Source organism: Natronococcus amylolyticus DSM 10524, assembly GCF_000337675.1.
Classification (GTDB): Archaea; Halobacteriota; Halobacteria; order Halobacteriales; family Natrialbaceae; genus Natronococcus; species Natronococcus amylolyticus.
Genome location: NZ_AOIB01000036.1, coordinates 57,672 through 234,956 on the forward strand (window position 1 = coordinate 57,672; position 177,285 = coordinate 234,956).

Consider the following 177,285-nt stretch of genomic DNA (forward strand, 5'->3'; position numbering starts at 1 on the left):
TGACGTAGGAGACCGCCTGCGCGACGAGGTAGATCGTCAGGAGCTGCAGGACGATCGCACCCCCGGCGTACTCGGGGCCGAAGACGAGCGCGAGCGTCGGCTCGGCGACGATCGCCAGCCCGGCCGCCGCGGGAACGTAGAACACGAGGGTGGCCGTCAGCGCCTCGCCGTAGAGCCGCGAGGCGGTCTCGAGGTTTCCCCGTTGGAGCTGTTCGCTGTAGCGCGGCGAGATCGCGAAGCCGAGCGAGTTCGCGGGCGACTTGACGAACGTCAGGAGCTGCTTGGCGACGACGTAGTAACTGACCGCGAGCGGCGTCAGGAACGCCCCGATGAGGACGACGTCGACGCGCTTGATGATCGTGCTTCCGTTCTCGGTCAGCGTGATCGGGAGCGCGTACTCGGCGATCCGGCGGCGGAGTCCCGTCTCGAGTTCGCCCCGCTCCGCGCGCGAATAGAGCCGGTAGATAACCGCCGCGAACAGCGCGGCGCCGAGCAGCGAGCTGACGACGTAGCCGACGAGCGCACCGACCGCGCCGAGACCGGCGAGTACGAGCCCGATCGCGACGATAGGACGGACGACCGCCTCGACGAGCGTGATGTATGCGGCCCACTCGATCTCCTTGAACCCCTGACAGAGGTTTCGCCCGGAGTTGACGAGCCCGTGGCCCGCGACGTACAGCGCGCCGACCAGCAACAGCTCCTCGAGCCCGGGTTCGCCTAAAAGCGCCGCGAGCGGTTCGCGGGCGACGATCAGGGCGACGGTTACGGTCCCGAGGGTGACCGCGAGCGCGAGCGCGACGGTCTCGACGATGTGGGGAATCTGGCCGGCATCGCGCTCCTCGTACTCGGTGAGGTAGCGGGCGGCGGACTTGCCGAGTCCGAGCCGACCGATCACCGTCACGATTGCGAAGACGGAGATCGCGAGGTACAACAGCCCGTACTCGTTGGGCTCCAGCAGCCGGGCGAGGACGACGACCAGGAGGCCGCTCGAGAGGTTCCGGACGACCTGCGAGGCGAAGTCGGCCTTGAGCCCGGACACGATCTTCGCTGCGAGCGCCATCTCGGCGTTCGTTCCGAGCAGGGCGGAATAAGGCTACTGATCGACGCCGCCGGAGTCGGGGGTCTTGCCGAACGTCCGGGAGAGCGGTATCGTCGTCTTCCCAGACGGGTCGACCAGCGCGAACCCGACGAACGTCGCGAGCATCAGCGACGGCGTGGACAGCCCGCCGAGCGTGAACGACTCGGTCAGCATCTGCAACGCGAGCAGCGTCAACGCGGCGAGGACGAACCCGTTCCACGACGGATCGTTCCGCGCCCGCACCTTCTGCAGGACCGAAGCGACCGCCCCGGCGAGTGCGAGGACGTACACGCCGCCCACGAGGTATCCCGCGTTCAACACGATCGCGACGAACGAGTTGTGGGTCGGGACTCCGGCGTCGAATCCGGCGCCGATGAGGGGGCTCTCGGCGGCCTGCGAGAGGGCGATCCCCCAGAACACGAGGCGCTCGCTCCCGCCGCGTTCGATCACGAGCGCGAGGTAGGATGCGCCGAGATCGGTCAGGAGAAACGCCGACGCCGAGATCGCGCCGACGGCGGCGAACGCGAGCCCGGCTATCGGAGCGCGAACGAACAGCAGGACGGCCGTTCCCGCCCCGAACGACAACAGCGCCATCGTCGCGTCGCTCAGGACGAGCCCCGTCAGCGTCACGAGCAACGCGGCGCCCCAGGGTCGGCGCCGCGACTCGAGGAGCGCCCACAGCGCGCCGAGGCTCGCGACCGCGGCCGCGAACCCGAAGGCGTTGGAGTTGCCGTACACCGACGCGACGCGAAGGCCCGGTCGGCCGAGGACGCTGTTGCCCGTCCACGGAAAGTTCGCCGCGGTGACCGTCTCGAGGCCGAGGAGGCCGATGCCGAGCAGGGTGAGCGCGGTGACGGCGCCGACGAGCCCGCCCACGAACTGCCTCGGGCGTGCGAGGAGCAGCGGGGGGCAGACGTACCACAGCGTAATGCAGACCACGGGTGTGAGCAGGATGTAGGGCACGAACGACGTCGATCCCGTGAGGCCAAACTGGACGACCAGCCCGACCCAGTAGAGGCCGAAGAGCGCGACGACCGGCCACTCGAGCGAGGCGCCGGTCAGCCGGCCGTCCTCGAGTCCGTACAGGGCGCCGAGCGCGAAAATCGACAGCAGGATACTCCCGGAGATGACGTAGCCGACGGCGGAATCGACGAGCCACGTGGTCGGGGCGAGCCCCGCGACGCTGAGTGCAGCGCCGACGGACGCTGCGGCCGTCTTCGCCATGGCTCAGTAAGGGGAGGCCCGTTTCCTTTACCTTTTCTTCGGAAGCTTACAGCCGCTCGAGTAGAGCTGTAGGGTATACGGCACGGATCGCTCGGGCCGGTCGGATTACGAGTCCAACACCAGCGGCTCGTACCAGTGCCGGTTCCGACGGTACCAGTCGATGAACCGCGAGACGCCCTCCCGGATCGACGTCGACGGCTCGTACCCCAGCAGCTCGCGGGCTTTCGAGACGTCGGCATGAGTGTGTTCGGCATCGCCCGTCCGTCGCTCGGCGTACTCGAGGCCGAGCGAGGGGTCGATCTCGTCGCGAACCAGCGCCGCCAGCGTCCGGACGTCGATAGTATCGGTGCTCCCGACGTTTACGATCTCGCCATCGGCCGAGTCGTCGGCCAGCAGCTGCCGGTTGACGCCGACGACGTCGTCGATATACGTGAAATCCCGCGTCTGGGTGCCGTCGCCGTAGACGACCGGGGGCTTCCCGTTCAGACAGCGCGAGACGAAGTTCGAGATCGCCATGTTGGGACGCATCCGCGGGCCGTAGACGGTGAAGTACCGCAGCGAAACTGTAGGGAGGCCGTACACCTCGTGGTAGACCCGGGCATACTGTTCGGCGGCCAGCTTCGAGACGCCGTAGGGGCTGACCGGCGTCGTCGGGTGATCCTCGTCGTAAGGGAGGTACTCCGGTTTGCCGTACACCGAGGAGGAACTCGCGAGGACGACACGCTCGAGGTCGGTCTCGCGGGCCGCATCGAGGACGTCCAGCGTGCCGTCGACGTTGATCGAGTTCGGCTTGCGCGGATTGTCGACGCTCGTTCGAACGCCCGCCTGGGCCGCCTGGTGGTAGACGACGTCCGCGTCGCCGACCAGTTCGTCGACGAGGGTCGCATCTCGAACGTCGCCCTCGAGAAGGGCGTAGGCGCCGTCGCTTTCCGCCGCAGCCGCTCGGCCGAGTTCGACCGTTCGTTCCTTGATCCCGGTGTCGTAGTAGGGATCCAGGTTGTCGAGCACCGTCACGTCGTGTCCCGCTTTCGCGAACGACTCGGCGAGGTGCCCTCCGATGAATCCGGCGCCGCCGGTGACGAGAACGCGCATCGTTCGCCAACAGACCGCCGACTCCCAAAAACACATCGGACTTTTTATGTGTGAGTGCGGATCTGCCGACCGGTTAGCCGGGTACGCCGATTCGTCGATCCTCGAGCGGAAGCGACGAGCGAACGGCGCGGTTCGCGGTCCGATGTTTGGCAGCCCCGTGCGGGGAACGAACCGCCGGGATATAGTTACTGGCTCAGTTATTTATTCGTCGCCGATAATTACTCGAGACGTGAGTGCTGTCGAACGGGAGCCGGGGACGTTGTTCGCCCAGAGATGGGACCCCCAGCGCCTCGTGAACCTGTTCATTTACGGTCTGTTCGGCCTGCATCTGATTCTGGTGATTCTCGCGTACTCGACGGACGCCGTCGCGGCGTGGCAGCTGGCGGCCTTTGCCGTCCTGCTCGGAACAGTCTGTGGCTGTCGGCTCGTCGCGAACGCCTACCAGGAGTTCGATCAGCTCCAGGCGGGGCTGCTCTCGGTGCTCGGCATCTCCTTCGTCGTCCTCGGCGTGATCTACCAAAGTTCCTCGCCCGGGTTCGGTCTGGGTCCGAGCCGTCCGCTCGCGATCGCGATCGTGTTCGTTCTCGCCGTCTCCTTCTTTCTCGTCGTCACCGACGCCAGACGGTACACGGCGGGCCAGTGGGCCGCCGTCGGCTGTTTTGCGGTTCTGACCGGGATCTACCTCGCCCACACGCTCGCGTACGATCCCTCGAGTTCGCAGTCGCGGTGGCCGCTGTGGGCCGCGGTCGTGATGGGAACGAGCCTCTTCGTCGTCCCGCGGCTCGTTCCAAAACGGATCTTCCTCTGGTTTCTCCCCCGGCTGGCGGCGGTCGCCGTGATACTCGGTCTCGGAACGTACGTCGTCGGCGAGTACAGCCTGTGGGCGTTCGAGGTTCGTCAGTGGTCGGGGACTCCGTCGGTGCCCCTGATCGAAACCGAACGCTCGACGATCCAGTCGTTCTTCCCGAACCCCAACTCCCTCGGGCTGGTCTCGTTCGCCGGTCTCGTCGCTGCGGTCGTCGAACTCCACCGCTCGGTCGTCGCCCGTCGACCGCTGGGAGCCGCACTCGCGGTTGCGCTCGCCGGCCTCTGTGGGGCCGGCGTCTTCCTCTCGAACGCCCGGGCGGCGATGCTCGCCTCGGCGATCGTTCTCGTGATCTACGCCGCCTACGTCGCTGGCGGCCGCATCGCCGTCCCCGTCGCCGCCGTGGCGAGCACCGTCGGTGTCTTCGGACTGCTCGCTGCAATGTACGCGGACGTGGTCGACATCTCCACGTCGGGTCGGTTCGAACTCTGGACCGCGAGTCTGCGGGCGATCCGGGACGGCCCCCTCCTGTTCGGCCACGGCAGCGGTCCCGCGAACCTCGTCATCGAACCCTATCTCGAGGGCGAGACGGCGCCGTTGCCACACAACTCCTACCTCGAGGTGATGATCCAGACCGGCTTCGTCGGTGCCCTCGCCTACGGCGGGCTGATCGCCGGCAGCGTCGCTCGCGGGCTGGCCGCCTACCGCGACGTCGACGTCGCGATGCTCGCGTTCGTCGTCGGCTGGGCGATCCACCTATTCTTCGAGTCCTACACCCTGTTCGAGTGGTCGATCGGCGGCGTGCTGGCGTCGATGGCGATCGGCTACCTGCTCTTTGGCGACTGAAGAGACCGGAGCCGAGCGCGCGGACGATTCCTCGAGCGCATCAGTGACCGAACGGTTCCGGAAGCTCTCAGGTCGAACCCGGGACGAGACGGTCGTATACGCCGTACACCCGTCGTCGGATTGCCGGGTGTTCGACGAGCCACCAGCCGACCAGTCCGACGGCGGTCCCGGCGAGCGCGAGGAACGCCCGATCGTTGACCCCGGTGGCGACCGCCGCCGCGAGCGCGATTCCGAGCGCCGCGAGGAACGCCCGCAGCGGTCGGTCAAGCGTGAGCCGGCCGACCGTGGCAAGGTAGACGGCGCCGAACACCACAGATGCGACGACATCGACGAGGTAGTGCACACCTAGTGCGAGCCGGGAGACGGCGACGAGGGCGACGATCGCTCCGGCGATACCGATTCGAACCGACCGCCGGCCGCGCGGGAGCCACAGCGCCAGCGCGCCCCAGAAGACCGTGGCGGCCATCGTGTGCCCGCTCGGAAAGCCGAACTCGCTGGGCTCGATCACGTGGTACTCCGCGGGTGGACGCGGAAGCGCGAACACCGACTCGAGCAGGACGACGAGCGAGAGGCCGCCGAAGATGGTCGCGATGAGAGAGACCGTTCGGTCGGAACACAGCGGCTCCTCCCGTCGGCCGCGCCGAATCGACGAGCCGACGTCGACGAGGTAAAACAGCACCAGTGCGGGGGCGACGAACAGGAGGTCCCCGAACAGCGTCGCCGCGACGAACGCCTCGAGGGACCACTCCGGAAGGATCGTTCGGAGTGCCTCCATCACGCCGAGGCTACGGCTCACGGCGACCCGCGGACGCCGCGATCGGTCGTCCGCTCACCCCTCGAGTCCGGGACGCGGAGACCGCCCCGCGTCGATACACAGCCCATCATCGGTTCTCGGCGCGTGCGTTACAGCATACCTGCTAGCTCTAATTCAAAAGGCTATCGAGTCGTCGGACGCGGGGATCGGAGTCGCATCGAACGCCTCCCACCCCCGAGCGCCGGCCCTCGAACTCGAGTCGGTGTCAGTATCGGTCGCGAGCGAGCGATCAACCGCTCCCGTCGCTTCGCAGTGCCCGATCGACGGTTGCGACGGCGTCCTCGAGACGCCCTTCGTTCGGGACCCTGACGACGGTGATCGAGTCGTCGGCCTCGGCTGCCTCGACGACTTCCGAACAGGCTCGCTCGTGTCGCTCCTGTGCGTCGTCCATCCTTGCGACGCCGTGTCGCTCCGAGAGAGACTTCTCCCGGCTGCGCTGGCGCCGGAGGCAGACCGCCGTCGGCGCGGTGACGTAGACGAGCGTCTCCGGCGTCGGCACGCGATCGAAGTACGCCTCGAGAGAGAACCGGTCTCCACCCCGCCAGAGAGTCGAGACGGCCCCCATCGCAAACCCCTCGTCCATACAGAACCGTTCGTCCGACCGGACCGTCTCGACCCCAAGCTGGTAGCGCTCTGCGATGTTCCTGAGCAGCGACGCAGCCTGGTCGGGTTCTTGAGAGACCGCTTGTCGGGCGCCGACCATCGCGTCCGGAAACGACGGCTGCTCGAGCAGGAACGACGAGAACAGCCGTTTCCGAATCGGGTGCTGCAGAACGAGCGTCTCGACGTACGAGCGCGGACGCGACGGCAGCAGTCGGTACGCCAGCCGAGTAGGGCCGTCGTAGCGATCCTGGATCAGTCGCTCGAGACCGTTCTCGTAGAGTCCACCGTAGTACCGCGGATCGGACGTGAGTCGTCCGTGTACCGCCGACTTGCCCGCTCCCGGTGGGCCGAGAAACTCGACGTGTGAGCGGTCGGTCGGCGTCATTCGAATCACTTGCGCGACTGGATCGCGTACAGGTCGGCGTACTGCCCGCCCCGGTCGATCAGATCGCCGTGTTGGCCGGCCTCGACAACCTCGCCGTCCGAAACCGTGTAGATGCGATCCGCGTTCTCGACGGTCGAGAGCCGATGGGCGATCGCGAGCATCGCGTAGTCCCGATCCATCCCCTCGATCGCCGCCTGAACCTCCTGTTCGAGACTCGAGTCCAGGTCGCTCGTCGCCTCGTCCAGAATGAGGAGTTCGGTGTCCTCGAGCAGCGCTCGGGCGAGCGAGACGCGCTGTTTCTGGCCGCCCGACAGCCGCGTGCCGTCGTCACCGAGGACGGTGTCGTACCCGTTCGGGAGATCGTCGAGGAACTCGTCGATCTTCGCGATCGAACACGCCCGCTCGATCTCCGCCTGGGTCACGTCCCGGTTACCGATCGTGAGGTTGTACCGCAGCGTGTCGTTGAAGATGAACGGGTCCTGGCGGACGATCGAGATCCGCTCGCGCCACTCGTCGACGTCCATCTCGCCGATGGGAACGCCGTTGGCGCGGATCTCGCCGCGGTCGACCTCGTACAGCCGAGCCAGCAGCGAGACGATCGTCGACTTGCCGGCGCCCGACTGGCCGACGAACGCGACGAACTCGCCCTTCTCGACCTCGAAGTCGATCCCCTTGAGCACCCGTTCGTCGCCGTCGTAGGAGAACTCGACGTCGTCGAACTCGACGTGGTTGACTGTGTCGGGCACCTCGCGAGTCGGCTCGTTGACCTCCTCGCGGTTCTCGAGGCCCTCGATGAACTTCTGGGTCCGGACGAGGTGGGGAAGGTCGTTCTCGACCTTGTAGTAGTACTCGTTGAGCGCGCTGACCTTGGGGCCGAGTTGCATCATCGCGAAGAGGAACACGCCGAGGGCGCCGATCGACAGGTCGGCGAACGTGAGCGCGAGGTAGATGAGAACGAACACGGAGACCGCGACGCCGAGGTTGTAGAAGTTGTCGATCGCGGCCTCGTTGCGTCGGAGTTTGATTCGCGCGGTCGTGTACTGGTCGACGGCGTCGAGGAAGTTCCCGCGCAGCTCCCCGGCGAGCCCGAAGATCCGCACGTCGCGGATCCCCTGCGTGCCGGCCTGGGCGGCCTCCTGTCGGCGCTCGTTGGCGTCGGCGACCTCGTCACCGAGGTCGTATCCGCCCTCGAGCACGCCTCGAAGCAGGACCGTCAGTCCGCCGAGGATGGCGATCGCGATCAGCGTCAGCGTCGGCGCCATCACCAGCGCGATCGTCAGGTACGCAAGCGAGAGAAAGAGCTGCTCGAGGACCTTGATTACGCGCCGGATCACCCGTCCCGCGTAGTAGGTCTGGGTGACGATCGCGTTGAGGATGTCGTCGGAGCCCTCCTCGTCGAAGTATTTGACCTCGGCGTCGAGGGCGTTGTCGAACGCCCGCACCTGCAGATCACGAATGTAGTAGGTCCGCAGCGCCTCGCGGAACCAGCCGACGAGGAAACTCGCCGTGTACCGCACCGTCATTACGACGGCGACGCCGGCCACCACGAATCCGAGGGTAAACGGGACGCCGAGGGCGTCGTAGGCGACGACGAACGCTTCCATCAGCCCGTCGGCCTCGGCGACGGGATCGTCGGCTTGGACGATCTCGATGATCGGGAGGATGAAGCTCAGTCCGATTCCCTCGAGAACCGCAGCGAGCAGCCCGAGGCCGACGATCAGCGTCGTGAACTTCGGGCTGAACCGGGCGACGTCTAGCAGTGCGTCGATCTTGTCGCGCCGAGAGATATGCTCGGCATCGTCAGTAGACATCTCGGAGGTAGTAACGCATCGCCGTCGGAATCGTATAGTCCCGTCGGAACCTGCCGCGGTCAGTCCCGGGCGGTCAGTCGGAGCTGGCTTCGGCCGGTACTTTCTCCTCGAGGCGCCGTTCGGCCTCGTCGCGGTCCTCGGGGTAGCCGACGTCGATGCGCCAGCCGTCCAGTCCGATCGCGTCGATAGTGCGTCCCGACTGGATGAGCAGGTCGACAGCGTCGCTGATCTCGTACTCGTCGCGGTCGGAGGGCTGGACCAGGTGACAGGCGTGGAAGATCGCCGGCGTGAACGTGTAGAACCCGGTCATCACGAGATTGGATGGTGGGTCGTCGGGCTTCTCGACGACGTCGGTGATCTCGCCGTAGGCGTTCGTATCGCAGACGCCGTAACGCGAGGCTTCGTCCCACGGGACTTCCTCGACGAGGAACGCGGCGTCGGCGCGTTCCTCCTGCTGGCGGCGAACGACGTCCTCGAGGTTCGCCTCGAAGACGTTGTCGCCCAGGATCAGCATGAAGTCGTCGTCGATGTGTTCCTCGACGCACAGCAGCGCGTGGGCGAGGCCGTTCTGTTCGCGCTGGTGGGCGTACGTGATCGGCACGCCGCGATACTCGTCGCCGTAGTGGTCGATGATCTTCTCCTTGAGGTAGCCGACGACGATGACGAACTCGCTCGCGCCCAGCTCGACGAGGCGGTCGAGACAGTGGGTGATGATCGGCTTCTCGTCGACCTCGACGAGTCCCTTCGGCTTGTCTTCGGTCAGCGGCCGGAGTCGCGTTCCCTCTCCGGCGGCGAGTACGACGGCTTGCATTGACACTAACTGGTGAGTCTCTCCTTACAATAACGTTCTGGTACGGACCGGTATTTATTTTGTATAGTTCGGCCGCAAGACGAGCACTGCGTGGGCTCAGAACGGCTTCGATCCACTGTCGGGTCAGATCCGATCTGGCCTCGAAGTCGCGAGGTCGTCCGTGCGAATAGGAGCAAATATTTGTTCCCGACTTCGAATCTGTAGGACAGTGAGTACCGCTGAGCGAGACTCGGCGACGTCTCCCGCCCGGAGCCCGGAAGCCGATCGACTCCTCGAGGGCGCGGTCTACGGGCTGTTCGCGCTCTACCTGTTTCTGGTTCTCGTCGCACAAGTGACCGACGCGGTCCCGGCGTGGCAGCTCTCGGTGGCTGCGATCGTCCTCGGCGCGGTTCTGGGAACTCGGCTCGCCGTCGTTAGCTACGATCGTCGGACACACCGGTGGGCGGCGATCCTCTCCGTGTTCGGAATCACGGGCGCCCTCGCCGGCCTGCTCTACCAGACCAGTTCGCCAGGGTTCGGAGTGGGCTCGAGCCGAGTGCTCGCGATCGGTCTTGCGGTCGTCGTTCTCCTCTCGTTCGTTCTCGTCGTCACCGACGCCAGACGGTACACGGCGGGCCAGTGGGCCGTCGTCGGCTGCTTTGCGGTGATCGTCGGCGTCTACCTCGCACACACGCTCGCGTTCGTTCCCTCGAGTACGCAGTCGCGGTGGCCGGTGTGGGCGGCGGTCGTGATGGGGGTGAGCCTCTTCGTGGTTCCTCAGCTCGTTCCCGGGCGGGTGTTCCTTCGCGTCCTCTCGGTGTTCGCCGCGACCGTCGTCGCGCTCGGACTGGCAACGTACGTCGTCGGCGACTACACGCTGTGGCTCTTCGAGGTCGGCCGGTACACCGCGTCTTCGCCCAGCGTTCCCGGGTTCGATCCGGATATCCTGACGCTGCAGTCGGTCTTCCCGAACCCGAACGGGCTGGGCCTGCTGTCGTTCGCCGGCTTCGTCGCCGCGAGCGTCGAACTCCACCGTTCGCTCGACGAACGGCGACCGATCGGCACGCCCGTCGCCGCGGTGCTCGCGGTCACCTGTGGGATCGGCCTCTTCCTCTCGAACGCTCGAGCGGCGATGCTCGCCGCGGCGGTTGCGACGGCGATCTACGCCGCCTACGCCGTCGGCGAGCGTAAGCTCGTTCCGGTCGCGGTCGCGGCGACTACCCTCGGCGTGTTCGGAGTCATCGCCGCGATGGCGCTCGAAGTCGTCGGCATCTCCGCGACGGGTCGGTTCGAACTCTGGGCCGCGAGCCTGAGCGCGATCAACGACGGTCCCCTCCTGTTCGGTCACGGTAGCGGGCCGGCCAGCACCGTCATCGAGCCCTATCTCCCGGGCGAGGGGGCACCGACGCCACACAACTCGTATCTCTCGGTACTCATCCAGACCGGGCTCGTCGGCGGGCTCGCCTACGTCGGGCTCGTCGCCGGCAGCATCGTCGCGCGCACGGTCGCCTACCGCGAGGTCGACGTCGCGATGCTCGCGCTCGCCGTCGGCTGGGCGATCCACCAGTTCTTCGAGTCCTACACGATGTTCGACTGGTCCGTCGGCGCGGTGCTCGCGACCGCCGCGATCGGCTACCTCGTCTTCGGACACCGAGCGGAGCCGCGCCAGTAGCGGCGGGTCGATTCGCGAGGACCGGTGAGAAAAGCGTCCCGTCCTCGAGTTCGCTACCGCGCTTTCGAGGGGGCCGATACCGATCGAAGGGAGCTGATTCGTCGACTCCCGACGGCGTAGGCCATCACGCCGACGATCGCAAACAGGAACCGGTTGTCGTTCAGGTCACCGGTCACCATGGCGTTCACGAGCATGTAAGCGAAGAGGACTCCGAGAACGACGTGGGTCGTCTCCTCGTACTCGAGCCAGTCCCGGGCGGCGTTCAACAGCGCGTAGCCGAACAGCGCACCGAGGAGGACGAGCCCGACGATGCCGAGTTCGAACAGCACCTCCAGGACGATGTTGTGCGGGTAGTAGCGGGTGTCGTAGCCCGGATCGATCAGCACCGGCCAGGCACCCAATCCTTCGCCGAAGAGGAGCATGGCCGGGTTCAGGGCGTCGAACGTGTTCGTCCAGTAGCCAAAGCGAAGACCGAGCGAGCGCCCCGGGCCGTCGGCCAGCGTGAGCAGTCGCTGGATGCCCCGCAGTTGCCGAGCGACGGTGGCGAACCCGATCAGCGAGACGAGTCCCACAGCGCCGTACCCCGCCAGCGCGATCCGGCCGTTCGGCAGCGTTCCGAGAACGATTCCCGCGAGAACGAGCAGTCCGATCGAACCGGCGACGGCGACCGTCGGCCCGCGAGCCCCGCTCACGAGCAGGGCGTAACTCATCGTGACGGCGCCGAAAAGCGCCGCGATCGTGAGCGTTCGATCCTCCCTCGAGAGGACGAGGTAGCCGACCGCGAGCAACAGTCCCAACCCGATCGCCCGACCGGTTATGAGGTAGTTCGTCCCGAACGGAGAGAGCTCGCCGCCGCCAGCCCGCTGGTATCGGTACAACATCTCGAGGGCGGTGACGAACCCGACCCCCGCCGTGGCGAACCCGGCGTACCGGAGCCGGCGAGACGACGTCGCGACGACGACCGCGCCGGCACCGAGCGCCAGCCCGGTGACGCCGACCAGCCGCAACGACTTGAAGAAGTAGTACTCGGTGCTCGGAGTCCAGAGTCCGGAGAGAACGGCGTAGCCGGCGAAGAGACCGAACAGCGTGGGGATGACGACCGACGGGAGCGTGAGTTCGAGTCGCCCGGTGGCGACCAACAGCGCGGAGAGCCCGACGGTTATCCCGCCGAGCAACACCGTCAGATCGATCGGCGACCACTCGAGGTACCAGGCGCTTTTGTACACGCCGGAGAAGACGAACGCCACGTAGCAGACGGCGACGGCGGCATCGAGATCCTCGTCGTGGAGACGCATCTATGGGTAGTATTTGAGTGTCGGTGATGTGTCTTGCCAATTCGAAACCGGTAGGTAGCCCGTCATCGGCCGATGAGACGCTTCACCAGCCGTTTCGCGTCCATCCCGGCGGCGAACGTTCGCGGCGTCACGCAGGTCGCCAGATGGACGTACGGGAACGGGTTCGTCGGGTGGAGCCTGATCGCTCTGGCGAGCTCCCGTCGCGCTGTCGCCATCTCGCCGCGTTTCGCGTGGGTCAACCCCAGCAGATAGTGATGGTGGGCGTGTCGGCGGTCGGTCAACACGTCGCCGTGGCGCTCGACGAGCTGGGTCTTCCCCTCGCGTCTCGCCGCGACGTCGAGCGAGATCGAGTCCGCCCGACGGTAGTGTCTCGCCAGGATCGTGCCCAGTCCGTAGAGGTCGTACTCCCGAGCCAGCCGCAGGTAGAACTCGTAGTCCTGTGAGGAGGCCATCGCCTCGTCGAGGTCGCCGACGGTGTCGAAGACGGACGCGCGAACCGTCGTCGTGATGAAGCTGCCGGGGACGTTCGCCTCGCCGAGAGCCGACCGCGTCACGCGGCCCTCGTGGGTGGCCTCCGGACCAAGGTACTCCTCGCCCCGGTAGATGTCGTAGCCGTGGAAGACGCCACCGTAGGTCTCGGGCAACGACTCGAGGGCGGCGACGCAGGTCTCGAGCTTGCGCGGGTAGTACTCGTCGTCGGAGTCGAGGAATGCGACGTACTTCCCGGAAGCCGCACGGATCCCCTCGTTTCGGGCGACGTTCGCCCCGTTGTTGCCCTCGAGCCGGAGATACTCGATTCGGTCGTCGTCGTACCCCTCGACGACGGCCGCGGTGTCGTCGGTCGAGCCGTCGTCGACGATCACGTGTTCGAACCCCCCGTAGCTCTGTGCGAGGACGCTCTCGATCGCTCGCGGAAGCGTCTCCGCCCGGTTGTACGTCGGCGTGATAACTGAAACGGTGGTCATTCGTACTCGTCGTCGGTTCGTGCAGTTTCGTCGGTCGGTCCTGCGATGCCGTCGGTGCCCGGGGACCCGGTCAGCTGTGCGTACGCAGCGAGCAGTCGGTCCCGCTCGGCCTCCCAGCTGTACTCGGAGACGACCGCCTCGCGCCCGGCGTCGCTCATCGCCTGCCGGGCATCCGAATCCTCGAGCAGGCGTTCAATCTCCGTCGTCGCCCGCTCGAGGTCGCGTTCGGGAACGGAGACACAGTAGTCCGAATCCGCGTAGGGCTCGAGCGACGGCACCTCGGTCAGCACGACGGGGAGGCCACAGTAGAGGTACTCGAAGAACTTCGTCGGGACGTTGCGCTCGAAGCGCGCCTCGTCGACCAGCAGCAGGCCGATGTCGGCCGCCGAGAGATAGGAGAAGATCTCGTCGTAGTCGACGTAGCCAAACAGCCGAACGTGCTCGGCGATCCCCTCACGTTCCATGTACCGGCGAGCCTCGCGCTCGATCTCCTTGTCCTGAAACGGCCCGAGTAGCCAGAGCCCGACATCGAGCCCCCGCTCACGAAGGCGGGCGGTAACCTGCAGCATGTTCAACAGCCCCCGTTCCCGGTCGAGTCCGCCGACGTAGGCCAGCACGTGCTCGTGGGAGCGCTCGAGGTCGATCCGGTCGGTCTCGATCCCCGCGACCTTCGGCAAGTTCCGAATCGTCTCGACGGGCGTACTCGTTCGCGAGGCGAGGCTCTCCCGGGTGGCGTCGTCGGCCGTGACGACGAGGTCCAGCGGTCGGGTCAGCGCTCCCTGGATCGCCGGAAACACCCGCTGCAGAACGGGTTTGACGGGATCGGGGATCCACTCGCGGACGCGGATCGCATCCGCGTAGTCCTCGTGAACGTCGTAGACGACCCTCGCGTCCGTAGTCAGCGACAGCAGGACGCCGATCGGCAACAGTTCCGGATCGTGGACGTGGTAGACGTCGGCGTCCTCGGCTCGAGCCTCGCGGAACAGCGTCGGCAGGTTGCGCCAGCGCTCGAGTCGGGTGTTGACGTTGCCGACCGAGCGCACGTCGACGCCGTCTCGGACGATCGACTCGTCGTGGTGGACGAGTAGCGTCGTCCGGTAGCCCGCGGCCGACAGCGTCTGTAGTTGTTTGTGGAAGATGCGCGGATCGAACGGGTAGTGGACGGACGAGAGGTGGACGACGTGGGTCATGGTTCGGTCTCTTCGTTCTGGCTCGAGTCTCGAGCGGTCGTATTCCAGGTGACGATGTTCTCTCGCCGGAGGAAGTTCCACAGGCCGACGAGCATGCCGTAGTTCGCGACGAGGAAGAAGTGGGGAACGTGGACGAGCGTCGGCGGCGAGAGCGAGGTTCGGTCGAGGGCGGCGCCGGCGAGGGCGAGGGCGTAGAACGTCAGCTGCGCCCCGAGCAGCGCCAGATAGATTGGGCTCGTCGAAACGAGGACGAGCGCGAGGTTCGAGAGGAGGGCGACGGCAAGCAGAATCGGCGAGAGCCACCGGAGCACCTTGTGAGAGAGGAGCTGGAAGGAAAACACCGGGTAGCGAACCGGGTTGAGCAGCCCGGCGTTGTTCGCGACGGTGTGCCACGATCGGGTGACGATTCGACTCCGACGGTCGAGTTCGTCGTCGACCGTCTCCTCCGTGCTCTCCCAGGCGACCGCGTCGGCGGTGTACGCGACCCGCTCGCCGTTCGCGACGATCGCCAGCGGCTCGGCGAAGTCGCTGATCGCGCCCCGCCGCAGGGGGACGTACGACGAGTTGCGGACTGCGTAGATGGCGCCGTTTCCGGTCACCGACGAGCCGACCGCCGACTCGAGACGTTTGATCAGCGACTCGTAGCGCCAGTAGATCGACTCGCCGTCGACGTCGCTCGAGTCGCGGTACTTGAGCTCGCCGACGACACAGCCCACGTCGGGGCCGAACGACGCCACCAGCTCGCGGATCGCGGCGGGTTCGTACATGCTGTTCGCGTCCGAGAAGACGACTATCTCCTCGTCGACGGCGTCGGCGACCCGGTTCTGACACTCGGTCTTGCCGACCCGCCCCTCGATGCGGACGAGGTCGACCCCCTCGTCGGCGTAGGAGCGAACGATCTCGTCGGTCCGGTCGGAAGAGGCGTCCGAGAAGACGACGATCGAGAGCCGGTCGTCGGGGTACTCGAGCTCGAGGCTGTTCTCGATCTTTTCGGCGATAATATCTTCCTCGTTGTACGCTGCGATAACGAGTGCGACCGAGGGAAGCGAGTCGGGGACCGACGAGTCGGGAGTCGGGGTCAGTCTCGCCAGCAGCGCCAGCAGCGGAATGTAGAGGAAGTACGAGTGGACCAACAGGAGAACGGCGACGAGGAGAAGGGCCAGGAGCGTGAGTTCGAGCATGGTGGCGAAACGGACTGTTCAGTGGCGGATCGAAACGAGTATCCTGCCTCCGATTTGCGCCAGCGCCGAGTTCAACCTTCCGACATGGATCGAGCGTCACAGCGCTTCACGGGCCCTTACATTGCAAGCTCGGTGTGGCGAACTCGTCCGCACGAGACCGGATCGTGAACACAGACTCCGTTACGCTGGCGGGATCAGCATCACGTTCCCGGTTGCTCGAGCGACGAGATCCTCGGAGACGCTGCCCAGCAACAGTCGACGGAGGCGGCTGTGCCCCCGGGAGCCGACCAGTACTGTCGTTGGGTTCACCGCAGCTTCCGTGGCGAGAATCTCGTCGGCGGGGTCGCCCTGCCTGACGACGATCTCGGCGTCGATCCCCCAGTCCTCGAGCCGTGCCGCCAGCTCTCCCAGTCGCTGCTCGGGGTCGACGCCCTCGGGAAGAGCGGGATCCTTCGGCGTGGCCACGTGGACCAGCGTTGCCTCCTGCGTGGCGTGTCGGAGATAGGAGAACGCCTCGAACGCCCGCTCGGCGTTCTCGGAGAAGTCGGTCGCGTACAGCATCCGCTGGAAGAGGTGCTGTTTGAGGACGACGGGATCGTCGACGCCGCGCTCGATCCGGTTGACCAGCAGCGGCGTCTCGGTCGTGCGCGCGAGGTTGCGCGCCGTCGACCCGATGACGCGGTTCTCGAGCGGGCTCTTTCCGCGGGAGCCGACGACCGTGAGACTCGCGCCGATCGTACTTGCGATGCCGATGATCCGCCGGTGGGGGGTCCCGCGGACGACGTGGACCTCCACGTCGAACCCAGCGGCTTCGATGACCCGTCGGTACCGTCGAATCGAACGCTCTCGGCGCTTTTCGAAGTCGATTCCGGGCATTCCCGAGTGAACGTTCGACGGGACGACCGTGACCAGGTGGATCTCGTCGATCCCGATCCGGCCCAGGCAGTCGAGGCAGGTCTCGTTCTGTATCGTCGCCTCGCTGGCCGCCGAGAGATCCGTCGCGAGCACCGCTTTCATACCCCTAGTACGGACCCGGTGCTATAATATTGTTTGGTGGAACCAATACCGATTACATGAAAGCCGACCGAACGATCGACGAACCGACGACCGATGGGCAAGCGCGACGGACCGGTGCGACCGGAACCCGTCCCGATTGAGACCGCGCGAGCGCCGCACTCGAGCACCATCGAGCTGCCGGGCCAGCGATCCTATATCCTCATAACGTATCCAAATATTCTCGTTGGATATCCGTGTGATTCTCTGCAGTAATATTGTTCTTAGTTCCCAAAAGCGTTATACACTCATCCCGGGTAGTGAGTAGTGAGTGGAAATCCATGACACGCACACAACTCATATCGAACGGAGGTCGAGACGAATGATCGAATCCGCCGGTCTCCCACCCGTCGTACAGGCGACGGCCCTCGTTGGCGTCGTCTTCGTGCAGGCCGTCGTCCTCTACGCCGGCTACGGCGTCCTCGAGCGACTCGTCTCGCCGTTGATCGATCGAGTTGCAAACACGAGCGCGTAATCGATGGAACTCCTCGGCCTCTCCCCAGCACTGCTGGCGCTGTTCGTAAGCTTCGGCTTCATGGTCGGCGTGCTGTTCGGGTTTTTCGGGATGGGCGGGTCGTTCCTGATCACCCCGACGCTACTGATACTGGGCTATCCGGCGCCCGTCGCGATCGGCAGTGGACTTGCGTTTTACTTCGGCACGTCCGTCATCGCCGTACTGAAACACTACGACGTCGGACAGGTCGACTACAAACTCGGCGCTGTCCTCTTCGTCGTCCTCTCGATCGGAATCGAACTCGGGAGCCGGCTCGTCTTCGGCCTCGAGGCCCTGGGAGTCGCCGAACTCGTCACGGGCGTCGCGTACGTCGTTCTGCTAGCGGGGATCGGACTCCTGTTTCTGCGGCGGGCCTACAGGCTCGAGGAGGTCACTGACGATGACGACGATGGAGTCAGTGACGAGGAGATTCCCCCGATTGCCCGAAAGATCCAGTCCTACGAGGTGGCGCCGATGCTCTCGCTGAGCTCCGGCGGACGAGCCTCGCTGTGGACGATCCTCGGTTCCGGCGGCGGCGTCGGCCTCGTCTCGGGGCTGATCGGCGTCGGTGGCGGGTTCATTCGGATGCCCGCGATCTACTACCTGATCGGGACGCCGCTGACCGCCGCCGTCGGAACGAGCCTGTTCGCCGGACTGTTCTCGGGTGCGTTCGGCACCTTCACCTACGGAATGTCCGGCGGCGTCGACCTCACGGTCGTCTCCCTGCTGTTGGTGGGCAGCGCGCTCGGCGCGCGGATCGGATCGGCCGCGACCGCGATCGTCGAGGAGGACGACGTGATCATCTACTTCGGGATCATGATGCTGCTCGCCAGTGCCGGGATCGGACTCAGCGAACTCGGGAACTGGCTGGGTGTGGGTTCGCTCGACGCCCTCAGCGTCGTCCTGCTCGTCGGTTCGTCGTTCGCCGTTGCCTCGATCATCCTCTATCAGGTTCTCGCATCGAGCGGAAGAGCCGAGACGACGGCCCGGCCGACGTCGGACGGCGACGACCGACGGTAGCCTCGAGAGCAGCACCGGCATGGGGTTCGCTGCTCTCGGAGCTCCGGATTGTCGACGGAGCCGAGATTCGACGGGACGACGGGTACTGCGGCCGTCGTCGGAGCAGGTTCGCTCGACCAGCCAGGCGCGAACCGCCCCGGATCGTTCGCTCGTAGCCTACGGCCCGAGTGCGGAATCTGACTTTTGTGGATATTGCACAATTATAACGAGCTATCGGCCGAGAGCTCGAGCTCGAATCCGATTCCATACGTCGTATAATAGCCTCGTCCGTGTCTATATCTCGGGAAAGATTCGTTCTATACGACTTTGCGTTCCTCTATATTGCACACTACTCACAAAACCTTTAAGCACCTCTGGTCCGTACGTGAACGTGATGACAACCGACGCAACTAGCTCCCCGACGGACCGACCGACGAACGAACCGCTCTACGTCGACGGCGAGGACCACCTCGAGGCGATCGTGAGCGAACACGACGTCGTGCTCGTGGACTTCTACGCCGACTGGTGTGGTCCCTGCCAGATGCTCGAGCCCGTCCTCGACGGGCTGGCTGCCGAAACGGCCGCGACGATCACGAAAGTCGACGTCGACAGCAACCAGCAACTCGCCGCGACGTACGGCGTCCGCGGCGTCCCCACGCTGCTCGTGTTCGCCGACGGCGAGCAGGTCGAACAGCACACCGGCGCCCTGCCGGCCGACCGACTCCGCAGCCTGATCGAGCGATACACCGAATGAGCGAGGGAACGAACACGGTCGTTCGTGACGTCACGATCGTCGGCTCCGGCGTCGCCGGCCTCTCGGCCGCCGTCTACGCCGCGCGGGCCGACCTCGAGCCACTCGTCCTCGAGGGGCCCGAGCCGGGCGGCCAGCTCACCCTGACGACCGACGTCGAGAACTACCTCGGGTTCCCCGAGGGCGTCGGCGGGATGGAGCTGATCCAGCGCGGGAAGGAACAGGCCGAGCGCTTCGGCGCCGACTTTCGCCACGGAACCGTCGAGGACGCGGCGCTCGAGGATCGCCCGTTCGAACTCGAGCTTGCGGACGGCGACGTCGTTCGGACGCGGGCGCTGATCGTCGCGACTGGCGCCAGCGCCCGCTGGGTCGGCGCCGACGGCGAGGACGAGCTGATGGGCTACGGCGTCTCGACGTGTGCGACCTGCGACGGCGCCTTCCACCGCGGCGACGACGTCCTCGTGATCGGCGGGGGCGACTCGGCGATGGAGGAGGCGCTGTTCCTCGCGAAGTTCGCCGACTCGGTGACGGTCGTCCATCGGCGCGACGAGCTGCGCGCCTCGGACATTATGGCCGAGCGAGCCCGTGACCACGAGCGCATCTCGTTTCGCTGGAACGCGGAGCTGCTCGAGATCCACGGCTCCCGGGAGGAGGGGGTCACCGGCGCGACGCTCGTCTCCCATCCCGACGGCCACCCGACCGAGAAGCTCGATGCGAGCGCGGCGCCACGGGCCGCGAACGGGATCGTCGAGGAGACCGTCGACGTCGGCGGGATCTTCTACGGCGTCGGCCACGTTCCGAACACCGAGTTCCTCGAGGGCACCGGCGTCGAGCTCGCCGATTCGGGCCACCTGGAGACTCTCGAGGGGATGACGACCGAGACCGCGATCGAGGGCGTCTTCGGCGCGGGCGACGTAATGGATCCCGACTACCGCCAGGCGGTGACCTCGGCGGGTACCGGAAGTATGGCCGCCCTCGACGCGGAGGCGTGGCTCGAGTCACAGTCCGTTCGTTCGGGGTCTCGAGCCCTCGTGGGACCGACCGCACAGTCGTGAAAACGGTGGGGGAGTTGCAGCCGACCGAGCTGCATGGGGTGCGGTGTCGATGACTCCACCGGCTGCAATTCAAAATAAAAACTATTGTAATAAATACTTTCTCTTTTTCTTACTAATTTGACGAACGAAAGCCTACGGCTTTAACTGAGCGAGTGCGATACCGGTTCGCATGAAGGGAGTCGTCCCCGCGGCCGGGAAAGGAACGAGGCTGCGTCCGCTGACCGACGAGAAACCGAAGGGGCTCGTCGAGGTCGACGGACAACCGATCCTGACCCACGTCTTCGAGACGCTGCTCGAGGCCGGCGTCGACGAGCTCCTCGTCGTCGTCGGCTACCGCAAGGAGGCGATCGTCGACCGCTACGGCGACGGCTACGCGGGCGTGCCGATCAGCTACCTCCACCAGCGCGAACAGCGAGGGCTCGGTCACGCGGTCTCGCTGGCGGAACCGCACGTCGACGGCCCGTTCGTCGTCCTCAACGGCGATAACGTCTTCCGGGGCGGGATCGGGCCCGCCCTCGAGCGCGTCGAGTCCACGGACGCGGAGGGCGCGCTGCTCCTCGAGGGGGTCGACCCGGAAGCGGCCCGGGAAACCGGCGTGGTCGACGTCGAGGACGGCCAGGTCAGGGAGATCGTCGAGAAGCCCGACGACCCGCCCTCCCGGCTGGTGACGACCGGCTGTTACGTCCTGCCACCGGAAATCTTCCACGCGCTCGCGCTCGCCCAGCCGTCAGACCGCGGCGAGTACGAACTCAGCGAGGCCGTCGGCCTGTTGACCCGGGCGGGTCGACGTATCGACGCCGTTCGGCTGCCGGGCGACCGGATCAATATCAACGCGCCCGGGGACGTCGAGCGGGCCGAACGGCTGCTCGACTAGGAGAGCACCGAGCGATCAGAGCATCGAGCGATCGAGGTAGAGTCGCTCGAGGCCGACGTCGCGAGCGTGGTCGACCACCGCGGCGTACTCCTCGGCGGTGATCGGACGGTCGATCTCCGCGTAAAACTCCTCCTCGGCCGCCTTGTAGTGGGGTTGGTACTGCGCCATCACGTCGACGAACGTCCCCGTCGAGATCTCGGCGGCGAGAAACTCGAGCACCCGCTTCGCGCTCTCGACGTGATTGGGCATGACGAGGTGGCGCACGAGGAGCCCGCCCGGCGCGAGCCCGGTGTCGTCGAGCCGGAGGTCCCCGACCTGTCGATGCATCTCCCGCAGCGAGTCGGTGACGTTCGACCAGTAGTTCGGCGCCTTCGAGTACCGCGCCGCGGCGGCGTCCTCGCCCCACTTCACGTCGGGCATGTATACGTCGACGATCCCCTCGAGTCGCTCGAGGATCTCGGGTCGTTCGTACCCGCCACAGTTCCAGACGATCGGCAGGTCCAGTCCGGCCTCGGTGGCGATCCGGACGGCCTCGACCAGATGCGGGGAGTGGTGGGTCGGCGAGACGAAGTTGACGTTGTAAGTTACCCACGACTGAAGTCGTGGGCTTTCCCCCGCGAGGGGTTTCGGCCCACGCTTCGTCCGCCGTCACGGGCGGGTTGTACGGCAGAAGGTCAGTCACACGGAGGGGTTTCCTGCGTGGTTTTCCGACCCGTGGTCTGCGTCCGAATCTGCCTCACACCGCTTTAATTATCGGTGGACTCTCACCGCTTCATAGTCGGGTAATCCGACCAGAGGGGCGCTGTATCATCCGTCCCCGACTTCAGAGCCTACCTACAGAGGCCCCTCCACGGCCGACACATTTGGTCGACCGGGAGTGGAATCTAATTGTGGTTCCACTGACACTTAATGGTAGCGGTGGCGAAACCAGCCGTGCTATCGGCGGCGGGATCAGAGGGACTGTCGGATTCCTCCCACGACTACAGTCGTGGGCTTCCTCCTCGAATCGTGTGACAGCCCTTCGCCTCGAGCTCGAGGGCTATCTCGGCGATCTCCGCGGGCGTCGCCGGCTCACCGCGGGCCTCGTGGCTGGTCTCGAAGTTCTGGCAGAAGACACACTTCATGTTGCAGTTCGCGAGGAAGATCGTCCCGCTCCCGTTGTGACCGCGCAGACAGTCCTCCTCGCCGAAGTGCGGGAAGTACGTCGAGACGTACGCCGTGTCGTCGACCTGGCAGGTACCGACGCGGCCCGCGGTTCGGTCGACCCCGCAGTCGTACGCACAGAGGTCGCAGTCGGCGTAGCGCTCCCAGAGGTCGTCGACCCGCGCCTCGAGGGTCTCGGGCGGAAGCGAGCGCGCGTTCGGCGTCGTCGCCGGTGAACCGGATCCCATGTGAGAACGTATCGCTATCGGGTGGCAAGTCCTTGTTGCAAGGTGTCACGGGCCGCGAGATTCGGTGCTATCTATCGATCGATAGGTCGGAGTCCTCCCGAAACGATCCTCGAGAGTCCAGATCGGACTCGCCGCGAGGTTCGCTATCGCGGAATCCATCATGATCGTTCCCGCATACGCAGGCAGAACCCCCAACTCCGAAAGCGGACTATCCGTACACGTACACGAAATAACATTTAGGGCGACGAACGACCGCCCCGACGGGTCGTCGCGATCGTCGATTCCGTCGGAGGGGCGTTCGATTCGGTAGCTATCGGACGAAAATCGACCCGAGAGAGTCCCCGATCGGGTCGGTGCGACGGCGTCAGGGGACGGACACACCAGACAATGGCACTCACAGATCTCGGTAGACGGGAGTTTCTCGCGGCCGGCGTCACGGGACTCTCGGTAACGGCAGCGTACGGCGCCGAAGCGTTCGGCGTCACCGAACGGTTCGACGAGGCGAGAGTTACAGCGGTCGTTCCCTGGGCCCAGGGCGGGGGAACCGACCGGGCGATGCGGATCACGACGCCGGCATGGTCCGATCGGCTCGGCATCGAGTTCGTCGTCGAGAACTACCCCGGCGGTTCGACCCAGGTCGGCGGCGAGGAGCTGTACAACGCCGACCCGGACGGGACCACGGTCGCGATGTGGAACATGCCACAGATGCAGGCGACGTGGCTGTTCCAGAACGCCCCCTACGGGATGGAGTCGTTCGACTATCTCGGCACGCACCACTGGGACCCGACGATGTGGTTCGCCCCGCCGGACCGACCGTACGACGACCTCGAGGAGTTCGTCGAGTACGCCCGCGAAGACGGCGCGACTGTCGGAATCACCTCGGCCATCGGAAACACGGCGCTGTCTGCGCTGCTGGTCGAGGACACCTACGACCTCGAGCTGACGGTCGTCAACATGGAGGGCGGAGCGGAGGTCCGCCAGGCCGTCCTCGCCGGCGACGTCGATGCGGGCGTCAACCAGCCGTGGGCGTTTAACCCTGACCACGTCGACGACGTGCTCGCGCTGGGATCACACACCGCCGAGCCACAGGAGCTGTGGCCCGATACGCCGTCGTTCGCCGATCTCGGTCTCGAGGAGGTTCCCCTCGTCGAGGAAGGACTCGGCCAGTGGAAGCTCATGGTGGTTCCCGGCGGGCTCCGGGAGAACCACCCCGAACAGTTCGAGCGCCTCGCCGAGACCTACGCCGCGGCTCTCGAGGACGAGGCGTTCCTCGCCGAGGCCGAAAACCAGGGCGGACTCGACGAGATCCTCGAGTACCACGGCCCCGACGACACCGAGGCCGAAGTCGAGGAGACCTCACAGTTCATGGAAGCGTACGCCGACGTGGTCGAGAACTTCATCTACGATCGATAACGACGATGACGAGAATCACGCCGCCGACGATGACGATGAGTACCGGTTCGCGAACGCTCGAGGTCGATACGGGCGAGCTACTGTTTCCGGGGCTCGTCCTGGCGTTCTGCCTGTTCTACTACTGGAATACGCGCGCGCTGCCCGAGCTCTCGATGCTGTACGCGGGGCCACTGCTGTACATAACCATCGCGCTTGCGGTCGTGACCGTGGCGGTCCAGGCCGTCTCCGTCGGCAACGGTACCGACGACGATGGCAGCGACGACGGCGACACCGGCGTCGAGAGCGCGGCGGCCGCGTTCGACCCCGACACCNCTCGAACCGATCGGCTTTCTCGCCACGACGGTCGCCTTTCTCGCGGCCACGCTGTACCTGTTCGGCGAGCGCAACCCGCTCGCACTCGCGGGGTACTCGCTGGGCTTCGCGATCGGCGTCTGGCTCGTGTTCGTCCAGTGGCTGATGATTCCCCTGTGACCATGCTCGGAGTGCTCTTTCCCGCGGCGATCGACGGCGCGTTCGGCATCCTCTCGAGCCCGTACGTATTGTTCGCAATCCTGTTGGGAACGGCAGTCGGGATCGTCTTCGGCGCGATTCCCGGGTTCTCCGCGACGATGACGATCATCCTCTTTACCCCGGTGACGATCCCGTTCGAGCCGACCGTCGCGTTGATCTTTCTGGTCTCGGCCTACGGCGGGGCCATCTACGGCGGCTCGATTCCGGCGATCCTCATCAACACCCCCGGTGCGCCGGGTTCGATCGTCACCTGCTGGGACGGGTACGAACTCACGAAACAGGGCCGGGCGATCTACGCGCTCGCCGTCTCGGCGATCGTCTCGGGACTCGCGGGACTGATCGCGGCGACGTTCCTGCTCGTGTTTGCCCCGCCGATCTCCGACTTCGCGCTCAACTTCGGCAACCCGGAGATGTTCCTGCTCGCGGTGTTCGCCCTGACGATCATCCCCGCGGCGAAGGGCTCGTCGCTCTCGAAGGCCCTGCTCGCCGGGGCGTTCGGGCTGCTGATCGGAACGATCGGAAACGACCCGCAGCTCGCCCAACCCCGCGCCACGTTCGGCCAGACAGCGCTGCTCGAGGGCGTCGACTTCGTCGTCGTCCTCATCGGACTGTTCGTGCTGGCGGAGGTATTCTGGCTGGCCTACCGCGGAACCGTCGTCACCGGCGAAAACACCATCCAGCGTGGAGCTTCCGAGGTGTACGACGCGGCTCGAGCGGTCATCTCGCGACCGGTCGGGTTCGTCCGCGGCGCGCTCATCGGGACGTTCATCGGCTCGCTACCCGGCGCCGGCGCCGACGTGGCGAACTTCGTCTCGTACAACGAGGCCAAGCGCTGGGCGAACGACGAACTCGCCGATCGGTTCGGCACCGGGATCATCGAGGGCGTCATCGCGGCGGACTCGAGCAACAACGCCACCCAGGGCAGCGCCCTGATCCCGACGCTCACCCTCGGCATCCCCGGCAGCGGCGCGACGGCGGCGCTGCTGGGTGCGATCGCGTTGCACGGACTCAACCCCGGTCCCGGCCTGTTCGACGCCTCGGGCGACATCGTGTACGCGATGATTCTCTCGCTGTTCGTCGGCAACGTCCTGATCCTCGTCTACGGACTCGCCGGCTCACAGTACTTCGGGAAGCTGGCATACATTCCTATTCGCTATATCATTCCGTCGGTCGCGGTGCTCGCGGTCGTCGGCGGCTTCGCCGTCCGGAACGCGCCCGTCGACCTCTACATCGTACTCCTGTTCGGGCTGCTGGGCGTGTTGTTCGTCGTCTACGACTACCCACTGGTCAGCCTCGTGCTGGGGGTGATCCTCGGAGACATCGCCGAGTCCGGGTTCGTCACCGGCTGGCTGCTGACCGGGGAGAGCGCCACCGCGTTCCTCTTTAACAGCTCCATCGCGGTCGGCCTGCTCGCGCTCATCGCACTCTCGCTGGTCGTGACCGCGATCAAGAACTGACGGGCACACACCCGTCGCTACTCGGTTCGAAGCGGATCGAAAGAACGTCGGCGATCAATCACGACGCGGTACGACCGACTACGTCGCGTCGGCGACCGCGACGACCTCGTCGGAGCGCTCGAGGTCGCCGAACTCGTTCTCGGCGTGCTGGTCGTGGAACTCGAGGCGGGAGCGCGTCCAGGAGTCGGGCTCGAGCTCCTCGGCGGCGATGACGCCCTCTCGAGCCGGCAGGTCGAGTTCGTCGACTGCCTCGTCATCCGCCAGCACCGAGTACCGGATGCTGCCGCCCTCGACACCTCCCTGGACGGAGCTAGGGAGGTGCAGCGGACGCCTGATCGAGACGGGTAGTTCGGTTTCCTCGTCCAGGTAGAGGACGAGTTCGTCGTCGTCGGTCCTCCTGAGCAGGTGATCGACGATCTCGTCCGGGGACTGCTTGTCGACCGTCATCGTCAGTCGCCGGCCTCCTCCGGTTCCGTCCCGTCGCCGACCCGACGGATGCTGTCGTAGGCAAAGAGCGGGTCGCCGTCGAGGGTACACTGCTTGCAGCCGAGGCACTCGAACCCCTCGTCGTAGAGGTCGTTGTAGGGGATCTCTCGGCGCTCGTGGTACTCCCAGACGTCCTCGGTCGTCCAGTGGACGATCGGGTTTATCCGCGTTACCGCCTCTTTTTCCTCGAAGAAGTCGAGGTGCTTTCGCCACTCGTAGCTGCCCTCGCCCTCGCCGTCGTCGAGCCCCTCGTCCATCCGGTAGCCGGTGATCCAGCCGTCGTGGCCGTCGACCATCCGCTCCATCGGCGCCGACTTGAGCGTCTGACAGCAGAGTTCGGGCTTGCGCTGGTTCACGCGCGGACCGTGTTCGGCGACGAGTTCCTCGTAGCTCGAGTCGGGTTCGTACGTCTCGAACTCGACCCCGTAGTGGTCCTCGAGGGTGGCTTTCATCTCCCAGGTCGACTCGAAGTGGTTCCCGTGGTCGAGAAAGGAGAGGGTGACGTCGTTCTCGAGGTCGGCATCCGACCTCACGAGGAGATCGAGAACGGCGTTCGAGTCCTTTCCGAAGCTGCAGGTGAAGGTCGGATCGTCGAACCTGTCCCACGCCTCGTCGAGCACCTCGAGGGACTTCTCGAGCTTTTCGTCGAAGCTGGCGGATTCGATATCGATCTCAATCGACATTGGCTGGGAGGGTGAAACGACTGTACTGAACGCGTCGGTGCGACGGGTTGTGGATCATAGTACGTGTTAGTTCCGAGGCGTCTTAGGACATCATCGGGCTACGCAAGTGCATTGTGCCTGCAGATCCGGGCGACTCGAGTAGCGGGTCAGCGGCGCCGAAAACGGCAGGGTCGACGGATTCGGGACGGCGATGAAATCGTTGTGCGAGTGAAACCGAAGACGCCAGATATCCGCGGGAGAGCGGTCGGGAAAGCTGGCGAGGCTCCGTCTCGAGGGAGTGTCTCCCATGAACACGGTTCCTCGTGTGAACACGGCTGGTGAGGCCGGTAGTCGAACCGCAAGTGGTGGGCTTTCCGCCGACCGGCCGATCGGAGCCGACGACGGAATCGGGTTCGCCCGTTCGCGCGATCTCCCGCCCGGTCGGGTTTGGCGGGGATCGGTCGCGGACCGACGCTGAAAGAGTCGGTCGCAGCCGTTACTCGACGACGAGGTCGCCGATCTGGTTCGTCTCGTGGTACTCGCAGACGTAGGTTACCATCTCGGGCTCGGCCGTAAACTCGAGCGAGTCGCTTTCGCCCTCGTCGTCGATGCTGTCGGTCGCCAGATCGTCGACGAGTTCGTCGTCCTCGTCCCAGATCTGGAGGTCGTGGGTGACGCCGTCGGCGTTGATCCATTCCATCGTGTACTCCTCGCCTTCCTCGAGGACGAGCGTCGGGTTCTCCTCCCCCTCAATTTCGCTCGGCTCGAGGCCCTCCCAGTGCGAGGAGTAGCCGTCGAGGACGATCTCGGTGCCGGCCTCGATCTCGAACTCGCCGTCGGCGCCGTTGCCGTTCTCCTCGTCGTCATTGTCGTCACCGTTGTCGTCGTCGCCGGCACAGCCGGCGAGCGCGATGGCAATTGTCGATGCTCCTGCGGCCTTCAGTACTGTTCGGCGGGTGTGGTCGGTCATTGTCTTCGCTTCGGTGTAGACGCCGACGTATGTTCAAGAGTGGAGTCCGTTCCCGACGGTTGGGAAATTCGACGAGTGGAGCCGAACGCCTCTCTGGGTAGGGATGTTATCGATCGTGAGCGTCGTTGATCGCCTCCGCGTCATCCGATCGGATCGACTCGAGGTCGTAGTGGTCCACTGGGCCCGCATTGTCCTCGCCTCGGGCCGGCTCGGCCGACAGCTCGAGGACGTGTGCGCCGCTGACGCTGTCGCTGGCGAGGACGAACTCGCGTTCGTCGTTGTAGACGGCGCTCCAGGCGAACGGCGGCGTCGACGGGGCGACCGTCTCCTCGAGCGCCTCGACCTCGTCGACGCCGCCGAGAGTCCCGAATCGCTCGGTCGGCACCGGGTTCGTCGGATCCGTCACGTTCGCGACCCACGCGCCCTGGCGGTAGCCGCCGTCGACGAGCAGCGCCTCGTCGTCGGTGTGGACGAGGTCGTGAAAGTGGGTCGTCCACCAGAACGCCTCCGAGGAATCCATCTCGCGTGCGTCGGGCGCGTGCGTGAACCCGATCGGCTCCGGATCGTCGAGCGAGCCCTCGTCCCACCCGATGTCGAGGACGTGCTTTCCGCCAGGAACGCCGGTTTCGACCTCGTCGCCGACGATCACGAGGTCGCGCTCGGGATCGGGGTGGGCCTGGTGGCAGAGTTCGAACCCCGGCTCGCCGACCGCCTCGTAGTCGGGCCGATCGGCGTACTCGAAGTGGCTCCGCACCGTCGGCCGCAGCGGGTCGTCGACGTCGTAGACGACGTACCCCTCACCGGGACCCATAATGTACGCCGCATGCAGGACCTCCCGGACCGGATCGTACTCGAGGTCGTGACACCCGCCCGCGGGGCCGACTGCGTCGACGAGCTCGGGCGCCGCGGGATCGCCGACGTCGACCGTGATGACGCCGACGTCGACGTTCGGGTCGAGGTCGACGAGATAGAGCACGGGCTCTTCGGGGTGGGTGGTCAGCTTGTGGACGCCCGTGTTCGGCGTCTCGAGGCGGGCGATCCGCTCGGGCTCCGTCGGGGTTCCCTCGGCCCAGCCGAAGTCGATCACCTCGAGTCCCTCCTGCCCGTTCGCGCCGTCAGCCTCCTGTGACCGGTAGTAGAGCCCCTCTCGAAGCGCGTCGAACTTGACGTCGTTCGACCGCGTCTCCGGGTTCGCGCTCTCGAGTTCGTGGGTTACCGTCGGCTCGTCGAGTTCCGAGAGGTCGACGAGCGTGCTCGCGACGTCGCTTTCTGCCGTCGGGAAGCTCCCGAGGACGCCCCACCGACCGTCGTCGCTCGCGTGGCCGAACGTGTACATCGGCGACTCGTTCCCGAGCGTGTGACCTCGAGGGTCGATACGGCCGGGCTCACCGTCCTCGTCGGCGGCCGAACAGCCCGCGATCGGGAGCGACAGCGAGAGCGCGGCGCCGGCGGTTGCCAGGAATCGACGGCGGTTCATACCTCTACTCCGGACACCGCGGGAAAAAGCGTTGTTCCCGCCGGTGGCTCGCCCTCGGGCGTCTCGTGACGCGATTCTCGAGCGTCCCACGAGTGCAACTCGAGCGTCCCACGAGTACGGTTTCCGGGGGTCACTGGCGCGTGACTCCGGGTGCCGATCCCGGGAGCGTGATGTCGTTGATTCAACCGTTGTTGGAGACAAACGCAACGTTCACACCGGGTGATCGGCAGGTGATAGTATGAACGTTCGCGACTACTACTTCACGGCGAAGGGAATCCAGGACCTCGTCGACACCGAACGGGACTCCCCGTCGTGCTCGCAGTCGCTCCCGCGCCGGCTCGCACTCTGGCGGCGCGGCTTTCTGAGCAGAGCCGGAGTTATCTACGACTTCGAGCGCTACGACCCGGAGGCGTTCGTCAGCGACTATCAGCGGTTCGTCCGGACGAAGAACCTCAACGGGACGTGGTCGGTCGCGCTCTCGAACAAGCTGTTTTTCGACTGGCTGATGCGGGCCTACGGCGACCACCGCACGGTCGTCTACGGACTCGTCCGTGGCGGCCTCTTCCACGAGTTCGACGACTCCCGCGAGCCGGCACCCGCGGCAGTCGCCGGCGACGGAACGGCGGCGCTCGAGCCGGCGGTCGATTCGAGGACCGCTGTTCGCCACGAGGCCGGTGCGTGGGTCGCCGACCGGCTCGACGAGGAGGGGAAGCTGGTTCTCAAGTGGATCCGTGGCGGTGGCGGCGAGAACGTCTTGCTCTGCTCGCGGACCGAGAGCGGCTACGAGATCAACGGCGAGCACTACGATCGTGGTGCCCTCGTCGCCAGGGTCGACGACCTCGAGAACTACCTCGTCTGCGAGCACGTCGAGCAGGGGCCGTACGCGGCCGCTCTCTACCCCGAGACGCCCAACACGATCCGCGTGCTCACGATGTACGACGATGAGGCCGAGGAGGCGTTTATCGCGGCCGCGATCCAGCGGATGGGCTCCGATCTATCCGGTTCGATGGACAACTTCTCACAGGGCGGGCTCAGTGCCGAAATCGACGTCGAAACCGGCGAACTCGGTCTGGGTGCACAGCTTCCTTACGAGAGCGACCGCCTCGAGTGGCACACCCACCATCCCGAAACCGGAACGCGGATCCAGGGTACGGAGGTTCCAGCCTGGGAGACGATCCGAGAGCGAGTTCTCGAGCTGGCCTCGAGCCATCCAATGCTCCCGTACGTCGGCTGGGACCTCGTGCTCACCGACGACGAGGGCTCGTTCAAGGTCATCGAAGCGAACGATCACCCCGGACTCAAGGCGATGCAGATCAACGGCCCGCTGCTAGCTGACGAGCGCGTTCGCCGGTTCTACGAACGCCACGGGGTCTGCTAACCGCTCTTATCGCTACGATTTCTCTCGAGTGTAACTCGGTCGTCGCAAGAAAAGCGGCCAGCGGCGTTTCGGCGGCTACTCGACGCGTAGCTCGTCGTCGGCTTCGACGTGGTCGGCGTCCCACCGGATCGTAAACGTCGTGCTCCGTTCGGCACCGGTGTCGAGCAGGTCGGAGTCGGTGTCGACCGTGACGTCGAACGAACACGTCTGCGGCGGGTTGATCGTCGCACTCTCGTTTCCGGTGATTACGGTAACCTTGTCCCCGACGCTTCCGGCGCGGTCGCCGGTCTCGGTACCGTCGGTTCGTCGGTCCGCTCCTTCGGATCCAGTACCGGTTCCGGTCCCGGCCGTCCCCGTCGACCCGGTTCCAACCGTCTCGGCGGTGTTCCCGCCGCGATCGGTGGCATCCGATCGCGTATCCGGATCGAGTTCGTCGGCGAACTGTCGGAGGTACGCGGCGATTTCGGAACGGGTCTGCTCCTGTGTCGACTCGAGTGTTGCCATACCGAACCGTCAACGGACTGGTCAATGAGTCTGAGGCTTGCACAGCAACGGCGTTTTGGCCGTCGCGAACGGTGTCAGTATCACCGTTCGGCGCGTTCGCGAGCGAGTCGATTCGTCGAAACGTCGGTCGGTGAACGGTACGATCCTCGAGCGGGGTCTCGTCTCCGTCTCACGAGCTCGGCACACTCGAGTAGCAGGAATCAGCACGGTAGCCACCTATTGTATCTTAGGTGCCTAAGCTGAGGCACCTATTGTAGAAAGTCCGGCTACTACGAGAGCGATCCGGAGCGAGCAGTAGCCGCCTCGGGAATCGGATCCACATAACGGTTCCTCGAGCGGGCGAGATCCGGCGAGCGGGAAAACGTGCCGGCGTAGTTAGGAGGAGTCGATCAGCGCGGTCACGTCGTACCCGCCCTCGAGCAAAATTTTGGCGTACCGACCGAACAGCCAGGCCAGTCCGTTGAGCGCGTGGAGGGTGAGCAGGCCAAGCAGGAGGCCGCTACCGGCGACGACGATCGCCTGCGGAAGCGTCGTAATCTCCCAGTAGCCGACCGTGAGGACCGCCTCGAACCCGACCAGCAGTTGGTTCCACGCCAGGTAAACGGTCTGGTGGAACTCGGGCGCCCGATCGGTTACGACCCCTACGTACAGCCCCGGCTGGTCGTAGTACAGCGGCACGAGGAGCATCGCTAGCGCCGTCGACAGCCCGGTCGTGAGCACGACGAACGAGACGAGACCCAGGACGAACACCGACGGGAGGTAAACGAACGGCGTCCAGGTCCGGAGGTCGGTCAGCAGGTCGAGCGCTTGATCCCGCCGCCGGTCGCCCTCGAGTCGACGGCTGCTGTCGATCTCGACCGGCAGCAAGAGCGTGACGAGCCAGCGTTCGAACTGGGCCGCGAGCAGCGTCACTCCCAGCACGATCGCCAGCATCGGAAGCCCGACGACCAGTATCGTGAGGCTGATGCCGACCGAGAGGCCGACGACGAGGAAGACAAAGTACGCAAGCCCGAGCGGAAAGGCAAGCAACAGGTAGCCCAGACGACGGTACGTCTCCCGTCGGACGGGGACCGAGACGAACCACCGAAGTCCGCCACGGAGTCGGTCGGCGCCGAGGTCGAGTCGCTCGGCCGTCGGAGACGCCATCTCGAGGATGACTCCCCGGCGCGGAAAAATAAACGTTCGGCCCGGTCAGCAACCACCTTCGGATCGGATCCGCTTCGAATCGGCCAGGCTCACAGTACTCGAATACGCTCGAGAGAGGTGTCGGACGGGAGACAAGCTTTTGTTCTTGCTCGAGTACCACACGCCGATGGCCGACGACGGCGAGGTGGACGTCGTCGAGATCCTCGGCGACGACTACGCCAAGACGATCCTCGTCCGCACCCGCGCCGAACCCCAGTCGGTCCGGGCCCTGAGCGACGCCTGCGACGCCGATCCCTCGACGATCTATCGGCGCGTCGAGCGGCTCACGGAGGCCGACCTGCTCGAGGCCCACCAGCAGCTCGATCCGGACGGCCACCACCACAAGGTGTACGCGGCCCGGCTTCGGGAAGTTCGGATCCGCCTCGCCGAGGAGGGGTACGACGTCGAGATCAAACGGGAAGAATCGGCTGCCGACCGCTTCACCAGGCTCTACGAGGGGTTCAAATGAGTCCGCGAGCGCGTCCGACGGTCCTCGAGTTCGTGTCGACCTCGGAGCCGTGGCTGCCGGCTTGGCTCCGGTTCGGATCGATACTCGAGAATACTCCCCTGTCGACGGTCGGAGGGTCCCCGACCGTGATCGCACTGGTGTTTCTCTCGCTCGTGCTCGCGACGCTGCTGTCGGTGTACCTGGCGCTGCGGCTCTACCGCGGCTACCGCGCCGGCGGCGGGCGGGCGATGCTCCTGCTGGGCGTCGGGCTCGTGTTGTTGACGACCGTCCCGTTGCTGTTGCGCCTCGCGCTGTCGAACGTCGGGGGCGTGGCGATCGTTTGGCAGGAGACGATCGTTACCGCCTGTCAGCTGCTCGGGCTCGTCGTGATTCTGGGGGTGATCCATGGTCGCCGTTGAGCCCGCGACGGTGCTGTTCGCGACGGCGCTGGCGACCGCGATCGTCGGGCTCGTCGTCGCCGGCTACGCCTACCGTGGGTACCGTCGCAACGACAGCCTCGCGATGTTCTACCTCTCGGTCGGGATCGCGCTGATCGCCGTCGGCCCGGTCGCGGTCAGCTACGGGCTCGCCCCGCTGCTCTCGCTGTCGGACGCGGCCAGCCTGCTCGGCGTGCTCTGGGTGACCATCGCCGGACTGGTGGCGATCCTCTACTCGCTCGAGGGAACCTAGTACAAAGCTGTTTCGCACGCTGGTCGAGCCGACAGCCCGCGACCCCGTTTTACCGCCTCGGGAGCCGTCGATCCGTTCGTATGCTATCCAACCGATCCGATGCCGCCGGCTCCGGCGGAGTCGTCCCGACCGAGTCGTCGAACGGGAGCGGAAGCCGTCCGTTTCGCGTCGCACCGATCGACCCCTGGACGTACCGATCGCTCGCCTACGTCCTGCTCGCGTTCCCGCTCGGGATCGCCTACCTGGTCGCGATCACCGTCGGCTTCTCGATGACCGTCGGACTGAGCCTCACGCTGCTCGGCCCGATCGCGCTGGTCGCCACGCTGCTGTCGGTCGTCGCGCTCGCCTGGCTCGACGGCGCCCTCACTCGAGGACTGCTCGCCATCGACGTTACGCCGTCCCTTCCGCCGACCGACGACGGGCTCGTTCCGTTCCTGAAACGGCTCGTGCTCGGACGAGAAACGTGGCTGGGCGCGGCGTACCTCGGCTGGAAGATCCTGCTCGGGATCGTCGGCTTCGTCGCGCTCGTCGTCGGTGTCTCGCTCGCGACGAGTCTGCTGGTCACACCCCTCGTCTACGGGACCGACCTCGTGGTGTCCGTCGGCGTCGGCGATCCGATCACGATCGGGACGCTTCCGCGAGCGCTGGGTGCCGCGACGGGCGGCCTCCTCGTCGGCCTCGGGACGCTGTACCTCGCGAACCTCCTCGGTCGCGTCTCGGCCGTCGTCGCCGCGTCGCTGCTCGAGGGCCGTGACGAGACGTGAGAGGCCGAGAAGAGTGTCGAATAAATGATATTCTCGAGCACGGGTTCGGACCCGACGAACTCCTCGAGACAAGAAGCGAAATCGGCGCTAGTGACTGCTCGCCGTCGACGCTAGTGACTGCTCGGTGCCTCTTCTCGCTCCGCAAGTCGGCTCACGAACTCCAGTAGTTCCGCGTTGAACTTCTCGGGTTCCTCCCAGAAGGGGTTGTGTCCGCTCTCCTCGAACGTCACGAGCTCCGAACCCGGGATCTGTTCGTGCATCCACTCGCCGAGCGGTCCCGGGAATATCTTGCTCTGTTCGCCGTAGAGCAGCAGCGTCGGAACGTCGATCGGCGGTAGCTGGTCCCGGAAGTCTCGAGGAACCATGTCCTCGAGCATGGCGGTCGCGACCGAGGTCGGCGTCAGGGTCGTCCGGGCGTACATCTCGTCGAGTTGCGTTTCCGAGCGGGGGTCGGCGAAAAACGCCTGGATGATCGGCTTTGCCGCCTCGGCGCGACTCGACTCGAGACCGCCTGTGATTTCGGCGAGTCCATCCGCGGAGAACTCTCCCATGAGAGCGAACTCCCACCCGTCGTCGGAGTAGAACTTCGGGGTCTGATCGATCACGGCGATCGCTCGGACCCGCTCGTCGCCGATCTCCTCGAGGTATGTCAGTGTGATCGCGGCGCCCATCGACCAACCCACGAGGACGGCGGACGATACGTCGAGCGACTCCATGAGGAACTCGAGATCTGCAGCGTAGTCCGAAAGCGTGTGTCGCTCGTCGGTTTTCCCCGAGAGCCCGTGTCCTCGGAGGTCGTACGTCAGGACGTGGTACTCCTCGGCGAGCGCGTCGACGTTTTTTCGCCACCAGTACTCGGAGTCACACGTCCAGCCGTGTACGAGGACGATCGTCTCCCCCTCGCCGCGTTCCCTGTAGTACAGCGGGACACCATCTGTGGTTTCGATGTAGGCCATCGTATAGTTACGATAAATAATTATAAATACATTTCTTCCCGTTTTCCGGGGTGTAGGGCGCTGAGACAGGAACTATCTTCCAGGTGTTGTATTCGGCTACGGTTTCCGAAATCGAACGGCCGCCACCACGATCACCGGGAGGAGAGGAAGGGCTGCCGTCCGAGATATGATCGTGTCGTCCATTGGGCCCGGGCCTCCTTCCGCCGTCCGCCCCGAACGAGCGGGGTGCGGTGCGTTTCGGTCCGAGGCGAGCCGTACCGCTACGTACCGGAATCCCACATCGCCGTGACGGCGGCCCCCTCGCAACGCCGCCCTACTCCTCGAGCGTCGAGATCTCGACGCTTCCCGTGCTCGTCTCGATCCGGAGCCGCGGACCGCCCTCGCCGACGACGGCGCTGACGCGGTCGTTCTCGCGGCGATACTCCCCGAGTTCCAGCCCGTCGTCGTCGATCTCGAGACTCCCCGTGCTGGTTCGGGCCTCGAGGTCGGCGTCGATGGTCGGCGAGAGTGCGACTTCGACGCTACCAGTGCTCGCCGTGATTGCGGTGTCGCCGTCGATCGCCGGCACCGCAGCCTCGATGCTCCCCGTGCTCGCGGTCAGGTTTCCGATGGCGTCGACGTTCGCGACGTCGATGCTTCCCGTGCTCGTTTCAGCGACGACCGTCCCGTCGACGTTCCTGATTTCGACGCTGCCGGTGCTCGAGCGAGCCTCCAGATCCCCGCCGACGTCGGCGACGGTGACCCGACCGGTTCCCGTGAGCAGGCGATCGACCGACAGTCCGTCGGGGAGGGCGACGTCGATATCCATCGCCGGCTCGCTCTCGAACCAGCCCGTTTCGCCGTCGTACTCGGCCCGGAACTCGAGAAGTTCCTCCTCCCGGGCGGACTCGAGGTGAAGCGCCTCGAGGTCGGTCCGGACGGAGCTGGCCTGCTTCTCGAGATCCAGCCGAATCGTCTCGCGGTCGGCACCGGTAACCGTCAGGTCGCCGACAGAGCCAGTAATCGCGATCGATTCGGCGTCGTCGGGAGCGATCGTCTCCTCGTCCGCGAGGCGTCGACCGACGAACGGCGTCGAACCGGTACAGCCGGCCAGGGCCGCCGCCCCCGCAGCGGACAGTCCACCGAGCAGTTGTCGGCGAGTGTGATTCGCTGCCATACTCGAGTCGACGGGTGCCATCCACCTGTAAACCAAGGCAGGGCTGACGAGTCACCATACGGTCCCCAACAGTTATATATTGGAAACTGGCCGGGTCGACTCGATCGGCTCGTCGCGGCGGCGAGAGGTACAGATTCCGGAACAGAGGCGAGTTGTGGGTCCGTTCGCGACGACGGATTTCCGCCGACGCGAACCGAGAGGTACTTTTGTATTCGAGTGTAATATTTCGTGACCAGCAGCGCATCCCAGGTGTCTCCCGCGTTGGACGACATTCCGTTGCTGGTTCGCAATCGTGGTTCAGTGGTGCCCCCCGACATCGGTCGGGGGCCTTCCTTCCTTTCGATAATCCGAAAGCGGTCAGTTCGTCGATCTCCGAAGCGTGGCCGCTCTCGGAAACTGTGATCGATCCCACGGTGTTTAGTAGGAGTCCGCGAAACGACGAGTATGGCAACCCGTTTGGCACGACAGCTTCAGGGGAAGACGATCGTCAGTATCGACGGCACCGATTTCGGGACGCTCGAGAACATCACCATGGGTGCGGAGCCCGGAACGATCGAGGAACTGGTCGTCGAACCACAGGACCACGTTCCCGGACGGATCGAACTCGACGCCGACGGCCGGTTCCGACTGCCCCTCGAGTGCATCGAGAACATCGACGACAGGATCGTCATCAGTTCGGACTGATCGAGTCGACCGCTCGTTGTGTGATTTCTTCGACCCGTTGGCCGGGAGCCGTTAGTGCGTCGGAAGGGAGTGGACGTGGGGACTGAAAGTGCGTAAGGAATAGGCGGCCCCTCCCCCCGTGTGCGAAATGAAATCGGGTGCGAAACCGGGGGCGGGGGAGAGAGGACGGCGTAATCGACTCCCATTGGGAGCAACGTGGATAGTATCGCCGTGCGAGAACGGACGAGTTCGACGGTTCCGCGGCCTCTTCCGATCGGTCTCGAAGCGTCGTTTTCTTCTCGAGCCGATCGGGATCCAGTACGGTTTCTGTTGCTGTAGAAAGAACATAAAACCACCGGTACTAGAGTCCTTCGTGGGCCGACACATGACATCCGAGAAGCGATCGCGCCGATCGAGAAACCGACGGCGATCACTGTGATTTCGACGCTTGGCGCCGTAAGTCCGCCCGATTCGCCGTTTTCTCGTTCTCCTCTACCACCCGGTCACCGCCCCCCACCCCGCCCCGTTCGTGACCCCAATTCATTTCGCACACGGGGGGAGGGGGTTGACGGAACGCTTCCTCTCGGCTCGTCCGTTCCCGCCGTCACCGTCATCTGATCGTCCACGATATCCGACGGTCCACCTGTCTCCTTCGTCTCGGAGGCCCTCCCGTTTCCGCCATATGTCGTACGAGCAGTCACGTACTGCCGTCCAGTGACCACACTGTCGTCCGGTGACGACCGTCGTTCGCGAACTCTCCGTGCCCGGAATACGCACTCGAACTGGAGGGGATGCGAGCGGAACGAAAATTCATTCGGCACGTGGGGGGCTCCTCGAGTCCACACGCTCGTTTCCGGGAAGAATTCATCTCGCACACGGGGTGTCCCACCGACAACGGGTGCAGTGTCGCCGACCGTCTCCTCCTGTTCCGCTTGGCTACAGGGATCCCCCGCCAGGTGTTGCTTTCAGTCGCGTGCTTCCCTGTTCGCCCTCCGTATTTAATCTCGCCCACGGTTTTCGGCCCCGAAGCGTGTTCGTGTCGTACGGACGCCCTCGACGGCGGCTGTGGCACCGTTGCTCTCGCACGCGGTACTCGTCACGTATTTATGAAGTCGGTACGAGTGACACGGTATGACCGACGGCGACGATCGTCACTCCCTCTCGGAATCCATCAAGGGGCGACTGCAGGATGGCGTCCAGCAGTCGGTGTTCAGGGAGCGGGGACTGCTCGACCCCGACGCCGTCATCGACGAGGATCGGATCGTCGGTCGGGACCAGCAGCTCGAGGACATCATCACCTACCTCCGGCCCGCGCTCCAGGGGAACCGCCCGCCCAACATGTTGCTGTACGGTCCCTCGGGAACCGGGAAGTCGCTGATCATCAACGCCGTCTGCGAGCAGGTCGTCGAGCTCGCGGAGGCCCAGGGCGATCGCTTCGGCGTCATCCAGATCAACTGCCAGACGATCAAGTCCCACGACCGGGCGGTGTACCGCCTCGTCGAAAACACCGCGACGACGGCCGGCGTCGAGGTCGGCGTCCCCGAGAGCGGCGTCTCGACGGACCGAAAGCTGAACCGGCTGTACGGGCTGTTGAGCGAGGAGTTCGACTCCGTCATCATCATCCTCGACGAGGTCGACCTCCTGGTCGGTCGCCAGCGCGACCCGAACGACGAACCTGCCTACTCGAAGCTGCTGTACCAGCTCTCGCGGGCCTCACAGCTCGGTCGAATCGACGGCCACGTCTCGGTCGCCGCGCTCACGAACGACCCTCGGTTCATGGAGGATCTCGACGGGCGCGCCGAGAGTTCGTTCAACCCACAGGACGTGGTCTTCTCGGATTACGACGCGAACCAGCTTCAGGCGATCCTCGACCGCCGACGCGACGCCTACCAGGACGGCGTCCTCGAGGCCGGGATCATTCCCCTGAGCGCGGCCTTCGCGGCCCAGGATCACGGCGACGCGCGGAAGGCGATCGACCTCTTTCGGAAGGCCGGCGAGATCGCGAACCGCCAGGGCGAGGAGACGGTCCGCGAAGACCACGTGCGCGACGCCCAGCGGGAGGCCGAGCGCGATCGCACCCTGACCCAGATGCAGGGACTCTCGACCCAGAAGAAGCTCTCCCTGTACGCCACGGCGATCGTTCCCGTCCACGCCGAGCGAAGCCTGAACGCGATTCCGAGCACCGTCGCCTACCGGGTCTACCAGTACCTGACCGAGCGGCTCGACGCCGACAAGAAGTCCCGCGACTCCTATCTTCGGTACATGACCGAGGCCGAGACGTACAACTTCATCACCTCGGAGAAACGCGGTCGCGGCTACGGTAGCGGCGTCCACAAGGAGTACACGTTCGTCGACGATCCGGCCGTCGTCGCCGAGACCTTGCAGGCCGACTTCCGCCTCGAGGAGATCGAGGGCGAGGACGAGCTGATCCAGTCCGTCGTCAACGCACAGATCGACGAGTTCTTCGACGAAACCTGAGTCCGACCCGCTCTCGCTCGAGCTCGAGCCGCCAGCTCAACGATATCAGAGTGGATTTCGACACCGGAGCGGATTCCAACACCGAAGCATATTTCATCTCGCACACGGGGAGGGTGGATCGAAACGCCGATACCGGCGAGAGCTGACCCGTCGTCCCCGCTAATTCATTTCGCACACGGGGTGTCGGGGGATTCGAGCGTCACTCGAGTCGGTTTCGGCCGATCGAGCCGGCGCTCGACCCGGAAAATTCATCTCGCACACGGGGTGTGGTCGGCGTCGGCCGTGGCACCGTTTCACTTCGCACACGGGGAGTGCCGGCTCGAGCGAACCAGTCGATCAGTCTTCGCCACTCCGACCACGGGAAGCGAAACCCGGAATCAGCAACCGCCGCCTCGAACTAAAACGGTTTCAACGGGACCGGCCTTGCCACGCACACGCCGAATGAGTCGCCTGGATTCGATCCGTCGCGAGCTGGTCGGGCTGTGGGCCGGCGGCACCGGAAAGACGCTGCTGGCTATCGCGCTCGGCTGGGGGCTGTTGAACGGGACGCGGATGATCTACCCCGTCTTGCTACCTTACTTCAGCGCCGAGTTCGATCTGACGCTCTCGACGGCCGGCCTGCTCGTCACGCTGATCTGGCTCGGCTACGCGGTCGGGCAGGTTCCAGGCGGGATGCTCGCCGATCGACACGGCGAGCGCTCCGTGCTGACCGCGAGCGTCTCGATGGTCGTCGTCGGAGTGATCGTCGTCCTGCTCTCGCCGACCGCCGCAACCCTGTTCGGCGCGACGGCCCTGGTCGGGCTGGGGCTCTCGCAGTACCCAATTGCCCGGATCACCGCGCTGTCGGATCTCTACCCCGATCGGATCGGGCGGGCGCTCGGCGTCACGATGGCGGCCGGCGACATCGGCCAGACCGTGCTACCCCCGATCGCGAGCGTGCTGGCGGTCGCAGTTGCCTGGCGACTTGGCCTGGGCTTCGTCCTGCCGCTGCTCTGTATCACCGCGGTCGTCATCTGGCTGACGCTCCCGGCGCCCGACCCCGTCCCCGACGATGGCGACGACGACTCGAGCGAGAGCCTGCGGTACGTGATCGGCGAACTCCGCAGTCCCGTCCTCGCGATCATGGGCGTAATCCTCTTTCTCTTCATCTTCGTCTGGCAGACGTTCTCGGCCTTTTATCCGACCTATCTCGTCGAACAGAAGGGGCTGTCCTCGACGATGGCCGGAGGGCTGTTCGGTCTCTTCTTCGCAGTTGGCGTCGTCGTCAAACCGGTCGCCGGAATGGCCTACGATCGGATCGGGCTTCGGGGCTCGCTCCCGCTCGTTCTGCTGGGATCGATCGTCGGTCTCGCGCTGTTGCCGTTCGTCGACGGACTCGTCGGGCTCGTCTTCGTCACCGTCCTCTCGAGTACGATGCTCGGCTCCGGCGCGATCACGCAGTCGTACCTCGCCGAGATCATCCCGCCGGAGATCCAGGGGACGGGACTGGGCGTGATTCGCTCGAGCGCCTCCGTGCTCGGCGCCTCGGGACCGCTCGTGTTCGGCGTCGTCGCCGAGCGGGGCTACTTCGACGCCGGCTACCTCCTGCTGGCGCTGATCATCGCGCTCGGAACGCTACTGACGCTGCGGATGCCACGGGAGTAGTTCCCAGCTGCGTTCGCCCTGTAGAAAACCACAGTTCGGCGTTCCCGTCGCTTTCGTCCACGCTGAGTTCGACCGACGGCAGCCGCGTCGTGACCGACCGAATCCACCGATAGGACTTTGCAACACGTTTCCGTCGATACCGGTCAGTGATTCGTCGCGCCCTCGAGACGCCGCTGTTCGACCCCTCGGTCAACGAGACGATCCGAACGGCCGTCCCCGACCCGCTTCGTCCGATCGTCGAGGCCGTGACTCACCTCGGCGATCCGGCGACGGTGCTCGTCGTCGCGCTCGGGTTCGCCTGGATCGGCTCGAGCCGCGAGCGCGGCGCCCGCGTGCTCGCGGTCGCGCTCGTCGCGTTCGCGGTGACGAACGGGCTAAAGGGGGTGTTCGTCCTCGAGCGGCCGGTCGAACAGCTCGCCTTCGCCGCGGACGACTACGGCGGCTACGCGTTTCCGAGCGGGCACGCGCTCGGGGCGGCGGCGGTCTACGGCGCGGTCGCGATCGCCGCGGAGTGGAGCAGACCGCGTCGGCGCTACGCGGTCGCCGGTCTCCTGATCGTCCTGGTCGCGCTCTCCCGGGTCGTCCTCGGCGTCCACTACGTCGGCGACGTCGTTGCCGGCGCGGCGATCGGGATCGGTATCGCCGTCGGCGTGCTGTGGCTCCCGACGATCGATCCCGGACGACTGTTCGCACTGGCGGGCGCGTTCGCCGCGATCTCGTACGCGACGCCGGCCCGCGCGTTCATGCCGGCGACCGTCGGCGCGGCGCTGGGTGCCGTCGGCGCGTGGTACGCACTCGAGCGCCGCCCGACTCGGCTCGAGGGCAGCCACTCGGCGTTCGGTCTCGCGGCGCTCGCGATGGTCGCCGTTCGGCTGCTGTCGACAACGCAGGGTATCCACTGGAGCCTCGAGCTCGGCGGGTACGCGATCGCGGTCGCCGTCGCCGTGGCATCAGCTCTCGGTCCCCACCGAACTCCGGAATGAGCGAACGCTCGAGCGGGACGAGTACGAACGAACAGGGAGGCGACATCCGATCCCCGGAGGCCGAGGCGCTCAGTAGACGTAGTCGTCGGCCATCTGGCCGGGCGTGATCACGTCGACCTCACCCGAGTACTCGTCGAGCGCGGCGAGCGTCGATTCGAGTCCCTCGATCGCCTCGCTCTCCTCGAGCTGGTAGAAGCCGATCGAGGTGATGCCGCCCATCTCCGCGGTCCACTCGACGAGGCTCTCGCCCTCGTCGCCGCTCGGGTTCGAGACCACCGAACAGAGGTGGGGGTTGCCGGCGTACCCCTGTGACTGGGTCTGGCCCGCAAAGGCCAAATCGTAGTTCTCCTGGACGAGTTCGTACGTCTCCTCGGTGTACTGCGAGCCGGGGAACGCGAAGAACCGGCCGTCGTCGTCGTACCCCTCCTCCTCGAGCCACTCCGCGGGTTCGATGATGGCGTCCTCGGCCCCGATCTCGTCGATATCACCTGCCTGGGATCCGTTGGCGGTCTGACAGCCGATCGTCCATCCGTTCGACTCGAGCTCCTCGACCTGTCCGTAGGTGAGTCGGTCACCCTCGACGGCGGCGTCGTCTCGGAGTCGGTCCGGCGGGACGAACGTCGTCGCCGGGAAGTCGTACTGAGCGACCCGTGGCAGGGCCTCCTCGTAGTGGGTCTCGTAGCCGCCGTGGAACTGGAGCATCACCGTCGGCGTCTCGGGAGTGGGGACGAAGTGGAAGTCGTCGACCCACATCTCCTCGCCGTCGGCGTCCTCGTCTTCGTCCTCGTCGTCCGCGGGCTCGCCGAACCAGCGGATGATCTGCAGGACGATGATCTCCTCCAGGTCGGGATCACCGCGAACGCGGGTGAGACCGAAGTTGTGCCGGGCCAGCGGCATATCACCCATCACCTGCTGGCTGTACTCGACGTAGTCGCCGTCCTCGTCCTGGAGCTGGATCAACACCATTCCGCTGTCGGAGGCGGTCATGGCGAGGCCCGGGGTCACACCCCGGATGTCGATCGGCTCGTCGGTCTCGCGGCGCGCCCTGATCTGGCCGTCCTCGGAATCGGGCAGGAGCCGCGCCGACTGCGAGCCCTCGTAGTACTGTTCCGTGTCGGCCTCGACCGCACCGATGTCCTGGAACGCGCTCCAGGGGTCGAGATCCTCGAAGTCGTCGTAGGTGCCGACGAGGTCGCCGTAGTCGTCGTCCTCGTCCGTCTCTTCTTCCTCCTCCTCGGTTTCCTCGTCGTCGGTCTCCGGCTCGTCGTGGTCGTCGTCGCCGTTGGCCGCGCCGTCGTCGTAGTCCTCGTCGTCGGTCTCGCCGGGCCCGCCCATTTCGGAACAGCCGGCCAGCGCCACGACTGCTCCCGTCGCGGTCACGAGATAGGTTCGTCGGTCCATTGGTCCACCCGAGACCAGCCCCGAACCACGGTTTGTTATGGACCGACCTCCCAGCTATCCGACTGGTGTTACTGTGACGATAGTAACGGTAACCGGACCGTTCGACAGATTCGCTTCGACCGTTCGGCCGAGAATCCGGGCTCGAGGCGGACGATCCGGGGACGGCGGACGTCCGGAACACCCTTCCGAAGGAGGGCATCGGCGTCGACCCGCGGTAGCCGCCGTCTGTCCGGTTTTGCCGACTCGGTTTCCGGATCGAAACGTCGACAGGTGCCACCTACCCTCGGTAGCCGAGGGCTGCGAACGGTCTCGATCGCTGACTCTACCAACTACTCGAACAAACTATATCCCGAACCGCGTTGGGTGGTGTCTACGCGCATGAGTCTCGATACCATCGTCGAACGGTCGGCCTCCGCTCTCGGCTACCCGCCGGTAACCCACGGGCTTCTCAATCGGTACTTCGACGCCACCGAACTCGAGATCGCTCCCTCGGCCCGAATCTCGATCGGCTGCCTGCTCCGCAACCGGGTCGATATTGGGCCGTATGCCCGGCTCAGTCGGGGCTGTATCCTCGACGGTGACGTCAGCATCGGGCGACGGACGAACCTCGAGCCCGACTGCGATCTCGTCGGCGAGGTCGAGATCGGCAACTTCTGTGCGATCGCCCGTGAGAGCACCTTCCAGCAGACTAACCACCGGATCGACCAGCCGTCGATGCAGATCCGCCTCTACGAGGAGGTCCTCGACAGCGAGCTCCCGCCGACCGCCGATGGACCGATCTCGGTCGGCAGCGACGTCTGGATCGGGACGGGAGCGACGATCCTCTCGGGGGTGACGATCGGGGACGGCGCCGTCGTCGGCGCAGGAGCGGTCGTCACCAGAGACGTCGAACCGTACTCGATCGTCGGGGGCGTGCCGGCCGACCGGATCGGCTGGCGGTTTCCACCGGAGATCAGATCCTGGCTGCTCGAACTCGAGTGGTGGGAGTGGAGCGATCGACGCATCCGCAAGAACCGGGCGTTCTTCGAACGCAGACTCGACGATACCGGTGACGTCCCGTTCGCGCGGGCGGCACCGATCGACTAACGGCGTTGCGTCGCGGTCGCGGTCGTCGCTCCGATCTTCAGCACTCGATCGACTCGAGCGGGCCGCAGAGCTGAGCGGCCGTGAACTCGGCGATCGCGGGCGCGCCGGCCAGAAAGAGCAACAGGAGGGCGAGCGTGAGGAGGGCGATGAGCTTTCCGACCATCGCCATGATTGTCAACGGTTGACACGATAAGTGTATCGGGCGACCCGGGGTCGTCGGCCCGAACGAACCGGAAGTTGGGGAACCGGGACCGTGTCCGGAAGCGAGCCCACCGCCGTTCCGCAAGTCGAACGGAACGTCGGTTCGAGCAGCCGAAAAGTAACGAGAGACAAACAATAGGACTCGTCAGACTGTCTCGGCGTGACCGGGAGCCGATGGTCGCTCGGATCGCTCGACGCGATGACGGCTCCCTCGACCGCCACCGATGTCAGGACGGGATCTCGGCTCCGGGGAGGGCTCGCGGCGCTCGAGCCGATGGTGGGGGCTGCTCGCGGTCGCGGTAACGCTCGTTCGAACGCAGCTGACGACGGCACGTGGTCGCACGCTCGCGACGATCCTCGTCGTCGCGCTGACGGTCGCGAACCTCGTGCTCGTCACCGGCGTCGCGCTCGCGTTGGCCGACGAGGGGGAGGCCGACCACGACGCCGACGCCCGGATCATGGCCGACGACGCCGATATTCACGGCTCGGTCACCGGCGTCGAACCGCCGCGGCTGGGCGAGAGCCCGGACCGGGCCGAACGGATCGCCGACCGCGACGGTGTCGACCACGCCTCGCCCGTCCTCCGGGAGCCGATCCGAGTCGATACCCCCGATGCCGACGGCTCGGCGTACCTCCTGCTGGTCGGCGTCGTTCCCGGCGACGAGCCGTCGACGGTGGCGAAGCTCCCGACGAGGGGCCTCGAGGACGAACGGGCCCCCGCTGACGACGCCGCACTTGTCCTCTCGAGGACCGCCGCCGCCGAACTCGGCGTCGAACCGGGTGACGAACTCGCGCTGGAGGGCGCCGAGCACCGCGAGTCGGCGACGGTCGGCGCCGTCGAGGACGGGCCGGACGACGAACCGCCCGTCGCGCTCGTCCACCTCGAGGTCCTCCAGTCGCTGTCGGGTACCGAAGGGAGCGGACTGGCTGACGAGGTGTTGATCTGGGGCGAGGACGCCGCGATCCAGGAGGGGGCGGCCGAGGCGTACCCCGACGCCGCGCTCGAGAACGATGGGGCAGCCGACGCTCGGGCGCTGTTCGGCGACGGCCTCGCGCTCGCGACGAGTATCCTCTCGCTGGTCGTCGCGCTCGGCGTCTGTTCGCTGCTGGTGGCGACCACCGCGGGGATGCGAGTCGAGGCCGATCGCCGGACGCTCGCGACGCTGGGCGCGGTCGGGTTCCCGACTGAAAGCCGGCTGTTGGTCGTCGCGACGACGACGATCGCGACCGCGACTGCCGGTGCCATTCTAGGTGTGGCTCTCGGCGTTGTCGGTATCCGGGTGACGAACGCGCTCGCGACCGCGACGGTCGCTCCCGAGGCGGTCGCGGCTCTGCACCCGCTGTTGGTTCCGTACGCGCTTGCGGTCGCCGTCGTCTCGACGCTGCTCGCCCTGCCGTACCCGCTCGCACTCGCGGCCCGAACCGACGCTCTCGCGGAGGTGGGGCGGTGAGTCGCGCCTCGCTCGCCCGGCTTCGCGCCGTCGTCGGCCTCGGACTCGCCCAGCTTCGTCACTCTCCGGGTCGGACCGCGCTCGCGGTCGGCGGAGTCGTGCTCGCGGTGCTCTCCGTGACGCTGCTCGCCAGCCTCGGGGTCGGCGTCGTCGAAACCGGCCAGGAGCAGTTCGACGACGCCGGCCGGGACATCTGGATCACCGGCGGCCCCGCGGCCGGCGGCGAAAACGAGGTCGTCGACGCTTCGACCGTCGCGGCCGACCTCCGCGAGCGCGAGGGCGTCGGCGACGTCTCGACTGTTGCGATGCACGACGTCTACCTCGGCACCGATCCCGACGCGGTCGAGCCGATCGCCGCCGTCGGCGTCGAGGGCACCCACGGCCACTTCGAGTTCGAGGACGGCGACGGGTTCGACGGCGCGATGACCGCCGACGGAGACGGAGACGAGGAGAATCGCTCGAGCGTCGTCGTGCTCGATCCCGCTACCGCCGATCGGTTCGACGTCGGGGTCGGCGACACCGTCTACGTCGGCGCCGGACGCCAGGCCGTCGACGCCTACACGGTCGTCGGCGTCGGCTCGTACTACTCGCAGTTCCTGGGAACCGAGGCCGCGACGATCCCGCTGCCCGAACTGCAATCGATGACCGGTACCGCCGGCTCGAGCCGGGCCTCGTTCGTCACGGTCAACCTCGAGGACGGCGCCGACCGCGAGGCGTTCGCCGACGACGTTCGGGCCGAGTACCCGACGTACGACGTCCGAACTGCCGACGACCAGTTCGCTGCGATGGTGGGTGACCGACACCTCGTCGTCGCGAGCGGGGTCGCCCTCGTCGGGCTGGCGACCGTCGGCGGCGTCGCGCTGACGGCGAACCTGTTCGTACTGGTTGCCTACCAGCAACGCGAGACGCTGGCGGCGCTGCGGGCGATCGGCCTCTCGCGGCGACTGCTGGCCGGAACGGTCGGTGTTCAGGGTGCGCTCATCGGCCTCCTCGGTGGAGCGATCGGCGTCGCCGCGACGCCCGCACTCGCTGCAGGGTTGAACCGGCTCTCGACGGGCGTCATCGGGTTCGAGCGCCTCCTCCGGACGCCCCTCGAGGTGTTCGTCCTCGGGTTCACCGTTGCGCTCGTCGTCGGGATACTCGTCGCGCTCGTCACGGGTTGGTACGCGAGCCGATCGGCGACGGTGGCAGCCCTCGAGTCCTGAGCCGAACCAGGTCCGTTATAGGCGTCGCTCCCATCGCTCGAACCGTATGTGGCCGCTCGGACACGCAGCTATCGGCTATCTCTGTTACACGCTCGCGACGCGAACCCGGTTCGACCGGTCCCCGGGTGGAATCGCCGTCCTCGCACTCCTGGTCGGCACCCAGTTTCCCGATCTGATCGACAAACCCCTGGCGTGGTACCTGGGTGTGATTCCGACCGGCCGAACCCTCGCACACTCCCTGCTGTTTCTGGTTCCGGTTTCGGTCGGCGTCTACCTCCTCGCACGGCGGTACGGCCGTCCCGAGTACGGGTTCGCGTTCGGACTCGGTGCGATCTCGCACACGCTGGTCGACGCCCTGCCGGCGCTGTGGGGTGGGACCGATCCGAGCTTCCTGCTGTGGCCCGCCCTTCCCGTCGAGGGCTACGAGTCGGGCGCGCCAACAGTAACCGCCCTCTTCCTCGAGTCGCTGAGCGACCCCTACTTCCTCTCGGAGTTCGCCTTCGCGGCCGTCGCACTCATCGTCTGGCGACGCGACGGCTATCCCGGACTCGCGGCCGTCCGAACGCTGCTCGAGCGCGTCCTTCCCGATCGTTCGGCGCGCGACTCGAGCTGACCGCCCACCGAGCCGACCGTCGGTTCCTCGCACGTTCTCAAGATACTCAATCGGTCGACAGAACTATTTCCGCGTGAGTGGTCGACGTGACTGCGGGGAATACGATTGCCGGAAACCGACCGTTAGGGCACGGGCCGGCGAGAACCGGCTATCCGTGTGATCGATGTCCGACGCCGACGGACCGTGTCGACGCTCGCGTCGAGTCCCGCTCGACGGCGTCGACCGTTTTCGAGCCGATAGTACTTCGTCGTCTCGTCCGGCAGATCCGATCACAGCTCGCTTCGCTGACGTGTACGTCTGAACCACCCTAAATCGAGCGCTTTGGCGGTCTCGAACTCCCTGGGTGCCGTCGCAGACTCCGAGCGTTCATCCCGCCCCCTCGTAATCACTCTCTGTTAGCAACGCCCACTTTGTGGGCGAGAGACCGGTCCTGCTACTCTACCGTGACGCTTTTCGCCAGGTTTCGAGGCTTGTCGATCGACCGACCCAGCTCGTGGGCCGTCCAGTAGGCGACCCGCTGAAGCTGGACGTTCGCGACCATCGAGCTCGTGATCTCGCCGGCCGACGGCACCTCGAGGACGTGGTCGGCGTAGCGCCCGACCTCCGATCGGCCGTCGGTGATAGCGACGACCGGTGTCCCCCGAGCCTCGACCTCCTTGACGTTCCCGATGGTCTTCTCCGCGCGGCGACCGTCGCCGGTGACGATCGCAAACACCGGCGTCTGTTCGGTGACGAGTGCGAGCGGTCCGTGTTTGAGTTCGCCGGCCGCGAACCCCTCGGCGTGTTTGTACGTGATCTCCTTCATCTTCAGCGCGCCCTCGAGGGCGACTGGGTAGTGATACCCTCGTCCGATGAAGAAGTAGGCGCTCGCGTCGGCGTACGTCGAGGCGACCTCGCGGGCGGCGTCCTCGTCGAGGACGGACTGGATTCGGTCTGGCACCGATCGCAGTTCGCGGACCAGATCACGGGAGCGGTGGTTGCTCAACGCGGCTGCGAGCATCGTCAACGCGGCCTGCTGGGAGGCGAAGGTCTTCGTCGCGGCGACGCTGATCTCCGGTCCGGCCCGGATGTACAGCACGCGGTCGGTCTCGCGGGCGGCCGAACTGCCGACGACGTTCGTCACGGCGACCGTCGTCGCGCCGGCGGCGTTCGCCTCCCGGAGCGCGCGCAGGGTATCCGCGGTCTCGCCGCTCTGGGTGACGCCAACGACGACGGAGTCGGTGTCGATCGGCATCGTCTCCGCCTCGAACTCGCTGGCCAGGTAGGCGTGGGCCGGCACGCCCCACTCCCGAAACAGCTGTGCGCCGAACAGCGCCGCGTGGTAGGAGGTGCCACAGGCGACGAACGTTACGGGCGGGTTCAGCTCGAACCCCTCGAACTCCTCGAGAGTAACCCGGCCGCTGAGCTCGTCGAGGCGTCCCCGGAAACACTCCCGGAGCGCCGACGGCTGCTCGTTGATCTCCTTTCGCATGTAGTGGTCGTAGCCGCTCTTGCCGGCGTCCTCGGGATCCCACTCGATCGTCTCGATCGAGGTTTCGACGACCCGGCCCTCGCTGTCGGTGACCGAGATCTCGTCGCCCTCGAGCCGGGCGAACTCGCCGTCCTCGAGATAGATCACGCGGTCGGTGAACTCGATGAACGCGGGCACGTCGCTGGCGAGGTAGGTGCCGTCGTCGGCGAGGCCGAGTACCAGCGGCGACTCGTGTCGCGCGGCGTACACCGTCTCGGAGCCCGCGAAAACCGCGGCGACGGCGTAGCTTCCCTCGAGTCGGTCGATCGCCGCGCGGAACGCGGCCTCGTGGTCGAGCCCGTCCTCGAGGAAGCCGGCGATCAGATGAGGGATGACCTCGGTGTCGGTCTCGCTGCGAAAGTCGATGCCCTCGGCCGAGAGCTCGTCGCGCAGCCCCTGGTAGTTTTCGATGATCCCGTTGTGGACGACCGCGACCCGGTTTTCGGCGTCCGTGTGAGGGTGGGCGTTGCGGTCCGACGGCGGCCCGTGGGTGCTCCAGCGGGTGTGGCCGATCCCCGTAGTCTGGTTGCCGATGTCGGCACCCGCCAGCGCGTTCTCGAGCGCCGAGAGCTCGCCCTGGCGCTTGTGGACATCGAGTTTGCCGTCGGCCAGCGCGATTCCTGCCGAGTCGTACCCCCGGTACTCGAGCTGGGAGAGGCCGTGAAGCAAGACGTCGGCCGCGTTCGAGCGATCGGCGCCGACGTAGCCAATGATCCCGCACATCAGCTCCACACCTCCGCGTCGGCGACGATGGTTCCGCTGACGGTCGACCCCCCGTGACAGACCGCGCCGTGGCCGACGACAGTCCCTGGCTCGTAGGTCACCCCACCGATGTCGCGAACGTGATCGGCCAGCACCGCGCCGAGGATCGTCTCCCGGTGAACGCGGTCGCCGATCTCGACGTCACTCGGGCCGCCGGCGACGGTCGAGTTCGGACCGATCCCGACACCTCGTCCGGTGACGCAGTCTCGTATCGTCGCGCCGTTGTCGACGCGGGTGTCGGCGTCGAGCACCGACCGCTCGACCGTCGCGTTCGAGCCGATGGTGACGTTCTCGCCCAGAGAGACGTTCGGTCCGACGACCGCGCCGGGACCGACGACGCAGTCGTCGTCGATCACGACCGGTTCGAGCACCGTTGCGTCCTCGTGGACGGACGCGCTGTCGGCGATCCGCCGTTCCTCGCCGTCCTCGAGTAAGTCGTCGGCGATCCGCAGCAGGTCCCACGGGTAGGTGGCGTCGATCCAGGTTCCCTCGGAGACGACCCCTCGAACCTCCTCGCCGACTTCGAGCAGCGTCGCGATCCCGTCGACCAGCGACTGCTCGCCGTCGCGGGGCTCGCTCCGGCGAATCGCCTCGAAGATCGACGGCTCGAAGGCGTAGACGCCGGCGTTGAGCTGGTAGCCCCGATCGTCTCGCGGGTTCTCGACGATTTCCGTCACCGCACCGTCCTCGAGGAGTACGCCGCCGTACCTGGTAACGTTGGCTCGGCGGACCAGCCCGAGCGTTGCCGTCGCCGGCTCGCGGTCGTGGGCCGCGATGACGTCCTCGATGATCCGGCTGTCGATCAGCTGGTCGCCGTTGACGACGAGGGTCGACCCCTCGGTCGCCGGCTCGGCCGCGAGTAGCGCGTGGCCGCTGCCGAGCTGTTTGTCCTGCGTGACGTAGGTCAGCGGCACGTCCCGGTAGCTCGGGCCGAACTCGGACTGGACCCGTGTCCGGCGGTAGCCGACGACGACCGTGATGTCGGTGACGCCGGCGTCGATCAGCGCGTCGAAGACGTGCTCGAGAATCGGTTTCGTCGCCGCCGGAAGCATCGGCTTCGGCCGGTGGGTGGTCAGCGGCCGAAGTCGTCTCCCCTCCCCTGCCGCGAGCACCACTGCGGAGTATCCCATGTCTGTTGACAGCTAGCAGCAGCTATTATTCCTTTCGACTGGGGATTCCGGTCGTATCGACTCCAGTTTCCGACGGCGTCGCCATCGGTGGCGCTCGAGGCCACTCGAGGGGTTATGCGGTGTCGCGAGTACGGTCGCTCCGTCGGTGCAACATCTGTTGATCGGATCGGTGCCGGACTCGATGGGTGTATATAATTATCCGTGACCTGTCCAGCTTCTTCGCCGGTTTCGATGCTGCAACACCCGTTAGATGGCCAGTTATTCCTGGAAGCCGGTCAATTACAGAGTGTGATATGCTCATCGGTCCAACTGCGCTATGGCAGAAAAGAACACGAACCGCGGCACGATGAAGCGGAGAGGGTATCTCAAAGGACTCGCAGCGGGCGGACTCGGCGTCGGGACGCTTTCTGTCGCGAGCACCCGTGCGCATGCGGATACGGGTAAGGACGACGAGAAGAAGAACGACGAGAAGGAGGAGGAAGCGAAGACGCACGATCTCAAGGGCGACGATCTGTACCTGATCTTCGGCGCCGACTCGTCCGAGAAGGATCTCGGCGGCTGGGTCGACAAGCACCGCGACGAGATCAACGGCGACTCACAGGAGTCCCTCCCGAACGTCATCCAGTACCAGGAGGTCTCCCAGCTCAACGTGCTCCAGCAGGGCAACGCCGTCAGCATCGCCATCGACGGCGCCGACGCGACGGCCGTCCAGGAGACCGAGCAGGACAACGTCAACGTCCAGGACGCGAGCGCGGAGTCGATAGACAGCTCATACGAGACGCGAGACGAGACGTTCTACGACCCCAGTCGAGTGCACATCGTCTTCGCCGAGGAGACCGGCTGCCGGACGTTCTCCGGCTGGGTCTCCAGAGAGGACACCTACGAGAACGGAGCGTCCGCCACCGCGACGATCGAGCAGGAACAGACCGTCGATCAGTTCAACTACAACAGCCAGAGCACGTCGATGGCGGTCGCCGAGAAAGGGAGCTGCGCCCGGTCCTACCAGCGTAGCTGGCAGGCAAACGAGAACTACCAGCACGCCGAGGCCGTCGCGGCGAACATCGGCGAGGGTGACCGACAGGGAGCCGAGGCGTCGGTCGAGCAGGCCCAGGACGTCTCTCAGCTCAACGTCAGCGAACAGGGCGTCGCCATCGCGATCGCCGTCGGTAAGTGCAGCACCGCGGAGGCCTACCAGCTGAGCTCCCAGCTCAACGTCAACGAGCAGACCGCCGACGCGACGGCGATCAGCTTCGGCTTCCGGTCGCCCGACGATATCCTCAAGTGCGCCGAGATGGAGGGCGAGCTTCCGGAAGACGCCGTGGAGCGAACGGACGACGGCAAGGCTCAGTCGAACGGCCAGGCATCGGCGGAGATCACGCAGGTCCAGTGCGTCGGCCAGGAGAACATCAACCTGCAAAACGCCGCCATCGCTCTCGCCAAGAAAGACAGCGACGCGACCGCCCGACAGGTGAGCTACCAGGGCAACTTCAACGCGCAGGTGGCCACCGCGGAGGGGCTGAACGTCAGCGACGGACGCTGCAGCGCGTCTACGGTGCTCAACGGCGCCGCCACCAACGACGACGGCTCCTGGGCGCTGGCCTACGAGAACGGCGACAGCGACGTCGACCTCGAGGAGGCCGCTGCCGGGATCGACCAGTACCAGTTCGTCGAGCAAGTGAACGTCAACGAGCAGTTCAGCGCGATCGCCTACGCCACCCGCTGCGGCGAGGCGACGGCCGAACAGCTGAACTACCAGGCGAACCAGAACGTCCAGGTGACCGAGGCGCGCGCGGTCGGCGATGGCGACGGCGAGGAAAAAGACGAGAAGGACGAGAAGAAGGGTAAGAAGGACGACAAAGGGAAGAAGGACGAGAAGAAGAACGGCAAGGACAAGGAGAAGAAAGACAAGAAGGACGAGAAGAAAAAGACGAAGCACTAAGACGTAGACGATCGCTCACCGTTCGAACTTTCTATACGCCGATCAGACCGTAGCCGTCGGCTCGTTTCCGCTCGCGAACCCGTCTCGAGCGGAAGTTACTCCTCCAACGTTTATCGTCGCCCGCCGGAGTCAACCGGGACAAACTCGGGTAGCTACGTTCGGTACGCCGCTGCGTTGAAAACCAGCCGATTCAGTCCCGATCGGTCTCGCTCCAGTCGCAGTCCTGACACTTCTGCCCCGTCACGAACTCCGTCACCGACGGCATGTAACCGACCTCGAGGACGTCCCCGCCGCAGTCGGGACACTCCCTGTCGGCCTCTTCGATCGCCTCGGCGTCCATGACGGAGTCGTCCTCGATGAGCTCCGCGAGTTTCTTCGCCGTGACCATTCGTCCCTGAACGACGCGATTTTCGCTCACGCTCGAGTGTGTGGCCCCAATACCCCTAAGCGTTTCTCGGTCGACCCGCGATCCCGGATGCGGTCAGGGCCAACTCCTATCGGGCTGTCGGACGGAACAATACCTATGGAACACGACGAGTGGACCGACCGGCTCGAGTCGACGACGGTGACCGTCGACGGCCACGACCTCGAGATGGCGTACGCCGACGAGGGCGAGGGCCAGCCTCTGGTCTTCCTCCACGGGATACCGACCTCGTCGTACCTCTGGCGGCAGGTTGCGCTCGAGTTCACCGACGACTATCGTGTGATCGTCCCCGACATGATCGGCTACGGCGAGTCGACGATGGACGACCGGTTCGACCGTTCGATTCGGGCCCAGGAGCAGGCGGTCGCCGACCTGTTCGACCAGCTCGGCCTCGACTCGGTTTCCTTCGTCGGCCACGACCTCGGCGGCGGGGTCGGCCTGCGCTACGCCGTCCACGAACCAGAGTCGGTCGACGAGCTCGTGCTCTCGAACGCCGTCTGCTACGACTCTTGGCCGATCGAGACGATCGTCGATCTCGGGCTCCCGTCGACGATCGACGAGATGAGCGTCGACGAGCTGACCGACACGCTCGAGTCGGTGTTTCGCGGGACGCTGTACGGTGACGACGCCGACGACGCCTTCGTCGAGGGGATGGTCGACCAGTGGGCCTCCGAAGAGGGGATGGTCTCGCTGTCCCGGAACGCGATCGGCACGAACACGAGCCACACGACCGAGATCGACCCCGCCGAGGTGACCGCCCGCACGCTCCTATTGTGGGGCGCCGAGGACGAGTTCCAGCCGATCGAGTACGCCGAGCGCCTCGAGCGCGATATCGACGGCGCCGACCTCGTCGGGCTCGAGGAAGCGAACCACTGGGTGCCTGAAGACCGACCCGAGGCCTACCGCGAGGAGCTGCGGTCGTTCCTCGAGGATTAGTCGGTAGCTGAGGCGACGGGTTCTGTATCCTGCCTGAGTCGCGACCGAATATGCCGAATCGTTACGTGGCGCGTGCGAGTGGAACGCCCCGGCCTCGAGTCTACACCCCTGACTAACCACCGCCGAGTGGGACTGAAAGGGGTTTTCCCGGTAGTGGCGACGGTATCAGTCCTGTTCACACGAACACAGGGGTTCGCCACCCCCTCCCCAGCCGATTCACTCGCTTTGCTCACGGCTTCCGCCGTTCGCATTGCCGCGGCGCACAGCGCCGCGCTCCGCTCGCTCATCCCTCGCGTAGGTTCGGACGACGGCTCGCGCCCTGCTGCGCTCGCCGTCGCCAAGCACGCGCCACCGCAGGAGAGTTCGTTGAACCAAAGTGACTCATAGTTGGCCTGTGCTGAATATACAGTGACTTTCGCTCACGACACTTACAGACCCAATATAAACGGATTATTCGATTAAGGGAGAGACCAATGCGGGTACGACCGGTACATGTTGGTATGGCACACAAGCACCGTGCCGATGACCGAGGCAGCGACACTGAACCAAAATTCTACCTCCCTGCCGGGAACACCCCACCGTTCTATGCCAGTTCCCTCGAGCGCCTCTGGGCGTCGCTATTCGACCAATACGTTGAATCATCATAATGAGTGTCTCTGGGATGTTACCACAATTTGGCGAACTCCTCGATGGAGAGGAAATGACTGGCAAACAGGCAGCGCTAATAGTGGCTGTTTGGATGGGAGCGACCGCCGTCTTCGGACTGATTTCCTATATTCTCGTGTTCGTCATTATGGGTGCGTGAGTACTGCTTGCGCTGTCTCTCAGTCGTATGCGAGTTTCACACCAGAAGAGTCGTACTAGGTCTACCGCTATCGATCGACGTCCCTGCCGCTCTCCCAGCCCCGTGGCGAGTTGTTCAGTCGCTCGCAGCCCCCGTCGGTGACGGCGACGAGGTCCTCGATCCGCACCCCGAATTCGCCCTCGAGGTAGATCCCCGGCTCGACGGAAAAGACCATTCCGGGCTCGAGCTCGCGGTCGTTGCCCGCGGTGATGTACGGCGGCTCGTGGACCTCGAGGCCGACGCCGTGGCCCGTGCGGTGGACGAAGGCGTCGCCGTAGCCCGCCTCGTCGATCACCGAGCGAGCGACGCGGTCGATCTCGCCGGCCTCGACGCCGGGTTCGACAGCCTCGACGGCTGCCCGCTGGGCCTCGCGAACGGCCTCGTGAACCCGTTCGTACTCCGCGGGCGGTTCGCCGACGACGATCGTTCGGGTCTGGTCACCCGGATACCGCGCGGTTCCCGCCTCGAGGTCGCTCCCGACGAACGCGCCGAAGTCCAGCACGATCGGCTCGCCTCGTTCGATCTCGCGATCGCCGGGGTGGTGGTGGGGGCGGGCGCCGTTCGGCCCGGCGGCTACAATCGTCTCGAAGGCAGGCTCCCCGCCACCCTCCGCTGCCAGCAGCGAGTCGATCTCGCTCGCGAGTTCGGCCTCGGTCGTCCCGACCAGCTCCTCGCCGCGGGATCTGATCTCGAGGGAGACGCGGTCGGCGATTTCGCCCGCCCGGCGAAGCGCCGCGAGCTCGGTCTCGTCTTTGCGGATGCGAAGCTCCTCGAGGGCCGCGCTCGCGAGGCCGAACTCGGCGCCGGGGAGCAGCGAGCGCAGGTCGTGGTTGAACGTCGTCCACATGCGGTCGTCGAGCAACACGGTTGGCTCGTCGGCACTGTCTGCGCTCTCGAGCGCCATTCCCTCGAGAACGTCCTCGACGACGGCCAGCGGGTCCGTCTCATCGTCCCAGAGTCTGACGTTCGCAACGCCGAGGGACTCGAGCTGTGCCCCGTACATCGCGGGCGCGACGATCGCGGGCGCCCCGTCTCGTGGAACGAACAGCAGGAAGTGGCGCTCGGAGGGCGACTCGACGAACCCCGTTAGATAAGTGAGGTTCGGGCTCGGAAAGCAGATGAGTAGCTCCGCGCCGACGGTCTCGAGTCGGCGCCGACAGGCCTCGATGCGGGCGTCGAACGGGGGGTGCATACCTCGAGGGTTTCGGCCGTCTCGAAAAGAGCGTTCGGGTCACGGTGTCGAACGGACGGCGTAGTGACGGGTCTCCCGGCCGAAACGACACCAGGGGGTATTAGAGGCCCATGCGGGTGCAAGCCGCGAACCGACCCGCTAGGGACCTGTTTCCCTTCAGCGAATGCGAAATACGGAGCACCGGCTGCCCGACGGACGGACCGACGGGCGACGTGCGGACGGGGGGAGCCGCCCCGACGAGACGGACGACGATGACAACGGTCCGGGCTGTCCGGGGTCGCTAATCGTCGTCTCGAACCGTCAGCCGTACCGCCACGAGTACGAGTCCGAATCGGAGGGCGACGACGGATCCATCGTCGTCGACGAGCCCGCTGGCGGGCTGACCGCCGGACTGGACCCGGTCGTTCAGGAGGCAAACGGGACCTGGATCGCCTGGGGCGACGGCGAGGCCGACTTCGCGGTCACCGACGCGAACGACTGTGTCTCCGTCCCCCCCGGGGAAGACGCCTACACCCTCCACCGAATCGACCTTTCGGAGGAAGCGGTCAGCTCCTACTACTACGGGTTCAGTAACCAGGTTCTCTGGCCGCTCTGTCACGAGTTCCCCGACCTGATCGAGGAGCGAGGCGACTGGGCGAACGACTTCGAGTGGTACCGAACCGTCAACGAGCGGTTCGCCGACGCCGTCGCCGAGCACGCGACGGCCGAGTCGATCGTCTGGATCCAGGACTACCACTTCGGGCTCGCGCCGCGGCTGATCCGCGAGCGGATCCCGAAGGCCGCGACGATCGCACACTTCTGGCACATTCCGTGGCCGACGCCGGAGACGTTCGCGGAGTGTCCCGTCAGCGAGGAGCTCCTCGAGGGACTGCTCGGCAACGACCTGCTGGGATTTCACGTCGATCGGTACGCGCGGCTGTTCCTCGAGTGCGTCGAGCAGTACCTCGACGGCGCGGTCGTCGACCACGAGGAGTGGCTCGTCGACTACGACGAGGGGACGACCCGGCTGGCGACTGCGGCGATGGGGATCGACGCCGAAACATACGACGAGCACGCCCGAGCAGTCGAAGATCCGGACGCGCTGCTCGAGGAGTTCGGCGTCTCTCCCGAGGTCACGCTCGGACTCGGCGTCGACCGCCTCGATTACTCGAAGGGGATCCCCGAACGTCTCGCCGCCCTCGAGCGCTTCTTCGAGCGCAATCCCGATCGACGCGGGGAGTTTACGTTCCTCCAGAAGGCGACGCCCTCCCGAACCGGCATTCCGGCCTACGAACGGCTCGGCGACCTCGTTCGAAGCGAGGTTACCCGAATCAACAGCCGATTCGGCACGGACGACTGGCAGCCGATCGTCTACACCGAGGAGTACGTCCCCCAGGAGAAGCTCTGTGGCCTCTACCGGCGGGCCGACGTCATGGTCATCAGTCCGCTGCTGGACGGGATGAACCTCGTCGCCCAGGAGTTCGTCGCCTCCTGTGTCGGCGAGGGTTCCGCCAGCGGAGCGGCGCCGGGCGAGCCCCACGGTGACGGCGTCCTGTTGTTGAGCGAGCGAACCGGCGCCCACGAACGGCTCGGCGCCGACGCGGTGACGATCGATCCGACCGACACCGACGCGTTCGCCGCCGAACTCGAGACCGCGCTGGCGATGCCGGCCAGCGAGCGCCGACGTCGGATGCGGTCGATGCGGACCGACGTGTTCGAGGCCGACCTCGAGGCGTGGATGGACAGCCAGTTCGACTCGATCCGACGCCTGCACGACCCGAGCGAGTCGAACGACGACGATCCCGGCGCGCGGACCCCACAGATATAACATGCAACAGCAGCGAACGAAGCCGAACCCGATCGACGAACTCCGACCCCGAATCCGGACGCGACTCGAGGAGGCGACGGAACTCCTGTTGTGTCTCGACTTCGACGGTACGCTGGCGCCGATCGTCGACGATCCCGACGAGGCGGCCCCGACGCGGGCCGTCAGTAACGTTCTCGAGAAGATCACCGACGAGCCGGACGTGACGACGGCGATCGTCAGCGGGCGCGGGCTCGCCGACGTTCGAGAGCGGGTCGACGGCCCGCGGATCTACGCAGGGAACCACGGCCTCGAACTCGAGCGCGGTGATTCGGTCGCGGTCCACCCGATCGCCCGAAAGCGCGCCGCGCGCGTCGACGCCGTCTGCGAGGCCCTCGAGATCGCCCTCGATCCGGTTCCGAACGCCCGCGTCGAGAACAAGCGCCTGACCGCCACGGTCCACTATCGGTCGGTGCCCGAACCCGCGAGACCGCAGGTCGAGCGACTCACCCGCGAGACCGTCTCCCGGTTCGGCGGCGAGGGCCTCGAGCTCTCGACCGGGAAGGCAATCCTCGAGATCGGCCCCTCGATCGACTGGGGGAAGGGAAACGCCGTCGGGATGCTCGTCGCCGACCGCTCGGACGGAACGGTGCCGATCTACATCGGCGACGACGTCACCGACGAGTCCGCGTTTCGAACCGTCGAACCCCGGGGCGTCGGCGTCCGCGTCGGCGACGACGCGCCGACAGCCGCGTCGGGGCGCGTCCGCTCGCCCGAGCAGGTCGCCTCGTTACTCGAGTGGTTCGCGACGACGGGCGTCGAACGGGTTCGGAACGGACCAGTGCCGTGACGAGTCAGACTTCTGATGGTCAGTAGCTGATCGGCCGAAAACTCGCTTTTGTGGGGCCAGAAACGCTGGGGAGTTCGATATGTCACTCCGAACGGGTCGACCGGTCGGAGTCGAAAGAATTAGTCACCACTGGAAATATAGTGCAGATGCGAGCGTGACAGAGAGTGAAACTACGACAACCAACTGACTTCCTGATCCTCGAGGAGCTCGAGGACAAGGGACGCAACGTCGCGACCAACCTGGCGGCCCACACCGGCAAGAGCCGCAAGAACATCAACACCCGTCTGCCGGTGCTCGAAGACTACGGGCTCGTCGAAAAGATCGGTCCGGCCGAGCGCTCCGGGCTCTACGAGATCACGTCGCTCGGGCGGGCGGCGCTGGTCTACCGCGACCAGTACGACGAGACCGACGACTTCGAGTCGCTCATCGAGGGGCCGTCCCCGGATATCGACGAGTCGGCCGGCGAGTAGGGAAGTTTCGCCCGCGGCGAGAACGAAGCGGACGAGGAGTAGGTTCCCCGTCGCTTCCGGGCCAGCTACAGCGTCAAGCCGCCGCTGTAGGACTCGAGCTCCCGTCTCGAGCACGTCGAGAACGTCAGGCTCAGCGCCCGATCACGTCCCGCCGTCGACGGATAGACGGTACCACAGCGCGACCGATCCTGTTTGTAGTCCGGATCCCAGGCGTAGCTGCTGAGCATCGGCGTCGCGACGACGGTCTCCTCGCTTCGGAAGGCGACCCCGTGATCGTGCTCGAGCCCGAGCGCGTGTCCGATCTCGTGCAACAGGATCTGGATCGTCCGGGTCGGGCGCTCGTTGGGAACGGTCCGGTGGACCACCTCGCCGTCCCGAACCGTTCCAAGCTCCGCGATCGGCGGCAGCGTCGCGAGGTAACGGGCGCCGCCGACGGACGCGACGTGGGGCAGCGCGAACCCGGTCGGTGCGGTCGTCATCTGGCCGTCCGTGACGAGCAGGTTGACGTCCGAAACCGGGTCGACGTCGCCGACCCCGACCGCCCCCGACGCCAGCGTCGTGGGCCACTCGCCGCCGCTGGTCACGCGGGCGCCGTCCTCCGTCGAGACCGCGACCGTTCCGCCGACTGACAGCTCGAGCTCCCAGTGCTCGTCGGAAAGCAACGCCTTGAGGTAATCGCGGACGCGGTCGGCGATCCCGTCGTACCCCGCGGCTCGATCGGAAAACCAGAGTCGAACCTCGAGGCGGTCGGTCGGCTCCCGCCTCGCGTAGCCGAGCGTTCCGACGGTGGCGACCGAGGCGGTCGACCCGGCCAGCCCGACCAGCAGCTGGCGCCGCGTCAGGGCCGGTCTCTCGTCGCTCGCTCCCTCGTCGTTCATGTTCGCTGAAATCGATCTCGGCGTGTGTTTGGCGACCCCTACGAACTACGATGGCTCGCCCTAAAACGGTTGCATTCGGACTATTGACCGTCAGGGAACCCGTACTGTCGGTCTCGGAGCCGACGACACCGCTGTCGCGTCCGGACGACGCGGGCGGCCTCGCCCTCGAGCCGAACCTCGGCTCGAGCCGGCAGCGCCCCGGGGTCGACCGGGGCGAGCAACAGGAGTTCGCCCGACTCCGTTTCGACCAGTTGTCGGTCGGGGTCGTCCTGTCGGAGACAGCACTTCCAGTCACCCGCTCGGATTCTGCGAGTGACCTCCCAGCCGGTGTAGTAGCTCCCGTCGGACCCCTCGAGAACCGTTTCGGTCCGCAGCTCCTCGCTCACGCGTTCTCCCCCGGCAGCGCTCGAGCCGCTTCTCGCCGTCCTCGTTCTCGGTCGCTCATCACTCGAGTCGAGTCGGGCCGGTCCTATCGTCGGTCGGGTTAACAGTTGCGACAGTTATACGTGGCTGAGTGTCCCCAATCCGGAACTGATCCGATCGGCTGACGGTCGTTTTGTCGATACCCTCGAGCAGCAAACATCACTCCCGACGTCTCTACCTCCTGTCCGGGGTGACACGGGATCGGAACTGGCCGTAGAGCCAAATAGCGATTCCGGACCGAGCAATTGTCGGTAGCGATAGTTGACAACGCGATTCTTCACCCAGGGTTTGGTGTGAAGTTCGCGTTCAGTACAGGTGAACAACGCATCAGCTCAGTCCGACCATCCCACCTGCAGTGGCGCGCGCTGTCGACGGGCCGAACGTCAGTGAGGACGGTCGACGATGCTGTGCGAGGTCTTCGCGAGTAACACGAGCGAATGGCTTGGCAGAGCTTGCTCTGCCAGTGGATGAGCGAGCGCAGCGAGTGAGCGTAGCGCGGAACCTACGGTTCCGCGGACCATGCGAACGGGCGCTGCGCGCCCGTGAGCAGAAATCGGTTGGGGAGGACGTGGCAATCCCGCGTGTTCGTGCGAGTAGAACCTGCTACTCGTCAGTATCACCCGAAAGCCCCTGGCCCGCTGGAGGGGCTGCGGCTCGCTGCGCGCTTCCCTCGCTCCGCTCAGTCCAGTGCTTACTTCGCCTCGCACCTCCAGCGGGCCAGCCCCTTTCAGTCCCACCCAACGGTGATTAGCCGGGGCTGCAGACTCGAGGACGAACATTCCATTCGCATACGCAATTACCGCGTTCGAGTCGGTTCAGCCGTCGTTCCGAATCCCGAGCTCGTACTCCGATCGATCAGTAGAGAAAGGTGTGCAGCGCCGAGAGCAGCTTTCGCTCGATCCGACGGAGGTGGTCGTCTACTGCTCGTCGGCTGATTCCCAGTTCGGCCCCGAGTTGCTCGCTCGTCGTCTCCCGGGGAATCTCGTAGTAGCCGCCCTCGATTGCCAGCGAGAGGACCTCGCGCTGGCGGGCCGTCAGCTCCGGCAGCGTCTCCTCGAGCGAAACCAGCGGGGACGACCGGGCGGGAACGCCGACCTCGCGTTTGCGCAGGACCTCGACGTCGAACCCGTCCTCGAGGAGAGCGGCGTAGAGATCGGTGAGGTTCTCGGGGTCGAGCGCGAGGATTCGACAGTGTTTCCGCCCGTCCTCGTACCGCAGCGGCGGGAGCAACAGGCAGTCGTGGGACTCGAGGTATCGTTCGATATGTGAGGTCTCGTGTCGCTTCAGACAGGAACCCGTAATGACGACCGTCTCGCCGTCCCCGCGGACGCAGTCCTCGATTCCGATATCTTCCCGGACCCGAGAGAGCACCGGCTCGGCCGACGAGCCGACGACGTAGAGGAGGTCCGCGTGGTCGTTACACCAGAGTTCGATCCGGCAGTCGGTCCCGTCGGTCGGCGCGGTGTAGGCGCTCGAGTCGGCGATAGCGACGGTCGCCTCGTACATGCATACCGATACGCAGCCGACCTATTATAAATCCACTTCCGTACGGAACACCGATGGTGTTGGTTCCCCGAACCGTGCTATCGGTATGGACAGCGACCGACGATCGACGCTCGGGGACGCCCCACCGAGCGACCAGTGGCAGGAGTACCGCGGCTCGCCGACGGGAACGGACCTCGAGTGTGCGGGCTGGCGTCAGGAGGCCGCCTTCCGGATGCTGAACAACAACCTCGATCCCGACGTCGCCGAGCGACCCGAGGACCTGGTCGTCTACGGCGGCACGGGGCGAGCAGCCCGGTCGTGGGACGCCTACGACGCGATCTGTGCCGAACTTCGGGAACTGGGCGACGAGGAGACCTTACTGGTTCAGTCGGGCAAACCCGTCGGCCGCTTCGAGACCCACGAGCGCGCCCCCCGAGTACTGATCGCGAACTCGAACCTCGTCGGCAACTGGGACGACTGGGAGCACTTCCACGAACTCGAGGCCGAGGGCAAGATCATGTACGGCCAGATGACTGCGGGCTCGTGGGCCTACATCGGCACCCAGGGGATCATCCAGGGCACCTACGAGACCCTCGCGGAGCTGTCGAGCCAGCACTACCCCGACACGGAGGGACTCGAGGGTACGATCGTCGTCACGGGCGGCCTCGGCGGGATGGGCGGCGCCCAGCCCCTCGCAGTGACGATGAACGGCGGCGTCTGCATCGCCGCCGAGGTCGACGAGTCGCGGATCGATCGGCGCCTCGAGACGGGCTACTGTCAGGAGAAGACCGACGACCTGGACGTAGCGATCGAGAACGCGAAAGCTGCTGCCGAGGCCGGCGAGCCCTACAGCATCGCCGTCCACACCAACGCCGCCGACATGCTCGAGGCGATGCTCGAGCGCGAGTTCCTCCCCGACGTCGTCACCGACCAGACCAGTGCCCACGACGAACTCGAGGGCTACTACCCCTCGGGCTACACGGTCGAAGCAGCCGACCAGCTCCGAGAGGACGACCCCGAGACGTACGTCGCCGAGAGTCTCGACACCATGGAACGCCACGTCGACGCCATTCTCGCGATCCAAGACGAGGGCGCGATCGCCGTCGAGTACGGCAACAACATTCGCGGACAGGTGCAGGAACACCGCGGCCACGAGTCGGCGTTCGACTTCCCCGGGTTCGTCCCCGCCTACATTCGGCCGCTGTTCTGTCGCGGGAAGGGACCGTTCCGCTGGGTTGCCCTCTCGGGCGACCCCGCCGACATCCACCGGACCGACGACGCCGTCCGCGAGCTGTTTCCCGCAAAGGACCACCTGCACCGCTGGATCGACCTCGCACAGGAGCAAGTCGAGTTTCAGGGCCTGCCCTCGAGGGTCTGCTGGCTCGGGTACAGCACCGACGGCGAGGGCGACGAGGGGCTCACCGAGCGCGCTCGCTTCGCCCTGCGGATCAACGACCTGGTCGCCGACGGCGAGATCTCGGCGCCGATCGTCGTCACGCGGGACCACCTCGATGCCGGCTCCGTCGCGAGCCCGAACCGCGAGACTGAGGCGATGCGCGACGGCACCGACGCCGTCGCCGACTGGCCGATCCTCAACGCCCTGCTCAACTGCGCGGCCGGCGCCGACATCGTCAGCGTCCACGACGGCGGCGGCGTCGGCATCGGCAACTCGCTGCACACGAACAACCACGTCGTGCTCGACGGTTCGGAACTCGCGGCCGAGAAGGCGAAACGGGTGTTCACCACCGATCCGGGGATGGGCGTGATCCGTCATGCAGACGCCGGCTACGAGGACGCGCTCGAGGAGGCCCGCGAGTCGAACGTCCACGTCCCGATGGCGGAGGGCGATCGCTCGTGAGCGGAACCGATCGGTTCGCGACCAACCCCGACTGGGCGTCGACCGGCGGCTGGGATGTCCTCGCGGGCGGCGACGCGAACGACGAACTGTTCGGCGACGTCGTCGAACGAGTCGCCCTCGAGACGGGCGACTACGAGGCCGTCCTCGTCGGCGAACCCTACGATGGCGCGGTCATCGGCCGACAGGGCGCCCGCGAGGGGCCGCCCGCGATCCGACGTTCGCTCGCCCGAACCAAGACCCACCACTTCGACGGTGGTCCCCTCGAGGGAGTCGCGGATCTCGGCGACGTCGCCTCACTGGTCGAGACGCTCGAGGACGAGGCAGGCGAGCCGGTGTCGGCGGTCCAGACCGAACTCCGCGAGACGACTCGGCTCGTCCACGAGCGCGACGCGCTCCCGGTCTTCCTCGGCGGCGACAACTCCCTGACCTACCCGAACGTCGCGCCGCTGCTCGAGTCGGGTACCGTCGGCGTCATCAACTTCGACGCCCACCTCGACGTCCGCGCGGTCGACGGCGAGCCCACGAGCGGGACGCCGTACCGACAGCTCCTCGAGGACGGCCTCGACGGCTACGCCTGCGTCGGCGCTCGACACTTCGAGACCTCCACCGCGTACCACGATTTCCTCCACGAGCGCGGGGGAGAGGTCGTTACCGCCGAAGAGGTGGGCGACGACGTCGTCGCGGCTGCGGATCGAGCTCTCGAGATCGTCGGCGACGTCGACGCCCTCTACGTCAGCGTCGACTGTGACGTCCTCGACGCGAGCGCTGCACCCGGCGTGAGCGCACCGACGCCGGGCGGACTGCGTACTCGGGAGCTGTTCCGACTGCTACGGCTGCTCGCGAGCGACGACCGGGTTGCCGGCTTCGAAATCGTCGAGTGCGCTCCGCCGCTGGATCGAGAGGGGCTGACGGCCGACGCGGCGGCTCGTGCGATCGCGCACTTCCTCGCGGGGTACATGGAGGGACGACGATGAGCGGGCCAGCCGAGGACGCCGACTCCAGGACGGACAGCGCGAACGGCGATACCTGCGTCGTCTACGGCATCGACGAACTCGTCGTCGGACCCTCGAGGAACGAGTCCGACGACACACCCCTCGAGATCCGCGAGGACGCCGCCCTCGTCGCGGTCGACGGCGAGGTCATCGCCGTCGGCTCGAGCGAGGACGTGACCCGCGAGTATCCGCCCGAGAACGCCGAGACGGCGATCGACGCCGACGGGCGGGCGGTCGTCCCCGGCTTCGTCGATCCCCACACGCACGCCGTCTTCGCCGGGGATCGGTCCGACGAGTTCGAGGCGAAGTTACGAGGGAAGGAGTACCAGGAGATCCTCGCCGAGGGCGGCGGCATCCTCCGGACCGTCCGAGCGGTCCGGGAGGCGAGCGACGACCAGTTAGTCGCGAACCTCACTGGGCACCTCGAGACGATGCTCGCCCACGGGACGACGACCGTCGAGGTCAAGTCGGGGTACGGACTCGACACCGAGACCGAACTTCGACAGCTCGAGGCGATCGACCGCGCCGACGCCGCCCAGCCGGTCGACCTCGTGGCGACGTTCATGGGCGCCCATGCGGTCCCCAATGACCGGGAGGCAGAGGGCTACGTCGACGAGGTCGTCGAGGAGCAGCTTCCCGCGATCGCCAACCAGGGGATCGCGACCTTTTGCGACGTCTTCTGCGAGGAGGGTGTCTTCGACGTCGCCCAGTCGCGACGGGTGCTCGAGGCGGGACTCGAACACGGCCTCACCCCGAAGGTCCACGCCGAGGAGTTCGTTCGCCTCGGCGGGGCGGAGCTTGCGGCCGAACTCGGTGCTGCGAGTGCCGACCACCTGCTGCACGCCAACGAGGACGACGTCGAGGCGCTAGTCGAGAACGGAGTCGTGCCCGTCCTGTTACCCGGAACCGCGTTCGGTCTCGGCGAGGCCTACGCCGACGCGCGGGCGTTCCTCGAGGCCGGCGCGCCCGTCGCGCTGGCGACCGATTTCAACCCGAACTGTCATTCGCGGAGTATGGAGTTCACGCAGACCCTCGGCGCGGTCGAGATGGGGATGACGCCCGCGGAGGCGCTGCTCGCGTCGACACACAGCGCCGCGCTGGCGCTCGACCTCGAGGACGGAACGGGGACGCTGCGGGAGGGTGCGCCGGCCGACGCCGTCGTGCTCGAGGCGCCGTCGTTCGCCCACCTCGCCTACCGGTTTGACACGACGGCCGTCGATGTGGTGGTCAAGGCCGGGGAGGTGGTCGTCGAATGACGGTCGCGAGTATCACAATGGCTCCGACCGCAACCACGCCGGGACCGATCGAACCGAAACCGCAGGAAAGCGCCTCAGTAAGTGATGACTTCGTAGCCGTCGCTGACGAGCGAGTGGATGCTCGGATGCCCCTCGTACTCGTCGGCCGGCTCGGCCTCGCTCGCCTCAACCTCGTCCTCGACGTCGTAGGCGCCCGCGCAGTAGTCACAGACCTGCGCGTGCTCGGCGACCTGCGCGTACAGCGCGTGGTAGTCGTGGTCCTCGTCCTCGAGTTCGCCGACCCACTGGGTGCCGGCGCCGTCGAAGAGGATCTCGACGTCGTCGCCGGCGTCGTCGAACTCCTTCGCTGTCTGGAGGGCGTTGACGACGCGGCCGAGGTCGGACGCCGATTCGGTTCCTGCGAGCACGACGATTGCTGCGTCTGGCATACGACCAGCACTCGGGAGTCCGCACGTATTTCCGTTGGGCGCTCGTGTGCGGGCCGCCCACTGGCGATGGCCGCGGGAGGTGGTCGCCGATGACCGTCGTGCTCGACGGCGAGTCGCTGTCCCCGGAGGACGTCGCCGCGGTGGCGCGCGACGATGCCCGGCTCGAGATCGACGAAGCGGCCCGAGAGCGACTCAGGGAGTCCCGCGCCCGCGTCGAGGACGTCATCGAGAGCGGCGAGGCCGTCTACGGGCTCAACACCGGATTCGGCGAGCTGGTCGACGAACGCATCCCGCCCGAGGAGATCGAACAGCTCCAGACGAACCTGCTGCGCAGCCACGCCGCCGGAGCGGGTCGCGAACTCGAGCGCGAGGAGGTCCGTGCGATGCTAGTCGCCCGGATCAACGCCCTCGTGACGGGCTACTCGGGGATTCGCGAAACCGTCGTCGACCACCTCGTCGCGATCTGTAACGAAGGGGTCCATCCGGTCGTCAGGTCCCGTGGCAGTCTCGGCGCCAGCGGCGACCTCGCGCCGCTCGCACACATGTCGCTGGTGCTGATCGGCGAGGGCGAAGCGGTCGTCGAGGGATCGAACGAGGAGGGCGGTAAGCGGTGCTCCGGCGCCGACGCCCTTGCCGAGATCGGCCTCGAGCCCCTCTCCCTGCAGCCCAAGGAGGGGCTCGCGCTCATCAACGGCACCCAGCTGACCGCCGGCCTGGCTGCGCTCGCGGTCGTCGACGGAGAACGGCTCGTGCGCGGTGCGGACGCGGCGGGCGCGCTGACGATCGAAACTTCCCTCGGAACGACGGCGACGGCCGCTCGAGCGATTCACGAGGCCCGGCCGCACACGGGCCAGCTCGAGAGTGCGCGCGAAGTTCGACGACTCACCGCCGGCAGCGAGATCGTCGAGGCCCACCGCAACTGCGACCGGGTGCAGGACGCCTACTCGCTGCGGTGTCTCCCGCAGGTTCACGGCGCCGTTCGGGACGCCCTGAGCCACCTTCGGGACGCCGTCTCCATCGAACTCAACAGCGCAACGGACAACCCACTGGTGTTCGCGGGCGACCGCGTCGACGACCGTGCGTCGGGCACCGAACGCGCGGCGATCCTCTCGGGCGGCAACTTCCACGGCGCGCCGCTGGCGCTGCGCCTCGAGTACGCCCGTCTCGCGCTGACCGACCTGGCGGCGATCAGCGAGCGACGGATCGACCGCCTGCTAAATCCCAACCTGCAGGAACCCCATCTCCCGCCGTTTCTCGCCGCCGACAGCGGCGTCGAGTCGGGGTATATGATCGCCCAGTACACCGCGGCGGCACTGCTCAACGAGCTGCGCTCGATTGGCGCCGCCTCCGCCGACAACACGCCAGTCAGCGGCGGCCAGGAGGATCACGTCAGCATGAGCGGCCAGTCCGCGCTCAACGCTCGGCGGGCCGTCGAGAACGCTACGCAGGTCGTCGCAGCCGAATTCGTCTGTGGCGCCCAGGCCGCCGACTACGTCGACGACGCCTTCGAGACCGACGAGCCGCTGTCGCTCGGCGTCGGGACGAGCGCCGTCTACGACTTGGTTCGGGAGGTCGTCCCGTCGCTCGAGGCGGATCGGCCGGTTCACACCGACGTCGATCGGGTCGCGACACTGCTCGAGCGAGGGCTGCTCGACGAGACGATCGAGCGCGCCACCGGCGACTCGCCGTCGATCGACGACGACTAATCGTCATAGACCGACGGCGCAACCCTCGTCCCGTCGGTCGATTTGCGCACTGTTATCCCGCTCGAGCACCTACCCGAACCCGCCTTCGTTGGTCGAAGGCACCGGCACGACGGGGACCGTTCGAAACACCACCACCTACCGTTTCCCTCGCCGCCGGTTTCTATACAGTGCCGCCGCTCTCCTCGAAGAGTTCGCCCAGAACCGTCTTCAGCCCCTTCCGGAGGTGCTGGTGCATCGTCGGCGGCGAGACGTCCATCGCCTCCGCGATCTCCTCGCCCGTACTCTCCCGTGGCCAGTCGAAGAAGCCGCTGTAGTAGGCCAGCCGAAGCGTCGTGAGCTGTCGGTCCGTCAGCTTACCGAACACGTCGTCGCGGCGCTCGGCGGCGGTTCTGACCGGGTGGTCGACTTCCCGACGCGCCTCGAGTTTGGTGTCCTCGTAGACGAACTTCAGCGCCTCGGCGACCTCGCGGACGTCGGCGTCTCGAGGGACTTCGATCAGAAGGGACGCGGAGCCGTTCTCGACGACGATGTCCCGGATCGTCGCACCGTGGTGGGCGAGCGTGCGGACGCCCGACTCCCCCATTCGGATCTCGAGCGTGCAGCTGTCGGTGCCGTCGTAGATGAGCCGACACTCCTCGATGGAGTCGTGATCCTCGGCCTCCTCGAGGACGGTTTCGCCGTCGAGCCCGTCGACGGTCACGTACTGGAAGATCCGACCGTCGGCGGTCGAGCCCGCCCACTCGAGCGCGATCGTACAGTCGTACTCCGTCGTCAGGTCGAACGCGAGCGTCTCGCCGCCGTCGATCCGGAACTCGAGTTCGAGGACGGTGTCGGAAAACAGCAGCTGGCGGTTCTTGACGGCACTGATGGTGAAGCCGGTCGTCTCGCCGAGTAGCTGGAACCCGCTTCGCTCGCTCTCGCTGAAGGTGTCGTTTCGGTTCGCGACGACGGCGAGGACGCCGTAGGTCGTCCCGCCGTGGCTGATCGGGACGACGACCGCCGCGTCGATCCCGTCCGCGCGGGCCGCCTCGCGAAGCTCCTCGGGAACCGAGTCGTCGCCGAGCACGTCGTCTATCACCTGAATCTCGCCGCTTCTGACGGCGTGCTGGGCCGGTCGCTGGTCCTCGGGGTCGCAGCTCTCGACGGCCTCGAGGTAGGTCTCGGCCGTCCCGGCGCCGGTCCGATACGAGAGTTCACCCTCGCCCGTCCGTTCGGCGATCCAGGCGCCGCAGTACAGCTCCGACTCGACGAGCTGTTCGCAGACCTTCCGTTCGATGGCCGCCTGGGTCGGCGCCTCGACGAGGGTCTCGATCACTTGCCGGACAACCTGATTGATCCGGTTGACCGTCTCGAGGCGGTCCTGACGGGATTGCAGCCGTCGTTCGCGTTGGGCCCGCTCGGTGATATCCCTGGCCAGCCAGACGACCGCGCGCTGGCCGTCGATCCGTCGCTCGATGGGGACGACCCGCGCCTCGTACCGGCGCCAGCCCTCGGTCGTATCGGCGCCGTACTCGATGGACTGAATCGCGCCGGTTTCGATCGCCCGCTCGAGACACGACTGCAGTCGTTCGGCGACGTCCGCGGGAAACACCGACTCGAGGGACTTGCCGACGAGTTCGCCGGCCGCAGTCGTGTACAGCGTCGCCGTATCCGGGCGAACCTTCGACTCGAGGTAGGTGCCGTCCTCCCCGATGACGAACGCCTCGTCGGGGAGCTCGTTCGCCAGGATGCGGTGGTACTCTGCGGTCTCGTCGGCCGGGAGCTCGGTGATCGCATCGATAATCCGGTTGACCTTCGCCTCGGGCTCGTCGGCCGTGACGTACTCGGTCGCACCCGCTCGCAGCGCCGCCGCTGCGGTGTGTTCGTCTCCCTTGGCGGGCGCAACGACGACCGGTGTCGCCTGGGTTGCCGACTGCACTCGAGCGAGAACGGACCGAATCGTCGCCGGATCGTCGGCCTCGAGGACGATTCCGGAGGGGACCTCGCCCTCACTGGCTGTCTCCCGGAGCGACTCGAGCGCTCGATCGGGGGGGATCGTTCGGACATCGAACGAAGCGACTGTCTCGATCGCCGCCGACAGTTCGCTATCGGGCGATTCGGTGATCAGGGCGACCGTGGCGTCGTTGGTTACGTCTTGCATGGCGTCTCGGTTCTCCACGCGGTTGCGTACTCGAAGAGAGTCATCGGGCAGCGATGTAAGTGCTTGCCATTCGCACCACTCATAGCCGGGAGAAGTCGTCTCGACCGACCACGATCGACGGCTCGGTCAGGAGAAGTCGAGCTGCGGGGATTTCGTCGGTTTAGAGTTCGCCCTGTTCCTTGAGATCCTCGATGATGTCGTCGACGAACGCCTCGGGGTTCTCGTAGGGGAAATCCCCGCCCGAGGTTTTGGTGTTGAGCTCCATCGCGGTCATCGAGAAGTCGCCCGATTCGAACTTCGTTCCGGGGCCGTTCGGGAGGGCCGGAACGAGGTCCATCGGGCTCGAGATGGGGTAGTCTGCGCCTTCGAACGCGTCGATCATCTGGTTACGGAGTTCGGATTCGTCTGCCATCGCGTCCCCCTATTGCGGATGATAAATAATAAACCTGTTGTGAACTCCAAGCAGCCGACTGCGCGTTCGTTTCTCGACGCCCGAAACAGTAATGAGTCGCCGGTATGAAGAGTTTCGGTATGGCGAAAGATACCGTCAGATATCCGGACGCGGTCGTCGATCAGATCGACGCCCTCGTCGACGACGGTATGTTCGAGAGCAAGTCCGAGTTCTACCGCTTCTCCGCGGAGTACGTGCTCACCCTCGTCGATCCGGACCACGACGTCGAGACGTTCAACTTCGACGAGATCAAGGCCGAACTCGACATCCCGGAGGAGACCGAGTCCGCCGCCGACGGCGGCACCCGCTTCCTCGAGGCGGTCATCACCGTCCGCAAACACGGACTCCGTGGCGACTACGAGGCGGCCGAGCAGTTCATCGATGACCACTACGAGCCGACCGAACAGGAGTGTCTCGTGCTCGAGGAGCTACTCGGCACCTATCGCACGTAGTCTCGTTACGTCTCGAACGGCGCACCCAGTTTCTCGAGTGCGACGTTCTCGGCGACCAGCGACGCGGCCCGATCCGCGGGGCGTCGTCCGCCCGTTCCGTCCTCGGCCGATCCGCCGTCGGGGCGGTTGATCCCCGCCGAGTCCGCGACGGCCTCGAGAAACGCCTCCCGAACGGGCGCCGAATCGAACAGTCCGTGGAGGTAGGTTCCCAGCACTGAGCCGCGAGCCGCGCCGGTCTCGCCGAGCGGTCGCTCGACCGCCTCGAGCGCCCGCGTGCGGCCGGCGTGGATCTCGTACCCCCGGGCCGTCGCGCCGTCGGCACCCGCGAGCAGCGGCGAGCCCGAGCCGTCGACGGTCACGGCGGTGCGCTCGAGGCGTTTTTCGGGTTCGAAACGAGTCTCGACCGAAAGCAGACCCAGCCCTTCGAGGACGTCCTCGTCGCCGACGCCCTCGAGCGCGGCGTTCGTGATCCGCTCGCCCAGTAGCTGGTAGCCGCCACAGAGGCCGACGACCGGGCCCGAGAACCGCTCGAGGGCCGGACCGACGGGCGACGCCCGGAGCGCCCGCAGGTCGTCGACGGTGTTTTTCGTTCCGGGGAGGACGACCGCGTCCGCGTCGGCCAGGGGATTCGGATCCACGTCCTCCCCGCTCTCCTCGAGGGGAACGAACTCGACCGAGACGCCGGGCTCGGCCGAAAGCGCCTCGAGGTCGGTCGCGTTCGAGAGCCGCGGAAGTCGAGGCACCGCGATCGTCAGTCGCCGCTCTGCGGGGACGCCGTCGTCGTCGCCGAGAACGCCCCGCTCGCCCGGTCCTGGCAGTCCGACGCTGTCCTCCTCGGGCAGCCCTGGATCGTCGTAGGGGAGCACGCCAAGGATCGGAACCCCGGTTCGGGACTCGATCTCCTCAATGCCGGGCTCGAGCAGCGCGGGATCGCCCCGGAACTTCGTGATAACGGCGCCGACGACCCGTTCGCGGATATCGTCGGGCAGCAGTTCGATCGTGCCATAGAGGCTCGCGAAGGCCCCGCCGCGCTCGATGTCGACCAGTAGGAGAACGTCGGCGTTGGCGAAGCGGGCTGTCTCGAGGTTCGCCAGATCCCGATCGTGGAGGTTGATCTCGGCGATGCTGCCCGCACCCTCGGCGACGATCACGTCGTGGTCGGCGGCCAGTCGGCGGTGAGCCGCGACGGCCGCCTCGCGGGCCTCGTGCCAGTATTCCTCGTAGTAACTGCCTGCGGGAACGTGCTCGCGGGCCCGACCCTCGACGACGAGCTGGCTCTCGCCGTCCCCGCGGGGCTTGAGCAGAACGGGGTTGCAGTCGGTCGTCGGCGCGATTCGTGCCGCTCGAGCCTGAACGAACTGGGAGACGCCGATCTCGCCCCATCGGTCGTTCCCGTCGCTCGTCCCGTCTCCGTCCGAGTCGTCGTTCGTCTCCGGACGGACCACGACCCGGGCGTTGTTACTCATGTTCTGTGCCTTGTATGGCGCGACCGAGACGCCCCGGTCGGTAAGGTGTCGACAGAGGCCCGCGACCACGGTCGACTTGCCGACGTGGCTCGCGGTGCCGGCGACGAGAAGCGTCCGCGTCATTGCTCCGAACTCGAGCGGGGCAGGGTATCGTCCTGTTGGTTCGAGCGATTACTCCTCGCTGTCCTCGTCGGCTTCCTCCCCGCGGTGTCCGCTGCCGTCGAAGGTGACCTCTTCCTCCGGATGTGGCTCGATGTGGCTCAGGATCTCGTGGGGAACGTAGCCGATGTTGTACCCCTCCTCGTTGTGGAGGACGACACCCTGTTCGTACTCCCGGAAGTCGAAGCAGTTGATCTCCTCGTAGGCGTTGCCCGGTTTGTAGACGACCTTCATACGTCTCACATTGCACGGGTTTCGGGTTTTCCCTCCCCTTGCAGTCGAAAGGCGCTTTCGACGCTTCTGACAGGTTCTCGAATTGACGGGATCGAATCCGATCAGTGACTGCCGTTCTGACCCGTACGGATTATTGGAAGTCGTCTCCCGCACAACCGCGGGCCATCTCGCGGTTACGCCGGTAGATCGTTTCGGCAGACCGTCTCACCCCTCGAGGAACGACTCGACCTCTCGAAGCAGCTGGTCGCGGTCGTCGATGAGCGGCGAGTGGCCACAGCCCGCCAGCTCGACGAACGTCGCGGTCTCACCAAGGTCCGCGAGCGTCTCCTCGATCATCGCCTCGGTGATGACCAGGTCGTCCTCGCCGCGCAGGACGAGGGTGTCGGCCTCGACGTCGGAGGCCCGTCCGGAGCCCTCCACGATGCCGTTGTGCTCGTCGCTCATGTTGAACCGCGTGAGGGCGTAGTCGACGTCGACGAGGTTTCGCTGGGTGAACATGTCCGCGACGTACTCGTCGTAGCGCTCGGGGTCGGGTTCGTCGTTGACGTAGATGAGCTGGTTCCAGATCGCTTTCATCGTCGCCACGTCCTCGCGCTCGTAGGCCTCGAGGACGGGCGCGACCTGGACGGGGTCGGCTGCGATCTCCTCGCGAGTCGTCAGCACCTCGTCGGTCGGATTCCCGTTCTCGTCCTTTCGGTAGATCGGGTAGCCGCGCGTGCTGGCGGGCGCGAGCAGAACGAGTTTTCGTACTCGGTCGGGATGGGTCGCGGCGTACTCCATCGCGACCCCGCCGCCGGTCGACCACCCCCAGAGGTGGAACCGCTCGAGGCCGAGTTCGTCGACGAACAGCGCGAGGTCCCCCGCGAAGTCCGCGAGCGAGTCGATCGGCTCCTCGTAGCTCGACTCGCCGAACCCGCGCATGTCCATCGCGTACAGCGCGTAGCGGTCGTCCATCGCCTCGAGGACGACGTCCCAGTGTTTCGAGGAGGTCATGTTGCCGTGTAACAGGACGACCGGAATCGACCCGCCGTCGCGTTCGCGGTAGCCGATCGTCTCGCCGTTCGGGAGGTCGACGGTCTCGAGGGTGACTGTCATATGCTGCTACTGTGCGATCGACAACATAAGTACACTGGCGGCGCTCGAGGAGGCGGCGTCGTTATTACGATTCATAGTCCCGTGCGATCGGCAGACGGCGAGGGCTCAGTACTCCGTTCCCTGCCGCGCGCGCTGGCCGTCCTCGATCGGATGGCGAACCTTCCGGACGTTCGTGATCAGGTCCGCGCGGTCCTCGAGGTACGTCGGTTCCTCGTGGCTGCCCGACAACACCAGCTCGAGGTCGTCGGGTTTGGCGTCGATCAGCTCGCGGACGTCGTCCTCGCCGATCAGCCCGCGGTCGGCTGCGTACAGCACCTCGTCGAGGATCAGCATATGGACCCCCGACTCGGGATCGGCTGCGAGGTCAAGCGGTGCCGAGAGGTCGGCGTCGTCTGCCGCCGCGAGTAGCTCGCGGGCGCGTTCGAGGCCCGCTTCGGCCTCCGCCTGGTGGTCGGCGTCCTCGCTGCCGTCGGCCATCCCGTGCCAGCCGTAGTGACCGAGGTTCTCGTAGCTCATCCCCGGCAGCGCCTCGATCGCGTTGTACTCGCCGCGAACGGCGTCGACGCTCGAGGCGCCGCCCTTCATGAACTGAAGCAGGTGGACGCGGTAGCCGTGGCCGGCCGCACGCATTCCCATCCCGAGCGCGGCGGTCGTCTTCCCCTTCCCGTCGCCCCACCAGACCTGGACGAGCCCGAACTCCTCGGGCGCCGCGGGTTCGATGCGTTCGGCTTCGGGAGTTCGACCCCCTCCCGGCGTGCTCTCGAGAACGTTCTCAGAGTCGTCGCTCATACGCTGGCTCTGGAGCGCCGGCTACATGTAGCTACCACATCCAGGATAGCCGACCAAACGTGTCTTTAGGCTTCGCTTCCAAGTCGGGTGTACCCGTATGCCACTCGAGTTCTCCTCGTCGGACGACGCCCCTTCGCGCGAGCACGTCTTCGGCGTGCTAACCGACGACGACTGTCGGGCGATCATCGCGACGCTCGAGGAGCCACGGACGGTCGCGGAGACCGCCGAGGAGATCGACCGTCCCCTCTCGACGACCTACCGGAAGCTCGATCGACTGACCGAGGCAGGACTGGTCAGGGAGACGGTCGGGGTCGGCCGGAGCCGAAGCCGAAAATCCCGGTACGTCGCGGACTTCGATCGGGTCGCGATCGGGCTCGACGACGACCGATCGCTCCGCGTCGACGTCGAGAACTCGAGCAACCCGCTGGTTGGCCTCTGGACGCAGGATTCGTAAACCGATCGAGTACCGTTTCGAACGACTTCGGAGAGAGTCATCGCTCGCCCGAGACCACTCGCCCGTCGCGGAGCGTGACCACTCGGTCGGCCACGGCGAGGGTCTCGGCGTCGTGAGAGGCGACCAGCGTCGCCCGGCCCCGGCCGATATCGGTCAGCGCCTCGAGCACCGTCTCGCCGGTTGCAGTATCTAGCTCGCCGGTCGGCTCGTCGGCGACGATCACGTCGGGATCGGTCGCCAGCGCCCGCGCGATCGCGACCCGCTGTCGCTCGCCCCCGCTCAGTTCGCCCGGGAGGTGCGTTACCCGGTTCTCGAGGCCGACCCGCTCGAGCAGTCGCCTCGCTCGCTCGCGACGTCGCCCCTTCGGAACGCCGGCCTGCACCAGCGGAAGCGCGACGTTCGCCCGCGCGGACAGCGCGGGGAGGAGGTGAAACCGCTGGAAGACGATCCCGACGCGTTCGCGCCGGAGACGGGTCCGCCGCCGGTCCGACAGCGCCGCCACATCGGTTCCGTGTAGCGCGACCGTCCCCGCCGTCGGCACCAACAGCCCGGCGACGGCGTGGAGGATCGTCGACTTCCCGCTCCCGCTCGGTCCCTCGAGGCCGACGATCTCGCCGGCCTCGACCGACAGTGAGACGTCCTCGAGTGCCGTCACCGTTCGATCCGACCGGGAGCGGAATCCGCCCCCGCTCCCGGTCCCGTACTCGTGGCTCACGCCCTCGAGCCGAACGGCCGCCGTCGGTTCGCTCTCATCGGCGCGGTTCGGTGTCGGTGACGCGGTCTCTCGAAGCGCTCGGTTGCTGATCGTCACGGAGTTTCGTCGGAGTCGACGGCGCCGCGGCGCATTGTTTCGGTGCGGTTTCTGTATCGCAAGGAGTGGTTTACGACTCGGCGTCCGACTCGATCTCCGTACCGGCCACCGGACGGACGGTGGCACCGCTCTCCGGTGTTTGAGCGGACAGCCGCCGGTATCGAGCCGAAGGCTCCCCCTACTCGTTGAGACGAGTGGCTTCGAGAACGGAACGGGCGGACGCGACGCTACGGGCTGTAGCCCGGCGACTGGACCTCGATCGTCTCGGAGACGTTCTCGAGCTGCTCGCCGATGGTCGCCACGAAGTCATCGACTGGCCGTGCGGTTACGACGTCTTCCGGACCGAGTTTGTCGACTGGCATATGGGTCGACTCACGCCGCCAGTCCTTGTGACGCCACGGCATTCGAGTAGGCGCAAGACCGACGCGGTACGGTGCGGCTGGCGGCCCTCTGTTTCCGGCGGCTGACCGGCGAGATACGTCGGATCGGACGGCCGGATGCTGCGGGGGTAGTGCTTACGGTTGGTGGGTGCCTAGCCGAACCATGCGAGTCCCAAAACAGCTCCGAGACGGTCACACCGAGGATGCGGTCGTCCGCGAAATCGAGGACGAGAACGGCAACGTGATCACCGTCGACTTCGGCTCCGACGCCGCCGACATGTCCGTCGACGTCGTCGACGAGACGGTGATCGTCGTCATGGACAATCGGCAGTTCCAGTTCGATCTGCCCGCCGGCGCGACCGAGGTGTCCGCGAACAACGGGATCCTAACGATCTCCGAGTGACGGGCTGCGGACGGTCGGCGTCTCCCCGAGCGACCGCGTCGCTCGAGTTTCATACGGTTTACTGGAGCCATTTCCGGCGTAACCGCGACCGGGCGGCGGTTACGCCGGCAAATCGGTACAGCAATCCGTATCAGTTCTCGGGCGTCGCCTTCGCGGCGAACTTTTCACGGACCTTCTCGACCTTCGGCGCCGCGTGCATCGAGCAGTAGGCGTCGTTGGGATTCTTCTCGAAGTAGTTCTGATGGTACTCCTCGGCCTCGTAAAAGGTGTCGAGCGGCTCGATCTCGGTGACGATCCCCTCGTAGAGCCCCTCCTTTTCGAGCTCCTCGGCGAAGGCTCGAGCGGTCTCGAGCTGGTTGTCGTCGTGGGCGTAGATCGCCGAGCGGTACTGGCTGCCGATGTCGGGACCCTCGCGGTCCTTCGTGGTCGGGTCGTGGATCGTAAAGAAGACCTCAAGCAGGTCCTCGTAGGCGACCGTCTCGGGATCGTACTCGAGCTGGACGACCTCCGCGTGGCCCGTCGACCCCGAACAGACCGCCCTGTAGGTCGGGTTCTCGGTGTGACCGCCGGCGTACCCCGAGGTCACGGATTCGACGCCCTCGAGCTGCTCGAAGGCCGCTTCGACACACCAGAAACAGCCGCCGCCGAACGTGGCTCGTTCCATGGACGGTCGTAGGGAACGAGCGCGCAAAGACCTGACGGGACCCCGTTAGCGCTCGGCCGTCCGCCAGGTCAGCAGCGCTCCCTCGCCGACGCGCTCGAGGCCCTCGAGCTCGAGGGTGGGAAACTCCGCGACGAACCCCTCGCCGTCGGCCAGCGTCGGGGCGTCCCGTCCGCCGATGACCTTCGGGCCGACGAACACCCGCAGTTCGTCGACGAGCCCGACCTCGAACAGCGAGAAGATGAGTTCGCCCCCGCCCTCGACCATGATCCGATCGAGGCCCTGGCCCTGCAGCGTCGCGAACGTCCGGAGGAGGTCGACGCGGTCGTCGCCGGCCGTGATCAACTCGGCGCGATTCGAGAGGTCCATTCGGTCGTCGATCGTCGCCCGCTCGCTCGTACAGACGTAGGTTGTCGCGGCATCGTCGAGGACGGCCGCGTCCAGCGGGGTCCGCCCTGTCGAGTCGACGACCACGCGGGCGGGGTGCGCGGGCTCGCCGCGGTCGCGTCGGTCGGCGATCAGCGACTCCTCTTTGACGGTGAGGTGGGGGTCGTCGGCAAGGACGGTGCCGACGCCGACGACGACGGCGTCGCTGTCGGCCCGGAGGCGGTCCATCCGCGCGAAGTCCTCGTCGCCGCTGATGGCGATCTGTTCGCGGCGTCTCGAGGAGAGCTTCCCGTCCGCGCTCATGGCGGCGTTGACGACGACGTGCATACCTCCTGTGGGAGGCGGCTCCTAAAGAAGGCGCGGGTGAGCGTGGCGGAGCGCTCGAGGGGGTAGATAGTGAGGGTGCGTGAGGTACAATAGGTGCCTGAGCCAGCTACTTCATCTAGCTTAGGTGGGCCAGGTACAATAGGCGAGCCGAGCGTTGGGTTAGCTGGGATCGGTTCGAGGGGTACCACGAGACCGAAGAGCAGGCGGATGAATTCGAGGTGAAGATCGAGGAGACCGACGATCTGACCGACAAAGAGATCGAAACCGTCGAGGAGACGGTCGGCGAGCGACGCCGAAACGCTTACTCTCGTTCCCACCGTCCGTGGGAGTATGCCGACGGTAGACTCGAAGGGGCGGATCGTCCTCCCGAAGGAGGTCCGAGAGCGGTTCGACATCGAGCCTGGAACCGAGGTGGAGGTTAGCACCGAGGACGGGAAGGTAGTCGTCGAACCCGAGACCGATCCAGAGGTGGTCCTCGAGCGACTGGATGCGCTCGTCGAGGAGGCCACAGCCGACCGGACCCGACGCGACTACGAGGATCTCGACGCCCTCGCCAGGGACCACGCGGAGACGATTCGCCGACAGGCCCAACGAGTAGACGACGATGGAGAGTGACGGACCGTACCTCTTCGACGTCGGCGTCGTCGCCCTCGCCCACGCCGGAACGCCGGTCAGCGAATCCGCCCTCTCGCCGCTCCGGGACGCGATAACGGGCGAAATCGACGGCGTCGTTCCGTACGCCGCGGTCGTCGGCGCACACCACGTGCTCTCGTCGTACTACGGTTTTTCGAACGAACGGGCGTCGGAACTTATGCGGAACCTGATGGATGCGAGACGCGTCCACTGGTACGACGAGATGCCGGAAGACGTCGTCCGCTCGGGATTCTCGCTCGCCGGTGCGCTGAATATCGAGGGGTGGGACGGCTACTACGCGGAGGTCGCTCGCTCCGAGGGAATCAGCACGATTCTGACGCTCGACGACGACTTCGATGCGGTCGAGACCGTGACGGCAGAGGTCGTCCTCACCCCCGAGGAGTTTGCCACGCTCAACGAGTGCCTTGGATACTGAACCGAGCGCAGTAGGCGAGGCACAGCGCGCTCACACGCCCCGCCGCGGATCGTCGCTCGAGCCAAGCAAAATCCGATACACGACGTACCCCACGAGCAGCGCGAATCCGAACGTGGCGACGGTTTCGGCGAACCAGATGACGGCGTACAGCGCCCGCGTGAGGATCCGGACGGTGACGAGGCCGCCGAAGATCAGGGCGACGAAGGCGAGTCCGCCCAGCGCCGCGCCGATGCGTTCCATACCCGCCGTTCACGAACCGACGGGATGAACGTACCGTTTGCTCGCCGTCTCGAGGGTCACCCACCCGGATTTCACTTCCGGCGCGTTCCGGGAACGCTTTTTAAGCCCCCGACCGAAGTGCCGGTGATGGAACTCGACGATCATGCCGAGGAGCTCGCCTCCGACCTCGGTGTCGACAAAGAGGAGGTCAAATCGGACCTGCAGAACCTGGTGGAGTACAGCGTCCCGGTCGACGAGGCCAAACAGAGCCTGCGCCGGAAGTACGGCGACGGCTCGAGCGGCGGGGGCGGAACCCCCTCGGCGAAGAACGTCGCCGACATCACTCCCGAGGACGGGTCGGTTACCGTCACAGGAACCGTCCTCACGGCGGGCAAGCGCTCGATCCGCTACCAGGGAAGCGACCACGTTATCGTGGAGGGCCAACTGGCCGACGAGACCGGACGGATCGACTACACCGCTTGGGAGGACTTCGGCTTCGAGGCGGGCGACACGATCACCGCGGGCAACGCGGGCGTCCGCGAGTGGGACGGCGAGCCCGAACTCAACGTGGGCGAGAGCACCGCGCTCTCCTTCGAGAGCGACTCCCTCGAAATCTCTGACGAGATTTCCTACGAGATCGGCGGCGAGGCCGAACTCACCGACCTCGAGGCGGGCGACCGGGCCCGAACCCTCGAGGTCGCGGTTCTCGAGTGTGAACGCCGGACGATCGACGGCCGCGACGGCGAGACGGAGATCCTGAGCGGCGTCCTCGGCGACGAGAGCGGCCGACTGCCCTTTACGAACTGGGATCCGGTCCCCGAGATCGAGGAAGGCGCGTCGGTCCGCATCGAGAACGCCTACGTCCAGGAGTTCCGCGGCGTCCCCGAGGTCAACGTCTCGGAGTTCTCGGGAGTCTCCGCGCTCGAGCGAGAGATCGACGTCGGCAGCGACGCGACGACGATGGACGTCGGCGAGGCCGTCCGCACGGGCGGGATCTACGACGTCGAACTCGTTGGCAACGCGCTCGCGATCCGGGACGGCTCGGGACTCATCCAGCGCTGTCCGGAGTGCTATCGCGTGATCCAGAAGGGCCAGTGTCGAACCCACGGCGACGTCGACGGGATCGACGACCTGCGGGTGAAGGCGATCCTCGACGACGGGACGGGGACCGTCACGGCCATCCTCGACGACGAGCTGACACAGCAGGTCTACGGCGGGGACCTCGAGGACGCCCTCGAGGCCGCCCGCGAGGCGATGGATCAGGAGGTCGTCGCCGACGAAATCCGCGAGAACGTCGTCGGCCGCGAGTACCGCGTGCGGGGTCACCTCTCGGTCGACGAGTACGGCGCCAACCTCGATGCCGAGACCTTCGAGGAGAGCGACGACGATCCCGCCGCGCGTGCGTCGGCCTTCCTCGAGGAGGTGGACGCATGAGCGCGAACGACGACGAGAGCAGCGAGGAGATTCCGGGACGGGAGATCGCCTACCGCCTGTTCGCCGCCGAGTACGACGACGCCTCGCTCTCGTACGCCGAAAGCGACGAGGAGCGAGCGCCCAACTACGTGATCACGCCGACGGGTGCGCGGCTCAACCGCGTGTTCGTCGCCGGCACGCTCACCGAGGTCACGTCGGTCAACGACGAGATGGTGCGGGCCCGCGTCGTCGATCCGACGGGCGCGTTCGTCGTCTACGCCGGCCAGTACCAGCCCGACGAGCTGGCGACCCTCGAGTCGATCGAGCCGCCCGCGTTCGTCGCCGTCACCGGGAAGGCCCGAACCTTCCAGCCCGACGACGCCGACCGGGTTTACACCTCGATCCGACCCGAGTCGATCGCGACGGTCGACGCCGACACCCGCGACCGCTGGGTCGTCAGCGCCGCCGAACAGACCCTCGAGCGGATCGGCGCCTACGCGGCCGCGACGAGCCTCGATGCGGACGGCGACGTCCTCGCAGATGCGCTTGCCGAGGAGGGCGTCGAATCCGGCCTCGCCGACGGCATCCCGCTCGCGATGGACCACTATGGGACGACGCCGGACTACCTCGCCGCGCTCCGCGACTGTGCGCTCGAGGCCTGCGAGGTCGTCGCGGGCGAGCGTGACCAAGTGGGCGGCCTCGCGCTCGACCCCGACGGCTCGAGTCCGGAGTACGGTGCGACGTTCGACTCGCTGGCGGCCCTGGGGTCGATCGAGCCCGACGAATCCGCCGTCGCGACCGCTGCCGAGGACGACGCTCCCGACCCCGCCGAGGTAACTGCGGGCGAGGACGAGCCGGAACCGGTGGCGACGGCCACGGCCGACGAGTTCACCGCGAGCGAGGACGTTCCGACCGACGCCGCCGGCGAGGACCCGGCGTTCGACGCCGACGAGTCCGACGCGGTGTCCACCGAGACCGACGCTCCCGACCCGAGCGAGGTAACCGCCGGCGAGGACGAACCGGAGCAGGTGACGACAGCGACGGCCGACGAGTTCGCCGCCGCTGAGGAGGTGCCTGCCGACGCAGAGACGAACGTCGAAGGCGAGACCGACATCGGTAGCGACGACCCGTCCGCAGAACCCGAAGCCGCGACCGAGACCGACGATCTCGAGTTCGACGACGTCGAGGCCGACGAGTTCGGAGCCGACGACGAGCTCGAATCGCCGTCCGCGACCGACGAGAGTGACGACGACGAGCTCGGCGACTTCGACGGCGGCGGGATGTACGAGATGGACGACGACGAGCGCGAACAGCTCGAGGAGGAGTTCGGCGCGGAGTTCGCGACGGGAACGGAGGTCGACGACCCCGGCGAGAACGATATCGATGTCCCCGAGCCGGACACTGACACCGACGCCGGGACTGACGAGGAACTCGGTGAGGCCTCGGACCTCGAGTCGGAGACCGAACCGGATCCCGAGCCCGAACCCGAACCGGAGACGGATGCCGTCTCGAGTGCCGACGAGCCGGACGCCGACAACGAGACCGACACGGACGACGACGAGGAGCCGGCGTCGGTCGACCTCGAGGCGGCAGTCGTCGAGACGATGTCCGAACTGGACGACGGCGACGGCGCGGACCGATCCACGGTCGTCGAAACCGTCGCATCCGAGACCGGCGTCGACGAGGACACCGTCGAGGACGCCATCGAGGAGGCCCTGATGGGCGGGCAGTGTTACGAACCCGCCGACGGAACGCTGAAGGCGATCTGATCGGACGATGGGGGACGACGCGAGCCGCCCGGAGCCGGCCGTCGAACCCGTTCCCGGCGAGCCGGCCGCCGTCGCGACGGTCGGCGACGAGCGCGCGCTGTTGCTCGCGGACTACCACGCCGGCTACGAGGCCGGCCTGCGCGTCGAGCGCGGCGTCGACGTCCCCAGCCAGGCGCCGGACCGCCGCGAACGACTGCTTGCCCTGCTCGAGCGAACCGGCGTCGACCGGCTGGTCGTCCTCGGCGACCTGATGCACTCGATCGGCGACCCCGGCGGCGCCGAGCGCGGCGAGCTCGAGGTGCTGTTCGAGTCGCTCCCGTCGACGGTCGAGGCGACGGTGGTAAAGGGGAACCACGACGGCGGGATCGAGGACTGGGTCGGGGACGCAACGGTGGTTCCGGGCGCCGGAACGGCGATCGGATCGGTCGGCGTCTGTCACGGCCATACCTGGCCCGCGCCGTCAGCCCTCGAGACGGACGTACTTTGTCTGGGCCACGAACACCCCTGCGTGCGCCTCGAGGACGAGGTCGGCGGCAGCCAAGTCGAACCGGTGTGGCTCCGCGGTCGGCTCGATCCCGAACCGTTTCGGGACCGAGCGGAGTACGCGGCCCTCTCCTGGTTCGACGGAGGAACGCCCCCGCGAGTGATCGTGCTGCCGGCGTTCAACGACCTCGTCGGCGGCACGTGGGTGAACGTTCCGGGCCAGTCCTTTCTCTCACCGTTTCTCCCCGACGGGCTCGCGGCGGGCGAGGCGTACCTGCTCGACGGCACCCGACTCGGCCCCTACCGCGACCTCTAGCAACGTCGATCCCAGCGACTGGGAACGCCCGGAACGGGTAGTACCGATCCGCCGCAAACGACCGCTATGAGCGACGCTGCTACCCGAGCGCTCGAGCGCCCGATCCGTCTCGTCGGGACCCGAACGACGACCCTCGACGGGACCGACCTCGCCGCGCTCGAACACCGGAGCCGCGAGATCGAGATCGTCTGTGCCACGGGCGACCGGTTCACCGAACGCTGGCGGGGCGTGCCGATTCCGACCCTGCTCGAGTCGGCTGCGCCCTCGCCGGAGACGACCCACCTGCTCGTCGACTCCCGGGACGGGCTCCGAGCCTGCGTTGCCGTCGAGGACGCCCTCGAGGGGCTGCTCGCGGTTGCGAAGGGCGGCCGACCGCTCTCGACGGTTGGGGACCACGTGACGCGGTTCGTCGCGCCCGGCGTCGACGGCGTCCGGACGGTCAAGGGCGTCGCGCGCGCCGAGGCGGCGACGCTCGCTCCCGGTGAGGATCCCGAGTCATACGAACGATGGGGGGAGTCGGCGGACAAGCACCCCGGCGGCCAGCGCATGTAGGCCGAATCGCCATCCCTCGGCCGCGGAAAGGATGGCGTATGTCGCTCGAAACGTACCGACTCGAGGTCCGAAAGTCAGATGCAGGGCTCGACGCCGACGTCTACGACAGCGAGGAACTGATCGCGGAGTCGACCCACATCTCCTACGACGACTTCGACGTCGAGAGTCCGGATCGCGACAGAGACGTCTCCCGGAGCGAGGAGGTAACGGCCGACGTCACGGAACTCGACGTTCAGGTCCAGCGAGACGACGCCGGCTTCGCGTTCGAACTGCTCGGCGACCGGGAGACGCTGGCGACGGTCCGAGTCGACGACAAGGAGTAGCCGCTCACGCGCGTTCCGTTTTCGATCTGATCTCGTCGCCCTCCCGCCACTGGTAGTAGCGATACTCCTCGCCGTCGACCGCCATCGTGGACACCGTCGCCCGCTCGGGGACGCCGCTCGGGTACGTGTCGTCGTCTCTGTCAGACGGGCGAGATTCCGCCCAGGTCGCCAGCGCGTCAGCGTGATCGGCGACGGACCGGATCGTCTCGGGGTCGGAGTCGGCGAGCGCTTCGAGGACCGTGCGTAGCTCCGGCTCGAGGTCGTCCGGCGGTGTCGGTTTGTCGGACGGCTCCATCGTCGGACCCGTTCGGTCGCGAACGTAAAAAACGCGAAGAATCGATCGTCGGCGGTTCGTCGTCGTCGCTCAGTACTTCTCGAGGTAGCGCTCGAGTTCCCAGTCGGAGACGTCGATGAGGTACTCCTCGAACTCCTGGCGCTTGGCCTCGACGAACTTCTCGGCGATGTGCTCGCCCAGGGCGTCGTAGACGACCTCGTCCTCTTCCAGGGCGTCGACGGCAGCGCTGAGGTTCGACGGCAGCGTCTCGATGCCGTACTCCTCGCGCTTCTGCTCGTCGAAGTCGTAAATGTTTTCGCGAACCGGATCGGGGCAGTCGAGATCGTTCTCGATCCCGTCGAGACCCGCGTGGATCATGGTCGCAATCGCGAGGTAGGGGTTACACGAGGGGTCGGGCGAACGAAGTTCGACGCGCGAGGCGGCGGGAACGCGGGCGGCCGGCTTGCGGATCAGCGACGAGCGGTTACGGTCCGACCAGGCGACGTACACCGGGGCCTCGTAGCCGGGAACGAGACGCTTGTAGCTGTTGACCGTGGGGTTCGCGACGGCCGTGATCGCCGGCGCGTGCTCGAGCAGACCGGCCGTGAACGCGTGGGCCTCGTCGCTCAGGTTGAACTCGTCGTCCTCGTCGTGGAAGGCGTTCTCGCCGTCCTCGGTGAACAGCGAGATGTGGGTGTGCATGCCCGAGCCGTTGACCTTCGGGATCGGTTTCGGCATGAACGTCGCGTGGTAGCCGTGCTGGGCGGCGATCGCCCGGACGACGGTCCGGAACGTTCCGACGTTGTCGGCCGTCGTCAGCGCGTCGTCGTACTCGAAGTTGATCTCGTGTTGACCCTGCGCGACCTCGTGGTGACTCGCCTCGACCTCGAAGCCCATGTCCTCGAGGCCGTAGATGATATCACGGCGAACGTCCTGGGCGAGGTCCTTCGGTGCAAGGTCGAAGTAGCCGCCGTGGTCGTTGGTCTCGGTCGTCGCGTGACCGTCCTCGTCCTCCTCGAACAGGAAGAACTCCGGCTCGGGGGCGGCGTTGACGGTGTACCCCATTTCGTTGGCGCGGTCGAGCGCCTGCTTGAGGACGTACCGCGGATCGCCCTCGAACGGCTCGCCCGTCGAGGTGTCGATCACGTCACAGATCATCCGTGCGGCGGCGCTGTCCTCCTTGTCTCTCCAGGGGAGGACGGCGAACGTCTCGGGGTCGGGCTTGAGGCGCATGTCCGACTCCTGAATGCGGACGAAGCCCTCGATCGAGGAGCCGTCGAAGTAGATCCCTTCGGTGAACGCCTTCTCGGCCTGGCGGGCCGGAACGGAGACGTTCTTCACCGTGCCGAGAATGTCCGTAAACTGCAGGCGAAGGAAGTCGACGCCCTTCGATTCGATCTGCTCCAGTACGTCCTGCTCTGCTGTGGTCAGGTTCCCATCTGACATTTTCTACTCGACTTCTCCAACGGATCCCACTATTAAAGCTCTACTGTTGTGGGCGAATATACTCGAGTCGAAACAGAGTTGGACAATCGTAAATTCAGCCCATCGTCAGACGGGGATCGGGTCGAAAGACGGCGGGGAATCGGAGGGAAAAGCTTCGAACGTCGAACCGATACCGACGATCACCGGTCCTTGCGGTGTTCCGAAGGCCCCATCGAGGCCCGCGCTCCGACGCCGACGCTCGCCCGCCAGACCGAGACCGAGGTCCTGACGACCCGGCTCCACGCCTCGACGGGGCTGGGATCGTCGTTCCCGCGTGGTCGCTCGTCGAGAACAGTTTCGCAGTCCGGACAGACGAGCGCGATCTCCTCGCCTCGCGGGTCGCGAACCCAGTCACCACCGATGGGGCTTGCGTGGTCGCACCTCCAGCAGTATAACATCGTCTTCCGCCCGTCGGGCGGCTTGCGGTCGTGGCTGATACTCATTGCGAGTCAGTAGGGAATCGACGCGTAAAGCCCCTTTTCTCAATGATCGTTCCTTCCACTGATTCGGGCGAATTTGTCACACGAACTCGTCCGTCAGCCGGTTTCTGGGTGACGGACGTTCACACGAATTCGATTCTTCCGCCCGAACGGTCAGCAGGCCTGTCGTTCACGTCGTGTCGACTTCGAGCGTCGACTACCGACGCTACCGGTTTCAGTCCCGAGCGTCTACCCGTGGTATGGACGAGTCAGCGAAACCGGCGCGCCTCGAGGACGGGACCGACCTCGAGGCGTTCGTCGACAAGCACGATGTCGCTCTCGTGGAGTTCTACACGAAGGGCTGCGAGCGGTGCAACGCGATGGTCCCGGTGCTCGGGAACGTCGCTCGCGTCACCGACGTTTCCATCGCTCTCCTCAACCCGGGCAACGACATCACGCTCGTCGATCGGTTCGACATCCGCTCGGTGCCGACGCTCGTGTTGTTCGAAGACGGCGAGGAGATCGGGCGACTCGCCGAGGGATTCGTACAGACTGACGCCGTCGTCTCCTTCCTCGAGGAGCGCGTTCCCGAGACCGTCGCAGAGTGAGGCCGGGAAGCTACGAGTCGTCCTCGGGCTCGAGTTCGTTCGGATCGACCTCGCCCGCGAGATACCGCTCGCCCAGGTCGCTGATGTCGTACATCCCCATCGCGTGTTTCGTTACGAGCCCGTACTTTGCGAGTTCGCGACACCGGTAGGCAACCTGGGGGGCGCGGGGCTCGACTTCCTCGGCGAGCTGGTCGGGCATGAAGAGCTCCTCGTCCTGGAGCAGTCGGAGGAGCTCCTCGTCGACCGGATGCATCCATTCTGGGCTGTCGTCGGTCATCGCTATCTCGAGATCGGTCGCCGAAGGCGGTAAATGGTACGGAGTTCCCCGTCGCCGATCGAGCGAACTCGAGGGCGGCTGCGTGTGGCGTGGGTTTCGGACCGGGACTACGGACGTCGAGAGACCGCAACGGCGATCGCAGCCAGCGCGACCACGGCGGCGCTGACGCCGAAGCCGGGCAGTCCGTCGGCGTCGTCGCCAGTGCCGTTGTCGCTCGAGTCGTCGTCGTCAGTTCCGTTGTCGCCCGCCGCGTCGTCTCCGTTGACACCGTCGTCGTCGCCGGCATCGTCCTCGGACGACTCGTTCGACTCGGAGCTGTTCTCCGTGGTCGACTCGGTCCGCTCCTCGGGTTCGTCGCTCGAGTCGTCGACCTCGCCCGCCAGCTGGAGCACGACGACGGCCTGTCCGTGTGAGCCGTCGGTCTTGTACGTCCAGCCGCCGCCCGCTTCCTCGTAGGACTCGGCGTCCTCGAGCGGATCGACGTCGCTGTCCCAGGCCTCGTGTGCCTGCTGGATGTAGCCGGCGACCTCGATGTCGTCGGCGTGGTCGCCGTCGATCTCGACCTCGCCGTACTCGATGGTTCCGTCCTCGGGCTGGCCGTGCATCTCGATGCAGTGGGAGTCCATGTAGCCGTCGCCCTGCGGGAGTTCCGCGTTCGTCCCGAACTGGTCGGCGTCGAGCGGTCGGTCGTAGTTATCGGTCAGTGAGTACTCGACGACCATCGGGTCCGCACCCGAGTGCCACTCGAGTTCGTCGCCGGTCGGTACGGTCGCGGTCGTGTTCGGGACGCTCTCGCCGACGATCGGCTCGCCCGCCTCGTTGAGCAGGGTCACGCAGATCTTCCCCGAGCCGTCCCCGAGGTACGGACTTCGGTACTCGTCCCGGGGATTGATGTAGCTGATCCAGCTTCCGTCGGGTGCGGCCGCCTCGTAGTACTCATCGCCGGGTTCCGGAACCGGCATCTCGGCGGCGGGCTCGGAGACGGTCGTCGTCGACGATTGCACCGCGTTCGTTTCGAGGGCGTCTCCGCTCGAGGCGTCGTCGGAGCCGACGGCGGCGGTCCCGCCGACGAAAAGCGCCGCGGTGAGGACGCCCGCGAGTACTACGAGGACGCCGAGGACGACGACGGTTCGGCCGTTGTGGCTCATCGGCTACCCCCTTCTCGCCGTCCGCTCGATCCCACTTCGGAGTCGATCATCGAACGAGGAAGCATATTCATACGAGATATTCTCGATTTGCTGAATTTCATCTAAACAGATGATATCGGAGATGCCTGTATACTATTCGGTCCCTAAACTGGCCTTAACTGCCTGATACAGCGGGTTAACCGGCTGCTAGCGGGCTTGCTCTCGCGGGCCGAACCGACTTGCCGATACCCCCGATAGAACACTCAATGAGTCTTCGACAGCTTCGCAGAGCGGAGTCGAACGATCAACCGGAGCCATCCGCGGCCGACCGATCGCTCGGCGCTCGAGCCGTCGGGCTGGCGATCGTCGGCGTCGGGGCCGTCCTGGCCGCCGATGCGATCGCCCGGCGTCTCGAGTCGAGCGGGCCGTCCGCCGTCGCCGACCGTGTACGGCACCGTCGGGGGCGGTCGACGCCTCGAGGGGAATCCTCGTCGGAGCGGGCCGACGACGAAGCCGAACCGGTCGACGAGGATCGGCTGAACGCGGACGTCGCCGACGAGCGACGCCCGGGCGAGGCGATCGACAAGTGGGCGACCGAGAACGTTCAGGAGGAGCCGGCGACGCCGGGTGAAATAACGGTCGACGAAGACGTCGCCGAGGAGCTCCGCGAGGAGTGACCGTCGAAATTTCGGACCGCGAGTCGCACGGAGAACGTGGCGCTTATCCGCCCTACGTCCGTAGACGCGCCGATGACTGAGGGAGACGTCGCCGCCTTCACGCACCTCGGCTCGACGGTCCGCGGGGCGCTTTCCGAGCGCGGGTTCTCGACGCCGACGGCACCCCAGCGGCTGGCGATTCCGCCGCTGTCGGCCGGCGAGAACACGCTCGTGATCGCGCCGACCGGGAGCGGCAAGACCGAGACGGCGATGTTGCCCGTCTTCGACCATCTCGTTGCGGACCGTCCCGAGGGGTTCGGGGCGCTCTACGTCACGCCGCTGCGGGCGCTCAACCGCGACATGCGCGAGCGCCTCGAGTGGTGGGGCGAGTACCTCGATCTCGAGGTCGCGGTCCGCCACGGCGACACCACCCAGTACCAGCGGAGCAAGCAGGCCGAGGACCCGCCCGACGTTCTGGTGACGACGCCCGAGACCCTCCAGGCGATGCTCACCGGCGAGCGGCTGCGGGAGGCGCTCGAGGACGTCTCCCACGTCGTGATCGACGAAGTCCACGAGCTCGCGGCCTCGAAACGCGGCGCACAGTTGGCGATCGGACTCGAGCGACTGCACGATCTCGCCGGCAACATGCAGCGGATCGGCCTCTCGGCGACCGTCGGCGATCCCGAATCGGTCGGACAGTTCCTGACGGGCGGTCGGGCCTGCGAGATCCGGGAGATCGATGTCGGGAACAACGTCGACGTAACGGTCCGCAACCCCGAAATCACCGAGGAGGACGAGAACCTGTCCGGCAAGCTCGTTACCGACGCCTCGACGGCGAGTCACGTCCGACTGATCCGGGACCTCGTGGACGAACACGAGTCGACGCTGATCTTCGTCAACACGCGACAGACCGCCGAGGCGCTGGGTTCGCGGTTTACCGAACTCGACTTGCCGATCGGGATCCACCACGGCTCGCTCTCGAAGGAGGCCCGAATCGACGTCGAGGACCGGTTCAAGGCCGGCGAACTCGACGGGCTGCTCTGTACCTCCTCGATGGAGCTGGGGATCGACGTCGGTCGGGTCGACCACGTCATCCAGTATCAGAGTCCCCGGCAGGTCGCCCGCCTGCTCCAGCGGATCGGTCGCGCGGGCCACCGCCAGGACGAGGTCTCGAGCGGGACCATCGTGACGACCCGCCCCGACGACACGTTCGAGGCGCTGTCGATCGCCCGCCGGGCCCGCGACGGCGAGGTCGAACCCGCCGCGATCCACGAGGGCAGCCTCGACGTCGTCGCCAACCAGCTACCGGCGTTCGTCCAGAGCCGCGGCGACACCCGCCTCGAGGAGGCCGTCGAGACGATCACCCGAGCGTACCCGTTCCGGGACGTCACCGAGGAGACGATCCGCGAGATCCTCGGCGAACTGCACCGCAACCGGATCGTCTGGTTCGACGAGAGCGAGGATCGCCTCGAGACCACCGGCGGCACCTGGCAGTACGTCTACGCGAACCTCTCGATGATCCCCGACGAGGAGACCTACGAGGTCCACGACATCGCCTCCGGGGGCCAGATCGGCACCCTGGACGAGCAGTTCGTCGTCAACTTCGCCCAGCCCGGCGAGGTGTTCATCCAGCGCGGCGAGATGTGGCGTATCGCCGAGATCGACGACGACGAGGGCCGGGTGAAGGTGAGCCCGATCGAGGACCCCGCCGGCGAGGTCCCCTCCTGGATCGGCCAGGAGATTCCGGTTCCCGCCGCGGTCGCCGGCGAGGTCGGCGAGATTCGCGCCGTGGCCGAACCGCAGCTCCGGCAGGGTGCCGACGCCGTCGCGGTCGGCCGCGAGCTCGCAGGTCGGTATCCCGCCGACGAGTACACGCTCACCGAGGCCTGCTCGCAGCTCGCAGATCACGTCGAGAGCGAGGCGCCGATGCCGACGGTCGACCGGCTCGTCCTCGAGCGCCAGGGTCGGACGCTCGTCCTCAACGCCCCCTTCGGTCACAAGACGAACGAAACGCTCGGCCGGGTGCTCTCGTCGCTGCTGGGCCAGCAGGCCGGCTCCTCCGTCGGGCTCGAGACCGATCCGTACCGAATCGAACTCGAGGTGCCGACCTCGATCGCGACCAGCGACGTGCTGGCGGTGCTCGAGGACACCGACCCCGACCACGTCGGCACGATCGTCGAACTCGGACTCAAGGGGTCGGACGCGCTGGCCTTCCGGCTCGCCCAGGTCTCGGCGAAGTTCGGCGCGCTCAAGCGCTGGCAGGGCTCCGGTCGGATGTCGAACGGGCGCCTGCTGAAGGCTCTCGAGGACACGCCGATGTACGACGAGTCGATCCGTGAGCTGTTCCACGAGGATCTGGACGTCGCGCACGCGGGACGCGTGCTCGAGGCGATCCAGTCGGACGAACTCGAGCTGGCCACTCATCGCGGCCACACCGCCGTCGGGATGGGGGGTCGCTCGTCCGGAAAGGAGCTGCTCGCACCGGAGAACGCCGACGCGAGCGTGATCGAGACCGTCAGGGAGCGCATCCGTGACGATCGCGTCATCCTGCTGTGTACGCACTGCCACGAGTGGAAGGTGAAGACGAAGGTCCGCCGCGTCGCCGACCAGCCCGAGTGTCCCGACTGTGGTTCGACCCGGATCGCGTCGCTGAACCCGTGGGCCGACGAGGTCGTCCAGGCGGTTCGGGCCGAGGAGAAAGACGAGGAGCAAGAGGAGATGACCAAACGAGCGTTCCACAGCGCCAGTCTGGTCCAGAGCCACGGCAAGCAGGCCGTGATCGCGATGGCCGCCCGCGGGGTCGGTCCGCACAACGCGGCCCGGATCATCAGCAAGCTCCGGGAGAACGAGGCCGACTTCTACCGCGACATCCTCTCGAAGGAACGCGAGTACGCCCGCACGCAGTCGTTCTGGGACTGATCGACCGAGACCCGAACACGACGAACCGGTCGTCCGTTTCCGGCAACGGCCTTATCCGCAAACCGGCATGATTCTCCACCTATGGACTCGGGGCCTCCCGACGAGCCAGTCGACAACGTGACACAGCCGACGCGGCCGACCGGGAGCCGTCTCTCGCTGCTCGAGGCCGCAGACGTACCGAGCGTCCAGCTGGCGAAGTCGGGAACGATCGACGACGTCACCGAGGCATTCGCCTCCCTGTCGGGCTACGACCGCTCGGAACTGATCGGACGGCAGTTCTCGGCGCTTCTCGATGAGGGGAGCGCGTCGCTCGAGAGGACAGTAGCGGAGGGAAACCGGGTATCGCCGTCGACGACGGGTTCACTGCAGACTCGCGCGGAGACCGTCGTCGACGTCGAGATCCGCCTCGAGCGGGTGCCGACGAGCGAGTCCGACTCGGAACCGGGTGCGATCGCGATCGTCGATCCGCGGCCGACGCGGGAAACGACGGCCGAGCCGACCTACGGACGGACGTTCGAGGCGCTCGCCGATGCGCTGCCCGACGGGATCATCGTCCTCGATGCGGACAGCCAGATCCGGTACGCGAACCCCGCAGTCGAGCGGATCCTCGGCTACGACCCCGAAGCGCTCGTCGGCGCGAGCAAGGTCGATATCATCCCGCCCCGGCTCCGCGAGCGCCACCTCGAGGCCCTCAAGCGCTACCTCGAGACCGGGGAACGGAACCTCGACTGGACCTACGTCGAACTCCCGGGTCAGCACCGCGACGGCCACGAGGTCCCCCTCGGGGTCTCGCTCAACGACTTCTTCCACGACGGCGACCGATACTTCGTCGGCCTCTTCCGGGACGTCTCGCCCCGAAAGGAGGTCGAGGAGACGCTGACTGCGAAGGTCGCCCAGCTGGAGTCGGTCGCCTACCTCAGCCGATACGCCCTCGAGAACGGGGACGTCGACGAGCTGCTTGCGAAGGCGACCGACCTCGTCATCGCGGCGCTCGACGTCGAGTGCTGTGCCGTCCTCGAGACCGACGCGACCGGCTCGCGGAGTCACGACGCGAGCTTCCGCGTCCGGGCCACCACCGGCTGCGGCGACGCGCTCACCGAGGGCGAAACTGCGTCGCCGTCGCCGGCCGACTCGCTGGCCGCCGCCGCACGTGACGGGGACGGCCCGATTGCGGTCGAATCGTTCGAGACCGACGATCGCTTCGACGGGACGCCACTGCTGTCGAACCGCGATGTCCGCAGCGGTATCGGTGTCGCTATCGGACCGGCCGCCGACTCGTGGGGTATCCTCGCGGCCTACGACGACCGGCCCCGGGAGTTCGCCGATCACGACGTTGACTTCCTCGACAGCGTCTCGACGATCCTGGCCACCGCCCTCGAGCGTCGGCGCTACGAGCGTCGGCTCAACGAGATGGTTCGGGAGCTCGAGGCCTCGAACGAGCGCCTGGAGCAGTTCGCCTACGCGGCCTCCCACGACCTTCAGGAGCCGTTACGGATGGTCTCGAGCTACCTCGGTCTGATCGAGAGCCGCTACGCGGACGACCTCGACATCGACGGCAAGGAGTTCATCGAGTACGCCGTCGACGGCGCCGACCGAATGCGCGAGATGATCGACGGCCTGCTCGCCTACTCCCGGATCGACTCGCAGGGCGACCCGTTCGAGCCCGTCGACCTCGAGGCCGTCCTCGAGGACGTGCTGACGGACCTGCAGGTGATGATCGAGCGACACGACGCAGAGATCACGGCTGAGTCGCTGCCGACCGTGCAGGGCGACACCAGCCAGCTTCGGCAGTTGCTCCAGAACCTCGTCTCGAACGCGATCGAGTACAGCGGCGACGAGCCGCCCCGCGTCCACGTCGGCGCCGATCGCGCCGGGGACCGGTGGGAGATCGCGGTTCGCGACGAGGGGGTCGGGATCGACCCCGACGAGCAGGAGCGCGTCTTCGAGGTGTTCCAGCGACTACACGGTCACGATGAGTGCGAGGGGACGGGGATCGGGCTCGCGATCTGCCGTCGGATCGTCGAGCGCCACGGCGGGCGAATCCGCGTCGACTCCGGGCCCGGGGAGGGCGCGACGTTTACCTTCACGCTTCCCGCGACGGAATCGTGACCGCGTCGATCGTCCGAACTGTCCGTAACGACCATACGACTCGCTCGCATGGCTCGAGGTATGAACTTCGCTCCCGGGGCCTGGAAGTACGCGCTTCCGCCCCTTCTCGCCGCACCGTTCGCGTTGCTGTTCAGCGTCGCGGCCAGCGTCGCAGCCCTCCTCGCGGGGGTCGCGACGCTCGCCTTCTTCCGCGACCCCGACCGAAACCCGCCGCCGACGGGGGTCGTTGCACCCGCAGACGGGACCGTCTCGGTGTTGCGCGAGGAGGACGATCGCGTTCGCCTGGGGATCTTCATGAACGTCTGGCACGTCCACGTCGTCCGGGCGCCGTTTGAGGGCCGAGTGACCGACGTCGAGCACGTCTCCGGCGCGCATCGCCCGGCGTTCTCGAAGGAGTCAGAACGAAACGAGCGGGTCCACGTCGAGTTCGACGCCGACTCGCCCCACCTCCCCGATCTCGAGGTCGCCGACGACACCGACTCGAGTGCCGGCCGGAACGGGGCGGCGTCGACGGTTACGTTCGTCGCTGGCGCGTTCGCCCGCCGGATCTTCCCCTACGTCGAACCCGACGACGACCTCGAGCGCGGGCAGCGTCTGGGCCACATCGCCTTCGGCAGTCGCGTCGACCTCGTTTTCCCTCCGGGCGTCGATCGTGAGGATATCACCGTCGAGCCGGGCGACTCGACGACTGCCGGCGAAACCGTCGTCGTCGAACCGGCCGAGGACGCACTGCTCGAGACGGGACTCGAGAGCTCGGAGTACGAATCCGACGATGGAGACGCCGCGGCCGCACCCCCGTAGCGAAACGCCTACTTCGAAGGATCGGTCGACCGCGGGTCGTCCAGAACCTCCGTCGCGTCGTTCATGGCGCGAAGGTCGGGTTCCGCGCAGGAACAGCACTTCCCCTTCTCGTTTCCGATCGGCCGTATCTCGCCGTCGGCGCCGATCCGGACGGCGATAGCGTCACCGCAGCGCTCGCAGATCGCCGCTGCCCGTTCGACCCCGTTCTCCGAGTCAGTCATCACAATCACCCTCTTGATTGATCATCACGATTGTACCGATTCGGTAGGGAGCCGGAAAACGATCCTTTCGGCTATTCCAGGCGATATAAAACGGGGAGCGTTTTCCGGTCACGCCGCGACGGTGACGAGCGTCTCGGCGGGGCGCCGGCGGATCGAAAACGGCCTCAGCCGGATGCGGTCGTCTCCTCCCGCGCTGCCTCGAGGTGGCGCCGCTCGATCAGCACCTCGTCGGCCCGCTCGTTGGCCTCCTCGGGGTCGTAGGCGGTCGCGACCTCGCGGATCGCCTTCATCGACGCCGTCCGAACCAGCGCCTCGAGGTCGGCGCCGGTGTACCCCTCGAGTTCGGCCGCCAGCTCCGCGAGGTCGACGTCCTCGGCCAGGGGCTTGTCGCCGGCGTGGACCGCGAGGATCTTCTCGCGGGCCTCGAGATCTGGCTCACCCACGAGGACGTGCGTGTCGAGCCGGCCCGGTCGAAGCAGGGCGGGATCGATCTGGTCCTTGCGGTTCGTGGCGGCCAGCACGACGAGATTCGGGTTCTCGCGCATCCCGTCGAGTTCCGTGAGTAGCTGGGAGACCACCCGCTCGGTGACCTCGTTCTGACCCGCACCCCGTGCCGCGGTGATGGCGTCGATCTCGTCGAAGAAGACGATCGACGGCGCGGCCTGGCGAGCCCGCTCGAACACCTTCCGGATCGCCTTCTCGGACTCGCCGACGTAGCGGTCGACGATCTCGGGGCCGTCGACCCGGACGAAGTTGACGTCGGTCTCGCCGGCGAGTGCGCGGGCGAGCAGCGTCTTCCCCGTTCCGGGCGGGCCGTACAGCAGGACGCCCGAAGGGGGTTCGGTGTTCGTCTCCTCGAACAGTCGATCGTAGGTCAGGGGCCACTCGACGGACTCCCGGAGCGTCTCCTTTGCGGCCTCGAGCCCGCCGACGTCCTCGAAGTCGGTGTCGGGCGACTCGGCGACGTACTCGCGCATCGCGGAGGGCTCGACGGACGCGAGGGCGGTGTCGAAGTGGGCCCTCGTCACCTTCGGATCGCGGTTCCACTCCTCGCGGTCGTCGGCGTCGGCGGGTCGCTCGCGGATCGCGGCCATCGCGGCCTCGCTGGCGACCGCGTCGAGGTCCGCGCCGACGAACCCGTGCGTTCGGCGGGCGATAGTGTCGACGCTGACGTCGTCGGCGAGGGGCATCCCGCGGGTGTGTACCTCGAGGATCTCCCTGCGGCCCGTCTCGTCGGGAACGCCGATCTGGATCTCGCGGTCGAAGCGACCGCCCCGACGCAGGGCGGGATCGATCGCGTCGACGCGGTTCGTCGCCCCGATGACGATTACCTCGCCGCGGGCGTCGAGCCCGTCCATTAGCGTCAACAGCTGGCCGACGATGCGGTTCTCGGCGCCCTCGTCATCGCCGCGAGCGCCCGCGATGGAGTCGATCTCGTCGAAGAAGATGATGGTCGGCGCGTTCTCGCGGGCGCGCTCGAACACCTCCCGGAGCTGTTCCTCGCTCTCGCCCTTGTACTTCGACATGATCTCGGGTCCCGAGATCGTCTCGAACGAGGCATCCACCTCGTTCGCGACTGCGCGGGCGATTAACGTCTTTCCCGTTCCTGGAGGCCCGTACAGCAGGACGCCGGAGGGCGGTTCGACGCCGAGCCGCCGGAACAGCTCGGGTTCCGACAGCGGGAGTTCGATCATCTCCCGGACCTGCTCGAGCTCCTCGTCCAACCCGCCGATGTCCTCGTAGGTCGGCCCCGTCGTCCCCTCCGCCGAGACCGAGTCGCCCTCCGCGCTCTCGCTCGAGGCGCCCGAACTCGCCTCTCGAGAGCCGTCGCCGGCCGCGCTCGCCCGCGCGTCGGGGCCGACGATCCGAACCGTGGTCGTACTCGAGATCCGGACGTCGCCGCCGGGAGTCGTGTCGACGACGGTAAACGGGTTCTGGCTGACGCCCTCGATCCGGATCTGCTCGCCGGCTCGAACGGGCCGGTTCCGGAGCTTCTTGGCGGCGTCGCGCTCGGCGACCTGCCGCTCCCCGTCGGTGATCGACGGCGGGGGTGACAGCGTGACTCGCCTCGCCTCCTGAATCGTGGACGTGTCCTTCGGCCGAACCGCAACCGTGTCGCCGACATGGACGCCGGCGTTCGCACGCGTGTCGCCGTCGATCTGGATCGCGGTTTCGGGGACCGACGGATCGGCGGGCCACATCTTCGCGACCGTGGTCTTCTCGCCCTCGATCACGACCGTATCGCCGCTCAAAACCCCCAGCTCCCGGCGCGCTCGTTCGGGGATCCGCGCGACGCCGCGGCCGGCGTCGCGTTTCTCGGCCGCCCGAACCGATAGCCCCACTGCGTCAGCGTCGGACCCGCTCATGAAGGGTGATTTCGCGTCCGTGCTCTTGAGAATTGTCCTCGAGCCGACGGAACCGTCGGTCGATGCCGGAGAAACGCCTTTGGGGGTCCGTATCACAGGTTCGGGCATGGTGGTCCAGACCGAACGGGACGACGCCACCTGGTTCGAGTGTGAAACCTGCGGACTGCTGTTCGACGAGCAGTCCGACGCGACGGAACACGAGAAACACTGCGACGGCAGCGATCCGTCGTACATCCAGTAAACTGGACTGGCGTCCGTCCGAGCCGCTGACGGCGAGGGTCGGCTACTCGAGACGGTCGCGGTGGTCGGCCGCGAGCTCTCGAGCCTGCTCCAGCGTATGCGTCTCCGCCCAGCGGACGCGGTCGCCGTCTCCGTAGGCGAGCGCCGTCTTGAGTTCGTCCCGCAACACGCCGTGATCGACCGCGAGGACGGTTCCGGAGCCGTCGCCGAGTTCGTAGACGCCGGGGCGGTCGGGCGCCCGGGCGACGGCGTCCCGATCCAGCTCCCGCCAAGACTTCTGTAGGGGCATCAGTCGACCGCCTCGACGAGTTCGTAGGCGTGTTCGCTCATCTCGTCCTCGGCGAAGACGAAGACGCGGCCGTCGACGACCGACGGCTCCGCCTCGACCTGGATCGCGTAGGCCGTCGTCGACACCGTCACGCCCGGGAACAGCACCTCCTCGTCGTCTCCCTCGAGCATCACCCGGCCGACGCCGGTCGACTCGAGGATCTCCGCCTGGGTGTTGCGGTCGTTGATGTAGGTCATGACGCCCTCGACGCCGTCGGGATCCGTGACCAGGACGTGGACCTCCTTTCCGGGCGGTGTCTTCACCGTCCGCTCGACGGGTTTCGGCGGGCCGTGGTAGAAGACGTCCCGTCCGTCGAGGTACTCGACGACGACGCCGCCCTCGACGAAGTCGACGCCGATCGTGCTGGGTGCGACGTTGCTTCGCTGGCTCATACGTCAGGTTCGGTCGGGCGGGAGAAAAACCGTACGTTCGCGGGTCCGGTCGCCTCCCGGAGACCGAACCGGAGCCACTACTCGCCGTGATCGCCAGCCTAAATACGGCCCGGGCGAGAGGGGTCGGTATGGATGGCCGGGCTGTTGCGCCGGCGGCCGGAACCGTGCTGAACGCGCTCGCGACCGGTCGCGGATCGGCGTTCGCGATCGATCTCGAGACGACCGCGGCGGTCGAGTTGACGACCGACGGTGAGGTCGTCGGTACCGTCGCCGACCGGCCCGAGGCGGACACCGGGCTCATCGAACGCTGTGTCGAGCTCGCGCTCGAGGAGTACGCCGACGCCGCGGGGCTCACTGGTGCGGTTGGCGCTCGGGTCCGAACGGACAGCGAGGTCCCGATGGCCGCCGGGCTCAAGAGCTCGAGCGCCGCCGCCAACGCCACGGTGCTTGCGACCCTTGACGCCCTCGAGATCACCGACGCCGTCGATCGGATCGACGCCTGCCGGCTCGGCGTGCGAGCGGCCCGCGACGCCGGCGTCACGGCGACGGGCGCGTTCGACGACGCCAGCGCCAGCATGCTCGGCGGCGTGACGGTCACCGACAACACGACCGACGAGCTGCTGACCCGCGAAACCGTCGACTGGGAGGCACTGGTCTACACGCCGCCCGAGCAGGCCTACAGCGCCGACGCCGACGTCTCGGCCTGCCAGCGGATCGCGCCGATGGCCGAACTCGTCGAGGAACTGGCCCTCGAGGGGCGCTATGGCGAGGCGATGACCGTCAACGGGTTTGCGTTCTGTGGCGCCCTCGAGTTCCCGACGGGGCCGATGCTCGAGGCGCTGCCCGACGCCGACGGCGTCTCGCTGTCGGGAACCGGGCCGAGCTACGTGGCCGTCGGCGACCGGGAGACGCTCGAGGAGATCCGGGAGCGGTGGGACGAACGGGACGGAACGACACGATTACTGGCGACGCGAACCGACGGGACACGAACCACATGACACCCAACGATACCGACACGGACGAGGCCGAGACGACAGATCGAGCGCCCGAAGAGATGGATCTCGACGAACTCCGCGAGGAGATCCAGACGATCGACCGCGAGATCGTCGAACTGATTGCCCAGCGAACCTACGTTGCAGACACGATCGCGGCTGTCAAAGACGAGAAGGGGCTGCCGACGACCGACGAGAAACAGGAAGAGCAGGTGATGGAGCGGGCGGGCCACAACGCCGAGCAGTTCGACGTCGACGCGAACCTCGTGAAAGCGATCTTCCGGCTGCTGATCGAACTGAACAAAGTAGAGCAGCGTGAGAATCGGTAACAAACGGCACTGATTTCACGGATCTACTACTGTTTCTCTTAGCCAATAGCTCCAGCGTTCGGACGCCGAAACACCTACAGTAACACGCGAGTAATACAAGTGTATGTCCGAAGCGGCCACAAACAACGGCGACGACGAGATCGTCACGGTGAATTTCAAGGTCACACGGTCGTTTCTCAACGAGATCGAAGACACGTGGCAAGGACGAGGATTCAACAGCCGTAGCGAATTTATTCGGTATACCCTACGCGATGCCGTCGAACACCCCACGTTCGACCGCGATGAACTCGTTGCACTCCTCCAAGCCGACGAAGATGTCCGTGAACAACGGACGATGAGTGCCGAAGAAGCACGCGAACGATTCGGCACTGACGGGACGAATGAGTGACGGCGAGTGGACGTGGGAACTCGCATCGAAAGCGCAGGACGATCTCACCGCCCTCAATTCGAACGAACAGCAGCGCATCATCGACAAACTCAACGAAATCATCGATTCTCCGTGGCGTGACCCACCAGACTATGGTGAACCGCTCCAGAATAGCTCACGTCGCAAGGTGCGTATCGGCGAGTTCCGTCTTGCGGTCACTTTTCACCGGGACGAGTACCGAATGGTCGTTGCTCGAATCAAGCGTCGTGGAGGCGCGTATACCGCTGACGACGACTGAGTAGATATACCAGAACCGGCAAAGGAGACGGGATCTGTAACATCAGCCCGAGACCTGAACAAGGTGGAGCAACGCGAGAATCGGTAGCACGCGGCGGAAGTATTGCTACGTCATTCATCGGCAGGCTCTAGCGGAATTCGTTCCACCTCGAGGTCCTGTAGTCTCGCTCCGGTGCGAGCGCGGCCACACCACGTGCTTCCGCAACCGCCGCGTGGAACGCATCGACAGCCGATCCCGTCGCGGTTTCCTCGGCGGACTCAGCGAGTCCCGCCGGACCGCCGTTCCCCGATCTCCGCCTCGAGCGGGGCCGACTCGTCTCGCTTCTCGAGGACGGGCGGCTCGCCGCCCTCGAGTACCGCGTCGGTCTCCTCGTAGGTCGGCGCGCTCTCGAGGGTCGCGCAGTTGCTGTATCTCGTCGCCGTCACGTCGGCGAACGCGCCGGCCTCGAAGGCGGCCCTGAGCTCGAGGCAGTGATCGCGGATCGTTCGCGTGGGCTCGAAGTCGAGCCTCGAGCGGAGCTTCTCGAACTCCACCCGGTAGCTGCGCTCGTCGGTTCGGTCGTCGTGGTACTCGATGTCGGCGTCGGGGAACGCGTCGGCGACGACGGTCGCGAGTTCGTCGATCCGGTAGTTCTGCTCGTTCGAGCCGACGTTGAACGTCTCCCCGGCGACGTCCTCGAAGGGCGCGGTCAGGCACGCCTGGTAGGCCCGTGCGACGTCCTCGACGTGGACGTTCGGACGGTACTGGTCGCCGCCGAAGACGGGGACGACGCCCTCCTCGTGGGCCTTCGCGGGCAACACGTTCCCGACGAGGTCGAAGCGCATCCGTGGCGAGTAGCCGTACACCGTCGCCATCCGGAGGATCGTCGGTGCGAACCGGTCGTCGGCGAGCTCCCGGAGGACCCGCTCGGACTGGATCTTCGCCCGCGCGTACAGCGAGACCGGGTTGAGGGCGTCGTCCTCGGTACACCGCCCGGCCCCGTCGGTCCGTCCGTAGACGCTACAGGTCGAGGCGAACAGGAACCGGTTGAGGCCGTGATACTTGCAGATCGACGCCAGCAGCTGCGTCGAGTGGAGGTTGTACTCGAGGGTCTTTCGGGGCTCGAGTGCGGTGGCGGGATCGCCGACGATCCCACCGAGGTGGACGATGGCGTCGACCCCCTCGATCGCCTCGAGGACGTCGCCGACCGAGCGGGCGTCGCCGTGGTGCAGCGCGAACCGGTCGCGTCCTTCGAGCGCGGCGATACCGCCGTTCCCGTACATGAGCGGGTCGAGGACGCGGACGGCGAAGCCGTCCTCGAGTAGCCGCCGGCACAGCACCGAGCCGACGTAGCCGGCGCCGCCGACCACGAGCACGGTTTCGACGGCCTCCGCGTTCGATCCGGTGGTTCGTTCGTTTCCGTTCGTAACCTCTTTCAGTATTCCGTCGACGGTCCGACCGTCCTCGAGTACGGGAGCCGACGCCGCTTCGGCGGTCGATCCTGTCGGCTCGTCGAGAATCGACGAAACCGGTGCGTTCGGCGTCGCCCCGTCGAACAGCGCCGCCCTGAGTCGTTCGTGTGTCGCGGAGCCGACGAGTCGATCCCGGTCGTCGAGGACGACGACGCCGCGTCCGTCGATGCGATCGATGCGGGCGATCGCCTCCCGGATCGACGTCCCGTCGCCCGTGATTGGTACCCATCTCATAGTTGCGAGTTCGGTGCGCCCCCGTTACGATCGGCGTAGACGGGTCGGCGCCTACTATCGTCGAATCGGAATAACGGCCTTTGTTATGCGTCGGCTGGGACGACAGTCGGCACTCCGTTACCGTCCGGATTCGAGACCGTCGTCGGCGGTTCGGGACCCGCGTCTATCGGCGACGCCCGCGACTCGCGGCGACTCGAGAGCCGCCTTGAGGCCGTCGACGACCCGGTCGACGGCGTCGTTGTCGAAAACGGGAGACATCGGGAGGGAGAGAACGCACCCGCTAACGGCCTCGGTTACGGGCAACGAACCGCGCTCGTGTCGATCCCGGTACGCGTCGGTCAGGTGAACCGGTGGATCCCAGTAGATCTTCGAGGCGATCCCGCGCTCGGACAGCGTCTCGATGACGGCCTCGCGATCGGCGCCCGGAGCCAGCGTCACGGTGTAGAGCTGGCGGACGTGGCGCCCATCGGCTGGTTCGGGCTGTGGTTCGATGCCGTCGATTCCGGCCAGCCCGGTGGCGTACCGTTCGGCGACCCGGCGGCGCTCCGCGATCAGCTCGTCGACCTTCTCGAGCTGTGCGCAGCCGACGGCGGCGACGAGATCCGACATTCGGATGTTCGTGCCGAGCCCGACGTAGTCGCCGCTGGCGGCCGAGTCGAAGTACTCCGCCGAGGCCCGCCCGTGGGAGCGAAACCGCTCGAGGCGGCGGGCGAGGTCGTCGTCGTCGGTGACGACGGCACCGCCCTCGCCGGTCGGCAGGATCTTGTTCTGACAGAAACTCAGCGCCGCGGTCTCGCCGAACGTGCCGACCGCCCGCCCTCGAGAGCTGCTTCCGAACGCCTCGGCCGCGTCCTCGATCACCGGGACGTCCGCCTCGGCCGCGACCGCGGCGATCTCGGCGATCCGACAGGGCGCGCCGTAGGGGTGGACGGGAACGATCGCGGCCGTCCGCTCGGTGATGGCGTCGGCGACTGCCCCCGGATCGAGCCCGTAGGTGTCGGGTTCGATATCGGCGAACGTCGGTTCGGCGCCGACGAGACGAACGGCGTTGGCCGTCGCGATGAAGGTAAACGCCGGGACGACGACCTCGTCGCCCTCGCCGACCCCGTGGGCCTCGAGGGCCGCGACCAGCGCCGTCGTCCCCGAGTTGACCGTCACGGCGTGCTCGACGCCGAGGTAGCGCTCGAGACCGTCCTCGAACGCCTCGACGTAGGGGCCGTTGGCCCAGTACGAGCCCCGCGTAATGGAGTCGACCGCGTTCTGCACGTCGCGTTCGTCCCAGGCGATCTCGAACAGCGGAATGTCGTCGCTCATCGCGAACCGGTTCGGGAACCCGAAAGGTAAGTAGCCGTTCACTACCCGATCGAACGGGGTCGTTTCGGTCGACGACGGTCGGCTCCCGCTCGAGTTCGACGCCCGAGCCGACCGACCGTTTTTGGTCGTCCTGACCGAACCGTCGCCCATGTACGATTCGATACTGGTTCCGACGGACGGCCGGGAGAACACCGATCGGGCGATCGACGAGGCGATCGAGCTCGCCCGGGTCCACGGCTCGACCGTTCACGCGCTGTACGTCGTCAACTCGGCCGCGATCGCGCCGGGAATGGACTTCGAGGATCTGGAGGTCGCCGGCGAGGAGGCCGTCGACTACGTCGCCGAGCGGGCCGCCGACGCGGGTCTCGAGGACGTCCGAACGACGGTGACACACGGCCTTCGACACAGGGCGATCCTCCAGTACGCCGACGACCACGACATCGATCTCATCGTCATGGGTCGCAACCGCGGGCTGGATCGCTTCCTCCGAAAGAGCGTCTCCGATCGGGTCGCGACCGATTCGACGAGACCGGTGCTCGTCGTCGAGTGAGCGTCAGTCCCTCGCATTCGAAAGCGGTTCCCCCTGCCGCGTCGAGAAAGCACTTTTACCGCAGTCGGCTACGGACGGTAGATTCTCGTGGTCCGGTCTCCGAATCCGATCCGACTGGTAATCCTCTGGGTCGGGCTGGCGCTCGCCCGGTTCGGGCTCATCAGCTCCGAGCGAGCGCGCCGAACAACGAACCTCGCCTGGCCCCGCGTCCTCACCGGGCTGGCGCGGATGTCGAAAAACGCCGTCGACGTCGCGATGGTCGGCGTCGCCGTCGGCTCGACGGCGATCGCCGGCGTCGGCTTCGCCGCTCCGTTCTGGGGGCTGGCCTTCGCCATCGGCGGCGGGATCGCCGGCGGGACGATCGCACTCGTTTCCCAGCGCTACGGCGCCGAGGCCTTCGACTCGCTGGGCCAGGCCGTTCGCTCGAGTGCCGTGCTGGTCGTGCTCCTCACCCTCCCGGTGACGGCGCTGTTCTGGACGTACCCGACCGAGCTGATCTCGATCATCGGTAACGATCCCGAGACGATCTCCAAGGGCGCGACCTACCTCCAGATCGTCGGCCTCGGCGTGCCCTTCGCGGGGCTGAACCTCATCGGGAGTCGGACGTTCGTCGGAATGGACGACGCCTGGACGCCGATGGTCGTGCGAGCCGGCGGCGCCGCCGCGAACATCGTGCTCAACGCCGTCCTCATCTTCGGGCTCGGGCTCGGCGTCGCGGGCGCCGCCCTCGGGACCGTTTTGGCGAACGTCGTCGTCACCGCAACGTTCGCGGTCGGGCTCACTGCAGGGTGGCTCCCCGGGATCGGAACCTTCCCGTTCAGCGTCGATCCGTTCGGCGGCTACTTCGACGGCGAGACCATCCGGGACCTGACCTCGATCGGCCTCCCCGTCATGGGAACCAAATCCGTCTGGACGGTCGCCGAGTTCCCCATGCTCGCGATCGTCGCGCTGTTCGGCCCGCAGGTCGTCGCCGCCTACGTCATCGCCCGGCGCATCTGGGGACTGATGAACACTCCCGGCTGGGGCTTCGGCCTCGCGGCCTCGAGCCTCGTCGGCCAAGAGCTGGGCAACGGTCGCGAGGGGACCGCCGAGCGTTACGGCCGTGAGATCGTGCTCTTCGCGGTCGCCATCTACGTCGTCGCGGCGGCGATCGTCTTCGCGTTCGCCGAACCGATCGTCCTCCTGTTCACCGACGATCCGGCCGAACTCTCGGTTCCGACTGCCGTCGCGCTGATCTACGCGGCCTGTCTGGCGATCGTCCTCAAGGGCGTCTCGACGGGCGCCGAGGGCGCGCTCAAAGCAAGTGGTGACACGCGCTGGCCGTTCTACAGCCAGCTCGTCGGGATGTTCGGGCTCGCGATCCCGCTTGCGTATCTGGGCGCCGCGGGGCTGACGATCCCCGCCGTGACGATTCCGGGACTGAGTGTCGCGACCCCCGGCGTCTCGATCCCCGCGCTCGGACTGACCGGACTATACCTCGCGTTCGTCGCCGAAACCGCCGCGCCCGCCGCGATCAACTACTACCGGTTCTCGACCGGGCGCTGGAAGGCGATCAGTCGCGGCTACCGTCCCGGCGCGGCGCCGAGCGACGACTGAGTTACTCGAGGGCGGCCACCGGAACGACGACGACCGGACGGGAGGCTCGCTCGAGCAGCGCTCGCGTCGTTGAGCCGACGGTCGCCTCCGAATCGGCACTGCTGGCGCCGACCACGATCTCGTCCGCGTCGACGGCCGCGGCGGCCTCGAGCAGCTCCGTGACGATTTCTCCCGTCCGAAACTCGGTCTCGACGCTCCCGGCTCCAGCCAGTCGAACGGGTGCGACGTTCAGCGCTTCCCTCCCGTCACGTTCGGCCGTCCCGTCGCCCGGCCCAGCCGTCGCGACGATTCGAACCTCGTCGGTCTCCGTCAGTCTGGGCTCGAGGTAGTCACAGATCGCCGCGGTCGCGTGAACGGAGTCGGTACCGACGAGTAGTCGCATACCTCCTCTGTGCAGGGGTTTCCAAAGAAGGTGTGGGACGCAGTTACCCAGTAATGGTTCGGCCGCCGGAGCCCGAAACGATCGCTCACTGCAACGCCGGGGACGTGTGGGTTCACATTTCGGGTCGTGGAGTACAGATCGCACGCGAGCGCCCCCGATGACGAACGCCAACCGACGCCAACCGACGCTAACGACGGCGAGTCGTCGCTTCGGTCGAGCGAGCACGCATCCGGCTGTCGATCCCACAGCTCCGTGGCGAGACCGTCCGTTTCACGTGTAACGTTTGGGCTCCGAGGAACGATTGTCCGATCGCTCTCTGTAGGGTGTCGAGTGAAACGTTTCTTTACCCGCCGTCTGGTCGTTAGCCCAGTCATCTCGCCCTTTCCAAACGGGTCGCGACAGTGTTGTGCAGGCCGGGCCGTTTCCCGTAACCATAACTATCTATTAGGAGAGATGGCCTTTGATACCGTTAGCCACTGGTGGAAACGATACCGGTCGGTGGCGATCGTTTACCGAATCGGTGCGGCGTTCGTCCTCGGTTCGATCGCTGGCCTGACTATCGGTGAACCGGTGATGGTCCTCGAGCCACTCGGCGATCTGTTCGTTCGCCTGCTCAGCATGATCGTCGTTCCGATCATCATTTTCACACTGCTCATGGGAATCAAAGAGCTGTCGCCGACCTCACTCGGCAAGATCGGCGGCCAGGTGGTCGCGATCTACGCGGTCTCCTCGATGATCGCGGTGACGATCGGACTGGCTGTCGCGAACCTCATCGAACCCGGAACAGGGATGACGTTGACGGATGCCGACTTCGAGGCCGACGAAGCCCCCAGCTTCATGGACGTCTTTCTTGGGATCGTCCCGGAGAACCCGATCGAAGCGATGGCGACGGGCGATATCCTGGCGACGATCTTCTTCGTCATCGTCTTCGGACTCGCACTCGTGCTTCTCCGGGAAAGCACCGACGACGAAAGCGTTCGAGACGGCGTCGAAACCGTGTTCAACGTGGCCGAAGCAGGATCGAAGGCGCTGTTCAAGGTCGTCTGGGGGATCATGGAGTACGGTGTGATCGGTATCTTTGCGCTCATGGCCGTCGCGTTCGCGGAGGCCGGAATCGAAGTGTTCAGCACCTTCGCGATGCTCGCACTGACGCTGATCCTCGCCGTCACGATCCATATCGCAGTCGTCTATCTCGGCGTCATGATCCTGCTCCTGACCCAGCAGTCGCCGATCGCGTTCCTCGCCGGAATCAAGGACGCGTTGTTGACGGCAGTGAGTATCAGCTCCTCGAGCGCGACGCTGCCGGTCTCGATGTCAAACGCCGATGACAATCTCCACCTCAACGAGGGCATTTACAGCTTCTCGCTCCCGCTCGGCGCGACGATCAACATGGACGGGACTGGGATGTATCTGGGGATCGTTGCGATCTTCGCAGCGAACATCGTCGGCGCCTCGTTGACGCTCGTCGAGCAGGTTACCGTCGTTGCCATCGCAGTGCTTGCAGGGATCGGCACGGCGGGTGTGCCGAGCGCCGGATTGATCCTGATGACGCTCGTCCTCACGCAGGTCGGCCTCCCGGTCGCCGTGGTCGGGTTTATCGCCGGAATCGATCCCCTGCTCGATCGAATACGGACGATGACCAACGTCACTGGTGATCTCGCTGTGGCGACGCTCGTCGGGTACTGGAACGGGGGTGTCGACTTCACGAGCGGGTCTTGGAGCGGAGAAACGGATCTGCTTCCGGGCGCTGATTGAGCGGCGACACGGGCCAGCGGAGCTACAGCGAAACGGGAACTCTCGACCCGAGCGAAAGTACGGTCTACTCTTCGCTCACGACGGTGATGGAGAACGCACTCGAGCGGACGGATGCACTCGCGGCCGTCCGGCGGTTCTCCGGTGACTCTACTCGCTCCGCTCGATCGCGACGGACGCTATAGAAACATGAACCGCACCCGCCGCACGCCGTCGAAATCCTTCAACCGGTAGACGAGTCGCCTGACTCGCTCGGCCTCGCCCTCGACGAACACCGTCTCGAGACACCAGTCGCCCTGGTGGGCGTGGCTGGTCGAGACGATTGCGTCCTGGTAGTCGTGCTGGACGTCGTGGAGCCGCTCGATAACGCTTTCGTGTTCGTAGTCGAAGACGACGACCCCGGTTACAGACCCCGTCGTCGTCTCGAGGGTCCGGTGGCGCTCGACGTACTCGGCCATCGCCTCGCGAACGGCCCGCGAGCGCGAGTCGATCCCCTCGGCCCGCCAGGTCGCGTCGAACTCCTCGAGGATCCCGTCGGGAACGGCGAGACTGGTGCGCATGGTCGCTCCACGGTCGCCGGCTCCATTACCGCTTCTCTTCGAGGCGACCGCCTCGACCGTCTCGTGCTCGGCCGATCCGCCACCGCCTCCCCCTACAGTTATTTCCGTCACCGACCTAGTTCGGGTATGGGCAGCGACGGCGGCTACAGTCTCACCGAGATCTTCGCCATCAAGTTCGTGCTGGCCGATATCGTTATCATCGCCGCCTTGCTGTTCGCCGGGCCGATCTACGCCGTCGCGATCACCGTTCTGCTGGTCATCAGTGTCTTTCTCGTCTGGTATCTCACCGAACGGGTTGGAAGCGACGACGCCGAGTCCGACCCCGTCCGTGAACCGGTCGATCCCGTCACCGAGCTGCAGAACCGCTACGCAGCCGGCGAGCTCTCGGAGGCGGAGTTCGAGGCGAAACTCGAGCATCTGCTCGACTCGAACGAGCGAGCCGAGCGCGCGGGCGTCGACACCCGCGAACTCGCCCTCGAGCGCGAGCGGTAGGGAGCCAGATTTAGGGTGGTCCGACGGTACTGTTCCAGACGAGATGGACGCCGCCGAGGACACGAATCGAATCGAGCGACGGTGCCCTCGAGTCCGACGGTCGCACCCTCGCTCACCGGAGCACACCGCGGAGGTGGGGATCGCGTGACCGACATCTCGATCGCCGACGCCGTCGACGTCTACCTCGAGCGGAAGGCGCTCGGCGATCCCGACGGCTCCGGAGCGGGAACCTACGCCGCGAACGCCGAGTCCGTCCTCCGGCGGTGGGTCGACTGGCTCGTCACCGAGCACGACCTTCGGTCGATCTCGGCGCTTGGAACTGACCAGATGCGGGCCTACGCCGAGGCGCTCCGGGCCCGAACCGACGAGGGCACCTACGCGGCCTCGACGGCCCGAACCTACTACGCGGTCGTCCGGGCCTTCCTCTCGTGGTGCGTTCGGAGCGGGCTCCGCGACTCGAACCCCGCCGCGGCCGAGAACGTTACGGCCGCGCTGCCCCCGACCGTCGACGGCGACGCCGGCTCCAAACCGGGCTGGACCGCCGACCGACGCCACGTCCTCGAGCGCCACGTCCGCGAGCGCGCGATCGCCGCGACGAGCGAGGACCGCGACCGCGAAACTCGTCGCGACCGCCTGCGGGAGTACGCCCTGATCGCGCTCTTTCTCTACTCGGACGTGCGGGGGAGCGAGCTGTTCCGGGTCCCCCGGGACGACCGACGAACGGGTGCGATCTGGGACGACGTCGACTTCTACACCGGGACGATCCGCGTCCTCGGTCGCTCCCAGCGCCTCGAGGAGGTGGTACTGCCGGCCGCGGTTCGGACCCCGCTGCGGCGGTACCGGGTCACACTCGATCCGCCGTCGAACGACTGGCCGCTGTTCCCGACCCGCCACGCCCCCTCGATCGCCCGTCGAGTCCGGGAGGCGCTCCGGGAACGGGGCCACGACGAGGCGGCGATCGACACCTTGCTCGCGGACTCGACGGCGACGGAACTGGCCCGAGAGCGATCGATCGCCCCGCCGGCGATCACCACCGAGGGGGCCCGATCGGTGCTCAAACGACTGTGTCGGGAAGCGGGACTCGAGGTCGACGGCGACTCCCTGACGCCGCGGGGTGCCAGGGACGACAGCCGAGGCGACGGCCGATACCGCCGCGAGGCGACGTCCTCGAGTCCGGCCCTGCGGGCTTCGGTCATGGAACGATCGATCGTGGTGTCGGCGTCTCGGGAGGGGCCCGGATCGATTATCGATCTCCCGGCTCGGGTCGTCCGCAGCGAGGAACGTAATGCGGACGGCGAACCCGGCCCCGACTCCGAAGGCGATCCGGAGCACTAACGCGTCGCTGTTCTCGGGTCGCCGTCCGTCGCCGCCCACGCTCCTGCTACTCGAGCGACCGAACCTGCTACCCGAACGGCGTCGCCGGTGACGACGCGGACCGTTAGGTCCAGTCTGTCCGGTAACACCGCCTCGATCAGTTCGTGCCGACTTCGGACGACGAGCGAGCGGAGCGCTCGAGCCCGCGATCTCCGCACTCGAGCGGTCGCCGGTTAGCGCTGCGGTCACCAGTCGCGACCGAAGCCGTGGGCTTCCGCCTCGAATATGTGTGAGCGCGATCGGCACAGCGTCGAGAGGTCACCGAAGGCGACGGGTCGGACGGGAGAGTTCACTGAACGAAAGACGATCGAGAACGAAATCGGCAGTCCGGCGTCGTTAGGCGACCAGTCGCTCGACGGACGTGCTGATCGCGTCCTGGATCTCCGCGGAGGCGAACCCGAGGGTCAGACCGAGCGCGGCTCCGATGATGATGGCGATCAGCATCCCCTTCGTGATCGCGGCCGGATCCACGTCCTTCCCGTCGAAGGGATGGAAGTAGATCCGGTTGATGAAGGGCAGGATGTACCCCGCCGAGAGCAGCGTGCTGCCGAGGACGAGCAGGGAGACGATCCACATTCCCTCCTCGAAGGCTCCCAGCGCGATGTACCACTTGCCGACGAACCCGACCGTCGGGGGCAGCCCGATCATCGCGACCCCGAGCACGGCGAAGGCACCGGCCATGACCGGCGCGCGCTTTGCGACGCCGGCGTACTCCTCGAGCGTGCGGATGCCGCCGAAGCGGAGCGCGAACATCCCGGCCAGTACGAACAGCGAGGCCTTGACGATGCCGTGGCCGAAGATCTGCAGGATCGAACCGAAGACCGCGGTCTCGTTTGCGACCGCGATGCCGACGAAGATGAGCCCGAACTGCGAGACCGTCGAGTAGGCCAGTACGAGCTTGATGTGATCCTGCAGGAGCGCGAAGAAGCTCCCGGCGAAGAGGCTAAAGAGCGCGGCGACCAGCAGCATGTTGCTGATCGCAGGGTTGGCCGCCAGGAAGTCGAGCGTGTAGACGGTAAAGAGCACGCGGACGAAGGCGTACATCGCGACGGCGGGCACGAGCGCCGAGATGACGGCGCTGATCCCGTCCGGCGCGGAGGCGTGGGCGTCCGCCAGCCAGGTGTGGACCGGGAACAGCGCGATCTTGATCGCGAGTCCGACCGCGATCAGGATGAACGCGGCGACCACCACGGGGTCGGTGTAGCCGACGTCGGCCAGCAGCTCCGGCAGCAGTCGCATCGTCAGCGTCCCGGTCGAGGCAAGTATCAGCGCGACGCCGAGCAGGTAGAAGCCGGCGCCGACGGTGCCGACCAGCAGGTACTTGAACGCCGCGTAGGTCGACCACCGGTACTTCGAGGACGAAACCAGGGCGTACGAGGAGATCGCCATGATCTCGAGGAAGACGTACATGTTGAACAGGTCCCCGGTGAGCAGGATGCCGAGCATCCCGCCGACCAGCAGGAGGAAGCCGGCGTAGAAGGCGTTCCCCCGCGGGCCGTCAACGCGCGTGTAGATCAACACGCCGAGACAGACCAGCAATACGAGCAGCATGACGATGACCGAGAACTCGTCGGCAAACAGCTCGATCCCGACCGGGACCTCGACGCCGCCGAGCTCGTGGCTCAGCTGCCGGTCGTCAGTTTGCGTGATCATCCACGCGAGCGCGGCCGCCATCGCGAGCGTCGCGGTGACGATCGCGCTTGCGAACGCCCAGCCGACGTTCTTCCATCGGACGGTCGCGGCGATCGGCAATGAGGCCGAGATCAGCGGCAGGAGGACGATGATGGCCAGCAGCCAGCTGTACTCCTCCATACTAGCTCACCTCCATCGAGTCGCCATCGTGTCTACAGCCGTGTTCGCGTCCGCTATCCGGTCCAGTCGTCTCCGTCGTCTCCGTTAGGTTCCCGGTCATTGTTAGATGAAGAGTGCGACAGCGAGTGCGAGTGTGAGCACGCCTGCGGCCACGTAAACCGTCAGGCCGACCCCGAGTTTGGCGCCGGTCTTCCCGGGCGTGTCCTCGTACCGGCGGTCGTAGGCGTCTCGCCAGCGGTCGGGAATCGTTCCTCGAATGGCCGTGTTCGGGTCGTGGATGGCGCCGACGAGCCGCCAGCCGGTGCCGACGACCAGGTCGTCGACCCGGTTGTAGACCGCGCCGATGCCGCCCGACAGTCCGCGCGTCCCGTAGAACGTCGCCGGATCGTAGAGCTGGTCGACGTCGAACCCGCCGTGAAGCCGATCCATGATCGGCTTGCCGAGGACGAAGATCGCGATCCCCCCGGCGGCGAGGTAGCTGGCCTTGAACAGATGAGCGGACGAGTAGGGGTTGAGATCGAGCTCGCCGGACATCGGCAGGTACGGAACCAGCGCCTGGTAGTAGACGCCGAAGACGATACAGGCGGCGGCGACGGCGCCGGAGACGATCGCGTGCCCGAGGTTCGCGTCGGTCGTCTCGATCGGGTCGCCGTATAGGAAGGCGTAGTAGCCGAACTTGATGAACGACGCGAACGTCCCCATGCTCCCGATCACGATCATCCAGAACAGGACGTCGATCGAGAAGTCACCGAAGATGACGAGGTCGGACGCGAAGTCGTAGTCGGCGGCGTCCATCACCATCCCCTTGCTGATGAAGCCGTTGAAGCCGGGGACGCCGCTAATCGACATGGCGCCGATGAGGAAGACGACCAGCGCGATCGGGGCGGAGGTACCGACTGCCCCGAAGTTGTCGAGCCGGTTCTCCTTCAGCTGGAGGATCAGGATGCCGGCGGCCATGAACAGCAGTCCCTTGTAGAGGATGTGGTTGAACAGGTGGGCGAACGCGCCGGCGATCCCGAGCGCGGAGCCGACGCCGATGCCGGCGAGCATGATTCCGACCTGGGACTGGATGTGGTAGGACAGCAGCCGTCGCATGTCCTTCTGTGCCAGCGCGAAGCTCGCCCCGTAGATCGCCATCCCGGCGCCGACGAACGCGAGCACGACGCTCCCGTCGGGGAACGCACGGTAGGCGGCGTAGACGGCGGTCTTCGTGGTGTAACAAGCGAGGAAGACCGACGTGGCGACGTGGGGCTGTGGGTAGGTGTCGGGCAGCCAGCTGTGGAGCCCGATCATCGCCGTGTTGACACCGATCCCGACGCCGGCGAGGACGGCGGCCAGCGAAACCGTGCTCCCGGCGACCTCGATCGGAACGCCGCCGATCCCCGTCCCGTCGAAGTGGAGGGCGGTCGGGCTCGGATCGACTGCGAACAGGTAGAGCACGACCCCGGCCAGCAAGAGGCTTCCGCCGATACCGTGTGCGAGCGCGTAGCGATAGCCCGCCCGCACCGCGGTCCCGCCGGAGAGCCAGACGAAGACGGTGCTCGTGATGGCCATCACTTCCCAGCCGACGACCAGCCCGAGCCAGTCGCCGACCGTGACCGTCCAGATCGACGGTGCGACGTAGGCCAGCCCCCACAGGAGGTGGCGGTTGTCGGTGTCGGCGAAGTACGCCCACGCGACCGCGGCAGCGCCGAACCCGCCGAAGATAATTGCCATCAGCCTCGAGAAGTCGTCGACTGCCACGACGATGATCTCGAGACCCATGAAGGTGTACGTCGGACCCACACCTTCGGGGACGAGCAGCGCCCAGGCGACGACGGCCAGCAACGAGGCGACGCTGACGCCGTGGGCGATTCGCCGAGAGGCGAACGGTACGATCAGGGCTGCAACGGCGACGATCAGCGCCGGTGGAATCGAGAGTAGTTCGTTCATTATTCAGACACCTCCATCGCTCCGTCGACGATTCCCTCGATGAGATCGAAGAAGACGACGTAGTCCGGAGCCACGCCGAACAGGAGCATCAGCGTCGCGGTAGTCATCAGCGGGACGAGCAACAACGGCGTCGTCTCCCCGCCGCGCCAGTCGGAGCGGTCCCATCCGTCCGCCGGTGGGAGCTCGGGACGACCGTGGTTGTCGTGGTCCTCGTGCTGTTCGTCGTCGTCCGGGGACGTGCCCCCGTCCGGACGGTACGCCCGCTCGCCGGGCGAGCCGCCGAAGGGATTCTCGAGCACCGGCTTCTGACCGGCGGCGTCTTCGGACTCGAAAAACGCCGTGTAAATAACTGGCCAGAAGTAGCCGACGTTCAGCGCCCCCGAAATGACGAGCAGCGGGACGACCAGCAGGTAGCCCGCTTCGGCCCCGCCCCAGATGAGGTGCCACTTGCTGACGAAACCGGCCATTAGCGGGATGCCGGCCATGCTGAAGCTGGCGAGGCCGAACGCACCCATCGTGATCGGCATCCGCTTGCCGACCCCGGCCATTTCGCTGATGTACTTGACGTCGAGCTGGACGTACAGCGCACCGGCACACAGGAACAGCGTCAGCTTCGAGAACGCGTGTGCCGGGATGTGGAGCAACCCTCCCATCAGCCCCATCTGAGACAGCAGGGAGAGCCCGAGGACGATGTACGACAGTTGTGCGATCGTCGAGTACGCCAGTCGTGCTTTGAGATTGTCCTGGCGGAGCGCGAACAGACTCGCGATGAGGATCGTCGCGCCGGCAGCGATCGTCAGCGGCAGCCCCATGCCGATGTCGCCGACCGCCCCGGGTCCGAAGACGTCGATTACGGTTCGCGCGACGCCGAACGCACCGGCCTTGACGACCGCGACCGCGTGCAACAGCCCCGAAACCGGCGTCGGCGCGACCATCGCACTGGGCAGCCAGGAGTGAAACGGCATCACGCCGGCCTTCACCGCGAAGCCACCGGCAAGCAGCGCGAAGGCCCCACGTGCGGCCCACGGATCGGCTGCTGCAACTTCCGCGATTCCCTCGATGCCGCCTCGAGTGAACGTGATGCTGCCGGTCAGCCAGTAGATCGCGAGCATCCCGCCGAAGATCGCCAGTCCGCCCGAGAGCGCGTACGCGAGGTACTTGTACCCCGAAACCCGGGCCTCCTCGGATTCGTCGTGGGCGACCAGCGGGTAGGTCGCGAGCGTCAGCACCTCGTAGAAGACCAGCAGCATGAACAGGTTCGAGGCGAACGCGACGCCGAGCGCCGCGCCGACGCTGGCACACAGCATCGCGAAGAAGCGCGTCTGGAACGGCTCGTGGTGGCCGCGCATGTAGCCGATGCTGTAGATCGCGGTCACCACGTAGAGGCCGCTGGCGACGAGGGCAAAGAGCATCCCGAGCTCGTCGGCCCGGAGCATGAGCTCGATACCCTCGACGAAGAATCCGAGGTCGGTTTCGTGGACTCGCCCCTCGAGGACGTCCGGGACCATGCTGGCCACGATCCCGAACATCGCCACGGCGGCGAGGATCGACCACGCCTCACGGACGTTGGGTCGGTTCTTCGAGAGGAAGATCAGCCCGACGGTGAGTAGCGGGACGAGCAGTACGGCGAGCGGTCGCAGCGAGTCGACGGTCTCGGTCCCGGCGCTCGCGACGATCGCCTCAGTCATCGCCTCCACCTCCCGTATTCGTGTCGTCGCCCTCGCTGGCAGCGATCATCGCCTCGATCTCGCGAGTGTCCAGGGTTCCGAACTCCGAGTAGAGCCGGATCACGAGCGCGAGCGCGAGGGCCGTCAGCGAAACGCCGACGACAATTGCCGTCAGGACGAGCACGTGAACCATCGGGTTGGAGTACGGCTCGCCGAGTCCGATGATCGGCGGGTTCGCGTCCTCGACGTAACCGATCGTCACGAGCATCAGATAGACTGAAATCTGGGCGAAGTTGAGCCCGATTACCTTCTTGATCAGGTTCGGGTTGTCGATCATCATGTACGTCCCGATCAGAAACAGCGTGAACGCCGCCAGATAGTAGTGATAGGTTCCCTCGATCATGCGTTGTCTCCTCCGTTTCCGTTGTCGCTCTCGCTCGTGGCGTTCCCGTCCTTCTCGGCCTTCTCGTAGCCGGCCGCGAGCCAGATCACGAGTCCGGTGATCACGCCACTGACGAGGGCGGCGATCGCGACCTCGGCGAGCTTGACCATGTCTTCGACCGACAGCGGGAAGACGAACAGTTCGAGGATCGCGCCCCCGAGCGGGACTGCGGCGACGGCGATCCCACCGAACAGGAACGCGCCGAGTACGAACAGTCCGGCCAGCCCCAGTGGATCGATCCACTTGCGGGTCGGGTCGAAGCCGAACGCCAGCCCGATCAGAACGATCGCCGACGCCATCACGACGCCACCCTGGAACGCGCCGCCAGGAAGGCTAGTTCCGAACAGGGTCAGATAGACACCGAACGCCACGACGAACGGCGTCAGGATCCGCGCTACCGTCTTGACGACGGGGGTCTGGATGACCGGCGACGTGGTCTTTTCGACGCGCTCGTCGACGACCCCTCCGGAGCGGGCGTCTTCGGCTGTATCCTGTGTCTCCGTCCGCGGCTGCTCTTCGGTAACCGCCTCTTTCGGATCGGGGTCGTCCTCGGGAACGTAGCCGTGGACGTCCTCGTCGGCGGCGTCGGTATCGGTGCCGCCGTCGGGGCGCGATTCCGAGGTGGAGTCCATCCCGTCGTCGCTCTTGTCGACATCGCGGGGTGTGTCGTCACCAGTCATAGGATGTCCTCCCGTTCGAGTACGACGAGAATGCTTACTGCTGCGGCGAACGCGACGATGAGTTCGCCGAGCGTGTCCAGTCCGCGGTAGACGACGAGCACCGAGACGACCGCGTTGGGGAACCCGGCCTCCTCGAGCGTGTTCTCGATGTAGTGGCCGTACGGCGTGAGTTCGCCGTCGGCGTAAGTCTCGACGACCGCGGGCGCGTTCTCGGCGCCGACGGGCTCGAGCGAGAGGATGACGTAGCCCAGCGGGATCGCGAGGGCACCGACCATCATCAGCGCCGGTACGTTGATCGACCGGAACGCCCCGTCGGCGGTGCTCCCGCCGTCGGTTTCGGCGGTTCGAGCGCCGGTCTCTTCGCTCTCGCCGGACATGCCCGTCGTTTTCATCACGGTGATCAGGAACAGCACCGACGTGACGCCGGCGCCGACTGCCGCTTCGATCAGCGCGACGTCCGGCGCGGCCAGTAAGACCCAGATCACCGCGATTCCGAGGGTAAACGCGGCGAACGTAACGATCGCGCCGACGATGTCGCGCGAGAACGCGACCAGCACTGCGGCCGCGACGACGAACAGGATGAGTGCAAGCTCGAGTCCAAGCCACATCATGGCGAGTCACCTCCGTGTTCCGCGGTAGTGTCGTTCTCGTCGGTCGTCCATACCTCGATGTCCTGACTGTACGCGGCGCGGGTGATCGAGTGGGCTGCCGTCGGATTCGTGATGTAGATGAACACGAGCAGCAGGATCGTTCGAAGAATCTCGCCCGTGGTGCCGAAGTAGATCCCGACGGCGACGATCGTGAACCCGGCACCGAGGGTATCGGCCTTGGTCGCTGCGTGTGAGCGCGTGTAGACGTCCGGAAGGCGGAGCACGCCGACGGCGGCGACCAGCGTGAAGAACACGCCAAGCGCCACGAAGAGCACGATGACAGCCGTTAGCAGCGTCATCGCCACTTCACCTCCTCGGCCCGGTAGGAGAACCGACCGACCGCCAGACTCAGGACGAAGTTGAGGATGGCGTAGACGATAGCGATGTCAAGATACTCCGGCCGATCGAGTCCGGCCGCGATCAGTGCCAGGATGATGACGGTGCTGGTACCGATCACGTTGATCGCAACCACCCGGTCGTGCGTCGTCGGGCCGGCTACGACACGGTACAACACCGCGATCGCAAGGACGACGACGATCGCCGCGCCGAGTATCATGGCCGCGTTGGCGAGGTCAGTCATCGGCCTCACCTCCGGATTCCGCTTCCGCGCTCGCTCCGGCTCCGGCGACGGCGTCGGCCGACTGCACGACCGGCTCCATGTCGCCTCGAGCGAGTGGTCCGGGAAGATCGGCGCCCTCGCGGCCGTAAAAGAGGATCCGGACCGCCCGCTCGTGAAGCCCCTCGGCGAGGTCCTTGCGGGCCGAGGGGGCCAGGGAGTGAACGAGCAGTTCGCTCCCGACGGTGTCGACCGTCAGCGTTCCCGGTGTCAGCGTGATGCTGTTGGCGAAGGCAGTTACGGAGAGGCCGTCGCCGACCGCGGCATCGACCCGGTCGAGACAGGGATCGATCGGCAGCGACGGGTGCAAAACGACGTAGGCGAACTGGACGTTCGCCTTGGCGATCTCCCACAGTAGATAGGGGACGAACACCACGCCGCGACCGAGCGTCGCCAGCGCGGAGCCGACGTGGGGCGTCCGCTCGAACGCGACGTTCCGCAGAAGCACGGCGGTTATCAGTGCGGTCACGGCTCCGGTCCAGAGTGCAAACGGATAGGTCGGCCCACCCAGGGCGACGTAGAATCCGAACGCCATGGCCGCGATGACGCCGCCGCGAATTAGCTCCGGACCGGTCGGTCGCCAGCTTCTCGAGACTGGCGCGACCTCGTACCGAATGTTCGACTCGGCCAGCACCGTCTCCATGCTCTGCAGCACGTGTGCGGTTGCGTCGACGGAGTAGTCGGGATCGATAATCACCCGGTCGAGGTCGTGCTCCGCGACGTAGTCGACCAGTAGCTCGAAGTGGTTCACCGGGTCGGCGAAGTACTCGTCGGTGCCCAGCAGGCTCGTCCGGATCGAGACGCCGTTGCCGGCTGCCCCGGTCGCGTACTTCTCGGCCGTCGAAAGAAGCGTCTCGTCGCGGTCGAGACCCTCATTGCCGACGTGGTGGCCCGGGGCCGTGAGGACGAGGTGGACGGCGCCACTGCCGTCCCCTTTCTCGACCGTGTCGACGGCGTACTCGACTGTCTCCTCGAGCGTCGGCGATGGGCTCACCGGAACGAGCACGCCGTTCGTGTCGCTCACGTCGCCCACCTCCGTCGGTACTTCCGACCCGCATCGACCGGGCGACATGGGGAGACGATCGACGCGGGCGTTCGGCCGTTGGTCCCACGGGAGACCGCCTGTCGAACGGCCACCGTGTCCGACAGCGGTACGTGCAGTCGCTCAGCTGCCACCGCAGATTCCTCCTGGTGACCGTCGTTTGCTACTCATAGCTCTCTTCTCGTTAGTCGGACCAAGCGCCAGACGTAGGAAAACTATTTCGTTATCCGCCGACGCGAAGGGAATCGATAAATAGTCGGAAGCTGCGCTTCGTTGTTCCTGCTCGATGCCTAATATCGGCAATCGATCTCCATATGTTAGATTCTTCGCGATCAGGTCGCGTGGACCGGACGCACACCCCCGATTCGGGTGTGGACGCCGCGATGTCCCCATTGTGTGCCCGCCAACTCGAGTAGACCAGAGAGCAAGCGTCCACGACGAATCGACCGATCGCCCGGTGGCGGTTGTATAGACGCGATAACCGCGGAGGTCGCCGTCGTCGACCGGTTCAGTATCGAACCACAATCTTTACAATCACACTTTCAGTAGGTAAAGCTGATTTGCATGGCTGGAGAAACCGTTGCCGACCGAATCGACGCCGCACGGGCGGTGCTAACACCGATCCAGGCCGCAACCGGCCTGACGTTCGCCGCGGGGATCGCGTTCGTACTCGTGTTCCTGCAGGACCCGCTCGCACACGACGCGATGCACAACTTCCGGCACGCAGCGGGGATCACCTGCCACTGAACCGATGCTCTATGACTACCTCCGCCGGGGCGTGCAGGCGGGCGTGATCGCCGGCCTCGCGTACGGGCTATTCATGGCGTTCGTCGCGAATCCGCTCAGCGAGTACCTTCACCACGCACAACACGACCACGGCCACGATCACGGCCACGGTCACGATCACGCCCACGCCGTCTCCGAGACGACGACGGCGATCGTCAGCGTCGGGAGTGGCGTCCTCTGGGCGATCTTCCTCGGCGGCGTCTTCGCGATCGCGCTGTACTTCCTCGAGCCAGCGCTTCCCGGCCGCGGTGCGGGCAGCGCGTTCGTCCTCGCCGGCGCCGGATTCCTGACCGTGTCGGCGACGCCGTGGCTCGTCCTCCCGCCCGCGGCCCCCGGCGCGGAGCAGCTGTACACGGTCGAGCTTCGACTGGCGGTCTACGTCGGGCTCGTCGCACTCGGCGCGCTCGTCTCGGTCGCCGCGATCGGTTCGTACGGGCGGGTCGCCTCCCGACACCGGGCGCTCGGACTCGTCGCCGCCACGGTGCCGATCGTCGCGACCACGGTCGTCCTCTCGACGGTCGCACCGACGATCGTGAGCCACCCCGAGCTGGCCGGCGAACTCGTCTCGGCGTACCAGGCGATGGCCGCGCTGAGCCAGGCCGCGATCTGGGCGATCCTCGCCGCGTCGGTGAGCTGGCTCGAGCGCCGTGAGGCGACGTCGACGGCCGGTGTCGTCGGCCCGAACGACCGTCGCTCGACGAGTTCCTGATCATGCAACGACAAACAACCCGACAGCGGGAGCGCCTCGGCTCGTGTGTGCTCGTCTGTACGAACGACCGCGACTCGGAGTACGCCTGCTGTGGCGACGTCGGCGCCGAGGAGACGCTCGCGGCGGTCAAATCCTGGCTCCGCGAGCGCGGTGCGTTCTGGTCGCCGGTCGGCGTCACGACGACCGGCTGTCTCGGCCTCTGTAGCGAGGACGGGGCGGCGATCGCGATTCAGCCTCGTGACGAGTGGTATGCCGACGTCACTCCCGAGGACGTACCCGAACTGCTCGAGCGCGAGTTCGGTCCGAACGCCGACTCGATCGACCAGCGGGCGGTCGATGCGGACGGTAGCGACTCGCTCGGTGCGACTCACCCCGACGATTGATCCTGCTGGGCATCGTTACCGGTCGTATGACAGGTGAGATCGTCGTCGTTGACGGCGCACGGACGCCACACGGCACGCTGCTCGGGTCGCTCGCCGACGTCGAAGCCGTCGAACTGGGTCGGACGGCGCTGGACGGGCTGCTCGAGCGAACCGTCGTTTCCGGAGCGGAGATCGACTGGGTAGCCCTGGGGAACGCGATCCAGGCCGGGATCGGACAGGTGCCGGGTCGCCAGGCCGTCGTCGAGTCCGATCTGCCCAACGAGACGCCGACGACGACGGTCAACGAGGCCTCGGGCTCGGGGCTGCGAGCGATCGCGCTGGCGGCCGATCGGATTGCGGCTGGCCGGGCCGAGTTCGCCGTCGCCGGCGGGTTCGAGTCGATGACCAACGCCCCCTGGATCCTGCCGGACTACCGCACGGGACGGCGTCACGGCGACGCGACGCTGAAGGACTCGATGATCATGGACTCGCTGTGGGACGTCAACCTCGACGTCCACATGGGCGAGATCACCGAACGACTCGTCGACCGCGAGGGCGTCTCTCGAGACGCACAGGACGAGTACGCCCTCGAGAGCCATCGCCTGGCCGCGGAGGCGATCGAGTCGGGCGCGTTCGACGACGAGATCGTCCCCGTGGAGACGGGAGGCGGGACGATCGACATCGACGAAGGCCCCCGTCCCGACTCGACGCTGGCGGATCTCGCCGAGCTTCCCACCTCCTTTCGCGAGGACGGAACGATCACGCCGGGCAACGCCTCGAAGCTCAGCGACGGTGCGGGCGCGGTGTTACTCGCGGACGCGGACGTCGCGGCAGACCACGGACTCGAGCCGATGGCCCGGCTCGCCGACTACGAACTGGTCTACCGGGAGCCCGACGAGTTCAACGAGGCCGTCGGCGACGTCGTCGCGAGCCTGCTCGAGCGAAACGGGCTCGAGGCGGACGACGTCGACGCGTTCTGGATCAACGAGGCCTTTGCGGCCCAGTCGGTGTACGTCATGGACCGACTCGGCGTTCCACGCGAGCGGATGAACCCCCGCGGCGGCGCGGTCGCGTTCGGCCACCCGATCGGCGCCTCCGGCGGGATGCTGGCAACCAGTCTGGCGTACCAGCTCCGGGACGAGGACGTAGAGCGCGGGCTCGTCGGGATGAGCGTCGGCGGCGGCGGGGCGATCATGGCCCTGCTCGAGCGACTGTAGCAGTTGTCCGCGGGAGCTGGGACTTTCCGAGGGGTTTACCTTTCCGGTATTCCCAGTAGTAACCAATGACGCTGTACTCGCGAGTCCGTCCACTCGCGTTCAGACTTCCCGCCGAGACGGCTCACGTCCTCGGCAAACGGGCGCTGCAAGCGGTGCAGTCGACGTGGCCGACGCGAGCGGCGCTCGCCTCGAACTACCGGTACGCCCACCCGGCGCTCGAGACCGACCTCTTCGGATGTCGGTTCTCCAATCCGGTCGGCGTGGCAGCCGGGTTCGACAAGAACGCCGAGGTGACCCACGCGCTCGAGGCGCTGGGGTTCGGGTTCGTCGAGATCGGCACCGTCACGCCGTACCCCCAGTCCGGCAACGACCGGCCGCGGCTGTTCCGACTGCAGGAGGACGAGGCGATGATCAACCGGATGGGGTTCAACGGCGACGGGATGGAGCAGGTCCGGGACCGTCTCGAGCGAGAGGGCCCGCCACAGATCCCGCTCGGGGTCAACGCTGTCTCTTATACACATCTCTNCCAGCCCGCTCAGAGATGTGGATAAGAGACAGCCTGCGGACCGTCTTCGAGACCCTCGAGGCCGAAAACGACGACGACGTCCCGATCCTGGTCAAGATCGGCCCCGACTCGCCCGAGGAGTCGATGCTCGACCTCGTCGACATCGTCGAGGAGTGTGATCTCGACGGGATCGTCGCGACGAACACGACCACCAGCCGGGAGGGCCTCGAGTCGCCGCGAGGGGAGGAGTGGGGCGGTCTCAGCGGCAACCCCCTTCGGGAACGCTCGACTTCGGCGATCCGAACGCTGGCGAGACACACCGACGACGACCTGCCGATCGTCGGCGTCGGCGGCGTCGATTCGGCGAGAAGCGCCTACGAGAAGATCCGCGCGGGCGCCTCGCTCGTCCAGCTCTACACCGGATTCGTCTACGGTGGCCCCAGGACGGCAAAACGAATCAACCAGGGACTAGTCGAGCTCCTCGAGCGCGACGAGTTCTCGTCGGTCGAGGATGCGGTCGGCGCGGATCTCGAGTAGGACAGCCCCAGCCTCTGCCTCAGTCGACGTCGACTCTCGTTCCGTACCCCGACTCGCCCACCACGCCGCCGTCCTCGTAGACGACCTCGCCGCGGACGACCGTCGCGGTCGCCTTGCCGACGAACGACTCCCCGACGAACGGCGTCACGCAGTTCTTCGAGTGTAACTCGTCGGCGCTCTCGAGGGTCCACTCCGTCTCGGGATCGACGATCGTGAAGTCGGCGTCGGTGCCGACCTGCAGCGACCCTTTCTGTGGGTACATCCCCCACACCTGGGCGGGCCGGGTCGAGTGGCGACGCACCCACTCCTCGAGGGTGAACCGCCCGTCGTCGACGAAGGAGAGCATGACGGGCACCTCGGTCTCGAGGCCGACGAACCCCGAACTCGCCTCCCAGGTGTTCCCGAACGGGTCGTCGACCTTCTTCTCCTCGGGGGTGTGTGGGGCGTGGTCGGTCGCGATACAGTCGATCGCGCCACGGTCCATGCCGACCTCCCAGAGCGTCTCGCGCTCGACGGCGTCGCGGATCGGTGGCTGGATCCGGGCAACGTTGCCCTGCTCGCGCATCACGTCCTCGGTGAACCAGAGGTAGTGCGGCGTCGTCTCCGCGGTGACGTCGACCCCCCGACCTTTCCCGCGGGCGACGGCTTTCGCCGCGGAGCCCGAGGAGACGTGGAACATGTGGACGCTCGCGTCGGTCTCCTCGGCGAAGGTGATCATCCGCTCGACGGCCTCCCGTTCGGCGATCACGGGCCTCGAGTGGGAATGGTCGATCGGCTCGTTTCGTCCCTCGCGCTTGAACCGTTCGGTGTAGTGGTCGATGATCTCGCCGTTCTCCTCGTGAAAGCCTAGGCGCTTGCCCGTCTCGCCGATTCGCTCCATCGCCTCTATGATCTCGCCGTCGGTCGGCGGCGGGACGTCACCGACCGTCGAGCCCAGGAAGATCTTGTACCCCAATACACCGGCGTCGTCGAGGTCGGGGATCGCCTCGAGGTTCTCGCTCGTGACGACGGCGTAGCTCTGGAAGTCGACGTGGGCGCCGGCCTCGCCTCGCTCGTACTTCAACTCGAGATGTTCGGGGCTGTCGATGACGGGATCGGTGTTCGGCATCCCGACGACGGTCGTCACGCCGCCCGCCGCGGCCGCCCGCGTTGCGGACTCCCAGTCCTCCTTGTACTCGAGGCCGGGTTCGCGGTTGTGGATGTGACAGTCGACGACGCCGGGTGCGAGAACGTTTCCGTCGGCGTCGAGGACCCGCTCTGCGTCGGGGAGCCGATCGGTGCGGCCGACGGCGACGATCGTCCCGTCCTCGACCGCGACGCCGGCGTCGGGGGTCCGTCCGGACGGTGTAACGACGGTGCAGTTTCGCACGACGAGATCCACGGTCATTGGCCCCACCTATCCACGAGATCCGGATATAGCTTCTGTTGCCCGAACGCGGTTGGCGACGGGATGAACCGAGTCACGCTCGAGAACCCGGTAGCACATCGACTGTCCGCGACGCCGCCCGTGTCTGGCGATCCGGACGATACTCGAGAGCGCTCGAGACGGAGGCCGAACGCGTTCGTCTCGATAATCGTCGTTTTGCTCCCGGTATCAACGGATTGGTCGCTTGTGCGCCGAACCGTCCGAAACCGGGTGAGGAGACCGGTTCAACGTCGGATCAGGTTCGCGTAGGTGAGAGATAACTAACGGCTCCGCGACGGTAGGTCTGGGCATGATTGACAGCCTCGTGGTCTTCGTCGTTAGCCTCCTGATCGGTGCGTTCGGCATCTTCGTCGGCGCGAGGGTCGTCGTCGACACCGAGGACTACACCTACGCCCTGATCACCGCGCTCATCGGCGCGATCGTCTGGGCGATCGTCGGCTTCTTCTTCGGCTGGATCCCGCTTCTGGGCCCCCTCCTCGTGTTCGTCGCCTACCTCGCGGTGATCAACGCTCGCTATCCGGGCGGGTGGATCGAGGCGATCGTCATCACTGTCATCGCCTGGCTGTCGGTGCTCGTCGTTCTCTACATCCTCGCTGTCATCGGCGTCACCGGGTTCGAGGCTGCCGGCGTCCCTGGCACATAATAGAACCGAACACATCACATTTCCTTACCGAGGCAGAGTAATCCACACTGGCGTTAGGTCGTCTGAGAATAGCGTCTGCGTGACATACCGCTACCGGAGTAACAATATATGATTTATAAAAAATACTTTGTGGAGTGCTGTCGACGGTTCAGCGTAAGACGGTCGTTCCGCGGATCGCAGTAACACGGACCGATCTCTCCAGCCACCATGATCCATGCGCTCTCCGAACCCGTCATTACCGCGCTCGTTCCGTCGATCAGTGAGAGGGTCACCCTCGGCGTCGTGTCGACTCCCGGACTCGTCTGGGACCCACATCTCGCGGCCGTCGCCGGACTCGTCGCGCTGATGATGCTCGGTGGCGCGCTCGTCGTCCGAAATCAGCTCGCGGCGACGTCGGGGCTCGGCACGGAGCCGGATCCGCAGCGAAACGACGAGTTCGTAACTGACCGGGAGCGGGTCTGTGAACTCATCGAGGAGAACGGCGGCCGGATGAAACAGTCGAGGATCGTCGACTCGGTCGACTGGTCGAAGGCGAAGGTGAGCCGGCTGCTGGCCGAACTCGAGGAGGAAGAGGAGGTAACGAAGCTTCGACTCGGACGGGAGAACCTGGTCTGTCTCCCGGGCCACGAGCCGACGGCCTCGAAGTCGCCGGAACGCGCCAGAAACGAATAAAACCGATTCTCAGACAGGTCGTGACCGAACCGTTAGCCAAGCAGCTGGTAGAGGCTGCTCGCGGCGACGACCAGCAGGACGAGCACGCTCGAGAGGACGGGATCCAGACTCGAGCCGATGGTCCCGTCGAGGCCAGCCATCGCGATCAGGAGCAGGCCGACCAGACAGAGCGCCAGGTGGAGACGGAGGGTCGACGAGCGATCGGTCGGTTCGTCGTCGACGTACGTGAGGACGTCGTCGAAGTTCGGTCCCGAGCGGATAGTCTTCGCGTCGGAGTCGTACTCGATGACCAGGTCCTCCTGGAGCTGGGGGAGGTGTGTCTGCTGGAGGGAGACGTAGACGCTCTTGTAGAGGTTGTTCGGGACCGATGCGGCCTCCGATTCGGTCGACGCGATCTCGGTCGCGACCTCGGAGACGTCGACCTGTCCGGCTTCCTCGGCGAGTAGCTGGACGATCGCTCGCCGCCGGTCGTTGCCCAGGATGTGAAAAACCTCGCTTTCCTCGAGTGAGTCGGTTCGGTTCGTCTGGACGGACATTGATCAAAGAGCGTTCGAAGACGTACGGTTACCGACCGGTCCACCACCCACTGACATACGCGTGGATTTCACCGACCACCAACTTCAACCTGCGGTATTAATTCCCAATCGGTCCGTTCGGAAGGATTGTCTTCCATCGATCCGAACAGGAAACCAACACGGCGAGAACGGGTCAGGCTGTTACCTGGGTAGGTGTCCGCCCGATTGCATCTCCCGATACGTCGTGCAGGCCGGACAGCCGTGGACGACGTCACCGTTATCTCCGAAGACTCGAGCGAACTGCTGGGTGACGTGTGTCCCACAGTTTCGACAGCGGGCGCCTGCCGACGACGATTCCATCGGTTTCCAGCCGTGTTGTGTTCGTTTCATAGGTTGTGGGTGTACGCGGATGGGCGACGGGCGAGTTCGGTCGTCGAGCCATCCGGTCTCATCGGATCCAGGGGAGCAAACGTGAATAAAGGACACAGACCGTTCACCCCCGAGCCGGTCCGATACCTCCGGAAACCCGTCGTTTATGGCTAATTTCGGACGATAAAGCCCGTCTGAAGGCTGTTTTCCAATATTGGTTCGTTCCGATCTCAAGATGAATTCAGTCGCGTTCTCGTTCGTTCGTCGGAGGCTATCCTGATCTCTCACGTTGAGACCGGCCGAAAGTATTCGTTTCCCGACCGAAATCAACAGTTTCTCCCGCAGGCGATTTTGAAACTGAGTGTAAGGTCCACCGTTCTCAAATACCACTGTCGCTTACCGATTTACGTGTTGGAACGCGGCGACGCGACCGCGGATCGCGACGCGCCGCGGCTCTACCGGCCGGGGACGGACGGCTCGGCGACGAACACCGGCCCCAGCGAAGATGGGTGATCACGACTATGTCAACGCAAGCGACCAATACACGAGTGGAATCGGACTCGAATCCGTCGGTGCAGCTCAACGTGCTCGGCGACGACTGTGCACGGACGATCCTCGTCGCGACCAGCGACGGCCCGAAGACGGCAAAGGAGCTCACGGGGCGGACCGACAGCTCCTCGGCGACCGTCTATCGGCGCATCAACAACCTCCTCGAGAGCGACCTGCTGGAGGAGTGTGTGCGATTCGAGGAGAACGGCTCGCACACGACGGCGTACAAGGCGACGATAGAGGGCCTGTCGGTCCGAATCGACTCGAGCGGGATCGATGTCTCCCTGTCGAAATCCGAGTGATACCGGCGCCGGACTCCGAGCGGGACTGTTCGAGAGCGCAAGTAACGTCCCAGAACGAACGATCGTCGTCTACAGACTAATTTTAATTGAGGTCGTCAGACGGGAACGAACTGCTAGCACGGCTGTATGATACGGATAACAAATATCTACTCAGTGGAACGGTCACTGTGATTGAGCAATGCACGATCTAACCGGGTTTCAGCGCGACCTGCTGTACGTGATCGCAGGTGCCGATCGTCCGTCCGGGCAGACGGTCAAAGACGAGGTCGAACAGTACTACAGCTCCGAAATCAATCACGGCCGACTGTACCCGAACCTCGATACGCTCGTCACCAAGGAACTCGTCGAGAAGGGAGAGCTCGACAGGCGAACCAACTACTACGCGATCACCGACGAGGGCCACGAGCAGATCAGCGAACGACGCGAGTGGGAACGACAGTACGTCGACCTGTAGTTCGACTCTACGAGCGCTGACGACGAGTTCGAGAGGCGCGTTTCGGACCCGTATGACCGCGACTGGCCGCAATATCCGGTAGTACGGACATAACAAAGCCCGCGAGCGAGGACTGGCTCAACGATCTATGGTACGAGCCTCCGCCCTCGAGGCGCAGACCGACCGACCAGCCGTGGTGACCGACGCGTGAGTCATCCGACGAGCACGGAGACGCGGCTCGGATTCCTTCGGTGGTACCCCCTCGATCTCGCGCTGGTCTCGCTGGCGGCGGCGCTCTCGTATCTCGCCGTCACGAGCTTCGGTCCGGAGACCGCACCGCGGCTGCTGGTGACGTTTCCGCTCGCGCTGTTCCTGCCCGGATACGCGCTCGTCTCGGTGCTGTTTCCGGCGGGAGAACGAGCCGCCCAACAGACGGCGACGGCGCCGACCGACCGTCGGCCGCGCGGGATCGACACCGTCGAGCGGCTCGGGCTCGCCGTCGCGCTCTCGCTGGCACTCGGGCCGATCACCGTGATCGCGCTCCCGTTTGCCGGCTGGGAGCTCGAGGCGGCGTCGGTCGCCGGCGGGCTCGCCGCCGTCACGATCGGGCTGGCGCAGCTCGGCGTCGTCCGTCGGCTTCGGACGCCCGCAGCCGTCCGCTTTACCGTCTCGATCCGAACGATCCGCGAGCGACTGATCGGCGCCGACGGTCGCGGCGTAACGGTGTCGTCGGTCGTTCTCGGGATCGCGATCGTCCTCGCCGTCGGGCTGCTCGTCGCCGCGTTCCTCTTTCCGGCCTCGGCCGGCGGCTACGACCAGCTGGCGCTGTACTCGGAGACCGAGGAGGGCGACCTCGTCGCCGGGGAGTTCCCCGACGAGGTCGCGCCGGGCGAGTCGGTGCCGGTGACCATCGAGGTCGAGAACGGCGGCGACGAACCCCGAGAGTACACGGTCGTCGTCCAGGAGCAGATGATCGAGGGCGGCGAGGTCGTCGATAGCACGGACCACGAGCAGATCGAGACCGTCGTCCCGGGCGGCGAGACCGACGACGGTACGTACCCGGTCGCGCCGACGGCCGAGCCCGGGGAGACGGTTCGGATCAGCGTCCTGCTGTTCGAGGGCGACCCGCCGATCGGCGCGACGAACGAGGACGCCCTCGAGGAGACCTACTTCTGGGTAACCGTCGCCGAGGAGCCGGCCGACTGACCGCTTCGACGGACTCCGTCCGCGGCTGTGCTGGGCATCCGTTCGCTGTCCTCCATTGCCTCAAGCGTCGAGTCGCGTCGTTCGAACTCATCCCCCGGAGCCGTACCGGATCGGGCCGGCTTCGAGCGAATCGGATCGAACCCGGAGCGTGAGTACAGCCGGCGCTGGTCGTTCAACGATATGACCGAGCGTAATGCGGGTGCGGTGTTCGAGAGCTGTCGGACCGTGGAACCTCGAGCGACTGCCGAAACGAGCGGAGACGACCGACCGGCCGAGAAACGGTGTGCAGTCTCGTGACGGAAGTCCCAATGGAGCTATCGGCCCACCACACCGAACGGTAGCGTCAGCTCCGGATTCCTCGAGGCGCGGTGGACGATCGACACGAACAACACGGCGAGACAGAGCGCGAGCGCGACCGCGGGAGCGAGCGTCGCCGTCGCGGGCCCGACGGACAGCCAGGTAAGCGCCAGCGCGACGACGCCGAGCGCCGTTACCCCCGCGTAGATCCGGTGCCAGGGTCGTTGCTGTCCGAGCCGCCGATCGAGGTAGGGTTCGAACACCTCGCTGCTGGGGAGGAGATCGATCGTATGCGTATCTGGGTCCCAGTCGACGATTCCGTGATCTTCGAGCATCGGCAGGGGGGTCTGGTACAGCGAGATGTAGACGCGGCGGCGCTGCGTTCGCGTCACGTCGTCGGTACCGATCTCGTTCTCCCAGGCGGCGACCTGTTCGACCAGCGGCGCGAGATCGCAGCTCCCGCCCTGTCGTTTCAGATACCTGACCGCCTGGCGTCTGCGGGCGTTGCTGAACACGTCGAACAGTTCGGCCTGGCTGAACTCTCGATCGGTCATAGGTTCCCTCGCGATCCCGTCTCCCGTGCCCGGAGATCGGGTCTGGTCGGATAGCTCACACCACCGACTGGGACGGAGCAACCCTTTACTATCTCGCGGCTACCCGGGCGAAACCGCCATATACCGGTTAGAAGCCGTGACTGACGTCGGTAGCGACGATTCCGGCCGATCGGCCCCGTGGTCACCGGTAGCGATCGATCGAATCCGCGAGGGTGTCGGTTCGTTTCGTCCCTCGAGCGCCGACGTAGTACGGGACTACGCGACCGTCAAGCCGGGGATAACAAAGCCTCGCTACCGGCTGTGTCCGGACGATCACCCATCCGGGTATCGAGCATCTATGAGCACATCCAGATACGACCGACGAGTGCAGGGACGAACCGTCGCGTTCCCGCGCGGAGGCTGGTCGCCGTGACACGGTTCGTCTCCGGCGAGGGCTGTACGATCGCCGACGGCGCGACGATCGATCACGGCGAGTTCGACGAGCCGACCAGGGTCGGCGCCGACGCGACGATCAGGGCCGGTTCGATCGTCTACGGCGACGTGACGATCGGCGACGGGTTCACGACCGGTCACGACGTGCTGATCCGCGAGGGAACCACGATCGGCGACGACGTGCTCGTCGGCACGAAGACCGTCGTCGACGGCGAGACGACGATCGGCTCGCACGTCAGCCTCCAGACGAACGTCTACGTGCCGACCGAGACGACGATCGGTGACAACGTCTTCGTCGGCCCCGGTGCCGTCATGACCAACGACGAGTACCCCGTCCGGACCGAGGTCGACCTCGAGGGACCGACCCTCGAGGACGGCGCCTCGGTGGGCGCGAACGCGACGATCCTGCCGGGCGTGACCGTCGGCAAGAACGCGTTCGTCGCGGCCGGCGCCGTCGTCGTCGAGGACGTCCCCGCCGACAGCCTCGCCGTGGGCGCACCGGCGCGAACGAAACCGCTTCCCGCCCCCCTCGAGGGACCGAACCAGCTCGAATGACCGACACAGAAACCAATCCCGAGATCGACGCCGAAACGAGTATCGAGCGCGTAACCGACGAGCCGAGCGACGACGGGATCCCGATCGCCGATCCCGAACTCGGTCCGGACGCGATCGACCGCGTTCGGGAGGTCCTCGAGAGCGGCGCGCTCGCAGACGGTCCCGAGGTTCGGGCCTTCGAGCGCGAGTTCGCCGCCTTCTGCGGGGCCGACCGGGCCGTCGCGACCTCGAACGGGACGACGGCGCTGGTGACCGCCCTCGAGGCCCTGGGGCTCGAGGACGGCGATGCCGTCGTCACCTCCCCGTTTTCCTTCGTTGCGAGCGCGAACGCGATCCGGCTCGCGGGCGGGACGCCGGTGTTCGCCGACATCGACCCCGAGACGTACGCGCTGGATCCGGAGGCCGTCGAACGAGTCCTGCGAGACAGGGAGGACGTCGTCGGCCTGCTGCCGGTTCATCTCTACGGACTGCCGGCGCCGATGCCCGCCCTTGTAGACCTCGCCGAGGATCACGACCTGTTCGTCCTCGAGGACGCCTGCCAGGCTCACGGCGCGAAATGTGGGGGGGACCGGGTCGGCACGCTGGGCGACGCCGCCTGCTTCTCGTTTTACCCGACCAAGAACATGACGACGGCCGAGGGCGGGATGGTCACGACCGACCGCGAGGCCGTCGCCGAGCGAGCGGCGCGGTACGTCAACCACGGCCGGGGCGAGACCGGTACCGGCGGCTACGATCACCTCGAGCTCGGCCACAACTTCCGGCTGACGGGCGTCGCGGCCGCGATCGGTCGCGTCCAGCTCGAGCGACTGCCGTCGTTCAATCGGGCTCGCCGGGAGCACGCCGCCGCCTACGACGAGGCGTTCATCGAGCTCCCGCTCGAGACGCCGACCGAGCCGCCGCGGTATCGGCACGTCTACCACCAGTACACGGTCCGGACGACCGACCGGGACGCGCTCGCCGAATCGCTCGCGGACCGGAGCATCGACACCGGAATCTACTACGACCGACCGATCCACCGCCAGCCCGCCTACGGGTCGGTCAGCACGGCCGCGGCGACGTTCCCCGAGGCCGAACGGGCCGCCGACGAGGTGCTCTCCCTGCCTGTTCACCCGTCGCTTTCGGCCGACGACCGCCGAACTGTCGTCGAGGCAGTGTGGGACCACTACGATACCCAATGACCGACCAATCTACCGTCAGAGCCGGCGTCGTCGGCGCCGGCTCGATGGGGCAGAATCACGCGCGGGTGTACAGCGAGCTCCGAACCGTCGACCTCGTCGGCGTCGCCGACCGCGACCGCGAGGTCGCCCGGCGGGTCGCCGCCGAGCACGGAACCGACGTCGTCGCCCTCGAGGCGCTGCTCGAACGGGTCGACGTCGTCACCGTCGCCGTGCCGACGCACGCACACGCCGAGGTCGTCTCGCGGTGTCTCGAGGCCGGCGTCGACGTGCTGGTCGAGAAACCGATCGCGGGTTCGGTCGCGGAGGGCCGCGCCCTCGCCGAACAGGCACGGAACGCCGGGCGAGTCCTGCAGGTCGGCCACATCGAACGGTTCAACCCCGCGGTGGGGATGCTCGAGGACCTGATCGAGGACCTCGACGTCATCGGGATCGAGGCCGAACGGCTCGGCCCGCCGATCAACCGCGACGCGCCCGGCGACGTCGTCTTCGATCTGATGATCCACGACGTCGACGTCGTGGGCGCCCTCCTCGGCCGGACGCCCACGTCGATCTCGGCGATCGGGGCGGCCGACGGACGGTACGCGACGGCGACGATGGAGTACGGCGATATCGTCGCGACGCTGACCGCGAGCCGGGTAACCCAGAAGAAGGTTCGGAAACTCACCGTCACCGCCCGCGAGTGTCTCGTCGAGGTCGACTACCTCGAGCAGTCGGTGCTGATCCACCGGGATTCCTACCCCGAGTACCTGACCGACGACGGCCAGAACCGCTACCGCCACGAGAGTGTGGTCGAACGCCCGCGGATCGCGACGAGCGAACCGCTGCGGTGCGAGCTCGAGTCGTTCGTCGAGGCCGTCCGTACCGGATCCGAGCCCGAAGTGACCGCCGAGGACGGGATCGCGGCCCTCGAGACGGTCCAGGCGATCGATTCGCGGCTCGGAAACAGGAGACGCGAACCGGAGGTGAACGCCCGATGAGCGCACTCGGTCCCTCGATTTACGGCTCGGAGCTCCCGGAGCGCGAGCTTCGCGAGCGGCTGATCGGCGGCGAGATCCCCGTCGCCGTCTACGGACTCGGCAAGATGGGGCTCCCCCTCGCGGGCGTCTACGCCGAGACGACGGGCAACGTCACCGGGGTCGACGTCGACCCGACCGTCGTCGAGACGCTCGCCGACGGCGAGAGCCACGTCGTCGGCGAACCGGGACTCGACGACCTCGTCGCCGAGCAGGTCGAGCGGGGCCGGCTCACGGCGACGACCGACGGCGCCGCGGCAGCTGCGGACGCCGGGATCCACGTGATCATCGTCCCGACACTGCTCGCCGAGGACGACTCGCCCGACCTGGCGACCGTCGAGTCGGTGCTCGAGGATATCGCGGCCGGGCTCGAGCCAGGTGACCTGGTCGTCGCCGAGTCGACGCTGCCGCCCGGCTCCTGCCGGGACGTCCTGCTTCCGCATCTGATCCAGGAGAGCGGCCTCGAGCGCGGCGAGCTCGGGCTCGCGTTCTGCCCCGAGCGGACGGCCTCGGGATCGGCCCTGCGGGACATCCGGGGACGGTACCCGAAGGTCGTCGGCGGCGTCGACGCGGCGAGCACCCGCGCGGCCGAGCTGATCTACGGCGAACTCACGAGCAACGAGGTCCACGCGGTGTCCGACGCGACGACCGCGGAGGCCGTGAAGGTGTTCGAGGGCGTCTACCGCGACGTCAACATCGCGCTCGCGAACGAGCTGGGTCGGCTCGCGGACGAGCTCGGCATTTCAGTGCGGGAGGCGATCGACACCGCGAACGGGCTGTCGGTCTGTCAGCTCCACGAGCCCGGGCCCGGCGTCGGGGGCCACTGCATTCCGTACTATCCGCACTTCCTGCTCTCGCGGTTCGAGGAGCCGATGCCGGTGATGCGAACCGCCCGCGAGCTCAACGACGCGATGCCGTCGGTGATGGTCGATCGCCTCGCCGACCGGCTCGCGGCGACCGGCGCCGACACCGATCTCGCGGATGCCTCGGTGCTCGTCCTCGGGATCACCTACCGGGCTGGCGTCGAGGAGACCCGCGCCTCGCCCGCGCTGGGCGTCGTCGACGCGCTCCGCGAGATGGGGGCCGACGTCGCCGGTATCGATCCGCTGGTCGACCCCGCCGAGTACGGCGCCCGTCCGGTCGCCCTCGAGGACCTGCCCGACGAACCGTTCGACGGCGCGATCCTCGTCACGGCCCACGAAGAGTTCGAGGCAATTCCCTGGTCCGACCTCGAGCCGATGGTCGTCGTCGACGGCCGGGACGCCCTCGACCTCTCGGGAACGGCCCACAGCCACTACACGTTCGCGGGCTCCCACGACGGGTCGGCCCCGTTCGGAGGCGGCGACGGCTCGGACGACGGTCGATCGGCACCGCTCGAGCCGCGACGAACGGACGGTGGGACCGATGTATAAGGGACGCTCGATCGGCGTCGTCGTCACCGCCTACGACGAGGCGGCGTTCGTCGGTCGTGTCATCGAGACGATCCCCGACTACGTCGATCGGATCTACGCCGTCGACGACGCCTCGCCGGACGACTCCTGGACCGTCATCCGACGGGTCGCCGAACGGATCAACGAGTCGACCGAGCCGGCGCGGGTGATCGCCGACGGCGGCGACAGCCGACGAGTGGTTCCGATCCGCCACGAGGAAAACAGGGGGTACGGCGGCGCGGTCAAGACCGGCTACGAGCGGGCCGCGGCCGACGGGATCGACGTCGTCGCCGTGATGAACGGCGACGCCCAGATGGACCCCGCGATCCTCGATCGGATCCTCGACCCCGTCGTCGACGGCGAGGCCGACTACGCGAAGGGAAATCGACTGTTGACTCCCGACGATCGCGCCTCGATGTCGACGTTCCGATTTATCGGCAACGCCACCCTCACCGGGCTCTCAAAGTTCGCCACCGGCTACTGGACGCTGTCGGACCCCCAGAACGGATACACCGCCATCTCCAGGGAGGCCATCGAGACGCTCGAGTTCGAGTCGATCACCGACGAGTACGGCTTCCTCAATCACCTCCTGACCCACCTCAACGTCGCGGAGTTCCGCGTCGCGGACGTGCCGATGACGGCCGTCTACGGCGACGAGGAGTCGAGCATCGGCTACTCGTCGTTCGTCCAGTTCGTCTCTTTGCTGTTGCTGCGGAGCTTCCTGTGGCGACTCAAGACCCGCTACGTCGTCCGCAGTTTCCATCCCGCAGTCGTCTTCTACGGTGCCGGCGCGACCGGGCTGGCTGGTGGGCTCGCCGGACTGGTCGGCTCGCTCGCTCGAGCGGTCCGCGGCGCCGAGAGCTTCACGGGCGCGATCGCCTCCTTCGTCGCCGGACTGGTCGGCACGGTGGCCCTCGGAATCGCCATCTGGCTCGACCGCGAGGAGAACGCCCCCCTCGAGGTGAGCCCGTACGATCGATCAGACGAGGACGTCGCCGATGGAGGGTCGTCGGATCGGCTCGAGGAGGCGGCGCCCCGTTCGATCGAGTAGCGGGGGCCCGACGGGACGGCGCTCCGCCCTCTTAGTCTCCAATCCGAACCGAGCGGTCACTGGCTCGAGGAGCCGATAAGTCACGTGGAGCGGTCAGTGACGTCGAAAATTCGGCTGTGAAAGACTGGGCGACGATTCGATGGGTTGACACGCCGAAGCTAAACTAACGTACTCCTCATATGTTCAATGAACGAGTCGGTCTGTCGGGCGATGACCAATACACCCAACTCTGACTTCTTCCCACGACTGAAGTCGTGACCTTTCTCCTTGAACCACTGTAATCCGCTGAACCCATTCCAACCTGGCTTCGGAGAAACGACCCTCAATCGTCTATATCGTCCCTGGCGTGAATTTTGGCCTGTTCACGGGCGCTGGGGTTGACTGACTCTTTGAACGGAACTTTCGCCAGTGTCGCATACACGGGTTCGCCAGACACCTCAGCGTACTCGTCCGGGAGGTGGACTGCAAACTCCACATCGAGGCCCGCGTCATATATCGAGTCGTCGAGCGGAACGTCGGTCGCAGCCTGCAGTTTTGCCGCTGGAACGAATCCGAGGCCGATATTGGTCTCGAGGTCCGGATTCCACCCCGCCGACGTCAGGTAGCCACATTCATCGTCCGTCTCCGGGTCCGAGATGAGCCAGTAGTCGGAGGGCCATTCCAAAATCGGGTCGCCTGCCATTTTCAGACCGACCAGTTTGTGAGTGAACGGAAACGCACCGTTTTCGATGGCCTCTTTCTGACGTTCCAGCTCGGCTTTGCCGACGTAGTCCGCGTCCTTGTCGTCGGGAACCTGATAGCCGAGGTTAACCTGGAACGGCGACGTCTCGTAGTCCATGTCCTGCCCCAACGACAGGATTCCGGCAGCGATACGTCGACGACCGTTTACTGGCGTCGCGGCACCGCCGTGGTCTTTGACCGTTTCGAGTACTGGATTCCACACTGCCTCGGCGTTCTTCGTCGCTTCACGGACGTATATTTCGAACCCTGCCTCTCCGGAGAAGCCCGTCTGACTCACCAGCACCGGGACGTCGTTGATAGTCGCTTCCAGCAGTCCGTAGTACGGAACGTCTTCGACCGCATCACCGATGAGCGACTCCATCACGTCGGGCGATTTCGGCCCCTGAATCTGCATCGGCGAGACGTCGATCTCGTCGATCTCGACCTCGAAGTCATTGCCGACTGTGACCCCTTGCAACCACTGCATCAGGTCGGAGTCAGCGATGGAGAACCAGAACTCGTCGTCGTCAGGCCGCAACAGGACGAAGTCATTGAGGATACCGCCGTCCTGGTTGCAGCAGATGGCGTACTTGCCACGCATCGTCTCGATGTCGGTCGCGTCTCGCGTAATGACGAAGTTGACGAACGCCTCAGCATCGGGTCCCACGACACGAATCTGGCGCTCGACCGCGACGTCCCATAGCGCTACGTGGTTGACCAGCAACTCGTACTCGGCTTCCGCACCTCCGTCTTCGGGGTCGATGTACGCGCGGGGGTGGTACATGTGATTGTAAACCGTCGCCTGATGACACCCCTCCTCGACGGAAAGGTGCCAGAACGGTGACTTCCGAACCCGGGTAGAGGTCACGAGGTCAACGTCTGCGTTACCTGTTTGACGAAGATTTCTGGGAACAGTACGATCCGATTGGTCGACATTGGGGTGGTTCGGGTGGTGGTTTCTCGACATTGGTAATCTATTTCGGTGATTCAACGGAATGGTTGCGCCCAGAGACGCCCGATGCGACTGGTATCGAACGGCGGGGTAACTCCCGTCGGGAGGTAGAATTTTGGTTCAGCGTCGATGCCTCGGTCACTGTCATGGTGTTTGTGTCATGCATGTGAACACTCGGCCACCGTCATGGTGCATCGTACCATGGAAGTGAATGACGTCCTGTAACCGCATTGCCCTCTCTCTTAATCGAATAATGCATTTATATCGGGTCTAGAACATTTCACGCATTCGTGATCACTTTCGCAGGTTCTCGGTGGAAGCAGTGAGGACGACGGTTCGAACCGTGCGAACTGGAACAGCGGTTCGACGAGGCTACAGCGACTGCGATCGAGGCCGAATCGCCCGCTTGGCCGGCGGGCTGAGCCCCTCGAGCGAGCCCCGGGCGGTCGCGACGTCGACCAGCAGGTCGGTCAGGTTCACCAGTTCGCCGACGTAGGCCTGCCGACGTCGCTGCCAGCTGGCGTCGGCCTCGTCGTCGGCGAGGATCTCGAGCGAGCGCTCGCACAGCGGGCCGTAGGAGTCGAACTGCTCGGCGAGGCCGGCGCGCTCGAGTTCCTCGAACTCGCCGTACTCGTGCTCGTCGGTGCCCTGGTAGCGAAACGCGGGGGTACCGAGCAGGGCGGCCTCGGTGGCCATCGTCCCCGTGTCGGCGACCAGCAGCGAGGCCTCGGCCATCGCATCGTGGATCAGCGCGGGGTGGAGGTCGTACGGCCGAGCGGGGGTGTCCCGAAGCTCCATCCGGCCGCCCTCGTCGGAGACGAACACCGTCGCGTCCTCGCTCAGGCGGTCGATCAGATCCCGTCGCTGTTCGGGTGTAAACCCCTCGAGGTCGGTGTCGTGGAGCGCGTCGAGTGCGTTGAACCGGAGGAGGACGTAGGGCTCGTCGTCGGCGACGCCGAGATACTCGCGAATCCGCGCGTCGGGTTCGAAGACGTCGGGGTGGAGATAGGCGCACTCCTTGAACCCCTCGAACGTGTAGTGGTCGTCGCCCAGATCCCGGCGCGTGACCGCCGGCGAGAGGATGCAGTCGGCGAACGGTCGGGAGACGGTGTAGTTGAAGTCGCCCGGCTCGTCGTCGAGGACGAGCACCGTCGGCGTTTGCGTGACTGTCCCCGCAAGGGCCGCGTAGGGTCCGCGGCCGAAGACGACGTCGGGGCGAAAGCGCAGCGACTCGCGGACGATCGTTCCGAGCTGACCGCCCAGCTCGCGGGCGAACCGCAGTCGGGAGTAGGCGTCGGTGCCGTGGCCGCCGTACACCCGGTACGGCATCCCGAAAAAGTCGAGCAGGTCGGTCGTACAGGCGTACTCGCGGGTCAACACGAGAACGTTGTGGCCGGCTCGCTCGAGCCTGTCGACGGCGTGGCGGTACAGGTGGACGTGGGCGGGCGTATTCGCGAAGACCAGAATCCGCATCGCCTCCCCGTACCCGTCGCCGACCCTTTGTAATCGGCGGGCTACCCACGCTCGGCCGGCCGTTCGCCGACTCGAGCCGGACACGCGCCTCCAGATCCGAGCGACGGACGGTCTCCGATCGCGTGCTCGAGCGTCGAGCCCGTTCCGTCGGGCGTATGCTCCCCGTAACAGCCGCCGCCGACCGAGTTTCTCCGTCCATAACAAACCGTCGCGGGGCGGTCGCCTCGGTCGATGAACGTCCTCGCCGTGACGGCTAACGCCGACGCGCCGTTTCTGACCCAGCAGGTGGACGCCCTCGAGCAGCGGGGCGTCTCCGTGACGACGATGTCAGTCGCCGGCGAGGTGAGCGCCGACACCGCCCGGAGCCCGCTCGACTACGTTCGGACGGTCCCGCGGGTGCTCCGGGAGGCGGGCCCGGAGTACGACCTGGTTCACGCCCACTACGGGCTGACCGCGCCGGCCGCGCTGGCCCAGCTCCGGCTCCCCGTCGTGCTCTCGCTGTGGGGCTCGGACGTCCACGGCCCGACCGCGCCCGTGAGCAAGCTCTGTGCGCCGCTGTGTGCGGAGGTGGTCGTCATGTCGGCCGAGATGGGTGCCGCGCTCGGTCGGGACTGTACGGTGATCCCCGACGGCGTCGACCTCGAGCGGTTCCGGCCTGAACCCCGCTCGCGCGCGCGAGAAACTGTCGGCTGGGCGGACGACGAGTACCACGTCCTCTTTCCCTATCCGCCCGCACGCACGGTGAAAAACTATCCCCGGGCGAAGCGGGTCGTCGACGCCGTCTCGAGCCGCGTCGATCGACCGGTTCGCCTGCAGACGATCTCGGGCGTCGATCACGACGCCGTCGCGACGTATTTCAACGCCGCCGACGCCCTGCTACTGACGTCCGACAGCGAGGGGTCGCCCAACTCGGTTAAGGAGGCGATGGCCTGTAATGTCCCCGTGGTCTCGCTCGCCGTCGGCGACGTGCCCGAGCGACTGGCCGGGGTCGACCCCTCGGTCGTCGCGCGATCCGATCGGGAACTGGTCGATGGGCTGGTGGGCATCCTCGAGCGCGGCGAGCGCTCGAACGGACGGGAGGCGGCCCATGAGGTGAGCATCGATCGAACCGCGGAGCGAATGCTCGCGGTCTACGAGCGCGCGACCGGGAAACGAGTACCGACTCGAGTCCCGAGAGTTCCCGCAAAGCGGTAGCGACCCGACCAGACTCGCCGCAGCGGGTGACTGTTGGCGGGAGCGAGACCGGATCACGTCCCATCTGAAAAACGAGGGGGAGGGCCGGAGCGCAGCAGGGGGCTCCTGGCAGTATCAATTCAGTGAGCGAACAGTATATGTCTTTATGGTATGTTGTTAGTAACAGAACAACAGTTAGCTCCGGTCGGCTCGACCTCGCAGGATGGCCGGGGCTGAGCCCGGCTACTGAATCTCCTCGCGGTACCAGGCCATCGTCTCCGGCAGGTGAGCCTCGAGCGGGCGATAGGTGTACCCCAGCTCCTCGTGGGCCTTCCGTGAGGTGTAGAACAGCCGCTGGGTCGCGAGTCGGGCCATTCGCCGATCGAAGGGAAACACGCGCCGACCGGTGGCGGCGTCGACGAGTTCGGCGACGGGACCTGCGGCGCGGATCGTGGTCGCCGGAACGGGGATTCGAGCGGGCGATCCCTCGAGGTGGGCGGCGATCCGCGAGACCGCGCGGTCGTAGGTGAGGTTCTCGCCACCGAGGATGTAGTGTTCGCCGGACTCGCCGCGCTCGGCCGCGGCGACCAGTCCCGCGACGACGTCGTCGACGCCGACGATGCTGAGCCCGCCCGGGAGGTAGGCGGGCATCGTGCGCTCGAGCCCCATCGCGAGCAGCTGTGCCGTGAAGTTCCGATCGCCGGGGCCGAAGATCGAGGTGGGGTGGGCCGTCACCGCGTCGCCGGAGTCCTCGGCGTAGCGGTCGACGAGACGCTCGGCTTGAGCTTTCGAGGCCTGGTAGGCCCCGATCGGCTCGGCGACGTCGTCCTCGTCGGCGACGGGGTCGCTTCCGTTCGGTCGTCGGGTTCCCGAGGTGCTCGTAAACACCACGCGCCCGGCGTCGGTCGCCGCGCAGGCATCGAGGAGGTTCGCGGTTCCCTCCCGGTTGACCCGGCGGACGGTCTCGGGGTCGGCGCTCCAGAGGCTGGCGCCCGCGAGGTGGAAGACGGCGTCGCTCCCGTCGACCAGCGCCTCGAGCGTCCCCCGCTCGAAGAGGTCGCCGACGTACCAGTCGACGCCCGCGACGCCTCGATCCGAGCCGGACCGACTGAGCCCCCGGACGTCCCATCCCGCCGCACGCAGATGATCACAGAGGTGGGTTCCCAGAAACCCCGTCGCGCCCGTGACCGCGGCCGTCTTCGCGCTCATCGTCCCTCGAGCTGTGGCGGGACGGCGTCCCCGCTCGCGACCGCGTAGAGCCGGTAGGCGCTCGAGACCGCGGGATGCGTGTCGTCCGAGGGCGGCAGCCGACCGCCCGCCAGTCGCTCCCTGATGCCCGAGAGGTCGACGCCGTCGGGGTTCTCGACGGCAACCGGTCGCTCCGCGTCTGAGAGCAACAGAGAGAGCGCGACGTCCGCGTCGACGTCTCGACCCAACAGGGATGTCGCCACGGCGTCGACGGCGGGCGCCGATCCCGAGAGCAACACGTTCGTCGCGACGGGATCGTCGCCGTAGGCGACCGTTCCGTCGAGCACGGCGAGGTCGGGATCGACCGTTCGGGTCGCGGCGACCGCGGCCCGAGTCGAGTCGGCTCCGGAGGTTACGAGTCGGCCGAGCGTTCGAACCGCCCCAGCAGCCGTTCCCTCCTCGGTCGGCCGCAGCGACGGGACGACGATCACGGTCGACTCGAGCAGCGGCTTCGGCACCGAGAGCGCGACCGAGCGCCCGTCGACGGCCCGGTACTCGTTTCGCGTCGGTACGTCAGCGAGGTCGACGAGCGCCGCGTCGAAGCGCTCGGCCAGTCGGTCGTAGCCGAGGTACGACGCCGTTCGCTCGAACGCGATCCGGTCGTCGCTGCGCCCGACGACGACGAGATCGATCTCGAGTTCCCGGTCGAGCCACGCGGCGACCGCGCCGACGACCGCAGGATCGGTCACGACGCCCGTCGAGGGATGGAACGGGTAGTGGGCGTCCGGAGCGAGGGTTACCCGATCGGCGTTCGCGAGTCGCTTCCGGTGGGGCTCGAGGACCGCTCCGACGGCCGACTCGAGGCGGGCCAGCCGCGCGTCGACGGTCGGCCGCCAGCCGCCTCGACTGTCGTCCTCGTCGATCGCGGCCAGGTGAGCGGAGCTCACGGCCGCACCTCCGGGACCTCGAGTTCCTCGGCGATGGTCTCGGCCGCCAGGTCGTAGGCGGTCTCGGCCAGCGCGAGCGATCGCCGGCCGTCGAGCCCGCTGACGGGTGGCTCCTCGTTCGCCCGGACCGCCTCGCAGAAGTCGGCCAGCGCGTCGTAGTGGGCCCGCAGGTAGAACGTCGGGCCGAAGACGGTCGGCTCACCGCCGACGCGGCTGGCGACGTTCTCGAGGGCCGCCCGGGCCGCGTCCGCGTAGAAGTTCTTCGGAAGGTGGTCCCGGTTGGTGATCGTCCCCGTAATTCCCTCGAGGCGCAACCGCGTGTTCACCTCGGGCAGCTCCTCCCACTGGTAGGAGCCACAGTGTACCGTGATCGTCGTCCCCGTCTCCGGCGCCCGCAAGAGGACCGTCGCGGCGTCCTCGACGGGAATTTCGAGGGTTCGGCCCATCGTCGCGTCTCGGACCTCGAGCTCGCCGAACAGCCACTCGAGCACGTCGAAGCAGTGCACCCCGAGCTCGAGCAGGGAGCCGCCGCCGACGGCGTTCGGATCGAGCGGCCAGGACGGCGGTGCAGTGTCTGCGGGCGGACGTCCGAGCGGGCCGTCGTTGAGCCGGATGATCGAGGCGTAGGGAACGTGGCCGACACCACCGTCCTCGTAGGCCGACTTGACGCCGACCATGTCGGGCTGGTACCGAAGTGTGTGGTCGACGCCGACGGCGATCCCCGCTCGCTCGGCAATTTCGAGCATTCTATCGGCTTCCTCCGTCGAGCGGGCCAGGGGCTTCTCGACGAAGACGTCAATTCCGTACTCGGCGGCCCGTTCGACGGCCTCGGCGTGGAGAAACGGCGGGAGCGCGACGACGGCGGCATCGAGATCCTCCGCGGCGAGCAGCGCCGCGTAGTCGTCGTACGTTCGGTCGACGCCGGCCCGCTCGGCCCGGTCGCGGTTCCCCGGAACCGCGTCGGCGGCTGCGGGGACCTCGACGCCGGGCATCGCCAGCGCCGATTTCAGATGCACCATGCCGATGTTCCCGACCCCGAGAACGCCGATCGAGAGCGGCTTCGAGTCGGTCGACCGGCCGCGAAACTGTGAGAGCATTCGCTCGAGAACGTGGTGGCTGCGGGCTTTGTTATCGCCGCCGTACCGCCGTCAGACGCCGAGTAGATCGTCCCTTCTACACGAATACGCGGCCTACACGACGTCGATTCGCTCGACGGCCGAACTCACGGCTGTCTTGCCGTCGCCCGACCGTCGACGCTGTTTGGGGTTCCGTCGACCCCGTCGGCTGCCTTCGTTCGGCGGGCGACGTCGGCCATCGTCTCGACAGTGAGGTCGGTTTCGGCTCGTCGCCGATCCAGATAGGAGAGGATCGCCCCCATCCGATCGTCGTCGCGCTCGCGAGTGAGGTTGTTCGGGTGGAGCCACATGTGAAAGAGGCCATCGGCATCGACTGCCTCGTCGATGCCGCGACGAGCCAGCACGACCATCGGATCACTCCAGACCGATTCGGCGACCGTCCGCGCGGGTCCCTCGAAGCCGAACAGGAACAGCGACGCCGGAACGTTCACCAGGCCGTACTCGTCGACGATCGGTTCGACGATCATCGACCGATCCCGCAGCGTCGAGTCGAAGAGGCCGCGAATCCCGTCGTGGGTCGGGGACCGACCGCGGTAGGCGCCGACGCCGTACTCGGCGAGCACGTCGCGGTGGCCGACGTCGTTTCGCGGGTAGACGAACGAGTCGACCGTCTGCCCCCACTCCCGCGCCAGCTCGAGGCTCCGCTCGAGTTCGGCTGCCGCGAGTTCGCGGTCGGTTTCGGGCTGTCCGAACAGGACGTGCGAGAACGAGTGACTGGCGAACTCGTGGTCGACGTCGGAGTCGAGGATCGCGCGAACCAGATCCGGACAGAACCGAAGGTCCTCGCGATCGGCCCACTCCCCTTGCTCGCGGTCGAACCATCCGTTCGGCACGGGATGGTCGGCGTGTCGCCCGTCACAGGACTCGAGCATGAGGTGGCCGACGACGGCCCACGTCGCGGGGACGTCGTACTCGGCGCACAGCTCGAGCATAGCCACCCAGCCGCGTCGGCCGGCCTCGACTCGAGCGCTCGGCGGGGAGTCGAGATCGTGAAACCCCCACCCGAGCTCGGCGTCGAGCGAGATTACGACGCTGCCCACAGCGCCCACCACCGTTGGGGATCGTTCATGGGGATGCCGATAGCGCCTGCGTCGTTTTGTTATGGGCGCCGTTCCGACCATCCGGCCGCCCGCTGCGGACGGTAACCGGTCGGTACCGGTCTCCGATACCCAATGGAGAGCGTCTCGCCGACGAACCGACCACCGGTAGGATGTGACAATCGTCCGTCGATCGATCCCGTTCCCGAGTGAAGCCGATCTATAACAAAGCGGTCGTCGGGTCACCTCCAGGACAGTAGACGTTCCCGACGTCTCGACACCAATCATGAGCGGATCTTCAACCCCGTCCGAGCGAGCGTTCGTCCTCGGACTCGACGGCGTACCGTGGAGGCTGATCGAACGATGGACCGACGCCGGGGAGCTCCCGAACTTCGCCCGGATGCGAACGGAGGGCGCCTCCGGGGTCCTCGAGAGCACCCGGCCACCGACGACGCCGCTGGCGTGGCCCTCGATCGCGACCGGCGTCTGGCCGGACAAACACGGCATCTACGGGTTTCAGAAGCTTTCTTCGGAGTACTCCCAGCGGATGTACACGAGTCACGATCGCCAACAGCCGGCCCTCTGGGAGCAGCTCTCGCCGGCCCACGTCGGCAACGTCCCGATGACCTACCCCGCCAGCGAAATCGACGGCACGATGGTAGCGGGGATGATGACGCCGTCGACCGAACGCGAGTTCACTCACCCACCGGAGTTCCAGTCGAGACTCGAGCGACGCGTGCCGGAGTATCAGATTAGCCTCGACTACCCCGAGTACGCCGACCGCCTCGACGAGTTCCCCGACGCGGTCGACGAGATGCTCTCGAAACGACGAGAGCTGATGCGTCTGCAGATGGACGAGGCCGGCGACGACTGGCAGCTGTTTTTCTTCGTCTACACCGCACCAGACCGGTTCCAGCACCTCGTCTGGGAGATGGAGCCGTTGCTCGAACACTACAAGCGACTCGACGAGATCCTCGGCGAGGTCATCGAGTACACCGACGACCACGACGCCGATCTCTACGTCATCTCGGACCACGGCTTCGGGCCGATCCACCGACTCGTCTACGTCAATCACGTCCTCGAGCGCGAGGGATACCTGTTCAAACGGGAGGACGAGGGGACTCGCGGCGCGCTCGCGAGCCTGGGAATCTCCCGAGACACGATCACGAACACGCTCGACCGGGTCGGCATCTCCGAGGAGCTGCTCGTCTCGGCGCTCCCGCGCCGACTGGTCGACTCGGTCGCAGAACAGATACCCGGCGACCACGCCCTCTACGACGTCGACTACGACCGAACCGTCGCGTTCGTCCACGGCGCAGGCACCTGCTACGTCAACGACACCGAACGGTTCGAGCACGGCGTCGTCGAGCCGCGCGAGATCCCGAAGGTCAAAGAAAAACTCGTCGAGATCTTCGAGTCCGTCACTGAGGCCGACGGGACTCGAGTGCTCGAGGTCTTCGACGGCGACGAGCTGTTCCCGACCGACGACCGATCGCCGGATCTGGTCGTCAACGGCCGGGACGGCTACGACTCGCGGAACACGATCACCGACGAACTGTTCGGCGAGACGGGCACGTACGCCGCCAGCCACCGGAGCACCGGGATCATGCTCTGTCGCGGCCCCTCGATCGACGCCGGTGCGACGCTCCGGGGCGCCCGCGTCGTCGACGTCGCGCCGACCCTGCTCCACGGAATCGGCGAACCGATTCCGGAGAACACCGACGGTCGCGTGCTGTTCGACGCCTTCGACGAGCGCGCGACCCCCTCGCGGACGAAGGTCGAACGAGTCGCCGTCTCGGGAACCGAAGGCGGCGAGGTCGAGGAGGACTTCTCCGACGTCGAGGATCGACTGAAGGGGCTGGGCTACATGGAGTGACCAGCCGTGTGGGGTCGGCGGGCCCGCGCTCGAGCGAGTGTCCGTATCGGCTCCACGACCCGCGGCCTGCAAGCATAGCGACTACCCCCTATCGGCCCGCAGGGTCACGCATGGTCGACGAGGATCTCGAACTCGAGCGCGACGTCGGTGAGGCAACGATCGTCTACGACGAACCCGACGAGGGAACCGTCAGAAAGACGGTCCCGAACGAACACGTCGCCTACTTCCAGGACCACTGGATCATCAAGACGGACGAGGACGAGGATGGTCGTGACATCGTTCGACGGATCCCCGCACAGCGGGTCCACTACGTCGAGCGCTCGGTCGAGGAGTTCGAGGAGGAAGTGAGCACGCTGGTCGATCAGGTTCAGTCGTTCGCGTCGGACCTCCGGACGAAGATCCCCGTCGGTGGGGACAGCGCCGGCCGCCGCGAGCGCGGACGCGAGGACACCGATCCGATCAACGTCGATATCGACGAGCCAGAGGACGACGACGACCCGCTCGATCGATAGCAATCCCACCTTTTGTTTTTCGTCGAACGATCCCGTTCGAAGTCGATCCGCTACTCGAGACCATGTGTCGTGGTCACCTCGCTCTCGCCGCGGTCCGTCCTCGCGCGTTCGTAGCGGACCCGTTCCGTCACTCGAGGGGGTAGCGCAACGGGAATAGCTACTCGCGATCCGTCTGCAGACGGTGGTGGTCGTACAGGTATCACTCGACCCCTTCGCTCCCGAACCCCCCGACTCTGTCGCCTATCGGTCGGAACGAACCAGTCGGAGTCCGGTCCTGGCGGCCGTCCAGGCCGGGTACAGTCTGTTGTAGACGCTGCTCGGCGCGTTCCTCGCACCCGCCCGGAGGAGCCGGTGGGACAGCGGCGGCCCCGACTCCGAGACCAGATCCTCGAGATCGGCCGTCTCGAGCCACTCGAAGAAGGCCCGCTCGGTCGCCGACTCGGGCTCGGCCTCTCGCGCGCGCCCGCGAATATCTTCCCACATGTAGCGCTCGTCCTGGCCGAGCACCCACTCGCCGCCCTCGAGGGCGACCCGCAGTCGCTCGTACTCGTGGTCGGCGAAGGGGTAGCCGTGCTCGGTCGGCTCGAGGCCCGCGAGCCGGAGGCCGACGGCGGTCCGGTAGCACTTCTCGCAGCGCCCGCAGTTCCCCTTCATCTGACGGTTGCAGGTCTGGAGCTCGAGGTCCGGGGCGTCGCTTCGGACGTAGTCGGCGATAGCGTCGAGCCGTTCCTGGCGGGTGAGTTCGTAACAGTCGTGGTGACACCGGGTGCCGGCCCAGCGAACGTTGTCGTCGATGTCGGGCCGGGAGCCCCACTCGAGGTCGATCCCCTCCCAGTGGGTGGCGGCGACGTAGAGGTCGGTCATCCCGCGGGCGTACGCCAGCGGCGCACAGAGCCCGAGCAGGCCGAGGCCGTGGCCGACGGAGCTGTACCAGGCGCCGTCGACGTGGCGCTTGTAGTGGGCGAGCAGCATCGGGTGGTCGAGAAAGGAGAGCATGTTCGACTCGAGGAAGGCCGTCTCGAGCTCCCGCTCGACGGCGAACGACTCGACGCGATTCGTGAGATGGCGCCACTTGTCGTCGTCGGCGAGGTCGGGCGTGATCGTCCAGCCGCGGATGCTGATCAGCGTCGGTTCCTCCTCGCGGTGGCGGACGTACGAACACGTCGAGTCGACGCCCCCCGTGAACAGTAGTCCGCTCTCGCCGTCGCCCTCGTCGTCAGCCGGCGGGTCGGGGTCGATCGTGCGCCGGGCGTAGAGGGTTCCACCCTCGAGGAAGTCGTACATGCCACAGAGCGTCTCCTTCACGTCCTCGAGCGCGCGGGCGAAGGTCGCGTCGACCGCCTCGACGTAGACGTCGGCGCCGTTGGCCCACGCGACGGGACAGACCTGCGCGAGGATAGGGATCGCGAGGATCCCCTCGGGGACCTCGGTGATCGGCACGTCGTACTCGGTTCGGAACGGCTCGCTCGTCAGGAACCGCTCGAGGTCGGGCGTGGCGCGGGCCTCACACTCGAGGGTTCGCCCATCGACGGTCGGCCGATCGATGATGATAGCACTCATATACGGGTTCGTCGCTCCAGAGCACGCCGAGGGCGTACAAAAAGCATCAGCGTCGTTGATCGTCCGCAACTCGAGAAATCGGTCCGTAGCCGTCAGTCCGGATCGAACAGGGACTGCATACTTGCCCCGTGACCTGGCGCCCCGGAGATCCCGTCGCCGGCGTCCGTTTCACGGGGCTCAGAATCCGTCCGAAACCGTCCTCGACCATCGGTGTCGACCATAGTAGTCGGGCCACGGATCGCCTCGAGCGGGCGTCAACGTCGGAAATCCTGTAGGTTCCCTATAACAAACCCCGGCGTCGGCGTCGCTCGTGCCAGGATATGTGTATCGCGACACCATCGAGGAGACGGCGGACAGCCAGCCTATGAACCGATCGGCGCTCGACTGGCTCTTCGCCGCCGGCTTTCTCGCGCTCGCCGCGGGGATCGCGCTTGCCCGGAACGATCCCGCGACTACCTACGAGTCGTCGGTCTACACCGGGACGCCGACGGCGGTCTGGATCGCCTTCGCGCTGGCGCTCGCGATCGCCGTCAGCGCGAGCCTGGTCTGTTACGGCCGCCAGCAGGCCATCGGGATCGGGCTCGGCGCCACGACGGTAACCGCGATCGTGAGCCTGCCGGTGATCAGGGGCTACTACTTCTACGGGATGGGCGACGCCCTCTCGCATCTGGGCTGGACCAGGGATATCGTCGAGGGCGAGATGGGTGCCCACGAACTGTTCTACCCGGCCGTCCACTCGCTGGGGTCGATCTTCTACTTTCTCGGCGGGATTCCGATCGAGCGAGGGCTACTGTTCGCGCTCGTGGTCACGTTCGTTCCGTTCCTGATCTTCGTTCCCCTCACCGTGCGCGACCTGAGCGGAAACGCGCTCGCGGTCGGCGTTGCGGCGATCGTCTCCTGGATGGTGTTGCCGATCAACAACGTCGCAACCCACATGGGCGTCCACACCAACTCGAACGCGCTGTTTGTCGTCCCGGTCGTCGTCTTCGCCGTCGTCGCCTACCTCCGTCGGCGCGCGACGATCGAACGATTCCCGCTTGGACTCTCTCCGTTCAGCGTCCTGGTGTACGTCTCGGCGATCACCCTCCTGCTGGTCCACCCCCAGCAGATGGTCAACGCCGTCGTCTTCGTCGCGGCCGTAAGCGGCGTCCAGTACCTCGTCCACAGGCGGTACGCCGACCACCCAATGCTCGAGCAGCCGACGCTCCACACTCAGACGCTCGTTCTCGGGACGATCTTCGGCGCCTGGGCGGTGACCAACCAGCGGTTCCGCGACGCCGTCGAGGGGTTCGTCACGGGCATCTTCGCGGCCGACGTCGGCGGAAGCGCCGAGATCGACCAGCAGGGAACGTCGCTCACCGAGATCGGCGGCAGCCTCGCGGAGCTGTTCGTCACGATGTTCTTCGACGCCGCCCTGATCGGGCTCGCCGTCGGGCTGTTCCTGCTGTTGGCCGTGATCGGGCGGACGAGACTGGACGCGGAGGGTCGGTCGCTCGTCACGTACTTTACCGTCGCACTCGTCCCGCTCGGGGGGATGTTCCTGCTCTACTTCCTCGGGACGCCCAACATGGCGTTTCGCCAGATGGGCTTCATCTACGTCGTGTTGACGATCCTCGCGGGCGTCGCGATCGCACACGGGATCGGTGGGCTCTCCCGGTTCGTCTCGAGGCCGGGTGCAAGCGCCGTTGCGGCGGTAGTGCTCGGTAGCTGTCTCGTGCTCGGACTGATGACCGTCTACGCCTCGCCGATCATCTACAGCCCCGGCCAGCACGTCCCCGAGGCGACGTTCAACGGCTACGAGACGGGAATGGACCGCGGCGCCGACGACACGCCGTACGCGGGGATCGGGTACGATCCGTACCGGCTCGATCACGGCATCAACGGACTCGAGGGCGAGGAGTCGCTGACTGCGGGCACCGCGGCCAGCGGCGAACTCGACCCCGAGACGTTCAACGAGGGGAACTATAGCGGTGCGTACAACGATGCCGACCACTACCTCGTCATCTCTTCGTTCGACGAGACCCGCGAGTTCGACGTCTACCAGGGGCTGCGCTACGAGGAGACGGCCTACCGTGGGCTCGAGTACGATCCGTACGCGGACAGAGTGATCTCGAACGACGACTTCCGGATGTACGCGATCGCGGGCGGGGACGACGAGTAACTCGGCCGCCGAGTAACCCGGCCGCGGGCGGGTCGCGACCGCCGCGGCTCCAGATGACAGTTCTCGAGGCTGTAATCGCGTCTTGTTCACGATCGATCATCCGAAAGATCCGCTTTTCGCGGTGAATATCGAGATTACTCGAACGGAAGGGGTCGACGCCGTCCCCGGAAACAGTCCCTTACCTTCGTCACCGCGAGACCGACGCGGACGAACGACTTTCGTAAGTTCGTAACTGAACCGTTCTACATTCTGTCCGAATATACAATGTGTACAATATAATCTGTAAATTTAACCCAAGATAACAAGAAAAGGTTTATGTCCCGTAAGGCCAGGTTACGAAACTGTATGGCGCAGCAACCCCGTACAACCGACGCGAGTAACGTGGCGAATACAGACAGTAACACGTCCTTAACCCGCCGGAGCTACGTGCAGTCACTCGCAGCGGTTGCAACGGCAGCGGTCTCGGTTGGTGCAACGGGCGCCGCCGCCGCCGACGAGCAGTACGAGGTTATCGAAGCCGAAGGCCAGACCGTCACGATCAGCGACGGCGAGACCTGGGAGAACAAGCTGATCGACATGACCACCGGGGGTGACATCATCATCACCGCCGAGGGAACCGACTGGACGATCCGAAACGTCGGCTTCCACGGCGAGAACACCTCCGGCGCCGGCTCCGCCACGTTCGGCGTCGCCGACACCGGCGGGGCGACGAGCACCGTCGAGAACGTCTACCTCGGCGACGGCTCCGACTCGCAGAACGCGTCCGGCACCGGTCACGGCCAGACCGCCTTCTGGGTCAACCCCGACCACTCCGGCCACATCGACTTCCGGAACCTCAACATCCAGGGGTTCGCAGACAACGCGATCTACGCCTCCGCGCCCGGCAACGCCGGCGGCGGCACCGTCCACATCGACGAGTGTTTCGCGGCGAACTGTTACGTCTCGCACTACCGCCTCGCGACCGAGGGAAGCCGAGTCACGAACTCGAGCATTCTCGTCGACGGAGAGGGGTTCGAGGGACGGGGAATCTGGGCGTGGGCGCCCGGCACCGTCGAGGTCGAGGGCTGCCAGATCGAGATGAACGGCGCGAACACGGCGATCGACGCGGGCGCAAACGGAAACGGCACCACCGTCGTCGTCAGCGACACCGACTACGACGACGCGGCCGGCGTTGCAGAACACGACGGCTCGAGCGTCCAGCTCGACGGCGACGTCGGCACCGACCCCGAGGCGTTCGTGCCCGACGGCGTTCCGACCAGCGCCGAGGAAGCCGCGAGCGAGTAACGACCGGTCCCCGCTGGCGTTGCCCTCCACCGCGCCGGCGCGAACGACTCCGCTGACGCAGTCCTCCACCGACGAAGTCCGCCGCCAACGCGGCAATCCGCTTCGGCCCTCCACTCGCCACTCGTTTTTTGCGGGTTCGTTTTCGGCCGCTGCTCGAGGACGAAACCGCGACACGGTCGGAGTAACTGTTACTTATTTCAGACGGTCGGTGCCACGATCGAACGACAGGAGCCGGTAATCGACGATTACTCGGGAGCCGTCGAATACTTGTGTATATAATATTCCGTGGCATAAAATAGAAAATCTACGTAACTAACCAGCACCGCCGATTTAGTGTCTGTTAATTTTATGCGAACTAGAGGAGAAACTTTATACGGGTAGTACGGAATTACTCGATTGCAATGGCACGCGAACCTTCGGTACTGGATGCGGAGCGGTTCGGCGGTGACGGCGACGAGCCGTCGGAAACGAGCGGTAATCACGGATTACTGGATCGACGGTCCTACCTGAAGCTGGCTGGGACGACGACCGCCGCGGCGGCCTTCGCGGGCGTCGCGAGCGCCGACGATGACTACGACGTCATCGAGGCCAGCGGACAGACGATCCAGATCGGCGAGGGAGAAACCTTCGAGAACACGCTGATCGACGTCTCGAACGGAAACGGGATCCTGCTGAACGTCACCGGTGCCGACGCGACGATTCGGAACGTCGGCTTCTCGGGACTCTATCAGGGCGGGGACTTCGCGATGACGATCAACGTTCCCGCCGGCGACGTCCTCGTCGAGAACCTCTACCTCGGCGACGGCGCAAACAAGAGCGGCGAGAGCTTCGTCCACGGACCCGGCGCGATCTTCCTGCACCGTGACAGCAACGCCGACGTTACGTTCCGACACTGCAACGTCCAGGGTTGGCCGAACAACGGCTTCTACTGTTCGAACACGGCCAACGGCGGTAGCGTCCGCTTCGAGTCCTGTTACGGCAAGAACAACGGCGTGGCGACGTTCCGGTGTGCGAGTACGGACGACGTCATCGTCGACTCCGTCGCGTACAACGACGACACCGACTACTCCACCGAGAACGGGAGCTGGGGCGGCTACACCGAACAGCACGGCCGTCCCGTCTGGGCCTGGTCGCCCGGACCGGTCACGATCGAAGACTCCGAGTTCGCCGCGGGCCCGTACGCCGCGGCGCTGCTCACCCACGAGGGCGGAACGATCGACTTCCAATCGGGCTCCTACAGCGGTGACACACAGGGACAGGTCCAGACGGGCGAGGTCACCAACGATCCGGACCTCTCGGTTCCCGACGGCGTTCCGACGAGCGCGGAGGAGGCCGCGGCCGGCGCCAGCCAGGGATCAAGATCAAGACCCTCAACTGACGAGCCCGACGAGGACGAGTCCGACCTCCCGAACCGAATCCGATTCGACGGCGACGCCTCCGGCGCGACCCGCTACGAGTTCGTCGTCGACGGCGAGGTCGCCCCTACGACCGACGAGGGCGCGACGATCGACGACAATCTCGAGATCGAAAACGGGACCGTCCACGGCAGCGTCGCCGACTGGGTCGACGCCTTCCGGTTCGACGGCGACCTCGAGAGCGTCACCGTCGACGGACCCGCAACGGTAGTCCTCAACGACGAGGAGATCGACCCCGACGAGTACGGCCCCGAACTCCCCCACGTCCTCGAGCTCGAGGGAACCGGCGAGCCCGCGAGCTACGAGATCACGGTCGACGGAACCATCGAGGCCGACGACGAGGAGCTTCGGAGCTCCGGCTCGACGGTTCAGGACTCCGTGACCGACGGGAGTCGAACGTTCCGATTCTCGGGAACGCTCGCCGACGTCACGTTCTCGGAAGGCGAAGCTCGAGTCTTCGTCGACGGCGAGGAGATCGATCCCGACGAGTACGGCGACAGCGAGTTGCTCCCCCACGCGCTGGTGATCGACGGCACCGAGGCCGACGCGCCGAGCGTGTACTCCTTTACGGTCGACGGCTCGGTCGTCAAATCGGAGTACCGGGACGCCTCGATCGACGACGAGGACGTCATCGAAGGGGCGACCGTTCGGGGGACCGTCTCCGACTGGCGCGACGCCTACTGGTTCGAGGGCGAGATCACGGCGTTCCAGCTCGCCGGCGACGCGGCCGTCGACGTGCAGTACAACGCTCGGGATCAGTAGCGGCTGATTGCGGACCCGTCTCAGCGGGAACTGACCCCGGCGTTTCACGACGCTTGCGCGGCGTCGCCACTCGCCGAATCATCGCTCGAGTCTCGCCGAATCATCGCTCGAGTCTCGCCGAATCATCGCTCGAGTAGAAGACGGCTCCCACGCCAGGAACAGCAGCTGGCACGCGAACTGTTCCGGTACTGGATGGCGGTCCTGGGAGCCAAGCGTCACTACGAGCTAGATGAATAAAAGTCCTTCTCGAGCGTTCGCCGGCACTCGAGGCCGCCGCCTCCTCTGCGAGGACGCGGCGGCCGCCGTGGTGCCACCGGGAGTAGCCGTCGGCTCCGGGCGACTGCGGACCGGGGCTCGCTCGTTCACTCGATTCGGGAGAGTTTTCCATTGACCGTCTGCTCTTCCTGACGGTTCGTAACGGCGTGAACGATCGTCAGCACGGAGAACGCGCCGACGACCGCGCCGGCCAGGGCCATCGTCGGAACGGCGGCGAGCGGCGGAAGCCCGAGCGTCGCCGCGGCGACGACGGCGATTCCGAGGAGGCTCAGTACGGCGTACCACCGGTCCCACCGATCCTGCTGGTGGGTGTCGGTATCGAGGTACATCATGAGCAGATCGGCGTTGTCCGCCAGCGTGATGAGCCCACGATCCTGGTCGTACTCGACGATTCCGGCGTCGTCCATCTTCGGCAGGTGCGTCTGGTACAGCGCGACGTACACCCGCTTTCGCTGGTCGGAACTCAACGCGTTGACGCTCGTGTCGTTCTCCCAGGCCGCAATCTGCTCGGCGAGTTCGCCGAGGGTAACGGTCTCGTCGGCCTCGAGAAGATACGTCAGGACCTCCCTTCGGCGCCGGTTTTTCAGGAGCTCGAAGATGACGTCCTTCGAGAGTCGGCCGTCGTCGTCGGTATCGGTAACCGACGCGATTTCGTCGGGAAGCGAGCTATCGATCGACGACATTACTGAACGCCTCCCCCACTTGTACGGCCGGCTCCCGCTGGTTTCGTTCGGGGCCGGGGTTCGTAGCGATCGGGCTGTCGGACCGACAGCGACCGCTGCAGCTTCGAAAGCGACGTTGCGATCACGATTGACACACCAGGTTGTACGCCAACACTGATTCTCTTAAGCACAACCACGTTTCGCACCGCCTGCAAAGGCGCTACGGATCGACTTCCGGTTCGGGAGAACGAGGCGGGACGAAACCGACCGCTCGAGGGCCGCTTCGGTCGATCGACCGATCGCGGTATCAACCGATTGGCGACGCGTAGTGACCACGTACGGCTGCGGCGGGCGAGCCGGCGACGAGGATGGGCGGATCGGTAACGCGACACTGGATCGAGGCCTTCGGCCGCAAAGCTATAAACTCAGTCGACGGTTCGAACCCGCAAACGGGGGTTACATGATGAACGAGAGATTTACCTTATGTCCCCGTTGAAACGATAGAATCGGCGTCCTTTCGGCGTTCGCGCTCGCGTCTTGGAGACGGATCCGCCGAAGCGGACCGCCACCGAACGGGTGGTGTCGGACGCCGCTCTCGGCTCGAGTTCCGTTACCGTATCGGGTGCAAACGGGACGATGGCGTCGGTCATCGCTCGTTCACTCGGCGGCGTTATCCGACACGAATCAGTAAGTCACGGTTTCTCCCGAAACCATGTAACCCCCTTACAGTGTCGGGATGGCTTTTCGGTACTGATGACGCGGTCCATCGTCGATCACGCCAGAGCCGAATCGGAGTCACGGAGACGGGAGGTGGCCCTGTGCCCCGACTGTGAAACCGAGACGATCGTCCACGACCCGGACCGCGGCGAGCGGGTCTGCGGGGAGTGTGGGCTCGTCCTGACCGAAGATCCGATCGACTACGGGCCGGAGTGGCGAGCGTTCAACGCCCAGGAACATGACGAGCTCTCCAGGGTCGGTGCGCCCCTGACCCAGTCGATGCACGACCGCGGGCTGACGACGACGATCGACTGGCGCAATCGCGACGCCAACGGTCACTCGATGTCGGCCGACAAACACGGCCAGCTCCATCGACTCCGGGTCTGGCAGGAGCGCATCCGGACGAAAAACGCCGGCGAGCGAAACCTCAAGTACGCGCTCTCGGAGATCGATCGGATGGTCAGCGCCCTCGGAGTACCAAAGCCCGTCAAGGAGACGGCGAGCGTCATCTACCGACAGGCCCTCGAGCAGGACCTCATTCGAGGTCGATCGATCGAGGGGGTCGCGACCAGCGCGCTGTACACGGCGTGTCGCAAAGAGGACATCCCGCGCAGTCTCGAGGAGGTGACCGCCGTCTCCCGGGTCGATCAGCGCGAGATCGGCCGTACGTACCGGTACATCGCCGACGAACTCGACATCAACCTCGAGCCGACGAACCCCCGACAGTTCGTCCCCCGGTTCTGTTCCGAGCTCGACGTCGACACCCACGTCGAGTCGAAGGCGATCGAGATCATCGACGAGACGACCACGCAGGGACTGCATTCAGGAAAGTCGCCGACGGGATTTGCGGCCGCGGCGATCTACGCTGCGGGGCTGCTCTGCGAGGAGACGATCCCCCAGCGCGCGGTCGCCGACACCGCACAGACGACCGTCGTCACGGTCAGAAACAGGTATCGCGAGCAGCTCGAGGCGATCGACCAGCAGCCCGCTACATGATCGACCGCTCGTTCTCGCTGTAAACGTCGTCGTCGAGCAGCGCGTGCAGATTGGTGTAGGGGACGAACGCGACGAACTCGTCGTCGCCGTTGTACAGCTCGAGACCGTTGTCGGTTCGATCGTACCGTTCGCAGACGATCTGTCCTTCGGGGAGAATCGCGCGGAACATGCAGCATGTGTTACGGTATCGGTCCGCATATAGTATAGGGCTCACGCTCGATCCTCGGGGGACCGAACGTAACCGGTTTACCCGTACTCCCGCTACGGGCCGTCAGTGACAGACCACTCCTCGAGCGACGCCGACGACGGTACCACCCGCGAGGTGACGGACGAGCCGACCGACGGGGGCGAGGACGAGGACGTTCCCGACCGAGCGGCCGACGAGGAGTCGACGGCCCTCGAGGCGACCGACGGGGAGCCGACGATCGCGGAGTTCCACGACGCCTCCCAGCGCGAGGGCTCGCCCGTGTTGACCGCGGCCGCCGTCGCCCGCGCCCTCGAGATCCCCCACGAGGAGGCCAGCGGGCGACTCGAGACCCTCGCCGACCGGGGCGACCTCGAGCGCCTCTCGGTTTCGACGGACCCCGTCGTCTGGTACCCGAGCGAGCTCGAGGATCTCACCGACCGAGAGCGCGTCGTCGTGTTTCCGAAGCGCCGCGAGATTATCGTCGATCGGCCCGACCAGTTCACCCGGGCCCAGCTCTCGCAGTTCGCCCACCTCGCCGACGGCAACGGCGAGCAGGGGTACCGGTACGTCGTCCGACCGGAGGACGTCTGGAGCACGCCCCACGACTCCTTCGAGGACCTCGCCCGGACGATGCGCCAGGCGCTCGGCCAGCGCAACGAGGACCTCGAGGACTGGGTCGAGAGCCAGTGGGACCGCGCCCACCAGTTCCGGCTGGCGACCCACGAGGACGGCTACACCGTACTCGAGGCCCAGACGCCGGAGATCATGGGCAACGTCGCTCACCAGAAACTCGACGAGGAACACGTCCACGCCCCCATCTCCGAGACCGAGGACTGGGTCCGCGAGGGAGCCGAGGCCGCGATCAAACGCATTCTGTACGAGGCGGGCTACCCGGTCCAGGACCACCGCGACCTCGAGTCCGGCGAGGAACTCGAGATCGACCTCGAGGTCTCGCTCCGGGACTACCAGCGCGAGTGGGTCGACCGCTTCGCCGAGGCCGGCGAGGGCGTGTTCGTCGGGCCGCCGGGCAGCGGCAAGACCGTCGCGGCGATGGGCGCGATGGCTCACGTCGGCGGCGAGACCCTCGTGCTCGTCCCCAGCCGCGATCTGGCCCGCCAGTGGGCCGAAACGATCGAAGAGTACACCTCGCTTTCCCACCACCAGATCGGCCAGTACCACGGCGGCCAGAAGAACGTCCGCCCGGTGACGATCGCCACCTACCAGATCGCGGGGATGGACCGCCACCGCTCGCTGTTCGACGACCGCGAGTGGGGGCTCGTCGTGTTCGACGAGTGCCAGCACGTCCCCTCGGACATCTACCGCCGGAGCACGCATCTGCAGTCCCGACACCGCCTCGGGCTATCGGCGAGCCCGATCCGGGAGGACGACCGCCAGACGGAGATCTTTACCCTCGTCGGCCCGCCGATCGGTACCGACTGGGAGGCGCTGTTCGACGCCGGCTTCGTTGCCGAACCCGAACTCGAGATCCGCTACGTGCCGTGGGGCGACGAGGAGCAGGGGAACGCCTACGGCTCCGCCGAAGGGCGAGAAAAGTACCGTATCGCCGCACAGAATCGGGGGAAGATCGACGAAGTCCGATACCTGCTGTCGGCCCATCCGGGCGCGAAATCGCTGGTCTTCGTCGACTACCTCGAGCAGGGCCGGGAGCTCGCCGACGCGCTGGACGTCCCCTTCCTCAGCGGCGAGACGCCCCACCACGAGCGCCGGCGGCTGCTCGAGGAGTTCCGCCGGGACGAGCGCGACCTGCTGGTGATCTCCCGGGTCGGCGACGAGGGGATCGACCTCCCAACGGCGGACATGGCGATCGTCGCCTCCGGACTCGGGGGCTCGCGCCGGCAGGGTACCCAGCGGGCCGGCCGAACGATGCGACCTGCAGGCGGGGCGCTCGTCTACGTACTGGCTACTCGAGGGACCCGCGAGGAGGAGTTCGCCCGCCGACAGCTCCAGCATCTGGGTCGGAAGGGGATCACGGTCCGCGAGCAGAACGTCGACGCGGCGGGAACCGACGAGGAGTAGCTCGAGCGCTCAGTCGGGTTCGGGCTCGAGAACGGTCACTCGGCTCTCTCGTCCCCGAGCGGCGGGCTGGTCGATCCGCGAGCTCCCCCGTCGGGGATCGAACGCGAGAGGGAGCAAGCGAGTGGTGCCGTCGGGGCAATCATCTATCAGAATTGGTACCATTGTTTTCCCAGCATGGGTTGGCTTGTCGATGGACGCGGATTCGAGTGGCTTTCACCTCGACATCCTGCCCTCTCACGCGGGGAACCCATGAGAGTCGGTTTGGAACTCCGATACTGTTCGATTGAATCCGTGTGAGGGTATGTCTGCACCTCTGAGTGCATCCCGTACTGTGTCGTCCCCCGTGCCAAGCCATGCATTCTGGGCAGACCCTGCACATTTTCACGGGCTACATCTATGCTACTGTATGACATAGTTGGCGGAGGGTGCGTCGTCTATGGATGAACCAACACGACCCGATACGGACGAGGAAATTCACCGAGCCGTCTCGGATGACGGCACCGAGATAGCCGGACGCGTGCATGGAGAGGGACCACCGTTGGTCCTCGTTCCGGCGCTATGAGTGACGGAGAGACCGTCTGGGAACCGCTGTTACCGTACCTCACTGATCGGTTCACCTGCTACGCCATGAGTACGCGAAACCGCGGGCTGAGCGGCCAGAGTACCGATCACTCGCCCGAACGTCTCGTACAGGACGTCACGGCGTTCTCCGAAAGCATCGGCGAACCCGTGGGTTTGCTGGGGTGGTCGGGCGGTGGTCTGCTCTCGCTCGCCGCAGCGCAGAAGACGGACGCGATCTCCGCCGTCGCCGCCTACGAGCCGGCCGCGTTCGAAGTGATAACCGAGGACGTCTCCGCACGCATGACGGATACGATCGAGCGCGTTGGCGAGGCCGCGGTGGAGGGTCGGCTGTCCGATGCAGCCCGTATTTGGGTCGAGTTCGTCGCGAACGACGACGAGCTGGCCTACGCGGAAGAACTGGGACTCTTCGAGGTGCTGGCGCCGAACGTCCCAGTTCAACTCCGGGAGTTCGAGCAGCTCTTCGAATCCGAGTGGGCCAGTCCGACAGACCCGTCGGAACTCGCCGAGATCACGGTGCCGGTCCTGCTCTTGCAGGGGACCCAGTCGGTCCCGGAGCCCTGGATGACCGACAGCATCCGCCACGTCGCCGAGCACGTGGCAGACCCCACGGTGCGTGATATCGACGATACCGGACATACGGGTCCAGGCCATAAGCCCGAGGCGGTTGCCGACGAGGTTGTCCGGTTCTTTGCCGCGACACCGGATCCACCTCGATCGTGAACCGCCCGCGAGGACGATCGAGCTCCGATCTCGAGAACCTAACACGTTAGATCGAAGTAACGAAATCGTCTTCTCAACTACCGATTTCCGCCGCGTTTCTCGCCGACGTGAAGAAAGTATTCAAGGTCTCGCATTCGAACAACAGTGATAATGAACGAGTCGCGTCCGCGGGTGGTCGGTCGGTGAGCGACCAGCGGGAGGTCCTCGTCGGCGAGACCGCCGACGGCACGGAGCTGACGCTGCCGGTGATCGAGCTGCTGACGGGTCGCGGGTTCGCGACCGGGAAGTCGGGATCGGGGAAGTCGAACACCGCCTCGGTGGTCGCCGAGGAGCTGCTCGAGGCCGGCTTCCCCCTGCTGATCGTCGACACCGACGGCGAGTACTACGGGCTGAAAGAGGAGTACGAGATGCTCCACGCCGGCGCCGACGAGGAGTGCGACGTCCAGATCGGTCCCGAACACGCCGAACAGATGGCGACCCTTGCGCTGGAGGAGAACGTCCCGATCATCTTAGACGTCTCGGGCTACCTCGAGGAGGACGCGGCCGACGAGCTGTTGCGCGAGGTCGCCCGCCAGCTGTTCGTCAAGGAGAAGAAGCTGAAGAAGCCGTTCCTGCTGGTCGTCGAGGAAGTCCACGAGTACATCCCCGAGGGCGGGGGCGTCGGCGAGACGGGGAACCTGCTGATCAAAATCGGCAAACGCGGGCGCAAGCACGGTCTCGGCATTCTGGGAATCAGCCAGCGCCCAGCGGACGTCAAGAAGGACTTTATTACCCAGGCCAACTGGCTGGTCTGGCACCGCCTGACCTGGGACAACGACACGAAGGTCGTGGGCCGCATCATCGACACCGAGTACAAAGAGCGCGTCTCGGAGCTCGACGACGGCCAGGCCTTCGTCCAGACCGACTGGACCGAGACCGACGTCCGGAAGGTCCAGTTCCGACGCAAGCGAACCTTCGACGCCGGCGCGACCCCCGGGCTCGAGGAGTTCGAACGACCCGACCTCAAGTCGGTCTCCGACACGCTCGTCGGCGACCTCCAGGAGATCTCCGAGCGCGAACGGCGGGAGGCCGACCGGGTCAACGAACTCGAGGCCGAACTCGAGAAGCGCGACCAGCGCATCGCGACCCTCGAGGACGAACTCGAGTCCGCCCGCGATATTTCGACGGCGGCCCAGCAGCTCGCCGACGCCGTCGCCGGCGTCGAGACGACCCAGTCTCAGCTGCCCGGAAACGACGAGGAGCGACGGCGACTCCACGAAGAGGTCGTCGACCTCGAGGCCGAACTCGAGGATCGCGAGGCGCGCATCGAACGCCTCGGGGAGAAACTCGCCGATCGGACCGACGAACGGGATCGGCTGCGCGAAGAAGTAAAACAGCTGCGCGAGCGCGTCGCGGAGCTCGAGGGGCCGGAGACGGGCCACGAGATCAGCTACACCGAGTTCGGCGACGAAACGAGCGAGGAGAGCACAGCGAGCCGCGACCCAGGCGATGTCGACATCGAGGCGCTGTTCGACGAAGAGCGGGTCGCCGACCGACTCGAGCGGGCCTGCGATCGGTCGCTATGTTCGCTCGAGGCCGGCGAGGAGATCCTCGAGACGCTCGTCCGAGAGGGACCGCTCGAGACCGAGCAGTTAGCGACGCGAGTCGATCGGTCGACGATCGCGGTCCAGAGTCTCGTCTCGGAGCTACGGACCCGATCGGTGCTCGAGCGAACCGCCGACGGAGCGTACGGGCTCGAGGACGGGCTCCGTTCGACGGCTGGCGAGTCCCCGACGCGAGCCGACTGAGCGAGTGCGGTGTCGGCCGGACCGGGAACGAAACTGCGGTCCCCGACGAAACCGGTAGTACCATGGCTCGAACCTTCCGAACGGGATGTCCGACCACACCTGGATACCAGCGTCGGCGATACGCCGTCGTTTCGGGTCGCAGGCGGGTCCTACAGCCACGAGACGGCGTTCGAGTGCGCTCCAATGGCCTCCTACAGCGACCCCCTACACTTCGCCCAGTGGTTGCATAACAAAGCCCGGACGGGCACAGCAGACGCCTATGGATGGTTCGAACGACGGAGACGGTCTTCGACTACTCGTCATCGGGCTCGACGCCGGCTGTCGGCCGATCCTCGAGCCGCTGTTCGAGGCGGGGGAGACGCCGACGTTACGGCGGCTGTTCGAGGCGGGGACCAGCGGTCCCCTCGAGTCCCAGATCCCGCCGTGGACGGCCAGCGCCTGGCCGTCGCTGTACACCGGAAAGAATCCCGGCAAGCACGGCGTCTTCGACTTTCTCTCCTTCGACGGCTACGACTGGACCGTCGTCAACTCGACGCACGTCCGCGAACGGCCCGTCTGGGAGCTGCTGAGCGAGCACGGGCTCTCGAGCGTCGTGGTCAACCTCCCCGTAACCCACCCCGCACGGGAGTTCGACGGGGCGCTTATCCCAGGGATGACCGCACCCGAGGAGCCGGAGTGTCACCCCGAGGGGATCCTCGAGGAGGTCAAGAAGGCCTGCGGAGAGTACCGGATCTACCCCCAGAACGGCGCCGAACCCGCCGAGTCGATCGAGGCTTACGAGCGGGTGACGGAGCTTCGGGGGAAGGCGTTTCGCTACCTCTGTCGGCGCTTCGAGCCCGACTTCGGCTTCCTGCAGTTCCAGCAGACCGACTCGGTCTTCCACGAGCGCGACGGCGAAAAGCGCGCGGTCGAGGCCGTTTACCGCGAGGTCGACCGCCAGATCGAGACGACCCTCGAGCGCCACGACCCGGAGAACGTCCTGATCGTCAGCGACCACGGGATGGGCCGCGTGACGGGCCACGAGTTCCGCGTCAACGAGTTCCTCAGAAACGAGGGCCTGCTCGCCGCGCGGAAGGGCGGCGAGGGGATGCCCGACTGGTCGCGGGCGTGGGAGAACGACCTGCTCGCCGGGAACGACGCCGACGACCACGAGGCCGGCCCGCTCGAGCGGGCGATGAACGTCGCGGCGACGGTCGGGATCACGACCCAGCGCGTCGCCGACGCCCTCGATCTGGTCGGGCTGAAGGAGCCGATCGGCAGGCGCGTGCCCAACGACGTGATCCGGGCGGCGAGCGCCCAGGTCGACTTCCCCGAGTCGCGGGCCTACGTCCGTTCGAAGAGCGAACTCGGGATCCGGATCAACCTCGAGGGGCGCGAGCCGAACGGGACGGTTCCCTCCTCGGAGTACGAGTCGATCCGCTCGGCGCTCGTCGAACGGCTGTCGACGATGCGAACTCCCAGCGGTGAGCCGATGTTCGAGGCCGTCGAACCGCGGGAGCGGTACTTCAGCGGCCCGTACCTCGACCACGGGCCGGACGTGGTCACGGTTCCACGCGGGTTCGACAACGCGATCGTCGCCGACCTCGACGGTGCCGAGTTCGTCCGACCCCGCGAGTCGTGGAACCACAAGCAGACGGGCGTCGTCGCCGCGGCCGGCTCGGCGTTCGACGAGTCGGCCGATCTCGAGGGCGCGACGATCTTCGACGTCGCGCCGACGATCTGCTCGCTGTTCGACGTGCCGATCGACGCCGACATGGACGGCACCGCGCTGCCGATCGTCGACGAGAGTGCCGTCACCGACTACCCCGCCTACGAGCCGGCGACGATCGCCGTCACCGACGATGGAGCGGTCGAGGACAGGCTCTCGGACCTCGGATACCTATGAGCGTCGAGATCACCGCCCTCGATCCAAAGGGCGACGCCGACGAGTGGAACCGGTACGTCGAGCGCTCCGACGGGACGAACCCGTTCAGCCGGGCCGAGGCGGTCCGCCTGCAGGCCGAGGACACCGACACGACGGCCCACCTGCTCGCCGGCTTCAAGGGCCAGGAGGCCGTCGGGATTTTCCCCGTCTTCGAGTATAACAAAGGCCCGATCACCGGCGCGTTCTCGCCGGCTCCGCACGCGTGGTCGTGTTACCTCGGCCCCTCGGTGTTGAACGTCGACAAGCTCAAACAGCGCAAGGCCGACAGGCGCGTCCAGCGGTTTCTCGAGGGCTGTTTCGAGTGGATCGATCGCGAACTCTCCCCGCAGTACTCCAAGTTCATCGTCGCGGAGTTCGAGGACGTCCGGCCGTTCGTCTGGAACGAGTACGACGTCGAGCCGGGGTACACCTACGTCGTCGACCTCGAGGGAAGCGAGGACGACCTGCTCGATCGCTTCAGCAGCGACGCCCGGAACAACGTCCGCAACGCCGACCCCGACGCCTACGTCGTCGAGGAGGGCGACAACGACGACGTCGAGCGGATCGTCGACCAGGTCGCCGCTCGCTACGAGAGTCAGGGTCGATCGTTCCAGCTCAACCCCGAGTTCGCCCGCGCGGTTCACCGAGAGCTTCCTGAGGGGGCGATCCGCCCCTACGTCTGTCGGGTCGACGACGAGTTCGTCGGCGGCATTCTGGTCGTCGAGTCCCGGACGACCCGGTACCGCTGGCAGGGCGGCGTGAAGCCCGACACCGAGCTCGATCTGCCGATCAACGACCTGCTCGACTGGCACGTCATGCGCGACGGGCTCCACGCGGGACTCGAGCGCTACGACCTCGTCGGGGCCGGCGTCCCGAGCATCAACCGCTACAAGGCGAAGTTCAACCCCCGGCTCGAGACCAACTACACGATCACGGCGGGCTCGTTCGGTCTCGATCTGCTGATCGATCGCTACCGAAAACTTCGGTAAGCGGTCCGAAACAATTGTTTCGAACGCGAAACGAACTACTCCTCGATCCAGTACTTCGACTGTCTGGCGTCAGCGAGGCTGACCCGACTGTCGACGACGTCGTGGTCCATGAGCGTTCCCAACGCGTACCTGACCGTCCGGGGACAGAGCCGCGACTCGAGTGCGATCTCCTCCTGGGTCATCGCGCCCTCGTACTCGAGGACCTTGTAGACGAGCTTCGAACTCGGCGGGAGCTCGGAGACGACGGGCTTCCCGGCGTCGCGCTCGGTCGCACTCATCGGCGGTCGCGACGGCCGGACTCGCCGGCTCGCTCGACTTCCAAGGCGGTCGGCGTCGCGGTGCGAACGGGACGATTCCGCTCTCGAACGTGTGGGATCATGCCGTCCGGACGGCCACCGCGGGGACGTATATACGATACCGACGGTTCAATTCGATAGGGGGTGGCTACCGGTTCGTTCGAAGGGGGATGTGACCGCGAACGCCGCTGTCGGCTTCCGACGGCGGTGGGTCGGGACCCGGAAGTCGACACATATTAACGCCGGGGCCGCCGTCACGATTCGTATGTTCGGGACCAGTGGTATCCGTGGAACCGTCGGGACGGACGTAACGGCCGCACTCGCGCTCTCGGTCGGCCGTGCGGTCGCCTCCGACGGCTACGACCGTGTCGTCGTCGGCCGGGACGTTCGCGACAGCGGCCGCACGCTCGTCGACGCGGTCGCTGCGGGACTCCAGGAGTGTGGCGCCGACGTCCTCGAGGTCGGCGTCGAGGCGACGCCGACCGTCGCCCGGGCAATCGACCACCTCGAGGCGGACGCGGGGATCGTCGTCACGGCCTCGCACAACCCGAAGACCGACAACGGGATCAAGCTCTGGACGCCCTCGGGAAAGGCGTTCGGTCCCGAGAAGCGCGAATCGATCTCTCGCCGAGTTCGTGAAGACGATTACGAGCTGGCCGACTGGGACGGCCAGGGTCGGCGGGAACGACGCGACGGCGTCCGCGAGCACCACGCGAGTCGGCTCGAGGCCGCGGTGGCTCTCGACGAACCGCTCGACGTCGTCGTCGACGTCGGCAACGGAGCCGGGGCCGTCACGGCGACGGTGCTCGCGAACCTGGGCTGTCGGGTCCGGACGCTAAACGGCCAACCCGACGGCTCGTTCCCGGGACGGCCGAGCGAACCGAACCGGGAGACGCTGGGCACGCTGATGACCGTCATGGCCGAGACCGACGCCGAACTCGGGATCGCCCACGACGGCGACGCCGATCGAATGATGGCCGTCGACGAGACCGGCGAGTTCGTGCCGAAGGACGCCCTGCTCGCGCTGTTCGCCCGGAACGCGGCCGGCGATGGCGACCGCGTCGCGGCTCCGGTCGATACGAGTCTGGCGGTCGACGACGCGCTGGCGTCGGTCGGGGCATCACTAACTCGCACGCAGGTCGGAGACGTCTACGTCGCCGAGCGAACTACCGAGGACGACGTCGTCTTCGGGGGCGAGCCAAGCGGTGCCTGGATCTGGCCGACCGAGACCCGCTGCCCGGACGCCCCGCTCGCGGCCTGCAAGCTCGCCGAACTGGTCTCGCGGGAGGGGCCGCTCTCGAAGCTCGCCGCCGACATCGACCAGTACCCGATCCGACGGACGTCGATCGAGGTCGAGGCGAAGGAGGCCGTAATGGAGGCGGTCGAGACGACGATCGAGGAGGAGTACGACGACGTCGACGCCCTCGACGGCGTTCGGGTCGAGACCGACGACGGCTGGTTCCTGATCCGGGCGAGCGGAACCGAGCCGGTCGTCAGGGTGACCGCGGAAGCGCGCGCGGAAGCCGACGCGGACTCGATCTTCGCGACCGCGACGGGAATCGTCGAACGAGCGACCGAGACGGCGAACGTGCTCGAGGAACGGTAGCGAGAAGCATCAGCGGGGACTGCGGTGGCAAAACGGTCGTTATCGTCGCTCCTCCGGGATGAAGTCGGAGGTCTTCATCTCCCGATAGGTCGCACACTCGGGACAGGCGTGGACGACGTCCCGGTTGTCACCGAACACGCGGGCGAACTGCCGGGTCACCTGGTTGTCGCAGTTGACACACCGTGGCGAGGTCGTTTGCTGCCCGGACGTGATCGGCGTCCACTTCGCGTCGGTTGGTTCCGTCGACATCACCAGCGGCTAATCACAGAGCGGTATTTAATATAGGCAGCATAACGATCGCGATGAAATTTAGTCCGATCTTTCCGTTCCGAACGGTCCCTCGAGGGGGGTTGCCAACCCGTCTCTCGATATCGACGGCGTCGCGGGTTGAACCCGCAGAAATTACATATTTCTGAACAGTAATGGGCCGATTAACGAGGGATAAAACCGTTCTCGATCGAACGGACGGGACCGACGCTCGAGGTTTCGGGGCGCTCTCGGAGTGTATCGGGAGAGGGGCCGTTCGCCTCGGCCAGCGGTCCCGTTCGACGGGCCGAATCGGCCGGGCAAACCGGCGAGCGATTATCGGCCGTATATTAATCCCCGAAATCGAACTATGCGATCGTAATGAAAGCTGTCGTGCTTGCCGCAGGACAAGGGACGCGGATCCGACCGCTCTCCTCGTCGGTGCCGAAACCGATGTTGCCCGTCGCCGACCGACCGCTCGCCGCCCACACCGTCGACGCCGCCGTCGACGCGGGCGCCGACGAAGTGATCCTCGTCATCGGCTACGAAGCCGAAACCGTCAGGGAGTACTTCGGCGAGGAGTACCGCGGCGTGCCGATCTCGTATGCGATCCAGGAGGAACAGGCCGGAACGGCCCACGCCGTCAACGCCGCCAGCGAACACCTCGAGGGTCCCTTCGCCGTGCTGAACGGCGACAACCTCTACGATCAGGACGCGATCGACGAGCTGTTCAGCGAGTGTCCGGCGATCTGTGCGATCGAGGTCGAGGATCCGCGCAACTACGGCGTGCTCAGCACCACGGACGGCACCGTCACCGACATCGTCGAGAAGCCGGACGATCCGCCGACGAACCTTGCGAACGCGGGCGCCTACGCGTTCCCCGAGGAGGCCATCGAGTGGCTCGACGTCCCTGCGAGCGAGCGGGGCGAACACGAGATCACCGACGTGGTCGCGCAGGTCATCGATCAGTTCGCCGTCTCGCCGGTTACCCTCGAGCGCTGGATGGACGTCGGCCGCCCATGGGAGCTGCTCGAGGCCAACGAGTGGAAGCTCGGCGAGCTCGAGGGCGACGTTGCGGGCGAGGTCAGCGAGGACGCCCACCTCGAGGGTGCAGTCGTCGTCGAGGAGGGTGCGACGGTCAAACCTGGCGTCGTGATCGAGGGGCCGGCCCTGATCCGATCGGGGGCGACGGTCGGGCCGAACGCCTACGTCCGCGGCGCGACGCTGATCGACGAGGGAGCGAAGGTCGGCAACGCCGTCGAGGTGAAAAACAGCGTCCTCTCGCGGGACGCGACGGTCGGCCACCTCTCGTACGTCGGCGATAGCGTCCTCGGGCGCGACGTCAACTTCGGGGCGGGGACGACCGTCGCGAACCTCCGTCACGACGGCGGGAGTGTGAAGTTCACTGTAAAGGGCGACCGGGTGTCGACGAACCGCCGGAAGTTTGGCGTGGTCGTCGGCGACGACGCGAAGACGGGCATCAACACGAGCCTGACGCCGGGGCTCAAACTCGGTACGGAGGCGACGACGTCGCCCGGCGAGGTCGTCGAACGGGATCGATAACGGAGCGGCTCGCGAACGCAAGACTCCGCGATTCTACTCGACGGTGACGCTTTTCGCGAGGTTTCTGGGCTTGTCGATCGGTCGACCCAGCAGGTCGGCCGCGTAGTAGGAGACGAGCTGCAGCTGGACGTTCGCGAGCAGCCCCGCCAGCGCCGGCTCAGTGTCGGGAATCTCGAGGTGAGCGTCGGCCGTCTCGAGAGCGGGGTGGCCGTCTGGACAGACGGCGACCAGCGGCGCCCCGCGGGTCTGGGCCTCCTCGGCGTTGTTCAGTGTCTTCGCGTCCTCCTGGCCGGTGAAGACAGCGAACACCGGCGTCTCCGGGGTGACGAGCGCCAGCGGCCCGTGTTTGAGCTCACCGGAGGCGAACCCCTCGGCGTGCTCGTAGGTAATCTCCTTGAACTTCAGCGCTCCCTCGAGCGCGACCGGGTAGCCCAGCCCGCGACCGATGAAGAAGTACGACTGACTGCCGCGGTAGCGGTTCGCGACCGCCGCGGCGTCGGACGTCTCGAGGACGCGTTCGATCTCCGCGGGCATCCTGGCAAGCGCCGGGAGCAGCGACTCGAGGTCGGCCGGCGGCTCGCCCCGGCGATCGGCGGCGATTCGCTGGGCGAGCAGCGTGAGCATCACGGCCTGCGAGGAGAACGTCTTGGTCGCGGCGACGCCGATCTCGGGCCCCGCGCGGATGAAGAGCGTTTCGTCGGCCTCTCTGGCGGCGGTCGAACCGACGACGTTCGTGACAGTAACGGTCTCGGCGCCGTCGGCGTTGGCCTGTCGCAGGGCGTTCAGGGTGTCGGCGGTCTCCCCGCTCTGGGTGACGGCGATCACGAGCGTCTCGTCGTCGATGGGGGGTGCGGCGGCGCTGTACTCGTTGGCCAGCAGGGCGGTGGCCCTGATCCCGGCCTGGTTGAGCGCGAGCGAGCCGTACAGCGCGGCGTGGTAGGACGTGCCACAGGCAACGAGCTGGACGCTTGAGACGTCGGTAAACGTCCCCGGGCCGAAGTCGGCCAGCGCGATCCGTCCGTTCTCGGGATCGATCCGTCCCTCGAGCGCCTGGGCGAGCGAGGTCGGCTGCTCGTCGATCTCCTTGAGCATGAAGTGATCGTACTCGCCCTTCCCGGCCTCCTCGGGATCCCACTCGACCGTCTCGGGCTCCCGCTCGACGGGGTTGCCCTCCAGGTCGGTGAACTCGACGCCGTCGCCGTCGACAACGACGACGTCGCCGTCCCGCAGGTAGACGACGCTATCGGTGTACTCGAGGAAGGCGGGGACGTCGCTCGCGAGGAAGTACTCGCCGTCCTCGACTCCGACGACCAGCGGCGACCCCTGACGAGCCGCGTAGAGGACGTGCTCGCCCGAGAACATCGCCGTAATCGCGTAACTTCCCTCGAGGTCGCCGATCGCCTTCCGGAAGGCAGTCTCGTTGTCGGCCCCCCCGTCGAGGTAGTACTGAATGAGGTGGGGGACGACCTCGGTGTCGGTGTCGCTCGTGAACTCGTAGCCGGCCGCGCGCAACTCCGCGCGGAGCTCGGCGTAGTTCTCGATGATCCCGTTGTGCACGACCGCGACGTCCTCGGTGGCGTCGGTGTGGGGGTGGGCGTTCTCGTCGGTCGGCGGCCCGTGGGTGCTCCATCGGGTGTGACCGATTCCGACCCGCCCCTCGAGTGGATCGTCCGCGACCGAGTCGACCAGCGCCTCGACCTTCCCGGATCGCTTCTCGACGGCGATTCCCGAGCCGTTCTGGACGGCGACCCCCGCCGAGTCGTAGCCGCGGTACTCGAGGTTTTCGAGGCCCGTCAGCAGCGTCTCCAGCGCGTTGCCGTCCCCGACGCGGCCGATGATTCCACACATCGACAGGTCACCGTCCCCCGTCATCGACGCCGCTCGAGAGCGATCCCGCCGCGCCGCGAGTTCGGTCTTTGCGGCCGCGCCTCAGCTGAGAGCGACGCGTCCGTGCCGCTTGAGACTGATCGACCTGAGAAGCTGTTCGGGAGAACAACCGGTACGTGAACATGAGGCAGCCTAAGAGCTCCGGAACCCATTACTATAGACGGGCTACCGGCGTCCGTAGCAAACGGATACTCGACCCACAACTCCGACGAGCGATGGCCGATCTCCCGTAGCGGAACCGGCTGACTCGAGCGGGATCGAAGCCGCTGAGCGCCCGTCTCGACGCTCGGCGTTCCGACCGACCGATCGGTCGGGACGCGTTCCGAGTAGTAGCGACGTCGTACACGTTCCGACGACCGTGTTGGGAGGGTAGTTCAGAGGGACGAGTCTCGAGAAGGAGCCGGCTACAAAGACGTCGGCGATAGATAACCGACCGAACGTGGACAATAATTCAGAATGGGTGCTTAGTTCGATTATTCTCATCGACTTCGCCGGCTGCTGGGCACCAAAATCCGGAATCACGCGTTTTATTATCCGGCCACACCATCACCATCGCACGATTGTCTCCTCTCGAACCACGCCGCGACGAAATGCGTTCCATCCGATGATAGGACTACTATACGCCCCCTCGAGTACAGCCCAGCCACGATGAACTGGACCGTACTCTTCGTCGTCGACGGGTTCGGGTTACCACTCGACCAGCCGGTGCTGATCTTCGCGCTCGCGATGCTGATCTTTCTCGTCGGGCCGCTGTTCGTCAAGAAACTCGGTCAGCCCGGCATCGTCGGCATCGTCGTCTTCGGGGCGATCATCGGCCCCGGTGCGACCGGTATCGTCGAACACTCGGACGCGATCGAGTTGCTCGGCGAGGTCGGACTGATCTACCTGCTGTTCACTGTGGGTCTCGAGGTCGACCTTCGGGGGTTCAAGGACGCGCCCGAGAACGCCGCCCTGTTCGGCCTGCTGAGTTTCTTCGTTCCGTTTACTGTCGGGACCCTCGTCACAACAGCCTTCCTCGGACTCGATATCTGGGCGGCGCTGTTGCTCTCGGCGGTGTTCGCCTCCCACACCCTGCTCGCCTACCCCATCGTCAACCGATTCGGCGTCACGAAAAACCGCGCCGTCTCGGCCGTCTTCGGCGGGATCCTCTTTACTGACACCCTCGCGCTGGTCGTGCTCGCGATCGTCACCGGCGCGGTTCAGGACGGGCTCTCGGTGTTGTTGTTCGGCGACATCGCGCTCTCGCTCGGCCTCCTGTTCGCCGGCGTCTGGTTCCTCGTTCCGCCGGCGTCCCGGTGGTTCTTCCAGAACTTCAGCGAGGAGAGCTACTTCGAGTTCCTGTTCGTGATGGTTGGGATCTTCGCCGCCGCCAGCCTCGCGGAGATCCTCGACCTGGATCCGATCCTCGGCGCGTTCGTCGCCGGACTGGCGCTGAACCAGCTCATCCCGCAGGGCGGGACGCTGATGAATCGCATCGAGTTCGTCGGCAACGCGTTCTTTATCCCGTTCTTCCTGCTCCACGTCGGGATGCTCGTCGACCTGGGGGTTATCTTCGCCGGCCCCGAGACCCTCCAGATCGCCGCGCTCATCACGACGATCATGGTCGTGACGAAGGGCGCAGCCGCCTGGTCCGTCGCCGAGATCCAGGACTACACGAAACACGAACGCGACGTCATCTTCGGCCTCTCGACGGGACAGGCCGCCGCCGCGCTGGCGATCACGCTCGTCGGGTTCGACGCCGGGCTCTTCAGCGAGGCGATCCTCAACGCGGTCGTCCTCCTGTTGCTGATCTCGGCACTCCTCAGCCCGTGGATGACCGAACGTGCGGCCAACCGGCTCGCCCTCGAGCGCGAGGTCGAGGACGACTCCGACGACGGACGGGATCCGAACATCCTGCTCCCGCTGTCGCACAACGCCGAACTCCAGCGGCGGCTGCTGGAGCTCTCGTTCGTCGTTAAGGGTGAGGGCGGAAGCAACCCGGTTCACGTGATGACCGTCGTCCAGCCCGATACGAGCCAGTCGGCGGAAGAACAGATCAGCTCCGTTCAGGCCGAACTCAGCGACCTCGCGGCCGAAGGCAGCGCCGCGGAGGTCCCGATCGAGACGGAAGCACGGGTCAACCACAACGTCGCCTCGGGGGTCGTCCAGGGCGCCGTCGAGGTCCAGGCTAACCAGATCATTATGGGCTGGGACGCCACCCAGAGCTTCAGCCACCGCATCTTCGGGAGCATCATCGACCAGGTGCTCGAGCGGACGAAGCTGCCGGTGCTCATCTCGCGGCTCGGTCATCCGATCAACACGACCCGACGGATCTTCGTCGTCGTCCCGATCGGCGCCGACCACCACGAAGGGTTCTACGAGGCCGTCCACCTGGTCAAACGGATCGCGGCGAACCTCGGCGCCGAGCTGAACGTCATCGTTGTCGAAGGGGCGTCCCATCAGTTCGAGCAGCTGTTCGGTCTCGTCGAAGAGGACGTCACCGCCGAGTTCGACTCTATCGACGACTGGGGGAAGCTACTGCCGACGCTCGAGGAGCGAACCGAGGACGACGACCTCATCGTCGCGATCTCGCCGCGCCGAGGTGACGTCGGCTGGCACAACGAGCTCGGAGATCTGCCGGCCCGCCTCGCGGATATGCCGCCGGAGTCGTTCATCATGATCCACCCGCGCCAGGGCGAGCCGGAGTACGACCGACAGTACCTCCGGCTGAAGTAGCGCGTCATCGGCGTGGGATCGCGATCCACGGTGGCATCGAATCACCACATCTTTCCCGCAGCCGTCCCTCGATTTCGCCATGGGTTTTGGTAGCTACGACGAGTCCGAACAGCAACAACCACGGGACGACGACGAGGACGTCGAGGCCGTCAACATCCACGAACACGACCACAACGGACAGCTCGAGTTCGAGTCCGACGTCTCGACCGATCAGCTGGTCTCCCAGCTCGGGTCGATGAAGGACGAAGACGACGAGTAACGAGCCGGCCAGCTTCGAAACCGCGTTTTCAGGCGAACGCCGACCCACAGAGCTGTGCGATCGCTCGCCGGAGCCGCTGAGAGATCGCCGACTTCGAGACCTCGAGGCGATCGGCGAGTTCGTCCTGGGAGATCCGTCGGGGGACGTCGAAGTACCCCTCCTCGTAGGCGACCGTCAGCAGTTCCCGCTGTTTCTCCGTGAGCGAAACCGGCCCACCGCCCTCGGTGTCGGCCGGTCGGAGGTGGTCGACGGTCACCGAGACGTCCAGTTCCCGACACCGGTCGTTGAACGCGACGAGGGCGTTCCGGTCGGGAAAGCGTAGCCGGAACTGCCATCCCTCCCGACAGCTCGAGCAGCCGCGGAGCCGTCCGCCGACGGCGGCGGTCGCCTCGACGAGGGTGATCGCTCGCTCGGTAAGCTCGAGTCGATAGCTCCGACACTCGGGAGCGCGATCCACGAGGACGGGATCGGCAACGGTCGGATCGGTCCCGAGAGCGGTCTCGAACGCTCCGAACTCGGTGCCCAACGCGGTGACGAACAGGAGGGTTCGGTCGCCGCCCGCGTCGGTCCAGTACTCGGGCTCGAGGGAGATCTCGGGTGCGCGTCGCAGCGTCGGTCGCAACACCAGCTCCGGGTGCGAGAGGGTGAGCTGAGCCAGCACGCCACCGTTGGCCTGCGTTCGAACGGCAACGCCGTCGGGATCCGCAGCGAGGTCGAGGCTCATCGGTTCATCCGCCGTCCGGGGAGACGGCAGCGATAAGATCTCGTTACCGGGTCCGTAGTCATCGAATGGCTGATTCGAGCGCGAACGGATGGCCGTGGGGGCTAGCTATCGACACGACCCCTCGAAGCGGGGCTATACTGATTCATCGGTCACCGAAGCCGACTGTCGTCCGCGAGAACTCGACCGCACGCGTAGCCCGATGCTACTCGCGGTAATACGGGTCTACCGCCGTCTCGAGCTACTCGAGCCCGTCAAACTCCTCGAACAGCACCGAGAGCAGCGTCGCCTGTGCGGCCCTGACGTGACGGCTGAACGTCGGCTGGGAGATCCCCAGCGAGTCGGCGACCGCCTCCCCAGTGCTCTCCCGGGGCCACTCGAAGAAGCCGGCGTAGTAGGCCGCCTCGAGCGTCTGTCGCTGTCGCTCGGAGAGGCGCTCGCGAAGGGCCGAATCGAGCGCAAGCGCGTTCTCGGGAGACTGCTCGCGCTGGCGACGGGCCAGCAACTCGAGGTCCCACCCGCGCTCGAGCGCGTCGACGAACGCGCGAACGTCGGCCGATCCCGAGAGTTCGAGGACGAGCCGGGTCCGGTCGTCGGTCGGCGTCAGCGACCGGACGACGCCGCCGTGTTCGGCGACGGTAACCACGACCGACGGCTCGTCGACGACGAGCTCGAGCAGCCGATCTCCGCCGATCGTCCCGGCCGTCCGCACCGATTTGATCCCCTCGAGCTCGGCGAACGAGTCGACGCTCGGAAGCGAGTCGTCGGGGACAGTAACGAACGCGGTTTCGTCCCCGGCGGAGCGCGGAACGACGGACCGAACCGTCAGCGGGTGACCGATCCGGTGAGCGATCGTCGCCAGAGGGTCGGGTTCGCGGAGGACGAACTCGAGTTCGGTGACCGCCTCGCCGCGCAGGGCTCGTCTGGTCTCGATCGCGCCGACGACGGCGCCGCCGACGTCCCCAAGTCGTTCGATCCCACGACGGGTCGGTTCGTCGAACGCCCCTGGCTCGGTCGAGTAGACGGTCAGCGTTCCGTACCGGAACGATTCCGATCGAAGTGGGACGCTCAGCACGGAGCGGATCCCCTGCTCGAGCGCCCGTTCGCGCCAGGGCTCGTCCGGTGCCTCGGTCAGGTCGTCGATACGGACCGACTCTGGAGCCGAGGCCCGCTCGGCCGACGGCGGTCGCGGGATCACGAGCGGATCGGGTCGAACGTCGGCGTCTCCGGCGACCGCCTTGGGATCGACTCGTTCGCGGACGTTTTCGGAGACATCGATCCAGGCGAACTCGTTCGATCCCTCGGCGAACTCGAGGGACGTAATCCCCCGACAGAGCCGTCGGTACACCGCCTCCCGGTCGCTCGCCTCGAGCAGGTCCCGCTCGATCGTTCCGAGCCGCTCGAGCCGATCGAGGGTCGCCTCGAGAGAAGTGCGGTCCGATCGACACCCGCGTAGTTGGGCCGCCGCGTCCCGCTCGTCGAGCGCGAGCGCGCCGATCTCGACGAGGCTCTCGATCGGGCCAGGATCGATCGGATCGAACCCCATCGGTTCCATTGTGGTCGCGACCAGCACCGTCGTTCCGACCGAAACCGTAAACACCTGCTCGGCCCGGAGGTCGGCCGCCTCGAGGAACGGCTCGAGCGCTCGAGCGTCTCGAGTCGTTGCACCACCTCCGTCGCGAACGACGTCGTCCGGGATCGCAGCGCGATCGACGGCGGGGAGGCCGGACGCCCTCGAGTCGCGGCCCGCGACCCCGACCGGTCGGAGTGCTCGTTCCTCGAGTCGGTAGAGGCAGGCGACGTCGCCGCCGGCGAGATCGACCGCGGCCTCGGCGACCGCTCGCCCGACGTCGGGGACGGTTTCGGCCTCGCGAATCGATCCGACTGCGGCCTCGAGCGTCCGCAACGCTCCGGTTGGCGACCGTCGACGATCCCGAACCAGACAGAGCGTTCGCTCGGCGGCGGGAAGCGGGATCACGGCGACCTCGACGGGTCGGCGATTTCCGAGCGCGAGGGTTCCGAAAGTGGGCTCCATCCACCTGAACGGCGCCGCCCGCCCGCGTTCGCGAACCGTCTCC

General features: G+C 66.3%; 169 protein-coding genes and 2 pseudogenes (1 of these 171 cut by a window edge). 88 read left to right on the forward strand and 83 right to left on the reverse strand.

Going from position 1 to position 177,285, the window contains the following annotated elements; all coding sequences use genetic code 11:
* The 3 genes from C491_RS17650 to C491_RS17660 all read right to left on the reverse strand — a co-directional run.
* Positions 1-1,060: the 5' portion of a flippase gene (locus tag C491_RS17650; protein ID WP_005558830.1), read on the reverse strand. Its footprint begins 404 nt before the window's first position; the window shows 1,060 of its 1,464 coding nt (coding positions 1-1,060); the start codon lies at positions 1,058-1,060; the stop codon falls past the left edge of the window.
* A 33-nt stretch (positions 1,061-1,093) separates the two neighbouring features.
* A complete protein-coding gene (locus C491_RS17655) occupies positions 1,094-2,302 on the reverse strand; it encodes a hypothetical protein (protein ID WP_005558831.1) in 1,209 nt (402 codons plus the stop codon).
* A gap of 105 nt (positions 2,303-2,407) precedes the next feature.
* Positions 2,408-3,394: a GDP-mannose 4,6-dehydratase gene (locus tag C491_RS17660; protein ID WP_005558832.1), complete on the reverse strand. Its 987-nt coding sequence runs from the start codon at positions 3,392-3,394 to the stop codon at positions 2,408-2,410.
* Between the two features lie 229 nt (positions 3,395-3,623).
* Here C491_RS17660 and C491_RS17665 point away from each other — a divergent pair, with 229 nt between their 5' ends.
* The gene (locus tag C491_RS17665) at positions 3,624-5,045 is read left to right on the forward strand and encodes an O-antigen ligase family protein (protein WP_005558833.1); all 1,422 of its coding nucleotides are present in this window, start codon (positions 3,624-3,626) and stop codon (positions 5,043-5,045) included.
* A 67-nt stretch (positions 5,046-5,112) separates the two neighbouring features.
* On the opposite strand, the gene C491_RS17670 is transcribed toward C491_RS17665, so the two are convergent.
* The 4 genes from C491_RS17670 to aglF form a co-directional block, all read right to left on the reverse strand.
* On the reverse strand, positions 5,113-5,841 hold the full coding sequence (locus tag C491_RS17670) for a phosphatase PAP2 family protein (RefSeq protein WP_049892283.1): 729 nt from the start codon (positions 5,839-5,841) through the stop codon (positions 5,113-5,115).
* 247 nt (positions 5,842-6,088) lie between these two features.
* Positions 6,089-6,847, reverse strand: a complete 759-nt coding sequence (locus tag C491_RS17675) for a hypothetical protein (protein ID WP_005558835.1) — start codon at positions 6,845-6,847, stop codon at positions 6,089-6,091.
* A gap of 5 nt (positions 6,848-6,852) precedes the next feature.
* A complete protein-coding gene (locus C491_RS17680; RefSeq protein ID WP_005558836.1) occupies positions 6,853-8,658 on the reverse strand; it encodes an ABC transporter ATP-binding protein in 1,806 nt (601 codons plus the stop codon).
* 73 nt (positions 8,659-8,731) lie between these two features.
* Positions 8,732-9,469 carry a UTP--glucose-1-phosphate uridylyltransferase AglF gene (gene aglF / locus C491_RS17685; protein WP_005558837.1) on the reverse strand — a complete coding sequence of 246 codons (738 nt, stop codon included), beginning with the start codon at positions 9,467-9,469 and terminating at the stop codon, positions 8,732-8,734.
* 208 nt (positions 9,470-9,677) lie between these two features.
* Here aglF and C491_RS17690 point away from each other — a divergent pair, with 208 nt between their 5' ends.
* The gene (locus C491_RS17690; protein WP_005558838.1) at positions 9,678-11,120 is read left to right on the forward strand and encodes an O-antigen ligase family protein; all 1,443 of its coding nucleotides are present in this window, start codon (positions 9,678-9,680) and stop codon (positions 11,118-11,120) included.
* 53 nt (positions 11,121-11,173) lie between these two features.
* On the opposite strand, the gene C491_RS17695 is transcribed toward C491_RS17690, so the two are convergent.
* The 5 genes from C491_RS17695 to C491_RS17715 all read right to left on the reverse strand — a co-directional run bounded on the left by C491_RS17695 (position 11,174) and on the right by C491_RS17715 (position 16,768).
* Positions 11,174-12,415: an O-antigen ligase family protein gene (locus tag C491_RS17695; RefSeq protein ID WP_005558839.1), complete on the reverse strand. Its 1,242-nt coding sequence runs from the start codon at positions 12,413-12,415 to the stop codon at positions 11,174-11,176.
* A 62-nt stretch (positions 12,416-12,477) separates the two neighbouring features.
* Positions 12,478-13,380: a glycosyltransferase family 2 protein gene (locus C491_RS17700; protein ID WP_005558840.1), complete on the reverse strand. Its 903-nt coding sequence runs from the start codon at positions 13,378-13,380 to the stop codon at positions 12,478-12,480.
* Positions 13,377-14,570, reverse strand: coding sequence for a glycosyltransferase (locus C491_RS17705; protein ID WP_005558841.1), 1,194 nt, complete (start codon positions 14,568-14,570; stop codon positions 13,377-13,379). Before C491_RS17705 ends, C491_RS17700 begins: the two co-directional genes overlap by 4 nt.
* Entirely contained in the window at positions 14,567-15,751 is a 1,185-nt protein-coding gene (locus C491_RS17710) for a glycosyltransferase family 2 protein (RefSeq protein ID WP_005558842.1), read from the reverse strand. The genes C491_RS17705 and C491_RS17710 overlap by 4 nt, the downstream gene beginning before the upstream one ends.
* Positions 15,752-15,931: 180 nt before the next feature.
* Positions 15,932-16,768 (reverse strand): universal stress protein, encoded by an 837-nt coding sequence (locus C491_RS17715; protein WP_005558843.1) that lies wholly within the window; start codon positions 16,766-16,768, stop codon positions 15,932-15,934.
* A 358-nt stretch (positions 16,769-17,126) separates the two neighbouring features.
* Between C491_RS17715 and C491_RS23420 the strand changes: the two genes are divergently transcribed.
* The 5 genes from C491_RS23420 (at position 17,127) to C491_RS17735 (ending at position 20,976) form a co-directional block, all read left to right on the forward strand.
* A complete protein-coding gene (locus tag C491_RS23420) occupies positions 17,127-17,279 on the forward strand; it encodes a DUF7512 family protein (protein ID WP_005558845.1) in 153 nt (50 codons plus the stop codon).
* Positions 17,280-17,282: 3 nt separating this feature from the next.
* Positions 17,283-18,317, forward strand: coding sequence for a sulfite exporter TauE/SafE family protein (locus C491_RS17720; RefSeq protein WP_005558847.1), 1,035 nt, complete (start codon positions 17,283-17,285; stop codon positions 18,315-18,317).
* A 373-nt stretch (positions 18,318-18,690) separates the two neighbouring features.
* Positions 18,691-19,050, forward strand: coding sequence for a thioredoxin (gene trxA / locus C491_RS17725; protein ID WP_005558848.1), 360 nt, complete (start codon positions 18,691-18,693; stop codon positions 19,048-19,050).
* Entirely contained in the window at positions 19,047-20,102 is a 1,056-nt protein-coding gene (locus tag C491_RS17730; protein WP_005558850.1) for an NAD(P)/FAD-dependent oxidoreductase, read from the forward strand. Before trxA ends, C491_RS17730 begins: the two co-directional genes overlap by 4 nt.
* A 169-nt stretch (positions 20,103-20,271) precedes the next feature.
* Entirely contained in the window at positions 20,272-20,976 is a 705-nt protein-coding gene (locus C491_RS17735) for a sugar phosphate nucleotidyltransferase (RefSeq protein ID WP_005558852.1), read from the forward strand.
* A 15-nt stretch (positions 20,977-20,991) separates the two neighbouring features.
* Here the strand turns inward: C491_RS17735 and C491_RS17740 are convergent, their stop codons facing one another.
* Both C491_RS17740 and C491_RS17745 read right to left on the reverse strand, forming a co-directional pair.
* On the reverse strand, positions 20,992-21,396 hold the full coding sequence (locus C491_RS17740; protein ID WP_005558854.1) for a hypothetical protein: 405 nt from the start codon (positions 21,394-21,396) through the stop codon (positions 20,992-20,994).
* Positions 21,397-21,956: 560 nt separating this feature from the next.
* Complete coding sequence (locus C491_RS17745; protein WP_005558856.1) at positions 21,957-22,367, reverse strand: 4Fe-4S cluster-binding domain-containing protein; 411 nt, start codon at positions 22,365-22,367, stop codon at positions 21,957-21,959.
* 387 nt (positions 22,368-22,754) lie between these two features.
* On the opposite strand from C491_RS17745, the gene C491_RS17750 reads away from it, so the two are divergent.
* Together C491_RS17750 and C491_RS17760 are read left to right on the forward strand one after the other, a co-directional pair.
* On the forward strand, positions 22,755-23,780 hold the full coding sequence (locus C491_RS17750) for a Bug family tripartite tricarboxylate transporter substrate binding protein (protein ID WP_005558859.1): 1,026 nt from the start codon (positions 22,755-22,757) through the stop codon (positions 23,778-23,780).
* A 473-nt stretch (positions 23,781-24,253) separates the two neighbouring features.
* Positions 24,254-25,747: a tripartite tricarboxylate transporter permease gene (locus C491_RS17760; protein ID WP_049892286.1), complete on the forward strand. Its 1,494-nt coding sequence runs from the start codon at positions 24,254-24,256 to the stop codon at positions 25,745-25,747.
* Between the two features lie 78 nt (positions 25,748-25,825).
* On the opposite strand, the gene C491_RS17765 is transcribed toward C491_RS17760, so the two are convergent.
* The 4 genes from C491_RS17765 to C491_RS17780 all read right to left on the reverse strand — a co-directional run bounded on the left by C491_RS17765 (position 25,826) and on the right by C491_RS17780 (position 29,342).
* On the reverse strand, positions 25,826-26,194 hold the full coding sequence (locus C491_RS17765) for a hypothetical protein (protein WP_005558862.1): 369 nt from the start codon (positions 26,192-26,194) through the stop codon (positions 25,826-25,828).
* 2 nt (positions 26,195-26,196) lie between these two features.
* Positions 26,197-26,916, reverse strand: a complete 720-nt coding sequence (locus tag C491_RS17770) for a phosphoadenosine phosphosulfate reductase family protein (RefSeq protein ID WP_005558864.1) — start codon at positions 26,914-26,916, stop codon at positions 26,197-26,199.
* 475 nt (positions 26,917-27,391) lie between these two features.
* Complete coding sequence (locus tag C491_RS17775; protein ID WP_005558866.1) at positions 27,392-27,865, reverse strand: twin-arginine translocation signal domain-containing protein; 474 nt, start codon at positions 27,863-27,865, stop codon at positions 27,392-27,394.
* 106 nt (positions 27,866-27,971) lie between these two features.
* The gene (locus tag C491_RS17780) at positions 27,972-29,342 is read right to left on the reverse strand and encodes an LVIVD repeat-containing protein (protein WP_005558869.1); all 1,371 of its coding nucleotides are present in this window, start codon (positions 29,340-29,342) and stop codon (positions 27,972-27,974) included.
* A gap of 238 nt (positions 29,343-29,580) precedes the next feature.
* On the opposite strand from C491_RS17780, the gene C491_RS17785 reads away from it, so the two are divergent.
* Positions 29,581-30,720: a sugar-transfer associated ATP-grasp domain-containing protein gene (locus C491_RS17785; protein ID WP_005558871.1), complete on the forward strand. Its 1,140-nt coding sequence runs from the start codon at positions 29,581-29,583 to the stop codon at positions 30,718-30,720.
* A 75-nt stretch (positions 30,721-30,795) separates the two neighbouring features.
* Here C491_RS17785 and C491_RS17790 read toward each other — a convergent pair whose 3' ends face one another.
* Together C491_RS17790 and C491_RS17795 are read right to left on the reverse strand one after the other, a co-directional pair.
* Entirely contained in the window at positions 30,796-31,224 is a 429-nt protein-coding gene (locus C491_RS17790) for a hypothetical protein (RefSeq protein WP_005558872.1), read from the reverse strand.
* A gap of 375 nt (positions 31,225-31,599) precedes the next feature.
* Positions 31,600-32,370, reverse strand: coding sequence for a sensor domain-containing protein (locus C491_RS17795; protein ID WP_005558874.1), 771 nt, complete (start codon positions 32,368-32,370; stop codon positions 31,600-31,602).
* 166 nt (positions 32,371-32,536) lie between these two features.
* On the opposite strand from C491_RS17795, the gene C491_RS17800 reads away from it, so the two are divergent.
* The 4 genes from C491_RS17800 to C491_RS17815 all read left to right on the forward strand — a co-directional run bounded on the left by C491_RS17800 (position 32,537) and on the right by C491_RS17815 (position 34,311).
* Complete coding sequence (locus tag C491_RS17800; protein WP_049892326.1) at positions 32,537-32,878, forward strand: helix-turn-helix domain-containing protein; 342 nt, start codon at positions 32,537-32,539, stop codon at positions 32,876-32,878.
* Positions 32,875-33,276 carry a hypothetical protein gene (locus tag C491_RS17805; protein ID WP_005558878.1) on the forward strand — a complete coding sequence of 134 codons (402 nt, stop codon included), beginning with the start codon at positions 32,875-32,877 and terminating at the stop codon, positions 33,274-33,276. The genes C491_RS17800 and C491_RS17805 overlap by 4 nt, the downstream gene beginning before the upstream one ends.
* The gene (locus C491_RS17810; protein WP_005558880.1) at positions 33,263-33,547 is read left to right on the forward strand and encodes a DUF7521 family protein; all 285 of its coding nucleotides are present in this window, start codon (positions 33,263-33,265) and stop codon (positions 33,545-33,547) included. Before C491_RS17805 ends, C491_RS17810 begins: the two co-directional genes overlap by 14 nt.
* An 80-nt stretch (positions 33,548-33,627) precedes the next feature.
* Positions 33,628-34,311: a sensor domain-containing protein gene (locus C491_RS17815; RefSeq protein ID WP_005558883.1), complete on the forward strand. Its 684-nt coding sequence runs from the start codon at positions 33,628-33,630 to the stop codon at positions 34,309-34,311.
* Positions 34,312-34,421: 110 nt separating this feature from the next.
* Here C491_RS17815 and C491_RS17820 read toward each other — a convergent pair whose 3' ends face one another.
* Entirely contained in the window at positions 34,422-35,267 is an 846-nt protein-coding gene (locus tag C491_RS17820; RefSeq protein ID WP_005558884.1) for an alpha/beta fold hydrolase, read from the reverse strand.
* A gap of 313 nt (positions 35,268-35,580) precedes the next feature.
* Positions 35,581-36,423, reverse strand: coding sequence for a DUF4097 family beta strand repeat-containing protein (locus C491_RS17825; protein WP_005558886.1), 843 nt, complete (start codon positions 36,421-36,423; stop codon positions 35,581-35,583).
* Positions 36,424-36,867: 444 nt separating this feature from the next.
* Between C491_RS17825 and C491_RS17830 the strand changes: the two genes are divergently transcribed.
* The 4 genes from C491_RS17830 (at position 36,868) to C491_RS17845 (ending at position 42,191) form a co-directional block, all read left to right on the forward strand.
* Complete coding sequence (locus C491_RS17830) at positions 36,868-37,107, forward strand: PRC-barrel domain-containing protein (RefSeq protein WP_049892290.1); 240 nt, start codon at positions 36,868-36,870, stop codon at positions 37,105-37,107.
* A gap of 1,110 nt (positions 37,108-38,217) precedes the next feature.
* Positions 38,218-39,564, forward strand: coding sequence for an orc1/cdc6 family replication initiation protein (locus C491_RS17835; protein ID WP_005558892.1), 1,347 nt, complete (start codon positions 38,218-38,220; stop codon positions 39,562-39,564).
* Positions 39,565-40,005: 441 nt separating this feature from the next.
* Positions 40,006-41,208, forward strand: a complete 1,203-nt coding sequence (locus C491_RS17840; protein ID WP_005558894.1) for an MFS transporter — start codon at positions 40,006-40,008, stop codon at positions 41,206-41,208.
* 146 nt (positions 41,209-41,354) lie between these two features.
* Positions 41,355-42,191, forward strand: coding sequence for a phosphatase PAP2 family protein (locus C491_RS17845; protein ID WP_005558896.1), 837 nt, complete (start codon positions 41,355-41,357; stop codon positions 42,189-42,191).
* A gap of 69 nt (positions 42,192-42,260) precedes the next feature.
* Here C491_RS17845 and C491_RS17850 read toward each other — a convergent pair whose 3' ends face one another.
* Positions 42,261-43,592: a polysaccharide deacetylase family protein gene (locus C491_RS17850; RefSeq protein ID WP_005558898.1), complete on the reverse strand. Its 1,332-nt coding sequence runs from the start codon at positions 43,590-43,592 to the stop codon at positions 42,261-42,263.
* 378 nt (positions 43,593-43,970) lie between these two features.
* Here C491_RS17850 and C491_RS17855 point away from each other — a divergent pair, with 378 nt between their 5' ends.
* A complete protein-coding gene (locus C491_RS17855) occupies positions 43,971-44,678 on the forward strand; it encodes a DapH/DapD/GlmU-related protein (protein WP_005558900.1) in 708 nt (235 codons plus the stop codon).
* Between the two features lie 37 nt (positions 44,679-44,715).
* On the opposite strand, the gene C491_RS24055 is transcribed toward C491_RS17855, so the two are convergent.
* Positions 44,716-44,841, reverse strand: a complete 126-nt coding sequence (locus C491_RS24055) for a hypothetical protein (protein ID WP_275040022.1) — start codon at positions 44,839-44,841, stop codon at positions 44,716-44,718.
* Between the two features lie 262 nt (positions 44,842-45,103).
* Between C491_RS24055 and C491_RS17860 the strand changes: the two genes are divergently transcribed.
* Genes C491_RS17860 through C491_RS17870 form a run of 3 tightly spaced genes read left to right on the forward strand, consistent with a single transcriptional unit; the run spans position 45,104 to position 48,148 of the window.
* A complete protein-coding gene (locus tag C491_RS17860) occupies positions 45,104-46,330 on the forward strand; it encodes an FtsX-like permease family protein (RefSeq protein ID WP_005558902.1) in 1,227 nt (408 codons plus the stop codon).
* The gene (locus C491_RS17865; RefSeq protein ID WP_005558903.1) at positions 46,327-47,535 is read left to right on the forward strand and encodes an ABC transporter permease; all 1,209 of its coding nucleotides are present in this window, start codon (positions 46,327-46,329) and stop codon (positions 47,533-47,535) included. Before C491_RS17860 ends, C491_RS17865 begins: the two co-directional genes overlap by 4 nt.
* 46 nt (positions 47,536-47,581) lie before the next feature.
* Positions 47,582-48,148: a metal-dependent hydrolase gene (locus C491_RS17870; protein WP_005558906.1), complete on the forward strand. Its 567-nt coding sequence runs from the start codon at positions 47,582-47,584 to the stop codon at positions 48,146-48,148.
* A 433-nt stretch (positions 48,149-48,581) separates the two neighbouring features.
* Here C491_RS17870 and glmS (C491_RS17875) read toward each other — a convergent pair whose 3' ends face one another.
* Positions 48,582-50,381 carry a glutamine--fructose-6-phosphate transaminase (isomerizing) gene (gene glmS, locus C491_RS17875; protein ID WP_005558908.1) on the reverse strand — a complete coding sequence of 600 codons (1,800 nt, stop codon included), beginning with the start codon at positions 50,379-50,381 and terminating at the stop codon, positions 48,582-48,584.
* On the reverse strand, positions 50,381-51,550 hold the full coding sequence (locus C491_RS17880) for a sugar phosphate nucleotidyltransferase (protein ID WP_049892293.1): 1,170 nt from the start codon (positions 51,548-51,550) through the stop codon (positions 50,381-50,383). The genes glmS (C491_RS17875) and C491_RS17880 overlap by 1 nt, the downstream gene beginning before the upstream one ends.
* 316 nt (positions 51,551-51,866) lie before the next feature.
* On the opposite strand from C491_RS17880, the gene C491_RS17885 reads away from it, so the two are divergent.
* Positions 51,867-53,489 carry a hypothetical protein gene (locus tag C491_RS17885; RefSeq protein ID WP_005558913.1) on the forward strand — a complete coding sequence of 541 codons (1,623 nt, stop codon included), beginning with the start codon at positions 51,867-51,869 and terminating at the stop codon, positions 53,487-53,489.
* 190 nt (positions 53,490-53,679) lie between these two features.
* Here C491_RS17885 and C491_RS17890 read toward each other — a convergent pair whose 3' ends face one another.
* Positions 53,680-53,907 carry a DUF5795 family protein gene (locus tag C491_RS17890; RefSeq protein ID WP_005558915.1) on the reverse strand — a complete coding sequence of 76 codons (228 nt, stop codon included), beginning with the start codon at positions 53,905-53,907 and terminating at the stop codon, positions 53,680-53,682.
* A 105-nt stretch (positions 53,908-54,012) separates the two neighbouring features.
* Here C491_RS17890 and C491_RS17895 point away from each other — a divergent pair, with 105 nt between their 5' ends.
* A complete protein-coding gene (locus C491_RS17895; protein ID WP_005558917.1) occupies positions 54,013-54,849 on the forward strand; it encodes an alpha/beta fold hydrolase in 837 nt (278 codons plus the stop codon).
* A gap of 872 nt (positions 54,850-55,721) precedes the next feature.
* Here the strand turns inward: C491_RS17895 and C491_RS17900 are convergent.
* Positions 55,722-56,885: a M24 family metallopeptidase gene (locus C491_RS17900; protein ID WP_005558919.1), complete on the reverse strand. Its 1,164-nt coding sequence runs from the start codon at positions 56,883-56,885 to the stop codon at positions 55,722-55,724.
* A gap of 163 nt (positions 56,886-57,048) precedes the next feature.
* Between C491_RS17900 and C491_RS17905 the strand changes: the two genes are divergently transcribed.
* From C491_RS17905 to C491_RS17915, 3 genes are all read left to right on the forward strand, one after another.
* Positions 57,049-58,692, forward strand: coding sequence for an alpha,alpha-trehalose-phosphate synthase (UDP-forming) (locus tag C491_RS17905; RefSeq protein ID WP_005558921.1), 1,644 nt, complete (start codon positions 57,049-57,051; stop codon positions 58,690-58,692).
* A 1-nt stretch (position 58,693) separates the two neighbouring features.
* On the forward strand, positions 58,694-59,518 hold the full coding sequence (gene otsB, locus C491_RS17910) for a trehalose-phosphatase (RefSeq protein WP_005558924.1): 825 nt from the start codon (positions 58,694-58,696) through the stop codon (positions 59,516-59,518).
* 164 nt (positions 59,519-59,682) lie between these two features.
* Entirely contained in the window at positions 59,683-59,988 is a 306-nt protein-coding gene (locus tag C491_RS17915; protein WP_005558926.1) for a winged helix-turn-helix domain-containing protein, read from the forward strand.
* A gap of 65 nt (positions 59,989-60,053) precedes the next feature.
* Here C491_RS17915 and C491_RS17920 read toward each other — a convergent pair whose 3' ends face one another.
* The 3 genes from C491_RS17920 to C491_RS17930 form a co-directional block, all read right to left on the reverse strand.
* On the reverse strand, positions 60,054-60,866 hold the full coding sequence (locus tag C491_RS17920; RefSeq protein WP_005558928.1) for a zinc metalloprotease: 813 nt from the start codon (positions 60,864-60,866) through the stop codon (positions 60,054-60,056).
* Positions 60,867-60,946: 80 nt separating this feature from the next.
* The gene (locus C491_RS17925; RefSeq protein WP_005558931.1) at positions 60,947-61,252 is read right to left on the reverse strand and encodes a hypothetical protein; all 306 of its coding nucleotides are present in this window, start codon (positions 61,250-61,252) and stop codon (positions 60,947-60,949) included.
* Positions 61,253-62,144: 892 nt separating this feature from the next.
* Positions 62,145-62,795: a helix-turn-helix domain-containing protein gene (locus C491_RS17930; RefSeq protein WP_005558933.1), complete on the reverse strand. Its 651-nt coding sequence runs from the start codon at positions 62,793-62,795 to the stop codon at positions 62,145-62,147.
* Positions 62,796-62,880: 85 nt separating this feature from the next.
* On the opposite strand from C491_RS17930, the gene hutU reads away from it, so the two are divergent.
* Genes hutU through hutI form a run of 3 tightly spaced genes read left to right on the forward strand, consistent with a single transcriptional unit; the run spans position 62,881 to position 66,880 of the window.
* The gene (gene hutU, locus C491_RS17935; protein WP_005558935.1) at positions 62,881-64,632 is read left to right on the forward strand and encodes a urocanate hydratase; all 1,752 of its coding nucleotides are present in this window, start codon (positions 62,881-62,883) and stop codon (positions 64,630-64,632) included.
* Positions 64,629-65,606 (forward strand): formimidoylglutamase, encoded by a 978-nt coding sequence (gene hutG / locus C491_RS17940; protein WP_005558937.1) that lies wholly within the window; start codon positions 64,629-64,631, stop codon positions 65,604-65,606. The genes hutU and hutG overlap by 4 nt, the downstream gene beginning before the upstream one ends.
* Positions 65,603-66,880 (forward strand): imidazolonepropionase, encoded by a 1,278-nt coding sequence (gene hutI / locus C491_RS17945; RefSeq protein WP_005558939.1) that lies wholly within the window; start codon positions 65,603-65,605, stop codon positions 66,878-66,880. Before hutG ends, hutI begins: the two co-directional genes overlap by 4 nt.
* Positions 66,881-66,954: 74 nt before the next feature.
* Here hutI and C491_RS17950 read toward each other — a convergent pair whose 3' ends face one another.
* Positions 66,955-67,308: a DsrE family protein gene (locus C491_RS17950; RefSeq protein ID WP_005558940.1), complete on the reverse strand. Its 354-nt coding sequence runs from the start codon at positions 67,306-67,308 to the stop codon at positions 66,955-66,957.
* Between the two features lie 89 nt (positions 67,309-67,397).
* Between C491_RS17950 and hutH the strand changes: the two genes are divergently transcribed.
* Positions 67,398-69,014, forward strand: coding sequence for a histidine ammonia-lyase (gene hutH, locus C491_RS17955; RefSeq protein WP_005558942.1), 1,617 nt, complete (start codon positions 67,398-67,400; stop codon positions 69,012-69,014).
* A 160-nt stretch (positions 69,015-69,174) separates the two neighbouring features.
* On the opposite strand, the gene C491_RS17960 is transcribed toward hutH, so the two are convergent.
* Positions 69,175-71,154 (reverse strand): bacterio-opsin activator domain-containing protein, encoded by a 1,980-nt coding sequence (locus tag C491_RS17960; protein ID WP_049892296.1) that lies wholly within the window; start codon positions 71,152-71,154, stop codon positions 69,175-69,177.
* A gap of 160 nt (positions 71,155-71,314) precedes the next feature.
* Entirely contained in the window at positions 71,315-71,566 is a 252-nt protein-coding gene (locus C491_RS17965) for an MTH865 family protein (protein WP_005558947.1), read from the reverse strand.
* A gap of 119 nt (positions 71,567-71,685) precedes the next feature.
* On the opposite strand from C491_RS17965, the gene C491_RS17970 reads away from it, so the two are divergent.
* A complete protein-coding gene (locus tag C491_RS17970) occupies positions 71,686-72,057 on the forward strand; it encodes a CopG family transcriptional regulator (RefSeq protein ID WP_049892328.1) in 372 nt (123 codons plus the stop codon).
* Between the two features lie 5 nt (positions 72,058-72,062).
* On the opposite strand, the gene C491_RS17975 is transcribed toward C491_RS17970, so the two are convergent.
* The 4 genes from C491_RS17975 to C491_RS17990 form a co-directional block, all read right to left on the reverse strand.
* Positions 72,063-73,646, reverse strand: coding sequence for a cobyric acid synthase (locus C491_RS17975; RefSeq protein ID WP_005558951.1), 1,584 nt, complete (start codon positions 73,644-73,646; stop codon positions 72,063-72,065).
* A 48-nt stretch (positions 73,647-73,694) separates the two neighbouring features.
* Entirely contained in the window at positions 73,695-73,916 is a 222-nt protein-coding gene (locus C491_RS17980) for a hypothetical protein (protein WP_005558953.1), read from the reverse strand.
* A 204-nt stretch (positions 73,917-74,120) separates the two neighbouring features.
* Complete coding sequence (gene phaZ, locus C491_RS17985; protein WP_005558955.1) at positions 74,121-75,011, reverse strand: intracellular short-chain-length polyhydroxyalkanoate depolymerase; 891 nt, start codon at positions 75,009-75,011, stop codon at positions 74,121-74,123.
* A 105-nt stretch (positions 75,012-75,116) separates the two neighbouring features.
* Positions 75,117-75,800, reverse strand: a complete 684-nt coding sequence (locus C491_RS17990) for a cob(I)yrinic acid a,c-diamide adenosyltransferase (protein WP_005558957.1) — start codon at positions 75,798-75,800, stop codon at positions 75,117-75,119.
* Positions 75,801-75,897: 97 nt separating this feature from the next.
* On the opposite strand from C491_RS17990, the gene C491_RS17995 reads away from it, so the two are divergent.
* A complete protein-coding gene (locus C491_RS17995) occupies positions 75,898-76,254 on the forward strand; it encodes a winged helix-turn-helix domain-containing protein (protein ID WP_005558959.1) in 357 nt (118 codons plus the stop codon).
* Positions 76,255-76,291: 37 nt separating this feature from the next.
* Here C491_RS17995 and C491_RS18000 read toward each other — a convergent pair whose 3' ends face one another.
* Positions 76,292-77,065 (reverse strand): ABC transporter ATP-binding protein, encoded by a 774-nt coding sequence (locus tag C491_RS18000; RefSeq protein WP_005558961.1) that lies wholly within the window; start codon positions 77,063-77,065, stop codon positions 76,292-76,294.
* A gap of 227 nt (positions 77,066-77,292) precedes the next feature.
* Entirely contained in the window at positions 77,293-77,427 is a 135-nt protein-coding gene (locus C491_RS24060; RefSeq protein ID WP_005558962.1) for a hypothetical protein, read from the reverse strand.
* A 181-nt stretch (positions 77,428-77,608) separates the two neighbouring features.
* Here C491_RS24060 and C491_RS18005 point away from each other — a divergent pair, with 181 nt between their 5' ends.
* Positions 77,609-77,848, forward strand: coding sequence for a DUF7127 family protein (locus tag C491_RS18005; RefSeq protein ID WP_005558964.1), 240 nt, complete (start codon positions 77,609-77,611; stop codon positions 77,846-77,848).
* 130 nt (positions 77,849-77,978) lie between these two features.
* On the opposite strand, the gene msrA is transcribed toward C491_RS18005, so the two are convergent.
* Together msrA and C491_RS18015 are read right to left on the reverse strand one after the other, a co-directional pair.
* Positions 77,979-78,512 (reverse strand): peptide-methionine (S)-S-oxide reductase MsrA, encoded by a 534-nt coding sequence (msrA, locus tag C491_RS18010; protein ID WP_005558966.1) that lies wholly within the window; start codon positions 78,510-78,512, stop codon positions 77,979-77,981.
* Between the two features lie 45 nt (positions 78,513-78,557).
* Positions 78,558-79,223, reverse strand: a complete 666-nt coding sequence (locus C491_RS18015) for a 2,5-diamino-6-(ribosylamino)-4(3H)-pyrimidinone 5'-phosphate reductase (protein WP_005558969.1) — start codon at positions 79,221-79,223, stop codon at positions 78,558-78,560.
* A gap of 330 nt (positions 79,224-79,553) precedes the next feature.
* Between C491_RS18015 and C491_RS18020 the strand changes: the two genes are divergently transcribed.
* Together C491_RS18020 and C491_RS23530 are read left to right on the forward strand one after the other, a co-directional pair.
* Positions 79,554-79,838 carry an AbrB/MazE/SpoVT family DNA-binding domain-containing protein gene (locus C491_RS18020; RefSeq protein ID WP_005558971.1) on the forward strand — a complete coding sequence of 95 codons (285 nt, stop codon included), beginning with the start codon at positions 79,554-79,556 and terminating at the stop codon, positions 79,836-79,838.
* Positions 79,828-80,292: a type II toxin-antitoxin system VapC family toxin gene (locus C491_RS23530; RefSeq protein ID WP_005558973.1), complete on the forward strand. Its 465-nt coding sequence runs from the start codon at positions 79,828-79,830 to the stop codon at positions 80,290-80,292. Before C491_RS18020 ends, C491_RS23530 begins: the two co-directional genes overlap by 11 nt.
* A 30-nt stretch (positions 80,293-80,322) precedes the next feature.
* On the opposite strand, the gene C491_RS18030 is transcribed toward C491_RS23530, so the two are convergent.
* A complete protein-coding gene (locus tag C491_RS18030) occupies positions 80,323-80,532 on the reverse strand; it encodes a hypothetical protein (protein WP_005558974.1) in 210 nt (69 codons plus the stop codon).
* Between the two features lie 126 nt (positions 80,533-80,658).
* Between C491_RS18030 and C491_RS18035 the strand changes: the two genes are divergently transcribed.
* From C491_RS18035 to C491_RS18055, 5 genes are all read left to right on the forward strand, one after another.
* Entirely contained in the window at positions 80,659-81,945 is a 1,287-nt protein-coding gene (locus C491_RS18035) for a Single-stranded DNA binding protein (protein ID WP_005558976.1), read from the forward strand.
* Positions 81,942-83,693 (forward strand): RPA family protein, encoded by a 1,752-nt coding sequence (locus C491_RS18040; RefSeq protein ID WP_005558977.1) that lies wholly within the window; start codon positions 81,942-81,944, stop codon positions 83,691-83,693. The genes C491_RS18035 and C491_RS18040 overlap by 4 nt, the downstream gene beginning before the upstream one ends.
* A gap of 7 nt (positions 83,694-83,700) precedes the next feature.
* Complete coding sequence (locus C491_RS18045; RefSeq protein ID WP_005558979.1) at positions 83,701-84,492, forward strand: metallophosphoesterase; 792 nt, start codon at positions 83,701-83,703, stop codon at positions 84,490-84,492.
* Positions 84,493-84,558: 66 nt separating this feature from the next.
* Entirely contained in the window at positions 84,559-85,044 is a 486-nt protein-coding gene (locus tag C491_RS18050) for a molybdopterin-dependent oxidoreductase (RefSeq protein ID WP_005558980.1), read from the forward strand.
* 38 nt (positions 85,045-85,082) lie between these two features.
* Positions 85,083-85,367 carry a hypothetical protein gene (locus tag C491_RS18055; RefSeq protein WP_005558982.1) on the forward strand — a complete coding sequence of 95 codons (285 nt, stop codon included), beginning with the start codon at positions 85,083-85,085 and terminating at the stop codon, positions 85,365-85,367.
* 4 nt (positions 85,368-85,371) lie between these two features.
* On the opposite strand, the gene C491_RS18060 is transcribed toward C491_RS18055, so the two are convergent.
* The 3 genes from C491_RS18060 to C491_RS18070 all read right to left on the reverse strand — a co-directional run bounded on the left by C491_RS18060 (position 85,372) and on the right by C491_RS18070 (position 87,569).
* Positions 85,372-85,662, reverse strand: coding sequence for a hypothetical protein (locus tag C491_RS18060; RefSeq protein ID WP_005558984.1), 291 nt, complete (start codon positions 85,660-85,662; stop codon positions 85,372-85,374).
* Positions 85,663-85,731: 69 nt separating this feature from the next.
* Positions 85,732-87,087, reverse strand: coding sequence for a type I glutamate--ammonia ligase (gene glnA, locus C491_RS18065; protein ID WP_005558986.1), 1,356 nt, complete (start codon positions 87,085-87,087; stop codon positions 85,732-85,734).
* 179 nt (positions 87,088-87,266) lie between these two features.
* Positions 87,267-87,569, reverse strand: a complete 303-nt coding sequence (locus tag C491_RS18070; protein WP_005558988.1) for a hypothetical protein — start codon at positions 87,567-87,569, stop codon at positions 87,267-87,269.
* A gap of 236 nt (positions 87,570-87,805) precedes the next feature.
* Between C491_RS18070 and C491_RS18075 the strand changes: the two genes are divergently transcribed.
* A complete protein-coding gene (locus C491_RS18075; RefSeq protein WP_005558991.1) occupies positions 87,806-88,153 on the forward strand; it encodes a thioredoxin family protein in 348 nt (115 codons plus the stop codon).
* A 10-nt stretch (positions 88,154-88,163) separates the two neighbouring features.
* Here the strand turns inward: C491_RS18075 and C491_RS18080 are convergent, their stop codons facing one another.
* On the reverse strand, positions 88,164-88,430 hold the full coding sequence (locus C491_RS18080; protein ID WP_005558992.1) for a hypothetical protein: 267 nt from the start codon (positions 88,428-88,430) through the stop codon (positions 88,164-88,166).
* Between the two features lie 107 nt (positions 88,431-88,537).
* Entirely contained in the window at positions 88,538-89,578 is a 1,041-nt protein-coding gene (locus C491_RS18085) for a hypothetical protein (RefSeq protein WP_005558993.1), read from the reverse strand.
* Between the two features lie 245 nt (positions 89,579-89,823).
* Here C491_RS18085 and C491_RS18090 point away from each other — a divergent pair, with 245 nt between their 5' ends.
* The 4 genes from C491_RS18090 (at position 89,824) to C491_RS18105 (ending at position 96,042) form a co-directional block, all read left to right on the forward strand.
* Positions 89,824-90,234, forward strand: coding sequence for a hypothetical protein (locus C491_RS18090; RefSeq protein ID WP_005558994.1), 411 nt, complete (start codon positions 89,824-89,826; stop codon positions 90,232-90,234).
* Between the two features lie 72 nt (positions 90,235-90,306).
* Complete coding sequence (locus tag C491_RS18095; protein ID WP_005558995.1) at positions 90,307-93,132, forward strand: DEAD/DEAH box helicase; 2,826 nt, start codon at positions 90,307-90,309, stop codon at positions 93,130-93,132.
* 81 nt (positions 93,133-93,213) lie between these two features.
* Entirely contained in the window at positions 93,214-95,241 is a 2,028-nt protein-coding gene (locus C491_RS18100; RefSeq protein ID WP_005558996.1) for a PAS domain-containing sensor histidine kinase, read from the forward strand.
* A 60-nt stretch (positions 95,242-95,301) separates the two neighbouring features.
* Positions 95,302-96,042: a protein sorting system archaetidylserine decarboxylase gene (locus C491_RS18105; protein ID WP_005558997.1), complete on the forward strand. Its 741-nt coding sequence runs from the start codon at positions 95,302-95,304 to the stop codon at positions 96,040-96,042.
* Positions 96,043-96,050: 8 nt separating this feature from the next.
* Here C491_RS18105 and C491_RS18110 read toward each other — a convergent pair whose 3' ends face one another.
* Complete coding sequence (locus tag C491_RS18110) at positions 96,051-96,263, reverse strand: hypothetical protein (RefSeq protein ID WP_005558998.1); 213 nt, start codon at positions 96,261-96,263, stop codon at positions 96,051-96,053.
* A gap of 164 nt (positions 96,264-96,427) precedes the next feature.
* On the reverse strand, positions 96,428-98,629 hold the full coding sequence (locus tag C491_RS18115; RefSeq protein ID WP_005559001.1) for an AAA family ATPase: 2,202 nt from the start codon (positions 98,627-98,629) through the stop codon (positions 96,428-96,430).
* A gap of 106 nt (positions 98,630-98,735) precedes the next feature.
* Here C491_RS18115 and C491_RS24065 point away from each other — a divergent pair, with 106 nt between their 5' ends.
* Positions 98,736-98,870: a DUF7128 family protein gene (locus tag C491_RS24065; protein WP_005559003.1), complete on the forward strand. Its 135-nt coding sequence runs from the start codon at positions 98,736-98,738 to the stop codon at positions 98,868-98,870.
* A gap of 42 nt (positions 98,871-98,912) precedes the next feature.
* Here the strand turns inward: C491_RS24065 and C491_RS18125 are convergent, their stop codons facing one another.
* Positions 98,913-99,158, reverse strand: coding sequence for a DUF7508 domain-containing protein (locus C491_RS18125; RefSeq protein WP_005559005.1), 246 nt, complete (start codon positions 99,156-99,158; stop codon positions 98,913-98,915).
* Positions 99,158-99,589 (reverse strand): DUF5796 family protein, encoded by a 432-nt coding sequence (locus C491_RS18130; RefSeq protein ID WP_005559007.1) that lies wholly within the window; start codon positions 99,587-99,589, stop codon positions 99,158-99,160. Before C491_RS18130 ends, C491_RS18125 begins: the two co-directional genes overlap by 1 nt.
* 128 nt (positions 99,590-99,717) lie before the next feature.
* Here C491_RS18130 and C491_RS18135 point away from each other — a divergent pair, with 128 nt between their 5' ends.
* From C491_RS18135 to C491_RS18150, 4 genes are all read left to right on the forward strand, one after another.
* Positions 99,718-100,587, forward strand: a complete 870-nt coding sequence (locus C491_RS18135; protein WP_005559009.1) for a shikimate kinase — start codon at positions 99,718-99,720, stop codon at positions 100,585-100,587.
* Positions 100,584-100,910: a chorismate mutase gene (locus tag C491_RS18140; RefSeq protein WP_005559011.1), complete on the forward strand. Its 327-nt coding sequence runs from the start codon at positions 100,584-100,586 to the stop codon at positions 100,908-100,910. The genes C491_RS18135 and C491_RS18140 overlap by 4 nt, the downstream gene beginning before the upstream one ends.
* 103 nt (positions 100,911-101,013) lie before the next feature.
* Entirely contained in the window at positions 101,014-101,298 is a 285-nt protein-coding gene (locus tag C491_RS18145; protein ID WP_005559012.1) for a ribbon-helix-helix domain-containing protein, read from the forward strand.
* The gene (locus C491_RS18150) at positions 101,291-101,575 is read left to right on the forward strand and encodes a type II toxin-antitoxin system RelE family toxin (RefSeq protein WP_005559014.1); all 285 of its coding nucleotides are present in this window, start codon (positions 101,291-101,293) and stop codon (positions 101,573-101,575) included. Before C491_RS18145 ends, C491_RS18150 begins: the two co-directional genes overlap by 8 nt.
* A 257-nt stretch (positions 101,576-101,832) precedes the next feature.
* On the opposite strand, the gene C491_RS18155 is transcribed toward C491_RS18150, so the two are convergent.
* Complete coding sequence (locus C491_RS18155) at positions 101,833-103,260, reverse strand: NAD-dependent epimerase/dehydratase family protein (protein ID WP_005559016.1); 1,428 nt, start codon at positions 103,258-103,260, stop codon at positions 101,833-101,835.
* Positions 103,261-103,377: 117 nt separating this feature from the next.
* Positions 103,378-104,574 carry a DegT/DnrJ/EryC1/StrS family aminotransferase gene (locus C491_RS18160; protein ID WP_049892331.1) on the reverse strand — a complete coding sequence of 399 codons (1,197 nt, stop codon included), beginning with the start codon at positions 104,572-104,574 and terminating at the stop codon, positions 103,378-103,380.
* A gap of 148 nt (positions 104,575-104,722) precedes the next feature.
* Here C491_RS18160 and C491_RS18165 point away from each other — a divergent pair, with 148 nt between their 5' ends.
* Complete coding sequence (locus tag C491_RS18165; RefSeq protein ID WP_005559020.1) at positions 104,723-105,124, forward strand: universal stress protein; 402 nt, start codon at positions 104,723-104,725, stop codon at positions 105,122-105,124.
* 87 nt (positions 105,125-105,211) lie between these two features.
* Positions 105,212-106,720: an MATE family efflux transporter gene (locus tag C491_RS18170; protein ID WP_005559022.1), complete on the forward strand. Its 1,509-nt coding sequence runs from the start codon at positions 105,212-105,214 to the stop codon at positions 106,718-106,720.
* Position 106,721: 1 nt separating this feature from the next.
* Here the strand turns inward: C491_RS18170 and C491_RS18175 are convergent, their stop codons facing one another.
* Positions 106,722-107,102: a universal stress protein gene (locus C491_RS18175; RefSeq protein ID WP_005559023.1), complete on the reverse strand. Its 381-nt coding sequence runs from the start codon at positions 107,100-107,102 to the stop codon at positions 106,722-106,724.
* 453 nt (positions 107,103-107,555) lie between these two features.
* Here C491_RS18175 and C491_RS18180 point away from each other — a divergent pair, with 453 nt between their 5' ends.
* On the forward strand, positions 107,556-108,857 hold the full coding sequence (locus tag C491_RS18180) for a dicarboxylate/amino acid:cation symporter (protein ID WP_049892300.1): 1,302 nt from the start codon (positions 107,556-107,558) through the stop codon (positions 108,855-108,857).
* A 176-nt stretch (positions 108,858-109,033) separates the two neighbouring features.
* Here the strand turns inward: C491_RS18180 and C491_RS18190 are convergent, their stop codons facing one another.
* The gene (locus tag C491_RS18190) at positions 109,034-109,414 is read right to left on the reverse strand and encodes a CopG family ribbon-helix-helix protein (RefSeq protein WP_005559028.1); all 381 of its coding nucleotides are present in this window, start codon (positions 109,412-109,414) and stop codon (positions 109,034-109,036) included.
* Positions 109,415-109,540: 126 nt separating this feature from the next.
* Between C491_RS18190 and C491_RS18195 the strand changes: the two genes are divergently transcribed.
* Positions 109,541-109,906: an SHOCT domain-containing protein gene (locus tag C491_RS18195; RefSeq protein WP_005559030.1), complete on the forward strand. Its 366-nt coding sequence runs from the start codon at positions 109,541-109,543 to the stop codon at positions 109,904-109,906.
* A gap of 144 nt (positions 109,907-110,050) precedes the next feature.
* Positions 110,051-111,241, forward strand: a complete 1,191-nt coding sequence (locus C491_RS18200) for a tyrosine-type recombinase/integrase (protein WP_049892332.1) — start codon at positions 110,051-110,053, stop codon at positions 111,239-111,241.
* 375 nt (positions 111,242-111,616) lie between these two features.
* On the opposite strand, the gene C491_RS18205 is transcribed toward C491_RS18200, so the two are convergent.
* From C491_RS18205 to C491_RS18245, 9 genes are all read right to left on the reverse strand, one after another.
* Positions 111,617-113,092, reverse strand: coding sequence for a monovalent cation/H+ antiporter subunit D family protein (locus C491_RS18205; RefSeq protein ID WP_005559033.1), 1,476 nt, complete (start codon positions 113,090-113,092; stop codon positions 111,617-111,619).
* Positions 113,093-113,194: 102 nt separating this feature from the next.
* Complete coding sequence (locus C491_RS18210) at positions 113,195-115,024, reverse strand: Na(+)/H(+) antiporter subunit D (protein ID WP_005559034.1); 1,830 nt, start codon at positions 115,022-115,024, stop codon at positions 113,195-113,197.
* Positions 115,024-116,712, reverse strand: a complete 1,689-nt coding sequence (locus C491_RS18215; protein WP_049892333.1) for a cation:proton antiporter — start codon at positions 116,710-116,712, stop codon at positions 115,024-115,026. Before C491_RS18215 ends, C491_RS18210 begins: the two co-directional genes overlap by 1 nt.
* A complete protein-coding gene (locus C491_RS18220; protein WP_005559036.1) occupies positions 116,705-117,094 on the reverse strand; it encodes a sodium:proton antiporter in 390 nt (129 codons plus the stop codon). The genes C491_RS18215 and C491_RS18220 overlap by 8 nt, the downstream gene beginning before the upstream one ends.
* Positions 117,091-117,813 carry an MnhB domain-containing protein gene (locus C491_RS18225; RefSeq protein WP_005559048.1) on the reverse strand — a complete coding sequence of 241 codons (723 nt, stop codon included), beginning with the start codon at positions 117,811-117,813 and terminating at the stop codon, positions 117,091-117,093. The genes C491_RS18220 and C491_RS18225 overlap by 4 nt, the downstream gene beginning before the upstream one ends.
* On the reverse strand, positions 117,810-118,424 hold the full coding sequence (locus C491_RS18230) for a DUF4040 domain-containing protein (RefSeq protein WP_049892303.1): 615 nt from the start codon (positions 118,422-118,424) through the stop codon (positions 117,810-117,812). Before C491_RS18230 ends, C491_RS18225 begins: the two co-directional genes overlap by 4 nt.
* On the reverse strand, positions 118,421-118,762 hold the full coding sequence (gene mnhG / locus C491_RS18235) for a monovalent cation/H(+) antiporter subunit G (RefSeq protein WP_005559052.1): 342 nt from the start codon (positions 118,760-118,762) through the stop codon (positions 118,421-118,423). Before mnhG ends, C491_RS18230 begins: the two co-directional genes overlap by 4 nt.
* Positions 118,759-119,043: a cation:proton antiporter gene (locus C491_RS18240; protein ID WP_005559054.1), complete on the reverse strand. Its 285-nt coding sequence runs from the start codon at positions 119,041-119,043 to the stop codon at positions 118,759-118,761. Before C491_RS18240 ends, mnhG begins: the two co-directional genes overlap by 4 nt.
* Entirely contained in the window at positions 119,036-120,112 is a 1,077-nt protein-coding gene (locus C491_RS18245) for a monovalent cation/H+ antiporter subunit E (RefSeq protein WP_193787551.1), read from the reverse strand. The genes C491_RS18240 and C491_RS18245 overlap by 8 nt, the downstream gene beginning before the upstream one ends.
* A gap of 573 nt (positions 120,113-120,685) precedes the next feature.
* On the opposite strand from C491_RS18245, the gene C491_RS18250 reads away from it, so the two are divergent.
* From C491_RS18250 to C491_RS24425, 6 genes and pseudogenes are all read left to right on the forward strand, one after another.
* Entirely contained in the window at positions 120,686-120,868 is a 183-nt protein-coding gene (locus tag C491_RS18250; RefSeq protein ID WP_005559058.1) for a CbtB domain-containing protein, read from the forward strand.
* Positions 120,869-120,872: 4 nt separating this feature from the next.
* On the forward strand, positions 120,873-121,616 hold the full coding sequence (locus C491_RS18255; protein ID WP_005559059.1) for a CbtA family protein: 744 nt from the start codon (positions 120,873-120,875) through the stop codon (positions 121,614-121,616).
* 2 nt (positions 121,617-121,618) lie between these two features.
* Entirely contained in the window at positions 121,619-121,999 is a 381-nt protein-coding gene (locus C491_RS18260) for a (2Fe-2S) ferredoxin domain-containing protein (protein ID WP_005559060.1), read from the forward strand.
* A gap of 26 nt (positions 122,000-122,025) precedes the next feature.
* A complete protein-coding gene (locus C491_RS18265) occupies positions 122,026-123,195 on the forward strand; it encodes a thiolase family protein (protein ID WP_005559061.1) in 1,170 nt (389 codons plus the stop codon).
* Between the two features lie 65 nt (positions 123,196-123,260).
* Positions 123,261-123,698, forward strand: a pseudogene (locus C491_RS24420) (quinone-dependent dihydroorotate dehydrogenase); the annotation flags it as partial.
* Between the two features lie 56 nt (positions 123,699-123,754).
* Positions 123,755-124,237 (forward strand): annotated as a pseudogene (locus C491_RS24425) (quinone-dependent dihydroorotate dehydrogenase); the annotation flags it as partial.
* A gap of 19 nt (positions 124,238-124,256) precedes the next feature.
* Here C491_RS24425 and allB read toward each other — a convergent pair.
* Positions 124,257-125,624, reverse strand: coding sequence for an allantoinase AllB (gene allB / locus C491_RS18275; RefSeq protein WP_005559062.1), 1,368 nt, complete (start codon positions 125,622-125,624; stop codon positions 124,257-124,259).
* 328 nt (positions 125,625-125,952) lie between these two features.
* On the opposite strand from allB, the gene C491_RS18280 reads away from it, so the two are divergent.
* Both C491_RS18280 and C491_RS18285 read left to right on the forward strand, forming a co-directional pair.
* Positions 125,953-126,306 (forward strand): hypothetical protein, encoded by a 354-nt coding sequence (locus C491_RS18280; RefSeq protein ID WP_005559063.1) that lies wholly within the window; start codon positions 125,953-125,955, stop codon positions 126,304-126,306.
* Between the two features lie 207 nt (positions 126,307-126,513).
* Positions 126,514-126,978 (forward strand): helix-turn-helix transcriptional regulator, encoded by a 465-nt coding sequence (locus C491_RS18285; protein WP_005559064.1) that lies wholly within the window; start codon positions 126,514-126,516, stop codon positions 126,976-126,978.
* A 32-nt stretch (positions 126,979-127,010) separates the two neighbouring features.
* Here C491_RS18285 and C491_RS18290 read toward each other — a convergent pair whose 3' ends face one another.
* Together C491_RS18290 and C491_RS24430 are read right to left on the reverse strand one after the other, a co-directional pair.
* The gene (locus C491_RS18290) at positions 127,011-127,514 is read right to left on the reverse strand and encodes a DUF7344 domain-containing protein (protein ID WP_005559066.1); all 504 of its coding nucleotides are present in this window, start codon (positions 127,512-127,514) and stop codon (positions 127,011-127,013) included.
* Between the two features lie 180 nt (positions 127,515-127,694).
* On the reverse strand, positions 127,695-127,853 hold the full coding sequence (locus C491_RS24430) for a DUF7563 family protein (protein ID WP_008425347.1): 159 nt from the start codon (positions 127,851-127,853) through the stop codon (positions 127,695-127,697).
* Positions 127,854-128,383: 530 nt separating this feature from the next.
* On the opposite strand from C491_RS24430, the gene C491_RS18295 reads away from it, so the two are divergent.
* The 3 genes from C491_RS18295 (at position 128,384) to C491_RS18305 (ending at position 130,352) form a co-directional block, all read left to right on the forward strand.
* Positions 128,384-128,713: a helix-turn-helix domain-containing protein gene (locus C491_RS18295; protein ID WP_049892305.1), complete on the forward strand. Its 330-nt coding sequence runs from the start codon at positions 128,384-128,386 to the stop codon at positions 128,711-128,713.
* A gap of 178 nt (positions 128,714-128,891) precedes the next feature.
* Positions 128,892-129,167: a PadR family transcriptional regulator gene (locus C491_RS18300; RefSeq protein WP_005559069.1), complete on the forward strand. Its 276-nt coding sequence runs from the start codon at positions 128,892-128,894 to the stop codon at positions 129,165-129,167.
* Positions 129,168-129,353: 186 nt separating this feature from the next.
* Positions 129,354-130,352, forward strand: a complete 999-nt coding sequence (locus C491_RS18305) for a DUF1616 domain-containing protein (protein WP_005559070.1) — start codon at positions 129,354-129,356, stop codon at positions 130,350-130,352.
* 314 nt (positions 130,353-130,666) lie between these two features.
* Here the strand turns inward: C491_RS18305 and C491_RS18315 are convergent, their stop codons facing one another.
* Positions 130,667-131,203 (reverse strand): DUF7344 domain-containing protein, encoded by a 537-nt coding sequence (locus C491_RS18315; protein ID WP_005559072.1) that lies wholly within the window; start codon positions 131,201-131,203, stop codon positions 130,667-130,669.
* Between the two features lie 408 nt (positions 131,204-131,611).
* Between C491_RS18315 and C491_RS18320 the strand changes: the two genes are divergently transcribed.
* Genes C491_RS18320 through C491_RS18340 form a run of 5 tightly spaced genes read left to right on the forward strand, consistent with a single transcriptional unit; the run spans position 131,612 to position 136,862 of the window.
* Complete coding sequence (locus tag C491_RS18320; RefSeq protein ID WP_005559073.1) at positions 131,612-132,190, forward strand: acyltransferase; 579 nt, start codon at positions 131,612-131,614, stop codon at positions 132,188-132,190.
* A complete protein-coding gene (locus C491_RS18325; RefSeq protein WP_005559074.1) occupies positions 132,187-133,368 on the forward strand; it encodes a DegT/DnrJ/EryC1/StrS family aminotransferase in 1,182 nt (393 codons plus the stop codon). Before C491_RS18320 ends, C491_RS18325 begins: the two co-directional genes overlap by 4 nt.
* Entirely contained in the window at positions 133,365-134,345 is a 981-nt protein-coding gene (locus C491_RS18330; protein WP_005559076.1) for a Gfo/Idh/MocA family protein, read from the forward strand. The genes C491_RS18325 and C491_RS18330 overlap by 4 nt, the downstream gene beginning before the upstream one ends.
* Positions 134,342-135,793 carry a nucleotide sugar dehydrogenase gene (locus C491_RS18335; protein WP_005559078.1) on the forward strand — a complete coding sequence of 484 codons (1,452 nt, stop codon included), beginning with the start codon at positions 134,342-134,344 and terminating at the stop codon, positions 135,791-135,793. Before C491_RS18330 ends, C491_RS18335 begins: the two co-directional genes overlap by 4 nt.
* Positions 135,786-136,862 carry a glycosyltransferase family 2 protein gene (locus C491_RS18340; RefSeq protein WP_005559080.1) on the forward strand — a complete coding sequence of 359 codons (1,077 nt, stop codon included), beginning with the start codon at positions 135,786-135,788 and terminating at the stop codon, positions 136,860-136,862. The genes C491_RS18335 and C491_RS18340 overlap by 8 nt, the downstream gene beginning before the upstream one ends.
* Positions 136,863-137,184: 322 nt before the next feature.
* Here the strand turns inward: C491_RS18340 and C491_RS18345 are convergent, their stop codons facing one another.
* Both C491_RS18345 and C491_RS18350 read right to left on the reverse strand, forming a co-directional pair.
* Positions 137,185-138,549, reverse strand: a complete 1,365-nt coding sequence (locus C491_RS18345; protein WP_049892309.1) for a glycine cleavage T C-terminal barrel domain-containing protein — start codon at positions 138,547-138,549, stop codon at positions 137,185-137,187.
* A gap of 357 nt (positions 138,550-138,906) precedes the next feature.
* Positions 138,907-140,007: a DUF354 domain-containing protein gene (locus C491_RS18350; protein ID WP_005559085.1), complete on the reverse strand. Its 1,101-nt coding sequence runs from the start codon at positions 140,005-140,007 to the stop codon at positions 138,907-138,909.
* A gap of 231 nt (positions 140,008-140,238) precedes the next feature.
* Here C491_RS18350 and C491_RS18355 point away from each other — a divergent pair, with 231 nt between their 5' ends.
* On the forward strand, positions 140,239-141,201 hold the full coding sequence (locus tag C491_RS18355) for a glycosyltransferase (RefSeq protein ID WP_005559087.1): 963 nt from the start codon (positions 140,239-140,241) through the stop codon (positions 141,199-141,201).
* Positions 141,202-141,423: 222 nt separating this feature from the next.
* Here C491_RS18355 and C491_RS18360 read toward each other — a convergent pair whose 3' ends face one another.
* From C491_RS18360 to C491_RS18375, 4 genes are all read right to left on the reverse strand, one after another.
* Entirely contained in the window at positions 141,424-142,389 is a 966-nt protein-coding gene (locus tag C491_RS18360; protein WP_005559088.1) for an NAD-dependent epimerase/dehydratase family protein, read from the reverse strand.
* A complete protein-coding gene (locus C491_RS18365) occupies positions 142,386-143,315 on the reverse strand; it encodes a DUF362 domain-containing protein (protein ID WP_005559090.1) in 930 nt (309 codons plus the stop codon). The genes C491_RS18360 and C491_RS18365 overlap by 4 nt, the downstream gene beginning before the upstream one ends.
* Complete coding sequence (locus C491_RS18370; protein ID WP_005559092.1) at positions 143,312-144,412, reverse strand: Gfo/Idh/MocA family protein; 1,101 nt, start codon at positions 144,410-144,412, stop codon at positions 143,312-143,314. The genes C491_RS18365 and C491_RS18370 overlap by 4 nt, the downstream gene beginning before the upstream one ends.
* Before the next feature lie 125 nt (positions 144,413-144,537).
* Positions 144,538-145,491, reverse strand: coding sequence for a polysaccharide deacetylase family protein (locus C491_RS18375; protein WP_005559094.1), 954 nt, complete (start codon positions 145,489-145,491; stop codon positions 144,538-144,540).
* Between the two features lie 283 nt (positions 145,492-145,774).
* Between C491_RS18375 and C491_RS18380 the strand changes: the two genes are divergently transcribed.
* A complete protein-coding gene (locus C491_RS18380; protein WP_005559096.1) occupies positions 145,775-147,364 on the forward strand; it encodes an alkaline phosphatase family protein in 1,590 nt (529 codons plus the stop codon).
* A gap of 110 nt (positions 147,365-147,474) precedes the next feature.
* Positions 147,475-147,876, forward strand: coding sequence for a hypothetical protein (locus C491_RS18385; RefSeq protein WP_005559098.1), 402 nt, complete (start codon positions 147,475-147,477; stop codon positions 147,874-147,876).
* A 240-nt stretch (positions 147,877-148,116) separates the two neighbouring features.
* Here the strand turns inward: C491_RS18385 and C491_RS18390 are convergent, their stop codons facing one another.
* A complete protein-coding gene (locus C491_RS18390; protein ID WP_005559100.1) occupies positions 148,117-149,436 on the reverse strand; it encodes a hypothetical protein in 1,320 nt (439 codons plus the stop codon).
* A gap of 364 nt (positions 149,437-149,800) precedes the next feature.
* Here C491_RS18390 and C491_RS18395 point away from each other — a divergent pair, with 364 nt between their 5' ends.
* The 3 genes from C491_RS18395 to C491_RS18405 all read left to right on the forward strand — a co-directional run bounded on the left by C491_RS18395 (position 149,801) and on the right by C491_RS18405 (position 155,058).
* Positions 149,801-151,597, forward strand: coding sequence for a hypothetical protein (locus C491_RS18395; RefSeq protein ID WP_049892312.1), 1,797 nt, complete (start codon positions 149,801-149,803; stop codon positions 151,595-151,597).
* Positions 151,598-151,942: 345 nt separating this feature from the next.
* Positions 151,943-152,881, forward strand: a complete 939-nt coding sequence (locus C491_RS18400) for a hypothetical protein (protein ID WP_049892314.1) — start codon at positions 151,943-151,945, stop codon at positions 152,879-152,881.
* 401 nt (positions 152,882-153,282) lie between these two features.
* Positions 153,283-155,058, forward strand: coding sequence for an AsmA family protein (locus C491_RS18405; RefSeq protein ID WP_005559106.1), 1,776 nt, complete (start codon positions 153,283-153,285; stop codon positions 155,056-155,058).
* Positions 155,059-155,420: 362 nt separating this feature from the next.
* On the opposite strand, the gene C491_RS18410 is transcribed toward C491_RS18405, so the two are convergent.
* Positions 155,421-156,017, reverse strand: a complete 597-nt coding sequence (locus C491_RS18410) for a DUF7344 domain-containing protein (protein WP_005559108.1) — start codon at positions 156,015-156,017, stop codon at positions 155,421-155,423.
* A gap of 732 nt (positions 156,018-156,749) precedes the next feature.
* On the opposite strand from C491_RS18410, the gene C491_RS18415 reads away from it, so the two are divergent.
* Positions 156,750-157,709, forward strand: coding sequence for a transcription initiation factor IIB (locus tag C491_RS18415; RefSeq protein WP_005559110.1), 960 nt, complete (start codon positions 156,750-156,752; stop codon positions 157,707-157,709).
* On the opposite strand, the gene C491_RS23425 is transcribed toward C491_RS18415, so the two are convergent.
* On the reverse strand, positions 157,702-157,878 hold the full coding sequence (locus C491_RS23425; protein WP_005559112.1) for a hypothetical protein: 177 nt from the start codon (positions 157,876-157,878) through the stop codon (positions 157,702-157,704). The two genes, C491_RS18415 and C491_RS23425, sit on opposite strands and share 8 nt — an antisense overlap.
* A 105-nt stretch (positions 157,879-157,983) precedes the next feature.
* Between C491_RS23425 and C491_RS18420 the strand changes: the two genes are divergently transcribed.
* The 5 genes from C491_RS18420 to C491_RS18440 all read left to right on the forward strand — a co-directional run bounded on the left by C491_RS18420 (position 157,984) and on the right by C491_RS18440 (position 165,914).
* Positions 157,984-159,933 carry a DEAD/DEAH box helicase gene (locus tag C491_RS18420; RefSeq protein ID WP_005559113.1) on the forward strand — a complete coding sequence of 650 codons (1,950 nt, stop codon included), beginning with the start codon at positions 157,984-157,986 and terminating at the stop codon, positions 159,931-159,933.
* A 558-nt stretch (positions 159,934-160,491) separates the two neighbouring features.
* Entirely contained in the window at positions 160,492-161,235 is a 744-nt protein-coding gene (locus C491_RS18425; protein ID WP_005559115.1) for an alpha/beta fold hydrolase, read from the forward strand.
* A 182-nt stretch (positions 161,236-161,417) separates the two neighbouring features.
* Complete coding sequence (locus C491_RS18430; protein WP_005559117.1) at positions 161,418-163,022, forward strand: helicase HerA domain-containing protein; 1,605 nt, start codon at positions 161,418-161,420, stop codon at positions 163,020-163,022.
* A 259-nt stretch (positions 163,023-163,281) separates the two neighbouring features.
* A complete protein-coding gene (locus tag C491_RS18435) occupies positions 163,282-164,907 on the forward strand; it encodes an alkaline phosphatase family protein (RefSeq protein WP_005559118.1) in 1,626 nt (541 codons plus the stop codon).
* Positions 164,904-165,914, forward strand: a complete 1,011-nt coding sequence (locus C491_RS18440; protein ID WP_005559120.1) for a lipid II:glycine glycyltransferase FemX — start codon at positions 164,904-164,906, stop codon at positions 165,912-165,914. Before C491_RS18435 ends, C491_RS18440 begins: the two co-directional genes overlap by 4 nt.
* A 35-nt stretch (positions 165,915-165,949) precedes the next feature.
* Here the strand turns inward: C491_RS18440 and C491_RS18445 are convergent, their stop codons facing one another.
* A complete protein-coding gene (locus C491_RS18445; protein ID WP_005559122.1) occupies positions 165,950-166,192 on the reverse strand; it encodes a hypothetical protein in 243 nt (80 codons plus the stop codon).
* Between the two features lie 283 nt (positions 166,193-166,475).
* Between C491_RS18445 and glmM the strand changes: the two genes are divergently transcribed.
* Complete coding sequence (gene glmM / locus C491_RS18450; protein ID WP_049892338.1) at positions 166,476-167,816, forward strand: phosphoglucosamine mutase; 1,341 nt, start codon at positions 166,476-166,478, stop codon at positions 167,814-167,816.
* A 39-nt stretch (positions 167,817-167,855) separates the two neighbouring features.
* Here the strand turns inward: glmM and C491_RS18455 are convergent, their stop codons facing one another.
* Entirely contained in the window at positions 167,856-168,065 is a 210-nt protein-coding gene (locus C491_RS18455) for a DUF7563 family protein (protein ID WP_005559125.1), read from the reverse strand.
* A 378-nt stretch (positions 168,066-168,443) separates the two neighbouring features.
* Here C491_RS18455 and glmU point away from each other — a divergent pair, with 378 nt between their 5' ends.
* The gene (glmU, locus tag C491_RS18460) at positions 168,444-169,625 is read left to right on the forward strand and encodes a bifunctional sugar-1-phosphate nucleotidylyltransferase/acetyltransferase (protein WP_005559126.1); all 1,182 of its coding nucleotides are present in this window, start codon (positions 168,444-168,446) and stop codon (positions 169,623-169,625) included.
* A gap of 33 nt (positions 169,626-169,658) precedes the next feature.
* On the opposite strand, the gene glmS (C491_RS18465) is transcribed toward glmU, so the two are convergent.
* Positions 169,659-171,473, reverse strand: coding sequence for a glutamine--fructose-6-phosphate transaminase (isomerizing) (gene glmS / locus C491_RS18465; protein ID WP_005559128.1), 1,815 nt, complete (start codon positions 171,471-171,473; stop codon positions 169,659-169,661).
* Positions 171,474-172,160: 687 nt separating this feature from the next.
* On the opposite strand from glmS (C491_RS18465), the gene C491_RS18470 reads away from it, so the two are divergent.
* Positions 172,161-174,227, forward strand: a complete 2,067-nt coding sequence (locus C491_RS18470) for a cation:proton antiporter (RefSeq protein ID WP_005559130.1) — start codon at positions 172,161-172,163, stop codon at positions 174,225-174,227.
* A 79-nt stretch (positions 174,228-174,306) separates the two neighbouring features.
* Positions 174,307-174,486 carry a DUF5786 family protein gene (locus C491_RS18475; protein WP_005559132.1) on the forward strand — a complete coding sequence of 60 codons (180 nt, stop codon included), beginning with the start codon at positions 174,307-174,309 and terminating at the stop codon, positions 174,484-174,486.
* Positions 174,487-174,514: 28 nt separating this feature from the next.
* Here C491_RS18475 and C491_RS18480 read toward each other — a convergent pair whose 3' ends face one another.
* Both C491_RS18480 and C491_RS18485 read right to left on the reverse strand, forming a co-directional pair.
* On the reverse strand, positions 174,515-175,210 hold the full coding sequence (locus tag C491_RS18480) for a helix-turn-helix domain-containing protein (RefSeq protein WP_005559135.1): 696 nt from the start codon (positions 175,208-175,210) through the stop codon (positions 174,515-174,517).
* Between the two features lie 238 nt (positions 175,211-175,448).
* Positions 175,449-177,285, reverse strand: a 1,837-nt coding sequence (locus tag C491_RS18485) for a bacterio-opsin activator domain-containing protein (RefSeq protein ID WP_005559137.1), incomplete at its 5' end; no start/stop codon positions are given.

What these genes read in the sequence shown, in the direction of transcription:
- C491_RS18285 (WP_005559064.1), top strand. Translation starts at nt 126,514, where the DNA reads ATGATCCATGCGCTCTCCGAACCCGTCATTACCGCGCTCGTTCCGTCG.
- C491_RS18205 (WP_005559033.1), bottom strand. Translation starts at nt 113,092, where the DNA reads ATGGAGGAGTACAGCTGGCTGCTGGCCATCATCGTCCTCCTGCCGCTG.
- C491_RS18215 (WP_049892333.1), bottom strand. Translation starts at nt 116,712, where the DNA reads ATGACTGAGGCGATCGTCGCGAGCGCCGGGACCGAGACCGTCGACTCG.
- hutI (WP_005558939.1), top strand. Translation starts at nt 65,603, where the DNA reads ATGAGCGGGCCAGCCGAGGACGCCGACTCCAGGACGGACAGCGCGAAC.
- C491_RS18405 (WP_005559106.1), top strand. Translation starts at nt 153,283, where the DNA reads ATGGCACGCGAACCTTCGGTACTGGATGCGGAGCGGTTCGGCGGTGAC.
- C491_RS17965 (WP_005558947.1), bottom strand. Translation starts at nt 71,566, where the DNA reads ATGGCAGACGAATCCGAACTCCGTAACCAGATGATCGACGCGTTCGAA.
- C491_RS18250 (WP_005559058.1), top strand. Translation starts at nt 120,686, where the DNA reads ATGGCTGGAGAAACCGTTGCCGACCGAATCGACGCCGCACGGGCGGTG.
- C491_RS18115 (WP_005559001.1), bottom strand. Translation starts at nt 98,629, where the DNA reads ATGAGCGGGTCCGACGCTGACGCAGTGGGGCTATCGGTTCGGGCGGCC.
- C491_RS17775 (WP_005558866.1), bottom strand. Translation starts at nt 27,865, where the DNA reads ATGACCGACCACACCCGCCGAACAGTACTGAAGGCCGCAGGAGCATCG.
- glmS (WP_005559128.1), bottom strand. Translation starts at nt 171,473, where the DNA reads ATGTGTGGAATCATCGGCCGCGTCGGGGACGGCAACGCGCTGGAGACG.
- C491_RS17970 (WP_049892328.1), top strand. Translation starts at nt 71,686, where the DNA reads ATGGCGAAAGATACCGTCAGATATCCGGACGCGGTCGTCGATCAGATC.
- C491_RS18145 (WP_005559012.1), top strand. Translation starts at nt 101,014, where the DNA reads ATGTCCGAAGCGGCCACAAACAACGGCGACGACGAGATCGTCACGGTG.
- glnA (WP_005558986.1), bottom strand. Translation starts at nt 87,087, where the DNA reads ATGTCAGATGGGAACCTGACCACAGCAGAGCAGGACGTACTGGAGCAG.
- allB (WP_005559062.1), bottom strand. Translation starts at nt 125,624, where the DNA reads ATGACCGTGGATCTCGTCGTGCGAAACTGCACCGTCGTTACACCGTCC.
- C491_RS18445 (WP_005559122.1), bottom strand. Translation starts at nt 166,192, where the DNA reads ATGAGTGCGACCGAGCGCGACGCCGGGAAGCCCGTCGTCTCCGAGCTC.
- C491_RS24060 (WP_005558962.1), bottom strand. Translation starts at nt 77,427, where the DNA reads ATGCCAGTCGACAAACTCGGTCCGGAAGACGTCGTAACCGCACGGCCA.
- C491_RS17960 (WP_049892296.1), bottom strand. Translation starts at nt 71,154, where the DNA reads ATGCAAGACGTAACCAACGACGCCACGGTCGCCCTGATCACCGAATCG.
- C491_RS17770 (WP_005558864.1), bottom strand. Translation starts at nt 26,916, where the DNA reads ATGTCGATTGAGATCGATATCGAATCCGCCAGCTTCGACGAAAAGCTC.
- C491_RS18155 (WP_005559016.1), bottom strand. Translation starts at nt 103,260, where the DNA reads ATGAGATGGGTACCAATCACGGGCGACGGGACGTCGATCCGGGAGGCG.
- C491_RS17840 (WP_005558894.1), top strand. Translation starts at nt 40,006, where the DNA reads ATGAGTCGCCTGGATTCGATCCGTCGCGAGCTGGTCGGGCTGTGGGCC.
- C491_RS18425 (WP_005559115.1), top strand. Translation starts at nt 160,492, where the DNA reads ATGAGTGACGGAGAGACCGTCTGGGAACCGCTGTTACCGTACCTCACT.
- C491_RS17995 (WP_005558959.1), top strand. Translation starts at nt 75,898, where the DNA reads ATGCCACTCGAGTTCTCCTCGTCGGACGACGCCCCTTCGCGCGAGCAC.
- glmU (WP_005559126.1), top strand. Translation starts at nt 168,444, where the DNA reads ATGAAAGCTGTCGTGCTTGCCGCAGGACAAGGGACGCGGATCCGACCG.
- C491_RS17870 (WP_005558906.1), top strand. Translation starts at nt 47,582, where the DNA reads ATGTGGCCGCTCGGACACGCAGCTATCGGCTATCTCTGTTACACGCTC.
- C491_RS17800 (WP_049892326.1), top strand. Translation starts at nt 32,537, where the DNA reads ATGGCCGACGACGGCGAGGTGGACGTCGTCGAGATCCTCGGCGACGAC.
- C491_RS24430 (WP_008425347.1), bottom strand. Translation starts at nt 127,853, where the DNA reads ATGGAATCGTCGTCGGCAGGCGCCCGCTGTCGAAACTGTGGGACACAC.
- C491_RS17905 (WP_005558921.1), top strand. Translation starts at nt 57,049, where the DNA reads ATGCGAAATACGGAGCACCGGCTGCCCGACGGACGGACCGACGGGCGA.
- C491_RS17900 (WP_005558919.1), bottom strand. Translation starts at nt 56,885, where the DNA reads ATGCACCCCCCGTTCGACGCCCGCATCGAGGCCTGTCGGCGCCGACTC.
- C491_RS18140 (WP_005559011.1), top strand. Translation starts at nt 100,584, where the DNA reads ATGACACCCAACGATACCGACACGGACGAGGCCGAGACGACAGATCGA.
- C491_RS17695 (WP_005558839.1), bottom strand. Translation starts at nt 12,415, where the DNA reads ATGCGTCTCCACGACGAGGATCTCGATGCCGCCGTCGCCGTCTGCTAC.
- C491_RS24055 (WP_275040022.1), bottom strand. Translation starts at nt 44,841, where the DNA reads ATGGTCGGAAAGCTCATCGCCCTCCTCACGCTCGCCCTCCTGTTGCTC.
- C491_RS17780 (WP_005558869.1), bottom strand. Translation starts at nt 29,342, where the DNA reads ATGAACCGCCGTCGATTCCTGGCAACCGCCGGCGCCGCGCTCTCGCTG.
- C491_RS17745 (WP_005558856.1), bottom strand. Translation starts at nt 22,367, where the DNA reads ATGGGATCCGGTTCACCGGCGACGACGCCGAACGCGCGCTCGCTTCCG.
- hutH (WP_005558942.1), top strand. Translation starts at nt 67,398, where the DNA reads ATGACCGTCGTGCTCGACGGCGAGTCGCTGTCCCCGGAGGACGTCGCC.
- C491_RS18255 (WP_005559059.1), top strand. Translation starts at nt 120,873, where the DNA reads ATGCTCTATGACTACCTCCGCCGGGGCGTGCAGGCGGGCGTGATCGCC.
- C491_RS17895 (WP_005558917.1), top strand. Translation starts at nt 54,013, where the DNA reads ATGGAACACGACGAGTGGACCGACCGGCTCGAGTCGACGACGGTGACC.
- C491_RS17880 (WP_049892293.1), bottom strand. Translation starts at nt 51,550, where the DNA reads ATGGGATACTCCGCAGTGGTGCTCGCGGCAGGGGAGGGGAGACGACTT.
- C491_RS18280 (WP_005559063.1), top strand. Translation starts at nt 125,953, where the DNA reads ATGATTGACAGCCTCGTGGTCTTCGTCGTTAGCCTCCTGATCGGTGCG.
- trxA (WP_005558848.1), top strand. Translation starts at nt 18,691, where the DNA reads ATGACAACCGACGCAACTAGCTCCCCGACGGACCGACCGACGAACGAA.
- C491_RS18410 (WP_005559108.1), bottom strand. Translation starts at nt 156,017, where the DNA reads ATGTCGTCGATCGATAGCTCGCTTCCCGACGAAATCGCGTCGGTTACC.
- C491_RS18340 (WP_005559080.1), top strand. Translation starts at nt 135,786, where the DNA reads ATGTATAAGGGACGCTCGATCGGCGTCGTCGTCACCGCCTACGACGAG.
- aglF (WP_005558837.1), bottom strand. Translation starts at nt 9,469, where the DNA reads ATGCAAGCCGTCGTACTCGCCGCCGGAGAGGGAACGCGACTCCGGCCG.
- C491_RS18110 (WP_005558998.1), bottom strand. Translation starts at nt 96,263, where the DNA reads ATGACTGACTCGGAGAACGGGGTCGAACGGGCAGCGGCGATCTGCGAG.
- C491_RS18135 (WP_005559009.1), top strand. Translation starts at nt 99,718, where the DNA reads ATGGATGGCCGGGCTGTTGCGCCGGCGGCCGGAACCGTGCTGAACGCG.
- C491_RS17990 (WP_005558957.1), bottom strand. Translation starts at nt 75,800, where the DNA reads ATGAGCGACGACTCTGAGAACGTTCTCGAGAGCACGCCGGGAGGGGGT.
- C491_RS17930 (WP_005558933.1), bottom strand. Translation starts at nt 62,795, where the DNA reads ATGTACGAGGCGACCGTCGCTATCGCCGACTCGAGCGCCTACACCGCG.
- C491_RS17860 (WP_005558902.1), top strand. Translation starts at nt 45,104, where the DNA reads ATGTCAGGACGGGATCTCGGCTCCGGGGAGGGCTCGCGGCGCTCGAGC.
- C491_RS17740 (WP_005558854.1), bottom strand. Translation starts at nt 21,396, where the DNA reads ATGCCCGACGTGAAGTGGGGCGAGGACGCCGCCGCGGCGCGGTACTCG.
- C491_RS17810 (WP_005558880.1), top strand. Translation starts at nt 33,263, where the DNA reads ATGGTCGCCGTTGAGCCCGCGACGGTGCTGTTCGCGACGGCGCTGGCG.
- C491_RS18385 (WP_005559098.1), top strand. Translation starts at nt 147,475, where the DNA reads ATGGTCGACGAGGATCTCGAACTCGAGCGCGACGTCGGTGAGGCAACG.
- C491_RS17710 (WP_005558842.1), bottom strand. Translation starts at nt 15,751, where the DNA reads ATGCTCGAACTCACGCTCCTGGCCCTTCTCCTCGTCGCCGTTCTCCTG.
- C491_RS18075 (WP_005558991.1), top strand. Translation starts at nt 87,806, where the DNA reads ATGGACGAGTCAGCGAAACCGGCGCGCCTCGAGGACGGGACCGACCTC.
- C491_RS17835 (WP_005558892.1), top strand. Translation starts at nt 38,218, where the DNA reads ATGACCGACGGCGACGATCGTCACTCCCTCTCGGAATCCATCAAGGGG.
- C491_RS17700 (WP_005558840.1), bottom strand. Translation starts at nt 13,380, where the DNA reads ATGACCACCGTTTCAGTTATCACGCCGACGTACAACCGGGCGGAGACG.
- C491_RS18225 (WP_005559048.1), bottom strand. Translation starts at nt 117,813, where the DNA reads ATGACTGGTGACGACACACCCCGCGATGTCGACAAGAGCGACGACGGG.
- C491_RS18045 (WP_005558979.1), top strand. Translation starts at nt 83,701, where the DNA reads ATGGGGGACGACGCGAGCCGCCCGGAGCCGGCCGTCGAACCCGTTCCC.
- C491_RS18440 (WP_005559120.1), top strand. Translation starts at nt 164,904, where the DNA reads ATGAGCGTCGAGATCACCGCCCTCGATCCAAAGGGCGACGCCGACGAG.
- C491_RS18125 (WP_005559005.1), bottom strand. Translation starts at nt 99,158, where the DNA reads ATGCCCCTACAGAAGTCTTGGCGGGAGCTGGATCGGGACGCCGTCGCC.
- C491_RS18330 (WP_005559076.1), top strand. Translation starts at nt 133,365, where the DNA reads ATGACCGACCAATCTACCGTCAGAGCCGGCGTCGTCGGCGCCGGCTCG.
- C491_RS18005 (WP_005558964.1), top strand. Translation starts at nt 77,609, where the DNA reads ATGCGAGTCCCAAAACAGCTCCGAGACGGTCACACCGAGGATGCGGTC.
- C491_RS18265 (WP_005559061.1), top strand. Translation starts at nt 122,026, where the DNA reads ATGACAGGTGAGATCGTCGTCGTTGACGGCGCACGGACGCCACACGGC.
- C491_RS17730 (WP_005558850.1), top strand. Translation starts at nt 19,047, where the DNA reads ATGAGCGAGGGAACGAACACGGTCGTTCGTGACGTCACGATCGTCGGC.
- C491_RS17765 (WP_005558862.1), bottom strand. Translation starts at nt 26,194, where the DNA reads ATGACGGTCGACAAGCAGTCCCCGGACGAGATCGTCGATCACCTGCTC.
- C491_RS18095 (WP_005558995.1), top strand. Translation starts at nt 90,307, where the DNA reads ATGACTGAGGGAGACGTCGCCGCCTTCACGCACCTCGGCTCGACGGTC.
- C491_RS18180 (WP_049892300.1), top strand. Translation starts at nt 107,556, where the DNA reads ATGGCCTTTGATACCGTTAGCCACTGGTGGAAACGATACCGGTCGGTG.
- C491_RS18390 (WP_005559100.1), bottom strand. Translation starts at nt 149,436, where the DNA reads ATGAGTGCTATCATCATCGATCGGCCGACCGTCGATGGGCGAACCCTC.
- C491_RS17680 (WP_005558836.1), bottom strand. Translation starts at nt 8,658, where the DNA reads ATGTCTACTGACGATGCCGAGCATATCTCTCGGCGCGACAAGATCGAC.
- C491_RS18175 (WP_005559023.1), bottom strand. Translation starts at nt 107,102, where the DNA reads ATGCGACTACTCGTCGGTACCGACTCCGTTCACGCGACCGCGGCGATC.
- C491_RS18160 (WP_049892331.1), bottom strand. Translation starts at nt 104,574, where the DNA reads ATGAGCGACGACATTCCGCTGTTCGAGATCGCCTGGGACGAACGCGAC.
- C491_RS17785 (WP_005558871.1), top strand. Translation starts at nt 29,581, where the DNA reads ATGAACGTTCGCGACTACTACTTCACGGCGAAGGGAATCCAGGACCTC.
- C491_RS18480 (WP_005559135.1), bottom strand. Translation starts at nt 175,210, where the DNA reads ATGAGCCTCGACCTCGCTGCGGATCCCGACGGCGTTGCCGTTCGAACG.
- glmM (WP_049892338.1), top strand. Translation starts at nt 166,476, where the DNA reads ATGTTCGGGACCAGTGGTATCCGTGGAACCGTCGGGACGGACGTAACG.
- mnhG (WP_005559052.1), bottom strand. Translation starts at nt 118,762, where the DNA reads ATGACGCTGCTAACGGCTGTCATCGTGCTCTTCGTGGCGCTTGGCGTG.
- C491_RS18260 (WP_005559060.1), top strand. Translation starts at nt 121,619, where the DNA reads ATGCAACGACAAACAACCCGACAGCGGGAGCGCCTCGGCTCGTGTGTG.
- C491_RS18050 (WP_005558980.1), top strand. Translation starts at nt 84,559, where the DNA reads ATGAGCGACGCTGCTACCCGAGCGCTCGAGCGCCCGATCCGTCTCGTC.
- C491_RS18090 (WP_005558994.1), top strand. Translation starts at nt 89,824, where the DNA reads ATGAGTCTTCGACAGCTTCGCAGAGCGGAGTCGAACGATCAACCGGAG.
- C491_RS17850 (WP_005558898.1), bottom strand. Translation starts at nt 43,592, where the DNA reads ATGGACCGACGAACCTATCTCGTGACCGCGACGGGAGCAGTCGTGGCG.
- C491_RS18470 (WP_005559130.1), top strand. Translation starts at nt 172,161, where the DNA reads ATGAACTGGACCGTACTCTTCGTCGTCGACGGGTTCGGGTTACCACTC.
- C491_RS18030 (WP_005558974.1), bottom strand. Translation starts at nt 80,532, where the DNA reads ATGGAACGCATCGGCGCGGCGCTGGGCGGACTCGCCTTCGTCGCCCTG.
- C491_RS18380 (WP_005559096.1), top strand. Translation starts at nt 145,775, where the DNA reads ATGAGCGGATCTTCAACCCCGTCCGAGCGAGCGTTCGTCCTCGGACTC.
- C491_RS17815 (WP_005558883.1), top strand. Translation starts at nt 33,628, where the DNA reads ATGCTATCCAACCGATCCGATGCCGCCGGCTCCGGCGGAGTCGTCCCG.
- C491_RS18290 (WP_005559066.1), bottom strand. Translation starts at nt 127,514, where the DNA reads ATGTCCGTCCAGACGAACCGAACCGACTCACTCGAGGAAAGCGAGGTT.
- C491_RS18015 (WP_005558969.1), bottom strand. Translation starts at nt 79,223, where the DNA reads ATGCACGTCGTCGTCAACGCCGCCATGAGCGCGGACGGGAAGCTCTCC.
- C491_RS23530 (WP_005558973.1), top strand. Translation starts at nt 79,828, where the DNA reads ATGGAGAGTGACGGACCGTACCTCTTCGACGTCGGCGTCGTCGCCCTC.
- msrA (WP_005558966.1), bottom strand. Translation starts at nt 78,512, where the DNA reads ATGGAACGAGCCACGTTCGGCGGCGGCTGTTTCTGGTGTGTCGAAGCG.
- C491_RS18230 (WP_049892303.1), bottom strand. Translation starts at nt 118,424, where the DNA reads ATGATGTGGCTTGGACTCGAGCTTGCACTCATCCTGTTCGTCGTCGCG.
- C491_RS18415 (WP_005559110.1), top strand. Translation starts at nt 156,750, where the DNA reads ATGACGCGGTCCATCGTCGATCACGCCAGAGCCGAATCGGAGTCACGG.
- C491_RS23420 (WP_005558845.1), top strand. Translation starts at nt 17,127, where the DNA reads ATGATCGAATCCGCCGGTCTCCCACCCGTCGTACAGGCGACGGCCCTC.
- C491_RS17825 (WP_005558886.1), bottom strand. Translation starts at nt 36,423, where the DNA reads ATGGCAGCGAATCACACTCGCCGACAACTGCTCGGTGGACTGTCCGCT.
- C491_RS18105 (WP_005558997.1), top strand. Translation starts at nt 95,302, where the DNA reads ATGAACTTCGCTCCCGGGGCCTGGAAGTACGCGCTTCCGCCCCTTCTC.
- C491_RS18355 (WP_005559087.1), top strand. Translation starts at nt 140,239, where the DNA reads ATGAACGTCCTCGCCGTGACGGCTAACGCCGACGCGCCGTTTCTGACC.
- C491_RS17885 (WP_005558913.1), top strand. Translation starts at nt 51,867, where the DNA reads ATGGCAGAAAAGAACACGAACCGCGGCACGATGAAGCGGAGAGGGTAT.
- C491_RS17805 (WP_005558878.1), top strand. Translation starts at nt 32,875, where the DNA reads ATGAGTCCGCGAGCGCGTCCGACGGTCCTCGAGTTCGTGTCGACCTCG.
- C491_RS17950 (WP_005558940.1), bottom strand. Translation starts at nt 67,308, where the DNA reads ATGCCAGACGCAGCAATCGTCGTGCTCGCAGGAACCGAATCGGCGTCC.
- C491_RS18395 (WP_049892312.1), top strand. Translation starts at nt 149,801, where the DNA reads ATGAACCGATCGGCGCTCGACTGGCTCTTCGCCGCCGGCTTTCTCGCG.
- C491_RS18345 (WP_049892309.1), bottom strand. Translation starts at nt 138,549, where the DNA reads ATGTCGAGAAACCACCACCCGAACCACCCCAATGTCGACCAATCGGAT.
- C491_RS17920 (WP_005558928.1), bottom strand. Translation starts at nt 60,866, where the DNA reads ATGAACGACGAGGGAGCGAGCGACGAGAGACCGGCCCTGACGCGGCGC.
- C491_RS17790 (WP_005558872.1), bottom strand. Translation starts at nt 31,224, where the DNA reads ATGGCAACACTCGAGTCGACACAGGAGCAGACCCGTTCCGAAATCGCC.
- C491_RS18040 (WP_005558977.1), top strand. Translation starts at nt 81,942, where the DNA reads ATGAGCGCGAACGACGACGAGAGCAGCGAGGAGATTCCGGGACGGGAG.
- otsB (WP_005558924.1), top strand. Translation starts at nt 58,694, where the DNA reads ATGCAACAGCAGCGAACGAAGCCGAACCCGATCGACGAACTCCGACCC.
- C491_RS17675 (WP_005558835.1), bottom strand. Translation starts at nt 6,847, where the DNA reads ATGACGCCGACCGACCGCTCACACGTCGAGTTTCTCGGCCCACCGGGA.
- glmS (WP_005558908.1), bottom strand. Translation starts at nt 50,381, where the DNA reads ATGTGCGGGATCATTGGCTACGTCGGCGCCGATCGCTCGAACGCGGCC.
- C491_RS17795 (WP_005558874.1), bottom strand. Translation starts at nt 32,370, where the DNA reads ATGGCGTCTCCGACGGCCGAGCGACTCGACCTCGGCGCCGACCGACTC.
- C491_RS18240 (WP_005559054.1), bottom strand. Translation starts at nt 119,043, where the DNA reads ATGACTGACCTCGCCAACGCGGCCATGATACTCGGCGCGGCGATCGTC.
- C491_RS17980 (WP_005558953.1), bottom strand. Translation starts at nt 73,916, where the DNA reads ATGAAGGTCGTCTACAAACCGGGCAACGCCTACGAGGAGATCAACTGC.
- C491_RS17830 (WP_049892290.1), top strand. Translation starts at nt 36,868, where the DNA reads ATGGCAACCCGTTTGGCACGACAGCTTCAGGGGAAGACGATCGTCAGT.
- C491_RS23425 (WP_005559112.1), bottom strand. Translation starts at nt 157,878, where the DNA reads ATGTTCCGCGCGATTCTCCCCGAAGGACAGATCGTCTGCGAACGGTAC.
- C491_RS18070 (WP_005558988.1), bottom strand. Translation starts at nt 87,569, where the DNA reads ATGAGTATCAGCCACGACCGCAAGCCGCCCGACGGGCGGAAGACGATG.
- C491_RS17975 (WP_005558951.1), bottom strand. Translation starts at nt 73,646, where the DNA reads ATGACGCGGACGCTTCTCGTCGCCGGCACCGCGAGCCACGTCGGCAAG.
- C491_RS17735 (WP_005558852.1), top strand. Translation starts at nt 20,272, where the DNA reads ATGAAGGGAGTCGTCCCCGCGGCCGGGAAAGGAACGAGGCTGCGTCCG.
- C491_RS18220 (WP_005559036.1), bottom strand. Translation starts at nt 117,094, where the DNA reads ATGATCGAGGGAACCTATCACTACTATCTGGCGGCGTTCACGCTGTTT.
- C491_RS17720 (WP_005558847.1), top strand. Translation starts at nt 17,283, where the DNA reads ATGGAACTCCTCGGCCTCTCCCCAGCACTGCTGGCGCTGTTCGTAAGC.
- C491_RS24065 (WP_005559003.1), top strand. Translation starts at nt 98,736, where the DNA reads ATGGTGGTCCAGACCGAACGGGACGACGCCACCTGGTTCGAGTGTGAA.
- C491_RS18020 (WP_005558971.1), top strand. Translation starts at nt 79,554, where the DNA reads ATGCCGACGGTAGACTCGAAGGGGCGGATCGTCCTCCCGAAGGAGGTC.
- C491_RS18055 (WP_005558982.1), top strand. Translation starts at nt 85,083, where the DNA reads ATGTCGCTCGAAACGTACCGACTCGAGGTCCGAAAGTCAGATGCAGGG.
- phaZ (WP_005558955.1), bottom strand. Translation starts at nt 75,011, where the DNA reads ATGACAGTCACCCTCGAGACCGTCGACCTCCCGAACGGCGAGACGATC.
- C491_RS18190 (WP_005559028.1), bottom strand. Translation starts at nt 109,414, where the DNA reads ATGCGCACCAGTCTCGCCGTTCCCGACGGGATCCTCGAGGAGTTCGAC.
- C491_RS18325 (WP_005559074.1), top strand. Translation starts at nt 132,187, where the DNA reads ATGACCGACACAGAAACCAATCCCGAGATCGACGCCGAAACGAGTATC.
- C491_RS17750 (WP_005558859.1), top strand. Translation starts at nt 22,755, where the DNA reads ATGGCACTCACAGATCTCGGTAGACGGGAGTTTCTCGCGGCCGGCGTC.
- C491_RS17660 (WP_005558832.1), bottom strand. Translation starts at nt 3,394, where the DNA reads ATGCGCGTTCTCGTCACCGGCGGCGCCGGATTCATCGGAGGGCACCTC.
- C491_RS18315 (WP_005559072.1), bottom strand. Translation starts at nt 131,203, where the DNA reads ATGACCGATCGAGAGTTCAGCCAGGCCGAACTGTTCGACGTGTTCAGC.
- C491_RS17855 (WP_005558900.1), top strand. Translation starts at nt 43,971, where the DNA reads ATGAGTCTCGATACCATCGTCGAACGGTCGGCCTCCGCTCTCGGCTAC.
- C491_RS17655 (WP_005558831.1), bottom strand. Translation starts at nt 2,302, where the DNA reads ATGGCGAAGACGGCCGCAGCGTCCGTCGGCGCTGCACTCAGCGTCGCG.
- C491_RS17760 (WP_049892286.1), top strand. Translation starts at nt 24,254, where the DNA reads ATGCTCGGAGTGCTCTTTCCCGCGGCGATCGACGGCGCGTTCGGCATC.
- C491_RS18195 (WP_005559030.1), top strand. Translation starts at nt 109,541, where the DNA reads ATGGGCAGCGACGGCGGCTACAGTCTCACCGAGATCTTCGCCATCAAG.
- C491_RS18150 (WP_005559014.1), top strand. Translation starts at nt 101,291, where the DNA reads ATGAGTGACGGCGAGTGGACGTGGGAACTCGCATCGAAAGCGCAGGAC.
- C491_RS18035 (WP_005558976.1), top strand. Translation starts at nt 80,659, where the DNA reads ATGGAACTCGACGATCATGCCGAGGAGCTCGCCTCCGACCTCGGTGTC.
- C491_RS18100 (WP_005558996.1), top strand. Translation starts at nt 93,214, where the DNA reads ATGGACTCGGGGCCTCCCGACGAGCCAGTCGACAACGTGACACAGCCG.
- C491_RS18060 (WP_005558984.1), bottom strand. Translation starts at nt 85,662, where the DNA reads ATGGAGCCGTCCGACAAACCGACACCGCCGGACGACCTCGAGCCGGAG.
- C491_RS18295 (WP_049892305.1), top strand. Translation starts at nt 128,384, where the DNA reads ATGTCAACGCAAGCGACCAATACACGAGTGGAATCGGACTCGAATCCG.
- C491_RS17820 (WP_005558884.1), bottom strand. Translation starts at nt 35,267, where the DNA reads ATGGCCTACATCGAAACCACAGATGGTGTCCCGCTGTACTACAGGGAA.
- C491_RS18335 (WP_005559078.1), top strand. Translation starts at nt 134,342, where the DNA reads ATGAGCGCACTCGGTCCCTCGATTTACGGCTCGGAGCTCCCGGAGCGC.
- C491_RS18455 (WP_005559125.1), bottom strand. Translation starts at nt 168,065, where the DNA reads ATGTCGACGGAACCAACCGACGCGAAGTGGACGCCGATCACGTCCGGG.
- C491_RS18400 (WP_049892314.1), top strand. Translation starts at nt 151,943, where the DNA reads ATGGCGCAGCAACCCCGTACAACCGACGCGAGTAACGTGGCGAATACA.
- C491_RS18370 (WP_005559092.1), bottom strand. Translation starts at nt 144,412, where the DNA reads ATGCTCTCACAGTTTCGCGGCCGGTCGACCGACTCGAAGCCGCTCTCG.
- C491_RS18435 (WP_005559118.1), top strand. Translation starts at nt 163,282, where the DNA reads ATGGATGGTTCGAACGACGGAGACGGTCTTCGACTACTCGTCATCGGG.
- C491_RS18130 (WP_005559007.1), bottom strand. Translation starts at nt 99,589, where the DNA reads ATGAGCCAGCGAAGCAACGTCGCACCCAGCACGATCGGCGTCGACTTC.
- C491_RS18210 (WP_005559034.1), bottom strand. Translation starts at nt 115,024, where the DNA reads ATGAACGAACTACTCTCGATTCCACCGGCGCTGATCGTCGCCGTTGCA.
- C491_RS18080 (WP_005558992.1), bottom strand. Translation starts at nt 88,430, where the DNA reads ATGACCGACGACAGCCCAGAATGGATGCATCCGGTCGACGAGGAGCTC.
- C491_RS18350 (WP_005559085.1), bottom strand. Translation starts at nt 140,007, where the DNA reads ATGCGGATTCTGGTCTTCGCGAATACGCCCGCCCACGTCCACCTGTAC.
- C491_RS17705 (WP_005558841.1), bottom strand. Translation starts at nt 14,570, where the DNA reads ATGACCCACGTCGTCCACCTCTCGTCCGTCCACTACCCGTTCGATCCG.
- C491_RS17715 (WP_005558843.1), bottom strand. Translation starts at nt 16,768, where the DNA reads ATGAAAGCGGTGCTCGCGACGGATCTCTCGGCGGCCAGCGAGGCGACG.
- hutU (WP_005558935.1), top strand. Translation starts at nt 62,881, where the DNA reads ATGGACAGCGACCGACGATCGACGCTCGGGGACGCCCCACCGAGCGAC.
- C491_RS18475 (WP_005559132.1), top strand. Translation starts at nt 174,307, where the DNA reads ATGGGTTTTGGTAGCTACGACGAGTCCGAACAGCAACAACCACGGGAC.
- C491_RS18165 (WP_005559020.1), top strand. Translation starts at nt 104,723, where the DNA reads ATGTACGATTCGATACTGGTTCCGACGGACGGCCGGGAGAACACCGAT.
- C491_RS18360 (WP_005559088.1), bottom strand. Translation starts at nt 142,389, where the DNA reads ATGAGCGCGAAGACGGCCGCGGTCACGGGCGCGACGGGGTTTCTGGGA.
- C491_RS18085 (WP_005558993.1), bottom strand. Translation starts at nt 89,578, where the DNA reads ATGAGCCACAACGGCCGAACCGTCGTCGTCCTCGGCGTCCTCGTAGTA.
- C491_RS18300 (WP_005559069.1), top strand. Translation starts at nt 128,892, where the DNA reads ATGCACGATCTAACCGGGTTTCAGCGCGACCTGCTGTACGTGATCGCA.